Origin of the sequence: Chthonomonas calidirosea T49 (assembly GCF_000427095.1) — a bacterium.
Taxonomy (GTDB): domain Bacteria; phylum Armatimonadota; class Chthonomonadetes; order Chthonomonadales; family Chthonomonadaceae; genus Chthonomonas; species Chthonomonas calidirosea.
Genome location: NC_021487.1, coordinates 2,995,377 through 3,226,062, shown reverse-complemented (window position 1 = coordinate 3,226,062; position 230,686 = coordinate 2,995,377). Strand labels below are relative to the sequence as shown.

The following is a 230,686-nucleotide window of genomic DNA, read 5'->3' as shown; positions in this document are numbered from 1 at the left end:
CAGTATCTTGGCGGCCCGATCGGTCGCTATGGACGGGAGCGAGAGAGAAAGTCGGCCATCGTGGCAAAGAACTTCGGTCGTACCCGTTATCTTGCCGGTTATGGTATCCCACCACTGCACCTGATAGCGCCCATTCGGTAGCCCGTGCAGCACTGTGGTTGTGGCCTCCACAGGCGGAATGGGGTGGTTCTCATAGACGTTCAACCAGTTATAGGCCTTGTTCTGAACCCATAGCAGCGCCATTTTGCCGTTGGTAAGCGCATAGCAATCTAGCGGGGCATAGTGCCCATCGAGGTAGTTGGTCAGTATCATGGAGTGGAGGCTTAGCCAGTCACCATCCACAACGTCCAGAGTAATCGTATGATCTCCGGCAGGCACCTCGATACCGTAGTCTTTGTCGTAAGTGGCCAAATAGATGTTGTACTGAGGCTCAAACTGCGTCTCCTTATACTCTGGCTTTTGTCCGTTTTTGGGCGGGGCAGCAGGTAGATCGAACTCCGCCACGGGTTTGCCATCGAGGAGCACGCGTAGATTGGCGAAATTGGAAACTTGGTAGATGTGAAGGACGAATCGCCCCGGCCGGCTGAAATGCACATGGAAGGTGGGAACGCTTCGTAGATCGGGCTTACCTGGGCTAAAGAGATACGTTGGCAAGGCGCCCCCTATCACCGTGCCTGCCGATGTCAGCGTAAAGTTCTCCGCTGAACGTTCCCAACCAAGTTGCGGCGTGAAGACGGCATCGTAAAAAACGGGCTTTTGTCCCAATGTTTGTGGTTGATCGCAATTTGCTGGCTGCCAAGTGCCCTCTTGCCACGGTACCGAAGCGATGAACTTGGCGGGCGCGTCGAACAGAGAGTAGAGGTGCTTCGGGGCAACATAATTGTTCCACCACCAGATCATGGCGGTAGCGGCGTCGCCAGATACGATGGAAGACCATAGCGCGTTGTGGAGGTTTACTCCTTTGCCTTCTGGGTCGTATTTTGCATCAGACGATCGCCAGTCTATGCCGAACTCGGCCATAAAATGCGGTTTGCCGTATTTTCGATTTTCAAGGGCGTCCGTATGTACCACCGGCGCCCAATCGGGGATATTTCCGGTGCCGTAGTTATGCGTCATTGTAAAATCCACTTCCGGCAGCTGCCAGATGGCCGGGTTTCCGTAGGTGGTGCTAACGAGATGACGGTAGGGATCGGCGGGGTGGCCTGCGTCGGGTCCCATTCCTTTGAGATAATCGCCCATCATCTGCACCCAGCTGGCGGGTGGGTTGGCCTCGTTCCAAAACTCCCATCCGAAGAGATTCGTTCGCCAACCGTAGCGTGCCGCTAGATAGCGCAAGCGCTGCTGATAGTACTTTTGTGCTATGGGGTTGGTCCAAAAGTCGTCTGGTTTTTGACAGGGGCCGCCGTTGGCAGCGTTGTAGGGGTTTTGGGCCCACATGCCTTCATTAAAGTAGCCTCCGGTTGTGAACTCGCCATAGGTGCCCAAGCAGAGCATGACGTTCACATGGTACTTCGCAGCCAGATCGAGAATTCTATCCACCATCCAGGCGTTATCGAGCGCGTAGTAGCCCAAACCGTGCGTTCCTATAAAACGATCCTCCCCCTCTCCTGGCGGCGGGCCGCTCCATTCGATGTCGGTATGATGCCAATGAAACATCCAAAGCCGAATCCAGTTCCCTCCATGGGCGCTAAGATCGGCCAGCCAGCGGTTAAACTCGGTGGAACCGCCAGAACCCGCCCAGCACATGTCCTCTCCCACAGGGAAATAGGGCTTGCCGTTGGAGTAGGCAAAGAGAAAAGGATTGTGCGGATCGCGGCGGATGAATCCCGGCGAGCTTGAGGGCACGCAGGTAAAGTGAAGCAACGGCAGGACGACCGTGCCCGAGGCATCGTGCGCGGAGATTCGGCAGGTCCACCGTCCCACACGGTTCGGTGCAAAACGCACCATCCACACAGGAGCGCCGGTGGGCACCATCTGCTCTTCATTCCCCTGCATTCGGGTGGTAAAGGGCTGGTAGAGAAAACCGGGCACACGGAAATGCAGACCTTGCGGCCCTGTGAAATCGGCCTCTACATCGATCTCATCGGGGTCGAAAGGGTTTTTAGCGTCGGTATGAAGGTCGAGTGTTAGCTCATACTTTTCATAACAAGGCACCTCGGTGCGGTTAGGCGTCGCTGCCTTCAACGCAATGGCTTTGGCAGTGAGCGGGAAGCAGCAGAGGCATAAAGCCCCTATGAGCAAAGCTATATTCTTTTGCGATCGGTTCATACCCATAACATCCTTTCTCCATGCTAGCCTACATCACCGGCCCTAAAGTCCAGGGCGCAAACTCCTCCTCGCCAAGCCCTTGCAGCTCACTTTTCGTCTTCTTACCGCTAGCTACAGCGATCAACGCCTCGAAGATTTCGCGCGCCACATCCTCCATGGGAACGCCATCGAGGATCGCTCCAGCGTTGATATCCATATCCTCCTGCATACGTTCATATAGCGCTGTATTCGAGGCGATTTTGAGAACGGGAGTCGGCTTAAACCCAAGACATGAACCTCGCCCAGTCGTGAAGGCGATGAGGTTACAACCACCGGCCACCAAACCGGTGACAGAAACGGGGTCGTAGCCCGGCGTATCCATGAAAGTAAGCCCCTTTTTGGTGATGCGGGCCGCATAGGGATAGACTTCCACAAGCGGCGTAGAGCCCGCTTTGGCCACTGCGCCAAGCGATTTTTCATAGATGGTGGTAATGCCCCCTTTTTTGTTGCCGGGAGTGGGGTTCGCATCTATGGTCGCCCCCCAGACACCGGTATACCATTCCCACCAACGCATGAGGGCCACAAGCTTCTCGGCGACCTCTCTAGTGACCGCCCGTCGCGTCAATAGGTGCTCCGCCCCGTAGGTCTCCGTGGTCTCCGCCAGCACCCAACCGGCCCCTTGACGCACGAACATGTCTCCAGCCAAGCCCAACGCGGGGTTTGCGGTAATGCCTGAGTTGCCGTCGCTGCCGCCACAGTTGGTTCCAACGATCAGCTCGGAAACTGGGCAGTCGGTTCGGCGAGCCTGATTGGCGCGACGTAGCAACTTGAGGGTGGCTTCTACGCCGGCTTGAGTGGTTTTACGCACCCCTCCCGTCTCTTGAATAACGAAAATGGGGGGTGGCTCTACATGGCCTATCGCGATCTGGCCAGCGGGCACAAGCCCTGTGTTTTGCACCAACGCGTCCGGCTGATTCACTTCACATCCCAACCCCACCAAAAGGCATCCGCCCACGTTGGGATGGTTCGCAAACCCGGCCAAAGTGCGCTGCAGCTGCTTGTAGTCTTCGCCGCCCAAATGTTGCCCGCAGCCACTTTTATGGATAAGTGGAATGACCCCATCCACTTCCGGAAAATCGTGTAAGGCTTCGCCTCGAAAGTGGTCGGCAATGGCACGCACGGTGGAGGCGGAGCAGTTCACCGTGGAGATGATGGCCACATAGTTTCTCGTGCCCACACGCCCATCGGCACGGCGATACCCCCTGAACGAACGTCGCTCCGCTTCTCCCACGTAGTCAACCGTCGGCACCTCGGTACAAAATTCGAGAGGCAGTTGCAATGCGGTTTCGCCGCTTCCTTCCCCTTTCCCAAAGCCGAGGTTGTGGGTGTGCACCCAATCGCCTTGGGCGATATCTGCGGTGGCAAACCCGATGATCTGCCCATATTTGCGCAACGGCTCACCCACTCGGTGGTCTCTCACAGCAAGTTTATGCCCCGCCGGAATGTCATCTCGCAACAGGAACGTCCGCGCCTCATGCACGATCGGGGTTCCTTTCTCTAATGATCGGCGTGCCACGGCAACGTCGTCCTCTTCTCGCAAGAGAAGAGCGACCTCCTGCAATATCTGGGCTTCTAGGCGTTGTGTCAAAGCGAACTCCAGCGACGCGTATTTTTGGTTTACTATTCGCTGGAACGGCAGCGTCTTCCTGCTCGATGGGGTAAATCGCCTCTTCGCTTCGCGTATAATATTAGGCAACAGGTCACTCGTCGTTGCAGGGCTATCCTTGTTGCGTACACATCAACTACCCGAAATCTAATAGAGGAAAAAAGAGATTATGCCCGATATCGTGGAAGATTTAACCCCGGCACAGATCGTTGAGGAGCTTGACCGCTACATTGTTGGGCAGCAGAAGGCGAAACGCGCCGTGGCGATTGCGTTGCGTAACCGCTATCGTCGCCGCCTTCTCCCACCCGAGCTTCGGGATGAGGTCATTCCCAAAAACATTCTGATGATCGGCCCCACCGGGGTTGGGAAAACAGAGATCGCCCGCCGGCTCGCCACCCTAGCGCGCGCACCTTTCATTAAAGTGGAGGCCACCAAGTTTACCGAAGTGGGCTATGTAGGACGCGACGTCGACTCGATGATACGTGATCTGGTTCAGGTTGCGATGCGCATGGTGGAAGCGGAAAAGATGGCAGAGGTGCAGGAGAAGGCCATGGAGCGCGCCGTAGAGCGCATTGTGGACATCTTGCAACCCCTACCCAGCGCCAAGCGACGTGCCACCAAACAGGCAGAGGATATCGCTGCCGACGTGCGCCGCATGTTCAGCGAATGGTTCAGCGGTGCGCAAACCGGTGCCCGCTCCGCCCCATCCCCTTCTACCGCCTCACCGGAAACATCGTCGGAAACCTCCTCCGAAGAAGAGCGCGATCTAAAGCGAATCGAGCGCATTCGCGAGGTGCTGCGCCAACAGGTCGCCTCTGGCGCCCGCGATAACGAGATGATCACCATTGAGGTTGAGGAATCGCAAGGCCCTCCCTTCATGCAGATATTTTCCCCGCAGGGCATGGAGGAGATAGACCTCCAAAGCGCGCTTGGGAAGATCATGCCCCGACGCCACAAACAACGCCAAGTGACCATTGCCGAGGCGAAACAGATCTTCGCGCAAGAGGAGGCGCAGGCCTTAGTAGACCGAGAGGCCGTTGTGCGCGAAGCCATCGAGCGCACGGAGCAGAGCGGTATCATCTTTGTGGATGAGATAGATAAGATCGCCTCCACAGGGCGAGCTTCACAAGGCGGCCCGGATGTCTCGCGAGAAGGGGTGCAGCGAGATATTCTGCCCATTATAGAAGGCTCTACAGTCAACACAAAGTACGGCCCTGTGCGTACCGACCACATTCTCTTCATAGCCGCCGGAGCTTTCCATGTGGCGCGTCCCTCCGATCTCATCCCAGAGCTGCAAGGTCGTCTGCCCATTCGTGTTGAGCTAGAGAGCCTGAATGAGGAGGACTATAAGCGCATCCTAACGGAGCCACGGAACGCCCTTGTGCGCCAATACAAGGCCCTTATGGCCACCGAAGGCATCACCGTGGAGTTCACCGACGACGCCATTGCCGAGATCGCTAAAATGGCCGCCGAAGTGAATCGGCGCAGCGAAAACATTGGGGCGCGTCGCCTTCATACCATCATGGAGCGCGTTCTAGAAGATATCTCCTTCCGTGCACCCGACCTGCCAGAAAAACAGATCACCATTGATGCTGCGTATGTGCGCGAACGCCTTATGGACATCGTGCAAAACGAAGATCTCAGCCGTTACATTCTTTGAAGAAGGGCAGCCATGTTGGCTGCCCTCGGCGGGCTCCCTTCACTGTCATTGAAAGGGACAGCGTCCTAGTGCCCAGCGTATCCTCCTATCCCTAGAAACGCTTGCGATTGAACGGGCTTGACATTTTTAACTGTAGAGGCTATACTTAGATTCCCTTGCACAAGTTGCTACGACAGCAACGGAACGAGCTTGTCATGCTAGACTCATTTTGATGCGCGCCCACTTGCAATGGCGCAAGGCCCGCGAGCAGAGAACGCGGCTCGCTCCGCAAGAGATGTCTTGATAGGAGGATACCTAGTTCATGATCGTTCCCACCAAAGTGCTGTTTGAGCATGCCTACGGCAAATATGCCCTCGGCGCCTACAACATCAACAACCTCGAGCAGGCTATGGGGCTTTTCCGCGGCTGCATCGAATCGCAGGCTCCGTTCATCATCCAAATCAGCAAAGGGGCTCGCTCTTATACCGATAAGCGGATGCTCGAAGCCATTATTCGTGCGGCGGACGAGATATTCCCCGAAGCCCTCTTCGCCGTTCACCTCGATCATGGCGACGAACAGACGGCTTACGACTGCATCGAAAGCGGTTTCTACTCCTCGGTGATGATAGATGCTTCCCATCATCCTTTTGAAGAGAACGTGGAGATCACCCGACGGGTAGTGGAAGCTGCCCACCGCCGCGGTATCTCCGTGGAAGCGGAGCTAGGAATGCTGGGCGGGGTTGAAGAGGATGTGAAAGTAGATGAAAAGAACGCCTGCCTTACCGATCCCGATGAAGCCTATGAGTTCGTAAAGCGCACCGGCTGCGATTCCTTGGCCTGCGCTATCGGAACGAGCCACGGCGCCTACAAATTCTCCGGCTCCCAAACCATCCGTTTCGACCGACTTGCGGAAATTCAAAAGCGGCTTCCCGGCTTTCCCCTCGTCATGCATGGCTCCTCCTCGGTTCCGCAAGAGGAGGTAGACCGTATTAACGCAGCGGGCGGTTGCATTAAAGGGAGCAAAGGGGTAGACCCAAATCAGTATCTGCCCGCAGCGAAACTGGGTGTCTGTAAAATCAACATAGATACCGATGGGCGTTTGGTTTGGACGCGCGTGCACCGCGAGTATTTCCGAGACCATCCCGCCGAGTTCGACCTTCGCGGCCCCGGCAAAATCTTTATGGCGGAATATGCCAAATTCATTGTAAGCCGCAACCAGTTGCTTGGTTCAGCCGGACAGCTTGAGGCTGCACGGGATCACGCGCTTTCTAGTCTCGCGGTCGTGCGTTAACAGCAACGACCCATTTCCCGTAGACATCCCCGCCCAGGCTTTCGTGTTGAGAGCCTGGGCCTTTTGCTTATCGAGATAAGGAAGCCCGCTTTAGAAATTGTCCAGTGGGGACAGATAGGGATGGCGTGGAGGAAACATCTGCCCTAAAAGCGCTTGGGTCTCTGGGTTGGAAGGCGACAATCTCCCCTCCTCGCAGGCCTGCAAAGCACCCGTCGTGCCTACAAGCACCTGCACCCAACTTTGAGCCGTGCCCACTGCACGTTGCCGATGTTGCTCGTACCTCTCTTCCGATATGCTCTTAACAACACTCGTAGCGCCATTCAGATGTAGCTCCACATACTGCATGGAGGGCTGCGGATAGGGGTCGTACAGCTTTAGAGCCAACGGAAAATCGCTTCTTACGGCGTCCCAATTTGCCTTTAAGGCCTCCAGCACCTGGTCGAAGCGAATAACGCGCGCCATACAGTTGAGCGCCCGCTCTTGCGACTTAACGTAAGGCGCTAAACCGCTTTCGGCTAGCTCATGGTGAGTGGTGGAGTATTCAACTATCTCCGTGCGGCGCTGACGCGCTAAATATCCTATGAAGGCGCTTTGTGCCTCGGGCGTTGGCGCATAAAGCTCTTGGATCTGCAGAGTAGGTAGTCTTGCACGCTGCGCCCCTATTTCCACGCTTCCCAAGCGATAGTCATAAAACAGCCATCCCTTCAGTCGCCCCAACTCGTCGAAATAAAGGTACCCACCGGGAAGTCGCTCAATGAGGCGGCGCCAGCGCAACGCGTCGCGCTGCAGGCGCAAAGTTTTTCCCGCTGCTACGGAAGGGAAGGTCGCTGCCAGCAACTCCGCATCGTTCACTTCAACCTTCCGAAGTCCCCTGCTTGCCGGGGCTGGCGGCAACGCCTGTCGGTCTATCTGAAAACAGGTGGCGCAACCGATCGTTTCCCAGCCCCGCCTTTGGTAGTAGAGGGCGTTAAGAGGCAGGAGGGCAGCCAAGGCAAACCCCCGTTCCTTCAGCGTATCGTAGGCAAAGTTCAGTAACCGAGTCGCTAAGCCTTGGCGTTGAAATTCCGGCAATGTGGCCACCCCAGCAATACCGGCAAGCTTCACCTGCGCCTGCCCTATCCAGCAGAGATGCTCCGACAGACTTAGGCAGCTGACCACCTGCCCCGCTTTGCGCACCACCAACTTGTTCTCTGGCGCTATGTGAGGATCGGCGTAAAAGATCGGTCGCGCTACGGCAAAGTTCATCCCAAACGCTTTGCACATTACGTGCAATACGGCGTCTAGCTCCTCTGGCCGAGCGCAACCGATTGTCTCCATCGCGTTTTTCTAGAACGTTAGGGTGAAGGGGAGGTTGTCGAGGGCACCAATTCAACATGGTGCGTGGTGGGTAAAGCAGCCAAACGCTCTTGTGCCACAACCTCAGCTTCCTGCGAATCCAGCGCGTCCATCTGCTGGTGTATGGCAGGAGGAACCTCCAAGCCGTTGGCGTTCGGCACTTGAACCACACGCCACCTCTGGAAATGGAGAGCGACATGGCGATTGGCAAGATCGAGCACTTTTTGAGCCTGCGCGCAGGTAGGCAGCATGGGAAGCGCGGCAAGGTCTATCCCTTGGGCAAGCTCTTGTGGGGTCAGCTGCGCCACGTTCTGCCCGTCCACCTTCAGCGTATAGGCGGCGGCAGTAAGCCCTGTAACCTTTAACTGATAACGGTTCAGCTCGTTTTCCACATCGCTGCAGGAGAGTGCAAGCAAGGTAGCGGGGTTCTTATTCGGATCGCGATCGAACGGCCACGGCAAAGAGTTATCGGTTTCATCAAACGACACGGTGCCGTTTGTCGTCTGAAGGTGGGTTATGTGGGTATTTTCAGCATGGGTCAGCTGGCCGCTGTTGGCATCAATCTCGACATCCGCCACGGTGGAAGGAGCGTTCCAGGCCAACAGCACGGCCGAAGCCATTATCAGATGCCCACTGTAGTCGGGGTGAACTCTATCGGGGATAATGGTGAGAGCAAGTTTGGGGTCGGCCACGATGGCGCGCGCCAACAGGCTTACTAGCGGCGCGTTCGTATCGGCCAACACCAGATGGTACTCACGGGCAAGCTCTTTCACGCCCTCGTTGAAAGCCGTTAACACGGAGTTGTAGCCCCCAGGGAAATTGGGGGGACGGGTTACATCGTCGTAGGCCGGGGCGGTGAGCAACGTGATGCGGACGCCCGGCAGGTTTTTTTCCAGCGTTTCAATGATATGCCGATAGCCCTGAATAAAGGTCTGGTAGAGCTGTGGGCTGAAAGGCCGATAACCGGCATCGTTCATACCGAGGCAGATCGTCACCACCGTGGGTTTATAAGCCAGCACATCGCGCTTGAGGCGCAAATCAATAGGGCCTCCGCCCCCTCCGGTAACGCGGTCGCCGCCCCAACCTGAATTGATGAACGTGAAATGCTCTTTGGGGAAATGCGCCACGCAATACGTCTCGATGTAGGTGGTGTAGCGGCGTTGTTCGGTGATGCTATCGCCATAGAACACCACGCGATCACCGTTGTGCAGATAGAAAGGAGTTGGCTTATCCGCCCGAGCGATGGCGGGAAGAAAAGCACACAGCAGGCCGACGATGGCCATGTTGTGGAGATGACTCAAAAAGCGCACTTTCAGCTCCTTTACGAGAGTTTCTTTGATTTCTTAAGACTTAAGACCGCTGCGCACTAAGAATACGACGTTGTACAAAATCTGTGGTGAGTTCACCACGCCGATAGAAGGCGTTGTTGAGGATGCGCAATTGAAAACCGATGTTGGTTTTGATGCCCTCGATGCGCATCTCTTGAAGACAGCGCTGCATCCGCGCAATGGCTCCCGCCCTATCGTTATCCCAAACGATGACTTTGGCCAACAGCGGGTCGTAATAGGGTGGCACCATATATCCACACATAATATGTGTGTCTACCCGCACCCCATAGCCTCCTGGCAATACGACCTGCTCGATGCGACCGGCGGAGGGAGCAAAGTTGTTATCGGGGTCTTCGGCGTTGATACGGCACTCGATGGCGTGTCCTTGCCACCGAATCTCTTTTTGGTTGAAGGAAAGTTTCTCACCGGCAGCAATGCGAATCTGCTCTTTCACAATGTCTATTCCGGTCACCATCTCGGTAACGCAGTGCTCTACTTGAAGCCGCTTGTTCATCTCCATAAAGTAGAACTCGCCTCGACGATCTACCAAAAACTCGATGGTGCCCGCATTGGTATAACCGATAGCGCGCGCAGCACGAACGGCGGCCTCGCCAAGGCGGCGACGTTGTTCTGGGTTTAAACAGACAGCCGGTGCCTCCTCAATCAGTTTCTGATGCCGCAGGTTCTGCACGGAGCATTCGCGCTCCCCTAGATGCAGCACATTGCCGTGTTCATCGGCAAGAACCTGTACCTCAATATGGCGCGGCTCCTCAACAAATTTTTCAAGGTAGACGGCCGAACTTCCGAAGGCAGCGGCCGCTTCTGATCGCGCCAGCTCAATTTGACGTGCCAACTCCTCTTCGTTTTGCACGAGCCGAATGCCACGCCCCCCACCTCCGTGGGCGGCCTTGATGAGCAAGGGAAAGCCTATTTTGCGCCCTAAGCTTAAGGCCTCTTGTTCGTCCGCAACCGGCCCATTGGAGCCGGGGACGATAGGCACTCCCGCGGCCCGCATGGTTTCGCGAGCCGTTGCCTTGTCGCCCATACGTTCCATGACACTGGCGGACGGGCCGATAAACTTGATGCCGTGTGCCTCGCAAGCCTCGGCAAAAACCGCTCGCTCTGAGAGGAACCCGATCCCAGGATGGATGGCATCGGCGCCGGTGATCAGAGCGGCGCTAATGATATTGGGTATATTGAGATAGCTATCCTTCGGAGCCGGCGGCCCCACGCACACCGATTCGTCGGCGAGTTGGACATGGAGGGAATCGGTATCCGCGGTAGAGTGGATCGCCACGGTCTTGATGCGCATCTCTCGACAAGCGCGTAGAATGCGCACAGCGATCTCGCCCCGATTGGCAATCAGTATCTTCTTGAACATAATGGCGTTATGGCCTCTCCGAGGTAATCAGAAAAAGCTCTTGATCGTACTCTACAGGCTGCATGTCCTCCACAAATACCTCCTGCACGACTCCTTTGATGGGCGCAACAACCTCATTTTTAATGCCCATCGCCTCGATCTGGGCGATCACTTGGCCTTCATTCACCGGCGTACCCACCTTTACTTGAGGGCGCACATGGGTAAAAATACCAACGAGGGGGGCCTTAACGTAAGCGGTCTCTGTTCTGAGAGACTCCTCACTAAGAGATGTTTCGGCCAGCTCCATTTCGTCCTCGGAGGTAGCGAGACACATCTCCTGATTTGGTGGAAAGACAGGGTGGAGAGAGCGTCTTATAGTGATGCGCTGATCCCCCCGTTTAAGCGTGATTTCGCAGATGGAGGCCTGCTGTATGAGATCAACAAGGCGTTCTAACTCTTCAAAGTCCAAGCCTTTTCTCCCTAAGCGAACAGCCGATGGCTAAATTTGTAGATTGAAGAAGAGATACTCTAAGCCGCGTAGGACGGCCGAGAGCGCTAACAAAACGAGACATATAACTAGAATACCCTCCATGAGGGTAGAATCGGTCAGCTGGTTCGTTACATGTACGAGCGGTTCCGGAGTGCCTCCAGGAATAAACGAAAGCTTTCCAATGAGGACATCTAGCTCTTGCAGCAGAGAGGTCATCCAGTTTAGCAGCAAATTGAAGTTTAGCACCACCACGATGGGCACGGCAACGATGACAAGGCTAGAGACCAGTTGGTACTTCTGCCTCTCGTGCTCTTGGTAGATAATACACCGGCGGCAGCGCTCGCGTTTTTGCGCGGCGCTTAGATAGGGGTTCACGGGAATGCGCACTCCACGCGGCCCCTTACGTGTGGGAATCTGCTTTTGGCTTTCCGCCTCATGCTTGGTAATGAGGTCACCTATGGGCGTAAATCCCGATTTGGTCTCTTGGGGTGCCTCTTCGTCCCGATCTTTTTTACCCATTGCGAGGATAACAATGCTTTCCTCACACATACAACCTACTCGCTCGCGCCAGCAGCGAGTGCGTGCCAGATAGATCGGGCAGCGCACGCGAATGCTGCTGCGACAATAGGGCAGCTGCCAACATTTTGCTAACGCCCCAATAAGCGCTCGAGGCACATTTTCTTTTTTGACATCGCCACCATACTTCACCTGAAGCAGGTCTTGCCGATAGCGGGCATCGCGTATTCTACGGAAGGTCTCTCGTAGAAAGAGCAGAATTCCAGGCACAAGCAGCATGGTGGCCACATTTCTCACCTCACTCAGCGCTGCCGCAGAGAGAGGACCGTACTTGATGCGTGCGTTGTTGGCGCTGAGATAGTCTATAAGGAAGTTGACACCGTAGGCGAAGAACCCTGACAACAACAGCAGCACAATAGGGGTAACTTCACTCTCCAAAAACAGCACACAGCCGGTGAGAATGGCCACAGGCAAAACGATATCTATACCTAAGGAGAGATTCTGTACAAGCCACATGGCATGGGCTTTGGCTTCTGGAGTACTTTGGGCAGCGTCGGCCAATCGTCCAGAAAGAAGCCCATAGAGCAGATAACCTATGAGAAGTAACGCAATCAGTGTTGTTGTAAGAAACACCCTTTGCAGAAAGGTGACTACATTATCGCTCAACCAAACGGGTCTTGTCGATTCGGAACCATTCTTTGCCATCATGCGCCTCTCCTCTCTTACATACGCTAACCGGTGGCTACGTCTTCATAGACAAACCCGAGCAATAGACGGTTTCGGCAATTTTGATGGAACGTAGCCACCGGCTTCGGCGGCGCGTTGGTGAAGTCCATCACTAAAATTCTATGCATCTAATAAGTAAGAGGACTTCTTGCAGTACGCTACTTCACTCTCTCCAAGTAGGTATCGGTGCGTGTATCTACCTTTACCTTATCGCCAACGTTGACGAAAAGGGGCACGGAAATCACAGCTCCTGTCTCAAGTTTAGCGGGCTTTGATCCGCCCGAAACCGTATCGCCCTTAACGCCAGGGTCCGTTTCAACGACCTCTAACTCGACAAAGTAGGGAACTTCTGCCCCAAGAATTCGACCTTCGTGCTCGATCACCGTCACTTCCATACCATCTTTGAGATATTTGATCGCTTCTCCAAACGTCGCCTTGTTGACGCTGACCTGCTCATAGGTCTGCGGGTTCATCAACACATACTCATCATCCTGGTGATAAAGATACTGCATAGGGTATCTTTGAAGCACTGCCTGTTCGAACTTTTCACCGGCGTTGAAGGTGCGATCGATGATAGCCCCGGTGCGCAGATTACGAAGTTTCGTTCGCATAACGGCACCTCCCTTTCCCGGCTTATGATGTTGAAACCAAACAATGGTGTAGATTTCTCCATCTACAATGATGGATAGCCCATTTTTAAAATCGGCGGTATCTACTTTCGGCACGCTGAAAACTCCTTATTACAAGCAGAGATAGTACCTGCATCGAACTTCTTTTACAGAGCGCTATTATAGCACACAGGTTTTTCGAGGTACAAGCACATCATCGCCGGTTCTATTGAGAAAGCCCACGGCAAACCGACGCCTAGAACGCCACCGGTTAGGTACACGCAGAAAGTTATCCCTTTTTATGGACGCTTCCTCGAAAAGATAGTGTACACTAGAATCGTTATCAAGTGTATAGGGTGGTTTGCTTTTTGGCGTGCAAAGGCCCTCAGGCCTATAACCGTCAGCGCAAAACAACGCTACGGAGGAGAACAGCATTGGGGTCGGAACAAAACCTATCACCTTCTCATTTCAACGGAGAGAGTGAAACCTATAACTATCTTCCAAAGCTTCTCAAAGCGGTGACGGAAGCCCCTTCTGCCCCGGCAGGAGCAGAGGCGCTGTATCAGATGCTGCACGACTCTTTTGCACTCGTGGCGCTCTGCGTGGAGTTAGCCGATGAGACGATGGTCCGCTTCTATCCTTACGGGGATCTCCAATTGGCAGCTCTCCCAAAACCGACTCTCGAAGCCATGGGGAAGCACGTTATCGTTTGTAGCTTCGGAAAAGCGGCCGAGATCACAGGGCTTGTTTCTTGGATATTCTCGGAAGAGCAATCTACAGCACAGTCCCTTGCAGAAATGCTCGATGCGGCCTCCGCCCTCCTCGGCTATCGCTTTGCTTTAGAGCGCACCACCCAACGCCTCGAAGAGGCCGAAGAGAGCTTGCGCGTTCGCCTCAACGAGATGGCTGCCATCTACGAAATCGGCCAGGCAACCGACCCGCAAGATATTCCTCGACTGCTGCAAACCGTGGTAGAGCGCACCGCCCGCATGATGGATGCCCAAGCCTGCTCTCTCATGCTCCTAGATGAACACAAAACCTGCCTACGACTGGTGGCAGCCTATGGCCTCCCTGAGGGGCTTATCCAAAAGGAGCAGAGGCTTGAGGAAGGCTTAGCCGGTCGCGTCGTTCTTTCCGGCCAACCTATGCTTATCGTGGACTCGGCCCAAAGTCCACGCCCTTCGGGGGGGATGAAAAACCAAGATATCGGCTCTTCCATGCTTTTTCCTCTCGAAGATCAAACCCATCAAGTGCTCGGTGTGCTTTCGGTGCGTCGCAGACGCCCTGCTAAAGATTTTAATACGGAGGATCTGAAACTATTTTCCGTTTTTGCGGCTCACACGGCCCTTGCCCTCTCTAGCATGCGCCTTCATACCGATCTGAAAGCTCGCGCAGCCGAGATGAGAAAGCTTTCTACTCTGACCAACGCGCTTATCTCGACGACGGATCTCCACTCTCTTGCGACAAAGCTTGTGGAGGAGATATGCAGTGTTGTGGGCTTTCCACGGTGTGCTCTTTATCTCCAAGCGGATAAGAAGAACGCTTTTATGCCTATTAGTTGGCATGGCTATCCTGACGAGGTCATGCGCCAGCCGCTGCCTGTCCATGAGGGCATCCTAAAGTTTATTGCCGAAGCGCAGGGCGCACTGGTGTTTGACCCACGTCACCCACAGAACCTTTCCGATAAAGTGGCGCGTTTGCTGCGCGGATTTGCACGTGCCCTCGGCTCCAACCTACTTGTGCTCGCCCCTATCCGTAACTCCCATGGTGAGTGCTTCGCCATTCTCGTGGCGGACAATCGCACAAGAAAAAAACCTATTCTGCCCACCCAGTTGAACCTGCTCAACGCTTTTGTTGGGCAAGCCGGTATAGCCATTGAGAACGCTCGTCTCTATATCGCTATGCGGACGAGTATGGAGACGGCGCGCAAACTACAAGCCTACACAGAGCGCGTGCTCCGCTCCATTGACATCGCCATTCTCTCCGCCGATAGTCACGGCATCATCACCCGTTGTAACCCTGCTGTAGAGAAGATCCTAGGAATATCCGCCTCGAAATGTCGTGGTTGCTCCCTCGATCAACTTGTCGAGAAGCTCTCCATTCCTCAACGCGAGAAGGAGATATTCCGACGGCTTGTGGAGCGCGCGCGCTCTTCAGGAGAAGCCATGCTGCGCCAGCGCTTCCCTCTTCATTTCCCCGGCGCACAGCCTAAGACGGTCGCTCTCCATGTTTCCGGGCTTCCAGAGCCCGGAAACGAGCCCTCCGGCGTGGTGCTGATTTTAGAAGACATCACCCAAGAGATCGCGTTAGAGCGCGAGATCGAGCGTATGCGGCGACTCGCCGACATCGGACAACTCGCAGCCAAAATGGCTCATGAAGTTCGCAACGCTCTCTCGCCCATAAGGGCCGGCACCCAGATCCTTCAAAGAGAGCTACAAAGCCATGGTCTAGCCTCCGAGTGGACAGAGATCATTCTCGCGGAAGTAGATGACCTAACCCGCCTAACCGGAGAGCTTCTCGAGTTCTCTCGCCCCACACCCCCCCACCCACAGACCATCGATCTTGCCAGCTTCCTCCAAACGGCCCTACAAACAATGCAGCCAATGCTTGACGAACAGCACATCACCCTCCATTGGAACTTGCAAACCCCCATGCCCCCTTTGCAAGCCGACCCCGTGCACCTTCAACAGATACTACGCAACCTCGTGTCGAATGCGGTGCAGGCGATGAATGAACAAGGAGAGTTAGAGATAGCAGCCCGTTACGAACCCACCCATCTTCGATTCGTTATCGAGGTGAAAGACAACGGAGAAGGCATAGCGCCCGAAGACAAAGAGCGCATTTTCCAACCCTTTGTAACCACTCGCCCGAAAGGAACGGGTTTAGGCCTTCCTATCGTGGTAAAACTGCTGGAACAGCACGGCGGGCACATTGAGGTGGAGAGCCAACGCGGAGAAGGCGCCTGTTTTCGCATCTTCCTACCTCCCTCACCTCCCATTCTGTTCGACACCGATTTACCGCTTCCTACCCTACGGTTAGGCGAGCAAAGATGGGCAGGGAACTAAATGCTTCCGTTTTGACATCAAATAGAGTGAAGACGTTTCCTACAAACCGAATAAGCCCATCGCTCTGCGTCCTATCCTCTTCTCAAACCTATGTACTTGGGCAGACGCATGTTTCCTAAGATCTCTATCAGACGCCCTTAAAGCCGATAATCAATAGACGGCCGGTGAGGTTTTTCCTATGGTTACCCGTACCTCTTTAGAGAGTCTAAATATCCTGATTGTGGATGACGAGCCTAACATTCGACGTGCTCTTCAAGCGCTCTTCATGCCAGAAGGGCACACTGTCTTTACTGCTGAAAACGGACAGCGCGCTCTAGAGTACGCAAAATCGCAACCCATTGATGTGCTTATCTGCGACCTCATCATGCCCGGCCTGAGCGGCGTGGAGGTGCTACAACAGATCAAACGCCTCCATCCAAACTGTGTCGCTATCATTCTCACCGCCTATGGCACCATTCGCTCGGCGGTGGAAGCCACACGCTGCGGGGCCTTCGACTATCTACAAAAGCCTTTCGATATTGACGAGATAAAGCTCACCGTTAAACGTGCCCTGGAGTATCGTGCTCACACACAATCGTTACCATCTCTTCCCCAAGAGAAGAAAAAAACGGACAAACATGATAAAGGCGCCGCCTCCCTCTACGATAACCCGCTCCGATGTATTAGCCCAGCCATGCAGGAGGTCTACGATATCGTTGAACGTGCTGCCGACACACGGGCAACCGTACTGATCACGGGTGAAAGTGGCACCGGCAAAGAGTTGATCGCTCGCGCCCTTCACGAGAAAAGCTCGCGTGCCAGCGGCCCCTTCATCGCCGTCTCTTGTGCAGCCCTGCCAGAAACCCTGCTAGAGAGCGAACTGTTTGGCCACGAGAAGAACGCGTTTACTGGGGCTACCACGGCGAAACCAGGCCGTTTCGAGCTAGCCCACAACGGTACGCTCTTTCTTGATGAGATCGGCGACATTCCCCCTCTCATGCAAGTAAAGCTCTTACGAGTTCTGCAGACGTGGGAGTTTGAACGGGTAGGTGCTACCAAAACCACAAAAGTGGATGTGCGCCTCATTGCTGCCACCAATCATGACCTTGATGCTGCGGTGAAGGAGGGCAAATTCCGCCAAGACCTCTATTTCCGCCTCAACATTGTGACCATTCATGTGCCCCCCTTACGCGAACGTCGTGAGGATATAGTGCCACTTGCCCGTCATTTCCTCGCGCGTTTTAGCGCCCAGAACCGACGCCAGCTAACGGAGATATCGCCTGAGGTCGAAGCGCTCCTCCTACGCTACTCCTGGCCTGGCAATGTTCGGGAGCTAGAAAATACCATAGAACGCGCTGTGGTCCTGGCCGACCCGAACGAAAAAACGCTTTCTCCCGCCCTGCTTCCCGCCTCCATTCGGCATTTTATCGCTTAGTGGGCATCGTCCTACAAATCATTTTAAACGAACAAGGCGAATGAAAGCATCCTATTGGATCTTCCTGTAAATTTCCTGTTTTTGCCGTAAGAATGGCACGGAAATTGCACTATGAAAAATGCGAGGAGGCAACCTCTTTTTTTACCCTCTCGAGAACAAATCAACTAAGACTTTAAAGAAAGCCTCACCCACTAGGCTGTAAAGGGGAGAGATGATGTGCGCCCACTCCACCGATGCGAACGAGGAGGAACATGTTACCGAGCGATTTTGCCTTCTGGTCGCCGATGCCGACCCTTACATTAGTCGCATCATTGAGGCCAGCCTGGAGCACTATGGAGCCTTCGAAGTCATTCCTCTGGCAAGAGGCCCTGTAGGCCTGCGCCAGGCCGTAGAACGTAATCCCGACCTCATTCTTTGGGATATCTTGCTTCCTGACACGGAGACCCTGCTTCCAAAACTCTGTGCTCTCTGCCCCTCTTCGGCCCTCGTTCTCCTCGCCCCAGAAGATCGTCTTTCCCTCTGGATGAGCCTTCGTCGGCTAGGCATCGCCTCCGTCCTTATAAAACCGTTCACCATAGAAACCCTGCGTCAATTGATAGATCAGGCTCAACGAAAAGCCCTCGCCCCTCCAACGGAACCGCAGCTCCATCTCTTCGCCGTAGGCCAGCAAGTCCTGCTAAGAAGCCCACAGGGTCAATCCAGCACACGCATTCTGCAGGTCGAACAAGACGCTTTTTGGGTAACGGGCGAGCCGCAAGTCACCCTTCCTCCAGATATAACCATAGGAACACGCATCCATGTAGAGCTCACCGGTGAGACGGCTCTCTACCGTTTTGCCACTAAAATCCTCGACCGTCAGCAACAGATCGTTTGGGCATGGAAGCTACAGATGCCGCAAACCTTACACCGTTTTCAACGTCGCCAATATCCAAGGGTCGCCTTGCAAGCAGAAGTACGTCTTCAACCCCTTCCCTCTCAAGAGGAGTTACACGCCGTACTGACCGACCTTAGTCTAGGGGGGTGTGCTCTTATCTCACCTGTGCCTCTTACAGACGGCCAAACGGTTCGCATTGTCCTTGAGAATATCGCCCCAAAAACCCTCCAACTAGAAGGCGAAGTGCAGCGCTGCAAACCACAGTCTCTACAAGGGAACCGCTATACCGTAGCCTTGCAGTTCACCCGTATTCCCTATCCAACAAAGCAAGAACTGAAACAGATCGTTGCTAAGAAGATAGAGGGCTCCTAGAGGAGCCTTCTATCTTCTTTCTGGGAGCCGATACCTTTCGCAAAGTAACGGCACTGCGTCCCACAAACAGCTACTTTGTGCCCTTAGAGCGTGTATGTCCCTTCATGGTATGGTGTTCCATTTTATGTCCCTTCATGGTATGGTGTTCCATTTTGGACATATCGCACTTGGCGCAGCAGTAGTAGGTCTTTCCTTTGATCTTCACGGCACGAGTCATTTTCGCCGTCTTCTTGCTGGCAAGGAACATGCCGCAGGCTGGGCATTTGGGTTGGGTGGCTTTCTTTACCGCATGATGAACGGGCGGCTTAGCGAGCGCACCGGTGCCAACCAGGGCCACCAACGCGATGGCCGTCCCCAAACGAGTGAACAACTTTTGCATCTCTCTTTGCCTCCTTAAAGTGTTGAGTTTTCTGAATGCAGAGAATGCATTCAGCAGGATAATAGATAGGCACCTTCCGCAAGCCTTTTGTTTTTCATTGTAAACGCTTGCAGTTGAAGTAATGGGAAATTTCGACAGAACAAAAGAAAATTCCTTCTGCCGACCCCGCCTATTCTACGGAAGAACACGACCAAAACGTTTCTCAGTTCTTCAACGGCCTGAGGCTGAAGGCGGATAGGAGGCCTTGGGTTTACTGGTATCCCCGTAAAAGATTCGGAAATCAGGCGCCGTGGTCACAAAATAGGCCGAATTTACCTTGTACACAGAAAGATGAGCAACAAGGCCTATTAGGTTTAACGCCTCCGGCAAAGGGCTTATCAGCGTGCCATCAATACGGAAATTTGAGTCCTGAGCGATAATAGGGTCTACATAGATCGGAACACCCGACTGCTCGCTGAAATCACGCAATACCTCTGCCACCGGAATCGGTTTCCCGTCTGGCACGTTCATACGCACCATCGCGTACTCATCGCTTAACAGAGCCGATCGCCGCTGAAAAGCCTGATACTGCTGCCACGTCTTCTGAAACTGCGCTTCCGACTGCATTAAATCTTGTGAGGGCGACGCGGGTAGTTTTGGTAGGGTTTTGGTCACAACATTAGGCAGCAAAGGCTGCGGAGTGAGACTATGCAGTGGGGCCGTTGGAACATCGGCCGGATTCGGGGACTGCGAGCGAAGATAGTTGTTCAGTTGCTGGGCTGTAAGTCCGTTGAGCAGCTTGATGCGGGCAAAGGTCTGACGCAAGGCGGCCTCATCCTGGTAGATATGATAGATTCCATGCTCATCTACCCGATAGGCAAGAAACGCTTGACGGCACACACTATCGAGCACCACATGAAACGGCTGATGGATCAGTAGGAGAGTTACCCGCCCCATCACGGTGGCGTCGGGCACATATTGGCGATGTGCTTGAAGAAAGAGGGCATGGAGCACCTCACGCACGTCCGCATTGTTAGCTGAAAGCGTTAGGCTACTTGCATCCCCTTGAAGTGTGAAGGGAGCTTCTAGCTCTACGGCTGGCGCCGGGCCTATCTGTGCATAACCTGCGATGCAGCCAACAAAAATGATCGGCACAAACAAGAGGAATCGAAAAATAGATCGCATTAGGGTTGACCTCCTTCCGTTTTTGGAATGAGAGCTTCTTGGAAAGTGATGGTCGGCGCACTGCTGTTTGACGAGCTATTGGGAATCACTTGCAAGGTGCCGGTGAATCCGCGCCTGGGGTCCACGACATGAAGACGAATAGGTACGTTCCCTTCAAGGCCGGAATGGAGATCCAAAGAAAATCCGGCACCAGCAAATCCTGCCATTTTTGTGGGTAGAGCGCCCTTCCTTTCAGACATTGACGCCCGATTCTGCGGCACCACAGCATTCTCTTTCAGTTTTTGCGCCAGCACACTGTCAGGCGCAGCAAAAGCTCCGGCCATCAAGGTCGCTGATGCGTGCCTGAGGTTCTCGGGAACGTTTAGGCTACCATCTAGTAAACTTTGGTCACCAAATGAGCCCATCGGCACCGGTATCATGGGCTTAGATCGCATCAGAGCGTCTAGGGCGATATGGGGGTTTCCAGAAAATTGCACGACTCTCTGAGGTGAGGCCTCCTTTTCCCTCATCGCCAACATCGAGGCTACCAAAACCTCTTCCAATTTTCTGGAGCTAGGTACCTCCGCTCCTGGCAAAGCGGTGCGAAGGGCTATTTGCGGGGCTTTACGTGCCAAGCTAGAGGAGACAGTTTTTTGGTTATCGAGGTGCGGTCTTACGAACTCAGGAGTTCGCTGTGCAAGAGACGGCCGTTGGAGGGTCACAGTGTGAGATTGCGACCCCTTTACGGCCCGGCTGCTATGAAGGCCGGCGGTCTTCGGTGGCAACACGGCAGGTGAACTTCGGTCAATTGACAGAAAAAGCGTTCTGGCCGCTACCATCCATAGCACGGCCATCGTGGCCATCGTAGCGGCACCTAGCCCTGCTATCAGCTGCCAGCGTCGCCGAAGGGTCTCCGGAAAACTTTCCCATTTTCCGGAGTAGCTCGTCCTCCTTGATGGTGGCAGAGCCGCCAACCGCCGATGGAAAGCCGGAAGAAGATCGCCCCCATCGGGAATTTGGGCGCGGCCGGCACGTAAAAGGTTTTCATAGAAGAGAAAGAGGCGCCACATCTCCCGACAAGCCGCGCACTGTTCAAGGTGCCTCTCCAAGCTCTGCGGAAGCGATTCGAATGAGGATGCATCCAAAAGCATCTGCATCTGTTGCCGAGCTTTCGCACACGCGCGATAGGAACTCAATTTCATCGTCTCACTCCTCCGATCGCGTTTCCGAGGCCAGCGGCTCTTCTTCACGGCAAACTACCCCATAGACCTGTCGAAACATTGCGCGCGCTCGATGCAGGCGTACCTTAACGGCATCGGTCGAACAGTTCAATATCTCCGCCATCTCCTCCAAACTGCACTCATTGTAGTAGCGCAAAACCAACGCTTGGCGCAAAACTAGCGGGCAGCGCAACAGCGCCTCTTGAACCTGCCCGCGCGTGGTCTCCACTTCGGGGAACTCCCGACAATCCGCTGTCTCTGAAGCGCTGCTCACCATCCAGTCCCACAAAGGCAAAAAGCGTTTTCGTTGGGCGGTGCGAACGGCATCGGTGGCGCGGTTCACCGCAATACGATAGAGCCAGGTGGCGAATTTGGCTTGCCCACGAAATCGGCCTAGCGAGCGAAACGCCTGAAGGAAAACGTCCTGAGTAAGGTCTTTTGCCTCCTCCGCGTTGCCCACAATACCGTATACGATTCGGTATACGTAGTCTTGATAGCGCCTAAAGAGCACATCGAAGGCCGTTCGATCCCCTTGCAGGGTACGCGCGATGAGAGCCGCCTCGTTCCAACGTTCCTCCTCATGAGCCGATGGGTCGGCATCCTTTTGTACCCTTCTCGTTTCTGCCGTTGGGACTTCCGAAGGCGAATTGGGCGCATACGACCGCCTTTTGGTCTTCGGGGCGGGTCGCTCTTGGCTCATCCAGACCCCCTCTATCCATGCCATCTTCTACGTCCTCATATCCTTAGGCTCTCATCGGTTCCCTAACAGGTAGGTTTCATCGTTTAGACGTTTCCGTGGGCCGTTAGGTTACGAACTAAGTATGCGGGTATCCATTATCGTAACAACGACAGTACTCTCTTCCTAGAGGCATGGCATTTCAAAAAATTGGCATTAAATTGCATTAATAGCATGCTTAACTCTCCATTCTCTCCTTTCGCTCCCATTAGTTCAAACGGCGCTTTTAACCTTCATGTCGTCAATTCAGGTGGTATTGTCCACGGAAGCCTAACGGATAAACTTGGTACAACGCTGTTTGACTTCTCTGGAGGGGACGGTTACCGTTTTCCAAGCGCCTGGCAATAACGCAACTTTTTTATAGTGCGCAACATCACCTATTCCAATGTTGCCCCACAGCTAAATCAGCCGCAGTATCTTTTCAACGGCTCCAAAGGAAGTTTTACGGGTTCTGCAGTAGGAACTTGGTCGGCCCCTAGCGGTAAATTCAACGGTCAGTTCTCGGCCACTACACCAGAGCTAGGCTGTTCAGTTGCGATGGCCACCATGCTGGTTGGTGCAGGCTTCCTAGGGTTCCGCAAACGTCGCTGAAAAACCGTTTACAGCTAATCTTCTCATGGGTAGGATACAAGTGCCTGTGTCCTACCCTGTGTTTGTATCTGCTCCGTCCAAAGGTTATACTTCTCAATAATATTAGTGGAGCTACTTTTTGATGATTTTTATTAAGAAAAAACATTCATGAACCGAACTCAACCTTATAGAACTTATGTGTTTTGACACGGAAATTGCATTAAGGATAATTGAGAGAGACTTATCTGCTACCTCATGCCGAACAGGCGGAGAAGATTACCTTAATAGCTAGTCTCTATGGAGAATGGAGGGAGGGAAGAATGAAGGTAAGGAAATGGCTCTTCGGAGCCGCTATAGAGGTGTTGTTGAGCTACCCCTTCGCCGCGCAAGCCGGCATCAGCGGTATACAATAGACCCATGTGTCCAAGGTGTTTAACTGGTCTCCAGCAAGTGGCCTGAACGGCACAGAAAGGGTGATCATTCAGCACTTGGATGGGTCGTCAATACCAGGTTTACCGGTACCTATTCATTGAACGTCCAAACCCTATCGCCACCTACAAGTAACGTTATTGGCGGCTTGAAGAACGGTGCAACCACGTTGTTCGACTTTTCGCAAGGCACACTGAGTGTCTTCCAGACCGCTGGTTCGAACGCCGTATTCGCTGTTACCGTGCTAAAATATAGTAATGTTATTCCGGGTCTACAGAACCTGATACCCAATAACGCTTATGGCAGCTTCACCGGATCTACCGCCGGGACTTGGAATGGGAAGGCAGGGCAATTCAATGGCCAATTCTCGGCCAATACCCCGGAACTTGGTAGCTCGGTGACAATGATGACGATGCGTTTGGGCTCTGATTTATTAGGCCTACGTCGAAAAGGATAGTGCTTTTGATCTTGTAAATCAGACCAGACACATCCTGCTTCTCGGCTTGTAAAGTTACAAGCCGAGAATTTCTAGCGGACTCCTATTAGTCTTTCTTATAATAAAGATATTTCTAGCAAGGAAATATCATACCAAAGAACCATCACTTACTCCTCTAACGTGCTAACTTGGCACGGAAATTGCATGATAGAAAAGTGGGTGTCTGTCGTGGCTCTGACCTTGTGTGGGGGAGGGACAAGGTAGTGCGGCGATGGAGCCCAAGAATGGTCATCCACACACTAGTGCGAAGGAGGAACGAAAAATCAGAATGCGATCCATCAAATGGTTTGTTGGAGCGGCTATAGGAGCTTTGCTCCTCGCTCCGGGGTTTGCCAAGGCGAACGGCATTCAATACCTCTTCGTTAGCGGTAGCTTTCAACCGACGTCAACCGGTTTCGCCAGCCCGAGCTCTGAGCTGGTCAAATTGACCGATCTCTCAGCAAATCCTATCTCACCTGGCGCAGGTCCAAACTACACACTCACGGTGAGCGGCTCCGGTCCACACGGCATCCAAGGTGACTTGAAAGACTCCGCGAACAATCTCATGTTCCACTTCTCAAATGGAACCATGAGCATCTTTCAGACCTTTCAGAACATTGCGACGTTCGCTGTGAGCGGTATCAAATACTCCAGCATCGATCCCAGTATTCAGAGCTACATTCCGCAAAACTCCTCAGGTACCTTCACCGGCACTACCACTTCGTGGAACGGTACAATGGGCGCGTTCAGCGGTCAATTCTCTGCTAGCACGCCCGAATTGGGCAGCTCTGTGGCTATGGCCACCATGCTGGTCGGTGCGGGCTTCCTAGGGTTCCGCAAACGCCGCTAACTCTTTCCCAAACAAAAAGGCACTTTCTGGGTAGGATGACGAAATGCATCCTACCCCTTTTTTCGCCAAAAATACCTCCACCTTAACAAGCGAGCCTGAGATACATGCGGTCATTCTTGTAGATTCCCCCTCAGTAAAGCCACAACTTTGCCAAAAAGGCGATGGGCTCATCGTCCCTATGCTCCTCCAAATTAGAGAAGGGCCGAGAGGGGTGCGCAGGCCTCGACGATGCCTTTACTGTCCAGAACTTAACTGCTGCCGCAAAAGCATCGGCTCGGTGGTAGGTGCTTTACAGGCGTAATTTTTGCAGACGTAGGCGGTAGGCCGACCTTCTACAAGCGTCTTCCCTTCCAACAAAGCCAACCCAGAGGCGTTTGCTGCTTCCGCCGTATCGGCTTGTGCCAGCACCAGATTGGGCCGATAGGTCTCGCGCAAAACCCGCAGAAAGTCCTCTAACGCCTCCTTTGACCCTAGCAGCGCCACCTCCTGTGGATCCGACAGGTAAAAACACAAGGCGCAGAGGGCGCGAGAAAAGGAGGTTGGATAGCGCTCCATGAGAGGAACCATGCGCCGTAGCGTTCGCAAGGCGGCCTCGCGAAGCTCCGCTTCGCCGGTCAACAAAGCAAGCCTTTGCAACACCTCCGACATCACCGAGTTGCCAGAAGGGAGCGCGTCATCCGTCCAGTCCATCGGCCGATAGATCAGGTCGTTCTGCTCCGGCGGGGTGGTGAAAAATCCGCCTGACTCGGTGTCCTCAAATTGGCTCAACGTACTTTTAGCTAGCTCCCTAGCCAACGCGAGCCAATGTTCTTGCAAGGTCGCCTCATAAAGACAGAGAAACCCCTCTATGCAAAAGGCGTAGTCCTCTAATAGCCCGACACCTTTCGCGTGCCCCTTAGCAAACAGATGATAGAGCCTTAGCCTTCCCTCCGCATCGCGGTAGGTTAGGTGCTGCTCGATAAACCGGCCGCAGCCTTCTGCGGCCTCTAAAAACCGCCTCTCTTCCAACACCGCCCCACTCTCGGCCAATGCGGAAAGCATCAGCCCGTTCCATGCGGTTAAGACCTTATCGTCGGTCGCGGGAGGCACACGCTGCATGCGATAGGCCAGCAACTTGGCCCGCGCGCTTGCAAGCCTCTCCGCAGCCTGCTCCAACGTTATTCCAAACCGCTCGGCCAGCTGCTGCAAAGGCATCGCGACATGTAGAATGGAGCGTCCCTCCCAATTTCCCGCTTCAGTGACATCATAGAAAGCACAAAACAGTTTTGCCTCGTTCTCTTCTAAAACAGCCTTTACCTCCTCTAGCCGCCAAACATAGTATTTTCCCTCTTCTCCCTCGCTGTCGGCATCTTGCGCAGAGTAAAATCCTCCTTCCGGCGAGCGCATCTCGCGTAAAGCGTAGTTGCACGTATCTGCCACCACATCACGGTAAAGCGCGTTGCCGGTTATCTGCGCAGCATGGAGGTAGACACGAATGAGTTGGGCGTTGTCGTAAAGCATCTTTTCAAAATGCGGCACTAGCCAACGGGCATCCACACTGTAGCGATGAAAGCCCCCACCCAACTGATCGCGCAATCCACCAAGCGCCATCTGCTGCAGCGTCTTTTCTACCATCTCTAGCGCCCCAACGCGTTTTGTCAGCAGATAGTAACGCATGAGAAACTCTAACCCCGACGCTTGGGGAAACTTAGGGGCTCCCCCAAACCCACCGTAAGCCGCATCGAACGATTCGGCAAAAGCCCTATAAGCCTTCTCAAGGAGATCGGGTGTGAGGGGCATCGGCACCCCCTCCTCAGGCACAAGCGAGCGTGACAGCTCTTGGAGCATGAGGCGACTTTGAGCCTCGATCTCGGCATGCCTGGTGCGCCAGGCTTCGGCCACCGCCGTCAGCACGCGTGGAAAGCCGGGACGACCATAACGATCTTCCGGGGGAAAGTAGGTCCCTCCGAAAAATGGCACCCCGTCTGGGGTGAGGAAGACGGTAAGCGGCCAGCCACCCTGCCCCGTCATGGCCACCACGGCATTCATATAGATGGCATCGAGGTCGGGTCGCTCCTCTCTATCTACCTTGATGTTAACGAAATCGCGATTCATCTGCGCCGCGATCTCAGGGTTCTCAAAACACTCTCGCTCCATCACATGGCACCAATGGCAGGCCGAATAACCAATGGAGAGCAGAATGGGTTTTTGCTCCTCTTTGGCGCGTCGAAGCGCCTCTTCCCCCCATGGATACCAGTCCACCGGATTATGGGCATGCTGAAGCAGGTAGGGGCTCGTTTCGTGGATGAGCCTATTGGTAGGGGCTCTATTTTCCGACATAGGGTGTTTTCCTTCGTGGTGAAACTTATGTATAGATACGCCAAGCGCAGGAGCGATGACAGCACGTTTCGCGATTTCAGCAAGCGATATACCGCCTTTACGCACGATCCGGCTTATGGAAATGCGCAAGTACAAGCACCAACACAACAAGCCCCATAAGGATGCCGAAGATAACCCACGAAGGGCGATCGGGAGGCGTATGTAGCCAGGGCAAAGTCCCCACCTCAAAAAGCAAGAAATACATGCGGTCAATGAGCAATGCCAGACGAGCCATCATAGTAAGACCGAAGATGGCGCCGAAGCTAAGCATCATCACCCACCGCCCAACCTGCGAAGCCCCACGTACCGCCCTACTCTTCTGTTCAAAGGCAAAGAAGAAATAGGTCAACACACATAGCAGGATGATCAGAAAAAGGAGATTGGAGAAAGCTTGAAAGGGACTAACGGCCGGAATGGCCTTATGCCTCGGTGTGGCCGAAAATGCGGGATGGGGCCAGAGCGGCCGAAAGGTATTCACGATCTGGGGCCAGAGGTCGTTTACAAAGGACTGAAAGCCCTGTCCGGCAGCGATCCCCATGTAGAACCCTATGATCAGGCGTGCCATCCAGTTGTAGGTCTTGGAGAACACACAGTAGTAAAGCAGCCCCGGAAACAGGAGCACAGCCAGCCACCACTCTCCTTTCATCCAGAGTGGCTGAAACCAATAAGGTTCGAGCACGTTGTTCCACGTGAACGCAACGGCATAGCCGGTGGCCACGCCAAGGAAAACGTGCTCACAAAGGCGATAGAGGCGGTTCTCCCGGTAGAGCACCGAATAGAGACCCAGCGTCGCAAAAGCCCCTACAAGCAGATAGAGCGTGTTTTGATTCTGTACGATCCAGCTCGCTAAGGACATCGGCTAGCCTCTCCTAGTGGCGCGAAGCCGGCTACGTCTTTCCAAAAGCATGGCCACATTGCCCAGCAGAATAAAGGTGATGATCAGCAGATGGGCTATGGAGTTCGCGTTGCTGTAGGCGTTGACCCGACTATGCAAAGGCAGACGAGGGTCGTATTGTTGGGCAAAAAGCGCCTGATACTCTGCCGCTCCGGTTAGGCCTGCCATCATGCCGACAAGCTGCCCACTGTCCACATAGTTATAGGCTTCCGGTGCCATCACCGCCGTAAGCCCCACACCAAGGGGCATATGGAGCGGCTGAGTTAAAAACTGAATGTAGTATTGGTAGGAGGCTGTCGGGGTAATGTCTATCGCCATGGTGATATCGCGCGCCGTGTGAATGCCCTGCATCACCGGCAAATTGGCCACAGGAAAGCCTCGCACATCGGTTTTCACCTGCTGTGGCACATTCTGGATAAACGCCTTCAACCAGTTCACCATGTCCACACGATAGCCGAAGTTAACCCAGTTCACGCCCTCTACATAGCCGTATTGACGCGCGATCTCTCTGGCCAACTCCTCGCCTAACGTCGCTCCTTGCGGATCCGAGAAGGCAAGGAGAGCAAAACGTAGGTGGCGCGCCATGAGATGGCGCAGAATGATCTCGGTTTGAGGACGGTTCTCCCCGCGCGATCCGGCAGACCAATCTACCCCAACAAGGACGAAGCTGTTGGCAGGAAGCCTTTCGATAGCATCGTAAAGTTTCTTGGTGGTAGACGTAACGGCCACAGGAAGTTGAAACGGAACAAAGAAGGGCAGCGTCACCGATAACAGAAGCAGTGCGTACAGATAGCGCCTATCCAGAGATTGTAGTCGTCTTAGCATGGTACCTGCTTCCTAATCAAAGTAGTTGCCTCGCTCTAGCCCGAGCCATATCCGCAGCGACATCGCGAGGGCGCCTATATCGAGGCCAAACGCGATGGCACGTATTACCGCCACGTTGGCCTGCGTGAGTATCCAGTGACGGATGTTCTCCACCCGCAGGGGGGCAGGAAGGGTATGTGTAAGATAGGTTCCAACTGGTATTTGGCCTAACATCACCACCAGCGCGGTGACGAGCAGAATAGTGGCCTCTAACGAGCGCACCCGAAACGCCCGATAGGCCGCAGAGGCAATGTAGAAGGCGATAAGCGAAAACATGGTGGCGTCCAGCGACTGGAGGAGGCCGTCGAACAAAATGTGATTCAGCGCCTTGCTAAGGGCATTAGAATGACTATGATTCCACAGACTTACCAGCAACATGGCAAAGAAACTAAGAAAGAAGGCCAAACTGAACATCGCATCGCCCGTTCGCTTTACGAGACGACCGAGATGCACCTGAAAAAGGTTGATCACCCCCAACCCAATGGTAAAGCCGACAATGGCTTGACTAATGTTCCCGAAGGCGGTGGTGTAAGGGGTCAAAACGTTTTGGTCAGCGTGAGGGCCGCTCTTGGCTACCGGTAGAAAGAACTCTAGGGCGTAGAAAAGCCCGCCAATAAACGTAACGAAACGGATAACATGCCGCCTTGCCGGCACAGGAATGAGCTGTAGCACCAAGAATAGCACAAAACATGCAAAAAGTACCCCAGCTATGTACAATACCAATAGGGTTTTATTGGTAATCGGATGAAAGATCTCTCTTAGCAAGCCCACTACCCCGCTCCCATGAAGAATCCCTTGATCAGGGGGAGATAGGTCGGCCATAAAGAGGCGACAACCGTTCCAACCAACACGCCCGCGATGATCAGCAGTTTGCAGAGGTCTTGCCCAATGATGCTGCCCAACAGAACCGGTTCTCGCGTGAGGTAGGCACTAGCAGCATAAAACTCATCCCCGATGATCACATAGTCGCAGGTGGCGATGAAAAAGGGAATCTGAAGTGTCGAGGGTGTTCCTGCGATCTGAATCGCCCCGATCTGCTGGCCAACCTCCGAAAAGATAAGGGCCTCAGCAAAGAACGATCCGAAGTAGAAACAGGCTGCCGTGCGTTCCTGCAGAATCGTGCCGGCGACCGCCGCGGCAAAGGAGAACTGGCGATTCGAGAGAAATCGCACATTTTCAGGCTCGAACAGTTCGGGCCTTCCCTCCGACACATAGACATCCTGCAACGTCTCTTGCACGAGGGGAAGTAGGGTCGTGTCGGCTACAGGCACGAGAAGCTGCGTACGGTAACGACAGCCGATACGCGCCACATAGGCTAGAATAGCAACAGCTTGTAATGTAACGATATCAATGCCGCCTAATCCGGGGACCCCTAGCATGGGTCTGCCCATTTCGGTAGCTCTTCCCACCGCCTCTTCTAGGGCCGTTAGGCCATAGATACGCCGAATAAAGAGCGGGCGTTGGCCTGCCGCATAGATCGCTGCAAGGAGGATAACGCTAAACAACGGGATCAAAATACGTACTGCACTATTGGCATGAAGCATGCTTCTCTCCTTCCGGAGCCTCCGCGTTAGAGGCAGCAGCCAACGCCTCGATGCGCTGTATAAGCTGCTCTACATTATCCCGATTTTCGAGCAGCCAAGATAACTCCTGAACCTTTTGGACGCCGAAAAGAGGGGCGAGCAGCGTGGCCGAAAACACGATCCCTTGCCCGACAAAGAAGGAGATAGGCTTGTGCATCTCCAGCAACATGATGGCGGGGACGTGCAACTGGCGACGATGTACCCACTGCGCTATCTCTTCAATCAGAGCTTCCAAACGCTCTTGAGGAAGCGGGCGGTTCCAATCGAACATCAGTGGCCCTCTTGCATTAGATGGGGTGCCCATCTTGTAAGCGCATCCAAAACCGTGAAACGATCACCCACAGAGCCATCGTCGGCAAAACGGAGGTGAAGCCCGCGAAATCGCTCTAACGGTGATGGATTGGCAAAAGGAGAGATATATAGTCCATTCCCCTCGCTTACCAGCCGCTTAGCCTCCTGCCAGCGAAGCCCTTGGCGCAACAGGAATCCGCTCACCCACACGCCATCGGCATCGAGACGATAGGTCAACGGAAACAGATACTCGCCTGCGGCCTTGCAAAGCAGCACAAGCGCCAACAGCACCAGCAGCAGCTGGCCGAAAAGCACCCAAGCGCTCAAAACGCCCAATAAAACAACAGCCCCTACGAATGGCAGCTTGCTCGGTTGACAGCGTAAAAGATGTACCTGCCAAACCACAGCAGCCTCAGGAAGAGAGGTACCACAAGAAAGCTGTTCTTGGACGTTTTGCATACGTCCATTATATCACCTCCTGATGGATTTTCAAGTGCGAGGTGCCCTTCTAGAAATGGGGACGTTCAACCATCACGTTTGCGGCGCAGCCCTATTTTCGTGCACGGCCTTTTAAGCAAGTTCCATCATTCTACAAGTTCCATCATTCTACTTGTAAAAAGTGACCAAGGCCGCACTAAGTGCAGGTACCGAGACAATCGCCATCCGATCGCTTACCGTTACATGTTCATGGTTGGCAGGGCTCCAGGTTCCATCTGCCGACACCTCCCGACCACCAAGAGTTATGCCATCTTGGGCGTTTGCAGCCGGCCCGTTGAGACGAATCAGCGCGCCATACCGAAAAGAAGACGGCAGCAGCAGATGCACTTCGGCACCGTTCTGGAAATCCTTATTAATAATAGCCACATAGAGCCGACCTTTTGAACCGGCCACCGCATGGGCTACTACATTGATATCAGAGGGTGCCTCCACTTGTATCTGAACAGGTCGGCCTTGGGACGCCTGGTGGAACAGCAGGATGCCATAGTACTCTGGGGCTGCTGAGAACACTCCGTTCTGTTCCCAAATAGGACTATAGCCGCCCCTAAAAAAGCCACCATGAAAATTAACACCGCTCAGGCCATGTTCGGCCACACGAAAGAGATAGTCGGCAACCCAAAGCGCGGCGACATAGGTATCGCTCACGCCTGGCATACCTCCTCCTGCAACAGAGTTTGTCTCTGCCATGCGCAAAGGCAAACGATAGGGTGCCACATCAGAAGCCAGCTCCTGTAAATGCTGATCTTCCCAGCGTGCCACCTTCGTACTCAGCAGCTGTTCTGCCGTAGGGCCCTTGCTGCCAGGAGCATGATACAAGGGATACATGTGGAACGAAACGAGATGGATGTCTGCGGCGTCATCGTGAAGGAGTTGCGGTAACCAACGATAGCCCAATGAGCAACAGAAGGCCGGTGCAACGATCGGCGTACCGGGAGTCTCCTGCTCGATGGCGCTGACATAGGCTATGAAATCGCGATGATACTGCGCATAATCCCAATCCCGTGTGCGCCACCCGTTACTACCATAGAGATCGGCCTCATTGCCGATTTCAATGCCCGTTAGCGTACGACCTCCATGCGTCACTGCATAGTGTGCCTCATCGGCCGCCATCTGTGGGTTGAAATGCCCCAGATTCACACCAAGAATAACATGCCAACCGATAGCACGAGCGAACCGAAAAACTCTATCGAGGTCGGCGCCCTTTAACACAGTAGGACGTCGAAGGGATCGGCGCGTCGTCTGATTCGCATCCGCAGTTGCCTGCAGCCAAAACGTGTTTTCCACACTATTGCCGCCGAATCGGAAAGAGCCCGGCCCCAGATTCCGCAGCAGCTGCACATAAACCCGATTAGATATATCAAAGTAAGGGCTTGTGAGGGCGGGCGCTTCGTAGCTAAGCCCTAAAAAGTCTTTGGGAATAGATGGGGCTACAGGCTTTTGGAACACCCGAACGCTGACGACTGGCATCGATTGGGCGAAAGCATGAAGAGGTAACAGCAGCATGGCAAGAAGCGGTATCATCCTAGAAAGCGCTTCTCTATAAAGACCCATCCGCTCTCTCCTTTCTGAAAGACATTTGCCTATGAGACGCAAAATCCTCGGCCTTTTAGACGTAACAAGGCCGAGGATGTTCATTAAGTAGAGAATAAGCTTTAGGGGACGGTAAGAGAGTGGTCGCTCGATGTCTCCTCGACGGGTCGCTGCTGTTGAATAAGAGCCCAAGAGTAGACACGCCGATAGCAGGCGACACGACCATCAAGACTGGCGGGCAACACGTCCTCCTGCTCGAGCCACACTTCGCGCTTCCCATTAACCTGCCGATAAAGCCCCGGCATGACGCGCTCTCCGGCTAAGTAGAGGTCATGAAACTCTTCGCGCTCCACGAAGTCCCACATCATGATGAATTCTCCTTGTCCGCCATAGCCTATGGCGACATACATATTAGGTTTTTGTTGTGTTTTATAGGCGTGCTCGAAAGCCTTCAGGGGCTTCCGAACACGCAAGGGGAAGAAACGATAGTGCACAAATCCGGCCACTCGATAAGAGGCATCGAGACGGTTCCAGACGTACTGAGAGTGCTCTACCAAGCACTATTATCGGGTTGAAATGGAAACTTATATAGAGTGTTTTAAAGCAACAGAAGGGCAGTTACTAGGCACCAAGCTTTTCAGCGTAGCTTGCTGCTTCCTCCCAAAGTCGCAGAGCCTCCTCAAGTGCCTGTTGAACTCCTTGATACTCCTGCGAAAGAGCAACGACATTGTCTGTCGGTCTGGGATGATAAAGGCGCTCCTCTAGCTCCTTTAAACGTTTTTCGAGAGCCTCCACACGCCTTTCCGCTTCCTCCACCTGTTTACGTGCTTTGCGGCGTTCCGCGTTCAAAGCGTATCCGTTAACTGGGCCCTCAATAGCGCCAGATATCGCAGATTTGCGAGGGCTCTCGGCAACCAGACGTCCGAGAGCCGAATCGGGTCCTGCCACCTTTGCTACAGGGGTTGCCGAACCCGAGATACGTGTGCTGATAGGTTGGCGCCGCTCTCGGTAAAGACTATAGGGCATATCGTACCATCTTGCTTGACCTCCAGCGAGCTCCAAAGTCTTTTCTGTTGTCTGATCTAGAAGGTAGCGATCATGAGAAACGAGCAGAAGAGTCCCTTCATAATCCTTTAACATCTGCACAAGCGCTTCGCGCGATTCGATGTCGAGGTGATTAGTCGGTTCGTCTAACACAAGCAGATTGGGCTTCAGCCAAGTGATCTGCGCTAACACCAGCTTGTTTTTCTCACCACCCGATAAGAATTTCACCGGGCGAAAAACATCGTCGCCCACAAAGAGGAAGCGAGCGAGGTGGGTACGCGCTTCGAAGGGGGAGATCGTCCCCACTTCTAACATATTCTCTAGGACGGTGGCCTCCAGATCGAGATCGCTTGTATCTTGAGCAAAATAGCCCACGGTGACGTTGAGCCCGAATCGTACGATTCCTGCATCTGGCGTCTCCCTCCCTAAAAGGATACGTACCAGCGTAGATTTACCGGCCCCATTCGGCCCTACAATCCCTATACGCTCGCCGCGCTGCACAACCCCGCTAACGTTTTCAAACAGTTTTTTGCCCCCATACTGCTTGGTAAGTCCTTCGAAAACAAGAACCTCGCTTCCGCTCAAACGTTCCGGCTGTAGTTTGGCGCGAAGTTTTTTTCCGGTCGTTTTAGGAGGCTCAACAAGCCGCGCTTCTAGGCGTTCGGCCCAGCGTTTGCGCACCATTGCCTGGTTGCGTCGTGTAGGTGTACTTTTCCACTTTTCGTAGAACTCTATCAAACGCGCGATTTCACGCTGTTCGCGTTCATATATCTGCTCAATGCGCCTCTGTAAAGCCTGCTTTTGCTGTTGGAAGTTGGTATAATTGCCTCGATAGAACGTCAGTCTGCCCGAATCTAACTCGGCGATCTGCGTAACAATGCGGTCTAAGAAATAGCGATCGTGGGATACCAGCAACAGGGCGCCGCCAAACCCTTTTAAATAGCTCTCTAGCCATTCGATGGCCTCAATATCGAGATGGTTTGTCGGCTCATCTAAATAGAGAACATCTGGGCCAGAGAGGAGAACTCTTGCAAGAGCTAACCGTGTCTTTTCTCCCCCCGACAGGTAGCCGCAAGGCTTTGACAAGTCCTCCGGAGCAAAACCAAGCCGATAGAGCACCTGAGGGACATCGCGCAACGCCGCATATCCCCCCATAATCTCAAAACGCTCTTGCAGTTGGCTGTACTCCCAGATAACCGCATCCAGGTCTTCTCGCCTTATGGCCTCTGGAGAGAGCGATCCTATCTCGGCTTCGATTTGACGCATACGCCGCTCCATCTCCAAAATAGGAGCGAAAGCCGATTGTGCCTCTTCTAAAACGGTCTTCTGTGGATTGACGACCTCCTCTTGACGCAGATACCCAAAGCGAACTCCGCGGGCATAATTTACTCTGCCTCGATCGGGCACCTCTTCGCCGGCGAGAATGCGCACCAGGGTCGTTTTGCCAGCCCCATTATGACCCACTAAACCTACCTTTTGACCCCAACCCAATTGAAAGGTTACATCGGTAAAAAGTGTATCGCTGCCATAGGATTTTTCAAGGTTTTCAACCTGTACTAAGCTCATTGCGCGCCTGCTGCTTCACCAACCGTTTTATGCTAAATTCTAGATGTTCCCATCCTGCGGAGCTGAGTCTATATACCAGATTTGAGAAGGAACTAACAGCTGCAACGATCTGTTTCTTAATTAAGGAGGGCACAGCTTTGACGTGTAATCTCAGTCGTCTAGCCGATGGGGTTTAATGAGCTTATCCAATCTATCAATATTGCGTTGAACATCATCACTTTGCACGTCGTCAAAGCATATTAGGGTTATAATAATTAATTAGGTAGTTCTAGACCAGGCAGATGGGCCACGTTTCTTTACACTGCTCTATAATAGGAGAAAATACCTATGCTACATTCATTAACCTGTCTTGCTTATTTCGGCAAGAGGGCTGCTGTTACTATCTTGGTAAGTGCTAGTGGTTTACTCTTACAGAGCGTCTTGCCCGCGAAGGCTGCACCCGGCGTTCCGCCCGGAGCGTTTCTGCTCTATCCAGCCAATAGCACCCGCGAACTCGTCCAAGAAGTCGAACGCGAACCTGTAGTTGCTGATAGATACAAACGCCATTTCTATATTACAACAACGGGTGATGTAGAGCTTGCCCTCGCTCAACTTCATCTTACACGCCTTTCTTCCGACAGAGATCTGCCTGTTTGGTATGTTCATAACATCAACGGAGCAGAAATTATGGGCTATAAGCTGCGCCATGTGCCTGCAGGAACCCTGGTATTTGCCGATAGTAAGAATGCCCCCATCTTAATTGCTGAATGTGGCAATCCTATCGGAACCGTCGCTTTACCACCGGCTAAGAGCGTGGCTCATAATCAATTTGACTTAACACCTTCCCTAACAACGCCCGTCTCACCCGTCAATCCACAACCCTATACTCCTATCTCCACTCCAACGCGGATCGCCGATCTCGAAATACCCACCGCATCGGATGCCCTACCTTTGCGTCCTCCCGGACTGCCGCAAGCCCACTTTTCTGGCTTGCCGCTCACCGGTGCTCTTGCGCTTCCCTTTTTCTTCCACAGCGGCGGCTCCAATGGAGGGAACCTCCTTGGAGCGCTTCCGCCACAGTTCTCTAGCTCGGGCGGTTTTGCACCGCACGGTATCGTGCCGGAAGGCGGTTGGCTCTCTTTTGTGGCTGGCATGGGGCTTCCGTTGGTCTTTTTAAGAAAATACAAGAAGCGAGGCTAGCTATACCCTATGCAAGGTCGAATCTCATGCTTTAGCTGTCGTTCTGCGTGGATTGCCCTTAGCTTACTGACTCTGCTTTCTTTTTCTGTGGCCTACGCCGACTCGGTACAAGAACACTTTAATAAGGGGTTTCATCTCTACGAGTCCTGGGTTCAAAACCATCAAACGGACGATCTGGATCAGGCGCTTAAAGAGATGCAAGCCGCCCATAGGGAGGCCCCTAAAAGCCCTGTTATCCTCCAATGGATAGGGTTTCTCCAAATCGCGCGTGCCGACTATGCAGATGCAATAGATCCCCTTCAGCAAGCCATCCTCCTTGATCCAAAGCAAGGTCTTCCCTATGTGGATCTAGGGTTTGCTTACCACAAACTTGGTCTCTATCCGGATGCCGCCGAGGCCCTGCAGCATGCCATCGCGATCTACCGTGCCATGCCGAAGCCCGATGTACGCGACCCTTATCTCTATCGCTGCTATTTTGACCTCGGCACTGTCTATTTTGATGCGGCTACTAAGGCTCAGAACAGTGCCCAGAAAAGCGAGCTTCTGAAGAATGCCATTGCAGCCTACCAAAAAGCAGCCTCTTTACCTCCTAGTGCCTCCGTTACGGCGCCAACAGGCATTCCGAGTCTGTCCCCTCAATCGCTTGACCGCCCCGCTCTCTATATTGCTCTAGCCTCCGCATCGCTCAAAGCCGGCGATCTCACGCTCGCAGCCGATTCGGCTAGGCAGGCCACACAACTCGCGCCTGACCGAGAAGCCGCCTGGCGCCTTCTCGGTTTCATTCAGATGAAAGCTGCCGATCAATCGAAAAATGCAAATGCGCTCTCTGAGGCGCAAACTTCTTTCGAAAAGGCGTTATCCATCAACCCAAAAGACTATGAGGTACGAGAGGGCCTGGGTCGCATCTATCTTGTTCAGAACCGTTACCAAGAGGCCTATGAAGCGTTTCAACAGGCTGCGGCCGACCGACAAGCGGCGGGTCAGCAGGCTGCGCTACCTCCAGATATGCTCTATAACAGCGCGGTTGCGGCCCAAAAGGTAGGGAAGATCGAGGAGGCTATCCACCTGTTTCAAACCTATCTTCAAACAGCCCCCACGATGCGAGCGCTCTCGCCTGGCTCGGCGCCTGCTATCTTCAACAACACCAATACGACCAGGCAGTAGCAACCCTCCATCAAGCGCTCGAGATATCGCCGTCCGACACCACAGCCCGCCTTAATCTTGCTAGCGCGCTCGTCGCTCAAAAACAGTATGTACCTGCCACAAAAGAGTTACAAGAACTCGCCCAAAAAGAGCCTAACTCCCCTCTCGTCGCCTACCTGCTCGGAACGACCTTAGCGAACACCGGCGACTACACTGCCGCTGTGGACTCTTTGGAACGCTATGCCCAACTCGACCCTCAAGGCAAGGCCGTGCCAAACGGCGACGGATTTTGCGCTCTCGGTGATGCCCTCCAACACCTTGGCCGCAATGAGGAAGCGATCGCCGCCTACCGGAAAGCCACCCAGATCGCTGCCTCCAACGCATTGGCATGGCATAACCTAGGAATTCTCACTCTCCAGGAAGCTCTTCAGAAAAAGCTGCCTATCTCCGCACCCGAATGGCAAACGGCTCAAACAGCCCTTGATAACGCCGTCCGACTTAACCCTGATGACTACGCTGCTCTCGAAGCCCAGGCCACCCTGCTTGCCCAAGAGGGCAATGCTACCGCAGCTGTAGAAAAACTCCAGGCCGCCTTAAAACTCCACCCCAATTCGATCCCAGCGTTGCTTCTACTCGCCAAAACCCAAACCCAGTTAGGGCTCTATGCGGCGGCCGATAGCGCCTATCAGCAAGCTCTGAGTCGAGACCCACAGAATGTAGACATCGCGCTTCTTTATGCGCAAAACCTTTTGCATCAGCAAGAATATTCCAAAGCGGCACAGGTGTTAGCGCCACTTTATACGGCGAATTCCTCTCACCTGCAATTAGCCCTGTTCTATGCACGTAGCCTTCAGCTTGCCGGCCAAAAACAGGAGGCGATGGAGGTTTTGCAGAAGACGGTTACTCTGCCGCGACATGGGCCGGAGATGGCTCTCGGTTTACGTATGCTAGGCTACCTGCTTGTCACCAGCGGAGAACGTAAGAATTGGCAGCAGGCCGAAGAGATATATCGGCGGGCCCTTGTGGAACAACCTAATAGCGCAGAAGCCCTCAATGGACTCGGGCTTGCTATTCTCAAACTTGGACAGCCGAAAGCGGCGATCGCCTACTTTAAGAAGGCCATAACCATGGATCCCTCGTATGTAGATGCTGTTAACAACATTGGGGTCGCTCGTGAGCAGCTTGGCGATATCCCTGGCGCTCTCAGCGCTTTTCGCCGCGCTCTTCAAATTGATCCGCAGAACCAGGTAGCGCAAGAGAATCTCCAGCGATATCGCGGCTGGATCAAGGTGTTTGAGAACGGGTCCTCCTCTTAGCCAGTCTCCACATAGGACTTTATTAAAAAGAGGCGACACGTCGTCAAATGCGTCGCCTCAATCCACTTTAAGTTCTTAATAAGTTGTTGAGTCGCTAGTCCGGTTCAGGCAACGCTGGATTCGGAGGCGGAGCGACCCCGGCATCTGGTAACCCAACGATATGAAGGGTTACTATCTTATCATGCCCGATGGGTATGGTGAACACCTTGCCTTTACCCTGAAAGCCGCCGGGCACTGGACGCTCCAGAATATCCGTCTGTGTGATCTGAACCGGCACCGCAAAACGCAGTGTGGCGACGGTGTCTCGGCCTTGTGTCTCGAAAAATCGGAGGATATAGCCTTTACCGTCCTCGCAGTGCTTAAGCGCTCCGGCAACCAGATCGCCCCATCCTTTTGCATCGGTGAGCGTAAAGCGAGGTGGCGTTTCGGGTTTTGGTGGATGGGCATTTGTCACTACCGCCTGCAGGGGGATATTAAAGGCCTTTCCTAACTCTTCTGCTCGTGCAGCCCGCCAATCCCCGATATGCGGTATCAGAGCATAAGCGAAACGCTGCTCACCCTCATCCGGGTCAGGATCGGGGTCATGGGAGGAACGCAGCAAGCTAAGGCGGAAGACCGGCCCGTTCGCATCATTCCCATATTTGCTATCGTTCACAAAAGTAACCCCCCATAGCGCTTTACCGGGGCTTACTGTTGCTATTGTCGCCGCAAAGAGATGGAGAAGCGGGTTTTGAGGCAGCTCTATGCGCACAACGCGCGAACCGCTCGGCAAGGCAATTCGCACCATCCAGAGGTGCGCCGCAATATTTTCCCTTCCGCTTCCCTCATCTAGCAGGCGATAGGGAAAGTCCATCACGTCTTCTTCCGACTGCCCTCCTGTCACCCAATCCCCCATCGCTATAGCCTGCGTGATGGCATGCCCATCGGCGAGCTGTAGTTTTAGCAGCCCACCCTGGCTACCTAATGCGCCCGCTCCCACAAGAAAGAGGGTATTGCCCTTCGCTGTGGCCGGAACAGCTATCGTCTGCCCTTCACAGGCAACATTGTCGGGGCCGGATGTATTCCCATGCAGGTAGATCGGAAGTTTCAGAGCCCCCACTTTATGAATACCGGCAGGCGGAAATAGGCTACGCGGATACCCTCGTTGCTGTGAATCGAAATCGGCATTACTATCCGAGTTAAACAGACGATGCAGATCCAGCGGGGTCGCTGAAAGCAATCTCGTCCCACTATAGTCGGTCATATCCATCCACTTTTGACCAGGGTTCTCTTGGCCGTTGTCTGGTCTATCTATACTTCCATAGGGAATGGAGACATGCAACTTGGGATGCTGCATGGCTAGCGGAAACACCGCCTTCAGCATCTCGTTGTGTTCATGCCACTGCACGTCATTCTGCACATCCACCCGGTCAAGCCCATCGTAGAGCGATATCTCTTGTACATAAGAGGATTTATTCAACGCGTGCGTCACCTGAACGGTGGCAACAACTGGTCCGCTCGCCAACAGGCGAACCTGAGCCCCCTGAGTCGTCAGCAGTTGCTGTTGACCGGTGAAGTTAATGTTCCAGGCACTGCCTGTATCCCCTAGCAACTGCAGCCCATTCGCAGAGGCCGCCAAAAGCTCTCGTCCCATGCGCAGGTCTTCTAAACGTTGCATAAGCCCAGTTTGGGGATCGATCTCAAGACGCAGAAAGGCATTTTGCAGCACATAGTCGCCGGTGCGCCCTTTTGAAACCGAGAGATGCGATGCACAGGGCTTTTTAGAAAGGAAGTAGAGTTTATGTCCAAAACCGGGGACGTCTCGAGCGATAAACAGCAGCGTATCGGATGATAGGGCCTGTGCTGGAAAAAGATGGCCTGCCGTGTCCCTCACAGAATGATATAGAGTTGCTTGGGGAACGCTCAACTTGACTGGGCCGGTGCAAGCGTAGGAGAGTGCGTTCCAAACCACGACCGCTTTTTCACCCTGTTTCGCTCCACGCGTATCCACATGACTTGTGAGCGTTTGAAGGGCCTTTGCGGTTTGCTGATCTGCCCATTGACGTGCCGGAGTTAGATAGCTCTCCATCCAAGGATAGGTCGAATGGATGGCCGAGCCACACATAATGTCGTGGAACTGTGCAAATGCCGTTGGTTTCCAAGCCTCCTCAAACCCCTGCACTGGATATGGCAGGCCGCTCATCGCGGCTAGGGAGGAGAAAGCCTCTGCTGCGTAGAGGGCGTTCTCGGTGCTACGAACTGCCTTTTTAATATCGGCGTGAGTCGTGTAGCATCCTTCAAACGTGTACTGCAAATCTCTATCCACCACAGGGAGCTGTGCCGTGTTGGGGTCGGAGCGGAGAATATCGAAGAACTTATCGGCAGTGCAAAAATGTACATGGGGCATAAGGGGGTCTGCTTGTAACTGCTTACCCACAAGGATCATCTGGCGTGTTGGCCCTCCGCCATGGTCTCCTACCCCAAAAACGACCAAAGCCTTTTTTAGCCCAAAGCTATTCTCTATTTGCCACGGGCGCACCATCTGATCAACGGTAACTGGTTCATCATAACTATTCGTGCTAGCCTTTAGCACCCGGGAACCGTCAGGCGATTCCCACCAGCTGAAATAGATGCCATCATTACAGCGCATGTGGTAGTAGTTAACAATGCCCACATTACGTAGCAGTTGCGGAATTTGCCACGAGTGGCCGAACGAATCGGGTAGCCAGCCGGTTATAGCATAGCGTCCAAAATGTTTGTAAAAATAGCGCTGCCCCAAGAAAAGCGATCGAGCCAGAGCCTCACCAGAAGGCATATCGGTGTCCGATTCGTCCCAAAAGCCGCTTACCGGGTCCCATTGACCGCGTTGCACCGCTGCCTGCATTTCAGCGAACTCTTGCGGATAACGATGCTGAATCGGCACGTAGGCTCCGGGCTGGCTCTGCACAAACCCAAAGTCAGGAAATGCATTCATCAGTTTTAAAGCGCTGGCCCAGGTACGGTGGCATACATCTATGGTCTCAGGCCAAGGCCATAACCAATTCATATCTATATGAGCATGACCTACGTAGTAGACATCATAGTTTTGGGTAAGTGGACGCAAGCTCATGAGCGTTTCATGAGCAGCGGCCAGCTGCGCTGCCGATTGCTCCAAAGGAAGACTGGTAAGATGTTCGATATCTACCTTCGACTCGGCGGCCGCCAGCACGCTACGAATATGCGCGCTCTCTTGCTCGGGCACCTGCGTAGCAAGCTGTTGTAAAAACTGCGTCTCCTGAATGACCCAATCAAAATTTGGCTGCCACGGCTTCGGCGGTCCAAAAACCAAACGACTGAACATCAGCCGTCCATCTCCCGGCCCGTTAATGCCACGTACCGCGATAAAAAACTTTTCGCCTGGCTGCACATGAGGAGAGATCAGGACGTTGCCTTCATCCCAGTGGAAACTATCTCGCATCTCTCCATTTACATAGACTTCCCCATCGTCGTCCACCCCTATCTGCAGGTACATTGGGGCACCTTCCGTTGAAACCCCCGCAACCTTGTCGGGCACCACGATCTGTGTGCGAAACCAGACGCGCGTGTTCTCACCATGCCACACAAACCCAGGATGAACCGTCTGCCAATCTGCATCCGATATTGTAGGCATCTGGCCATCTGGAATGTCCGGTTGATGGAACTTCCAATCGTTAATCGTCATCACTCGACTGTCGCGTAGGAGCACAAGGGCATCTGTAAAGGAATCGGCGTATGCCCTACCGGGACTGCCGATAAGAAAAGTAAGACACCCAAAGAGCATTCCCCACAGACCAACGGCTTTGAGAATATCACTTCTACCTCGCATGAGAACCTGACTCCTTACGTTCATTCTGATTCGCCTTAATAAGCGGCAATATCGCACGAAACGAGGTGCTTCCCGCCTCTTCTAGCCATTCGTAGAGCACCATCTCGACCGATGAGGGAAGCGCCCCCACTTGAAACATCTTCCTTAATCCCAGTTCATGATCCCATTGGGAACGAGCCGCCACAGCATCGGCAACGATATGCACCTGATAGCCCTCTGCAAGCAGCCCTAACGCCGTTTGGCAAACACAGATATGCGTCTCCACCCCGCACAGTACCACTTGCCGTTTCTGTAGCGCTTGCAGTCGCGATACAAAATTCGAGGCTCCGGCACAATTAAAGCAGAGCTTATCTAACCATGTGTCTTCCTTTGGAAGCAGATCGGCTAGCTCCTTCGTAACTCCACCGAGCTTGTCGCGATTTTGTGTGGTGACCAGCAGTGGTATCCCAAGCGCTTGTGCCCCCTGTAACAAGAGGCGCGTGCTCCTCAATAAGCTTTCGGTATTAGGTAGGGTACGTAGGAGGGTTTCTTGAAGGTCAATAGCAACTAAAACGCTTTCGGTAGAGCAGAGCAAAGCCGGATGTTTTACCGTCATCGAAACTCCTCAGCTGTTCTTGGTCGTTTTTTAAGTTCCTCTTTAAAGACAAAAATTCCTGCCTCATAGAGCACCCTCTCTTGACAGAGAGGGCTTTTGGGTTTATAATTGCGATGATTAAGTGGAAAGTTCTTTCATTATGTTACCTCACTAACACGTCCATCGTCAGATATTTAGACGCGATACGATATGAACAATGTTTTAGAAGAGGGGGTCCTAGAAAAATCATGCTGCCAACATGGCTGGGCGGTCTAAAAAAATCTTTTTCCATAGAACTGGTTCTGCTGGTTGGAGCGCTTTTGGCGCTGAGTGGGTCGCATCTACAAGTCGCTGCAGAGGAAAACCTCACCGGCAATACGCTCAAAGCGCCGCTAGCCGTAGACTGGAAATTCACGGGACAAGCCTACCCAAACAATCCAACCGGCCCAGTTGTGGCCGATGGTACCATCTACTACGCTTCCGGCACACGTCTCTACGCGCTCGATGAACATATAGGTGCACAGAAGTGGGTCTACCCTGAAGGTAGCTATTTACCTAATCCTATTATGGCCACGCCGACCATCAGTGGTGACACCCTTTTTGTGCCTGAAGGCGACGGCCTCTACGCGCTGGATGCAGATACCGGTCGGCAAAAGTACCCAGCCTATAAAGTTCGTGGTGGCGTGATTAGCCATCCGGCCGTTTGGGGCGATAACGTCTACTTTATCTCCGGTTCCGAACGTCTCTATGGAATTAAGGCTTCCAATGGTCATCCCATTAACCCCCTTCTCGGAGGCGGTATTCCCTTGCCAGGAGCTTTAGAGGGCGATGTTACCACCTACAACGGCATGCTCTACTTCTGCACCTCCAATGGGGAGATACATGCGGTGGATGCGCAGTCCGGGGCACAGAAATGGCATGCCTCGGTACTTGGAGTGACGGTGTTCTCTACCCCTGCCGTCTCTCAGAACTACATCTATGTTGCTGGCCAATCGGCTATAACCTGCCTCCGCACCGACAACGGTCTCGTGGTGTGGTCTTTGCCGGCAAGAAACGATTTCACCGCACCTGCAGCTGTCGATCCCGATGGAAACGTCTATGTGTGCACAGCGAACCTAAAGGTCTATGCCTTAACATCCCAGAGGAAACCTCTCTGGAAAACAGTACCTGAAGTTGATTTTCCTATTAATGCTGCACCCATCATTTCCGGCAACCTGCTTATTGTGTGCAGTGCCGAGGCCGGGGTCTACGCATATGACCGCAATACGGGTGAACTCGTATGGGACTACTCTATCCAGCCCTCTTCTCTCGACCCGAATAGATTGCCTGAAGAAAACCATGTGCTGGCAACACCCGCTGTAGATAATGGACACCTGTTCGTCGTATCCGACGATGGATCGGTTACCTGCTTTAGCAATAGTGCTATCGATCTGATACCGCCGATCATTACACCCCTCGCCCCAGAACGTGGAGAGTACTGTAAAGGTGAACCTCCTTTTATCGTCCGAGCCCACATCTTCGATTTCGGTTCAGGCCTCAAGCCATCTAGTGTTACGCTGACAATAGATGATCGCCCTATCAACCAAGTTACGAAAGAAGATCTGATTAACGGTAAAGATGGTTTTACTTTTGATAAAGATAAAGGCATTTTGGAATACGACATTCAACCAAAAACGACTGGGGTTTCGAATTCCTTCTCCGATGGTCACCACACCATTACAATAACAGCTCAAGACTGGAAAGGAAATCAGAAAACGGAAACCTGGTTGTTTACCACCGGCGACGCCTACCCCATTGAACGCGCCCTACGCACTCAAAACACGCAGGGCACAAATACAGCGGGAGGTAGAGGCGGTCGTCCTGGCCTTGGCAGCGGTGGGGGCGGAAACGGTGGAGGAGATTAAGCCGACCGCCTCCACCGCCAACGAAAAATCTCTTCTTGCGCTTCTCAGGCTAGCGAATCTACAGCTTAGCCCTAAGATTACCGGGGCGCTTCTCGAGCGGTATTGCGCAGCACCTGAAGCGCTCTTTGAGGCCACCGATAGAGAGTTGGCAGAGATACCCGACCTAGATTTGCAGGCGCACCATGTAGCGCGCTTGCGAGACTTGGCCTATATCCCTACTGCCTCCCAACGCCGGTGGTTGGAGCGCAGTGATACAGCCCTCCTCTGGAAGGGACACCCAAACTACCCTAGCTCCCTTCTCGACATCTACGACCCCCCGGCGATTCTATTCCTACAAGGAAGCTATCGGAAATTCGATCTAACCTCTGTGGCGATCGTGGGGTCGCGCCATGCCACGCCCTACGGTGTCCATGTTGCCGAACGTATCGCCCGCGAGTTGGCCGCCTACAGAATCATCGTGATCAGCGGGGGTGCACGCGGTATTGATGCTGCCACCCATCGCGGTGTTTTGGAGAAAAAAGGACGCACCTTGGCGGTGCTAGGCTGCGGTCCAGATGTCGCTTATCCGCGCGAGCATCGCGCTCTGTTTCAGGCTATTGCGCAGCAGGGGGCTCTCGTTTCAGAGTACCCGCCCGGAACCCAGCCAGAAGCCTGGCGTTTTCCCGCACGTAACCGCGTTATCAGCGGTCTTGCCCAGGCCGTCCTTGTTGTCGAAGCTCCCATCAATAGCGGTGCCCTTATCACGGCACGCTATGCGCTTGAACAGGGAAGATCGGTACTTGCCGTGCCAGGTGATATCAACCGTCCGGCAAGTGCCGGCACCAATGCTCTGTTGAAAGAAGGCGCCATTGTGGTTACAGAAACTGCCGATGTCCTCTACGCTCTTGGACTTACCGCCTTAGCAGCTAAGCCTCGCCAACCAACTCTGGACTTCGATACAGGCCAACCCAACGTGTTCGATACCTCGCATCTGAACGAACTGCAGCGGAAGCTTGTGGAGTCTCTTTCGCTCACTCCACGTCATATCGATCAGATCGCTCAGGAGGTACAGCGGTCTGTATCCGAAGTGAGCACGGAAATGACCCTACTAGAGCTGTCGGGCTTCGTTCAGCGCTTGCCGGGGAACACCTATGTGCGCGGCCAGTCGCTTTGAATTTCAGGTGGCAGGCTCCGAGGTCGTCTCTAAAAGCTCAATCGGCAGCCCTTGAGAGCGTTTGTCAAGCTGGCTCCAGAGTAGGGTTAGCAGCACACACACCAAGTACCCTCCAACATTCATGTAGATAGCTTTCGGCGCTCCCACATGGTTCGCGACAAACCCGATCTCTAGCCCTCCCAATGGCATGAGCCCTCCAAAAACGAACGAATAGATAGCCATAACCCTTCCACGAAGCGAATCGGGTACCTGCTCCTGAACCACGGTGTTCGCTGTGATGCCAAAGGCGGTCATAAAAATGCCACTCAGCATGAGCGCAGGCATGGCAGGCAGCTCCGAATGGCAAGATCCAAAGAAAAGCAGAGTGATTCCAAAGAAAATGGCAGACGTATAGAGGAGAAACCGACGAGCAAAACGATGGGAGAAAGAGGCCACCAAGAGCCCGCCAATTGCCGCTCCCACCCCACTTGCCGACATCATACGCCCTAAGATGACAGCAGAAACCTGCTTACGTACTGCAAAAGAGGCGCCTGCCAGTGCCGCAAACTTATCAGAATAGACCGGATAGAGGGTCGAAACCGACCAAGCTCCCAAACTCGCCGCGCCCACAAGCAGTATCACTCGCAGTGGGCCTCGGTTCCTGGCTAAATAGTGGAAACCGCTTACCAAAGAGAGTTGATGACTCACGGGCACAAAGGGTGGGAGATGCATCATGAGAAGAGAAATGATAACGGCAATATAGCTTAAGCCGTTAAGGAAGAAACAGGCGGTGGCTCCAAAATGCGCCAGCGTAACGCCGGCCAAGAAGGGTCCGCACACGCGGGCCACATTGAACTGCAAGGAGTTGAGCGCAATAGCATTTCCGAGCATTGCTGGGTCGTCCACCATTTCACTAACAAAGGCCTGTTGTGCCGGCATGTTATAGGCGTTTACCACACCGGAGAGGGCTGCTAGCAGAGCGATATGCCAAGGACGAATGGGCACTACCCAGTTTGTGTTGAGCAACGCAAGGGCAAAGGCCAAAAGCATAGCAGCGGCCTGAGTGATCACCAGGATTGTCCGACGCGGGTATCTATCAGCCGCTTTACCGCCATGAAGGGTCAAAAGGACATAGGGAATGGCTCCAGCTCCCGTAACAATGCCGAGCCAGCTTGCCGAATGGGTAATCTCATAGACGAGCCACTGCTGCGCCATGGTCTGCATCCAGGTGCCGACCACGGAAATAAACTGCCCAACAAAAAAGAGGCGAAAGTTACGAGAACGAAGCGCAAGAAAAGGCGTAGGCCGGATTGGCTGCGCCGAACTATTCAAACCGCAACGCCTCGATGGGATTGAGTGCGGCGGCCTTACTTGCCGGGTAGATTCCAAAGAACAACCCTACGCCTGCCGAGACAACCAAACCCGCTATCACTGCACGCGGGTCTACAATCGTGTTCCAGCCTCCTACCGTCGCCAAGAGATGCGCTCCGATTACTCCAAGGGCGAGACCTATGATCCCCCCAATAAGAGAGATAATTGAGGACTCGATGAGGAACTGCAACAAGATGTCGCGCGGGGTAGCGCCAATGGCCTTACGAATGCCGATCTCGCGTGTGCGCTCGGTAACCGAAACCAGCATAATGTTCATAATCCCGATGCCACCCACAACCAGCGAGATAATCGCAACGATAGAGAGCAGAGAGGTCATTGTACCGGTCACACTCTGTTGCCGATTCATTAAATCAGTTTGGCTTCGTATCTCAAAGTCGTCGTTTTGAGGAAAAGGCGGTTGCAAGTGGTGCTGGTTCCTTAGATAGTTTGCGATCTGCTCCATGGCCAGCGGCATCATCTTGGCACTTGTGCAGCGCACATTCATTGCGTCGATATTCGTCGTATTTGCAATGCGCTGCATTACCGTGGTGATCGGCGCAAGAATCACATCATCCTGATCTTGCCCAAAGATGCCGGAGCCTTTTGGGGTTAACTCGCCGATCACCAAAAAGTCTTGGTTGTTGATAGAGATATGCTGCCCAACAAGATCGTTGTCAGCACTGCCTGTTAGGCTTTCCACAACGGTTTGTCCCACGACGCACACCTGCCGTACGCCGTCAATATCGCTTTGATCAAAGAAGCGGCCGCGCATAACGGAAGCGTTATTCACGAAAGGATACTCTGTGTTCGTTCCTTCCAAAGTGGTGGTAGCATTGTTATCTTGAAAACGGATCTGCACACTGCGACGCACAATGGGCGCGACGGCCGCTATGGCCTGCGTAAAGTTTTTCGCTATGGCGTTGGCTTCGTCCAGTGTAAGGCGATTTGGCGGCGCCGGTGGTGTTGGGAAGCCGTTGCTTGTCGTCGTAGTAGTACTGCTGTCGGACTGTGCGGCCAAGGCAGCTGCAGGGGCAATGTGAAGGCGCGGCGGACCGTTCCACACGAAAAGCAAGTTCGTTCCTAACTCGTCAATGGTCTGCTTTACGCGCTGAGTGGCTCCCTCGCCTATAGCGACAACAAGGATCACGACGCCGACACCAATAATGATGCCGAGCATCGTGAGAAACGTTCGCATTTTGTTTCCAGCCAACCCTCGAAGGGCGATACGTGTGGATTCTAGCAGATTCATCTCTTTACACCTGCTGCATTTGAACTTCTAGACGACGTTTCTGTTCACGTTCTCGCTCCGCTACCATCGCCGCGAGCGCCTCACGTGCATAGATTCGGTTGGTGACAGGCTCATCATCCACGATGCGGCCATCTCTAATCGTAACGATACGTTTCGCATGACGTGCTATATCCGGCTCATGCGTCACCATGACGACGGTGATGCCTTCGTCGTTGAGATTTTGAAAGATATCCATAATCTCCTCACTTTGGAGGCTGGAGAGATTTCCAGTAGGCTCATCCGCCAGAATAAGGAGCGGCTCGGGGGCAAGGGCACGTGCGATGGCTACCCGTTGCTGTTGACCTCCCGAAAGCTGGTTTGGCCAGTGATCGAGTCGATCCCCCAATCCCACTCGCTCTAAGGCTGCAATAGCACGCTCGGTTCGATCTTTCCGACGTGCATAAACTAATGGCAGCTCCACGTTTTCCAAAGCCGTTGTCCTCGGAAGCAGGTTAAACCCTTGAAAGACAAAACCTATCTTCCGATTACGGATATGGGCTAACTCCACCTCATCCATCTCGGCCACCTCGATCCCATCTATCTGATAGGAGCCAGTGGTAGGGGTATCAAGGCAGCCGATGATGTGCATGAGGGTAGATTTACCCGATCCGGAGGGACCCATAATGGCCACAAACTCTCCACGATAGATATCGAGATCAACCCCGTCGAGAGCTTGCACAAATTGATCACCCATCTCATATACCTTGGTGATCCCTCGAAGGCGCAGCATGGGTTCTTCGACTGTCATTAAGCCCCTCCGTTAGACGGTTTCTTCTGTTTGTTGTTATTGTTACTCGTGAACGGCGAAGCATTACCCCACATAGGTCTATTAGAGCTGGCCGTACCGGCACGCACTATGACATCGCCTTCGTTTAAACCGGCAAGAATAGCGGTATTGACGCCATCGCTCCCCCCTACCTTCACCACATGGGGCGTAATGACCTGCTTCCCATCTTTCATCGTCAACACATCCACGGTAGCGCCGTGTACACCTAAATGCACCGACTCGGCAGGCACAAGCAATACATTAGACAGCTTACCTACATGGATGATGACATTAGCCGTCATATCGGGCTTGAGTCCAGGATATTGGTGATCAAGCGAGATCGTTACGTCGTAGGTTACCACGCCCTGCATGATCGTTGAACCCGAAGCGATCTTGGAAACATGCCCTTTAATCACCATATGCGGGAAGGCATCCACCGTGCAGTCGGCCTCTTGACCAAGCTTCACTTTGCCGATATCGGTCTCATCCACATAGGCATCTATCTGCAGACGATGCAAGTCAGCGACAATAATAAGGGTCGGTGCCGATAAACCGGCTACCAACGTCTCGCCCTGTTGGGACGCTAGTTGGAGAACCGTACCGGTTATCGGGCTACGGATAATCGTTTTGTTGACTTGGGCGTTCCAATAGGCCACCTGTTGGCGTGCTGCTGCCACCTGATCTTGGTCCTGCACAATGGTCTGTTGCTTTAAGAGGTTCTGAGTGAGGTTAGCTTGGGCAGAAATGAGATTTGCTTTTGCCTGATTCACGACGGCCTGGGCGTTACGGACATCGGCCTCTTTCACAGCGTTCTGATAGACCTCGGCTTTAGCGGCATCGTAGGCCGCTTTGGCCGAGTCCAGATTCTGTTGAGCCTGGGTCACTTGGTCTTGTGCGGTTTGTAGATCCGCTGTCACCTTCTGACGAACGAGCTCTACATTCTGCTGTGCAGCAGCCACCTGGGCCTCATCCACCGTGTAGGTCGCTTGGGCATCGTCCACCGCACTCTGAGCCACAAACCCTTTCTGCAACAGTTGCTTCTGTCGTTGCAGGTTCAGCTCAGCGTCATGTGCCGTTGCCTGCGCCTGAGTCAGCTGCGCCTGCGCCGTGGCGATCTCAAGGTTCGCACTCGCCTGGGTCTGGCGAAGAGTGGCCTGTGCTGTGCTAAGAGCGGCTTTGGCGGCAGAAAGTGCCGCTTGCGCCTTTTGTATATCGGTGCGCGTCTGCTCCTCCTGCTGGCGCGCTGCTGCCTTAGCGGATGCAAGCTGAGCCTCTGCACTGCGCAGTTGTGCCTTTGCCTGAGTAACAGCGCTGTTGGTTTGGTCTTTAAGCATCTGTACCCCAGAGAGGTCTTGTTCCAGCTTCATCTCGGCCGCTGCAAGGTTAGCCTGGGCCTCGTTACGCTGTGCGGTGATATCCGGCAGATCCAACTCAGCAATGGGAGCGCCCTTGTGCACGATCTGACCAACATCGGTATAAAGGCGTTTGATAACACCCGTAAGTTGGGAGCCAATCTTCACCTCAGCCCCTGTTTGAGCGGTAACACTTCCTGTGGCGGAGATGGTCTCCTCTAAATCGCCTCGCACAACTTTAGCTGTAATCAGCGGAGACTCCGCCTCTTTCGAGGCATGCGTAGCGCTCCACCCCCACCATCCGAGAGCTACAAGCACACCTACTGTCACAATACTGGGCCAAGGGCGGAGACGACGGCGTGTTTTACGGCGCAAGGCTACTGTATGCGGATTCGACACCGATTCCATCTTGTTTTTCCTCACGAGGTCCGAAGACCAAGAGTCCTCATTTTTTGATAGCAATAAGTAGAGAAGAGCTTGTATTTAGGCAAGACCTTCTCTAAATACGTTTAGCAGAACGATCTTTGCGCCCATTTTGGGTACAGTGGTTCGTATATCCTTATTATTTTGGACGACAAACTATCTGCAAAGTTATCCCAAATTTTTTACCCAAAAGCCGCCCTACCGTTGTATGCCACGAACAAAGTGCCTTCATCTATTGCCAGAGCCGTTACGCAGTGCTTTGTGTACCCCGACTAAGAACAGGGGGAGGCATATTGCCTCCCCCTGTTCTTAAATTACGCTCTAAGGGCGACTGGTCGGACTTGAACCGACGACCTCCAGGGCCACAACCTGGCACTCTAACCGGCTGAGCTACAGTCGCCATGTTATTTCCTATGCTAGCACGGAACGCCCCTTTTTGTCAAGAGGAGAATGACACCTCAAACCGTTTTTTGAGGTATGCTTTTCTTAATGGAATTCGGTATAGAAGGCAGATGAGTTCTAATGAACTTCATACGGCATATAACACCTCTCTTCACCTTGTTTTTCCTGTTGTTCGTACTTCCCTTGCGTGGTCTCTGCACGCCCCCCGCCTTTATGATCGGCGCCGATCTCTCTTTTCTCAAATTCGCAGAAGATGAGGGCGACGTCTTTTTCGAGAACGGCAAGCCCGTAGATGTGCTTCAATTGCTCAAAAACCACGGGTACAACTGGGTCCGGCTCCGGCTCTTCGTGCATCCTACCGACCTCCCAAATAACCTTGACTACACCATCGCTCTTGCAAAGCGTGCTAAAGCGCTGGGCTATCATTTTCTGCTCGATCTACACTACTCGGATACATGGGCCGACCCGCATCATCAGATCACGCCGTCAGCGTGGCAAAATCTCAGCCATCCTGAACTGGTGAAAACAGTTTTTCGCTACACCAAAGACACGATAGAAGCTTTCCGCAAGGCCAATGTCATGCCTGATATGGTTCAGATCGGCAATGAGGTTTCCGTTGGCCTGCTTTGGCCGGATGGGAAACTACCGGAACACTGGGACCATTTCGCCGACCTTATGAAGGCTGGTATTTCCGGTGTATACGCCGCTTGCCCCACCAAGCTTCGACCATGGATCATGATCCACATTGACCGAGGCGGCGATTGGCAATATACGCATCTCTTCTTCGATAGACTTGCCGCATACCATATTCACTATGACATCATAGGTCAATCCTACTACCCTTGGTGGCATGGCAGCCTCGAGGAACTTCAGCAGAATATGCGTCTCACTGCGCAAACCTATCATAAGCCCATTGTCATCGTGGAAACCGCGTATCATTGGCAAAAAGCGGAATACCCCAATGGTAATGGGCCTTTCCCCGAGACGCCTGAAGGGCAAAAGCAGTTCTTACAGACGGTCTACCAGATCGTGCAGAGCACCCCTGATCACCTCGGGGTAGGCGTCTTCTGGTGGGAACCCGCCGTGCCGTTTCATGGCACATACGCCAGCTTAGTATCCCGAAGCTTCTTTAATGAAGACCATGAGGCGCTTCCTGTTATCATGGCCTTCGACGGTTACACATCCGGTATAGGTGTTCCGTCATCAACTTCGTCAGAGAAATAAAAAATCTTTGTTTTGGGAGGCCTCGCGCATGTTGCCTGTCATCAAACACAGCACCTACAAACTATTGGGGATTAGCGTGTTCCTTATGGGAGCTACCTGTTTTCCTGCAGCCCAAACACTGCCTGGGCTACCGGCGCAAACGGCTCCCTCTACCCAACAGACCACAACTTCCTCAACGCCCCCCACACCGGCACCCGGCTCCTCTGTAGATTTTCGTACCCGTCCTCCCTGGCCGGTAGCGGCGCATATTCTGAAACGTACTCCCGACATGAACGGTATCATCCAAGACGATCAATGGAATCCGTTCTACACGGTGACTTCCGGCCCCATCACCGGTACCGTTTTTTGCGACTGGGACGATAACTATCTCTATGTCGCTGCCCGTACCTCTCAACCGGCTACGCTCATCATTGATGTGGATGCCTCCGACAACGGATGGCTGCGTGGCTCCGACAACCTCGAACTCGTGGTAGGCCCCGCCGGCCCCAACCAAAAGCCGGCTCTGGTAGCGCGCGTGCTCGATGCGTCAAGCGCTAAAGACGTTCCTTTTTGGACGACACAAGGCCTCGATGTCAACGCCATTCTCACCGCAGGGCGCCTTATCAACGGCACCCAAGAGGTCGAGGTTGCCATTCCTAAAGATACCGCGGGGCTCCTTCCTACTGCGGGAGCGACCATAGGTCTGCGCGTCGAGTTCATTCCTCCTATCGCCCCTACAGCCTATACTCCAACAGCTCCCTACGAACCGCACCTTCTCCTCGACGCAAACCTTGTTAACTCCGAAGTGCAGACCGTGCCGGGAATTAACCCACATCTAGAGCTCTCCGACTATCGGTGCATTGCCGGCCAGAAGCTCTTTGCCACCCTCTTTTTACTGAACCAAACCGACCAAACCATTCACCTGCGCTCGGTTCTATGGCAGGGTACAGGTAACTCTAAGAACGCGGTAGATACTATTAGTACGGTCACTCCTCCTTCATTGCCCCCGCACAAAACGGTAAAATTTGGCTACAAGACTATTCTTCCAAAAGACCTTCCGCTAGGCAACTACACCTTGCAAGTAACCGCCACCCTAGACGACGGGCGCCAGGTGAGCGCCTCGGCCTCGTTCACCGTGGTAGAGCCCATCGAAGCCCACCTTCAACCTTATCCCGATCCCCTCTACATCTCTGGCACGACGCGCCTTGATCTGCGTGTGGTGATCACCAGTGCGGTGCCCGATCACTTCCGTGGACGGCTGGAGATTCTTCAATATCCAAAGGCATGGCAACTGGAGGGAAAACCAGAGCGGAGCGTTGTGGTCTATGGAGAGGACGCCACCGGCACCTCCCATGTCTATTTCAACTTGCCGGCCGATACAAAGCCGGGAGATTACCCCATTGAAGCGCGCATTATATGGTTCGACAAAACCTGGCCGCTCCACTGCACGGTGCATGTTGTAGGGAACGAGGCCCTAACCCCACCCCCGAACAAGAAGTAGCCTTTATGAACGAGTATGCCATCGAAACGGTTGGCCTTTGTAAACGGTTTGGTAGGTTTGAGGCTGTCCGAAGCCTCGACCTGCAAATACCGCGAGGTGAGGTTTTTGGACTGCTTGGCCCTAACGGCGCGGGCAAAACCACCTCCATCCTTATGTTGCTCGGCAACATTCGCCCGACCGATGGTCACGGTTTCCTACTGGGGAAGCCCTTAGGCAACATTGAGGTAAGGAAACATGTGGGTTTTCTGCCGGAGAAATTTCAGTTTCACGACTTTCTCACGGCCACCGAATTCTTAGATCTCCACGGAAAGCTTGCGGGAATGAACGCCTCCGATCGCGCAAGGCGCATTCCCGAAGTGCTTAGGCAGGTGGGCCTAGCAGAACGGGCTCACACCCGTATCCGTGAGCTCTCCAAAGGGTTGCAACAGCGCATCGGGCTCGCACAGGCGATGCTCCATAAACCTCAACTGATCGTTCTTGACGAACCTACCTCCGCCCTCGATCCCCTAGGGCGTCGGGAGGTGCGCGATATCATTCTGCAGCTTCGCAATGAAGGCTGCACGGTGCTGCTGAACTCCCACCTGCTCTCGGAAATCGAAATGACCTGCAACCGTGTGGCGATCATGAAGAGAGGTGAGGTTGTTGCTCAAGGCCCGATAGAGGAACTTCTGGCTTTCTCCTCGGTTGTAGAGATCGAGGTGGCCGATATGAACGATGCGGCGATGCAGGCGCTGCGGCAAGTGGCGACACGGCTTAAGTTCGAGAGCGTGCCACCTCGCAAAATTTTGGCATGGGTGCCATCGGAGGCGGACGTTCCAGAGCTGGCGCGCGCAGTGGTGTGTAATAACGCCAAACTCCTAGCCCTGGTACCTAAGCGCGAAACGCTAGAAGAGCTTTTTCTGCGAATTGTTGCAGAGAAGGAGTCGGCCGTTAAGAAATAGCGTAGAGAAAAAGCCTGACGCCGCCGTCATCGTAGCCTCTCAGGGTTTTGCGAGGGCGTACGGAGCGTCTCTAACGTGAAGAGATACCAACGGCCTCCCCGATGTGCTTGAATCCGTCTCGCTCCAGAAGCCATAGCAGCCCCTGATTGATTCTCAGCGGCAAAAAAGGCCCTTCATAGATCAAACCCGTGTAGATCTGAACAAGCGACGCCCCTGCCTTTATACGTTGGTAGGCCTCTTCTGCGCTATCTATCCCTCCTACCCCGATAATCGGCACCTGTCCACCCGTTGCTCGATAGAGCCGTTTTAATGTGGCCACTGCTCGTTCGCGTAGTGGTGGGCCGCTCAACCCACCTTCCTCCGTTAATCCTTCGAAAGCCCCCTCTCTTGCCACCGTTGTGTTCGTCGCGATAATGCCAGCGATCTGTTGTTCAAGTACAACCTCCGCCACATCGCAGATATCTTCTGGGGCCATATCGGGGGAGACCTTTACGAACAGCGGCACCGCCCGCTGTCCGCGCGCTACCGCTAGGCTTTCGCTCTCCTCTTTTAATAGGGCCAACAGATCGCGTAATCGGTCTTTCTCTTGCCATTGGCGCAGCCCTGGTGTATTTGGAGAAGAGACGTTAACCGCAATGTAGCTGGCGTAAGGGGCGAGTCGCCTAAAACTGGCCCGGTAGTCGTCCAGCGTAGCCGCCTTGCCTTGAACATTTCGCGTCTTGCCGATATTTACCCCAATAGGGAAGGGCAGCCCTTTTCCGCCCTGAACCAGCGAGAGACGATAGGCTACCATATCTGCACCATCGCTGTTAAACCCAAGTCGGTTGAGAATGGCTTTGTGTTGAGGAAGGCGAAACAGACGCGGTTTTGGGTTACCGGGTTGAGGCTGGGCGGTCACCGTGCCCACCTCCACAAACCCAAACCCCAAGCGCGGCCAAATGGGAATGGCCAAGGCATTTTTATCACAACCCGCTGCAAGCCCTACTGGGTTTGGGAAAACGATGCCTGCTATCTCTTGGCTTAGAGCGGGATCCGTGAAGGGACGACGACACCTCACAAGTCGCCCCATTCGGGCCAACAAAGCGAGGGTGCGCTCATGGACGCTCTCAGCATCTTGAGCGAAAAGTAGCGGACGAAGCACACGTCGGTAGATCATACGGGGTCGTCCTCCTCACGCATATATTCCACCTGGACAATCTCGATAGTTGCCGCTCTATGCCCAAGAATAGGCGCATCCGGGTCAATCACGGCGGCCGTCAAAGGGCCTCCATAGACAGCCCCGGTATCGAGACCTATCTTGTTTCGTTGGATCAACGGGCGGCCATCCGGCTGGGGCGTGTGCCCAAAAACGATCAGACGCCCTCCGATCAAGGGTTTATAGGAGAGAAATGGCTCCCGAATCCAGAGGCGAGGGTCTAAACCATACGCCGCATCCTCCCATTTCATACCGGGAGGCACGACCCCGGCGTGAACGAAATGATAGTTTCCACAAATATACTCCATCTGAGTCGCCTGCAAAAAGGCGATGTGTTCCGCCGGAATAGCCTCTTTCCAGTGAAGCATGTCCGTAGGTTGATAAGAGAGGAGAGTTTCGACCCCACCGTTCTCCAGCCAAAGATAGGTCTGCTCACTGTGAAGCACAAACCCCTCCTTGGCCGCAGGCTGTGTGGGAGGACCGTCAAGTGCATCGAGCATAAGCTGTTCGTGGTTGCCGCGCAGAAAAATGGTGTTTGGGCGCTCTTTTTTTAGAGCGATCAGCAGATCCACAACGGCACGAGAGTTCTCTCCCCGGTCTACATAGTCTCCCAGAAAAACGAGCCTGTCTATCTCCCGCAAAGGACGCGTGCGTAGCCTCTCTAAGAGAACCCGAAGTTGCGCTATTTGGCCGTGAATATCTCCAATGGCAACGATCAGAGGTCGGCCTTCCTCCATCGCTTTAGAGATCGTGGAGGTAACGGTTCTGCGCATCAACCAAGATAGCCCTCGCTTTTACCGGTTCTTCACTCAAACAAAAGGCCACAATAATTACCCTGTCACCAACGCGCACTTTATGAGCAGCTGCTCCGTTCACCACGATCTCCCCTTTTCCTGCCTCGCCTTCCATCACATAGGTCTCGAAGCGTTCCCCATTCTCTACATCCCACACATGTACGAGCTCACCGGCCAGCAGCCCCACACGCTCCATTAGCTCCCGATCTATCGTGATACTCCCCTCGTAGTTCACGTTAGCATCGGTTACTCGTGCATGATGTATCTTGCTTTTTAAAAACGTCAGTAGTCGCATACGTCTTCTATGAAAAGCGGATCCTCGTCTCGTATTTTTTCAACTCGGCATTATACCCGCAACTCTCAAACCTGTGTCACACAAGACACCGAAAACAGTTCTATCCTTCCATGGCCATAGAAAAGGTGTTCATATCGCAAAAAAGTGAGAAAATTTTCTAAAAAATCCATTAAACCTCTTGCATCCTCGCTTTTTTTCTGCTAAACTAAGAGTAAAGCGATATACTTTCTAACAGTGGCAAGGGCTGAAGTGGTATCTTTTCCCAGTCTTATCTTACGTACAAACGAACGCACTTCTATGCTATCGGAGAGAGTTTCATCGCCACATTCGATCAACACCTTCTAAGGAGGTAGACTGTGAATTCACCTTCATTTGAAGAACAAGAGCACCGCAGCCTGCTTCACCGCATCAAAGACATGTTTTTAGGCCCCGACGATCAGGAGGACGAGGCTGAAGAGCATCCTAGTGAAGCGGAGGTCGCTCGTAGACCTCAACAACCTCTGCGCCTTCACACGGCTCGCACAAGCCGTGTGGCCGTGCGGCGGAATGCTCAGGTTTTCGAGGATGCCCGCGTAACGGCCGATGGGCTTAAAATGGGCGAGCAGCAGATCGTCAACCTAGAGAAAGCCTCCCCCCAGATGGGAGAGCGCATCATAGATTTTCTTAGTGGAGTCTGCTATGCGCTCGACGGCACGGTGGAGCGCATTGGCGATCGGGTCTATCTCTTTGTCCCTGCTAACGTCGAAGTAGAGGTAGACGAGGGCACCGCGAGCTCAGGCAACACCACACGTTCTACAACCCCCTAAAGCCGATGCAACGGCCTAGGCCGCCATCGTTGGCAAAGAAAAACCCCTTCATACTGAAGGGGGAGATCGGTTTTGTCTGCCCTAACTTTAAAACGCGACTAAAATATCTCTCACACAGCCTCCTTATCTATAGTCGAGCCTTTCAAATAAAATTTCCTGTAGAAACCCTCGTTTCAAGCCGACCCGCTAATTCTGCCCAGAGTTGCCTTGAGGCACAGTAGGGCTACCTTGAAGGTTTTGATTTGGCCTACGGCGCAACGCCTGTCTTTTCTGGGCTGCCCTGTTTTGCAGCAGCCGCTTTCGCGCTCTACCGTAAAGTAGCTCCTGCTCGGCCTGTTGCACATCCCCTCCAAGGGCGGCGCGATCGAGCACATAATCGAGAAGAGCCTGCTTAGGGTTATAACGGATCAGGCGTGTGAGCGGAACAGCCGTCCAACCGTAGATGGTGTTAGGGCTAGCACTCACCCCGGAATGAGCTAATGCAACATCGTGGATAATCGAGAGGAAGGGGGCCGGCCAGTACCGAACGGTAAAATCTATCTGGGTGGTTGGATCAGGGGTTACCAACGGGTAGACATAACAGAAATAGCGAGCCTCTTGCGAAGCTGCCGGCAGGTTGAGTTTATCCACCAGCGTATAGTTGGAGGGTTGGTCGTTTCCTGCCGAGTCCGCATCCCCTTCCCGATAGGTTCTCCCCTCTACAGTAAAACTGACGGGCACATCTGGGTTTTGTTGTTGGGGTAAACTGCCCAACACATAGAGAGTCGCCTGCCGCCCATCCGGCGACAGCCCCACCAACACCGTAAAGTCATTAATGGCGGCAGCTTGCGCCTTCTGCAGCTCATCGGCGACGAAGTTCTTAAGGTTCGCCCCCTTCTTCGGTTGGGCACTGCTGTTACCGACGGTCTGCTGGGTGTCGCTGGCCACAGAGGTTGCCGAGTTAGGCGGATTTGGCGTCGCAAGTGGAGATGAAGGCCTTACCTGCCCACCCCGCTTTAGCAGCCGATTGGGGTTGGCAGCAATGCGCGCCCTTCGTTTTCCACCAAACATCGCATTAAGTTCGTTATAACTGTTAAAGCCGGCATTTGGATTCGCCTCTAAACCGGCATAAAGCAGGGCCTGCTGCAAAGCTTGTTGTAGCCTAGGTCCCACATTGGGGTCGTTTAAGAACACGGCCAACGCCTCGTCGTTAGCGATAACTTGCCGCACCCGCGCTACGTTCAAATAGATATGACGGTTAGCTCCTTTCGAGAAATTGGCCAACTGCAAGAGGTTATCGGGAATAGAGGGCACGGCATCGGGGTCGGCGTTCGCATAGAACCGTAGAACCGGCCCGGAGAGATAGAGGTTTTGCATACCTTGTAACACCTGCCCCTCTGTCGTTTGGGGCAACGCGCTCGCTTGTCTCTGAAGCCCGTTCAGTAAGGTTAAGGCTCCCAGAACAGCACATACGGGGTAGATCATACGTTTCGTTAACATTGGCTCCTCCTCTAGACGCATAAACGCCTATACCCTATGCACCGGGGCACATCAGCATTTTGCTGGCACTATTTGTTGCAGCCCTCCATAATTAACGGTATAGACGCGACGGAGGCCAAAAAGTTCAACCGTCTACTGAGTACGCTCAACATCGAAGACGAGGCCCACCTCTGCACGCCACCGATCGAGCGCCTGCATGTTGCCCAATGTGTCTGCATGAGTCATGGCAGGTGTCGGAGCTTCTAAGCGTCCTTCCCTCAGACACTGTGCGAAGAGATCGGCTTCAATTGTATAGGGGTCGTTATTCGTCTCTACCCTAATCTCTTCGGTCTTTCCACCACGCTGTAGGCGAATGCTGTTTCCCTCGAAAGGCGGTACCCATAAATTAGCTACCTCAAGGCTACCATCCGCTCCAAAAAGGCGCACGGTGGCGTCAAAATGCACCTGAGTGCCACAGGCTAGATAGGCCACAATCCCCTTTGGAAACTTCAAGGCCGCTGTGGCCTGCTCATCTACCCGGCTTACCGTCCCGATATGCGCGCAGCCTTTTAGCTCGATCGGCTCGGTGCAGGTTTGGCCCACCGCAACGCCGGCTATCAGGCGGGCGAAGGAGAGGGTATAGCATCCTACATCCATAATGCCCCCACCTGCGGCTGGGTTGGAAAGTCGAATGTTATCGTATTTCGGACCGAGGTTATACTGAAAACTCGCATGGATGAGCTTCAACTCGCCAATAGCACCCTCACGAACAAGCTCACAGATGCGATGCATCGTGGGGTGGCAGCGATATTGGAAAGCCTCCATAAACAAAACCCTCTCGCGTCGAACGACATCGAGCGCGTGCTCGGCCTCAGCCGTGTTCACAGTGAAGGGCTTTTCGCACAGGACATGCTTCTTGGCGTTTGCGCAACGCACCGTCCATTCCGCGTGCAGATGGTTTGGAAGCGAGATGTAGACGGCCTCTACATCGGCGTCGTCCAAAACACGTGCATAGCCCTCATAGCGGCGTGGAATGCCAAACTCCTCCCCGAAAGCATCGGCAGAGGCCTGTGTCCTGCTCGCAACGGCCACCAGCTCCCCGTGGCGAGATTGGCGTATGGCATTAGCCAGCTTGCGCGCAATGCCTCCCGTGCCCAAAATAGCCCATCTTACCCTATCCATTGCTTCCTTACCCTTGCCCAAAAATCGTCTTTACATATTACCCGCTCTCTTACTAAGGTTCGACAGATAAAACAAGGCTCTTCCCCCGCGGCTCGAAATGGATAGCCCGAAAACTTTTTGTCAAAAACGCTCACTGTATGGTGTATAATATGAATCCGTGCTTTGAAAGAGATTGGTGGCAAATTTGGGTGTGCCCCTACAACCGCATAAAAGCGCGGAAACTTTTCTCAAGAGATGAAAGGCCATGGCAGACCCAAAAGGTTTTTTGAAGTATCAGCGTGAGCTACCTCCGCGCCGCCCCGTGGAGGAGAGAAAGAAGGATTGGTGCGAGTTCTATTTGGAGTTTCCTCGCGAGAAGCTACAACGTCAAGCAGCACGCTGTATGGATTGCGGCATTCCATTTTGCCATCAGGGATGTCCCCTAGGAAATATCATCCCAGATTGGAACGATCTCACCTATCGTGGACGCTGGCGCGAGGCTTTAGCCGAACTTCATGCGACCAACAACTTCCCTGAGTTCACCGGAAAACTTTGCCCAGCTCCCTGTGAGGCCGCCTGCGTGCTAGGCATCAATCAAGAGCCGGTCACCATTCGCCGCATCGAGGAGAGCCTCGCCCTAATGGGCTGGGATGAGGGCTGGATCAAACCCGAACCCCCAACCAAACGTACCGGCCGTAAAGTGGCTATCGTCGGCTCCGGTCCGGCTGGCCTCGCCTGCGCGCAACAGCTCAACAGGGCTGGTCATACCGTTACCGTCTTCGAGCGCTCCGACCGTATTGGAGGTCTTTTGCGCTATGGCATCCCCGATTTTAAGCTGGAAAAATGGGTGCTAGATCGGCGGCTTCAACAGATGGAGGAAGAGGGGGTGATCTTCCGCCCCAATGTTAACGTAGGGGTAGATATCTCCGGTGAGGAGTTGCGGCGTGACTTCGATGCCATTGTGCTTGCCGGTGGCTGCACCGTGCCGCGCGACCTCAACGTTCCCGGACGCGAGCTAGAGGGCATCTACTTTGCCATGGAGTTTCTCCCCCAGCAAAACCGCCGTGTTGCTGGCATTTGGCCCGAAGATAAACCTCAAATCACCGCTGCTGGCAAGCGTGTAGCCATTTTAGGTGGTGGCGACACCGGAGCAGACTGCCTTGGTACCGTCCATCGGCAGGGCGCCATAGAGGTCTATCAGTTTGAAATTATGCCTAAGCCCCCTTCAAGCCGAGACGAGACCATGCCTTGGCCACGCTACCCTATGATTCTTCGTACCTCCGCTGCCCACGAAGAGGGCGGTATTCGCGAGTGGTGTGTTAGCACCAAGGCCTTTTCCGGAGAAAACGGAAAAGTCAAAAAACTACATGCCGTGCGCGTGCAGTGGAGTCAACCAGATGCCGAAGGGCGTCGTCTCATGGAAGAGATACCCGGATCTGAATTTGAACTCGAGGTAGACCTTGTGTTGCTAGCCCTTGGCTTCCTACACCCCGAACACGGAGGCATATTAGCCCAATTGGGCGTAGAGCTCGATCAGCGCGGCAATGTAAAGACAGATAGCAACTATGCCACCAGCGTCCCTGGTGTCTTCGCCTGTGGGGATATGCGACGTGGGCAGTCGCTTATCGTTTGGGCCATTGCTGAAGGCCGCGAAGCGGCTCGTGGAGTGGATCTCTACCTGATGGGTCACTCCGATCTGCCGCTTACCCGTGCAACGCCCCTCTGTGTGTGAAAATTCGGTCGAGCGATAAAAATCTCGCGCTTCTTTCAGTTAGCGCCTAGAGACAGCCATCCGATAACCTATTGGCGTGTCAAATCGCCCCATCCCAACGAAAGCGCCGGATGGGGCTTTGGCGTAGAAAGGAGGAGGTAGTATGCCGCTCGACACGCAAGGGGCTGGTGCGGCCGGCATTCTAGAAGGGCAGATAAGGTATGCACCTATCCCCAATCGTATCCACTACGCGCCGGTAACCGATCAGGTGCGTTTTATCCCTGTAAAAGAGCGCGTTGTCGTTCGAGGTTCACCGGAGCATGTTCGTATCGTCGGGTTGCTTGCAAGCGATTCGCTCTCGATTTTAGACCAAGCGGCCTAAAACCTGGTAGAAGTTACAAGAAGCGCGCAGCAGGAAACGACCGAACATAAATCTGTCTTGCCGCCGAGGACCTTTCGTAGGGAAAGGAGGAACCTCACTTGAATGAGATCGGCACGCAAGACAGACTGCAGTTCAGCTCTGTGCAGAATCGCTTGCAGTATCAACCTGTGCAGAGCCGGGTAGGGTTTCACGCGATCTCGAATCGGGTGAAATTTCAACCTACCCAGAATCGGGTGCAGTTCACTCCCGAAGCCAACCGAGTCGCATTTAGCGCGAATAGCGCCTCACGGCTCGATCTTGCCGCTTAAGGGGGACGAAGGGCTACAGAAGGACGCAACGCCCTCTCGTCCTCCTTTCTCCCCACTCTCTTCTTGCAGCGCATACCATAGAAGAATCGCACAGGTTGTTCCTATTAGAAAGATAATGCTCACCACTCCCGAATCCTTAAAGAATAGGGTAACAACAACTGTTGCCGGCAGCGCTTCAAGCGCCTTTACCGTATGGACGCGTCGGAAGAGCCTCGCCCGCTCCTCTGGGCACAACAACCAGAAACTCGCAGCCAAAATGGTGGTGACAACCCCAATTCCTAGATAGAGGTAAGGCGAGGTCAGCAGATGTGCGTTCATAGCCAGTTTTCGGAGGATAATCTCGCCTAAATAACGTACTCCCCTTCCGTGCTTGGCCTCCTCCAAAACATAGCCCGCATGAGAGCTGGCCCTGCGCGCCAAGCTCGCATCAAGTTCTCCGAATAGAAAGGCAAGCCCTATTCCGCAACATCCCAACACGATCGCCTTGACGAGACTCGTCGAACGATTCCACAAGGCCTCTCTTCCCAAGCCAAAGGCGACGCAAGTAACCACCAAGCTACCATAGTTTGCCCCCCAATAGGGCCAACCAAAGAGAACGGTTAACAGCCCCCAGACCCCCACCAGCATTTTTCGGTAAAGAGGGCTCTCTTTCGCCTGCAATACGGCTAGATCGTCAAGCCAGGCACACCCGCCTATCAACGCCATGCCCACAAGAACACCCAAATACTCGTTCCCAATGCCATAGTAGCGAATTCCCGACAACGCATACCCGCTGAGCAGCGAATCCTTAATGAGCTGCTGGCCGCTACACAGATCGAAAGCTATCAATAGAATGCAAACCAAACAGGCTATGCTCGGTGGTCTCCAACGTGACCATCGCCCAACCCCATAACATCCCAGCGTAAGCAGGCTCATCCAAGCCATGATCCGCAGGATATACTCCCATCGTGTAGGGGGTACCCATAGCGGTGCCAGCAACAACGCTGTAGGGAGATTAAGCCCCCATACAAAAACGGCTGAAAGCCAGCGTGCCAACCTACGGTTTTTGAAGCGATGGGCTATCAACGCTCCAACGGCGATTAGGGATCCGAGCGCCCCGATAGCCACCATACCCCCTACCACAGTTCGCGCATTGAGCACACTCACATAATCCATTCGCGCCAACACCGCGAGTCGGTGTGCCCCGTCCCTATAGGGCACCGCAACAAAGGGGCGTCCGGTCATTGTGGGCGGTATGGGCACGTGGAATAGGTTCAAGATCGTCGGTGCGAGGTCGGTATTTGCCACGAGACCTCGTGTGCGCGTCGTTGGCGATGTCAGCAAACCTGCAGGAAAGTCCGGCCCTAAAGCCACAATAGGCGTAAGACGCTGCCAAGCATCAGGCAGTGCCGCCCCTCGTGCAGCAACAGGGGACACCAAGATAAAATCTACACTTCCATGATCGCGCACGAAGCTCCATAGCATATAGAGTAGGACATCAAGCCTTGAAAGAGCTCTCTCACGCAACGCCTGGAAGGTTTTCGCCGATAGTTTTGTTTGTAGCGCAGCAAGGCGCGTCATGTCGCCAAGCTGAATCACACATAGAGAGGCAGTGCCCCCTACTATCTTGCTATAAAACCAGTCCATTCGTTTATCGCGCTGTCCGAAAGGAGCCTCCACATCGCGCTGTGTAGAAAGCAGATCGCCTTGTGCCTGTCCAAACGCGTCGGTGGCCAACAACGCAGCGCTTCGATCGGGCTGACTCGCATCTGCGTTTCCATAGATCGCCGCAACTATAGGGGGCCTAGCCTGATTCAGAAGAGAGCCAAGCAGCACCGTATTCAGCTTACGTCGCAAAAGCGAGGCGATGCCGAGATGCACGATGGGCTTTGTAGGTACTAGCCCTGTGTATCGCAGATAGAGAATGCCGGCCGTTCCTCGCGAGTTAGGGACTTGCTCCTGTTGTTGAAAAGCCCAACCATCGGTAGGCTGCGCCGCCTCCATTTGGCCTGCCGCCAACGTAAGAAGCGCTGAAAGATGGGAATAGGGCTGAGCGGTACGCACGTTCATAAGACCGACTGCTCCAGACCGAGCGAGGAGATAAAGAGCTGGATGATGCGGGTTCTCCAGGTCTCTTATAGTGAGGCCATCACAAAGCACGAGAATGAGCTTTGGAGCTGGCGAGGTTGGTTGTGCTTTTACACTTTGGCCGAAGAGAAGATAGACTAGGACAACAAACATCAGATGGGCACAAAATCGCTTGCGACACAAAGGCGGTTCCTCTCCAGCGGTTTTACATGAGGCATTATACCGCCCGCTTAAACCTCTGTGCCTTAGCCGCTCACAAAAGGTCAGGGGGCAGTAAAATGCAACGGTGCCCCCTGACTCAACCAACGTTTTCAGACGTGTCTACTCAACCACAACGGTTTGAGGTGGAACGATGGTGACCTTCTCCGGATCGTAGTAGGGATAGACCTTACTCAGCGGCGTAAGCGCCTTCACGGGGAAGAGCGCGCGCACCTTGTAGCGTAAAGTGATCGCTTGGTTTGGTGTGAGCTTTTGGAGATAGACGATGATCTGCCGCGCCGCCACTGTGTATTTATCTATGGTTCTCGCTTTAACCGCCTCCTCCAGGCCGTCCGTCTCCACCGTAAAGCCGGGCGGCACTCCGAGGTCAATGAGAGGCATCTCCACCGTGCTATCGGTGTTGTTATGAATGGTGACTGTCACCCCCACCGTATCGTTCTGTGCCAGGGTCGTTCGGTCGTAGTGCACGGCCAAGGCAAGCGGCTCTGTAGGAGGTCCTACGGGTGGCATGGTATCGCGCCATGGTAGATAGTAGCGGTTAACCGCCTGGTAGCCCAACGCCCCTTTTCCCTCGAAGTGGATTTCGAGCAGATTCTCTCCCGCGTGCAGTGGCTTCTGTATCTCGACCTGCTGCAGAATATCGTGATTGGCCTCGGTAACCGAGAGCGTGGCAACTTTTTGGCCGTTCATCGCCACGGTAACTAACCCACTTCCCTTCGCGGCACCCTGGCTGCTGGCGTAGAGAAGAGCGCGCATACACCACACGGTGGCCTGAGTCGTCTGCCAAGTCCCGGCAGCGTCGCGTTGTTGCACAATATAGTTGAGCGCTTTGGTGGTAAAAGCAGGGTCGCCTCCCCATCGCGCCAGTGCATAGGCTGCCAGACCGCAAGTTTCAAGGTCGGCCCCCAGATTCGCAGCGCCTGTAAAGGTCACCGTTTTCCCTTCCCACCAGGCTGTGGTGTCGGTGGTGTGCGCTAACGAGATAAGCTTTTGCGCAACACGGGACGTGTTCGGATCGGCGTTGCGTGCCGCAACCAGCAGATTTAAAATCAACGCCAGAGTGTAGGGGTCGTCCGCCTCGTCGAGATGCCTCTCGACATAGGCAATGCCGTTGGTCACTTGCGGGCCCGTATAGCCGCTCTCCGCCAGCGCCCAATCCACATAGGCGGTGGTGCGCAAGGCACCGGTCTGACGATTGATAATCCCCTCGGCAATCCCTGGCCCTTCTTCCAGCCAGCTACCATCGGCTCGTTGTTTTTCTGCAAGCCACTGCTGTGTGCGATGGAGAAGTTGCTGGTCTACGTCGCGTACTTTGGCCATGTCGGAGAACTCGAGCAGTCCGTAGGCTGTTAACACCTGGTTTGCCGGTGGATTGCCAAACCATGAGAATCCGCCACCCGGCACTTCAAAGGTGACTAAGCGTTGATAGCCGATGCCAATGTACTGCTCGGCTCGCATCTGTACAGCAGGGTTCACCTGATGGGTCTTTTGCAGATAAGATAGAATCAGGATATTGGGATAGGTGGTAGAGGAGGTCTGCTCGAAGCACCCATAAGGCATCTGCAGCAGCCCGTCTAGCCCCTCGACAACTTGGCTAAAGACGCCAGGATAGATTTTCACCAGCACCTTACTCGCTCCCGGCACGGCCTCCGGCGGCAACATGAGTCGCTGGGTAACGGTGCCCTGTAGCGTTCCGTTGTGAATGACCTCTGTTTTGTGCCCGTTTGGTTCTACCCTTATCTGTCGTCGAACTGCATCGGAGAGCTGATTTCCATAGGCCACCACGGTAAGCGAGTGCTCTCCTATCCCCTTGGCCATAATGGGGAAATGTACTACCGTAACCTCTTCCGGTGTCACTGTAAGCTTGCGCTCATTGCTACCCTCCAACTGAAACCAGGGCTGCAACTTCAGCACAAGGCGAACCTTTTGCGCTTTCGGCAAATAGTTGTAGATGGTAACGGGCAAGGAGATGCGGTCGCCTTGTGTTAAAGCCACAGGGAGATTAAGATCTACAAAGAACGGTTGAAACACGCGAACTTGTTTTGTGGCGCTGCCCAAGGCCCCTTGCAGGCTGTTAGCGAGCAAGCTCATGCGCCATGTGGTGATCGAGTCGGCCATCGGCAGTCGCAAGGTAGCTTCGCCTTGCGCATCAGTAATGAGGTTAGGGTTCCAGTAGAGAGTCTCGGGAAAGTAGCTTCTTATACGCGGTTCAGGGGCACTAGCCCCAACTGGCTTTGCCATGGAGGCGTTGGCTGCCCTCATCGTCAAGACCATAGGAGAACCTGGCGCGAGCCCCATGCGCCCTCCGGCAAATCCGCCCATTGCACCCTGGAAAACCGCTCTACCCCGCATCTCCCATAACACTGCTTGCGGTCCCCAAAGCGTAAAATCGTCTCCCGTGTTGAACTTACCGTCCAAGCCAGCGCTGGTCAGACGTATCCTAACGTCTGCTCCCTCCCCTTGAATATCTATCTGATAGGGACGCCCCAAAGCGTCGCGTAAAGCCTCCTTCGACAAGAGCCCTCTATCCACCAGCTCCATCGGTTTCACACCCGTTACAAGAGTCTGGCCGGTTTGGGTCTGATATGTCTTTATCGCCTTTTCAATTTGAGCGAGCGATTCCTGCATGCGGCTAAAAATCGTCTGAATTAATTTTGCATAACGTTCTTCATAAGTATCAATGAATAGCGTATACCCTGGAACGGATTGGTTGGGTATCCTGGGACCGGGATTCCAGGTGACAACGGCGAAGCCTGCCGGCCATCCACCTACCGCGCCATTCCGTGCCGCAGCAAATAGCAGCTGCGCCGCCCGCTGTCGTTCTTGCAAAGGCAACGGATTGCGGACGGGAATGAGCTGCTCTGGTGTCAGACCATGAATTTCGTATCGAGGGGTCAGAAGCTGTTGTTCTAGTAGGAAGTAGATTTCGGCTAAACTCGGCTGCAGATCAGAAAGCGCAAAAACGCTCTCGTCTACCATAGCCACACCGAGTGCGGCCGCTACAGGATGCCCCTCCTTGTCCGAGACATGGAAACGGATGACGGCATCGGTGCCAGGGCGGTACTCCTCCTTATCGGTAGAAACTGCTAGCTGCAGATCGTTGGCCGGCAGCACAAACGCATAGCGAACATCTTGAGGTATCAGCTCGTTCGGCAATACTTGATAGGCATGCAGCTCCAGAGTACCCTCCATGTCAGGGCTAAGCGGCAAGCGCAGCGTGCCCTTGCCATCCTGAATGGGGAAGGCATCGGTGAGAATCGTTTGGTGGTTACGCAGCACATCGAGGTAGACGGTCCCTGTTTTTTGCTGGGAAAAGCAGGTGAGCTGCAGTACATCCCCTACCTTCGCAAGCGGCCGATCCACGCGCAGCAGTAGCTCCGCGTTCTGCCCGGTGCCTAAATTCATTGAGGTAGAGCTTTTACGGCCCTGTTTGTCGGAAACAGTGCAGATCACATTGCCTTGGCTACTCTTAGGAACGAAATCTATCTCCCCTATTCCTAGTGCATCGGTCATGCACTGCAAGGAGACGCCTGTGGCCTGATCCGAGCTACCAGGGGCGGTCGTAAACTGGAAATGGACTTGTGCATTTGGAACCGGCTGCCCATCTGGGGTCGAGACGGCAACATAGACCCGATTGGGCATGCCCGGCAGCAGCTTTTCCGATTCGGGCACTAGCGTTATATGGAGAGGCTGGCTCGAAACCGGCACGCTCAATGCAGCCTCCTGTTCCTGCTCTGCTGTATCTTTCACCTTTACATTAAAGTTGACCAGGGCGTTACCCTGTGCCATAGGCTGACCCACGAGTGTCTCCGGCAGGCGATAGCGAAATGTATAGCTGCCTACGGCATCGGTATGCCCTTCAAAGGTTGCTAGCTCATGGTTTTCTACATCAAGGGTACTCACCGTTGCCTTTACTTCGGCATTGGCTACAGGCTTCCCAAAGAAGTAGGAGGCACGTAAGCGACAAGTGACCACCTGACCCGGCTGGTAGTAGCCTCGATCGGGCTTCAGCGTGATCTGGAATTTGGGCAGAACGTACGGCTTTACCTCTACCGTACGTACCACGGAGCTATCGAGAGTCTCGGCTGTAATACGATAGACGCCCGTATTGACCTCATCGGCCAGCTGAAAATCGGCGCCTACTGTGCCAAAGTCCGAAAGCGTCTTTTCCTCCTTGAATACTCGGTTCCCGCGCCCATCCGTTACCGAGAAGGTAATGGGCGTTTTGCCAAGTGGCCGTAACGTGCCCGCATCAAGCGCCAACACGCGCATATGGATGATTTGACCAGGTTGATAGAGCGGTTTATCCGTGGTGAGATAGATTTTGACCTGCCTTACCAACCGTACCGTTGTCTCAAATCCATCCTCACCGATCGGTGTTTTCACCTTCACAGCAAGCTGATAGGTTCCTGGCGTAAGAGACGCCGTAGAAAAGCTACCATCGAGCGTTCCATAGCGATCGGTCGTCCCCTCAAACAGAAGCTTCGTCTCGTGGGGTCTACTTTGCGACGCCAGGGCAATGCGAACCCGAGAGGGCAAAGGCTGTCCTGTATCGTGGTTCTTTACAATGAGCCGTAAACCGGCGCGCGAGCCACAAATCCATGTGTCCTGGCCGCGCGCAATGACTTCAATAGGAGAAAGCTTTACCGCGTTGCCCTCCGTCGAGGCCGGCGTCTTCCCCTGCCCCAAAGCTCCAAAAAGGACAAGAGCGCCGCCGAAGGCGCATACCATCTTTGCTGTCCATAATGCCACTTTGCCCATTGGGAAACCTCCTTACCAGCACGGCATATAGGTTCGATTGACGCCATTTAGACGAATCCATCCACCAAAAGGTTACCTCAGCGGCTCAGGTACTCCACAGCAGAAACGGTTTCCAAACACCCTCCCATACGCACTACAGCCTTCCGCGGCAGGAAATAGAAAAATCTCTTTGCTCCCTCATACCTGACTAAAATAATCAGATAAGTATTGATTTTCTTTGTTCGAATCGGGTATTCTATACTCCACGAACCAGACGACATCGAACAAGAAAGGAACCAATAGCCCCATGTCAGCAGCTTCCGGCCTTATAGCCCCCCATGGGGGGGTGCTTATCAATCGTTTTGTCCCTCAAGAGCGCTATGAATCCACCTTAGCGCTGGCAAAAACCCTCCCTACCATTCCCCTCACCCCCCGACAAATCTCCGACCTCGAAATCATCGCTATCGGAGCCGCTAGCCCCCTTACCGGCTTCCTTAACCAGAAGGACTACCAAAGCGTCCTCCACTCCATGCGCCTCGCCAACGGCCTCCCTTGGACTATTCCCCTCACCCTTCCCATCTCCCAAGAGCAGGCCAAAACCCTCGCTACTCATCCAAAGGCTACCCTTACCGCCCAAGACGGACAACCCCTCGCCATCCTTCATCTTCAAGATATCTATCCCTACGACAAAGCCCAAGAGGCCCAAGCTATCTACAAAACCACCGACCCCGCTCATCCCGGAGTAGCCATTCTCTATGCCCAACCGGAGCTGTACGCAGGAGGCGATGTTGAGGTACTTACCCTACCTCCCCACACCGACTTCCCCGAATACTACCTGACCCCGACCCAAACGCGCGCCTACTTTGCCCAAAAAGGTTGGCGCACCGTGGTGGGATTTCAAACCCGAAACCCTGTCCACCGTGCCCATGAGTACCTGCAAAAGGTGGCCTTGGAGATGGTGGATGGTCTTTTGCTGCACCCCTTAGTGGGAGAGACCAAAGGCGATGACATTCCCGCGTCGGTGCGGATGCGCTGTTATCGGGTGTTACTGGACAACTATTATCCTCTGGATCGCACCCTTCTGGCGGTGAACCCTTCGGCCATGCGCTACGCGGGGCCTCGGGAGGCGGTGTTTCATGCCCTCTTGCGCAAGAATTATGGTTGTACTCATTTCATCGTGGGGCGCGACCACGCTGGAGTAGGCAACTACTATGGTACCTATGAGGCCCAAGAGATTTTTGATGCGTTTTCCCCCGAAGAGATCGGCATCATCCCGTTAAAGTTTGAGCATGCCTTTTGGTGCCAACAGTGTGGGAGCATGGCCACCTCCAAGACGTGTCCGCATCCATCGGAGGCGCATGTAACGTTATCGGGAACCAAGGTGCGGGAGATGTTAAGAGCGGGTCAACGGCCTCCGGTGGAGTTTACGCGTCCGGAGGTGGCTGAGGTTTTGATAGAGGCCTTTCGAAACAGTTCTTAAGGAGAGGGGTGATGGATTTTCGTTATTCGGTGGTAGGTCTTGTCATCGGTTTCATTGTAGGCCTAACGGGCACGGGCGCGGGCTCGATTACCACCCCGGTACTGATCTTTCTGTTGGGAGTAGAGCCCAAGATAGCGATAGGGACAGATTTGGCGTACTCCACGCTGTCTCGTCTTGCGGGAGTAGGCGTCTTTTGGCGCCGAGGTCGTATCAAGTGGCCCCTAGTAAAACTCTTAGCCATTGGTAGCATTCCAGGAGCTTTAGTAGGGATATGGGGTTTATGGGGCTTGCATCGTTATGGACATGTGAGCAGTGAAGCGCTACGCCATTTTGTGCTGCATCTTTTGGGCTTAACGCTTTTGGTGTCGGCTCTTCCGATAGCGTTGAAGGCGCATCCGCGTTTTGCACAGTGGCGTTTGCCGGTAGCGTTAGGCAAGCGGCATCAGGCGGCATGGATAGCCATTCCGGTGGGATTTGTGTTTGGGATGATGGTCGGAGTGACCTCGGTAGGAGGGGGAGCGCTCTTTGGGCCGGTGCTGTTGTTGGTATTTGGGTTAGAGGCGACAACGACGATAGGGACAGAGACGGCGCATGCGGTGCTGCTGACAGGGGTGGCAGCTTTAAGCAATGTGGTATTAAAGGGGATAGACTATGGGCTGTTGGGCAGCCTCCTACTGGGCTCCATTCCAGGGGAGTTGCTGGGGAGCTATCTGTGTGTGAAGACCGCGGAACGCCCGATGCGTCTGGTGCTGGCAGGGGTGTTATTATTAAGTGGTCTGAAGGCCATCATGGCTTAAGGATTTTCAAAGACAACATCAACGAAGGAGAAAAAACGACAGAGTATGGGAACACATCGTGGGTTTATCTTGTGGTTTACGGGTTTATCGGGGGCAGGCAAGTCCACGCTGGCCAACTACCTAGTAGAGGAGTTTGGTCGTCGGGGTTACGAGGTGGAGTTGCTGGATGGGGACGAGGTGCGGACACACCTGTCGAAGGGATTAGGTTTTAGCAAAGAGGATAGGGACACCAACATCCGTCGGATCGGTTGGGTAGCACGGGTGTTAGCACGTCATGGGGTGATAGCGATCACGGCGGCGATCTCCCCTTATCGAGAGGTAAGGGAGGAGATAAGGCGTTTAGTGGAAGAAGAGGGGAAGGCCAGGTTTGTGGAGGTGTATGCTTGTGCTCCGCTAGAAGCGTTAATAGAGCGAGATGTGAAGGGTTTGTACAAGAAGGCTTTGGCGGGGGAGATAGCCAATTTTACAGGGATATCCGACCCTTACGAGCCTCCGGAGCATCCGGAGGTGGTGGTGTATACGGCAGAGGAGAGTGTGGAACAGTCTGCCCAGAAGATACTCGATTACCTCACACAACAAGGGCTGATCAAATAAAATGCCTTACTCTCGATATTAGAAACCCCTTTTGCCTTTCTTTTTCCCTGAACTTCAACGGCTGTAGCGTTCCTAGTTTGGGGTGACGGCGTTTCAAACATGGTGGCTTCGTCACCCCTATTTGTTTTCGTTCTTTCTAAACTCCTGTGGCATCAAAGGCGCCTCGGTAGAGAGTTATCTCAGCCTTTCCATCGCAATCAACGGTAACGGCTGCAACATCGAAACGAATGGCTGGCTCTGCCGTCCCTTCCGCATGTTCCGATAGCCACTGGTAAGCGGTAGCGAGAATACGCGCACGTTTTTTAGCCGTTATGCTTTCGATGGGAGCACCGTACAGGCTCCCCCTACGCGAACGCACCTCTACAAACACGATAACAGGGTCGCTAGTGGTCGGCTCCAACGCCACGATATCTAGCTCGCCAAAAGGGCTTCGATAGTTCGTATCTAAAATCTGCCACCCGGCATCTTTCAGATAGACTTGAACCACTTGTTCCCATTTTGCACCAGAGGCATGTTTACTCGTACTCATCGCTTTAACGCTCCCAAAGCGTGCATATCTCTGCGACGGGACGAAAACTACGTCGGTGTAAGGGACAAGGACCGTGGACCTGTAGGGCTTTCAGATGTTCTTGGGTCGCATATCCTTTGTGGTTCGCAAAACCATAGACGGGATAGCGTCTATCTAACTCATGCATTATGCGATCGCGCGTAACCTTTGCAACCACAGAGGCAGCAGCAATAGAGGCACAGCGCGCGTCACCTTTTACGAGGGCTTTTTGAGGTATGGGAAAGGGACGAACGGGAAGACCATCAATCAGCGCGAGATCGGGAAAAAGACCTTTTGGCAGGGCGGCTAGCGCGCTTCGCATGGCTTCGTGCGTGGCTCTCAAAATGTTAATGGCATCAATACGTTCAGCGTCCACCACTGCTACGCCAAAGGCACGAGCCTTTTGGGAGATCGTTTCGTAGAGCGTTTCTCGTTCGCACGGAGTTAACTGCTTGGAATCGTTAAGACCTTTCGGACACCATCCAAAAGGTAGGAGCACGCAGGCGGCGACAACCGGCCCGGCAAGCGCACCACGTCCGGCCTCGTCAATGCCCACAATGCAGGTGTAGCCTGCTTGGGCTGCAGCTCTCTCTTCCGCCCACCAATCTGTTTCAAAAATTCCTTCCACCCTACCTCAATGGATAAAGCCAATGCGATTCAGCGGCCAAAAGATAAAAAAGGCTTTGCCGATAATACGGTTACGTGTTACCACGCCCCAGTAGCGACTATCAAAGCTGTAGTTACGGTTATCTCCCATCACCCAGTACTGTCCAGGCCCCAAATGCACGGGGGATTTAAAGCCATATTTGAAATTGGGGTTGAGGGAAGGGTCCATCGGATCTTTGATACTATAAGGCAGTTTGGGGTTATGATATTCATTCAGTTGAACCCCATTACGGAACACGTAATCGTAAGGCCCCACTTGTTTGATCTGGATGGTATCTCCTGGAATCCCGATGACCCGCTTAATGAGGATATTCTCTTTGAGGGGTTTGCCGAGAGCGATATCATCCGAATCGGCGGCTTTAGGGGCACGAAACACGATCACATCGCCACGTTTTGGGTTGGTAAAACGATAGATGAGCTTATTTACGAAAATGCGGTCATGCACAGCATGCGCGTAGGTCTGGCCGGTTGTTGGATCGAAGGTATCGTGCCCCATCAGGGTGTTCTCCATCGATTCGGTGGGGATATAGAACGCTTGAATGAAGAAGGGGCGAATAATGAAGAAGACGAGCACACCGGCCACAAGGAAGGATTCGCAGATCTCGGCGATGAAGGCCCAGAACGAGCCAGCATCTTCCACCGCTTTGTGTGCTTCGACTGCAGCCTTATAGCGTTGTAGCGCAAAAACACGTACGATCGTGAGAACGAGGGCAGCAAGAGCGACCTGCGCCGTGGAGAGATAGGCGAAGAACTCTAAGGCGCCTGTTTCATGTGGAGCTGGAGTCATCGCCTATCTCTAACGCTTCGCGTCGCGATCTTCTTTAATTCGGGCTTGCTTGCCGATCTTCGTCCTCAGGTAGTACAGTTTTGCGCGACGCACTTTCCCGTAGCGCACCACCTCGATCTTTTCAATGCGCGGCGAGTAGAGCAGGAAGGTTCGTTCCACGCCCACCCCATGGGAGATTTTACGAACCGTGAAACTCTTGCGCACCCCCCCATTATTCATTGCGATAACCACGCCCTCAAACACCTGAATACGCTCTCGATCGCCCTCTACCACTTTCGCGTGCACTCGCACGGTATCGCCGGGGCGGAAGCCAGGGATAGGGGCACGGTCTTCTACGGAAACGCGCTCAAACTCGGCACGCTTCTTCTCTTTTGCATCCTGCTCGCGTCGTCGGTTTTCCGTCTCAGCCCATATTTGGCGTGCGCGTTCGATCTCTTCTTTCTCTATTTCACGAATGATCTCTGGTCCTAGTGCCATCGGTATCTTTTCCTCTCTCTTGTTGCGATGCCGTCTCCTCCAAGCTTTTGGAGCTCACCGGCAGATGTTTTCGTGATTTTGGAGGAACCGTAATTTCCTCTTCTAAAAGCTTCCGGTCTTCCGCACTCAGCGTGAGGCGGTTAAAAAGGTCTGGCCGCAGATCGCGTGTTAGCCGAAGGCTTTGTTGTCGCCGCCATCGGGCGATCTGGGCATGATGTCCACACAATAAAATATCGGGTACGCGCCATCCCCGAAACTCCACGGGGCGTGTATAGTGCGGATATTCGAGAATCGGCTCCGCAAAACTATCCTTCTCGGGCGCCTCCTCGTCACCGAGCACCCCCTCTTGCAGGCGCGTCAGGGCATCTGCAATCACCAGCGCGGGCAGCTCACCGCCTGTCAGCACATAATCGCCGATAGAGACCACATCGGTGACGAGGTGCTGACGTACTCGGTCATCCACCCCTTCGTAGTGCCCACAGATCAAGATAAGATGGTTCTCTTTGGCCAACTCTCTAGCAAGCTCTTGTGTAAACAGACGCCCTCGCGGATCGGTAAGGATGATCCTAGGTTTTTGCTCGCCATGGGCATCTGCTTCTGCCGTCAGCGCATCGAGAGCACGAGCGATAGGCTCGATCTTCATCACCATACCACCGCCGCCACCATAGGGCACATCGTCGGTGGTACGGTGTTTATCGGTGGCATAATCGCGCAGATTTACCACCCGAAACGTCACAAGCCCCTTCTCTCTAGCCCGTCCGAGGATGCTCGTGTTTAACACGGCCTCCACCATTTCGGGGAAGAGAGTGACAATGTCTATACGCATTTCTTTGCGGGCGACGTGCCCACTTACACTTCCGATTCGTCGGGCGAGAGCAAGCCGGGCAGCAATTGCACCTCGATTCGCTTCGCTTGCGGGTCTATAGCGCGCACGATCTCGTGGACGGCAGGAAGAAGCACCTCGTTTTTTCCTACTCGGCTCACCACATAGATGTCGTGTGCCGGATAGCGAAGCACCTCCTTCAATCGTCCGATGAAGGTGCCCTCGTGGGTCACCACGTCAAAGCCGATAAGCTCATGAATATAGAACTCATTCGGTGGCAGGGGCACAGCCTCTTCGGGGCGAATACGCAGCACCCCACCCCGAAGCGTCTCTGCCATCTCGACGGTGCCCACATTCCGGAAGCGCAGCAGGATCTGCCCTTTATGCAGCCCATGAAGGCGCACACTCTCGATCTCCATGAGCCGCATGGCTCCGGATGGCAGACGCACACAGACCTGTTTGAGAGAGTAGAACCTATCGGGAAAATCGGTTTCAAGGCGAACCTTCACCTCTCCACGAATGCCAAACGGCGCTACGATCTCCCCGATAACAAGAGTCCACTCCTCAAGCGACATAGCTCTATAGAGATGTTTAGGCCCGATTAAGAAGCATCAGAGATAACTTCTACTTGCACGCGACGTTCGCCGCGTGCAGCGGCTCGCGCTACGGTGCGCAGGGCATTCACCACGCGTCCTTGTTTTCCTATGATACGCCCAAGGTCTCCGGGAGCCACACGCACCTCGTAGACGGTGATATCCGGTCGCTCTACTTCCGTAATCGTAACGCTTTCCGGATCGTCCACTAACGACTTAATGAGATATTCGAGCAAACCCGATATGGATTTCGACTCGGCAGCAATACTAGACACCTGCTTCCACCTTCTTCTTGCTTTGTGCTTTTTGTTGCTGGAACTTCTCCAGCACCCCAGTTTTTTTCAAGAGGGCTCGGGCGATGTCGGTTGGTTGAGCCCCCACACTGAGCCAGTAGAGCGCCCGCTCCTCTTTCACGGTAATGCTGGGCGGGTCTGTCAAAGGATTGTAGGTACCGATGGTCTCAATAAACCGTCCATCGCGTGGTGATGTGCTGTTGGCCACCACAAGACGATAGAACGGACGGTTTCTTGCGCCCATTCGCTTCAAACGTATTTTAACCACTCTTCCTTGTCACTCCTTTCGATACGTTCTCCCCTATGCACGTCTTCAACGATGTTTCAGTCTGCATAAAGGATATCGGTATCGCAACGGTTATTGTCGGGAAAACCACCCTTTACTTTGCCCTCGCGACATCTTTTTAAGCGCTCCGGGGAGCTTACGCGCGGAGGGCAATTTGTTGTTGGGTTTTGCGCCAGGAACCTGCTGAATCAGCGTGCGCATCATACGTCGCATCCGCTCAAAATCGTTGAGCAGTTGGTTCACCTCGTGAACGCTTTGTCCGCATCCCGCGGCAATCCGCCGTCTTCGCGACGCATTGATAATCGTCGGGTTAGCACGCTCTTGGGGAGTCATCGAAAGAATGATGGCCTTACGACGCTCCACCACTTTCGGATCGAGGTTCATCCCCTCCAGCATTTTGTTATTAACGCCGGGGATAAGCTTTAGCAGGTTCTCGATAGGCCCCAACTTCTTCATCTGCTCGAGCTGTTCCAGCAGGTCGTTGAAGTCAAATCGATTCTCACGCAGCTTCGCCTCTAAGGCGGCCGCCTTTTTCTCATCCACGGCCTCTTGCGCTTTCTCGATGAGGCTCAAAATGTCGCCCATTCCGAGAATACGCTGCGCCATGCGATCCGGATAGAACGGCTCAAACGCATCGAGCTTCTCACCGGTTCCGATGAACTTAATGGGAACGCCGGTCACCGCACGGATAGAGAGCGCCGCGCCACCGCGCGTGTCCCCGTCTAACTTCGTCATAACGAAGCCGGTGAGGGCAAGTCGTTTATGAAACTGTTCGGCAAAGTTTACCGCATCTTGGCCTACCATCGCATCCACCACAAGGATCACCTCGTGGGGCTGGACAAACGCGCGCATCTGGCCTAGTTCATCCATGAGCTCATCGTCAATGGCCAAACGCCCGGCTGTATCCAAAATCACGAAATCGTTGGCGTGTTGCCGCGCGTACTCTACAGCCATACGGGCGATGGTAGGCGGGCCTTTACGTTGGTCTTCTGGCAACGCATAGACCGGCAACTCCGCCTGCTCACCCAGCACTTGCAGTTGTTTAATTGCCGCGGGGCGGTAGATATCGCAGGCCACCAGCAGGGGCCGATGACCCTGCTTTTTTAGAAAGGTGCCCAGCTTCGCCGCAAGGGTCGTTTTCCCGGTTCCTTGCAGGCCACAAAGCATCACGATGGTAGGAGGCGTGGAGGCCACGTTCAGAGGAGCCTGCTGCTGCCCCAACAGGGCTACCATCTCTTTATAGACGATGTCTATGACCTGCTGCCAGGGCTGAAGGCTCTCTAAAACCTCCACCCCAAGGGCCTTCTCTCGAATGCGCCCAATAAAGTCGCGCACCACAGGCAGGCTTACATCGGCTTCCAGCAGTGCCAGCCGCACCTCACGCACGGCCTCATTAACGTCCGCCTCGGTGACGCGCCCCTTACCGCGCAGGCGCATAAAGACATTTTGTAGTTTTTCGGAAAGGCTATCGAACACGGCCGCAGGTCCTTTTTCTCAACGAACACCCCAGCGGGCACCCTTCCGCTTCTCAACAAAAGGCTCGACGCCCGCCGTAGCCTAGCGAGTATACCCTTCTTCTCACCGAATTGTCAACGGGCGCTTCCACGCTTTATGCGCAGTAACAGTGCGAACACCACCGAGGACAAGCACGTTGCAAGATGTCGTTAAGAAAGCGCTTCACTTGGAAGAACCTTCTAAGAAGATCTCTGGATGCGCATGTATTGGGTTTTCTCACTACCGAAGGAACCCAACCCGTAGAATATTAGAAAGCAAAGGCAATAACGATTTTTTTGCTAAGCATCTCTCCCTACTCTAGGGAAGGAGGACTGGTCTTGAGAAGTTGTCGCACCTTTTCTAAATCCTCTGGTGTATCTACTGCAATAGGAGCCCTCTCCACACGCACCATCCGAATGCGATAGCCCCACTCCAGCGCTCGCAACTGCTCTAAAGATTCGGTGCACTCCAATGGAGTCGGCTCTAGGGTGGTAAAAAGCTGCAAAAAGCGATTCCGGTAGGCATATAGCCCAATATGCTGCATTACCGGTAGGGAGGGCTCTTGCCGTGGATAGGGAATGCGGGAGCGGGAAAAGTAGAGCGCATCGCCCTGCCGTCCACAGACTACCTTGACACACGCAGGGTCTTCCCAACTCTCTTGCGGGCAGGGACACATCACACTGGCCATATCAAGTGAGAGGTTGGCACGAAGCAACTCTACCATGCGGTCAATACTCTCCGCCTCCAAAAGAGGCTCATCCCCCTGAATGTTCACAACGATCGCCTCCTCGGAGAGCCCTAGTAGCCTTGCGGCCTCCGCAACCCTATCGGTACCCGTGCGGTGCTCCTTAGAGGTCAAGAGAGCCTTCCCTCCCCTCTTCTCAACCACCTCCACGATGGCTGCGTCTGGGGTAGCTACCCAAACCTCTTGCAAAGAAGCCGACTGCTGAGCGCGTTGCCAAACGTGCACGATCATGGGCTGTCCCCCAATATCTGCCAACGGCTTGTTGGGCAGACGGGTAGCAGCTAGGCGCGCGGGAATGATGCCGACAATATCTAGCATGAAATCTCCTTAGTGATGAAAAAGTTGAACGACGAGCAACTCGTCGGGCACCGCGAGCGAAAGATGCCCTTTTATTATATCGCTCTCAACTCCATGGATGCCGTTGTTGGGACGATAGATAACGGCTTTATGGAAGTTCGAGGGCAAAAAGACCTCGGTGGGCATTGCAGGCGGCTGAATGGGCCTAGGTGGAGTAACGCTGGCATCTTCATCGGCTATCTCATGCCATAGGAGGATCCAAAACTGTCCATCGCTTTTTTGCAGTAGGAGGTGATGAACATATTGCGTTCGATCGTAGTTGGTTACCTGGCCGGAAATTGGCTCACGATAGTCTTTTACCGGAGAAACATGAATAGTCAGCGGCAACGTGGACGGCTTGAAACCGGCGTGAGGCCGCTTATCTCGCAACAGTGTGATGAGGTTTTTAACGGCATAGTAGGCCGGTTTCGGCGTAAGATCGCGACGCACTAGCCCAAAGTGCGCCTCCCGATTGGTGCCGTCCGGATCGTTAAACTCATCTATGAACTCATAACTGTAGGAACGCTGTATGCCCAAACGAAAGTTTTCGCAGAAGAGACGGGGCATGTATTTCGCGTGAACGGCCTCCGATGGGCCGGCGCGGTCTGTGGAGTAGCCGGTCTCCGTGGCCGCCATGGGTTTCGGCGCAAATGGCGGCGCATAGGTGCGGAAGGCATAGGGAAACTCATCGAGCTTTGAAGACGGGAAGTCCCCCTGCCAGTAGTACTTTTCAAGCGTGTCGTAGGGGAAAGGAAAACTAAAAGGATTTCCGCCACAGTAGGGATGAAAGTTTCCCCAATCCACATAGTTCGTAAGGCTTGCTTTCGGAAAAGGGTTGGGATGGCCTGCTCCCGGATCGTAGGTTACTCCAAGGGAGGGGCCTATCACGGTTAGTTTTGCTGTGGCTGGCTCTGACTTCACGGCAAAATAGAGGTCGGCCATAAAAGCCGTTACCCCTTTGACGATACTGGCTGTTCCTCGGTCAGCTCCCTCTCCTTTATAAGAGATATGAAATCGCGGCCAGAACAGGTCGGGCTCGTTAGGCCCTTCGACAGCATCAATAGAGGGTTGTTGCGCATTAATGGCTTTAATACGTTGTACGATGTCCGCCACTTTCATCGCATCCGGCTTTTGAGAAGCCTCAGGGCCTACGCACAAACAGGTTGTTATGCCATGTTGCCCTAAATCGGTGATTCGCTCCGAAAACCCATCGCGGATATGGCGGATGCCCGAATCGATCAAAAGGCGTTTGACCTGGTCATAGGCGTACCCATAAGGGGTATCGTTGTAAGTCCAGTGCGTACAAACCCCGATGCTCTCCAAAAAGGCTTCAGACCACTGGGCCGGCTCAGCACGCAATGCAGAAGACGGCGAAGCACGTAACAGCAACAACGGGGGCCGTGCAGAGACACTGACGTCGGGTGATAGGCATTCCCTGTCCTCTTTTTCTTTCTCGATGGAACTCTATTTTAACTCACAACCGCTTAGAGAGGCGCCATCTCTCTTCTACGTTGCCAGCTTAGACTTTTTTCCCATAGCCAACAGAAAGGCGACAGGTTCTGACCTGTCGCCTTCTTCATCGAACGTTCGCTTACGCTGACCTAGCCAACCGTCGCCGGAGCTTCCAAAGGCGGTAACCCACCGTCGCCGCCGGTAGGCAGCGCATCTGCAGCTTTCGGTCGGAACACAATGCGTCCTTCCTCCAGATCGGCGACCACGGTATCGCCGGGTCGGAAAGTCCCTCGCAGAATCTCATCCGCCAGAGGATCTTCGATCAGACGCTGTACCGCACGTCGCAATGGCCGTGCTCCTAGGTTCGGATCGAAACCTTCCTCGGCCAACTTCTCCTTTACAGGCTGCGTGACTTCGAGGGCAAGCTCCTGTCCCTTCAGCTGTTTTGCTACACGGTTCAGCATCAGATCGACGATCTGGAGTATCTCCTCACGCGTTAGCGGATGGAACACGATCAGCTCATCAATGCGGTTAATGAACTCGGGACGGAAGGTTTTCTTCACCTCCTCCATCACCCGGTTCTTCATCGCCTCAATGGCTTTCTCATCGTTCGCTTTCCGCTCTGCGTCGCTGCGGATGCCCATCCCGCGTTCCTGCTGGATGCGCGCCGCCCCGATATTGGAGGTCATGATAATAACGGTGTTTTTAAAGTCCACCACTCGCCCCTGACTGTCGGTAAGGCGCCCATCCTCGGCAACTTGCAGGAGGATATTGAAAACCTCTGGGTGGGCTTTTTCGATCTCATCGAGCAGCACCACCGAGTAAGGATTGCGGCGCACGGCCTCGGTAAGCTGTCCACCCTCCTCGTATCCGACATAGCCCGGAGGCGCTCCCACCAAACGGGAGACGTTGAACCGCTCGGAGTATTCGCTCATATCTATGCGGATCAGGGCGTTTTCGTTATCGAAGAGGAAGGCAGCCAAAGCGCGCGCCAGCTCTGTTTTTCCTGTTCCTGTGGGCCCCATAAAGATGAAGGTGCCCATAGGACGCTTCGGATCTTTCATGCCCGAACGCGCTCTTCGTACGGCACGGCTTACGGCCGCGATCGCCTCGTGCTGGCCGATAATCCGCTTATGGAGCTCCTCCTCCATACGAAGCAGCTTCTGGGTCTCCGTCTCCACGAGACGGCTTACTGGGATGCCCGTCCACGACTGAACGATCTGGGCAACCTCATCCTGGGTGACGATGCGCGGCATGCTCTCGCGCTGGTCTCGCCACTCCATCTCCAGCTTCTCAATGCGCTCCTGCAGCTCTCTCTTAAGCGCAAGGAGGTCTTCATCCATATCTTCGCTGGAGCTAAATCGCCCGCGCTCTTGGGTGGCACTCAGCTCCTTCTCTATCTCGGCGAGCCGTGCCTTCGCTTGCCGCAGCTCCGCCGGTGGCAGCGCATATTGCAACCGCACGCGACTTGCGGCTTCATCAATAAGGTCAATAGCCTTATCCGGCAAGAAGCGGTCGGTAATGTAGCGATCGGCAAGATGAGCGGCAGCCACCAAGGCATCATCGGTGATCTTTACCCGATGGTGCGCCTCATAGCGCTCCCGAAGCCCTTTGAGGATCTCAACGGTCTCATCCGGTGTCGGCTCGCTCACCTTCACCGGTTGGAAGCGCCTCTGCAGAGCAGCATCCCGTTCGATGTACTTGCGGAACTCATCGAGGGTGGTCGCACCGATGCACTGCAGCTCTCCGCGCGCAAGAGCCGGCTTCATGATGTTGGAGGCGTCGATGGCGCCCTCGGCAGCCCCGGCACCTACCAACGTGTGCAACTCATCTATGAAGAGGATCACCTCCCCTTGGGCTTTGCGAACCTCTTCTAACACCCTCTTCATCCGCTCTTCGAATTCACCTCGATACTTCGTCCCGGCAACCAGGCTGGCCAGATCGAGCGAAACGATGCGCTTGTCTTTGAGGGTCTCCGGAATATCCCCAGAAACAATGCGTTGCGCCAACCCTTCGGCGATGGCCGTCTTTCCTACCCCTGGTTCGCCGAGCAGCACCGGGTTATTTTTGGTTCTTCGGCTCAGAATCTGAATAACGCGCTCGATCTCCGTGTGGCGTCCCACCACCGGGTCGAGCTTGTCGTTACGCGCAAGCTCGGTATAGTCTCGCCCGAACTCATCCAAAGTGGGCGTACGAGACCGAGTCGTCGGTCGCGAATTCGACGGCGCATCCGTATCCTGCAACGCCTGAACTTCGCGCCGTGTGCGCTCCAAATCCACCCCAAGTTTGGCAAGAACGCGACCAGCCAGCCCCTCTCCCTCACGAATCAGCCCTAACAACAGATGCTCCGTTCCAATGTAGTTGTTGTTGAGCTGACGGGCCTCATCGTAGGCTAAATCTATTACCCGCTTGGCTCGGGGCGTTAACTGCATATCTTGGGTGGGACGACCATCCCCATGCGACACCTGTCGCTCTATCTCACTGCGGATCCTCCCTAAGGAGACCCCCATACGCTCCAGGATACGGGCAGCAACACTATCGCTCTCTCGCACCAGACCTAGCAGAAGATGCTCCGTGGAGACGTAGTTCTCCCCCAATCTTCCTGCCTCCTCCTGGGCGAAGAAGACAACGCGCCGAGCACGCTCCGTAAATCGCTGCCACATAGTCTATTCCTCTCTCTGTAACGCCATGTAGTTAAAATCGCTTTGCACAGCCAACGCTACAGTTCTTTTCCTTTTCATTTTATTTTCGGCTTCCCCTACCGGATTAAATACCGTGTTTTAGAGGAGAACCCAAGTACTGTCTTTAGACAATATTTGTACTCTATTTTTAAGGGCGTCTATCACCCCTAAAAAGTTCCCTTGAATTCTAAAAGGATCTCCTATACTTACGAACAGGAAAGCGCTTGAAAACGCTCCAGCCTGTCTTTACGTAGGCTCCGAGCCCCGATCGGAATCTGAAGATGAGCTTTGTTCCATCCTCCCGATCGTTTGGTGTAAGCCCTCAAAGAAGCTAGCCTTCTTAGACTGTTCCGTTTTTTTCGCGCTTCTCGGTTCAGCCGATTCGCCCTGCCAATTGCGCACGGTCTCACGAAGCTTGTCCCTATCTATACCGCTCAGGAGCAACGCTTCCACGGCTAGCCCTCCATCGAGATGCAATAGCCCCAATAAAAGATGATCGGTACCCACATCGGCATGGTTCAGCAGACGTGCCTCTTCATAGGCCGCATCAATCACCGGTTTGCTTTTCGGGTGCAACTGCATCTCCTGCTGTAGCGGCGCGTGGGCAGACCGTTCCGAAAGGTGTGTGCTCAATTCGTCACGCAACTTCTCTACATCCACTCCGGAATGCGCCAGCACATGCGCTCCTCTACAATCCCCTTGGCGCAAGATGCCCAGCAGAATATGTTCCGGCTCTATCAATACAAGCCCTCTCTTCCCCGCCTCTTCCTGCGCTAACACGAAGGCAAGACGGCTATGTTCGGTAAAGTATTGCAACATCTGTTTTCATCCCCCGAAGTCTCTCGTCTACGTTGCTGAGGCATCCTTCACCGTGTTGCGAGCCGTGCTTAAACCTTCAGGCCATCCACCTTCGTGAGCTCGCGAAAGGCCGCGATGATTCGCTGGGTAATGCGCCCAGGTTTGCCCTCTCCTATCTTACGCTGGTCGCACGTGACCATCGGGATCACCTCGGCTGCCGTACCAGTAAGAAACGCCTCATCGGCATTGTAGACGTCGTATAAGGTAAGGCTCGTTTCGCGGCAGGCAATGCCCATATCGCGGGCCAAATCCATCACAGCTTGGCGCGTAATTCCTGGCAGAGCGCCATCAGTTGTGGGCGGCGTTAGAAGCATGCCACCGGAAACCACAAAGATGTTATCGCCGGTCGCCTCAGCCACATAGCCCTGCATGTTCAGCATAAGGGCCTCTCCAGCCCCCATGCGGTTGGCCTCCATCTTTGCCATGATATTATTGACATAGCGGCCCAACGACTTTATCTGAGGGTCTATACAAACAGCGGGAGGAACCCGCGTCGAGGCGGTTATCACGTGCAAACCGTTCTCATACATCTCCTGAGGGTAAAGTCGCAGCTGTTCGGTAGAGATAACCAGCGTGGGGGTCTTTCCGATATGCGCCGGATCGAGGCCTAACCCGACCCCCCTTGATACCGAAAGCCGTATATAGCCGGAGTAGTGCCCATTCTTCCGCACCAACTCCGCTATCTGCTGTTGGAGAACTGGTTTGTCCACACAAAGCTCGATACCAAGCGCCCGCACCGAGCGAAAGAGCCTTGTGAGGTGCGGTTCGAGCCGAAAGATGTTGCCATCGTAGACACGAATCCCCTCAAAAGCGCCATCGCCATAGAGAAAGCCATGGTCGTAAATGGAAAGATGGGCCTCGGCTTTGGGCACCAGCTTCCCGTTAATATGTACCCACTGTTGATCGGAGGGAGCCGGATGGCTCTTTTCTGTTTTTCGCACCGCGTCTCAGTCCTCTTTGTTTCGCTCCTCACCAACTCTGAAAGGTCGGCGCTATTTGAAGTATACCCCCTTCTCGAAGACTATTTCCACCTTAGGCAACGTCGTGCCACGCCAGCCGCTACCAGGTCGGGCAGCCATCCGCCTCTAAAACCGCCTCCGCCAACTGCCGACGCAGTTGCATGGGGTTCCACGCAGGAAAACGCAGTGTTTGCATTGCTTTTGCAAGAGGCCGATTCGCCGACATCGGCGCCCCCAAACAAGCCACAGCGTAGGTTGCAGCCCGGTAGGCCATATCGGCATAACTGATGGCAGCTACCTGGGCGGATAGCAGCAACGGCTCTGATGGTCGGCCTATTAGCTTCAAACAGCGCAAACAACGTAGGTAAAGGCTCTCTAATCCATAGGCCGCGCTGATGACATCGGCAACTGCGGCGACGATCTCTTGGGCCTCGCGCCAAGGCTCTTCTCTTTGCGTAAGCCCTTGCAAAAGCAGCTGTGCGCTCCGCTTCGCTCCATCGGCCGCAGCGGCAATGGACTCCAACTCCTCTCGCCCTCCCGCCGCAGCGACCAGTGGTTGACCCTCTCCCTCGCCAGCTAGGGCCTCCCAAAGGGGAAGAACCCCCATCTGTCCTCTGCGCATCAACTGCGTTACAATGGCGATGCGCAGCAGCTCGTTGGCACCTTCTCCAATTCGCAGCAGCCGCTGGTCGCGCCAAGCGCGTGCAAAAGGCAACTCCTCGGTGTAGCCATAGCCACCATGCAGCTGAATGGCCTCATCGGCAAGATAGCTATAAGCCTCTGAGCCGAGCACCTTCACGACACAACATTCCAAGGCAAACTCCTCTGCGGCCGCACGGTAATGCAGGGGAGCCTCCTCTGAATCGGGCACAATGCCGCTGAAGGCCTCTTCCAGATCGCCTGCCAGGCGATAGACCATGCTCTCCAATGCAAAAATATGGCCGGCCATCTCGGCCAGCTTATGCCGAATGAGCCCATAATCGGCGATGGGGCGCCCAAAGGTTTTGCGCTGCTTGGCGTAGCTTGCACACAACGCCAAAATCTGTTTTAAACCGCCTACAGCGCCTGCCTCCAGGCGCAGACGCCCCATGTTGAGGGCACAAAAGGCCGCATGGTGACCAAGACCATCGGCAAAGGCGTTCTCCTTTGGTACCTTTACCGCCTCAAAAATGACACGACGCGTGGAGGTACCATGCATGCCCAACTTATGCTCTTCACGCCCTAGGGAAAGCCCCTCGCTGCTGCGCTCTACCAGAAAGGCGGTAAACTCCTTCTCGCCGGTGCGAGCGAACACGGTGAACAGATCGGCGATCCCGGCATTGGTGATCCACATCTTCTCGCCGTTGAGAATGAAATGGAGTCCGTCAGCAGAAGGGGTTGCCCGTGTCTGCATTCCCAATACGTCGGAGCCCGATCGCGCCTCGCTCAGGGCAAAACCGGCGATCCACTCTCCGCTGGCTATCTTCGGTAGATAGCGACTTTTCTGTTCATGATTGCCAAAGTAGAGAAGAGGAAGCGCGCCTAAAACGGTCTGCACCTCGTGGGTCAACGCAAAGGATTGCTGAAAATTGAGCTTCTCCGCGATAAGAGCTCCTACCATCTGAGAGAGTCCGAGGCCCCCGTAGACCTCGGGTACATCGCCGGCGAGCAGGCCCAACTCCCCAGCCTGTTGCATAAGCTGCCTTACCAGGGCGTGGTCGCCGTGTTCTATGGCCTCGACATGGGGCAGTACCCGATCGTGTAGAAACTGCTCTGCCGTTTTGCCGATGAGGCGGTCTTCTGCGGTAAACATTTCGGGAACGAATATCTCCTCTGGAAGGGTGGCCTCCAGAAGAAAAGCGCCCCCTCTCTTTTTAGTGGTGCGCATCATAACCTAATGCTCCTTTTGAGAGTCTCTACTCTCTTTATACCTATCGGCAAGAGGTTTCTACGTCATTAGCTCGGAGGTATAATTAAGCACTGTATCTACGGAGAATCTTTGATGTCCATGCCGAACGTGCCCACATCACTTGCCTCGCTGCCCGATGAGCGGGGGCATTTTGGCCCTTTTGGGGGGCGGTTTGTGCCGGAGACCCTTATCCCCGCGCTCGATGAACTGGTGACCGAGTACCATAAGGCGAAAGCCGACCCCGACTTTCAAAAAGAGCTAGATCTCCACCTACGTGACTTCGTGGGACGTCCCACACCGCTCTATTTTGCGCAACGGCTTTCGGAGCACTATGGCGCTCGCATCTACCTAAAGCGCGAGGATCTTTGCCACACCGGCGCCCATAAGATCAACAACACGCTAGGCCAAATCCTTTTGGCACGTCGCATGCGCAAGCCCCGCATCATCGCAGAGACGGGGGCCGGCCAGCATGGAGTGGCTACAGCCACGGTCTGCGCCCGCTTCGGCCTCGAATGTGAGGTCTACATGGGCGAAGAGGATGTGCGTCGCCAGGAGCTGAATGTCTTTCGAATGCGCCTGCTCGGCGCCAAAGTGACGCCGGTCTCTAGCGGCACCGGCACGTTGAAGGACGCGACCAACGAAGCGATACGCGATTGGGTTACCAACGTACGTACGACGCACTACATTATCGGTTCGGTGGTAGGTCCTCACCCGTACCCCATGTTGGTACGCGATTTTCAATCCGTCATTGGGCAGGAGACACGAAGTCAAATTCTGGAGAAAGAGGGTCGGCTGCCCGACATTCTGCTGGCCTGCGTGGGCGGTGGCTCAAACTCAATTGGGCTTTTCTATCCCTTCCTCAACGACAGTGGGGTGCGGCTCATCGGGGTGGAGGCCGCCGGTGAGGGCATTGAAACAGGGCGTCATTGCGCCACGCTCACTGCCGGCACCCCGGGCGTCTTCCAAGGTTCTGCAAGCTATCTCATTCAAAATGAGGATGGGCAGGTAGCCCCCTCGCACTCTATTTCGGCCGGCCTTGACTATCCGGGTGTGGGGCCGGAACACTCCTATTTGAAAGAGACGGGGCGTGCCGAGTACGTTGCGGTTACGGATGAGGAGGCGATTCAGGCTGTCCAACAGCTTGCCCGACTGGAGGGCATTATCGCAGCCCTCGAAACCGCTCATGCCTTCGCCTACCTTAATACCCTAGCCAAAACCCAGCAGCTTACCAAAGAGACCATCGTCGTCATCAACTGCTCGGGGCGCGGAGATAAAGACATGAACACCATCGCACGAGTTCTGAAGTTACAATGAGCCGAATAGTCCAACGTTTCGCCGATCTACAAGCCCGCAACGAGAAAGCGCTTGTTGGTTTTATCACGCTAGGTGACCCTACCCCCGAGCAGACTGTGCCTCTCGTGGTAACCCTTGCCGAGGCCGGTGTGGACGTGGTGGAGCTTGGTATTCCTTTCAGCGACCCACTTGCTGATGGGCCCTCTATTCAGGCCTCCTCTCAACGCGCCCTTCAAAACGGCATCACGGTGGCCAAATCGCTCGATATCCTCCACCAGATTCGTATCAAATGCCCTCATCTGCCCCTCATTGTGATGACCTACTACAACCCCATCCTGCGCTACGGCCTTGCGCGCTACGCCGCGGACGCTAAGCAGGCTGGGGTTGACGGACATATCGTTACCGACCTTATTCCTGAGGAGGCAGAGCTGTGGAAGCGCCTGTCCAACGAGCACCAGCTCGACACCATCTTTCTGCTCGCCCCCACCAGCACCGAGGCGCGCATTCAAAGCGCCGCGCAGCTCTGCAGCGGCTTCGTCTATTGTGTCTCCCGCACCGGAGTTACAGGGGCAAGGCGAGATGTGCCTCAGGAGTTAACGGAGGTGGTCGCGCGCATTCGACACCACACGAATCTGCCCATCTGCGTCGGGTTCGGTGTATCCCAGCCCGAACATGTGCGCGCCATCTGCAGCTTCGCGGACGGTGTGGTGGTAGGCAGCGCCTTAGTAGACCTTATCTATGCCCATCGTAACTCGCCTGAACTTCTCTCCGAAGTCTATCGTTTTGCCCACACTCTAAAAACCGCCACACGCAGCGGGTAAGGTTAGGTGAAACCCGCCGGTAGCTCACTCTACTCAACGGTGACGCTCTTGGCCAAGTTACGGGGTTGGTCTATATCACATCCGCGCTCGCGGGCGATGTAGTAGGCCAAAAGCTGGAGCGGAGCAATGGCGAGAATCGGCATCAGGTAGTCTGGTGCCGAAGGCAGAACAATGCGCTCGTCGGCCCCATCGGAAACGACGCCTTCCGGCTCTACAACCACCACGGTGCCCTGCCTGGCTTTGACCTCTTTCAGATTGCTCTCCATCTTTTCACGGGTAAGGCTCTGCGTCGAGATGCCGATGACGGCCACGCCTGGCTCGATCAGCGCTAAAGGCCCATGTTTCATCTCACCGGCTGGATAGGCCTCCGCATGAAGATAGGATATCTCCTTCAGCTTCAGAGCCGCCTCCAGCGCCGTGGCATAGTCCAGCCCACGTCCCAGATAGAAGAAGGATTTGCTGCTAACGAGCTTACGGGCCAACGCCTTAATGGCCTCCTCCTGCTGCAAACAGCGCTCTAGCAGCTGAGGCATCTCCGGCAAGGCACTCACGAGCGTTTGTAGGTGAGGTGGTAGACCGCCAGGGGATTCAAGCTGAGCTAAAAATAGCCCTAGTAGAGCCAACACCACCAGTTGTGCCAGGTAAGCTTTGGTAGAGGCCACGCCGATCTCAGGGCCCGCTTGAGTTAATATCACCGCATCCGCCTCACGCGCCAAAGTGCTGCCAATAACGTTCACAATGGCCAGTGTGGTGGCACCGCGCGCCTTCGCCTCTCGCATCGCGGCCAGGGTATCGGCTGTCTCGCCCGACTGAGAGATAAGGATCACCAGGGTGTCGGGGCCGACAATGGGATCGGAATAGCGGAACTCACTTGCCACTGAGATCTCCACAGGGCGACGTAGCCACTGCTCTAGCCACCGTTTCCCCACCGCACCGGCATGGTAGGCCGTGCCGCACCCCACAATGGCGATCCGCTCAAACCGTTGCAGGTCTTGAGGCGTAAGGGACAGGCCCGGAAAAGCAATGCGCTCCTCTTTGGCGAGTCTTCCTCTTAATGTGTCCTGCACGGTGCGTGGCCCTTCGTGTATCTCCTTCAACATGAAATGGGCATAGCCGCCCTTTTCCGCGGCTTGATCATCCCAGTCCACATGGAGAACGGCGCGCTCTTGCACGCTCCCTTGTCTATCGGTGATGATCACCCGCTGAGGAGTTATGACGGCAAAATCGCCGTCTTCCAACGGCACCATATGGCGCGTGTGTTGCAGAAGCGCCGTTATATCGGAAGCAATCAGCTTTTCTTCGTGACCTAAGCCGATGATGAGCGGCGAGTCTTGTCGCGCCACATACAGCGCTTGGGGCGTGTCGGTACAGATCACCGCAATGGCATAGGAGCCTCTTACACGGCTCAGTGCGGCGCGAATGGCACGTGCGATCTCTTTTTGGGAGGCCGTGGTGGACGGTAAGTTGGCCTCGATAAGGTGTGCCAGCGTTTCGGTATCGGTTTCAGAGGCAAAAACATGCCCCTGTGCGAGGAGCTGCTGTCGCAGCTCCACATAGTTTTCGATGATACCGTTATGCACGACAGCAAGTCGCTTCTTGCAATCGGTATGAGGGTGGGCATTCGTCTCACAGGGTCGCCCGTGTGTTGCCCAACGCGTGTGCGCGATGGCTGCCGATGCCTGTGCTGGCACCTGAGACAGCAGCTTTTCAAGGTTTACGATGCGGCCCTCCGCTCGCACCACCTCAAGTCCTTGGGAGGAGAGATAGGCGATGCCTGCCGAGTCGTAGCCGCGGTATTCCAAGCGTTTCAGATTATTTAGCGCCGTGGAAACGGCCTCTCTAGCACCGATATAGCCGGTGATTCCACACATGGGATTTGCTACTCCTTACCTTTTAATTTCTCTAACGTTTTGCGCCTTGAGCCGTTATTCCGGCCTCTGCGCTCCTGGGCACTATATTCCACCTCAAGCGGAGTTTCCGTAGGCTCCGCCTCTATAGGCGGCGCCACAATATACTCGAAGTGGGTACCGCACTCCGCAAGGCGTTCAGCCAACTTCTGCAGCTCCTCGGCCTGCTCGGCGGTTACGGCATCGGTGAAGAGACGCACGACCTTGCCGTGAAGCACAGTACCTCCAAAACTCCAGGGATGCCGCCGCCCCAGCTTATGGCTGTCGGCCGCGATCAGAATCTCCGGCACGCCCTGCAGCAACTGTTTGAGAAACGCGGCCTCTTCGGCGCGATGGGAGAAGAGATCAAGCCCACCCAACGGCGCCGCAGGCCCAAACAGGACACCGCTTGCGCCCACAATGGCGATACCAGGCTGAAAGGTACTGCGGAACTCAGGCGCGTGAAAGGCGCAGTCGTCCGGATCGTAGATTTCGCCAAGCACTCCAGTGGCCACCCCTGCGGCCACAAGTTCCAGCAGCGAGGGCACGCTGTTCGTAAAGACAATAAGATTATGCGGAGGTCGCCCTTCCACAACAGAACGCCGAATCTCGCAGGCCACAGCGTAGGTGGTACTGCCGGCGGTGAGCGCAATGGCCATCTCATCGGGAAGCGAACGAACAATGGCACGAGCGATGGCCTGTTTTGCTTCGAGATTGCGATCCAGTTGATCGGTAAAGTAGCCTGGGCTGTAGGGCGAACGTGCCACCATGACTCGCCCACGTCGCACCTCTAACCCTCGAACACGGCTTAGCAGCTGCTGTAGATAGTCTAAGTCTCTGCGAATTGTGCGCGAGTCGCAACGCATGAGGGCCGCAAGGTCTTCAAGATGGAGGTGTTCTTCACTCTCCTCTAAAACCTTTAACAAGCGCATTCTCCGCGCATCCGCGTTTTCGGCCATGATGGTTCTCTCCTTTGAAACTCCCTTCATGGGGAGATTTAGACATATTATAACATCAAAATGACGGAAATATCTAGCGTTTTCGACATGATCACTTCTTATTAGAGACATATCGAATCGAACAGTGACGAGCTAAAACGCCGTTCTAGCGCCTCTCTTTCCCATTCAAGCTCTTCTTACCCCTCAATCTTCGCAAATTGGTATGGCGCCAAGATTGCTTTTTCGCCATATCCATTAAAAGCCGGTCAAAACTCGTGTATACTTATTGTGAAAAGCGCCGAAGGAGAGCGGCGCCCTTGGAGGAGTATGGATAGATATGAACAGTTCGACACCACTGCGTGTAATGGTCTGGGACGAGAATCCCCCTCATGCCCCTAAAAAGGTGTACCCCAACAGCATCAATGGAGCCATTGTAGAGGCGCTTAATGAACTTGGGGAAGGAAGTATCCTCGCATTTCCGTCTAATCTCGATGGCCCAGAGCAGGGCTGCAGCGAACAGGCCCTTCAAGAGACCGATGTGCTTATATGGTGGGGCCACGCCCGCCATCGTGAGGTTACTGACGAAACCATGATGCGCATCTACGACCATGTGCATCAGCGGGGAATGGGCTTCATCGCCCTGCATTCAGCCCACTACTCAAAACCTTTCCAAGCCGTTCTCGCCTGCCCAGGCCACCTAAAAGGAGGCTGGCGTGAAGCCGACCCACCCGACACCGAAGAGATTCGAGTCTGCGCCCCAAAACACCCTATTGCCAAAGGTGTAGAGGATTTTATATTGCCTCAGGAAGAGATGTACGGTGCTCCCTTCGATGTGCCGCCCCCGCTTTGTGTGGTCTTCCAATCCTACTTTCCTTTGGGGGGCGAGTACTTTCCCTCCGGCTTGTGTTGGACGGTAGGAGTTGGCAAAAAGGAAGGGTTTACCTCCGGCCGCGGGGGTGGAGAGAACGAAGGTGAAGGGGCTGGCCGAGTGTTCTATTTCCGGCCTGGTCACGAAACCTTTCCTACCTATTTCCATCCTACCGTGCGTCGGATCATCTATAATGCCGTGCTTTGGTGTGCGCGTCGCGTCTAGTAAATCAAACGGCGAGGGATGGCACCATGCCCCCTCGCCTTCCCAAACTTTGCATCTCATGCTCTACCTCAGCTCCCCTGCCGATGGACTCGAGGGTCTAAACGTGGTTTCTCTCCTTCTCTAATCCAATAGAAGGCATTGGCCTTCAGAGGCCCAAAAGTTTGACGTCCCCCTCGTGGCCAAAGAATCTCCCCGCCCTCTATCTCCACTGCATCGGCTAACCCAAAGTTGAGGCGTGTGTCGCTGTGCGACACATAGCTCCCGCCCCCGTGCACCCAGCGCGTCTGCTTGCCATAGCGGGTGTGAACAACGAGCTTCGCGCCAATAGCATCTCTATTACAATGCACTCCCTCCAAACGAAAGGTGATCCAGTTATTCTGGTTGCCTCCATCGTTGCGGAACAGTTGTAGCGGACCGTTTTGAGCTACCATGACGACATCGGGGTCGCCATCGTTGTCGTAATCGCCCACGGCAAGACCGCGAGTTACTCGTGGTTTAGCTAGGTCGCCCAACGATCGGAGGTCTTCGGAAAACTGACCACGCCCCGCGTTATGAAACAGCTGCTGACTTTGAGCATAGCTCGCCCCAGACCCCAAAATCTCGATATGATCAAGCACATGCCCGTTGCCCACCACGATATCGAGATGCCCATCGAGGTCGTAGTCCAAACTCTCCAAACCAAACCCAAGAAACTGCAGATTGGTGCTCATCATGCCCGACTGATAGGTGCTGTCATCAAATAGCCCGTCACCCACATTATGGTAGACCGACTTTGGCTCGCCCGAAAAGTTGACCACGATAAGGCTATCGCGGCCATCGTCGAAGAAGTCGCCAGCGGCAATGCCCATGCCTGAAAGCGCCTGCCCGTCCGGACCTACGGCAACCCCCGCTTGTAGGGCCTTATCGGTAAAAGTACCGTCGTGATTATTGTGAAAGAGGAAATTGGGCATGGTATCGTTGGTCACAAAAAGATCGAGCCAGCCATCCTCATCGTAGTCGAACCAAAGCGCGCTCATCGCTTTGCCAAGCGCCTTTGCGATGCCCGACTTTGAGGTAACATCGGTAAAGGTGCCATCTCCGTTGTTATGAAAGAGACGGCAGAAATTAGGGGTGTAGACCTGAGGACGACAGTAAGAGGGTTCGCCGCGCAAGGGACAGGGGCGATCAAGCGCAAGCGACCAATGTGCGTAGTGACACACAAAGAGATCAAGATAGCCATCGTTATCGTAGTCGCCCCAGGCACTTGAGAGGGGCCAAGGCCACTCCGGCCCTGCGGTATCTGCCAAGCCGGCACGCTCGGTAACGTCGGTAAAGGTGCCGTTTCTGTTGTTACGAAAGAGACGATTGCCACCATAGGCCGTGATATAGATATCGGGCCAACCGTCGTTATCGTAGTCGGCCACCGACACCCCCTGCCCATAGCCCGTATAGACGTCGAGGCCCGATCCGGCGGTTACATCGGTGAACGTGCCGTCTCCGTTATTTCTGTAGAGCGCGTTGCGTGTAGGGAAGGCGACTTTAGAAGCCGGAGCGCCCGGCACCGGCCCACCCTGTACGGCAAAAATATCGAGCAGGCCATCGTTATTGTAATCGAGGAAGGCCACTCCTCCTCCCGTCGATTCGATGAAATAGTGATGTCCCGTCGCACCATTACTGAAATACCAGTGGAGACCGGCAGCCGCCGTTACGTCGGTGAAACGAAGAGAGTGGTTGGTAAGCAATGGCGCGTTATCAATCTGCTGAGGTTTGTAAACGGTGGAGATGGGAAAAACGGACAGCTTGGGGTCGTGGCGACGGCATCCCGCGGCGTTTAAGGCACCTCCTAGCAGCATTAACAAAAGCTCTCGGCGAGTTATCATAGCTCTGCAGGGTTCACCAAAGGAACGTAGTTAGGATCGGCCAGCCTTTTAGCCAACTTGGTCAGGTGATGGCGTTTACAGTAATCTATTAATGCTGCACGGGTGCGCTTGTTTGTGGGATCCTGCTCTACCATCAGCTCGTAGTACTCCAACGCTTTGGCATAATCTCCAAGCAGCTCCTCCGTATGAGCAAGCTGCAGCCCTGAAGCGACATCGTGTGGGTTAAACTGCATTCGATGTATCAACTGATCCACATCGTTGCGCCACTGCAGCACCTTCTGGTACTGAAGGGCTACGGCTCGCTCATGCTGTCGGTCCCCCAAAAGACGATAGCACTCTAATAGCCCGTTTAAGATGCCGTTGTCGTTGGGCGAGATAGTGCTCCCGGCGAGATAGAATTTGAGAGCCTTTTTAGGGAATCCTGCTTCCACCAGCAGGCGCCCGAGAAGCGTATAGGGGCGCACGTCGTTGGGCATCCCTTTGCCTGCCAAGATCGCGTAGGCCATCGCTTTTCTTAGGTTGAAGGGCGTGTGCGGCTTATGTTCGTAGAGCACCCCCATAAGATAGCAAGCATTCGGGTCGTTTTGGTGCTTTTGGAGGTAGGGAGTAAGGTCTTTTTCGGCCTGAGCAAGCTGGAGGTCATCCATCTCATTTGCCACCAACGCGATGAGAAATCGCGGGTCTTTTTTTAAGTGATAGGCCCGTCTTAGCGCCCAAATAGCCTTTTCTCGATTATGCAGTTCAGCCTCGATCATACCGTAACCGCCAACAGCCTCCGGATTATTTGGCAGCAGCTCCATTGCCCGCTTCGCAGCAGCCTCTGCGATGTCCATACGCCCCTCTTGATGGGCAGCTCTGGCCAATTCGAGCTGTAATTCTCCATCATTGGGATTGAGTTCGGCAGCCCTCTTCAAGTAGTAGGTGGCCTGAGGATAGCGAAAAATCTCCCCGTAGAGTAGGCCTAACTGCTCATAGCAACCATAAAAGCGTGGGTCACGCTTCACCCCTTGTAACCAGAGCCGTTCCGCAACAAAGGGTTTGTTAGAGGCCATCGCTTTCATACCGGCCACATAGTAGCGCATGCCTGGACGATGCCACTGCATCCAGAACCAAATAAGATAGCCTATTGCCAAAGCTCCTCCAAGGAGACACAAACAGAGCAAGAAGCCTCTCCCTCGCTTCGTTTTGGCGAAGCCAAGCGAGGACGCTGCTTCTAACCCTTGATCTTGGCGACGATGCATCAAAAGCTTCATCCGTATCACCGGAGCAGCTCTTCAACCCCTCTCTCTACATCGAAAGCGGCCAGGAAAGAAGGACGCATCCTCCTCTCCTTAGCCGCTGAAAGTATGATCGCCAGTTGAAACTAATGGGTTGGTGCATTCGTGCCAGCATACTGCGATGGCGCCCAGTCCTTCATCGGGGCGAACTTCGCATGACCATCCACGAACACCAGGTTGCGCTGCCCGCCGGGCGGCACAGCGATATCGAAGACCTGGCTATCGTAGCCAAGCTCATCAAATATCATGGCCTTAGTGGTTGGTTCCTGAATAGCGGCCATCGAGACTCCACGGCGCACAGAAGCACCGCAACCGTTCCATTGAGCAATGGTAATACCTAAAGAAGCGTTTTGGCCTGTTTGCCATGTTTGATCCAACAGCGTTCGCAAGTCCCAGTAGTCATGGTCGTACCACGAATCGAACATAGTGCCGTAGCTCGTATAGGGCCATGACTTGGTGCCATTGGTTGCCCAAGAGGCATCGTTGGGACAGATGTACATCTGCTTGTTTTTAATGTAGGGGTAGATCTGCATGGCGTTTCCGCAGGCCGCATTGGGATCAGTGGTCGTGTCCGGAGCATGCCAGTTGTCGCCGTCAGGGAACTCCTCATCCCAATCTTGCACATACATGAGGGCGGCCAAGCCGAGCTGCTTTAGGTTACTTAAGCAGGCAGTGCGACGCGCCATAAGTCGCGCTTTCGCGAACACGGGAAAGAGAATCGCTGCTAATATTGCGATAATAGCTATCACTACGAGCAGCTCAATAAGGGTAAAAGCTGAGGTCTTTTTCATAAGCAGTCTCCTTTGCATTCGATTTTTTTTGTGTTTAGGGGTTAGAACCACTCGGGGGTGGTCCGCTAGGGGTACCGGCATGCATCGCACGGTACATCTGCATCATGCGTTGTGCTGCACTACTTGAGGCTGGTGCAGGAGCCGATTGAATGTCCACTCCAGGGGGCGGCTGACCGCCAGGCCCCACGGCACGCGGGTTGTGTCCTTGGCGATAGGCCTCCATCAGCTTTGCTGCGGCGCCTTTGACCGGCTGTGGCCGATTCATCCAGTAGTATCCTAGCCCAACGATGAGGGCAAGCACCACCACGACAATGATGAACGCCACAGGCCCACTAATTGATTGTTTCATTGTAGAGCCTCCATTTTCGAATGAGCTTCGGAATACAGTTACACCACGCGGTATCCATATTCCTTCTCTCCTATACATATTATAACACCAAACCTTTGGTATGTCAAGTTTAGAACATAATTACGACGACATACTCAATGCTCCACAACATGCCGATCTTTCAGGTGCTTTTTAATCTCAAATGGGCAGTTAGAGTGTCTCTTACCTTTAAAACGGCAGGATGACAATGAAGAATAATAGAGCCTTATCTGCATACTTTGTGCTTGAAAGCGAACCGATACATCAATAAAAAACTTCCACCCTTCTCAGAAGGGTGGAAGTTCCACATCGGAATCCATCTAGGCGGCGGGCTTGATCTCGATCTTGGCGCCTTCGGCCTCGAACTTGGCCTGCAGTGCCTTCGCCTCGTCCTGATTCACGCCCTCTTTGATCTTGGCAGGCGCGGACTCGACGAGATCTTTGGCCTCTTTCAACCCAAGGCTGGTAACTTCGCGCACCACCTTAATAACCGCGATCTTCTTATCGGCAGGATAGGACGCCAGAATCACATCGAAGCTAGTGGGAGCCTCTTCGGCAGGAGCAGCCCCGCCATCGGTCGCAGCGGCAGCTGGGGCCACGGCCACACCCATTACCGGTGCGGCCGCGGAGACACCAAAAATCTCCTGCAGCTCTTTAGAAAGCTCCGATAGCTCTAAAACCGACATGTTCTTAATCGCTTCGATAATCTCTTCTTTGGTAACAGCCATTTTCTCTTTTCTCCTCTCTTAGGCAGTTCCTCTGCTGCTATGTTTTCCTAGGCCGCAGCCTTTTTATCGGCGATGGCCTGAACGGTGCGTACAAACTCACCGATGATGTTGTTGAGCGTGCCCACAAAGTTCGATGCAGGCGCGTTTAGGGAGCCGATGAGCTGCGCCACGATCTGCTCTTTAGGCGGCAACTTCGCGATCTCGGCGACCTGTTCGGCCGAATAGACCTTCCCGTCAATCCAGCCCGCCTTTATCTGCACACCGGGGCGGCGGAGTTCACGGAAGAAGTCGGAGGTGGCTTTTGCTGTCGCTACGAGATCCCTTGTGGAAAACACAATAGCTGTCGGGCCCTGGAGCAGCTGGTCCAGCTTTTGACCCTGCTCGCGACCTAACGCCAACTTGAAGAGGGTGTTTTTCACCACATGGTATTCGCCACCCGTTTCACGCAGTCTTTTGCGCAAAGCGGTGATCTCAGCAACCGTCAGCCCCCGATACTCCGTAAGGATCGCTCCGTCGCTCTGCGCAATGAGCTGGCGCAACTCCTCAACCTTCTGTACTTTCTCTGGGTTTGGCATAACGTTTCCTCTGCAACCTTTCTATGGGCTGCCTTGTTCCCGATTGCGGCAGAAAGATCGGCCAGATGCAAAAAGCCCGGCCTTCCACTTGCGCATGCAAGAGAAGTACCGGGCGCGTTAACGCGAGAAACTCGCGAGAACTCTCTTCCGTTGACTCCTGGCTTCTCCTCGGCAGGCCCTCTCTTCGAGACTTAAGTTCGCCCGGGCGAACACCTGCTGTCTGCGGCAAGCGAAGGAACTCTCGTTTTCGAAATTATTGTGGCACGAAACCATCCTTCCTGTCAACATTCAACGATGGGGCGCGCTACAGCCAGTCTGGATTTTATCTCTCTGGTCTTTCGCTGACTACAAGTAAGGGAAAGAGGCACTCGTACAAGCTTTTGCAGGAAATGAGCGTTTACTCAACGAAATAGAGCTAGAAATTTTCTGCCAATGAGAGGTTACGATGGAACCTTTTTGGGGACCTGCGCTCCACAACATCTTTCTACTTTCTCAAGCCAAAACGCGCTCTATAAGCGCGGAAAATCCCACTGGGGAAAAAGGCAAGGGGGGCATGGCCACGGAAGGAGCCGGTGCGCGCGCCGCACGGGACTTGGGACAAGGCTGGAAAGTCTCTCCCTGCATCACGCTACCCGCTCGAACAACGGTAACCCTTGCCGAAATCCAAGGCCCCGGCACTATCCAACATATTTGGAACACGGTGCACCCGGACTGGTGGCGTCGCCTCGTTTTCCGTGTCTACTGGGACGATGAACCGACTCCCTCCATAGAAACACCCCTAGGCGACTTCTTTTGTAATGGTTGGTGCCGACGTTGCAATGTGAACTCGCTGCCCATCGTCGTGAACCCTGCGGGCGGCTTCAACTCCTATTGGCCGATGCCGTTTCGCCAATCCGCCCGCATCTGCATCGAAAACCTCTGGGATGAAGACTGCCATGGCTACTACTACCAGATCACCTATGCCCTCACGGAGGTACCTGAGGACGCGGGTTATCTGCATGCCCAGTTCCGCCGTTCAAATCCTCTTCCCTACAAGCAGGTACATACCCTGCTCGACGGCGTTCAGGGACAAGGGCACTACGTGGGCACCTACTTGGCCTGGCAGGTCAACAATAACGGTTGGTGGGGAGAAGGTGAAATGAAGTTCTACCTGGACGGCGACGGCGATTTCGCCACCATCGTCGGAACAGGCACGGAGGACTATTTCGGAGGTGCCTGGAACTTCGAACACCCACCAGGACAGTATGGAGTCTACTCCACACCCTTCCTCGGCATGCCTCAGGTGATCATGGCCGGAGAAGGTGGTATGTATCAGTCGCAGCAGCGCCACGGCATGTACCGCTGGCATATTCCAGACCCCATCCGTTTTGAAAACGACATCCGGGTCACCATTCAAGCGCTTGGGTGGCGCAGCGGGGGCCGCTATCTCCCTCTACAAGACGATATCTCCTCCACCGTATGGTGGTATCAACGGGAACCGCACGCGCCGTTTCCACCTCTACCCGACCGTGACGGCCTAGAAGTGATCTAGTTTATAAGCGCGGGTGAGGTGTCGCGACACCACAGGCCTGTCCTTTCCGTATTCTCAAACGGATCGGTGGTGTTTTGAAAGGAGCAAGCTATGCGGCCGCAACCAAAACAGAGGACGCTTTCCTTTGGGCTACTGTTGGTGGGTCTATTTGCTGTAACCAACGCTTTGTCTCAGCCTACCAACTTCTTACAAGACCCCCTCGCCCGCGCGCTGCAGCGCCAAGATGTGTTCGTAGGGCGTACCCGTCGGGCCGACGTGGATGTTCGAACGCTTTTAGAGGTCGCGCATAACGCGCCTGCCGATATGCCGGTTAAGATCGCGGTGATCTCCGGTCTTCCAAGTCAGGCCCGTGCGTTTGGCACACGCGACGCCTATACCCATGCCCTTCACTCCTGGTTGAAACTGGGTCGTGGACTGCTTATTATCGAAACCAAGCACGGTATCTCCGCAAGCTCATCGGCTCTTTCGGGCACTCAGATACGAGATGTGCTCCGGCAGCATCTCTCTGAGCTTCAAACAGATCCCACACAAGGGCTTAAGGATGTGGTCGAGGCCCTCATTCAAACGGCAGAAGCGACCTCAACCGCTTCTTCCCAAACCACCACGGCAGGCTCGCAGGCGCCAGTATTTGGAGAAACCGGCATGCCCGTGCGACGTTCACCATCTCCTATCGTTGCAGGTATCGTTTTTGCCATTTTCGGCATCTTCGCCTTGCTGGTGATCTTCATGGCGATCGCCGGCCAGATCGCCTCTGCCGTCAATCGCAATCGTATCAAGACCGCCATAAAATACCGACTAGAGAGGCTTCACCGTCAAATTGTGGAGAATATCTCCTATGCTGATAACTATCTCGATCTTCTACCGGCCTCTGCTGCGGCTCAAGCGGCTAAAGAGGCGCGCCAACGTGCCGCCGAGCTGGATGCACAAGCCGTACAACTGCTACGCACCTCCCGAAACCCACAAGACTATGGGCGTGCTGAAGCGCTTTTACAAGAGGCGCTGCAACAGGTTCAACTCTGTAGACAACAGATTGACATAGCAACGGGCGGCACGGGTGTGGCCATGGCTGTAGAGGGCACCGACTATCGGGTTACGCCGGCGAACGCCCCCTCGAAGGCCGCTCCCCTGTCGGCCCCAGAGCTTCCCGACGAGATTCCACCAGAAGAGAGAGCCGTCTGCTTTTTCTGCTCACGACCGGCCCGTATCTCCGACCTAACGCCCATCACCATCGCTATAGATGGCAAGCGTCGTAAGGTGCTTGCCTGTGCGGAGGATGTGCGCATCGTTCAACAGGGCGCTATTCCTCAAATTCGAACGGTATCGGTAGGAGGGAAAGCTGTGCCATGGTACGCAGCGCCGAATTACGATCCCTATCGCGATTACTACGCCCCTACCGTCACCTACGCCCCTGTATATGCCTCGAGCGATGGATTCTTTGAAGGCTTCCTTCTCGGATCCCTGCTTTCTCCACCCGCCCCGCTTCCCTATCCGATCTTCGTAGATCCCGTAGAGGTTGCTACACCGGCACAGATGGTCGAGCCGATCTTCCCCGACACCACCTTCACCGATTCGGGGCTGTCGGATACCGGCAGCGTGGACTTCAATAGTAACGGCGGCATAGATACCGGCAGCGTGGACTTCGGATCTGGCTCTGATATCAGCGCCGACACCGGAGGCGTGGATTTCGGTGGAGATACCGGTGGGGCCGATTTTGGTGGAGATAGCGGCAGCTCGGACTTCGGTGGCGGCGATTTTTAACTTCGTCTAAGGAGCAAGAACCCATGCTTTGGCCTCGCTTTGCCGTATCGGCAGCACGCAGACGTTTTTTGGGCGGGGGCTTTCTGGCCTACTTTTTGCGGTTTTGGCAAAAAGAGAACAACGCGCCGTCATCCCCTCCACTGAGCGCATCTGGACTCCCTCTTCATGCTCACATGCGGATGGGTAATCCACCCGTGCAGCCTCTCGATACCATGATCCTTTTTGAACGCGGCGACAACAACAACGGTCGTGCAGAGACCCATGAAGTGCTCTCGCTAATCCATCAGGAAAAAGGAGCACGCTCCTATCCATGGACGCTCTACGCCAGCTTGGAGACGCACCACACAGAAGGCGACGCGTGTGTGGTCTGCTCACGCCTACATAAATACGGGCCGGGGTGGTCTACAGGCCTGCACTCCGAAGTGTTCACCCACTCCCGTGCTGTCGTTATAGGATGCAATATCGAAGTTAGCAACGACTATCAAGGGCCGGATGCAACCTTAGCGATCGGGCTCAATATTCAAGCCAAGGGCCCTCAAAAAACCCAATATGGCATTCAGATTCATGGAGATGGCGCTTTCGAGCGCAGCATTGGGCTAAACGGTTCTGGATCCATCGGTTTAGACCTCGGCGGGAAATTCGATGTGGGGGTGCACGCACACCAAAACCCTATTCGCCTGAGCGAGGGCACCTGCATCGAGCTGGAGGATACAGGCACGATTCGGATGAGGTATCTCAAAGGGCGCATCGAATTTCTGAAGGGCGATCGCTGCTTCGCTCACATTGATGTGGAAGGCCCTGACCACGCGCTGTAGCCACTACATCCTTCGGAATCTGCGAGGGATAAGAACGGCGGCTGTCCTGTAGCGCAGTATCGGATTTTGCGTCTGATTCTCCGCGAGGACGTCCGAACCAACTTGACAGACGGCCTCGATTCGGCGTAAAATGTAGGGTGCAATGCGGGAGTAGTTCAGTGGCAGAACGTCAGCTTCCCAAGCTGAATGTCGCGAGTTCGAGTCTCGTCTCCCGCTTTGGGGCGTCGGCAGTTCGGCGCCTTCTACAAGGGGCCGTACCCAAGTGGCTAAGGGAGCGGTCTGCAAAACCGCGATTCACCAGTTCGATTCTGGTCGGCCCCTTTTTAGTGTTCTTCCCCTCGGCATCGCGCAAACCATTCGCTACGTGCCTATTCCGCTGCAACAGCCACACCTGAATTCAGGTATCCTACGGCTGTATCATTGTCGTCTATAAGGAAAAGAGAAGAGGATGCCCCGTATTACCGTTGTCGGAGAGAATGAAAAGAGTTTCGAAGTACCTAATGGCACCAAGTTGGTTTTAGCCTTAGAAGATAACGGCGTTCCTATGCTGCATCGTTGTGGTGGACAGGCACGCTGCACCACCTGCCGCGTGGAGATCGTTGAAGGCACACCGCCCCCGATGGGAGATAAGGAACGGGCGGCCCTTATGAAAGAGCCTGGTTTAATTGAACACTATCGGCTTTCATGTCAGATTAGGGTCGAGAGCGATCTCACCATACGTATCCCGCCAAGACCCCCGCACCTTGAGGGAGTAAGCCCTGGCCCTCGTCCTCGTCCTTAAACCGTTTGCGCGTTGCCAGATGCGTTCGACTCTGCCTGGCTAACCCCAATGTTGGAGAGCTTATCGGCCCTTTTGTTCTGCTCACGGGGAACCGATGTTAGCGTGGCCTCTTTAAACTGCCCCATAAGCGCTTGCACTTTCTGATAGAGCGGCCAAAGGTGGGCCGTCCTTATCCGATAGGTGCCCTCGACCTGTCTTGCCATCAGTTCACTGTCGGTAAAGATGCGAATACACTCACAGCCTAACGCACGCGCCTCCTCAAGCGCACGAATAAGCGCGTGGTATTCGGCCACGTTGTTCGTCGTGCACCCAAGAGGTTCGGCTATTTCTCGCAGCGTATTGCCATTGTCGTCCAATAGCACCACTCCTAAGCCTGCTGGGCCTGGGTTGCCCTTGGCCGCCCCATCCACGTACGCTGTACATATTTTATGGCCCACCGTTCTCTCCTTAATCCTCCGGCACATAGAGAATGCGCCCGCAACTGTCGCAATGGACAAAGGTCTCGTAGCGTCGTGCGCGGTCTACCGTGTTGGTTGGCAGAGTAAGATGGCAGGCCGTGCATGTTCCGTTGATAACGGCAGCCACTGCCACGCCCTCTTTCGTTTCCCGGAGACGCTCGTAGGTGCGCAAGAGGCTAGACGGGACCTTCGCTAGTGCCTCTTTGCGTGCCTCTGTAAGCTCTTGCGACTCGGCCTTTATTTGGGTCGCCGCCGTGTTAAAGGCATCTATTTTAGCTTGCAGCTGCTTGGCCGCGACGGAAAGCGCTTGTCGGGCCTCTTTCTCTTCGGTTCGTCGCTGCTCCAAAGCCTCCATCAGCATCAGTACCTTCTCATCGAGGCGTGCTCTCTGTCGTCCTAGGGCCTCCACTTCGGCTTCCAAAGCCTGCAGTTCACGTGGAGAACGCACCGCACCGCTCTTCAGCCGCGCCTCTTCACGCGCCCGTTTGCTCTCAACCCCCTTCAACTCCAACTCGGCGTCGCGCAGCTCAGCCTCCAACTTCTTCACGGTCTCCTGTAGTGTAGAAAATGCCGCCTTTGCCTCTTCATACGCTTTGCGTTCGGCCTCTCCCCGGTCTAACCGAGCATACTCCCTACGTAGGTCAGCAATCGCGTTGTCAATCTCCTGCAAACGGTACAAGGCTTCCAATTCCGCTTGAATTCCCATACTAACGTGCTTTTATCCTCTCCAAAACTTGACCTCTTTCTCCTATATTAATCATTCTGACATAGATTCGACGAAGAAGGTGTCACATCCTGCAGCTGCTTCAAGTATAATGGAACTATGCCTTCCAACGTGCCAAATCGACATACGAACCAATTGCTCCTGCGCTGGCTTATAGGGGGTGTTTTGCTCGTCGCAGGTCTCATAGGTGCCTTATGGTATAACGAGCATCGCGCAATCAGCTGGAAAGACACGCTGGATCCTTTTTATTGGTGGCGTCGCTGGCACAACGAAGACCTCTACCTACCTCAACAAGATCTACTGCTCCACGGAAACCATCAACTGCCGGAGGTAGCCCTCACATTTGACGACGGTCCTCATCCACAAAGCCTCCCCTCTATCTTAGCTACCCTGCAGCGCTTTCATGTGCACGCTACTTTCTTCGACGTTGGAGAGAATATGGCAGTCTATCCAAACTTGGTGCGCGAGACGCTTGCGCAGGGCAACGAGATCGGCAACCATACGAGCACCCATCTGCGTCTGCCACGCCTCTCCCCTCTCGAACTTCATCACGAGATCAACGATGCCGACATCACTTTCTATCGTATCACCGGTCAGCATCTCTACTTGCTACGCCCACCGGGAATGGACTATAACGATCGGGTACTCGCCGAGGCGAAACAGATGGGTTATATCGTTGTAGGGTATACCGTGGGCGCCAAAGACTTTGTCACCGATGAGTCGGCATCCTTTATTGTGCACCGAACGCTCGATCGCCTAGAGAACGGCAGTATTCTTCTGCTACATGACTACCCTGACACCGCACGTGCCCTTCCCTCTATTCTAGAGGGCTTAGCCAAAAGAGGCTACCATGTTGTTACCATTTCAGAGATGATCGCACACTTGCCACTCAAGCCACGTCTTGCGGCGGTTCAGTTTCTTCGGCAACAGGGCGACCCTTACTTCGGCCCTATGGTCGCCTCGTGTGGAACCAATTTGGTATCCCCGAGTGTCGTAAAAGTACGTATGAAGAAGGAATACAAGCTTTCGCAGTCGAATTAAGCGGGCAATAGATTTCGGTTTATGGAGAAACTATTTGGAGGGATAAACGTCTGTGCAAGTATGGGATGCAGACCTGGCTGCCACACTGCATACAGGAGAACGAGCTGTGAAGTTACAGGCACGTGGTAGCCTTGTAGGGCGCGTTTTAGGAGTGCTTGTGTTTCTGGGCGGCGTTGGGCTGCTCGGATGGGTCTTTTATATCGCTTACGGCCTTTTTACCGCGCCGGCCTCAACAGCGCTTGACTTACGCTTCACCGGTAACCCTAAAACCGATCCGACCCTTGCTCTTATTGCGGCGCGATTCGGCTGGTTGCTGTTTCGTGTAATTCTTCTGATGATTATGGCTTTCTCCGGGTCGCTCATCACCCAAAAGGGTATTAACCTCTTCCTTTGTGCCGGTCATCACGGTGGCACCGAGACGCCCTCCGAGCGCTAGAACGATTGGAGAGTTGGGCGTAGAGGTTTGCGTTTATCGTTTCTACTAGGTAGAATAAAATGGACAAAAGCCGGTTTGGCTCTTTGTCATTATTTTGTTTTGGAAAGGGAGTTCTGAATGTTGCCTGCAGAAACCTCTGAGCGTTCCTTGGCGCCCGAAAACCCTCCAATGACAACGGCATCTGCCTTTGAAGCGATCCGTGCCATCGATCCTGTGCTTTACGACCTCATCCAGCGCGAAGTACAACGTCAAACCGAGATCGTGCGACTGATTCCCTCAGAAAACTACACATCGGCTGCCGTTATGCAGGCGATGGCTACCCCTTTTTGCAACAAATATTCGGAGGGCTATCCAGGGAAGCGCTATTACGAAGGCAATGAGATTATAGATGCGGTGGAGGAGTTGGCGCGCCAACGTCTAAAGCAGCTTTTTAAGGCGGATCACGCCAATGTACAGCCGCTCAGCGGCTCACCAGCCAATCAGGCAGCCTATCTCGCTCTCATGCACCCCGGCGACAGCGTGCTTGGCATGCACCTTCCGAGTGGCGGCCATCTTACCCACGGTTGGAATGTAAACTTCAGCGGGATGCTCTATCGCTCACATTTCTACGGGTACAACGAAGAGCAGGGCGTTACGGGCATGGACCCCGAAACGGGAATGCTGGACTACGAAGAGATACTTGCCATTGCGAAGCGTGTGCGTCCCAAAGTGATCTTTGCAGGCGGTACCGCCTATCCGCGTTATTGGGACTTCGCGCGATTCCGCGCAATTGCCGACGAAGTGGATGCCTATCTTGTTGCCGACATCGCCCACATTAACGGGCTCATTATCGGCGGTGTACACCCAGACCCTGTTCCCTATGCGCACGTGGTTACCTCTACCTCGCACAAAGCCATTCGCGGGCCGCGAGGCGGTTTCATTTTGTGTAAAGATGAGCCGATGAAAGATGATCCATCACAACGCCTACCCGATCGCATAGATAAAGCGGTCTTTCCTGGTCTCCAAGGAGGCCCCCATGGAAACACTATGGCGGCCCTCGCCGTCTGCTTTGCGGAGGCGGCTACCGAGGAATTCCGTGCCTACGCACACCAGATCGTAAAAAACGCTAAGGCGCTCGCACAAGCCCTGTTGGATAGAGGCTTTGTACTGGTAACAGGCGGTACAGACAACCACCTCATTCTCATAGATGTTATGCGCTCTCGCAAAATTCCTGGCAAACCCTTTGCCAAAGCGCTCTATATGGCGGGAATTGAGACCAACTTTAACTCGGTTCCAAACGACCCGCGCAAGCCCTTCTCCCCTTCCGGCCTTCGCATCGGCACCCCTGCCGTTACCACCCGTGGGTTCAAAGAGGAGCAGATGGTGCAGATCGCGGACTGGATGGACCGCGTGGCCGCTGCCTGCACGAAAGTGGGAGGAGAGTACCGATTCGACGAGATCAAGCTACGGGAGATTCGGGAAGAGGTGCGAGCTCTCTGTACTAGCGGAAAGTTCCCCGTGCCAGGGATCGAGATATAATCGTAGAGGCCATGAAAAATTTAACGCGGAAGGGATACCCTTCCGCGTTCTCGTTTCTGAGAGCACTGGGATTCGAACCCAGGGCCCACGCCTTAAAAGGGCGTTGCTCTACCACCTGAGCTATGCTCTCAAGGTCCACAGTTTTTGGATTATACTCTTTGCCTCCGTCATCTGTCAACCTGCCTTATCTGTTCTCTTCTCTCTCGAATCGATTCCCTAAAGAAAAAGGGTACGACGGCCGAAAACTCACTGTTTTAGTCTGCTTCGGGGCAATCGGAAATTTTTTCTAAATTTCCCTCAAATGGCTTCTTTGCCCGCTAATTTGGCACGGAAATTGCACTAAGGTTTAGTGACAGCGTATCGAACAGAACTAGACAGCGTGCGGAGGAAAGTTAGGATGGGAGTAATGAGTCAAAACAGTGCCTCGCCTTTCGTTACTGTTCAAGAGGAACGCACGGACTTAATAGAGAACCAAAAATCCCGGTCATACTCTGTTAGACCCTCCTATGAGCAAGAGATCCGTCGGTTCGCTAAAGACTACGTTGACCCGCGCTTCCCTTGCAAAGAGGTGCCTTACGCACGCCTAAAACGTATTTTTGACATCGTCGTTGCCTTATTTGCGCTCATCCTTTTTTCTCCTATCATGCTGCTTGCTGCTCTTCTGATCCGCCTTACCTCACCAGGCCCCATCATCTTCCGACAGGTGCGTGTTGGCAAGGGCGGGCGCTACTTTTGGTGCTATAAGTTTCGCTCCATGTGCGTAGACGCCGAACAGAAGAAACAACAGCTGCTTCACCTGAACGAGGCCAAAGGCCCTGTGTTCAAGATGAAGCGAGACCCTCGGGTTACCCCCGTAGGCGCCATTCTACGCAAATTAAGTATTGATGAACTGCCGCAACTTATCAACGTACTGAAAGGCGATATGTCCATTGTAGGCCCGCGCCCTCCTCTCCCCAGCGAAGTCGAGCAGTACGATGACTATGCTCGACAGCGCCTGGCCGTCCTTCCCGGCCTCACTTGTCTTTGGCAGGTAAGCGGGCGCAGTAACATCAGCTTTGAGCGCTGGGTCGAGCTAGATCTTCTCTATATCGAAACGATGTCCTTCCTTACCGATGTAAAAATTTTGCTTCAAACCATTCCAGCCGTTCTCACCGGCTCCGGTGCCCACTAGTTGTTAGGCACCTTTACCAACGTCGCTCTCCGCGCCCGTTAAAGCAAGAGTGTTTTAGCTTTGATGCACCGCAAGCCTGCCTGCAGAATCGTCTCTATCTATCGCGCTTGGTGTTGTAGAGCTGGCCACCTCTACAGAAAAGAACGTCTTCTACCTATTATTCGGGTATAATGTATCTGCTCGGAAGCTAACCACAAACAGAAAAGCGGTACTTTTCCGTTTAGCTTGCTAACAAGCAGAAGCACAACCGAGTACTACTGAAGTATGCATCGCGGCTCGCAAGTTTCCGCGCATGCCGATGCTGAAAAATAGAGAGGGAAAAACACCTTTATGAATTGGAACTTTCTAGGGCAGGAGGCGCTCGCCTTCGTCTTTTACTTCCTTTATGGAAGCTTTTTCGAGTGGGCGTTTCATCGGTATCTGTTCCATTCACCGCGATTTGTTAAGAGCACCTTCCGTGCGCATCAGTTAGTCCATCACCAACGCTACAAGTACGAGCCGACATCATACGAGTGGCAGGAAGGACAAGAGAAAGATCATGTGGCGATGAACTGGTTTGCCCTTGTGCTCTTTCTGGCTTTCCATGCACCGCTCTTTTGGACTGTTCAAGCGTTGACGGGCTGGCAGAGCATGTGGGGGGGACTGGCCGCTGTCACAACTTACTACGCCGTCTACGAGTATTTCCACTACTGCATGCATATTCCCGGGAATCGCTGGTTTGAAAATCGCTGGCCGTTCACTTTTGTGAAAGAGCATCATCGTATTCACCACAAATACATGCTGAAGAACCTCAACGTGTTCTTTCCTTTGGCCGATGTCTGCCTAGGTACTTTCGTCAGCGCCTCAAGCCTTCAAAAAACACGGGCTACCGTGGAGTCGAGCCTCAAAGAGAGCCACATCGCCAGTTAACTGTTTTCACATTTGTAGGCTGGAACCCTTAGGTCGTTCGTGCGATCTAAGGGTTTTTTGAGTTCATAGGCTGGGTGAACAGGTAAGAGCCGATCCCGCCTCCATTCGAGGAAGCTTAAAAGAGTCTACGGCTACCTGCAAAAGAGGTAAAATGCGGTAGGAAAAGAAAAAAAGCTGTATGGAAGGTTATTTTTATCCACGTTTAAGGAGGCCGACTTTATGACGGATCGACAGGAGCTTCATCCCTTTCGCGATTCGCGTGACCTCTTGCCAAACCCGGAAGCCCTGAGCCGGCAGATGCAGGAGGAGGGCTACCTCTACCTCTCCTTGCTGCTTCCTAAGGATGTGGTTCATGAGGTCTATGCAACCGTCCTAAAGTTATGTCAGGCCTATGAATGGGCCGATCAGCAGGGCTACGCCCATGGCCCGGCGCGTTTAGAAGGCAGCGACACCTGGTGGGAAGTCTACGATCCGCTTCAAAAACAGGAGGTCTTCCACGCGCTTGCCCATCGCCCTGAGCTGTTACAGCTTATGGAAGCCCTCTTGGAGGAAACCGTGCTTGTTCATCCTCGTAACATTGCACGCATCGTGTTTCCCGATGCCGAGTTCTTTAGCACCCCTCCCCATCAAGACTACCCACTGATTCAAGGGACACCAAACACCTATACCGCCTGGATTCCCCTTACCGACTGCCCCATAGAGCTAGGTGTTTTGGCGGTTCTGGCAGGTTCCCATCGTTTTGGCCTCATGCCGGTTCATTCGGCAACAGGGCCGGGCGGGCTGCGAGTGGAGACGGAAACGATGAATCTCCGCTGGCACGCCAGTGACATGCAGGTGGGCGATGTGCTGATCTTCCACAGCTATACCGTTCACCGTGCACTGCCCAATCGCACCACGAATCGGCTGCGCATATCAGCTGACTATCGTTACCAAGGTGCTTCCCAACCGATTGTGGAAGATTCGTTGATGCCCCATTATGGACGGTTAAGCTGGGAGCAGATATACGAAGGCTGGCAAAACGAGGATTTGAAGTATTACTGGCGCCGGTACTCCTTAAATATCGTGCCGCGAAACCTTGCCCTACAAACGCCGGTGGATTAACGAAGAATCTGATCGCTGGCAATCTCCTCAATACGTGCCTCACCAACGGTGTAGAAAGAGCCGGTTACGAGAATAAGGTCGCCAGCCCGGGAGTCGTCTAATGCTGCCTGTAGAGCGTCCCGCACGGTAGGATGAAGGCTCACCGACGAACAATAGCGTCGTGCGACCTCGGCAACCTGCTCTTTAGGTAGAGCACGCTTCCAATCGGGCTGTGAGCAGTAGACATGAGCGGCCTTAGCAGCAAAGAGAGAGAGCACCTCATCGGGGTCGTGACCGCTTAGCATACCGGTAACGAAGAGGATGCGCTTTAGGTTTTCTCGTCGGTAAATCGCGTCTACAGGCCCTATAAGCGCTTGAGCTGCCATGCCGTTATGCGCGCCGTCACGCACTAAAACCCGCTGATTAGTCAGCTTGGTTACCTCCATACGTCCTGGAAGGGTGCAGCGTGCCAAGCCTCTACGGACGGCCTCCTCGTCGAGTTGAACCCCCTGTCGTAGGAGTGCACTCTCCACAGCGGCTACCGCACAAGCGGCATTTGCCCGTTGATAGATGCCCTCCATTCGAACCTCTAGCCCTGAATAGAGGCGTGCCGGCGTCGCAATGGTTACACGAGCCGTCTGTTTTTCTAAATCCGACGCCGAGTCGGATACCTCTAACTGCCAAATCACTCGAGTTGGATCGAAGGTAGGGTGTGAAGCTTGACCAGGTAAAACACGTGCCAGAGGCGCCTCCCGCTGAAGCGCTGTGCGCTGAATGACCTCCAAAGCATCGGGATGATCGGTGGCGGTGAAACAGGGTATGCCGCATTTGATGATGCCGGCCTTCTCGGCAGCGATTTTGGCATGGGTGTCGCCTAAAATATGCATATGATCGAGGCCGATGTTGGTGATCACGGTTGCATCGGGCTGTACCACATTAGTGGCATCCAAACGTCCTCCTAAACCCACTTCCACACAGGCCCAATCCACTTTCTGCTCAGCAAAATAGCAGAAGCCTAGCGCGGTTTTCAGCTCAAACTCTGTGGTTTGGCCGTGAGGCCCCCTGGCGAGCTCCTCGACATAGGGCCGAATCAGGGTAACCAGACGCGCGAAGTCCTCACGGGGGATCTTCTCGCCATCTACCACCACACGCTCACAGGGGTCGTAGACGTAGGGCGAATAGTAACCTCCGACTCGATATCCTGCTTCACGCAGGATGGCCGCCGCCATTGCCGTCGTCGAGCCTTTTCCTTTCGTGCCGGTCACATGAATCACATGGTAGCGCCGATGAGGGTTTCCCAAACGCTCGCACAGCGCCTCAAAACGGTCGAGGCCTAGCTTCCACCCGAATCGTAGCAGGCTCGACATATAGGCTATCGCCTCTTCAAAATCCATCTGCTCTCCCCGATTTTGTCCTAGCTATTGTCTTTATCTTACCCGAGGAATGCAAGGATAAGCGAGATGGTACCTGCCAACTCAACGCTCTCTAGAGCTATCTATTCCTATTGCAATATAAAGTGGCACCAGCTCGCCCTAAACTCCTTTGGCAAACGAGGCCTCCTAGCTTAACATTCCCTTAACAGCAATTTAACACGAACTTAACCTGCAGCGTCGCACAATGATCTTGGTTATCGGATACATCAGTCCGTTAACCCTAAATACCCTCGGAACGCTAAGCAAAGGAGAAGAGACGATGAAACGACTCGTTCGTGGATTCACCCTCATTGAGCTGCTTGTTGTCATCGCGATTATAGCGATACTCGCAGCTATTCTGTTCCCCGTTTTCGCACAGGCGCGCGAGAAGGCGCGCGCCATCACCTGTATCAGCAACTTACACCAAATAGGTCTTGCAACGATTATGTACACCCAAGACTACGATGAGACCATGCCGATGGTCTCGCATGTGAGACTTCCTGGAGGCATCAAAACGCCAACAAACCCAAACGGGCTGATCATCCAGGACTACTATGTCATCCTGCAGCCCTACATCAAGAACGTAGATATGTTCTACTGCCCCGACCGAACCGACTGGCCTCTCCGTCGAAATGGCAAGCCCTACTGTGAAGACGGTATAAATCCCAGACACGTCTGCTTGGGTTACGGCTACAATCAGGGATTGGTAAGCGATGGCGGTTATGGGGTTGTAGGACCCGATCAGCCCGACCCTGGCAACCCTGGCAGCTCCTATCGCCCTGGCAGAGCGATCGCCGAGTTTGCAAACCCAGCTTCTCTGGCCGTCTTTGGCGACTCCTACGATACCCCTACCTACTCCATTACCGCAGACAATATCTTCAGCACTTTACCAGATGGGTTCAGCACCAGCAATATCCGCCATATGCAGATGCTAGGCTTCTGCTTTGCCGACGGGCATGCCAAACCCATTAAGTTCACAGCGGCAGAGTATAGCGGATATGGTCTCGTCGGCCTTCCAGCCAATAAGCAGGATGCTTTCGACTTCTGCTATAGCCCCGATGCTGTTGGAAACTACGCCATCGGCGGCAATACCCCTGTCTTTCCATCCTACCCCCTCCAAAGCGACGGAGAGACCTGCGCACAAGCTGTAGATGACCTCTATTCCCATTCCACGGTTAACCCTTAGGGGACACACGCCATGACATGGAAAACCAAAGCGTGGGCGTTGGTGCTGTTAGCCGCTCTGCTCTGCGCCGGTTGCGGCAGATCGGCCGACGTTCCGCAGGGGATGCGCACCACCCCCGGAATGAGCAGCAGCACCCTTAATACCATGACGGCACGTCGCCAAGCCACTATCGAGCGAAACAAAGACAAATAAACTTCAGTCTATCTTTTTGAACGGGGTCAGTAGGTTGCGGCCCTGCTGGCCCCTCTCCCCTTATTCTCTACGCCGCACAGAGGTTCGCTCTGCCTGTAAACCATCTTATAAGAAAGGATTCCTGTACAATGCGTCCACGTAACCTCACTCTCAGTAGGCTGACTATCTTGGGAGCAAGCCTCACATGGCTGGTTTTCGGACGTTTCCACGCCATCGCCAAAGACATGACACCGCTCGTCGCAGAGCCTCCTATGGAAGTCCCTAATAGTTCAGGCGGCTTCGACTACATGCTCTTTGACGCTCGGGGAAACCGTGTCTACGCGTCCCATCCGGGTGCTGGCCGCCTTACCATGCTCTCCGTCAAAGACAATCACATCACCGAGTACGACACCGACGGAAGGGTCAATGGCATCGCCATTGACTACCGTGCGAATCGTTTCTACGCCGCAGGAGGCAACCAAAAAGTAGTTATTTTCGACTACCGAACGATGAACAAGATCGGGGAAATACCCCTTCCCGGTCCCGCGGACGATATCGAATTTGATCCGGATAATCGCACGCTCTACGTAACCCATGATGACGGCACTGAGCTATGGACGGTAGATGTCGATCAGCAGAAAGTGACCGGTAACATCGCTATCGCCGGTGCCCCAGAGTACATCGAGTACGACTCAAAAACACATCGCCTTTACCAGAACATTAAAACGGCCAATGAGGTGCAGGTCATAGATCCATCCACAAACACCGTTGTCGCCACCTGGTCTACCGCCCCAGTGGAGTCGCCCCATGGTCAGGCGCTAGATGCAAAGCGAGGCTGGCTTTTTGTGGCGGGTGAGGGGAAAGCCGCAGCCATAGACTTAAAAACAGGAAAGGTCATCGCCTCTGTCACTTTCGGCTCCAACTATGTAGACCAGATCGCGTTCGACGCCGGCCTGAAGCGGCTCTATTGCGCCTGTGGCAACGGCGATTTGGCGGTGCTTCAAGAGACAAGCACCGGTCTAAAGCTGCTTGGCAACGTAGCCGATCATCGCGGATCTCACACGCTCGCTGTAGACCCTCGCACGCACACCGTATGGGTTTGCTATGGCGACAGCACACATAGCTACCTTCAGGCGTTTCATGCTGAGTAGAGGAAATTTGCAGTAGGGCTACGAAAAACTGATACGTGTACGGGCAGCTGGAGTATCCAGCTGCCCGTACTTGTAAAAACGATCCATTGTCTTTAGATGACAAAGAACTCGTCTTATCACCACTCCACAAACAACCATAGATGTATTTTGTGAGCTCAACTTTTTTGAAGCAGGAGAGTTCCTCCAGAAAGACGAAACTGTTTTATGTGCCCCTCTATCCAAGATACAAGATAACAAATATCGTCTCGACGACGTCCTTAGTAACAGAGGGCACAGGAGGAAAGGAGCTTCAGAAATGGTCTCTATCCATGGTGAACTACCGAAAACGATGAAGGCCGTTCGATGCCACGGCCCCGAAGACTATCGTTTAGAGGAAGTAGGTGTGCCCATGCCCGGCCCCGGCGAAGTTCTTGTGCGTGTGGAGGCATGTGGGATCTGTGCGTCTGATGTGAAGTGCTTTATGGGTGCGCCCCTCTTTTGGGGCGATGCCTTTCGAAAAGGATATGTGCAAGCCCCCGTTACCGCCGGCCATGAGTTCATCGGGCGGGTCGTTGCTTTAGGAGAAGGGGCTGCAGAGCGACACGGTCTTAAAGTGGGCGATAGGGCTATTTCTGAACAGATTGTGCCTTGTGGTAACTGCCGCTACTGCCGCACCGGCCGTTACTGGCTCTGCCTCGTTCATGATATCTATGGCTTCCATACCTACACGCATGGGGGCATGGCCGATTACATGCTCTTCCCTGATCGCGCCCTTGTCTACAAAGTGCCCGACGAACTGCCGGTGGAAAAGGCCGCTCTTATCGAACCGCTTGCCTGCTCGATGCACGCCGTAGAGCGAGCGCAAATTCAGTTTGGCGATGTCGTCGTTATCGCAGGGGCTGGACCGCTAGGGCTCGGCATGATCGCCTGCGCCCGTCTCAAGAACCCAGGATGCCTTATCTCCGTGGATAAAAGCGACCAACGGCTGCAGCTAGCTCAAAACCTGGGCGCCGACCGCATCTTGAACCCAGATAAGACCGATGTCGTACAGGAGATCCTCGATCTTACCGACGGATATGGCTGCGATGTCTATATCGAGGCAACGGGCCATCCGGACGCGGTGAACCAGGGGCTACGTGCCATCCGTAAAGGAGGCAACTTTGTGGAGTTCTCTGTGATGAAAGAACCAACCACCACCGACTGGACGATCATCGGCGACACCAAAGAGTTGAACATCTACGGTGCGCACTTGGGGCCGGGCTGCTACCCAAAAGTGATTGACTACCTGAATCGCGGCCTGCTAAAAACGGATGGCATCGTGACGCATAAGTTGCCTTTGGAACGATACCTAGAAGGCTTTCGTATGGTGCAAGCAGGGCGCGAGTCCATTAAAGTCCTCCTGCAACCTTCAGACGGTACGAAGTGACTCGCAGATGTTTTGTAGGAACCCTTTGGTAAGAGGCTAAGAGGTGCCGTTTCAATTCACAACCTGGTTCTGGCTTCTCTTACTGCCACCGCTTTATCTCTTCTTCGCGTGGCTCAATCGTAACACGTTCTCCGATCTGCCACTCCCTCGACGGCGCCTGGCACTGCTGGTGCGATGCCTTCTCGTCACGCTGCTGATCTTGGCCCTTGCCGGCTTTCAGTGGGTGCGAAGGGGACATCGTCTGGCCGTTATCTTCGCCGTAGATAGCTCCCGATCCATTCCTGCGGAGGACTTAGAATGGGCAAAGCACTACCTTGCTGACGCGCAAAAAGGCATGCACGCTCAGGATTTAGCCGGCCTTATAACCTTTGCTAAGGAGCCGCATATCCAAGCGCTGCCGGCGCACTCCTTTCCGACAAACTATCTGCAAGAGCCCGGCCCCACAGACGCCACCAACATCGCCGATGCCTTGCGGGAAGCGAAAGCGCTCCTCAACAGCATACCGGGTAACCCTGGCAAGCGCATTGTACTTCTCTCCGATGGAGATGAGACAACTGGAAACGCGCTTGGGACCCTATCGGAACTGCAAGCTAATCATATTCTTCTAGATACAGTGGTGCTGCCACACCATCTCAAGCAAGAGGCGCTGATAGAGCGCCTTGCCCTCCCAAGTCGTGTGAAGATCGGAGAACCGTTTGCCGTGCGAGCTGTTGTGGAGAGCCTTACAGCACAACCCGCCACACTTGTCCTTTTACGCAACGGCGAACCAGCCGCCCCTCAAAAGCATGTAACTCTTCATCCCGGTAAAAATCTTATATCGTTTTCTCAAACCATAGCTCATCCGGGAACCTATCGCTATACCGTTACTCTGAACGCTCCCCAAGATACCTTTTCTGAAAACAATAAGGGGGAGGGATTGGTATGGGTGCGCGGTAAGCCAACGCTGCTCTATGTGGCGGATAGTCCGGCCCTCACCAGCTTTCTGCAACAAACCCTTCGAAAAGAGAATATTGACGTTGCCTACGCCCCCCCTCAGGCCTTACCGACCGATGCAGCCTCCCTAGAAGGCTTCGATAGCATCTTCCTCAGCAATGTTTCGGCCACCGAGTTGTCAGATGCTCAGATGCGCGCCCTGCAAACAGCCTGTAGAGATTTTGGCATCGGCCTCGGGATGGTGGGCGGCGACCAGAGCTTCGGGGCCGGCTATTATCGGCATACCCCCATTGAGGAGGCGCTTCCGGTTAGCATGGATGTCAAGAAGCAAAAGCGCCTCCCCTCTGTGGCGGTAGCGCTCGTGATTGAAGATCTGGAAATTCCCACTACGGTCAACATGTCTATCGAAGCCGCAAAAGCCATTGTAGACCTTCTCGAACCTATTGATCAGCTAGGAGTCCTCGACTGCAACGGATTCTATTTTGGGCAGAACACCAACGGACAAAGCCCCGCCGGCACCTGGCGCATTCCCATGCAGCATGTCACCGACCCCAATGCCATTAAAGCCCAAATGCAAGACCTCACCAATATGGGCGATCCGCCTAGCTACATTCCCTTCCTGCTGGAAGCAGCCCGTGTGCTTAACAACACCGACGCCAAGATCAAACATATCATCTTTTTGGGGGATGGGGACGCTATCTATGAGGCCAATCAGAAACAGACTATAGCGGCCTTCAAGAAAGTGACATCAGAGGGGATTACGGTATCTACCATCGCATCCGGTGCCGATGCTATGGGTAAGCGCTACATGGAAGCCATGGCCATTCTCGGACATGGCCAGGCCTACGTGGCCGACTCGCCGCAAGAGTTGCCTCGTCTGCTTCTGAAAGACCAAGAGACCATCAGTCAACCCCCTATCATCGAAGAGCCTTTCGACCCAACTCCTGTAGATACAAGCGGCGCGCTCAAGGGCATCAATTGGAGCGACGCCCCTCCACTTCTCGGCTACGACGTGGTTTCGCTCAAACCCACGGCGACTTTGGGGCTTCTTGACGCCTCACCAGGGCGTAACAACCCCATCTTTGCTAGTTGGCGCTATGGGCTAGGGCGTTCTGTGGCGTTCATGTCGGACGACCGCGCACGCTGGGCAGCCCAATGGCTTCATTGGCCTGGCTATGCCAAGTTCTGGGCACAAACGGTGCGTTGGACGATGCGTCCCTCCCCGGCCTATGATTACGACTTACAAACCACTCAAGAAAACGGTTTAGGGCACATCACTCTCGATGCTGTGGACACACAAGGGCATTTCGTGGACAACCTCAAAGTCCAAGCCCATATCGTTCCTCCAGATAATGGCAATCCAACGCCTCCAAAACCCTTTGATATCCCGCTGCGGCAAACCGCTCCCGGTCACTATGAGGGCACCTTCGACGCTCCAGATACAGGCACTTATGCTATTAATGTACTCTATAAGACACCGAGCAGCAGCCAGTTGGTCTCCATGCCTACTGATCTCGTAAACCCCTATCCAGCAGAATATCGCGAGCTGGACGTAAATCGCTACCTGCTCAGTCGGCTAGCGGAACTCGGTCTTGGTCGGTATAACCCATCCCCGCAGGCCATCTTTGGCGCCGATCGGCCAGAGGAGGCCAGCCCGGTAGACCTCACCCTTCCACTTGTGATCGCCGCTTTGCTGCTCTTACCGGTAGACATTGCCTTACGCCGACTTGCCATAGATGCCAAAGCGCTGCAACGCGCATGGAACCGGCTTCGATGGCGTAGAAAGCCTGCAGAAGATGTTGAGCGCAGGCGTCTTTCGCGTCTTAAGAAGGCCAAACAGGCAGCTTTCAGCGAGCAACCGGCCACAGCGCAGCGCGCCGTTACCAAAGAGGCTCCTTCTGCACAGTCGATGTCGCGCCCCTCTATCGTGTTCTCTCGCCTTGAAGAGCCAATGCGGGGCGAGCCAAACTTGCCTCTAAAAGAGCCGGAGGCAGCCGAAGAACTCGCTCCTTCCGAAGAAGCGGAGATGGCTGGGCTTTCTCGCCTTATGGCGGCTAAACAACGCGCCCGTTCTCAGGTGGAAGTCTCAACGGAGCCCCGTGATGACCAAAATCCTCCCTAGTTCTGACCAACCTCCTTCTTGACACACTTGACCTAAATGAAGTATTATCCTTTTTGAATTCAACAATAGCATAGCGAGAAGCTTCTTATCGAGAGCGGTCGAGGGAGCCGGCCCAATGACGCCGCAACAACCACCTGGTTTTTCGGCCAGGCAGGTGCTAAATCCGGGCAGAGGTGCTTTGGCACCTACTGCGCAGATAAGAGGCTTGCACGCGCGGAGTAGGGACATAGGGACTTGTTAGGGAGTCCGTCCGATAAAAACGTTTTTTCTGGCGCGTCTGCAGCCTCTTCTGCTCTGCGGAAGAGGCTTTTCGCTTGCTTGCGCGGCTTTTTCGGCCGGACTCTCAAAGAAAGGAACAAACGACTATGTCCGAATTCCGTCTGTTTACATCAGAAAGTGTCACGGAAGGCCATCCCGATAAGCTGGCCGATCAGATCAGCGATGCGGTACTTGATGCCCTGATCGAGCAAGATCCTAACGCGCGCGTGGCCCTTGAAACCCTCCTTACTCGCGGCCTCTGCGTTGTTGCTGGCGAGCTTACCACATCCGCCTACGTAGAGATCGCCGACGTTGTGCGCAAAACCATTGTCAGTGTAGGCTATACCGACACCGCCTACGGGTTCGATGGTCATACCACTGGCGTCATGCTCGCCATCCAACAGCAGTCGCCGGATATTGCCCAGGGAGTGGATCGCGAAGACCCCAACGAGCAGGGTGCCGGTGATCAGGGATTGATGTTCGGTTACGCAACACGCGAAACCGAACAGCTTATGCCGCTGGCCATCACCATCGCCCATGACCTCACGCGCCAGCTGGCTGCCGTGCGCCGCAGCCACCCAGAGCTGGGATTTCGACCAGATGGAAAAGCGCAGGTGACCATCGCGCTAGATGAAGCGGGGCGTCCCCATCACATTGAGACCATTGTGGTCTCTACCCAACATGATGAGGCGCTCTCGCAAGAGGATGTGAAGGAGCGGGTATGCAACTATGTTATCGGCCCGGTGCTCCAGCGTTATGAGCGCTATGATCATGGAAACATTCGCTATTTCATCAATCCAACCGGCCGATTCGTCATTGGGGGGCCTCAAGCAGACACCGGTGTCACCGGCAGAAAAATCATTGTGGATACGTACGGTGGGGCCGCACGTCATGGAGGCGGTGCTTTTTCCGGAAAAGACCCCTCTAAGGTCGATCGCTCGGCGGCCTATACCGCACGCTATATCGCAAAAAACATTGTGGCTGCCGGGCTAGCTGACCGAGCGGAGATTCAGCTCGCCTATGCCATTGGCGTGGCACGACCTGTAAGCGTTATGCTGGACACCTTCGGTACCGGCAAAATCCCCGATGAAAAGATCGTGAAGCGGGTGCTAGAAAAGGTGGACTTGCGGCCTCGCGCTATGATCGAGCGGCTTCAGCTGCTCAATCCTGCCCGAGTACGCTACATCGAAACGGCTCGCAATGGGCATTTTGGCAATCCAGATTTTCCCTGGGAGCAGCTCGATCTAGCCGTTGAAATCGCATAGAGGGTTTAGCAATTTAGCAAAAAGAAGGGACCGTTCAGCGACTCTGATCGGTCCCTCTTTTTGCGCCTGGCCTTACAAGACAGAGCGAACCCAACAAGCTCATGGCTCCCCTACCAACCGCGGGTGGCGAGAAGCTCCTTCTCTTCTAAGGTATGAATGTCAAGGCTAGGCATGGGCTCCCCAAGGCCTTCAGAGATCTCGGCCAAGATTTTGGGATCGTTATAGTGAGCCACCGCATCCACAATAGCGCGTGCCCTGGCTTTGGGGTTTTCCGACTTGAAGATGCCCGATCCCACGAACACAGCCTCAGCTCCAAGCTGCATCATCAGCGCTGCGTCGGCTGGGGTCGCGATGCCTCCCGCAGAGAAGTTAGGGACGGGCAGTTTGCCTGTTCGATGTACCTCAACAACCAGCTCATAAGGAGCACGTAACTCCTTCGCCACCGCCATAAGCTCATCTTCTCGCAGAGACTGAATGCGGCGAATGTCGCGCATTACCGTGCGCATGTGCCGTACTGCCTCGACGACGTTGCCTGTGCCCGCTTCGCCTTTCGTGCGGATCATGGCAGCGCCCTCCCCAATACGCCGTAAAGCCTCGCCTAAATCGCGACAACCGCAAACGAAGGGGACCTTGAAAGCGTGCTTATTAATGTGGTTTTCCTCATCTGCAGGAGTTAGCACCTCGCTCTCATCTATGAAGTCCACCCCAATGGCCTCAAGGATCTGCGCCTCTACGAAATGCCCGATTCGGCACTTGGCCATCACCGGAATAGTAACGGCCTCCATGATCTCCTTGATCATTTTAGGGTCGGACATTCGGGCGACACCGCCTTGCTTTCGTATGTCGGCCGGCACGCGCTCGAGGGCCATCACGGCCACAGCTCCCGCCTCTTCCGCGATAACGGCCTGCTCGGCGTTGACGACGTCCATAATCACGCCGCCCTTCAGCATTTCGGCCAGGCCCACCTTTGTGCGCCATGTAGCCTTTTGGGCCTCATATTCAGACACGCTCATCTCTCATCTCCTTTCCGCACAGACATTGTACCCGCATCTGCGCCTCTTCCCGTTGAGAGAGCGGCAAGGGTGTGCAGTACGGTCTCCAAGGCCAAAACATGTTGCTCAAAAGGGAAAATAGGGGCAGGTGAATGTTCAGGGTCACGGAAGGTAGATTCATCCGCAGGAATGTGGAGAAACCCGGCTCGGGGTGGAGTTGGGAGCTGAGCGAGCAAATAGAGAACACGAAAGAACAGATAGTTGCAAAGATAATCGCCTGCATCGTCGGAAAGATGTGCGGGAATGCCACGTCCGTTCATTGCCTCGACAAGCTGTTGGACGGGCAGTGTTGCCTCTAAAGTCGCGGGAGCTCCCGGAGTAATAGGTCCTGGCGCTAGGCGCGTTTCATCCACATCGAGCTTTGCGGACGCTCTATTGTGTGCTTTACGCTCCACACGCCAAAAAGAGGAGTTGGCAGCTACACCGAGCATCAGCACATAATCAAACGGATGGCCGATCTCGGCACGTTGGCGAATCAGCGTTTCAACGGTGCAGGGCGCCTGCGTATACGAGACAGGAAGCGTAATGGCTGTAAGGCCAATACCCTCCATCGGGTGCCTTCCGAAATAGCGCACGAGTCGCTGTGAAGGGTTCTGTACAACGGCGCCAAACGGCCCGAAACCGGTAAGCAAAATCTGCACGCCCATTTTTTCCTCCGCAAGGGAGGTGTCACTCCGTTACGCGCCACACTCCCTGCTTTAAGTTATTACGATTCGGAGGGAGTGTTCTGCTTACCTTTCAGCGATCGTCTCCGCTGCTTAGCTGGAGACGGTAAAACGATCGGAGGGGGTGCTAGTGACTTTATCTCCGTTCTCAGGGGGGGCGGCAGTAGCTCCGGTAGAGGCCGACCGGGGGGAAGCGGCTCTAGGTTGTCTAGTCAAGGGAACTCACCACCGTATTTCGCTAAGAACTCTTTCACGCGTGCTTCAAACTCTGTGGCCCGTCTGTAGAGGGCATCCCGTTCTGCGGTAACCTGTTCGAGGCGGTTCAGGAGGTCCAGAATAACCTCTACACCGGCCAAGTTCACCCCCATATCCTGAGTAAGGCGGCGAATTTGCAGCAGTCGCTCCACGTCGGCTTGGGAGTAGAGCCGATTTTTGTTTCGTCGCACCGGCTTTATCAGTCCAAGTCGCTCGTACAGCCGAATGGTCTGTGCATGCATGTTGGTCAATTCGGCTACAACTCCAATCATATAAACCGGTTCATTTTTGTCGTGCGCTGCCATCGTCTCTCCCCCCTCTCTCACTTACTGCGTACAGCGTCGCCGCGCAGACGCGCTAGTTCTAATAGTAAACTCTTCTCTCGTTCACTTAGATTGCGTGGCACGGTAATGAGCACACGAGCATACGCATCTCCGGCCTTTCTTCCATTCAAAGGTGGCATCCCTTTTCCGGCCAATCGCAACTTTTGACCGGATTGAACCCCTGGTGGAATCACGATCTGCCGGCGCTGCCCGTCCAACATCTCTACAGTGGCTTCACCGCCTAGAGCAGCCACGGTGAAGGGCACCTCTAAATCAAAGTAGAGGTCTTGTCCATCCCGCTCAAAGCGCGGATGAGGCAACTGACGCAACGTGATGTAGAGATCGGCACGTCGCCCTTTGGCATCTGCCGGCCCCATTCCCTGCAATCGCAGCCGTAGGCCATCCCAAGCACCTGGTGGAATATTCACCTGCACGTTGCGTGGAGAGGCTATGTGTCCTGTCCCACGACAGCGTGGGCACACGGTAGCACTAAGGTCAAAACGTCCTTGAGACGTTCGTTTATGCCCAGAACCTCCGCACTCTGGACAGACATCCTCTACAACGAAACGGGCCTGTTTGGTCGCACCTCGATAGGCCTCCTCCAGCGTCATATCGAGTGCAAACTCGATGTCTTCCGCGGTGGCAGTCGGCGAGCGAAACCCAAAACCGAAGCCCGCATCGCCTCCGCGGAACATGCGAAAAATGTCTTCAAGGTTAATTCCTTCGGAAAACCGAAAGCTTTCGGACTGAAAGTCACCGAAGGGTGAGGAATAGCCACCTGAATCCCCAGGTCCTCCACCAAAGGGAGCTTGTTGCCATGCGTCTCCAAACTGATCGTAGCGAGCGCGTTTCTCCGGGTCGGAGAGCACATCATAGGCCTCCTGGATGCGCTTAAAGCGCTCCTCTGCTTCTTTATTACCAGGGTTGAGATCGGGGTGATATTTGCGCGCAAGTCGGCGATAAGCCTTCTTGATCTCGTCCGCAGTTGCATTGCGCGCTACACCCAATATTTCGTAGTAGTCCTTTTCGTTCACCGTTGGCATCACCCCACCTTCCTATGGTGCTCTTCTCTCTACGAAGAAACGTGTGAAAGCAAGGTACCCTTCGCCGCTATATAGCGGCGAAGGGGAACGAAAGATTACTTGAACTCCGTGTCAATCACGGTCTCTTCAGGCGATCCCTGCCCGCCGGCAGCACCATCCGAGCTATGCGTGTTATGTGTGCCCGCCGTGGCGTGTTGATAGACCGCTTCCGAGAGGCGATACATGGTCTGCTCTAGCGCTTGGGTTAGCTCTTGCAAGCGCTCAACGGAGGTATCGCTCGCGTTAATAGCCGATTTCAGGTCGCTGATCTGCTTCTCAAGGGTGGCCTTGAGGTCTAGCGGCACCTTGTCACCAAGGTCACGTATCTGTTTCTCCGCCGCATAGACAGCCGATTCGGCACGGTTGCGCGCCTCCGCCCGCTCGCGCTGTTTGCGGTCTTCTTCAGCGTGCTGTGCGGCCTCACGCATCATGCGGTCAATCTCCTCGCGGGTCAGGTTGCTACTGCCGGTAATGGTGATCTTCTGCTCACGCCCGGTACCGAGGTCGCGTGCCGACACGCTAAGGATGCCGTTCGCGTCAATATCGAAGGTGACCTCGATCTGCGGCACGCCACGCGGCGCTGGCGGAATGCCGGTGAGCTGGAAGTCTCCTAAGAACTTGTTGGCCGCAGCGATCTCACGTTCACCTTGATAGACTTTTACATGAACGCTGGTTTGCCCATCCTCTGCCGTGGTAAATATCTGGCTCTTGCGGGTCGGGATGGTGGTGTTGCGCTCGATGAGTTTGGTCATAACACCGCCCAGCGTCTCGATACCAAGCGACAGCGGGGTCACATCCAGCAACAGGATGTTGGTGCCTTTGCTGCCTCCTTCGCTGGCGAGCACGCTAGCTTGAATGGCGGCCCCCACGGCGACCACCTCATCCGGGTTCACCGTTTTGTTAGGCTCCTTGCCACCGCTGAGTTGGCGCACCAACTCCTGAATCATCGGCATGCGTGTGGAACCACCCACCAAGACGATCTCGTCAATATCGGAAGGCTTCAGCTTTGCATCGGCAAGGGCGCGCTCGAAGGGCCCTTTGCAGCGCTCCACGAGGTCGCGTGTAATGTCCTCGAATTTCGCCCGCGTCAGGGTTATATCCAGATGCACCGGCCCGTCCGGCGTAGAAGAGATGAAGGGCAAGTTGATGTTCGTTTGTGTAACCGTAGAAAGCTCTATTTTGGCTTTTTCAGCGGCCTCCCGCAAGCGCTGCAGCGCCTGTCTATCTTTGCGCACATCAATACCGGTTTCACGCTTGAACTCTTCGGCCACATAGTCTACGATACGCTGATCCCAGTCATCCCCTCCGAGATGCGTATCGCCGCTCGTGGCCAGCACTTCTAGCACGGAGCCTCCATCTTCGGTGGTACCGATCTCAAGTAGGGAGACATCAAAAGTACCGCCGCCGAGGTCAAACACTAGTACGCGCTCCTCTTTCTTCTTATCAAGCCCGTAAGCGAGCGCCGCTGCTGTCGGCTCATTGATAATGCGAAGCACCTTAAGCCCGGCGATTTCACCGGCGTTCTTGGTGGCGGTTCGCTGGGCATCGTTAAAGTAGGCAGGAACCGTGATGACGGCCTCCGTTACCGGTTCGCCTAAATAGGCCTCAGCGTCCGCTTTTAGTTTTTGCAGGATCATCGCCGAGATCTCTTCGGGCTTATAGGTTCTATCCCCAATGGTGATGACCTCGGAGGTTCCCATTTTTCGTTTGACGGAGATGACCGTTCGGTCGGGGTTAATGATGGCCTGGCGTTTGGCAGGCGCGCCCACAAGGCGCTCCCCGGTTTTGGTAAACGCCACCACCGATGGCGTCAAACGGCTTCCTTCCGAGTTGGGGATAACCGTAACCTCACCACCCTCCACCACGGCGATGACCGAGTTGGTAGTACCCAAGTCAATACCAACCGCTTTTCCCATATCCTTTAAATCCTCCAGGGTTCGTTTTTTTCGTCGCTATTGTCTTGAAGACACTAGTATTATACCATTTTAGTATGTCATTATCAAATTACGCACAGCCAAGAAGGACGGTTCCCTGCTCAATGACCTTCGAGATTTCTTCCCTTCCGAAAGCGTAGTATAATTCTAGAGACTACAGTACCCGATTCGTAACGGACAGAAAAGGTAGGTGTTGCATATGAGTGTTCCTTCTGCCTTGGAAGAGGCCGTTGAGTTTGCGGAAAATCCGGAACCCCGATGCCCTTGTGTTCTTCTGCTCGATACATCCGGCTCAATGAACGGCCCTGCGATAGATGCCCTCAATGAAGGGTTAAAAACATTTAAAAACGACCTTATGCGCGACCCGCTCGCCTCAAAGAGAGTGGAGGTTGCCATAGTGGCCTTCAATAACGACGTGACGGTGGTTCAAGATTTCGTCACAGCCGATCAGTTCGATCCGCCTACCCTGACTGCGGGCGGCATGACCCATATGGGAACCGCCATCAACAAAGCCCTTGACATGATCGCCGCCCGAAAAGCTCAATATCGCGCCAACGGCATCGCTTACTATCGCCCCTGGGTCTTTCTCATCACCGATGGAGCCCCACAAGGCGAGCCGGAAGAGGTTGTGGAGCGTGCCGCCCAAAGGGTTCGAGAAGAAGAGGCCGCCAAACGGGTTGCCTTTTTTGCCGTTGGTGTGGAAAACGCGGATATGAACAAACTGGCTCAAATCGCTGTACGAACGCCCGTCAAACTCGTTGGCCTGAATTTTGTTGAGATGTTTGTTTGGCTCTCAGCCTCCATGCAAAAGGTATCGCAATCTCAAGTGGATGAACAGGTGGCCCTTCCACCACCAGGATGGGGTACGGTTTAACGGTGACATACAGTGGGGTTTGGAAGGTCATCTCGGCTTCTGTTGCGGGAACAGGTCATGTGCGTGCCGGATTGCCTTGTCAGGACGCTCATGACTGCCTCGTCTTACCAAGAGGCCTGCTCTTGATCGCCGTTGCCGATGGCGCCGGTTCTGCGCAGTACGGCCAACTCGGCGCGAGCTTGGCCGTAGAAAGCTCTCTTCGCTTCTGCGCCGAGCAGGCAGAGGGCCTTCATGAGGAATTGCAGGTACAAAAACATCTCATTGGCGGCCTCTGCGCGGCACGAGAGCGCCTAGAACACGAGGCCGAAACACAACAGGTAGAGCTGCGTGAGCTGGCCTGCACGCTGCTCCTTGTAGCCGCAACCCCTCGCTTCGTTGCCGCCGCGCAAATAGGTGACGGCACTAGCGTTGGGCTTTTCCCTAACGATACCTTACGCACCCTTACCCGCCCTCCACAAACCGAGTACGTTAATGAGACCCTGTTCTTGACCTCTTCCTCTAGCCTGGAAGCGGCTCAATTTGTCTTCCAGCCAGAGGCGCCTTGGGGCATCGCTGTCACTACCGACGGCCTGCAACGCCTCGCGCTCAAACTGCCGCAGGGTGAACCCCACGCGCCCTTCTTTCTTCCGCTCTTTCGATTCGCCGCCAATACAGGCTCCGATAGCCGACAACAGCTGGAAAACTTTCTTCGATCGCCACGCATCGCAGAACGCACCGACGACGACTTAACGCTTGTGCTTGCCGTACGCCGTTGTGAACCGCATGGCCGAACCCTTTAACTTCGATGCGCCTTATTCGCAAATCTAATGGTTCCAACATCCTTGTTGATATGAATCATCCGCTCGGTTCGGGCGGAGAGGCACGGGTTTTTGCGGTTACCGACGCGGAACGACTTTGCGCAAAAATCTACCACCAGCCAACCCCAGAACAGGTACGTAAGCTTACCGTTATGGTGGAAAATCCCCCAGATATCCCTATCTCCGGCGCCGACCATCACTCGATCGCTTGGCCGATAGACCTGCTCTATCATGCCTACGGCAGTCGAAGTTTTGCCGGCTTCCTTATGCCGCGCGTCAGCGGTATGCGCCCGCTCTTTAACGTCTACAATCCGGCCATTCGCCGCAAGGAGACCCCTCTCTTTACTTACGAATATCTCTATACGGCTGCCATCAACGTGGCTTGGGCTGTTCGCGCTCTGCACCAACGAGGCTATGTGATCGGCGATATCAACGAATCGAACATCCTTGTTAAAGACACCGGCCTCGTGACCCTGGTGGATACCGACTCGTTTCAAGTGCATGACCCTGTTCGGAAGATGACCTATCGCTGCCCCGTTGGAAAGCCGGACTATACCCCTCCAGAGCTTCAAAACTGCAATTTCCGCACCATAGATCGCAAGCCAGAACACGACCTCTTTGGGCTAGCCGTTCTTATCTTTCAGCTGCTTATGGAGGGCACGCATCCCTTTTCCGGCATCTATTTAGGCCACGGAGACCCTCCCCCCTACAGTGAACGCATTCGCGCCGGCCATTATCCCTATGGAGCACGCCCTGTACCCTATAAGCCCATGCCACAGGCCCCGCCTATGACGCTTTTGCCTCCAACCCTCAGAGCTCTCTTCGCCCGATGTTTTGAGGATGGTTTCCAAGACCCTTCGGCCCGTCCAGACGCAGCCACCTGGAGCGCCGCCCTAAAAGAGGCTGCGGCTTCACTTACGGTTTGCGCTGAGAACCCCCTCCACCGCTATGGCGCCCACCTTAATCGCTGCCCTTGGTGCGAACGCAAGGCATTGTTAGGAGGGCGCGACCCTTTTCCACCCGAACCGCAGGAGCCGATCAAACGCCCCTCACGGTCGCAGCCGGCACGCTACCCGGTTACCCTGCCCCCTCACAATCTCCCTTCCCCTCAGCCCACACAAGCATCGCCGGCTGTTTCAGCATCGCCTCAAGCGATCACCACGCCTCAAACAGTTCCCACTTCTGGATCGGCCAGCGTGCCCTCCGCAATGTCGTGGCCTATAGCCCCCTCGGCCTACTATAACTCCTATAACACCCCCCTGCCCCGCCTACCCTCCTTACCACCCTATCCAGCAGCCACGTGGGCGGCCGGCGTTTTGGCACTCCTAGCTATTTTTCTCCCCGTACTGCATCTCGTTACAGGTCTGTTTGCACTGATAGCTGCCATCATAGGATGGAAGGTCGCCCGGGCCGGTAGACCCATGGCCTTTCTCTCCGGCCTTACAGGCGCCTTAGCGATTACCGTGGTGCTTGCCCACGCGGCGGAAAGGCGCTATATCCCCGCCTACGTGCGTACTATCAACGAAAGTGGCCCCATCTACTCCGTAGCTTTTTCACCGGATAGCAGTACGGTGGCCACCGCCATGGGACGCAACGAAGACCAACGCCTTATTCCCGGTGAGCTGAACCTTTACGATACCGTTGAAGGGACACTCGATCGCTCTATCACAGGCATCGGCAGCGTCACCGCCGTTGCTTACTCGCCAAACGGAAAACTGTTAGCAAACGGCACCGATGCTGTTCTTCTTAACGGGAGCGTTCGACTACGCGATGCCCACAGCTATCTAACCCGTGGCGAACTCAACGGTTTTCAAGGTGATGTAAGTGCTTTAGCCTTCTCGCACGACAGCCGATGCCTCGCGGTAGGCACGCGCGCACGTACCGTGGAGGTTTGGGACGTGCATCGGCTCTATCCGGTGGCGCAAATCCCTGCACCCGGCGAAGTGTTCGGCGTGGCTTTTTCTAACGACAATCGTCTCGTTGCCATCGCAAGCGGGTCGGTTACGAGCGGGCTTCCCGGCCATGTTTGCATATACGATCTTTCAACAGCACGCTTTCTCTGGAATCATCGCGCCCACGGCGCACAAGCGCTCTCCGTGGCGTTCTCTCCGGATGATAAGGTTCTGTACAGCGCGGGAGTAGACAACGCGATACGCGTTTGGGATGTCCATACCGGAAAGCTACTGCGCATGGTAAGTGACAATGAAGCTGGCGGCCTGAATGCGGTGGCACTCTCGCCGGATGGCACGAAAGCGGTAACCGGCAGTACCGATGGTGTCGTGCGCCTATGGGATCTGGATACTGGTCAGGTACTTTATCGGTTTGTTCCGCCGACCAGCACCTCTCAGGAGGAAGACAGCATTGTCAATGCCGTGTCCTACGCTCCCAACGGCCGCTTCATCGCCGCAGGAACTCAAGGGGGCACGCTCTATATTTGGAGGGTGCCAGTTCGCTTTGTTCCTTCACAAAAACGCTAAAGGGCCGTCTGATCAAAGGCTTGCAAGGCCTCTTCCATGATCATCACGCTGGCGCTACAGCCGATTCTATCCGCCCCCGCCTCCAGCATCGCCAACGCTGCACGCCAGGTACGAATTCCTCCCGCAGCCTTTACCTTGCACCGCTCCCCGGCCACTTGCCGCAGCAGGCGTACATCCTCGATGGTTGCACCGCCCGAAGCAAAACCGGTGGAGGTTTTGAGATAATCGGCGCCGCCTTCTAACGCTACCTCCGCCGCATGCCGCTTCTGATCGGCGTTGAGTAGAGCACACTCTAAAATAACTTTCAATACTCCTCCAGTTGCGTGCACGCGCTTTGCTACCTGCTGAACCTCCGTGGCAACCAGCTGCCAATCGCCGTCTTGCACGGCGCCAAGGTCAATCACCATATCGAACTCAGAGGCTCCCTTCTCTTGTGCGCGTTCCACCTCATAAACCTTTACGGCGGTTCCACTCGCCCCATGGGGAAACCCTATCACAGTGCCTACGGCGATGCCCGTGTTCTCAAGCTCCTGTACCGCAAGAGCTACGCGCACCGGCTGAACACAGACCGAAGCGAATCCGTATGCACGTGCTTCTGCACAGAGCCGCCGAATATCGTCCGCAGAAGCTTCAGGGCGTAAAAGCGTATGGTCTATGCATTTTGCCAGCGCCTGTGGAGAACAGATAGCCATATTTTTAGCTCCATCCAAAGTTCAAAATCCTGTATGTTATACCTGTCTAAAGTCTCTATAATGCAGCAAAATCGCAGCAACGCGCCCACCGCAAAACCCGTTGCCCTTGACAGGGTTGAATGAACAAACCATAATAGTCTTTGAAGCCCAAAAGGCCTGCTATAAGCACACTCGCACACATCGAGGAGACGAACATGAACACACAAGAGCTGCCCATACGTCGCATTGACCACATAAGGTTTTTTGTGGGAAACGCCCGCCAATCGGCTTATTTCTATCGCAATGCCTTTGGTTTTGAGGTAGTTGCCTACGCCGGTCTAGAGACCGGGGTTCGCCATGAGGCCGCCTATCTTTTGCGCCAAGGCGATATCCATTTTGTGCTCGCTTCTCCACTCCGTGCCGACCACCCCGATAATCAACGCCTGCTGATTCACGGCGATAGCGTGCAGGATATCGCCTTTGAAGTGGACGATGTGGAGGCAGCCTATCAAACCGCCCTAGCCAAAGGCGCCATGAGCGCCAAAGCGCCCACCTACCACGAGGATGAGGAGGGGGTTTACGTTCACGCAGCCATTCACACCTATGGCGATACCATCCACAGTTTTGTCAATCGCGATCGCTATCGTGGTCTCTTTGCTCCGGGCTTTAAGCCGCTCGACCCGGAGCGCTATAGCCCACGCACCTTCCATCCGGTGGGGTTCAAAAGCATAGACCATATTGTCGGAAACGTAGAGCTAGGACAAATGGATCGTTGGGTTCACTTCTATGAGGAGGTGCTTGGCTTTAAGCAGTTGATCAGCTTCGACGATAAGGACATCAGCACAGAGTATACGGCCCTTATGTCAAAAGTGGTACAGGATGGCCAAGGACGCATTAAGTTTCCTCTCAATGAACCCGCTCCCGGCCGTAAACGGTCGCAGGTTGAGGAGTTCCTTGAGTTCTACGGTGGCCCCGGCGTACAGCACATAGCGCTTTCCACGGACGACATCATCGCCACCGTGCGGGCTTTACGTCATAACGACGTCTCCTTCCTTCATGTCCCCGACGCCTATTACGAGATGCTGCCAGCCCGCGTAGGCCAAATTGAAGAAGACCTTCACGAGTTAGCCCAGTTAGGAATCCTCGTAGACCGCGATGATGAGGGCTATCTCCTACAAATTTTTACGAAACCGGTAGAAGATCGGCCTACCCTTTTCTTCGAAGTCATCCAACGACATGGGTCGCAATCGTTCGGTAAAGGAAACTTCAAGGCGCTTTTTGAGGCCATCGAGCGGGAGCAGGCGTTGCGAGGAACCTTATGAAGTTGCTTCGTCTTAAGAGCGAGCCGCGCTTCTACTATATTCTGATCGGAGAGGAGATATTCGACTTTGCGGTAACGGTGCCCGGCGATCTCCGTCTTACCATGCCGCTTGACGCCAACGAGTTTCTGCCGATTATCTGCCAAATGCGCAAGCGAGGCAACCTTTTAGAGCGTCATCAAAAACGGCTTGAGAAGATCGGGCCGGAGGAACTTCGACCTTTCCGTAGACCCTTCCCCCCTGAAGACCTCGATCTGCCCGTGCACCCCACTTCCTTTCGAGACTTCTATGCCTTTGAGGCCCATGTGCGTAACGCACGACGCAATAGAGGGCTCGACATGATTCCGGAGTGGTATGAGGCTCCGGCTTTCTACTTTTCCAATACGGCCTGTATGCTACCGCACGGGGCCGCAGTGCCCAAACCCGTAGAAACGGAGGAGCTCGACTTCGAGCTAGAGGTTGCAGCGGTAATTGGAATGGCAGGTTGTAACATTCCTGTAGAGGAGGCAGATGACTACATTGCCGGCTTCACCATTTTAAACGACTGGAGCGCACGCGATATTCAACGGCGTGAAATGAAAGTGGGGCTTGGCCCTGCCAAAAGCAAGGACTTCGCAACCTCCCTAGGGCCTTACCTCGTAACGCCCGATGAGTTGGAGCCACGAGTGTTACCTGAAAGCGGACGGGGACGGCGTTATGACCTCACGATGAAAGCTTTTGTAAACGGACAGCAGATATCCCATGGCAATCTCAAAGAGATGCACTGGACGTTTGCTGAGCTCATCGCCCACGCCTCCCGAAATACAACCCTCTTACCAGGTGACCTCATCGGCTCCGGCACTGTGGGCACTGGCAGTCTGGTAGAGTTTCCTTCGGGAACCTACCCTTGGCTTCGCCCCGGCGACGTCGTGCGCTTAGAAGTTGATCTGCTTGGAACCCTAGAGAATCAGGTTGTATAAGCAACACCTAGTAAACAACCGTGCACTTAAAGGCAGCCGATCTGCTCTAGCGCGACAGACATATCTGTCCTCAACCAATGCGAATGTAGGGGCGCAAGGTGTTGCGCCCCTACTTACAAAGGAGGATGCGCTTCCTCCGTGTGGCTAAAGCCGGTGGTTTCCGCGCGTAGATTTTTTATGACCCCAAAGAACCTGAAAAGACAATGGTTGTCGGAGTCTTATCGCTACAGCAGGCGCATAGGCCACATCATCTGGCGCTATCTCTACACCATTTACCAGGCCTATAGCCGGCATGAAGGAAGCATGATGGCCTGCGCCTGTGCCTACTGCATTCTCCTCTCTCTGGTGCCGCTGCTTGCTTTTGGTATTGCGGTTATAGGATTTTTTATTGGCGGTTCTGAACGCGCTCTTCATAGCTTTATCGCTTCTGTTGAGGGCTTTCTGCCCCTTAATCCGCGCTTTTTGCAGTCCACTCTTGGTCATGTTCTGGCAAGTCGAGGCACCCTAGGACTTATTGGGTTGGTGGGATTGCTCTATGGGGCGCATCAAGCATTTCTCGTGCTCGAAAACGCACTTAACCTCATATGGGAGGTACATGAACCGCGTAAGTGGTATCAGAGACGCCTTGTTGCTTTAGAGGCGACCGTGCTTGCCATTCTTTTTATGGGTGCTGACGTGAGTGCCTCGGTGATTATGGCCTTCTTCTCTCATCTTTTTCCCTATCTTACCTCTTCTCTTCGTTCTCTTATGCAAGTAGGGCTTACGCTACTGCCGCTTGTCCTTACAACGCTTCTATTCTACGAGCTTTACCGGCTCCTGCCCGCCTATCGCCCGCCGAAACGCCCCGCCTTCATCGGTGCCCTCGTGGCCGCTATTTTCTGGGAGCTCATTCGAATTGCATTCAGCTTCTTCCTTCTTCGTTTCCACTCCTACGATAAGCTGTATGGTTCACTTAGCAAACTTGTAGCGCTGGTGATCTGGACCTACTACTCCATGGTCATCTTTCTGCTTGGCGCGGAGATTGCGGCCGACTTAGCTCGCAAAGCGCGGAAAGACGCGCAGGAAACGACTCGTGCAGAAATTACGTCTATTCAAGAGTAGATAAAAATAGGAAGGGGTTCGGCAATGCGCATCTTGTTTCTCATCGTTGCGATGATCATCGGCTTCATCCTATGGAAGCTTTTGCTCGGCGTGATCGCCTGGGTTGGTCATCTCTTTTTCATCGCTTTAGAGATCGCACTCCTCGTGTGGCTCATCTCCGAGGTCTATAAGCTGCTAACGAGCAAGAACAAAGAGGTGCTTTAGACTTTTATTTAAGCCGGAACGAGAAAGATAGGCGCCGTCGGCAGCTCAGCCGACGAGTCTCTTACCAATTCGGGGACAACCGATAGCCGATCGAGCTGCGCACAGTAGGCGACATCCTCGCCAAAACCTATTTCGGCAAGATGTTGCGCATGGCGTCCCTCAAGCCAGCTTCGAAGGAGTTGAGGATCTTGTTGCCACAGCCGCTTACAGGCCACAGCCGCATCATCTAATAGAGGTAGTTCCCAGGGTGTGGCTTGAGCGATGAGCGCTTCCACAAAGAGACCAGCAGAAGTGGCGTCCTCCAGTGTGAAATCCCCATCGGTTCCGCTGCACACGATAACGATATCCGCCTCAGCCTGTTGGGCTGCAGTCCAGGCCGCTTGTGCAACGGCTGTTCGATTGAGGGGCGCCCCTGCAAAAACGTGCCGAGCCTGCCTAACCTGTGATAAAGCATAGGTGCCGTTGGTCGTGGAAAGCACCACCGGGCGCCCTTGAAAATCTTGTGTGAGAAACTCCACAGGGGAGTTACCGAAGTCGAACCCTTCCGGCTTTCGTCCTCCTGTTTCTCCACACAGCAACAGGCGGTTCTCGCGTGCAAAACGGATAGCAGCTTCATGTCCCGCTGCCACGTACACACGTGGGCAGTTGCGCGCAAAAAGCACTGCGATGGCCGAGGTAGCACGTAGGGCGTCTATAACGATGCAGACAGCGTCCTGAACATCCCCAGCCAAAACTGGCAAGAGCGCGACACGAATCTCCATTACGTGCATTAGAGACGCCTAAGCTCTCGCAGATAGACCTCTGCGTTGCTTGGATCGTAGCACCAGAGGTGAATATGCTCCATAAGTCCGCGGCAGGCGCGAATGGCCTCCACCATAGCCAGCGCAGTCGCTTCGGCAACAGCCCTTTGCAAAGATGGTGTAACTTGGTTTGGTTGGGGCATGAGGTTGTTGGTGAAATCCGGCAAGATAACGCCCGTGCAATCACGTTGACGTGCTAGCTCCATCGCTCTGCGCACCGCGTGAACAATGCGTTCAGGGGAGCTCTGTTTTTGCTGATCGAAAATAACGGCGAGCGCCGTATAAGTATAGCGATAGCGCGCGCCACTAACAATAAGCGCCTCACCCGGTGGCAGGGGGGCGAACCGATCGGCCTCCCTTTGAGGGCGATCGGCTCCATAGTCGCGCGCAAGCTTCGCCGCTCCATAAACCATCTTGAGATCAGGGGAAACGGGCACAATGAAGGCCTGCTTTCTTCGAAAGAAGGGCGCCCCCAGCATGCGCGCTGGCAACTTATAGGAGGCAGACCATAGCTGCACATTTAACCCATCGCGTTGCACCCTATACAACGGGTGAATGAAGGGTTGAGCAAGCCGCAGAGAGCGTAGACAGCGCCTCCACGACGGGCGATTTTCTTGAGATGTCGGAAGATGAACAACAACCATCTGACGATTTCCTCGTTGAGTGATTTGTTAGGACGGCAGTCGGTCTACCGGCTGTAGGTCGGGGTTATCGCAAGCCTGCCGCCCTTTTTTTGCCATAGGATACCACTTTCCGTGAATACGGACCCGCACGACATCGGCGGTATAGTCGTTTGTGGTGCCGCACTCAGCGCAATTCGAGAAGAGCGCTGAGCCTACCCCATAGGCATCTACCGGAACATGCATCTCCTCGAAAGCCCGTATCCGCTGCGGATTGAAGCCTCCACTTACGATGATCTTTACCCGATGACACCATTCACGCGCCCTATCTACCCAACGGGTGGGGAGATCCCACGCCTCAAAAGCGGTATCAATGGCGGCGCGCAAGGCGAAACAGAGGCGGGGATTTACCCCATTATCCAGGCGAGGGTCACCTAAAGGAGCGACGCTTACATCGCGCATATTCCCTCCGGTATCTGGGCGTACACCGTAGAGCACATAGCGCTGGGCCTCTTCAACCTTACCGGCCTCTATGAGCTGCATGTAGCGGCTAAACATCCGCTCCATCACGGTAAGCGTATCGCCCAAACAGTTGTTATGAAAGTCCACCAAGGCAATACGCGGTATGGAGGGAGGTAGAACCGCGGCGAAGGCCAACATGGTCTCCGCAGTATCTCCCAAAAAACAGGCGATGGCGGCATGGGCTACCGTGCCCCCTCCTGCCCCACCCCACCAATCGCCCTGTTCATCGGTAGAAACCAAAGAGGGGTTCGTGCGCCCATGATGGGCGTTATAGACCTGCACGGCGATATGGTAGGCGTACCCATCTCCCGCTTGAACTTCGTGGGCATCGAAACGTGCCGGGAAAAAGAGCACATCCTTGCCTCTGGCCGCTTCAAGCACCTGATAGACGTTGGTGGCGATACGGGAACCGCGCGTGAGAGCGCCTAACGTGGGTGTCTCCAAAATGGCAAAATCGCGATAGCGCCCTCGTACCTTTAACACGGGCTGCACTTGCATAGGATCACCGGAGTAGGTGGCGATATTGCCATCGTGAACGGCCAGCACCTCTAGATTTTCAAACGTATCTACCCATTCACCGTGCTCGTTGAAATAGCCGGTACAGGTTTGCAATATAGCGAGAGCTTTATCCACTCCCACCACAATACACATCGGTTGGCGGCGTGGGAACCACTGCATCTCGACCTCAATGTTGCCGATATCCACATTAGAGACATCAACCCCGATGTCAGAAAGATCGGGGCAGCTGCCACCAAAGCGATACCCCTGCCGAGCAAGCTCGGCCAAGAGGGCCACAATGTTATAGAAATACTTATCCGAATACCAGCCGCGGCGCATCCGCTCCACGTCGAGTTTAAACGTGCTTACAGGCAAGCGTTTGCCGTCAAATACGCTCATAGTGCGCTATTTGCTTTACCCATCACCCGAACGGCAAGCCGGGACTAACAGGGTTGCTCCTCTCCTTTTTGCGCAGGTCCTAACGTGTACAGTGGTATTATGGCACAGAGCTTAGAAGGTTCCATAAAGTCTGTCGCCGAAATCGCCAAGGCCGGGCAATATAAAGCTTTTTGCGTTTAAGTCTCTATCGCGTGCGGCCGCCACGATCTGTAGTGAAGGAAAAGCCTCCTCCAACCGGGCGATGCCCTGCGGAGCTGCAACCACACAGAGTAAGATAACTTTTTCGGCGCCGGCCTCATAGAGGCTTTTAGCTGCCCGGTAGGCGGACCCGCCAGTGGCGAGCATGGGATCTAATAAAAATGCTGTCTTGCCGGCCATGTTCGGCAGTTTACAGTAGTAAGAATGGGCTTCTGCAGTGACCTCATCACGCTCTAAACCCACATAGCCAACGGCCGCACCGGGGAGCATCTCTAGAGTGGGTTCCAGCATCCCAAGGCCAGCCCGCAATACGGGAACAGCCACGATCTCCACATCGAGCTCACGGCCTTCCATCTCCTCCAGCGGAGTGCGAATGACACGGGGGCGTGTGGGCAGGCTTTTCGTGGCCTCCGCAATGAGAATGTGCGTTAAGGCTCTCGTGAGCGGGCGAAACTGCTCGGGAGGCGTGTTTTCATCGCGCAGGCGCGTTACAATGTGATCGGCGAGAGCGTGGTTCAGGACGGTTAGCGGCATCTCTCTCCCCAGCCTTCCTCCTGTTTTACAGATATAGTGAAATACCCAAAATGAGCCATCTTTTGCTAGAGCCCATTGCGGACATCCTGCTGTTCACCCGGAAAATCGCGCTTTTTTTCGCTAACCTGCCGTTTCCCTACCTCTATCTGCTGGGCAATGGCTGTCATAACCGTTTCGAGAATCTGCTCGCGAGAGGCATCGGGTGAAAAATGGATAGGAGGCCCAAAACAGATGGCCAGGCGTGCCCGCCGTAACTTTTTTGCACCCGGCGGCAGCATATCGAATGTCCCTACAACGCCTACAGGGACCACAGGGACGCCGCTTTTCTGCACCAATAGCGCCAAACCCGGCTGCGCAGGTTGTAGGTTTCCGTCTCGGCTGCGACTACCCTCCGGGAAAAAGCCTATCGCCTCTCCCCTCTCCAACAGCTCTAGAACAAGATGGAACATACGCAGATCGGCTTTACCACGTCGCACAGGAATGCCGTGCATTGTGCGCGTTATAAACCGAGTAACGGGATGATTCCAGAGCTCGATCTTAGCAACGCCCCATATCCAGCGCCGTTGCGCGATAACGGCCCATCCCAGCGGAGGATCGAGGTCGCTAGCATGGTTAGCCGCAATGAGCAAGGCACCGGTCTTGGGGATATTTTCCAAACCTACCACCTGTAGTCGCCCGTAGAGATGAAAAAAGAGCCGAAATATCCATGCGAGCGGATATCGGCAAAGACGATGATACCAACATGGGAGCCCTACCTCTTTCCAAGCTTGCCCCGCTTTCATGCCTCTGATACTCCACATTGACTCTGACCACAACGCTCTTCATGGAGACGTAGTATTTGCTGTACTACCGCATCGAGGTCGAGACCATCGGTATTGAGGAGGATCGCATCGGGTGCTCGCCGCAGCGGCGAATCGGTCCTTTGGCTATCACGCACGTCGCGCTCTTCTTGCTCCTTTAACATCGCCTCTTCAGAGACCTCTAAGCCTTGCGCTCTTAGCTCGGCAGCGCGTCGCCGAGCACGCTCCTGAGGCGAAGCCGTTAGAAATATCTTCAGCTCTGCTTCTGGAACGACCACTGTTCCTGTATCACGACCTTCGAGCACCACACCGTTTTCTGCGGCCAGCGCCATCTGGCGTTGCCGCTTGACTAGGGCCTTGCGTACCGGTGAGTGAGTGGAGATAATGGAGGCGGCTTGCGACACCTCTGGTGTACGAATAGCATTTGTAACCTCCTCGGCATCATCCCCCTCCCCTATCCATACCTGCTGTATCCCGTCGGGAGAGAGCGGACCGAAGCGAATAGGCAGCGTACGAGCTAACTCAGCCAATGTTTCGGCATCCGACAGAGCTATGTTCTGTCTTAGAGCCATCCAAGCTACAGCGCGATACATTGCTCCCGTATCTAGATAAGTATAGCCAAGCGCCTGTGCTAATTTCCGTGCGACCGAGCTTTTGCCAGCACCCGCAGGGCCATCAATGGTTACTATCAAACTTGTCAAGAACCTCCTTTCGTTAACACAGTCTACCCCCAAAGCTGAAAGAGTATTGTGTGTGAACTTTCCCATGGACAAGCCATGTGATTTCTGACTTCCTTGGAAACAGCTTACCCTAGCAGAAACGGTACTACAGTTATGGCAGGTTTGCTAGATGCGAGTTGGCACTTCAGGTTTATCGGTTCGGTAGCAAGGAGGAAGTATACCTGAGCGAAAAATGAAAGACCTGTGCTTTTCGTAGGTCAAAAGTAGAATGTGGTTTCACTGTAGCCAAAGTCGGCCACGGAACAGGCCATTCAGGACCGTAGAACAAGCCATAGAGGTTTTCCCGACCCGTATTCTAATAAGAAGAGCCGATTCGATAAGGACAACCTGCATGATTCCTTTTACGCCAGAAAAGGTGGTTTGGGCCTACAGCATGGGGATCTTCCCTATGTATGTCGAGGAGGAAAAAGCGATTTTATGGTTTCGACCCGAAAGGCGAGCGATCATTCCGCTCGACGGTTTTCACATCTCGCGTTCGCTAGCCAAAACGATTCGTAAAGGGCGTTTTGAAGTACGTATTAACACTGCCTTTGAGGAGGTTATGCGCGGTTGTGCCGATAGACCCGAAGGAACTTGGATAACGGAGGAGTTCATTCAGGTCTATACCGAACTTCACCGACGCGGCTTGGCGCATAGCGTGGAAACATGGCGCGAAGGGCGCCTTGTGGGCGGGACCTATGGAGTGGCATTGGGAGGGGCTTTCATGGCCGAGAGCATGTTCCATCGAGAAACAGACGCCTCCAAAGTAGCCCTAGCTGCTCTAGTGCAACGCCTTAAAGAGCGCAACTTCGTGTTGCTGGATGTGCAGTACCTAACTCCTCATTTACAACGGCTCGGGGCCATTGAAATACCTCATCAGGTCTATCTGCAACGGCTACAAAAAGCGTTAGAATTACCGTGTCAATTTATCTAAGAGACCTCACCAATTTGTGCTCGTTAGATCTATATAGATGCGTTTTGTGTAGGTAGAGTAAGTAAGTTGCAACTCGCGGGCCCCAATACGTCGTCCAATAGTGAGCTCAAAATCTTGATAATTTAGGAAATTGCCATGTTGCAGCGTGGCGGAGGCAAGCAGACGCCATCGCGAATCGAGGCGATAGACCGCATCGGCTAGGAAGCTGGCGCTCGGGCTATCCAAAAACGCTGTTCCGGAAAGCCCCAGAGCAAAGTGCTTCGATCGCCCCACCTGATAGGTGATGCTAACCCGATGCTTGCCGTCCTCGTTGTAGGCCGGGTTTGGCGTAGACAGAAAGTCGTAGCCAAAGTTAATGTCTCCACCATTTGGAAGGGTACGATCCAGCCCCAAAGAGATTTGGGATGTGAAGCCAGTCAGATGGTTTGTTGTCCACATATGGCCCAGGGTGAACGAGACGTTAAGGGTTGTCCGCCGATCTAACAGCATCGGCATTGCCGGAAAAGTTCGCCAAGTTATCTCTTCCGAGGAGGCGTTTGACAACGAGGCAAGACTACCAGAAGAGCGGAAGTAGTTTGAGGAGTAGCGGGTACCAAACACATAGCGCCATCCTTTTGCAAACCCGTAGGAGCTTGGATTGGTCTCAAGATAGAGGTCGCCCTCCAATGAGGTCTCCGTAGGAGAAACCCACGTCTGTCCCCCATTAAAATCTATGCCCAAGCGTCCGAGTTTGCCGTGGGTACTTAGGTCGAGGCTTCCAATAAGGCCTGTATGATGAGGAAAATCTAAAGCGAAAGCTCCCTGCGTGCTATCCGAAAACTCCTGCGTATGGGTCCACTGGAACCCCCACCCTCCACGCGTTAAGTCCGTAAAGCCATAAGACCCCTCGTAGCGCATTTCTCCTGTGCCCGAGTAGCTCTGCATGAGATCAATAGACCATCCGGGGTCGGTGCTAAAATAACCTCTTCCCAGCTGTTGGTCATGGCGAAGGTAGATAATACCGGAACTACGCGGTGTGAGATCGTAGTAGAATGGAAGCTCAAGCCCAAAGCCTCGTGAGCCCACGCTAATGAAGTGATCCGAGAAGAGCTGATCGGAGTTGAGACTCATCTCATAGTAAGGTAGGCTTAAGATCTGCAAATTATCTTGGAAAAAACGCGGACGGGTGAACTGAAGTTTATCTCCCGGGAAATAGGCGATAGAGCGCGCCACAACCACCAGTTTCACCTGCATTTGCGGCATTGTAAAATAGGCTGGAGGCACGATGCCGTGAGGTTTCTGCATCTGCAGATCAACCCCTGTTATCTCTACCTGTTGCAGGCTGCCGTTCCACTTTGCGATGGCATAGCCCATTCCCGTACCTAAGCTGTAGTAAAGGCGAATGGCGTGAATGACATGTTTGCCTCGACGCAGGGTAATGTTATCTGCTGCCCGAACCACAGCGTTATCGTCGCAATGAAACTGAATGCGGTCGGCTTTTATATCGAAGTTGCGGTAGGATAGCTCCGAGCCACCATTGACGCTGAAGGCCTCGATGATGCGATCGGTCGCACTATAGGCAACATACTTACCGGTAAAGAGCACATAGTTGTTGCCCTCTACGGTCGCTTCCGGGTCGTTGGTAAACTCGATCTGAAGCGCATTCGAGGCCCCTACCCCGGCCCCTTCGGCGATCGCCGTAACCTGTGCCACCGTGGGGAAGGGCGCACTGATAAGTCGCGTCTGCGCGATTCCGCCGACGGCCGTTACTCGCGTCTGGGTGAGCGTTCCGGCAGTGGTTTGAAAAAGGACCGTTGCGCCATTCAGAGGGTTCCCATTCTGATCACGAACATCGGCAATAATCAGCGTCTGCTGTTTTCCATCAGCTAAAATCACGTCACGTGTGGCGGAAAGAGTGACCATAGACCGCTGGGCCAATGCTAGGTGGGCAAGACCACAGAGGCCTATGGTCATCAAAATACAGGCAAAAAGAGTCTTTTTTCGAGCCGAACACATAGACAGATAAAGTGCTATGGCAAGAGGGGATAAAGCCCTCTTGCCATTCCTATAGGGATTAGCGTGTGATAACGCACACACGTGTCTGATGGGTCTGAGTACCATCAGGTGCTACTACCACTAGATCCATGGTATAGACCCCGGTTGAAACCACGGTGCCCGATTGAGTCTTCATATCCCACACGGCTTTCCCCTCTACACCGTTTGCCGTGTTGCGTGTGGCTACCGGGGTAAGGTTGCGAATGACCTGGCCATGTGAGTTGCGCACCAGCACGTGGGTATCGCCGGTACCGGCTATACTGTAATCCAGCTCCACGGGTGCTGTTGTACCGCTTGCAGCACGGGTAGGCGCATTGACAACGAAGGAGAGGATGCGCACGCTTGGCGTTGGGTTAGCGGGGCTAGCCGTAATCTGCACCGTGGCGCGCCCTGTGGCATCGGTATGAACCACATAGCCGGAGCGTGTGCGCATATCGAACTGTGTTCCAGTGGCTGGATCCGTCAAAGTGAGCTTCCACGTTCGTGGCACACTGCGGCTTAGGTTAGACCACTGGAGAGTGACGGCCTCAGAAGGTTTAACGGACTGGATCACCACATTCCATGTTTTCTGAGTGAGGCTTGGCGATCGCAGGTCAACACTATAGACAGCTCCATTCCACTCTGGGTGGGTGATCTCCATCGTCAGCTGTTTATTGATATAAGGCGGTTTTGGATACTTGAAGAAGTCCGCCCTATCGGTAGCTTGCGGCGCGACCCCAATGATCGTCGTGTTATCTACCCCATCTGCCGCAGCGGCAGAGAGTTGAAGTTTCCAATCATCGGTGGCAGCTCGGCTCTGAAGCGTCGAGACCGCGGCCGCTTTGGTAACATTACTACCTGGTAGAGTCACCCCAGAATAGATGAACGATAGGTTCTTCTTGAGCACGTAGATCCAGTAGCCTTGGTAGGGCTGCATGGTGAAGCCGAGACTTGGCAATATCACATATTGCCACTGCGTTGGATCTGGATTGGAGGTATCGTAGTAGAACGCAATGGGCAGAATGAGATGGTTTTGCGGAGAGGCCGCATCCTGCATAGAGAACGTCTGTCCGGTACTCGGGTCAAATACTTGAACCTCTCCAAAGTTGACCGGGTAGATATAGGGATCGCCGATCTGGTTCCAACCTTGCGGGTAGTTCACAGTGAACTGCTGATTGGTTAGCAGAGGCGGATAGGCCGCGGTGTTCAGCGTGATCTGCTGATCGCTAGCGAGGCGATTAAGAATCCAGAAGGCCTTCCCGAGCGAGAATTGAGAGATAGAGTTGTAGATGAGATTCACAGGGTCCCACTGTGCCAGATCGGGAGCCACCTGTTGAGATGGCAGTGTTGGGAAGAGCACCTGGGAAGGCGGTGTTGGGCCGGTTTGTAGAGGTATGCTTAGCATTACATAGTGATTTTGGGTTGTAACGTTACCTCGAAGAGTAAACGTAGCAGGCGCTGGTATATCTATGGTACGCCGCACGACCACGCCGTTTCCAAAGTTTCCTGGCTGGGCCGACACCAGCACATCCTGCGGCCCTGAGACTGTTCCGGTTGGGGTAACCACCCACTGCACCTCTTGTTCCTGTCCTGACGCTAACGAGGGGAGGGTAACCGTGGCAGCATTGTTTGGGTTGTTTACACTATCTTGAAAACCACCAGATGGAGGAGTCACCAACTGCAATCCCGGTGGTAGGTTAATGCTGACCGTCACAGGGCTAAGGGCAATGGCATTAGGATTGATCAGATCCGTTGTATTATCCACATAGGCGCTAATCTTAAACTGCGGGCTTGTTCCTGATGCTCCTGGGGCAGCAAATACCGACTGATTGGCCGATGTAGAGATCTGTAGAGCCTGTGGAGCGCTTACCGCAAGCGCAAGCGGCTGGCCAAAAGCGAAGTTGCAGCTGTTATCGCCTAAGTAGGTCACGATCGTCTTAGAGACGGTAGGCTGAACCTGAATATTATCCCAATAGAGCCCCAACCCCATACTCTCAGAGTTGGGCTGATCAATGCGTTGGGTTGGGTCGAGCAACGTAATGCCCAGTAGAGGTATGGGTGTCGCGCTATCGTAGAGCCAGAACTCATTGTAAATACGAGGATTAGGTGCCGTTCCTCCTAAGTTTCCCTCCATGGATATCAAGTTGCCCACGATCATACGGGAAGGCGGCAAAGCTTGCGCGAAGGTTGGGTCTTGTCCATAAGGGGAGTTTGACACGGTTCCCTTGATCGTTCGATATACCAAGGCATTTGTCACGCCCGTGAAAGTATTTCTAGCGGCGGAGTAGAAGTAGCTGGGGATCTGCGCTCCATAAAGCGCTGTTTCGTGGTGAATGGCATAGGTATTTGGATACAGGTAGAGCGGTGTTCCAAAGTTAAGAAACGACGATTGAGGGTTGCCGGAAAGCTCCTCCAATAGGCCAATGCTTACCGTATGGGCTTTTGTATCCACGTTTTTAACGGTTATCTGCAGACGGCACTGCGTATGCACGAAAGAGGCAACAAGGTCTACCTCGATTGCTGGTGGAAGAACGGTTGTGGTACCGCCCCCTGTACCACCTCCAGTACCGCCACCAGTGCCGCCGCCTGTACCACCACCGGTGCCGCCGCCAGTGTTCGTGATCACTGGTTGCGAAAGCCATTTTGCCTCGATATGATTCCCCACCTGTTGCGGTGCCTCAATCCACTGCCCTAACTTCTGATCACCAAAGATGGCATCGTAGCCCAGAGGAGTCAGTGTTGAAAAACCACCATCAATCCGCACGAAAATATGGGTTCCCAGATAGGCGGTAAACTGTTGTCCCGTTGCTGGGTCTGTAATTTGAACCGCGTTTAATGGAAAATAAGGCGCGATCGTGTCGCTTGGGTCGAACACAGGGTCGTTGCTAGAGGCGGTATAGAGGCCCAAAGCGCCCCCCTGATTCTGCCCAATTCCGATTGTCAGCGCCATCCCATTGGCCGTAAAGGTATAGAGCAGGTCGTTTGCGTTGTTACCGGTGTAGTATCCATACCCAGGCGGGAAAGGATCACCCAATCCTTGCGCACATGCTTTTTGCACTATGCCCAAACCGATGACGGCGCAAAGTAGGATGCCTGTAGTTGTCAGACGTCCAAATAAGGATGTTTTTCTCCGCATCCAGAAATAACCTCCCTGAACCCCTTTATTTTGCCGAGCGGTGGGGGAGCGATTCCGCCCGAGCAGGTAGGACAGTTCTCATGTATATTTTCATCGCTCAGCGAGGGGGACACTTAAAATTTTCACGTTGGGTGTCCTTGCTAACTCCAAAGACACTCAAGCACCGCTTTCTTCTTAACGAGTGATGGTTAGCGGGACGGTCTGCCGTGTCACATCGCCCGAGGCTGTGACGGCCCGCAACTGCACCATATAGACACCGGTTGGAACCGGATTTCCAGCAAGGTCGCGCCCATTCCAGAAAGCACGATTCGTACCCGCTGTTACCGCTCTTGACGGCTGTGCCCTACCGATGACTCGTCCGTTAGAGGCCAGTATCTCGATATCCACATTGGCGTCACGGGAGATATTATAGCGGATATCAAAGCCCGCCGCACCTGCAGCACGGTTGGAGTTCACCGGGTCTACAAACAGATCGGTGATCAGTGCGCGCCCACTTGTTGAAACCGTAGAAGCGGTAATTTGGAACTGCCGTGCTGTCTCCTGGGCAGCCGGCATGAATTGATAGGCGCTTCGCGTGCGCATATCTATCTGCTGCCCGGTTGTTTGGTCGGTTAGTACAAGCTTGATGTTATGGGGAATCTGCGCGACGTTGGGCCAAGATACGGTAACGGGCGTGCCTTTATTGGCAAACTGCACAAGCACTTGCCACGTCTGCGTAGCCGCAGGAGCATGAAGTGACATGGCATAAGGCTCTTTCTGAACACCTCGGCCTTGTTCCAGAATGCTTAACGATATATCATTCATTAACTGAGGCGGCTTTGGTGCGCGTGTGAAACTCGGATCGGTCTGTTGAGCCGACACTCCGATATAATTATGCCCGTCTACAGCGCTGCCGGAGGTCGCCACGAGCTGCAGGCGCCAGTTGTTTGGCCCACCCGCCGAGGGCGTATTAGCGGTTGTTGATCTTCCTAATGTATCCGAAATACTTCCCGTGGGTGGCACCACCAACGTAAGCACATAGTTTGTGCTTAAACTATTTGGGTTAGCCGGAATCACATAGATCCAGCTTCCTTCCCATGGTCTCAAAAGCCCTTGCGGCAGCGTGTCGAACTGATAGCTGCCACCGACATAGCGGTAGATAAAAGGCAGTATCAGATGGGCATCGGCGGCTTGTTGAGCAGAATAGAGATTCCCTCCAGGGGTCTGGAAGGAGCAGATGTTAAAACTTACAGCAAATGGAAACGGATCGCCAACCAAGTTCCATCCCTCATGGAGTGGAATGTTTACGAACTGACTTGCAATGTAGTTGCCGTAAGTCCGATAGATATCGGAGGCTGTGGTCTTTAAGAAGAAACCTAGACCTAGCGGCGGATTGGTTGCTGGCGTAGAGGAAGCCGGTATGCCGCTCACTGTGAAGGAGGCGGAGGCACCTACAGTGCCAGGGGTCGGTGTATAAACGCCCTGTGCGGTCGCTTGACCGGCACTATTCAGAGTAGGTTGTATTCCCCAACTATAGAGCACAGCGGTCGGATCGCTCAGTATCTGGCGAATATCGTTGCGGAAGGAGCCCGACGGCGAGTCGGTTGCGCTCTCATAGATGGGGATTGAGATCAGCGATAGACCAGCGGGGAATCGGTGTGGCTGTAGATTGAAGGTCACCGTCTGCTGGGGCGTCGGGATATTCGGATTGGTCGGAGTGCCGGTAATCTGAACGGTTATCTGTGAGGAGGCGAGCACTGTGTTAAAGGCATATCGGAAGGAGATAGAGTAGACAGGATAGGAGCTCGTCGTATCCCCACTCACGGAAAAGTTGGTTACCCCCGCCGCAGGAGTCCCGTTGGTTACCAACGGAGTAGTTGTTCCATCGGGGTTCATGATAACGATATTGATGTTAGAAAGGGGGATATTGCGTACCCCGAAGGTAAAGGTGGGTTTCAGCGTCTCTACCGGAGGCGGTGGATTGCCAGAAGGATCGGTCGAAAGCCCCGTAGCGTTGTCAATGCCTATAGGACTATCCACCTCAACATGCCCTATCACCCGCAAGAGAGCCTGATAGGCGTCCACCTCACCATAACCGTACTTGGGGTCAGGAACCTGTTGTTGTCCGGTAATAACATGGTTTGCGGACTGCTCGATCGCCTGAATAGCAGCTGTTGGTGTTACCGCGGGAATGGAGCGTAGTAGCGCAATAACACCGCTAACCACCGGAGCCGCCATAGAGGTTCCCTGTTCAAAACCATAAGAGCCATTTACAGCCACCAAGAATCCATTTGGATCGGTAGCCGATGTTTGCTCGCCACCAGGAGCAGAGATATCCACTTTTCCAAAACTAGAGTAAAAGGCAAGCTGCGAGTTTCTATTTAGAGCGGAAACCGTGAGAAGATTGGGAAAAGTAAATCCTGCGGGTGTTGTTTGATGATTGTCGGAACTATCGTTACCGGCAGCCACCACAACAATGATCCCCGCATCGCTCAGAGCCTTGGTCGCCTGATAATAAGGATCGCTCGTATCTGTAGGGTCTCCGGGTGCCCCTAAACTTTCATTAACCACCACAATATTGTCTTGTTGTGCTACATTCAACACGTACTGGGAGGCATTTACCAGTGCAGCTTCGGTGAATCCATTTGCATCTCCAGCTTTAATTCCCAAGCATTTTGTCGTGCCCCAACCACAGATAGAGGCCATTCCAATGGCGTTATTCGTTATCGCAACCATAATGCTACTTGTACTTACCCCATGCTGGTTCGCAGCGTCAGTACCGCTAGGCGTGTTGTTGGTTGAACCATCCACCGAGTTATAACCAGGCAAAATGTACTGCCCCGCGAGATCGGGATGGGTATTATCGAATCCTGTATCAATATCGGCGACGTTCGCCGTGCCCTTTTCAATAGCCCAAGCGGCCGGCATGTTAATTTGAGGCAACGGCCATTGATCTCCGTTTGTATAGTACGGATCGTTAGGGGTAGCTGTTGGAGGCGATGCCATTAGATGAAAGATTTTGTTAGGGCCCACCCAACGAACGCGCGGGTCTCCTTTCAAGGTGGCAACAGCATTTAACGTCCCAGCGTCTGTAGCACTGGAGGCAGGCAAAATGAGCTCATAGCAATCCTTCAATAGCAGAGGAATGACCTGTTGCGCGTTTACTTTGGCGGCCAATGCGTTCACGTCGTTTTGCGACGTGCCGGGCTGGCAATAGAGAACAACTTGTCCATCCACAAAGGCAGCTTGCGCCCCGGGCAAACCATCTGCCCTGCTCCTTACAGCGTTACTCGTTAGGAGCAGCAAAGCTAAAACAGGAATAAGAAGTCCGAATTTTTTCACCATAGCCCAAACTCCTTGTTCAGACGGTTGTCGTTGACACTGCCCCGCCACCCACGATAGGAGGGGTAGCGCAGAGTTGGCGTGGAGCGCCGATAAAGCCTATAAAGGCAGCACACTGTTTGGCTTTTACCTATATCTATATCCTGACATAGATTGTCCGCTGGAGAGATAGAGGATTTGCCTGCAGAGCCTCTATCTCTCCTGACGGCATTTTAGTGCCGTTCACGCCCTCGCCCGTTTAGCACCTGTTGAGGTGTCGTCGGATGGCTTACACCCGGGATAATACCCACCGATCGAGGCATCACCGGATGTAACACGGCCGCCCGGCTGCCATTTGCGTTCAGCACAGCAGCAGCCAAGCTCGCCTTTTTGCCTGGAGGCGGTGGCGGCAGCGGGGTGGGAGTGAACTGAACGGGATCGCTGTAGACAAAGCGGAAATTACGGTTGGGATCATTAGCAGCCTGACTGATCCAGTTCACAGGGCCTGGGATATCCTCATCGTGCCGTGCGCCGATCCGGTAGTAGAGCGTAGGCGTGGTTGGAGTGCTTCCCGAACCTCCGGAACCGCTCACAAAGGCCGCAAACGTTGGGTCAGCCAGCAGTTGGGGCGCTTTGGTAAGGTCCACTGGCGCGGGCAACGTTTGTGCAACGCCATCCTGGGTAGGTGCCGTTGAGAAGACCTGTACCTGGTAGATGATTTTTGGGTTCTTAAAGGTGCGATCGGTAGACACTTCCACTACGAAGAGGTCGGCACCTACCCGGCTCGTCCACGTGGGGTTAAACGAGCGAATATCTACAGAGGCACCCGCAGCTGGCGCTGTGGGATTGACAGGGGTGATGGGCGTCGCAAAGTTGGACGGCACGGGGTCCGTCTCGATGCAGAGCACATTGGAACCAGTCCCTGTGCCGGTACCAGTTCCATTACCAATACCGGTACCTGTTCCAATACCAGTACCTGTTCCAATACCAGTACCTGTACCAATTCCGCCGGTACCCGTACCGATTCCACCGGTGCCAGTACCAATTCCTCCAACTCCCCCCGTATTGCCACCACTGCTAACAATAGGTTGTTGGCGAGCCAGAATAGCAGTCACCTCATATTGGTAGGACTTACCCGGTGTAAAGCCTGTATCTAGAAAGCCGCTGATGCTTGTGAAGCCACATCCTCCGCTTGTAGATGTACCTGTGCCAGTGCCTGTACCAGTAGTTCCACTTGTTAAACTACCTGTTGCGGCAGAGCCGTTAAAGCCTGTCATGAACCCCCCAATAGTTGCATAGCTATCGAAAGGTGTGGGCTGATCAAGGTAGACATGCGAAGAGGGAGGCACGACCGCCACAGGAACACCTGAAGCAGCAACAACTCCGGTACCTGTGCCACCAGTACCTGTTCCACCACCGGTCCCTGTGCCACCACCAGTACCTGTACCGTTACCATTCCCGTTGTTTGTGGATATCCCTGGAGAGCCTGGTGGGAAATCTGGCAGGCGGTAAACATGATATTGCAGGACCCCGGCTTGACCAAAGATATTATCGCCCCAGGTAACGCGAACCTCTGGCGCTCCATTTAGCGAGGTGGCTTCAGCCACTACATTGGTCGTGGTCGCCTGTCCTCCTTTCGAAGCCGATACAAGCAGAACCCCTAGACCCAAGGCGGCCAACGTGCTGCCAATGGCGCTGAGATTAATACGGGTATTCACCCGATTAATGCTTTTGCCACCTGTTAGGGTATACACATATTGCGGACGATAGAGTACTAATCCGATATCTTCGGGACTGATGCCACCGGTATTTTCACGAATTTCGCACTCTGAATTATCCGCATAGGCGCGCATAATACGGATAACTCCTACCTTTACAAGGCGCCCACCGGCCAGCTCCCGCAACACGGCGATATCATCGCCATCGTGGAAGCCATCGCGCGTTCCCTTATTGATCACCACAAGCCCACGACTGATCTGCAGCACGGTAGCTGTAAGCAGTTGTCTTGCGACCATCTGTGTGACCGCTGAGAGGGCTGCATCGTCCACCGCCTTTAGAACGGCCTCCTGAGAGCCGGCGTTTTCGCCGGGCTCATTTGCTATTGCCACCTCTACTTGAGCCCCATTAATCGGTGCTTGCGCAACAAGGTTGGTTAGCGTGGCCTCAAGCACCAGTTTTCCCGAGGCTCCCGCTCCACTTGTTACGAGAACACGCCCGGACAAGACAGCGGATGCGCCCACGGCTTCCCCAAGTCGCGTGTAGTCAAAAAGACTGTAACCGTACGGGCCGTAGGGGTCGCTCGGCGTGGGAAGCGGTGGCGTTAAAGATTTCGCCTGTGCCATTAGCTCGTCTGGATCTATCGGAGCGAACTTAGAGGCTCCTACGCTGACCAGTTCGTTATACATGTCTTTCTTGGCAGCGATGGCGAGCTGACTACCGGCGGAATGGGCACGCTCGTCCACAAAGTCGCCTACCATTACACGCAGTTGCTGCGTTTGCGCGTGCGCTTTCACGGCTCCCAGCAAGCCGGCTCCTAGAAAAGCCGTTGCGAACAGCCATGTGCCGATGCGAGATAGAATATTTCTGCCAAAAGCGTTCACCCTTTTATCTCCTTCTTCGAGTTGCCCGCTTTGTAGCGGTCGATCGAGACCCCTATACATAAAGTATCTCCTAAACCTTTACCGTGTGATCACCAAGGGCACCACCCGTGGAACCTGATGTCCATTGGCATCCGTGGCAATGACCTGGGCTTGATAGACCCCCGTCGGCACGCGAATACCACTATCCGACTTCAGATCCCAAACAACCTGATTTGTCCCTGCCGCTCGTGTTGTGTTCGCCTCTAAGGTGCGCACCACACGGCCGTTATTTAAGATTCGTACAACCATCTTAGCGGCAGTGGTCAGGGTATAGCTGATCGTCGCCGAGTCGGACTGTCCTGTAGCCCTATTGGTATTCATCAGAGCCGTCACGTTCAGTATCTGCAAGGGACTGCGTGTTGCACGGAGGACATCTATCTCGAAATGATGCGTTGTCGTCCCCTGTCCGATGGTAACAGTGTAACTTGAGCGATCGTGTAGTTCAAAGCTGGTGCCATTATCGAGATCGGTGAAGATAAAGTCGTGCTTACCCGCCATAGCGAGGTTTGGCCACGTGAGCGTAACGGGTTGCCCACCGGTATTTGCCTGAAGCACGAACTTCCATGTCGTTGCAGCTGCAGAGCGCACGTCCACACTGTACAGCCCTGCTTGTCGGCCCCAATCGCTATGATCGATGCCAAGCACTACGGCATTTCTGCCGAGAGCTGGTGGCGTTAACATCTTGTAACGATCGTACTGATCGGTTGCCCCATTACAAACCCCTATTGTCGCTTTTGAATTCGATTGATCGGTGGCTGCCACAATGTCGAGTTTCCAGTTCCCATTTCCACCGGAAGTGAACTCCAAAGCGCGTCCTGCTGCCGAGAAGGCTCCACGCCCTTGCTGAGCACTTGGTGTCACAACGAGCGTGCAGGGCTGAAAAGCGTAGAGCCAGTAGCCGCGGAATGGGTCTAGCGTATAGACGACCGCGTAGTTCCCATTCTGATAAGTCCACAGGGCAGCCCCCAGCACTGGGTTCGGGCCGGCCTGAGCGGCCGTTACGTTAATAAGGGTACCGTTTTGGAGCTGTACCTGAAGGCCGTTGAAGTTGACCGAGGAGGTGAAAGGATCCCCGATCATATTCCAGCCCTGCTGCAGCGGAATGTTGAAGGGCAGAAAGTTACCGTTGGCATCCTTTGGAGCCGTAATTCCGTTTGGATTCGTAATGGCCATCACGGTAGCCGTGTCGGTATCACGCAGGAAGTAGCCGAGGCCAAGCCGGAAAGCATTTGCCGGCGGCGTCGGATAGTTTACATAAGATTGGGTGGAAGCGTTCCAGTAAGTGAATTGGAAGGCCCCGCTGCTGACGTCGGAAGAGGGCACTCCCAGTAACGTTGCCACATCCAACGGCGGGCTAGCCGGGTTCCCATCCGTGGTGAAGTAGTAAGGAGAGGAAACTAGAGCGAGATTTGACCCAAAAGCCGCCAACGGATCGAGCGTGAAGTTGACGTTTTGGGTCTCTTGGTTCGAGGTAACCGTCACGGTTTGAGCGGACGTCTTCGTCGTATAGCCAGCTTTACTTGCCGACACGGTTACCGTGGCGCCCGCTGGAACATTTGTAATCTTATAGTTGTAAGTGTAGGTTTGTCCGTTAATCGTGGTGGTTTGAACCGCACCGGAAGTTCCCGTTGCAACAACTGTGCCTGCGCTGTTTGTTACCGTAATGGTGGCACCACCCACTGGAATACCTAGGGAGGTAGCGACCAATCCAGAGATGCTTCCTGGTGGTACCGGCGACATGAGCAGCAAAACCCCAGAGGTCGTCTGCTGCGTAGTTACCGTTACGGTAACGCTTTTAACGAGATTATAGCCTGGAGCGGTTGCGGTAACCGAATACTGCCCAGGTGACACATTGGGAATAGTAAAGGTTCCGTCGCTCTGCGAGCCACCGGTAGGCGGTGCAGAAACAAACTGTGTCTGTGAATTGGAGGTTGATGTTGCCGTAATGGTCGCACCAGGCAAAGGCTGACCGGTGTCGTTTCCGTTGGCGTCCGCGATGTCTACCTTGCCAGTGATGGTGCCGGGAGCCTGGATCAACTGAAAATCTTTGCCGCTAACGGTTTGGCTCGGAGCCACCACAACCGGCTGACCGGGAGGTGCGCCGTAGTTGGCCGGATTGCTCGATACATAGCCTTGAGCCGGCAAAATCGGAAATACCTCGTAGGAGCTCGCTGGCACATTTTTAATGAAGTAGGTGCCGTCAGGAGCCGACACGCCGGTAAAGAAGGTGTTTGCCGGTGCGGCACCGGAGATATCGAGTGCCTCAACTGTAATATTCGGAACAGGTAGTCCCGTGACGGCATCGGTGATTTTACCCGAGATCACGCCGGGCTGGGCTTGGCTCATGAAGAAGTCGTTACGAACACCATAACCTCCATGAAACTCAATACCCGTTGCATGCTGTGTGACATAGCCTGGTGCAATGGCATCTAGCGCGTAGATGCCATTCGGATAAAGCCCCCGAAGAATATAGGAGCCATCTGCTTGAGTCAGAGCCGTCGAAACTTCGTTACCTTGTGCATCAAAAGCCCGAACCAGCACATTAGCCAGTGGTACAGCGGCTCCCCCGTTGTATGCACGCACGGAACCGTAGATATAGCCTGTGCGCAAAAAGTCGAGCACATTGTGAATAAGCTCCATGCGTAGATTAATGCACAGGTAAGGAGTTGGCGTACCCTGCAGCGCAATCGTCTTCGGAACGATGCCTTCCCATCCAAAGGGTGAATAGACCACACGTCCCCCTGTGGTGGGGTTGGCATACCACATAATCGCTGGACCTGCGCCGTTGCTATAAACTCCATCAACGCCTGACTGTACGGTGCTGGGCGGATTAAACGTCACGACGTCGTTAAAGCCAATCAGTACAGGCACTGTCGTGTCGTCCCAAGTATCATGGGCAGCCGCGGTATAGGCTTGGTTGAGTATGGGCCCGATATAAATAGGGCTGTTATTTCCTGGAGGATTGTTTGGCGTATCCATTGGCGGATAGGGTGGATAGCGGTGTATTCCGCCATACCAAGTCTCCCAGGCGATTGGAGCAGAGCCGCGTGCCCCTTGAAGATTGATCTGATCGGTATTTGCTGCATCTGCAACGTAGTTGCAGTAGAGCACATTGGATAGGAACGAGTTTTGCTGCGTACCACCTAGTGTAAGCCCCCAGGCGATATCTTGCCCATTGATAAACAGTCTTCCACCGGCTTGCACAAAGTTGGCCAGCATCGTCTGAGTCTGTTGATCGAGGATGGTACCTGGCCCTACGAACAGATCCCCAGAATAGGGCGAATGCCAGAGCACACACTTTTCTGCCACAAGAACTTTTGTCGGTAAATTCTTATTGGACGGATCTGGCGGAATGTTCTCATAGTAAGGCAGATAGGCGTTGAGCACGGATTGGGGTATAGGCCCGCGACACTGAATACGCCAAATATCATAGCTTTGTGTTGGGGGTACCCCAGAGCCATCGTCATCGAGTGGGTCGTAATATGCGCCATCTCCTACATTAGCTCCATAGGATTGAGGACCAAGAGTGTTCATAAAATCTAAGAGTGGAGACGGTTGGCCTGTTCCTGCCTGGTAGGTATCTGGGAAAAGCGCTGGAGTAAACTCAGTCATATAACTTTCCGTAGGAATACCGTTGAAGCCTGCTGTGTTGCTCGCTTGGAAGTTGCCTGATCCAAACCGGTTGGAGAAGAACTTTTGCCCGCTATCGTAGTCATCTACATAGAGCACATTGTGAAGAGCTTGGAAAGGCTGAGTGGTAAAGCCCCATACATTGTCATAGATGCGCCAATCAGACCGCTTTTGCGGGTTAAAGGGATCTACTGCGTTGTTGTAGATGATAACGTCAATCACCCAGTCACTTGGGAAGTTAACAGGGGTTGTCCAGTCCGCCGTGTAAACGCCATCTCCAGCCACCTCACCAGGAGGTTCATGCCCCCCTTGAGTTGTCGGCCCATCATCATAGAGTTGCAGCCAGAATCGATCGGGTGGATGCGCGGCACCGCTAAAGGCATCAAGGTCGTCAACTCCTGGAGTGTAGAGATTAGGGGTGTTGAAAGGACGGAATTGAGGTACCCCACCCGTCATGGGGCCATTTGCGTTAACCGCCTGGTAGTCCTCTTCAATCGGGAAACCGCCACTACCCGCATTAAAAATGGACTGTACACTTGTCCCAGATCCCCCTACAGCTCCACCACCGATATTAAAGATACGATGCTCCACATTGTCCGGACTTTGTTGCATGGCGTTAGGGCATTTGATCTGTACATAAACAGAGTTCACCCCACTCTCGTAATCAACAGCCCGCACACAAATACGCACCGTATCCCCAGGATTAAACTGCCTTTGTGAGATACCTGTATGCGTTCCGACCTCTTTTTCGAGGTGCACTATCTCGTTGGTCGAAGCATCGTACTTCAGAAGCGCCGGGGCATCTATATCTATGATCGTGGAACCCCAAATCTCTAAGGTTCCACCTCGATCGCTTTGGAACACGATACGATATGAGTTTTTATACTGTGGCCATGTTGGGAAATCCTCATTGGAAACATGGGATTTATCAAAATTATAACTTGGCTCACTGGGGTCCATTGCGGTATCCGGCTGGCTCGTTTGTAGCTTATGAGCAGGATTGCCGCTGCTCTCTCCAGCTATCGTAAAAACGCCCGTCGAAGGCGACTGTTCCGGCGTCTGCACCCAGTAGATATCGGTAGAATGGTTTGGATTGATCGCATTCGCAATACCGTCGTTATTCGTATCTTCGCGATCGCTAGCAAAAGCGATCATGAGCTCCGATTGAGTCAACCCATTATTCGAAGGATTTGGCTGGATTGGGATTATACCAAGGGGATCAATATTAAGAGAACTCCAGGCTGGGTTATAGTTATTGCTTTGTTGCCCTCCTACTGCAAAATTGGTAATGCGGGTAGCCTGAAGAGCGTTGAGGTTCGTCGTGATAACCCAAATATCGTAGTTGCTTACCGTACCGGCGGCAACTACTGGAGCGGCGCCTGATGCAAAGCCGGAAGCATTTGTGGAAAAAGCAATAAAGTGCCCATCTGGCGACCATGCGGGGCTCGTATCGTTTGAGGCGCCCGTGGTTAACTGCGTTATCACCCCATTTGCCAAAGTGTAAAGGAAGATATGGTAGACATTTTGACCTTGCAGCTGTCCCGCGAAGGCGATCGCATCGCCCCCCGGTGACCAAGTAGGATGGCGAACATCTGCAAAAGTAAAACCGGCGGTTGTGTTCGTAACCGGGGTTGCGGCCCCACCCTGGTTCAGATTATAAAGATAAAGGTTGAAACCCGTGGTTACCGGATGTGCGGTGCCCGCCCCCGATACAAAAGTACCTCCACCAACAAAAGCGAGCTGACTTCCATCCCTGGAAACAGCAGGCTCAATTTGGTTGATATTTGCTGGTATCACCTGGGTTACCCCGGTGCCATCAGGAAACATACGAAAGATGTTGTAGGTATTGGTGGCATTTGGGGTCGAGTCGGTACTACTATTTCGGTTGCTATCGAAGTAGATATACTTTTCATCTGAGGTCCAGAAAGGGTGTTCGTTTGAGGAGGTAGCTGGCACATTAGAGAAAGGAAGATTGGGATTGGCTTTCGTAAGCAGGATGGTCTGTCTTACCACATTTTGATCACCAGGCGCTCGGCCCTCGCCTGTCCAGCGTGTTTTCAGAACCCAATCGGGAAGTTTCGACATGTTCGGCGGATAGAACACATGAGGAGGTCGTGGCCCCACAGAGCGAAGCGACTGTAGGATATCTTGTGGTCTCGTACTTTTTGGGCTACGCGCCCGGCTTTGGGCTTGTGCATTCAACGGATACAAGGCCACTATCAGGACGAACAGAAGCAGATGAAGGCCATAAAAACGGCTACGAGCGCGCTTCAATGCTAGTCTACCTCCTAATTCTGGACACATGTTACACACTTCCTTTTAAGCTGCTGGTAACAGCTTTTCTATTGGGGGTGGTGTACACACTATTCGGTTCGCATGAACAGACCGCACATCGGCCCTTAAAAAGGGGGGAAAACGAGTCGGGAGGGAGTGCCCGACACGGCATAAGAGCTGTGTCATCTGCATTATATCACAGCGCCGTGCAAATTGCAAGTACTTTTTTTGTGTGAAAGGCATTCTTTATGTAGAGCCGTTATTCGATAAATTGCGGTCGGTGTGTTTGGAAGGATCTTCCTTGGCCTTGCGCCTCTTGGCGGAGGATGTCCCACAGACGAAGAACAGCGTGATGAAACTCTTTAATGTCCCCCTCATTTTTCAGAACGTAGTCGGCATGCGCTGCCTTTTGTTCCACAGGCCATTGTGCCGCGAGGCGGAGTTTGGCCTCCTCTTTAGATAACATCTCTCGTGCCCGTATTCGTTCCAGGAGCAGAGACTCTGGGGCAAACACGGCCACCGTTCGATGAAACCACTCTTCCATGTGAACCTCAAACAGCAGCGGAACTTCCACGACCACGATCTTATCCGCCGCAAAATCATAGCGACAGGCTTCCATCTGTGCCCAGAGGAGTCTCAATATCGCTGGATGAAGCAGATGCTCCAATCTCTGGCGGGCCTGCCCATCGGTGAAGATGAGCTTGGCTAGGTAGACCCTATTGAGTGCTCCGGAAGGCAAAAGCGCTTGCGGTCCGAAGATGCGCGCGATCTCTAAAACAAGCGGGCTGTTCACCCCAGTTACAGCACGCGAAGCCTCGTCGGCGCTGAAGCGGATCGCGCCCAGATTTTCTAGAATGCGAGCCGCAAGGCTTTTGCCCGACGCTATCCCTCCTGTCAGCCCTACAGCAAACACATTATCGCAGGCGCCTTTAAGACGCTCCCTTCAGCTCTCCTCCTCTTCTGAGGAGACATCGTCAATCTCCTCATCCAGGAGGATCTCCTCTTCCCCACTCTCTTCTTTACGAGCACGTCGTCTCGCGGCTTTAAAGGCATCCCGCAGCGTGTTGAGAGGCTGCTCCTCAAGCTCACCCGCATAAGGCCCGTAATCCTCATCCTCCTCTGAACGCCGGCCGCGTTTTTTACTTCGTTTTCGCTTGCCGGCCGCGGGCTCGGCCGGCGGGGGTGGCGGTGGCTCCTCAATCACCGGTTCTACAGGCACCGCGGCCCGTTGCGACAGTGTCATTTTACGCTCATCGAGGCGCAGCTTCAACAGCTTCACGGTAATCTCTTCGCCGACGGCGGGGGGTGTAATACGCCCCGAACTGTTGCGTACCATCTCAGAATTCGGCAAATACCCCTCGATTCCCTCCTCAAGTTGCACAAAGGCGCCAGAATCGATCACGCGAGTGACCGTGCCTGTCAGCACATCGCCTTCTCGATAAATAGTCGCCACCTTTTCCCAGGGGTCAGGTTGCGTCCGTCGTAGACTTAGCGAGACCCGTTCTTGATCGAAATCCACCTTGATGATAAAGACGTCAATCTCTTGTCCTTCGCGCAGAACGTCTCTAGGATGATTAAGGCGGCTCCAAGACATCTCGGAGATATGCAGCAACCCATCAATACCCCCTAAGTCAACGAAGGCGCCATAATTGGTAAGGCGACGCACCACACCACGCCGAATCTGCCCTGGCTGGATGCTGGCCTTCGCCTCTTCAAGCCTGCGACGCCGCTCTTCCTCCACTACGAGGCGGTTCGACAGAATAACCTTTTTATGCGCACGATCTACCTCTAAAACCTTTAGGGGAATGGTTTTTCCTACATAGCGCTCCAAGTTCACTCGTGGCCCTTCAAGCCCCACATGCGAGGCCGGAACAAAACCGACCACGCCCTGCAAGCCAACGGTTACCTGAAGTCCTCCCTTTACATGAGCGACCACTTTGCCCTCAACGTTTGTGCCCGTTGCCTGCGCCTGTTTCAGTTCGACCCAGGTTCTTTCCAGATCGGCCCGTCGTTTCGACAGGATGGGGTTTCCAAAATCGTTTTCCGGCTCCAGCACATAGACCCATATCCGCTCACCCACGGAAACAACGGTTTCAGGCGGCACATGGCTCTGGCGCGATAGCTCATTCAGCGGAATAATTCCCTCCGACTTGGCTCCCACATCAACGAGCACTTCCTCGCGGTCTATCCGCATGACCACCCCTTGAATAATATCCCCCTTGCGTAGCTCCCGAAACGAGCTCGCATAGTCGGTTCCAATATCCTCGGTAGGAGAACTTACCTCCGTCGCAGGAGAAGCAGGTGGTTCAGGAGGCTGCGAAGTGGTCTCTTTTCCCTCCTCAGCCCGCGTGGTTTCTGAAGAGACAACAGCCGACGTCAACGCCTCTTGGGCAGAGGATTCGCTTAGGGAACCTTCCTGCGTAGGGGGCTGCTCTTCAGATTCACTTTGGGCATGAACCTCTAACGTTCGCTCCTGAACCGTCTCATCCGACATATTCTCGCTTTACTCCTCTCGGCACAGCACCAAAGCTTTAGGTAAAGGCTGGCACTGTACCCAATACGGTAGGTTTATTCGTCTTTTTATGGCGCGATTCCTTCTTTTTCTAACCCGAACTCTCTCGTATCGCGCACAAAATACCTTCCTTCTTAACGGCTCTACGCTAGCACCAAACCGCTGTGCAAGAAAAGCAGGCAAGCTTTTTTCTAAACAAAAGATTACATTCTTCGTCGGCGAACCGGGCGCCGGCGGCGTGCCCCTGCTTTGTTCTCTGTAGAGCCGGTCGTGCCCGATTCGGTGCCACTGGTTGAGGCCGGTGTTGTTGCCACCTCTGGCTCGGCTTTGGGGGTAACGATGGGCCTATCCCCTGGCACGCTGAGCACCGACTTTGTGGAGACGCTGGTAGAGGGCGTAGCGAGAATAGGGGCCACCGCTTTATCTTGACCTCGGAAGCGCTTCCAAAGCACCAACAGAACGCTGGCATTGAAGATCGAAGAGTAGGTTCCGCTGATGATCCCTATCAGTAGCGCTGCGGCAAACTGATGTATCTCACTGCTTCCAAAAATGAAAAGGGCAAGCAAGACCAGAATAACGGTGAATGAGGTTTTTATAGACCGTGAGAAGGTTTGATTGATTGAGCGATCCACCAAAGAGGAGAACGTCTCACCACGCGCTCGATGCAGCAGATTTTCCCGAATGCGATCAAAGATGATGATCGTGTCATGCACGGAGAACCCAATGACCGTAAGCATGGCCGTTACGAAGAGACTATCTATCTGCCAATTATAGAGCAGGCCTAAAATCGCGAAGCTGCCCCAGAGCACGGCCACATCATGGATTAGGGCCAACACCGCACAAATCCCGTACTGGAGGCCTTCGAGGAACCCTCCGATGGCGAAGCGGAAGGCAAGGTAGAACACAATCAGCAGTTCAGCGATAATCACCGCTTTCACGGCATCCTCGGTAAGCTGACGGCTGACCGTGCCGCTAACGTCAGCGTAGGGGACCGTGGCGGGACTCGTCCCGGGAACAAGATCGGCTCCGTTATGGGTTAGTGCGTCTATCAACTGAATGCGCTGATCGTTGGTAAGCCTCCGTGTGGTAACAATCGCCAGGTGCTTGTCTATCGGGGCGTTTGGCTCCTCAGAAATCACAACACGGCTGTCTTTATAACCGTTTTGTATCAAAATACGCTCGATTTCGGCAGCGGTATGCGGCGTTTTGTAGGAGAGCGTTATCTCGGTACCCCCCTTAAAATCTATGGAAGGTTTGATGCCCCCCATCCCCCAAGCGATCATGCCCGGCACAATCACCAACGCAGAGATGCCCAACCAGAGCCAGGGCAATCGCATAACATGGAGGTTCCAAGCACGGTCGCTGAGCCCGTACATCTTTTCGTTACGGGCGAAATCGAAGTTAACGAGGGCAAAGAGGAAAGTGCGTGTAACGGTGATGGCCGTAAACATACTTACGGCCACGCCAAACCCGAGCGTCAACGCAAAACCGCGAATGGGCCCTGTGCCGAAGTAGTAGAGGACACAACAGGTTATGACCGTACAAACGTTCGAGTCGAAGATGGCGGAGAAGGCACGATTGAAACCGGCGTCAATAGCAGCTCGTAGCGGTTGTCCCGCTCGTAACTCCTCTTTGAAGCGCTCGAAAATAAGGATATTGGCATCCACCGCCATCCCGATAGATAAGATGAACCCCGCAATGCCCGGCAGAGTAAAGGTAACAGGGATCAGCTTAAAAATGGCGATGGAGAAGAACGCATAGAGAATGAGGGCTACATCCGCCAGTAATCCTGGCAAACGATACCAAATGAGCATGAACAATAAAACCAAAACAAGCCCCCAAACACCCGCGATCGTTGTCGTGTGGACGGCTTCCTGGCCCAAGGTCGCCTCAAGGCTCCGCACCTCCTGCAGTTGCAGAGGCACAGGCAACGCTCCAGCGTTCAACTCATCAGCAAGCGCCTTTGCCTCTTTGAGTGTCGCAATGCCTTCAATTTGCCCCTGGCCGGAGATCACGCTCTCGATGTAAGGTGCTGTGAGCAAGCGGTTATCCAAGAAAATTCCCAAATAACGCCCGATGTTGGCCCTAGTTGCCTGTTCAAAAGCCGCCGAGCCTTTATCATTAAACTGGAATGTGAGAATGGGCTTGTTGGTGATGGGGTCTAAGCGAGCCTCACAGTTAGGTAGCAGATCGGCCCCTGTGGCCACTAAAAGGTTAGGGTTGTCGAAGACCTGCTCTTGCAACTCTTGCGGTGTCACCGGCTTCCCCGTTTGGTTGTCAATTAGCACATCCACTTCGGCGCCGGTTTTTGGATCTTTTTGTATCTCCTGATGCCATATAGCGGGCCGCGAGTTATCGTGGCTACCGAGTTGCGGCAGCAGGTAGAACCGGAGGTCGGCAGTTGCTTTTAATTCGTTAATGGCCGCCTGCCGGTCGCGCACGCCGGGCAGTTCCACAATGATCTGGTTCGTTTCGGGACGGGTGATGATCAGGGGTTCGGTGACGCCAGAGAAGTTAACGCGATTTTCAATGATATGACGAACGAGCGAAAGCTGCTCAGGCCCCCAAGGATGCCCTGGATGCTCCTTGTTATAAAGGTCTACATCGGGATGGAGGACAACGCGCAACCCTCCACGGATGTCGAGTCCATAGCGCGGCCTAGTATCGAGGTGAAAAGGCCCTATGTGCCAATCTCGCTTTGTAACCGAGACAAAAATCGAAAAGATGGCAAGCACTAAAATGAGGAGAAGCATTCTCCGATTTTGCGATGTGGTCAAGACAACCCCTCCGTCCCGAAATTTACAACGATAGCGGTTTTGAGGCACACCAAAGGGCGGATCGTATCGTGCTCTACGATCCGCTGCCTGTTTTCCTCAAATTGCAGGAGATATATTATCCCGTACCTACCCCCTATGTCAAGCCGCGCTCTGCTCGCTAGGAAGCGAGTAGTTCCGACAAAAAGCTCGTGCCATGCTCGCCTGAAGGCAACTGGAAGGCCTCGCGAATAGTTGCCGCGATATCGGCATAGGTTTGGCGTACTCCTAGCGCCACCCCCTTCCGCAAATCGGGGCCGTAAGCTAAAAGGAAGGGATACTCGCGTGAATGATCGGTGGATGGCGTCGTGGGATCGTTGCCGTGATCTGCTGTGATCAGCAGTAAGTCGCCAGGTTTCAAAGCCTCTAGGATGGCAGGAAGCGCCGCATCCCAAGCCTCAAGGGCCTTCGCCATTCCTCGGGGATCGTTGCGATGACCGTAGAGCATATCAAAATCCTCTAAATTGGCAAAGATCAGCGAGGATCGGTTCTCTTTGGCAGCCTGCAACAAGGCGGCCGTATGGTCGGCGTTGTTGGTAGTATGATCCCAAGTGTCAATGCCGCGTCCGTTGAAAATCTCGTAGATTTTGCCGATGGCGTGTACCTTGTGTCCTGCTGCCTGCAACGCATCCAAAACGGTTGGCGGCGGCGTTAGGGGAAAATCTTTACGGCGTTCCGTGCGATAAAAATGCCCCGGCTCCCCCGCAAAGGGCCGGCATATCACCCGTCCCACCGCATTTTCCCCTTTTAGGAGATCGCGAGCGGTCTGACAGATAGCATATTGGCGCTCAATGGGATAGATCGCCTCGTGCATCGCCACTTGAAAGACGCTATCTGCAGAGGTGTAGACGATGGGATAGCCTGTGCGCAGGTGCTCTTCGCCAAGTTGTTGAATAATGACGGTGCCCGACGCCGGAACATTGCCGAGCGTCTTTGTGCCAATGGCCTTCTCGAAAGCCTGAATGACCTCTTTTGGAAAGCCATGCGGATAGGTGGGGAAAGGACGCGTTTGTATCAATCCAGCCATCTCCCAGTGCCCCGTCATCGTGTCCTTCCCTGCAGAGGCCTCGCGCATCTTGCCCCAACCTCCAAGTGCATTCGGGTCTGGAGGAACTCCCTTTATAGAGGTCACATTGCCGAGGCCAAGCTGCCCCATCGTGGGCAGTTTTAGGCCTCCCACAGCTTCGGCTGTATGAGCTAACGTGTTGCTGCCCTCATCTCCGTAGGCGGCAGCGTCTGGCAGCTCGCCAGCCCCTACACCATCTAAGACAGCGATAAGGATGCGATTTCGTTTTTGCCCCACGGCTCAGCGTCTCCTCTGTACTCTTGCTGTCAACAACCGCTCCTAATCAAATACGATCATCGGCTTGATAATGGCGCGATCAGGTGCCGTCCACAGCAGGAAGCGATCCGGTACCTCCTCAAACTTAGCACGTTCGCCCACCCAAGGTTCTATGGCGATCTTTCCAGCCTCAAAAAGGCGAATGACGCGTATAAACTCCTCAGGGCGTGCGTTACGTGTGGCCAAAAGGGTCGTTTCACGCCGATGAAAATCCGGGTCATTAAAAGTGATATCTCCTTGAAATAGTCCAACAAAAACCAGCTTCCCACTATGGGCCACATAGCGGAAGGCCTGCATCATGGAGCTCGGATTGCCCGTCGCATCAAAAACCACGGTAGCCAGCTCACCTTTACTAATTTCAAGCAAATTCTCTAAGGGGCTCTGTGTCGCATCTATCGTGTGGGCTATGTGCAGCTTCTCACGGCAAAAGGCAAGCCGTTTTGGGTTGGTATCCATCACAATAGGTGTACAGCCGGCAAGCTGCACAAACTCCAATACGCTTAACCCTATGGGCCCGGCCCCTATCACAAGCGCTAGCTCGCCCGGCTTGGGGTCGGCACGATAGACCGCATGGGCGCCGATGCAGAGTGTCTCTACTAAAGCAAGCTGTTCCCAGGAAAGGCCGTTGGCGCGATGAAGCTTCGCAAGAGGCACGGCGATGAACTCTCGCATGCCCCCATCTATGCCCACCCCCATTACTTTTAGGTTCAAGCAGCAGTTGGGTGCCCCGCGCCGACAAGCTATGCATTGCCCACAATGAAGATAAGGCTCAACTGCACAGCGATCGCCTGGCCTTAGTCCCTGCTCGTTAGAGCCGACCTCAACGATCTCAACGCCTAGCTCATGTCCTAAGATGCGGGGGTAAGAAAAGAACGGCTGACGTCCGTGAAAGGCGTGGAGATCGGTGCCGCAAACGCCCACGCGATGCACACGCACTAAGGCCTCCTTTTGCGGGTCGAAAGAAGGTTGCGGCGTATCCGCCAAAACCAGGCGACCTGGCTGCTCTAAGATGATGGTTTTCATGAGAATGCTCCTTCTGGATGAAACGCGATCGCCTGCTCCAGGAGAGGAGGGGTTTTGCCAAAACGGGCCTTATACTCTTCGTACGTAGGAAGCAGGCGCACCTGTACTTTTTGGCGATGGTTTTTAGCGATATCGGTTAGGCGATGGTGCAAGAAGGGGTTTGCGAAGCGCTCGAGAACCTGCTCTGCAAAGGTCTTTGGGTCTTCTACACGCCCTTCGAGAGTCGGCACGATCTCCTCGAATAGCAGTCGTTTCAGCCACGTGAGAACCTCGGAGTCGGCTAGAGCCTCTTGCACCGTTTGGTAGCCACGCGGCATGGCCTGACTCAGCAGAGCTGTATGAGCTCCATTGAGAATGCGCACCTTTCGCAAAAAGTAGGGTTCCACGTTGGGCACCCGCAGAATAGGAGGCAGATCGGGGAATGGTCCTGGTAAAGGCTTGTTTTCCAAAGCCCAAAGTGCGTAAGGCTCGGCGACAGCTAGCAGCAGATCTTCAGGAAATAGGGTGTAATTGGGCGGACGATCGGTTACGATTCGGTCCACTAAGGTATTGATCCAAACACACTCCTCCTGCAGCCAGCGAAGTAACGCCTCCCTCTCCTGCCACGCTTTTGCTTGAGAAAGAACTAGAGAAAGCAACAGATCGGCATTACGCTCGCGCAATTCGCAGGGAATGATGGCCACTCCGCGGAGCCCAGCTTCAAAACGCGCTCGTAAAAGAGTAAGCAGACGCGCGGGAAAAGAGGCAGGTGGGCGGGCATCTCGCGCGTCGTCCGCCGCAAGAGTTAGACCGGCTTCGGTGGTATTAGAGATAACAAAGCGCAAATGAGGGGAGCAGGCCAGCGCCACGATCTCCTCCCATTGACGTTGGATGATCAGCGCACGCTGCACACAGGTAACCTCCTGAATGGTATCTACCCTCTCTCCCCGATCGATTCCTCGAACGGCCACATGGAAGCGCCCCTGCTGTGCATTCAGCTTCTCAGCATAGCCAGAGTCGGTGGATTGTAGTACCACCACCTGCCCGATTTCCTGGCCAGCTTCGTTGGCCTGCTGTACGAACAGATCGGTGAAAGCGCGCAGAAAGCGCCCCCCACCAAACTGCAGTATCGTCTCTTCGCTCATCTATCCTGATTCTCCGGTCTCCCGCTAGGCCAGGTTGTGACGACAGTTTGAAAAAACCCACGGACCTTACCGAGCAGTTGCAGATCGGGCATCACCCCAACACAGCGGAGGTTCTTCTCCAACGTTTTACGATCGGCCATCCCCACCAACGTTACATGGATGGCAGGATTAGCCAATGCAAACTGCAACGCCAGTTCTGACAGGTCTTTGCCCTGTTCATGACAAAAGGCGGCCGCCCGCGCGGCAGCCATCTTGAGCGCCGCCGGAGCGGGATGCCAAGGCGGCGGACCTGCATCCGTTAACAGTCCCATAGCTAGCGGCGAGGCGTTAACGACGCCGAGCTTCTGCTGCTGAAACCAGGGAAGTAAGTTTTCCAAATCGGTGTTGCAAAGCGTGTAGCGACAGTAGGAGAGCACAGCATCTACCCTAGCGCGAGGCAGCACATAGCGAAAGATATGAAGTGGGTAGCCAGTGATACCGATAAAGCGCACCTTGCCCTGCTGACGCAACCGCTCCAAGGACGGCAACGTCTCCTCAATAATCTGGTTTAGGGAGCCAAACTCGATGTCATGACATTGAATAACGTCAACTGTCTCCACACCGAGCCGCTGTAGGCTCTCCTCCACGCTCCTAGTGACCCTATCCGCAGAAAAATCGAACTGATCTCTGTCGTAGCGCCCTACTTTAGTGGCCAAGATATAGGATTCGCGCGGGATGGTTCGTAAGGCGCGCCCAAGAACGCTTTCCGCCCGGGTACGTCCATAGTAGGGCGCCACATCGAAGTAGTTAATGCCAGAGTCGAGAGCTGCGTGAACCGTGCGAACCCCCTCTTCTTCGTCAATCGGGCCGAACTCGCCTCCTAAAGGAGAGGCTCCGTAGCCGAGGATAGAGACTCGTAAACCGGTCGCGCCTAGCTCTCGATAGATCATTGTGCCTCTTCCGTGGGTTCAAACAGGGAGGGGCCGGGGAACCATTGTGCTTTGGCCATATCCACTCGGTGTGGGTCGTCTTGGTGAAAAGGCACCCCTTCGGCCCGGAGCAACGCTATCTGCCGTTGCATTGCCTCTGGCGCCCTCTTTGCAATAGGAAAGTAGCCTCCTGCTCCAACCACCCGCTGCCAAGGAACATCGGGAGGTGCATAGCGCATCGCTACTCCCACCTGGCGCGCCGTAAGCCGCATCCCCTCCACCATATCGGCCACCTGTCCATACGTCACCACCTTCCCCGGCGGCACGCGGCGTACGAAGGCATAGACGGCCTCGTAGAAGTCGCTCCCCTCCGGCGCTTCGAGAACCCGTGCCATCTCTAGAAAACGACCTCCCGATGCTCTCGGGCTGCCTTGTAGCAGTTTTCCAGCATCTGCGTTAGCGCCCAGGCATCGTAGATATTGATGGTTGGCGTGGTGCCCTCTCGAATGGCGTTTACCCACTGCTCCATAGGCGATGGCAGCGCTTTTGGCAAGGACGATGGTGACGGCGTTACACACCCTTGAATCTCTCCAGAAGTCACGCGCTGGCTGATGAGCTGAATACGAGGTCCTGCCGGCCCTTGGTCAATGCCAAGGTATCCTTGGGTTCCGTAGATCTCCAGCGGATTGGGACCATAGCGATGCACCCAAGAGACATCTAGAATACCGATGGCCCCACTCCGAAAGGTAACGGTGGCCACCATGTTATCATCCACCTCGTAGGCGCCGCTGAAGTTCGTCATCTGAGCGACCACCGAGGCCGGCTCACCTAAGAACCAGCGCATGATATCCACTCGATGGCATCCTAAGTCAAAGAAGGCTCCCCCGCCCGCTTTGCTCTCCTCGCCAAACCAGGCAGAACCACCGGAGAACCAGCGATCGAGGGCGGCCATATGCGCCACACGTGCCCGCATGAGAGTGATGTCGCCCAGGTAGTTCTCATCTATCAGCTTTTTAGCGAACAGGATTTCCGGGCGAGTGCGCGATGGAAGCGAGATCATGAACCGGATGCCAGCGTCCTCCACGGCGCGCATTACCTCAGTAGCCTCTTGCACGGTAATGGTGAGCGCCTTCTCGGTAAAGATATGTTTCTTAGCCTGCGCAGCAGCCACCAGAATATCACGATGCATGAACGTTGGCGCGTTCACCACAACCGCTTCCACTTCGGCAAGGTTCAGAACCTGATCCAGCTCCGCATAGAAGGGCACTCCTCGGCGCTCCGCCTCCATACGCCCACGGGCTGGGTCTTCATCCCACACGGCCACCAGCTTGAGGTGGGGGTTCGATTCAATTTGGGAAGCATAGTCGCGCGCATGGACATGCGCAAAGGAAAGCATCGCCACTCCAATCTTGCCGTCTTCTGCCAATGTCTCCTCTCCTCGTTCAAAAAGTTTCAAGGCGTTGTTCAATTCGATGCCTCTATGGCTTTCTCCTGCCAAATGGGTTGATGCAGAGGAAGGTTTGTGAAGCAAAATAGAGCTGCAGGAGTTTTATCTGTAACCGACTTAGCCCTTTTGAAAGCATCCTAACAGCTGACGAAACGGACTCAGAGGCCTCTCTTTCTATTGGATGGTTCGCCCGCAGAGCGCAGCAACTCTGTTCGGCTTGCCTCCGTGACGGCAGTATTGACGGCAATAGCTGGCTGTAGCAGATCGGCAAAAGAGGCAGGGGGGTCGGCCGGCCGCAGCAAAGTAAGCGGGTTTGGGGCCGCGTTCTGTTGCGCAATAGTATGCACGGCACGTGCGATACGCCGTGAGAGTGGCCAATCGGTCTCTGCCGTTTCACGATGTAGTCGAGCTAAAGTGATCAGCACCTGTGGTTCAGCGATCTCTTCCAGCATGTTCACCAAGTTCATGCGAAGCGCATGATCTTTTACATAGTGCAACCCAAACAGCAGATGCGCTGTAGCGTGAACGGTACGTAGCCACTGCAGGGCACAGTGAGCGGCTTGGCGGGTAATGGGATCATCGGCGCCAAGCATCTGCCAAAGGACGATGAGGTCTTGGGGGTGTTGGGTTTGCAACGCTCGCTGAAACGTCCACTCAAACCAGTAGATCTGTGGTTTTGGGGAGAGGAAGAGGGCTTCTTTGTGATACAACATCACCAAAGTTCGACAGAGCGCTTCAGCCAACTGCGAGTCGGCAACATACATGGCAGGGAAAAGAGTCACCATCATATAGGTTAAGTTGGGTCGGTTGCCTACTAGCAGGATAGTATGGATAACGGCTGTGATAACGGCCTGTCGCTGATAGCGAGGATATTTAGGCTTTTGCGGGTTCCGTTGGAACAACGTATCCAGAAACGTGTGTACGGCCCAGTCCTGCTCCTGCTGCACCGCAAAAGGAATCTCGTTCGGAGCTCTATAGAGATTCTGAGCAACAGCAAATGCCCTTTCTTCTCTCTCCCATAACAGAGGGAGGTATCGCCTTACAGGGTCGGATGGAGCGTTTGCGCGCATATTGGGCTTCTCCCACCAAAAACTTCCCTACGCCCACGATATTTTGACAGATTTTTTATAGAGTTGCTACAAGCCGCCATCTGCCAGCTAAAAGAGACATTTAGCCTAGATAAACACGTTCTAAATCGCTTACGTTCCCTTGCTACAAGGGGTATACTTATGTCGTATGGTAGCTTTTGGTTCGAGGTTAGGAGCAGGTTTTTGTGTTCTGATGTGTTTTATTTTGTTTTAACACAAGTCTCCATAAGAGGGCTATAGCCAAATATGTCGCAGCCTCAAGAACCGAATCGGCCGAGAGCGAGGAGAGCCACACTGGCACAAGTGGCAAAGCGTGCAGGGGTCTCCAAAACAACCGCCTCTTTTGTGCTTACCGGCAAGGCCGATCAACACCGTATATCCGAAGAGGTGCTCATGCGTGTGCGGCAGGCGGCTATCGAACTAGACTACGTGCCCAACCGGCTTGTGCACTCCCTACGTCGAGGCACCACGCGCATCCTCTCCTTTTATAACGGCTTTCGCAATCGCTCTGCCGACGACCTCTACCTTGATATCTTCACCTCCGCTATTGAACGAGCGGCAGGCAAGCGAGGCTATGATATCCTCATCCACTGCGATTTTAGCCGCACGCCTATCGAGGAGTATCGTCATCTTAACGGCGGAGTTGTGGATGGAGTGCTGTTGTGGGCGCCTCGCCGGCATGATCCGCTGTTACCCTATCTACGCCGTTCACGCCTGCCCACCGTTCTTGTCTCGCGTTTTGATCCAGAAGGCGTTCTTCCCGGAGTATGCGACGACATGGATTCGGGCATTCAGCAGCTGGCTGAACGGCTCTATCGGCTGGGACATCGCGATGTGGCTATTTTAGCCGAGCTCAGTGGCAGACTCTATGAAACGGAGGAGCGCATCGAGAAGATGCAAACGGCGCTGCGCACCCATGGCGTTGAGGTTCTTCCTGAGCGCATTATAGACTATCACGGTGATATGACAGGCCCTCTACGGCAACTTCTCTGCAGCTCCTGTCCGCCAACCGCCCTCTTCTGTTGGCGTGATCGTCTTGCCTACTGGGTCGTTGAAATCTGTGAAAGCTTGGGCGTAAAAATTCCTGAGCAGCTATCGGTTGTGGGCTACGACGGCCTCTACTGGCCGGCCGCAACACGCCATCGTGTGACCTCGGTGAAAGTAGACCTGAACGCGCTGGCCGACGCATCTGTTGCCCTCCTTGTGGATTACGTGGAGGGACGTGAAGTCGATACCCATCAGAAAGTAATACCCGTTACGATTCTCGAAGGAACAACGTTAGGACCGGCGCCCCTAACAGCAAAAACCGTATTTCGGCGTTGACGGATACCTCTATTTTGACCACTCTACGGATGCCTAACAAAGCACACTCCCACTCGCGCTAAGCGGCGCGCTTTGTTTTTTCAAAAGAGCTCTACAAGTTAAAAGTGCTATTGTTTTAATATCCCTATCAGCGTCGTAACCGAGCGAGGCGCAAGAACGTACGGTTTGGTCGAAGCGACAGGTGAATAAGATTTAAGCTCGTCCGTCGCACTTGTGACATAGGGCGTTAGTTCCTCTAGGTGCGCATTTTTTGCCTGAACCGATAGAGATACCGCTTGATCTGTTGTGTTAGTAAGCACAACAGCGACTTGCTCACCTTTTGGTGAAACATAGGCCGAAGCAAGAACCCCCTCTAAGTCAGCATCCCTCTCGATATCCACTCGACTCCATCCCGGACGTAGAAAACGACTATAGTTGCCTAACACCCACAAGGTCTTCGATGGATAGATAGTCTCCGGGTCTCCCGGTTTCTGATAGTCCGTGTAGATCAACCCATCCTTATAGTCGTAGTGAGAAACCGCCGTCCACCAGTTCCATGCCGCCGCATTGGCATAAGCTAAATCGGCGTGGATCACCTGGGCCACACGCAGCGCCGTCTCCATCGAGAGATCTCTTTTCCACTCCATAACGCAGTACTCCGTTTGCCAAAAAGCCCAGCCCGGATAGTTCGCAAATGCCTTTGCCACCTGTTCACAAACCGACAACAGATACCCGCTTGGATGGTCAGAGCCGTACCCATGAGCACCAAGATGTCTGCCGAGCAAGGGTTGAATGGTAGGATCTCCTAAAAGTTCTTCCAAATAGTTTCCGTAACGGGCCTTATACTTCGCCTCCATCCAGTCTACATAGTGGGTGAGGCTTTGGAAGTTGCCCGACTCTACCAAGGCGATCTGCGTGGGCAGTTTCTGTCGCTGTAGTTCTTGGTAGAGCGCCATGGTTATAGCTTTAATATCCTCATTGCTCGCCCTGTTGCCCTCCTGATTGCAGCCCTGATTCCACTCCCATTGCGGCTCGTTAACCGGGCTAATGTAGTTAAAAACGATTCGTTCGTCCTCGAAGGGATTATTTAAGAAGTGATGCAGAATGTCGGCCAAGTAGCGAGCGAATGCCCCGATCATCGCAGGGCGCAAATTGGTTGTGCCGAGCCCATCCGTACAGTTTGTCAAGCCATTGCGCGTCATCCGCGCCGGTGGGCTGTTAACAAAGGCCAAAAACTTGGGAACCCCGCGGGCTTTGGCCGCTTTTAGAAACCAGCGTTGCCCCGGCAGCCGCTGCCAGTCGTAGACTCCAGGACGCACTTCAAAAGTATCACCTGTGCGCCAAGGGTCGTGAATGGTGCTGTGGTTGTAGCCACCGGTTAGGTTAAAGCGCCAACAGCTCAGCCCTATTCCCTTTTCTACTGAGAAAAGGAGGTCTGCTAAGCGTGTCTTCTGGGCATGGCTCCATTCAGAGCCGATGTGGGCAGCCCACCAACAGTCTGAAGCACCAAAGTGATCGATCGTCTGGTAGCGAATGGTTGGATCGATAGAGAGATGGAGGAGCATAGGAGCGGATGTCGGCATAGAGGATACTCTCTGCTAAACTTGTTTAGTTTCGGTTGCATTATATTACCTCATCCGCTTTGCAGAAAAAATGGGCCAAAGCTCTCTGTCAAGAGCTCTGGCCCGTCCATCAAGGAGAGACACCGTTTCAAAATGGGAGATCAACACCGATCTAAGTTATGCCGTGCTCGCTTGTTCATCTGGGCTGAAAAGACTACCTGCTTTTCTGTGGAGCACCTCATTCCCTCCTACTTTTAACAGTTTTTATTCAAACCTCTTCTCTTTAACAGGAAACCTCGTAGGTTTGCTGACATTTCATGAAGCGATAATCGGGCACTACCTCCTTAGAGAGCGCTGACTCCCTCTGAAGTCGATACGCTTTTTCTGTCGTTCCGCGAAACAGGGGGGTACGCATGAGAGCATTTAGCTTGTTTTCTTAAGCGCTCAAATAACATCCATGGAGGAGAACTACAGACGATGGATTTCTCTTTCGTCACCAACCTGAACGCGCTTGCGGCCAGTTACTACCTTAATCAGACGAACTCGGCGATTCAGCAGTCGCTGCTTCGCCTTAGCTCAGGTCTTCGCATCAACAGTCCGGCAGATGACCCCTCTGGCTTTCTCATCGCCACCAACTTACAAACCCAAGTGAATGGCATGAACCAAGCCCTTTCCAATATACAGAACGACGTCAACGAGGTAAAAACCGCCTCTGGGGCGGTACAACAGATCGTCACCCTTGTGCAAAATATTCAGGCCAGCGCGCTGGATGCGCAAAGCAACCCCAGCAATGCCGCTGCCGACCAGCAGGCCATTCAGTCGGCCATAGCCGCCATCAACAACATCGCGAATAATACCACGTTCAACGGCATTGGCTTGCTCAACGGCACAGCCGGCACAAGCGCCTCCGTTACCAATAGCAACCTCATTGCGTCGGCCAGCTTTGGTGGCACCTTTGCCAACGGGGTAACCCAGTCGGGCAACGTCACGATCACGGTGACGCAAGCCGCCACAATGGCCACTATTACCGGCACAGTAAACTACGCTAGTGCGAATGCAACTATTGCCAACTCTGGCACGGTTACTATCAATGGGCAGAGCATAACCGTTAGCTCCGGTGAAACGGTGCAATCGCTCATAGATAGCATCAACCAGATATCGAGTCAAACAGGCGTGTCCGCTGGCTTCAGCGGAGGTAAAATCGTTCTGACCCAAACCAACTACGGCGGCAACTACTCCATCTCGGAGAGCGACAGCGCCGGCGCCATCATCGCCGCCGGCAACGCAACCACCGCAGTAGGCCAGAACGCTCTGGCAACTGTTACTGCCATGACTCAGATCAACGGCAGCACGGTCGCCCAAACCGTCAATTTTACCGGCGGTGTCAACCCAACCGATTCTGGGCTGCTCCTCAGCGATTCCAGCGGCAATAAAATTCTTCTCACGGCATCTGGCAACTCCACAAGCACAAGCAATGTCGCAGTGGCTAATATCTCTTCCAATCCGGCCCAATTCCAGATCGGTGCCAATGTAGGACAGACGGTGAGCTTCGCCTTTCAAAACATGCAGGCCTCCCAACTCGGCACCACGGCTATTCCAGGCCAGTCGCTTCAAAGCATTAACGTCACCACGCCCACCGGAGCTGCCAATGCTGTGCAGATAGCAAACGCGGCCCTCAGTCAGGTCACCACCTATGCGGCAGAGCTAGGTAACTTTCAGAAGAATACCCTACAGGCCACCCAAAACTATCTGTCGAACGCGGTAACCAATCTTAGCGCCTCCGTTTCCAACATTATGGACGTGAACGTCGCCCAAGAGAGCGTAAACCTTGCGAACCTGCAGTTGCTGCAACAAAGTGGAATCAACGCCCTCTATACGGCCAACAACTTAGGTGCGCTCTACCTCAAGCTGCTCCCTTAAAGCGGCTAATGAAACAGAGAGCGGCAAACAGCGGAAGGCGGTCTGTGAGACCGCCTTCCCATTTTATAAGCTCGATGAAAAGCCACGTTCTTCCGCTGTGGGCATGATATCTTTGTTTCTTCGCATCAAAATTTTTTAGAACTTGCCGGAAATCTCTAAATAAATTTTTTAGAACTTGCCGGAAATCTCTAAATAGAGGTTCGTCCTTTGGGGAGCGACCTGTGCTGGCAATGGGCTATCGTCATCAAAAGGGAACTCGATGTGATGGTCATCAAAGAGATTATGCACGATAAATGCAATCGTCAGCGGCTCCTTGCCCTCCCGTAGCCGATAGCCGATTCTTAAGTCGGTTCGTATATAGGCCGGCGCGGTGTAAAAACCTCCATCCCCGATAATGGCGCTTACAGCCCCCACCAAATGCGTTCCCAAAAACACCTCCCAACGCCTTATAGGCCCCATATCTAGGCCTATATTCAACATATGGTTTGGTTGAAAAAAACCTGCCACAGAACTATCGTCAAAATGCTGGTTGGCAAACGAGTAGTTGAATAGGGCATGCATATGTTTTGCGAGTTGCAGCTCGCTTTCGACCTCAAAACCGTAGGTGCGTGCCCCACCATTATTGGCAAACGTCACGGAGGATGGTGTGCCAGGCGGAAACGGAGGTGAGGGGAAGAAAGTGAGAGGAGCCGGGCCAATAAGCTTACGGATGTTGTTGTAGTAGATATCTATCCCAACAAATCCATTGGAAAACCCTTTGCGCCAATCTATTTCTCCCCCCTGCAACCGAATAGAAGCAAGATGCGTATTTCCAACAACGCCTTCGTTTACCATGGGTGCAATGGGAACAGCAAAACTCGCATAGGAGGTTATCAGGCTTGGGATTTGGTAGGAAGTGCCATACGTAAGACGCAGCGTCTGCCGAGCGCCCAAATCTTTTATCACCGTCAGGCGTGGCGAAATGCGAGATCCTACCAGCGAATCGTCGTCATAACGTAGTCCGGCATAGGCTATCCATCCCTTACCAAGCTTTGCCTCATCCTGCGCATAAAACCCAAACAGATTCTGATTGTGGCGTCCTGGTGTGGCGATGCCCGAATGAAAGTAGACATGGCGTAGACTCATACCGTAGACCAGAGTATTTCGTCCATTGAAGGTATTCTGTTTTTGTATCTCGCCTTCAAACACATAATGCCGGGTATAGTCTACATTCTGCGCGGTTTCACTATAGTTGTTATAGCTCCCTCGAACGGTTAAGGGATCTTGAGCCCTAGGCTCTCCATAATGAAACGTTATATAGGACTGGTAGAAATGCGCCCCTTGGAGAAAAATATTCTGGTAGACATTCTCACTTGACGCAACGGTGCCCGCTTGAAGCCGATATTCCGCATGCCGATTTTGATGATTGAAATCCAGGTTGATCAGGGGGGTTGCGTAGCTATCCCATACGCCCATCTTTCCCGCTGACCCATATCCGCCAGAATGGTTATAGGCAAAACTTAAGGAGATCGCGCTGCCATGTCGATCGGCGGCTGAGGCTAACAGTTCATCATAATCGCTCTTATAACCTCCTACAACCGTACGAAATTGGAGGCGGTTTCTTGCACCCTCTAGCTGCTCTTGAGGTGTCTTGGTAATAATGTTGATAACGCCATTGAAGGCGTTCGCACCATAGAGCGTGGAGCCGGGACCTCGGACGATCTCGATCCGCTGAATCTGCAACAGTGCCAGCGGCAAAAAGTCCCAAGTGACCCCACCGCTAACGTCCTGGTTGACCGGCCGTCCATCAATCATGACCAGCAGGGTGTTTGTGAGCAGAGAGTTTAGACCTCTTAACGATACGCTTGCTACCGTGGCGTTGCTCTCGGAAACGTTCAGTCCTGGCACATAGCGCAGCACATCGAGCAGCGTTACGGCACCGGAGCGTTCTATCTGATCGGCAGTGATAACGGTGACGTCCGCAGGTGCTTGATCGAGAGGCTGCTTCGTTCGAGAAGCGCTGACAACATCGAGCTTACCTGCAAAGAGCAGCTCGTTCTCTTGAGAATTTGCCGGTCCTAATTTGGCTTCGAGGCAATGCCCCGACCTCACAGTGAGGTTTAGCACAAGGGCCAGCACACCACTCGAAAGGCTCTTCCATGATTTACGCAAGGTTCCATCCTTGAAAAGAGCACAAAGAGGCTCAGGAGAATGCCTACTTAGGCAGCGAGCTGTTGAGCCTCCTGCTCTTTGAGTTGTTCGCGCACAGCCCTTACGAAGATGGGCACAAGATTGGGATCGAACTGTGTGCCAGCACCGCGCTCTATCTCCTGTAGAGCCGTTTCTATGTCCAACCCTGCACGATAAGGTCGATCCATCGTCATCGCAGAAAAGGCATCGGCAATGGCCATAATGCGCCCAAGCAGCGGTATCTCCTCCCCCTTCTTGCCATAGGGGTAACCCTTACCATCCCATCGTTCATGATGATGGGCCACGGCATCGAGGATGTCGGACAGGTTAGGTAGACCGTGAATGATGGCAGCAGAAAGTGAGACATGGGTCTTCATGATCTCGTACTCTTCATCGGTAAGCTTGCCTGGTTTGCGCAGAACCGAGTCCGGAACCCCGATCTTACCCACATCGTGTAGCAGGCCTGCCACACGGACGATCTCACAAACGTTCTCCGACATGTTCATGGCCTTTGCCAGCGTCAGCGCATATTGAGTCATATGCTCGGAATGGGCACGCGTGTAGCGGTCTTTTCGATCCACCGCTGTTACCAGACCATCTAAAACCGAGTAAGCGGTTCGTCCGAGGTCATCACGGCTCGGATCATCGTCTAACACGTACAGGCTGACGCGGTCACCTCCATCGCGCTTGCTTTCATAGAGAGCTGCATCCGCCGCTGTGATCAGCCCAGCAGGGCCAAAGCCAACGGTGGCCGTGTCGGCGATGCCAAAACAGAGACGCATAGGCAGGCGATTACCCTCTGCAGTATGTAGAGGATTTTCGATGATCTGATGCCGAATGCCTTCGGCTACCTCCATAGCCTGCGCCGCCGTGAGGCCGGGCAATATCACCATAAACTCGTCTCCACCGCAACGGCCGAGAAACGCCTCGCGCGGACAGTAGTTTTGAAGAATGTCTGCAATATGCCTGAGAGCGATATCCCCCATAAGATGTCCATAGGTATCGTTAAGTCGCTTAAAGTCGTCGGTATCCACAAGGATCACACTCAAAGGTTTCTGTCGCTCCAGCAGCTCCTGCAGTTTGCCATGAATGGTGCGATGATTTAGTAGACCGGTAAGTCCGTCGGTCTGTGCCATCCGCGCTAACTCTTTGTGGGCCTCCTCTAGCTCGGCAATACGCTGTTGGAGTTCGGCCACCAAGCGAGAGTTTTCGGCGCGCAGGTACTTGCGTTCTAAGGCACGGTCTACAACCGCATTGAGCTCGTTGATGTCGTCTAAGGGTTTCAAAAGATAGTCATACACATTGCCCGTTTTGAAGGCCTCTACGGCGTTCTCTAGGTTGCCATGGCCGGTTAGGATAATAAAGTCTGTATCTGGCGCGACTTCAGCGGCTTTTGCCAAGAGCCCCATACCGTCAAGGCGCGGCATTTTCATATCGGAAACGACTAAGTCGAACTTTTCTTTTTGCAAATGCTCTAAAGCCACCAAGCCATCTTCCGCTAAAGTAACCTCATGGCCTGCTCGTTTTAGCTGTCTGCTGAGCAACATGCGCAGACCCTCTTCATCATCTGCTAGAAGTATTTTTGCCATCGCCTATTCCTCTAATTTGTCTCATTTCTATTTTCAATGACTTAAGAATCACCAATCCTCTGCTCGATGCGTTGAGCGTGTAGAATTATCGGTTTTTTTGCGAGAGAGGTTTATACCATTCTAAGCCGCCTCTTGCATTTCCATACGAGCCTGTTCGGGTATGGGCAGGGTGACCGTAAATACCGCCCCTCCATCGTTGCGAACATCTATGGCGCCCTGATGTCTTTTGATGATGCTGTGGCTAATTGAAAGCCCCAAGCCGGTTCCCTTCCCCGCCTCTTTGGTGGTAAAGAAGGGATCAAAAATGTGGGGGCGCACGTCGTCCGGTATTCCAGGCCCGTTATCCCGAAATTCAACGACCACTTTGTTATTCTGCACTTTTGAAACGATCGTGATCAGCGCGTTGGCTCTGTCCTCCAGGGCATCGCGCGCATTCGTAATGAGGTTTAAGAACACCTGTTCCAGCTCATTGGCGTCGCCTAGCACGGAAGGCAAGCCTTCAGAAAGCTGTAGATCCACCTCCACATTGTGCGCTTTCAGCTGTGCCCCCACCAAAATGAAACAGTTGCGTATGACCTCGTTTACATCCACAAGGCTAAAATCGGTGGTACCCATACGGCAGAAGGTACGTAGATGGCGGATGATCTTTACCATGCGCCCTGTTTGCCCTTCAATGATCTCAAGGTCGGCTCTTATCTCTTCAGGGAGGCTATCATCTGCGATGATCTGTTGGGCGATACCGCGAATAATTGCTAGTGGCTGGTTCAGCTCATGGGCCACACCTGCTGACAGCGTTCCTAAAGAGGCCAGCTTGGCTGACTGAACAAGCTGCCCTTGGGTCTCTTGCAGTTCGTTACGGCTTTGTTGCAAGGAGGCCGTCATCGTATTGAAAGCTATAGCCAGCTCTCCAATCTCGTCTGGCCCGTCCTCTTCTACCCGCTTATCGAGGTCTCCTTCTGCGATAGCCGCGGCCGCTTGGGATAGCCGAACAACCGGCCTCACGATTCGGTTGGCTGTTACAACGGCAGCGAAGCCGGTGATCAAGCAAGAGAGCGTGGTGAAGAGAAGTGCCAACAAAGAGAGGCGTCCATCAGCACGTTTCTGAGCTTGTACCGTTAAAGCACGTGCCTTAGTCGCCATATGCCGTGCAGTCACGGCTACCGCCTGGCTCATCTTTTGACGGCTCTGTTGCATCGCCCACTCCGTTTGTTGCCGAATTGCCCTTTGGAGCGTTGCGAGGTGAAGTCTTGCCTGCATCCGAGCTTGCTGAGAAGTTGTTCGAAGTGCTATTTGTGCGTTATGCTGCATCGTGCGACCCGCATCAAAACTGATATGGGTCAACTTTGCTTCCAGATCTTTCGTGGCTCTTTTAGCTACCTCAACCAACAGTAACTGGGTCTGCTTGTCAACACTATGAGCGGCCTGCTCGAGGTCTGATTTGAGCGCTGCAATGGGTTTGATCGCCTCAGATCTTGGCACTACCGTAACAATATGCCAATTGAGCTCGGGCAAAGTGGCCTCTGCAATGAGGGCATCGGCAGGTATCGGCCGCGGCTGAAGGAGCGGTCGCTCCTGTTCATCAAACACACAGGCGAAGCCTGTGTCGCCTATGCGTGTGCTGCGAATTTGGTTCCAGACATCCTCTAAAGAGTAGCGAGCAGCGAGTACACCCACGACATGCCCCGGATAGGTTTCAATGGGGACAGCGATACGTAGGTCTGGGACGCCTGGTTCAGCATCCGCTTCGGCTCTTCCAATGAATGTGTGACCTCCTAGTGCAGCAATAAACCAAGAGGCCTTGGCATAGTTTTTTAGATCGTCGCTGGTAATGAGTCTATCGGCTGCAGAGGCCGTGATCTCTTGACCCTGGGGATTAATCACGCTAACGCGCAGAAATCCTGGTATCCGACGGGTAAGCGCATCGAGTTTGACTTCTCTATCTCGGTCGCTTTCCGGTGACATATCGATCATTTGCGATGTGAGACGCAGAAACTGCGGAGCCGCATGCAGCACGTCTTGTATCTGATTGATAATGTCCAAGGCGCGCGCTTGGATGATCTCGCGATTGAGCGCCATCATAGCGCTCTCCACGTTGCCGCCAGCACGCTTTTGAGATTCTATGGCGGACTGATGGATTAACGCCTTCGTTTTGTCCCCCACATTCAATAACACGGCTCTTTGCCTCTTCACCGACTGGTCAAGTGCCGTCAATAGCGCCCTGGAACTCGCGTTTGCATACTCCTTCGCGGCCTGTTGCATAGTGTCGCTCTGCAGCTTCAGAAGCTGCTGACTGATAGCCTCGATGGTCGCTGTAGAAGTTGCCTGTGCCCTATTGCTAGCCTCTTGTACCGCCCGGCTGCCGAGCTCCTCAAACTGCTCTCCGGCTTGGTTTAGCATCTCCTGGTTGATACGGCGCATGGTATCGCCTGTCCAGAGAATCTGCTCATGGCCAAGATGTTGAAGCGTTAGCACCGTTATGATCAAAGGTAGCGCGGTAAGCGTGATGTATTGTCGCATCAGCCTTCGCGCCATTTTACTGTGCATACTCTTCCTCCTATCTTTCCGAATCCACCACCTCATCGGCGAGGTGAAGTACGTCGTTAGGCACTTTTATTTTCAACGCGCGGGCCACGTCTAAATTGATACAAAGCAGCACCTTTCGTGGCCCACGCACTCGGAGTTGTTCGATTTTCTGAGACCCGCTCAACAGATAGCCGGCCATTTCTGCGGTTAGCGCCCCCTCGTCTTCCAGGTCAGGAAAAAGAGCTAATAGGGCCCCCTCGTGCACTGTTGCGCCGGAAAGCCCAAGTACCGGTAAATTGTGAGCATGTGCATAGGCTAAGGTGGCTTGCAACGCTTGAGGTCCGCTCGAAGCTGGGTCGGCAATTGTCCACAAAGCGTCCACCTTGCCGTCAAGCGACTGCAGGGCGGTACTAGGCGGATCACCGCTCTTTACAGCGATCGTTACCAAAGTGATATGAAGCTGTTGTGCATCCGACTGAGCCGCCTCAAGAAACGCTTGTGAAACCGGATCGCCCTGAGTATAGATCGCCCCAACGCGACTCACCTGAGGATCTACCTGCAAAAGGGCCTCTAGTTGCTTGCCAGGGCTCACTAACAGGGTTGTTCCGCTAAAGTTCGTGCCCGGTGCATCAAGCGATTTAACCACTCCGAGCGCTACAGGATTCAGCACCAAAGTAAACAGCACCGGAACGTCTGGATGCACTGCAGATGTTTCAATTGTTGCATCTGTGCCTAATGTAACGATAAGTTGTGGATGCTGGTTTAGCGCCTGTTCGATCATCTTTTGGTCGGTATCCTGCGAGCCGGACAGGGAGATGATGTTGACCTTCGCACTTATATTCAACATCTGTTCCTGCCGTTTCAAACTTTGCAAAAACCCTTTTTGAGTTGGGTCGTAGAAGGCGTTATTGCTACTTCGAATCAGTAAAATAGGGATGGGTTCGGGACTGTCTTCGTAGTCCGTAGCCATGCATTGCGCACAGAGACAACAGCAGAGGCAGACCGACCAGAAAACTCTCGCCGCCCATGCGAATCCTTTCAACGCCGATTCCCTTCCCGATGAACGATTTGGAATGCGCCCATAGATGCCCACAGAAATATTGCCAGGATTCGGCTTTTTATTTAGAGGGGAAAGTCAAAAAAGCGTCGAGTGGATGACATGCGAGGAGCCACTTACCGTAGAGGCTTCTACACGGAAGCGTCGTGATGAACTCGAACCACCATATCGAAGGGGATCAGAGCCCCTCCACCCCTAGGGCGCACATCGAAGCGGAAGCGCACCACATCCGTAGAGCGACCCGCGCCGTCTACCGGAGCCACCCAAACAGCCCCATCCGGCTCTTGCAGAGGCCCTCCGAAAGAGCCGAGCGAGTACATGGGAGTAATGCTGCGATCGGGGGAGATCAGTGGAAAGCCATAAGGGTCTGAAATAGAGAGCGGTTGACGCGCTGGAGGCCACGCAGAAGGACTTCGGTGTAGGGAGAACGGGTCAGCAATGGCCGTGGTCAGCACGTTGGAAGCGGCCAGCGTGCCGCCCTCGATTTTCAAGTGAAAAGTGATCTCATTGCGGGCTGTATCCGGATCGGAGAACTGAGGATCGCTGAGATAGACATGGCTGAGCGTTACCGTGACGCCCCGACGCGTTTGGACAACGGGGCCATTAGGTATCTCCTTAGCCGGTGGAAGCTTACGGACATAGTGCGGCAAAGAGATAAAAAAACGCATCGGCTCGGAAACAGGAAACGGCGGATCGGGCGGACTAGGCATCCAATGCAAGGTGCATATCAACTCGCTAGCCGAATGATCGTAGCCAGGTAGGTAGATGCCGATCGCATGGGGTAACACATCCAGAAAACCATGATAGGCTTGGCCAAAATTATCTATAAAAGCCGTTCTTCCCACCCGATGGCATACGAGGTCGGGATGATTAGGTAGTTCGCTTTGATAACCTAACCAAAGTTCAAGGCTTCCTGGGTTGGCCTGATAGCGACTCACAAAAAGATGTGGTTTTTGAAACCAAGGCAGATGGTAACGTGCAAGCCACTTCGTTAGAGGGTCACCGGTACTCAGGGTTAAATTGGGGCCGTAGCGTACCCCCTCTATCCACGCATGAACGAACCCAGGGTCTTCTTGCGACTGTATGGCCTGTTGTTCCTGTTGAAAGGCAAAAAAGAAGAGGCCGACGAGTCCGAGAATGAGGCCAAGGAACAGAGCCACCAACCAGAGCGTTTTACTCTGGTTGGTTTTGAGCGTTTTGGACGTCGGACACACTTCCATTTGCCCTCTCTACCTCACTACGAAAAATGGAGGGCAGCACGCACAAGCCGCATCGTCTGCTCGGCGAAATCTCGCGCGCGCTCTGCGCCGTCCGCCAAAATGCGTTCGAGCGCGCCGGGGTCGGCCAACAGCTCCTGTCTACGAGCGCGCATCGGCTCCAGGTAGGCGTTGAGGATGTCAATAAGCTCCCGTTTGTTCTGCACACATCCCCTTCTGCCGGCCCGATCCTCCTCCCAAGAGACGCGATAGCCCTCCGGATCGTAAAGTTTTCGCAACTGACACACCGCGCACTGCTCTGGCACGCCGGGGTCGGTTTTTCGAATTTTCGTAGGCGTTGTAAAGGCGTTCATAATCTTTCGAGCCACTGTGTCGGCGTCGTCAGCAATATAGATGCAGTTATCGTACGACTTGCTCATTTTACGCCCATCGAGGCCTGGCACCACCCCTGTCTCCTCTCCAATGAGGGCTTGCGGCTCCGGAAACACCTCACCATAAAGCCGATTAAACCTTCGCGCTATCTCTCGGCATATCTCCAAATGGGCTGCTTGATCCTTTCCAACGGGCACCGCGTGGGCACGATATAGCAGAATATCTGCTGTCATCAACACCGGGTAGCCCAATAGCCCATAGGAGATCGACTCATCCCCTTCTCCCTTTTCCTGCATAAGCTCTCGCTTCTCTTTAAAGCTAGGTACGCGCTCGAGCCAACCTAAAGGGGTAATCATCGAAAGCAGCAGATGCAGTTCGGCATGCTGTTTGACCTGGCTCTGCAGGAAGATCGTCGTCTTCTTTGGGTCTATCCCTGCGGCAATATAGTCCGCTGCCACCTGTAGGCATGCTTTGCGAATCTGCTCCGGTTCGTGATAGCGGGTGGTGAGGGCATGCCAGTCGGCGACAAAACAGAACATATCGTATTCATCCTGCAGACGCACCCACGTTCGCAACGCCCCTTCGAGGTTACCCAGATGAAGGGCTCCGGTGCCGGTAGGCTGCATCCCGCTAAGAATGCGTTTTCTTGCTTCTGTTTTTGTCGTCGGCTGTGCGGACACGCCGGAGTGCTCTATTTCCACGCGAACCGATCTCCTTCTTAACGATGTTGGAATAAACCTTTCATTACAATTTTTACGCTTGCACCCCTGCTTGAGGTGCGCCTAGCTCAGGCCGACCACGACTTTCACCAGCCACTGTGTTGGCGGGCCAACGATCCAAAAGATAACCTGCGGCGCCATAAAAGCGATGAGCAGCAGAATCATCATACCGTAGCGGCTCATGGCTGAGGTATAGCGCCAAGCAAGTTGAGGTGGCAGAAGCGCCCCCAAGATTTTGGACCCATCCAACGGCGGCAGCGGAATGAGGTTGAAAAACAGGAGGCTAAAGTTGACCAGCACAAGGGTCAATAGAAAACGCCCACCGCCGGTTGTAAGCCAATCTTCAGCTCGTGAAGCAAGGGCAAAGCGCAGACCGAGGCCTCCAACCACACCTAAGAGCAGGTTCATCAACGGCCCGCAGATCGCCACAATCAGCATATCTCGCCGTGGGTTACGAAAGTTTCTCGAATCCACTTGAACCGGTTTTCCCCATCCTAACCCAATGCCCGCATTCAGCACAATAAAGATCATCAGCAGGCCGAGAGGGTCGAAATGTTTATCGGGGCGTAGCGAGAGACGGCCTTGGCGTCGTGGTGTATCATCTCCCAAACGGTCTGCGGCCAGCGCATGCCCGAACTCATGCAGCGTGATGCTGAGAAGAATCACCACTAGCTCGATGAAGAACTGTTTGGGGTTTTGAAAAAGAAGCCACTCGGCCAGCATCGTTTTGTCCTAACTTCACTCCGCTAACTTTTGCGCAAATACCGGCCGATGTCGGCACAATCGCTCTGGTATCCGCTCATGCCGAAGGAGGTCTTCGAGGCGCTGGCGCTCCACGATCAGCTCTGCGTTACCTTCATGCACCAACACCATCGCCGGGCGCAGGAAACGGTTATAGTTACTTGCCATTACGAAATTATAGGCGCCGGTGGTCTGCACCGCAAGGATATCTCCTGGGCGCGGCTGCGGCAGTTTGGTGGAGGGAATCAGCGTATCGGTCTCGCAGTGCTTGCCGGCAATGGTAACAACCGCCTCCGCCGGCTCATCGGCTCGGTTGGCCAACAGACACTCATAGAGCGCGTCGTACATTTGCGGGCGCGGATTGTCTGAAAGTCCACCATCAACAGACACATAGGTGCGTGTGCCTGGAGGTTCTGAAATCGGTACGGTTTTCATAGCGCCTACGGTATAGAGCGTGATGCCGGCCTCGCCAACGAGAGAACGCCCTGGCTCTTGTTGAAGAATGGGGTACGGCAGATCGGCGGCATCAAGAGCGGATTTTAGCGTAGAGACAACGGCCTCGGCGAACTCATCATAGGTTGGTGGGCGCTGTTCTTCTAGATAACGGACCCCAAGTCCTCCACCGATGTTGAGGATTTCCACCTCCGCACCGGTCTCGCGAACCACGCTCTGCATGGTTTGCACCATGATCTGTACGGCCTCTACATGGGTTTCGACATCGAGCAGTTGCGAGCCGACATGGCAATGAAGGCCTCGGAAGCGTAATTTAGGCGTGCGTAGCACCCGTCGCACGGCTTCGAGAGCAGAGCCATCGGAGATGTTAAAGCCGAACTTCGTATCTGCCTGGCCGGTGCGAATAAGGCGATGTGTTTTTGGATCGACTCCTGGAGTGGCCCGCACCAGCACGGCAGCTTCGGTCTTATGCATTTCAAGGAGTTGGGAGAGAAGTTCAAGCTCATAGAAGTTATCCAAAATGATGAGCCCTACCTTGGCTTCCAAGGCGGTTTCCAGCTCCTCTTTTGACTTGTTGTTACCATGGAGAGAGATGCGCTCGGCGGGAAAGCCGGCCTGCAGCGCGGTATAAAGCTCCCCGAAAGAGGCCACATCCATTCCAAGGCCCTCCTGGTCTATGAGGGCGGCGATGGCCAGGGTTAGTAAGGCTTTGCTAGCAAAATAGATCTCATTTTTAGGGTAGCGGCTCTCGAAAGCCGCCCGATAGGCGCGACAGTTTGCTCGCAACGCCGTCTCATCTATCACATAAAGTGGCGTCCCGAACTCCTTTGCCAGTTGTACGGTGTCACATCCACCGATCTCTAAATGTCCTTGCGCATTGATGCGCTGAGTTCCTAACAGCATCCTTCTCTCTCGCATTGAAAGTCAGACTTTCATTCTACCCTAAGGAACGGCTTTCTAGGCCAGATAAGAAAAGGAGCCTCTACCGAGGCTCCCTGAACCCATGTTATTAAGATGTGCCGACCTGCCAGTAGCGCAGGTAAGTCGGCGCTCATTTAGGGGCTAGAGGGCGCGCGCTGGCCTCCTTGCAGGTCTCTTTGCAGCACTGCAGGCATCTTTCCACTGCCCTGAGCGGCATTAGGGATACCGTTTGAATTGATAGCTGTGGGTGAGCCTGGTGGTTGCTGCGGCGGGGTCGAATGGCATCCGGTAAGAGCTAGCCCAGCTAGCACCACGAGCAAAACACTACGCTCCCTTCGTTTTCCTAACGCTGCCATCGCTCTAGTGACCGCTCCATTCTGGCACTTGGCTAGCAGCCTGCAGCACCGCGGCTTGCCCAGGCCACTTCGTCCCTGTGCCGTAGCCGTTTGGCCCGTAGCAGTCCCAATAGTCGTTACGCAGCGCTTGAAGGGCCTGAACGGCCTTGACATGGCCGTCGAAGAAGATGAAGTCCACCATTCCACCCATGTGGCCTTTAATAACCGACCAAGGTTGACCACCCCAAGGCGTCCCATCGGAGCGCACCTCATAGGCCGTATATTCCGCATGAATATCCGGAAAGATAATGCGTGTCTCTCCGATCATGATGGTACTTGCGGGCTGCTGTAACAGCGCGATAGCGCCAGACGCGCTGTTGTAGCTTGCGGGCCAGAACTGCACGTTCGGGCCGGTTTCGTTAACGCCTGCATCGTCGTTAACGGCATAGGAGCGCGGATAGCGCGTGGTTTCGTCACCCGGTTGGCCAGGGCCTAAGCCCCAAGCTTTTGAGGAGGCCCAGGCGGTGGTGTTATCTGGGCATTGGAAAGCGCCGCCATCGCCGGAGGTGTTGTAGGTTTGGCCATTGTTATAGTTACGACCACCATTTTTGATGTAAGGGTAGATGAGGTCTTTCCAGATCAGTTCTTTGGGCGTGAAGATCGGGTGGTTGTTATCCACAACACGAACGAGCGGAGCGCGCTCATCGTAGTCTTGGAAGTACATCATCATGGCCAGCCCGATCTGCTTCTCATTGGAGATGCAGGCGATCTGTCGTGCCTTAGCGCGCGCTTGGGCAAAGACAGGGAACAGAATAGCCGCAAGTATCGCAATTATTGCGATTACTACGAGCAATTCAATGAGTGTAAATGCTTGCTTTTTCATAGCTGTTCTCCCAAACGTTTATTCGTTGTTTTTATGCAAAGGCGGTGCGGTTGAGTTGCGTACCACCAGTTCGCCAGAGAGTCGTTTTGCAGTGCCACGAGGCAGCTGCTGTTGGATAAGTGCAAGGAGAAGGTTTACGGCTTCAGCGCCGATTTGCCGCAACGGGAACCGCACGGTGGTGATCCCACGTTCCTGGGCCTCCGCATAGTCGCTTAGACCGATGATGGAGATATCGCGTGGGATCTGCAGCCCGGCCGCACGAAGACGGTCGTAAGCGCCGGCGGCAAGGCGGTCGTCTTGACAGAAGATGGCGGTTGGCCGACAGGAGGGAGGCATTTGCAGCAGCTTCTCCGCATTTTCGGCACCAGCCCACTCCCAATATTGACCTTTCCATACAAGTGAGGGGTCATAGGGAACGCCCCAAGCTGCTAACTCTTGCCGATAGCCTTCGGCACGTTGGGCACTGCTGAGAAAGGCCGAATTGCCGCAGAACATGGCGATACGACGATGCCCTAGCTGCAAAAGGTGTGCTACCGCCAAACGAGCGACAGCAATATTGTCTATATCCACTGTAGAGATGTGCTCCTGTTCTCGACTATCTCCCACCAGCAAGAACGGGATCTCCTGCTTTTGGAGTCTTTCAAGAAAGGGGCTTTCAACGAGGGGAATAAACACGATGAGGCCATCGCACGATCCATCGCAGTAGAGGGGAATTTTGGAGAAGGCGTCGTTCCAAGTATCCTCGGCAAAGATCACGGTTTTTTGATGATAGTGCTTATTCCTATCGAGGATGCCGTCTAGCACGGGGCCGACATACGGGTCGGAGGTAACGGAGGGAAGATTATGGCAAATGACAATGCCGATCGAGTTCATGCGTTTGCCTACCAGTCCTCTCGCCACAGCCCGAGGATGGTAGCCCAGTTCCTGAGCAACCTGACGCACACGCTCTTGTGTAGCGGGAGCAATATCGGTATAGCCGCCCCCATTCAACACTTTAGAGACGGTACTTATAGAGACCCCAGCAGCTGCGGCCACTTCGCGAATAGATACAGGCAACTATAGCACTCCGTGAAGCATCTCTTTGCTTGAAATTTCTTTCCGAAAACGTTTTCATCTCTCATTGTAACATATATCTTGTCCATTGTCAACTCCAGAATTACCCTACCTCCGAGGAAAGATTATTATTTCCTCACTCAGAAAAAACGGCACAAGCATGCTCCTCCATCCCCTGGTGCCATCTTTCCTTCGGAAATACGCTCCGCTCGTCAAAAGCCCTACAAAACATCGCCGACCTATCGGCAGGCCATCTCCTCTTTTCACCGCCAAAATATTTCTGGTAGTATAGGATAGAACAAGAACGGAAAACGAACACATGAACCTCACGCCGCGCCAAAAGGTAGCAAGGAATTTCGGGATCGCCGCTCTGCTCTTCGTTGTCATCGCGCTGCTCTACACGCTCTATCCGCGAAAAGCTCCTGCCAACATCGTGGAGCTTATCTATATTAACAACGTCAACGGCGTTATCCGTGCCATACACGCGAATCCCTTGCTCTTAAACGCGCCCGACTTTCGCCTACGTACCCCGCTTTTGCAAGCGATCCTTGATGGACGCAATACTATTGCCGAAAAGTTGCTTGCTGCCGGTGCGAACGTGCAAGCCGCCGATTATGAAGGCAGAACGCCGCTTCATGCGGCCGCTTCCACCGATGCAGCCGATCTCATCCCCCTCCTTATTTCCTCTGGTGCCGTGGTAGACGCGCCTGATAAAACAGGGAGAACACCTCTTCACATGGCAGCGCTTGCTGGTCTACAGGCCGTTGAAGCGCTATTAAAGGCCGGAGCTAACCCCAACGCGGCCGACCACATCGGTGAGACTCCGCTTCATCTCGCCGCCGATATGGGCTATACCGCCATCGCCGCAACGCTTTTGGAACATGGGGCTAACGTCAATGCGGCGGATAACTATGCTACCACCCCACTTCATCGCGCCGCTGCACACGGACACACAACGATGGCGGCACTCTTGATCGCACACGGCGCCAACATCGAGGCAAAAGACAAACAGGGCTTTACCCCCCTCACCGTTGCCGTACAGAGCGATCACCGTGAGGTTGCCCAACTCCTTATCGAGAAAGGTGCGAACGTCAATGTGCAGGATAACGCAATGGCCACTCCTATACTCCATGCTGCCTCTGTAGGCGATGTTGCAATGGCAGAGCTACTGCTAAGCCACGGAGCCTCCTTACATGTCAGGGATGGCGAAGGGGATACGCCACTCCATCGCGCCGCTTATGAAGGTCATCTTCCAATGGTTCGCTGGCTTTTAGCACACGGTGCCAACATCAACACTTTAAACAACCTTAATCAAACGCCACTGGCGATGGCACGCCAACAGGGCAATACGACTGTTGTGTCCTTTCTAGCTCAACACGGAGGCAAATAGTTTCTCTCTGGAGATTAGGCTATTCGCCTTCCGCCCTCTTGCAAAGTCACCTATCTGTCTACAGGAATTTGAGTGAAAGTGTCCTGGTGGCCACTCGGCCATTTTACGGTCAGGTTTACCGGTGTACCTGTATCTCCTAAACCAACATGTACCCGTTTATCTGAAGCCGATTGATAGGACCCATCCGTATGGCAATGGCGCAATAGCTTTCCTTTCGGCGTTTCTATCGTGAGCAAGGCTCCCAAACCATCCCGATTGCTCCGTGTTCCCTCCAAAATAACCCCAAGCCAATGGTTCGCATTGGTGGTTATATTGTGCATAAGCATGGGAAAACCTTCACTATCTACAATAAGGATATCTACCTTTCCATCGTTATCATAGTCGCCTACTGCAAGCCCCCTTCCCACGATGGGGCGCTCAAAAGCGGGACAGGCCAAGCCGGTGATCTCCGTGAAGTGCTGTCCTTGCTCGTTGTGAAATACCGCGCATGGTTGCCGGTAGGAAGCAGTTCTATCTACTTGCGCAATCGTGTCTTGCACATGGCCATTCGTGAAGATAAGATCGAGCCATCCATCGTTATCCGCATCGAGCCACTTCGCAGCGAAGGCAACATATCGCATAGTGTTTGGAGCAACTCCAAGAATCGCCGACTTATCCACGAACAGGCCGTTGCCCTCGTTATGATAGATATTCTTTACCTCACGCTCGAAGGTGGCTACGACGAGATCAAGAAGCCCATCATTGTCATAATCGCCCCAATCAAGACCCATTCCAGCGTGAACATGACCTTCGGAATCGAGAGCCACCCCTGCAATCGAGGCCACGTTGTGGAAAACTCCCCCCGAAAAGCTCAGCAGATCTCCAGGCATTTCATCGTTAGCGATCGCAATGCTTTGATGTCCCGATCTATCGTAGTCCGCACATGCAATACCGAGCGCCTTCCCAGAAGTAACACCCACCGGCGGGGTGATATTACGAAAGCGGTTCCCTTCATTTTTGAAGAAGACAGGATATTCGGGGCGATAGTAGCGGGGGCCGCAAGCTCCCATAACACCGTTGAAGTTGCACAGTTGTGGGTTGACATGCGGACCGAACCGCACATAGTTCCCAACTACCAGGTCGAGGCGGCCGTCGTTTGTCAACTGCACAAATGCAGCAGAGCTTCCCCAGGGCTGAGGCGAAACCCCCATATCCGCGCTGACATCGCGGAAGCTTTTGCCGCTCTCATTATGTAGGAGCACGCCTCCCCGGTAGGCCGATAGGTAGAGATCGGGATAGCCATCGTTGTCGAAATCTCCTACGGCACACCCTCGAAAATCTCCCTGTAGCTTATGCAGGCCGACATCTCGAGTAACCTCCGAGAACCCCCCTTTTCCATCCCCTCTATAGAGGGCTAACTGAGGCCCAACTAGGAGAATATCGAGATTGCCGTCGTTATCAAAATCCAGAAAGGCGCAGCCGTTGCCTATGGTCTGTAAAATGTTGAGTGGACGCGGGCCGGGCACAGTCCAACGATATCGGATACCTGCGCTTTGAGTTACCTCCTCATACTGAAAAGGAGAGGCCATCTTCTCAGGATCAACAGGGTTAACAGAAACCATGTGGCGGGATGACGGGGAGCAGCCCCCTAACCCGAATGCACTTCCCAGCCACAGAAAAAGCTCGCGGCGCGAAAGTTTGAATTGTCGCATCAGGATAGCTCAATTGCCTCGATGTTGTTCAAAATTAAGTACGCTCTAGCGTCTATTCAGTGTTTGGGTGTTAAATGTGGCGTTCTGTAAGGCACGTAATCCTTGCAATGCTCTTGCTTGATTGTGTTCGAGCAGTTCGGCTGCCTGCAAGTAGTTCTGAGCTTTATCAGGCTCACCCCCACTCAGATAGAGATCAGCCAGCCTGCGATAAAGAATACTCTCTTCAGGGTGTTGTTGGATGGCATCTTGCAGCGATTTTACTTGTGCGAGATAGCGGGTCAGATCGGCAGCGCTTTTCTCAGCCGCTTGTGCCTCCCGCATACGCCCTGCAGTCCTACACGCACGAGCTAGCGCGATGGTGGCAGCGACATCGTGCACGTCGAGCTTCAAGGCCGTTTCTAAAAACGGGATAGCCTGCTCGGCCTTCCCTTCCTCCTGAAGCAAGCGTCCTAAAGCTGAAAGCATGGCCGCATTCTGCGGCTCCAGCTCCACAGCGACCCTCAGATCGCCCTCGGCCTCTTGAAGGCGTGCCGGGGTCACATTAACCTCCTGAAGGGTTACCGCCAACAGAAAGTAGGTGCGTGCCTCATAGGGTGCTTCTTGCAGGCGACGTCGTAACACCTGCTCGGCCTCACGATAGTGGTAGGTTGCCCGAAGCGTGTCGGCATAGTAAGGGTAGAAGTCAGTACGATCAGGAGCGAGCCTTACCGCTTGTTGGTACGCTTGAAGGGAACGGCCTAAATCGAGCTGCTGATTGAAATAGGCTCTCCCAAGCCCGATCCAGGCATCCGGATTATGAGGGGCCAGGGTAGTGGCTCTTCGAAAAACATCTATGGCCATTTGCAGAATGTGCTTATCTAAGGCCACCCGGCCTAACCCCAATAGTGAAGCTAGATCGTTTGGGTGTTCCTTTAAACAGGCCTCATATTCTAGGCCGGCTTTTCCGACATCGCCCTCATGATACAGAGCATCGGCGAGGTCGCGGTGGATACGCAACGATTTTGGGGCCAACCGATAGGCTCTCTGAAGCACCAATACCGCCTCCGCATAACGCCCATCTCTTAACAAGGCCTCTCCCCATAGACGCTGGACTGTCGGATCGCCAGGCCGTTTCAACGCCCATGCTTTTCGCGTCGCATAGCCGCTGCGTTCCGGAAACAGATGCCCATACCAGTCCGCTAGAAAGTTCAGAAAACTTCCCCTTGCATAGTGCGCCACAAGGCTTTGCGGACCTAAGGGAGAGATGGCTGTGGCTAGGGCAAGTGGGGTGGTATTTGGAGGCAGCGCATGGCATCTTTGTAGAGCAGCCTGCAGCAGTGGTGCGTCTTGAGGATGTTGCATCCCCGCCATAAGGATAGCCCACGCAAAATTGCGTTCATCGCGCACTGCCTCCGTAGCCGCCCAGGTAAGCCACAGCTCGGGATTGTCCTCGCCGAGGGCGACGGCGCGTTCTAAACTACGCGCTGCCTCGTTATAACGTCGTGCTTGGGCAAGTCGGGCACCTAGTAAAGCCATCAGGGATGCGTCGTAAGGTCTTTCGCGTGCTGCTTGTTGAAGAGCGGGCAAGTAAGCTTCGGAAAGCCAGGTTTGGTGCCAAGCGCGTAGGCAGAGAGCGCCGAAGCCGATGAGCACCGCTAAAGAGAGGAGCCCAACAAGACGACGAACGTTACATCGAGACCCTATACTGCTTTGCACGGTTACTCTACAGGAACTTGTACTTCCTTCTTTCACCGCCGTCTTCGAATGACTCATTCTTTGGTGCAGAGCGGAGGTATTTAGGGCTTCGTGGTCGTAGGCTTTGAGCTAGGCGCCGTTGTGCTCGGCGGAGGCGCCTGCCCTTTTTGTTGCAACTGCTGCTCTACTTGAGCGCGATAGGCAGGAGGAGCCATATTTAGATAGCGCATCGCGCTCGGTGGGATGTGAGACTTGTCCATATTGACCTTCGCCTTTGGAGGCCCTCCGCAACCCATAAGTGCGTTGAATAGAATAAAGAGCCCTAGCACGAAGCCACTTCTATTTCCCATATTTGAATGAACCTCCTTGAATGAATTAGCCGATATTATTTTTTTTATTTAAGTTATTTAAGAGGCGGTGTGATCCCTCACACCGCCTCTCTCATGCTGATGCAAGAACTTCTATGGGCTGAAGGTTTGAGTTGGCTTACTCCGTTTGAACAGCCAGAAGTCATCGTGGCGTACATCTGGCCAACGGGTTACCTTAGCGTGGCCATCGGCGAAGATGTAGTTGCCTTGGTTGAAGTGGCCTCTGCATGGCCGTACGCTAGTATACCAGTCCTTACAGGGCTCGTTCACATAGGAGTCGACCGGTGCTACAGGAGGAAACTGTCTTCCTGCCAACTTAGAGGTATCGCAGTTGGTAAACAGATCTCCCCATGGACTTCCCACCATAGCATCGTCAGCTCCGTTGGAGAAAAGTCCCCACGATTCTACAATGGCTATCGTCTCCGCCGGCCTATCGATTCCGGCTAAAGAGTAGCCTTGTCCCCATGCGCTCATGCCGGTGTTCGGGTCAGGGCTATTTGGGTCAATGGCATCGTGCTGATAAGTATTCAGATTCCCCACATAACCGTAGGATCGCGGAATCTGTCGAGCGGCATAACTCCCGTCCCAGAAAGAACCGATCCAGTTGTTGTCACGCGGGGCATCATCGCTAGGGCAGTGCCATAGATAATCGTTTTTAACGTAGGGCATCAGCTGCATTTCGAAGGGGATGGGGAAGGGGCTCCAGCCTCCTCCTCCGTTGATCGGCGGTATGTTGGCAAAGGCGGTGGGCATAAGCTCATCATAGTCCTGAACGTACATGGCCAATGCCAACCCGATCTGCTTCATGTTGCTGATACATACAGCGGACCGTGCCCGCTCACGAGCCTGAGCGAAAACGGGGAACAGGATCGCAGCAAGTATCGCTATTATAGCGATAACCACGAGCAATTCGATTAGGGTAAAACCCTTTTTCTTAAACATTTTCGTGTTCCTCCTCACGACGTTTTTTACACGGATTCACAACGTGTTAGGTCATTCGATCAAGGATGAACTTACTGATCTTTTCTGTTCTTTTAAGAGCGCTAGATCACCTCCTTCCATTGACATGAAGATTCGCTATCTGAACTGAAAATCCTATTAAAACAGGATGTGAGCCTATTATATTCTGTTCTATAATCATTATAGAGTATTTTTTCCGCGTTGTCAAGCCCATTTCCTACGCAACAGACTGCTCCTGCATTCATAATTTGGAGCAGCTCCTTGCAAGAGCGAATGAGAAACCTGACTCTTAGAACCTTCTCCCATCTCTAGCGCACTTCCGCTGTCTCGCCTCCCTTAGAACTTTCCTCCCATATGCCGCGCATAACACAAGGATCAAGTATAATGAAATCGAAACTCAGCACTCCTTACTCGCAAATCAAATAACATGAAATCACTCTGCCCTTGTTTTGTGTTCATAGGAACGCTCCTCTTGAATCAAACTATCATGGCCGTCTCACCTCCATCCTCTCTCAACAGCCTCCTAACCCCCATTCAGACACAATACAACCTCCCGGCCCTGGCCGGCTGTATCGTCACTTCGAAAGGCCTTATCGCTGTAGGAGCTGTGGGCATGCGCAAATTTGGCAGTGACGTGCCCGTTACCCTAAACGACCCCTTCCATCTCGGCTCCGACACGAAGGCGATGACCGCCTTCCTCGTTGCCCTCCTGGTTGAACAAGGAAAGCTGCAGTGGGATACCCCGCTTTCGAAAGCGCTTCCTCAACTCGCCGCCCAAATGCAACCGGACTATCGTCGTGTTACCATCCGCATGCTCTTGGAACATCGGAGCGGGTTTTCTGCGGAAAGCTGGCCCCCCGGCCAAACATTTCAAAGCCTACATCACCTCCCCGGCACGCCTATGAAGCAACGGCTTGCCTACGCCCGCATGATCCTGGCCGATCCGCCCGTGAATCCTCCTGACACAACCTTTCTCTACTCCAATCGCAACTATGCGCTGTTAGGCGTTATCCTTGAACAGTTAACCCACACACCTTGGGAAAAGCTTATTACCGATAAGCTATTTCATCCCCTCCATATGACGACCGCCGGCTTTGGCGCTATGGGCACTGTGGGGAAAATAGATGCCCCATGGCAACATGTGTTCGGCTCCGATGGGAAACCGGATCCCATTCCGCCAGGCCCCCTCAGCGATAACCCCGACGTCATTGCCCCCGCAGGAAAAGTCCACTGCTCCGTGGAAGATTGGGCCAAGTTCATTCAGTGCGTTTTGCGAGGGATGGAAGGTCGCAACGGACTTTTGCAGGCCACAACCCTACAGCGGCTACTGGCCCCTTCCCCCGGCAGCAACTATGCGGGCGGATGGCTTATTACCGACCGTCCTTGGGGTGGCGGACGCGTCTATACCCATGCTGGCAGCAACACAATGAACTTCTGTGTGGCGTGGGTTGCCCCAAAACGTGATTTCGCCGTGCTCATCGCCACCAATATCGGCGGCGATCGCGCTGCCGAAGCCTGCGATGCGGCCGCCAGCACGCTCATTCGCTTTTACTTGGGTTCGCCCACTGCTCCAAAATAGACCGAATTTCGACCGAGGGAGAGATAAGCGTTGACAGAGACTATGCGTTACCGACGTTTTGGCCGTACGGAGCTTTCGATGTCCGTCTTCTCCTGCGGTGGCATGCGCTATCAACACAAATGGCAGGATGTGCCACCCGAAGAGATTCCAAGCGAAGGGCAGGCCAACCTCGAGGCCACCATCCATCGCGCCCTAGAACTCGGCATCAACCATATCGAGACGGCACGCGGCTACGGCACCAGTGAGATGCAACTCGGATGGGTGCTTCCAAAGCTGCCTCGTGAAAAGCTTATTGTGCAGACCAAAGTGGCCCCTGCGGAAAACCCAGCGGACTTTCTCCAAACCTTCGCGCGCTCCCTAAGCTATCTTCGTCTCGAATATGTAGACCTGTTGGCGTTCCACGGTGTCAACAACGATGAGCTGCTTGATCAGGTTCTCCGAAAGGGCGGCTGTTTAGAGGCGGCGCGACAGTTGCAACGCGAAGGGCGCGTGCGTTTTATCGGATTCTCCACCCATGCCTCCTGTCGCGTCATCCTACGCGCCATCGAGACCGGTGAGTTCGACTATGTGAACCTCCATTGGTACTTTGTTAACAAGCAGAACTGGCCGGCCATTGAGGCCGCTACGCGCCACGATATGGGCGTGTTTATCATCTCGCCCTCAGATAAAGGCGGAATGCTCTATCGGCCTCCAGCAAAACTCATCGCTCTGTGTGCCCCCTTTACCCCAATGCAGTTCAACGATCTCTTCTGCTTAGCTCGCCCCCAAGTGCACACGCTCAGCGTAGGAGCCGCTTGCCCCTCCGACTTTGACGAACACGTGGCCGCCCTCAATTTTTACGACCAGCTGCCGCAGGCTATCGCCCCAGTCGAAGCGCGCCTTCGCGAGGAATTAGAGCGCGCAGTGGGACGTGACTGGGCAAACGGATGGTGGCAGGGGATTCCGGAGTATCATGAGGTTCCTGGTGAGATCAACGTTATGGAGATACTGCGCCTTTGGACCTATGCACGCGCCTTCGATCTGGTGGAATGGGCGCGGATGCGTTATAACCTTTTGGGCAATGGGGGGCACTGGTTTCCGGGAAACAACGCCGCCTCTTTCGATGAAGCTCGGCTACGTTCGGCTCTGGCACAGAGCCCCTTCGCCGATCGCATCCCACAGATACTGCGCGAGGCCCACGCCATGCTTCAGGGCGAGGCGCAGAAACGTTTAAGCCAGCACGAGTGAGGAAGCGCCCTCCTGATCACCAGTCAGGGCTGGTTTGAGGCATGGCGTCGCCCTCTTGTTCGAGAAGGCGCTCGGCTTGAATGGCCGCCATGCAGCCAGACCCGGCAGCGGTAACCGCCTGTCGATATTCGTGGTCCTGCACATCGCCCGCAGCAAAAACCCCATAGACGCTCGTACGAACGTCGTGATGCGTTCGTATGTAGCCGTTTTCATCAAGCTCAAGTTGCCCCACGAAGAGGTCGGTATTCGGTTTGTGCCCGATGGCAACAAACAGCCCCGATACGGGCAGCTCACGCCGCTCCCCCGTCTTCACATTTCGAAGGGTGAGGCCGGTTACTCTCTTTAGAGCGGGGTCGTGCACATGCTCCACCACGGAATCCCAGATGAACTCGATTTTAGGGTTGCTGAAGGCGCGTTGCTGCATGATTTTGGAGGCACGCAGCGTGTCTCGCCGATGGATAACGGTAACCTTCGTGGCATGGTTTGTGAGATAGATGGCCTCTTCCATCGCCGTGTCACCGCCTCCTACCACGGCCACCTCCTTGCCTCGAAAGAAAAAGCCGTCGCAGGTGGCACACGCCGAGATGCCGGCTCCGCCGAGGCCGCCCTCCCAAACGGGTTTTTCCTCTGGCAAGCCAAGCCATTTTGCCACAGCGCCCGTAGCAATGATCAGCGTTTTCCCTTCATAAACCGTGTTGCCAACCCAAACTTTGAAGGGACGTTGTGAGAGGTCTACTTTGGTGGCCAAATCCTCTACCAGCTCAATATTAAAACGCAGCGCCTGTTTGCGCATATTCATCATCAACTCCGGCCCTTGAATGCCTTCAGCAAAGCCCGGGTAGTTTTCGACTTCGGTGGTGATCATCAGCTGGCCGCCGGCGCCGGGCAGCTCTTGTCCACGCCCTACGCCGCCATCAATCAGCAAAGGACGGAGATTGGCTCGACCGGCATAGATGGCCGCCGTGTAACCTGCCGGCCCCGAGCCAAGAATGATCACTTTATGCAACATGGTTCCTTCCTAAGGAGGTTATGGGGTTGAACTGGTGCCGCAGAGTTGGTGGAAATAGCGCAACACCTTGCGAACATACTCCTGCGTCTCTTTATACGGCGGAACCCCCCCATATTTCTTCACAGCGCCCGGGCCGGCGTTATAGGCCGCCATCGCCAGTCGAATCTGCTCGTCGCTGAGGGATCCATCCGGAGAGGCATAGGCCTGATAGCGGTCAAGACACTCTCGCAGCTCCATCACGCCTCCCCAAATATTCTGGGCGATGTCGTAGCCATCGGTGAGACCGTAGCGCTGTACCTCGTCAGGCATCAGCTGACAGAGCCCCATGGCGCCTTTGTTGGAGGTGCACTTCGGATCGAAATCCGACTCGGCGATGATCATGGAGACGGTTAGCCGCGGGTCCACCTGCAACTGATACGAGTCGGTTAGCAAGCAGTAGGTAATCAGGCCAACCTCCCGATCCGACAAAGAGGGGTTTCGAGAAGCGATATACTGAAAATAGGGAAGGAACATCGTTCGAAGTTCGGGCGGCATCGCAGCCGTGTAGACGGCAGTTTGCACGCTAGCATCTCCCTCCACGGCCAGAGGGGCCCTTATTTCGCCTCCTCGAGCGGGCATACTTCCTCGCAGATCGGGCGGCAGGGAACGCCGGAAGGCCTGCAGCCATTGGACTTTATCCCACATCTTCTGCAGTTTTTGCGCCTCGGCCCGCGTTTTCGCATCGGCTAAGGCGGCCTCGATATCGTCTTCCAAAGCGGCGGCGAGCACCTTATATTTGGGGATATTGGAATCGGCATCGAGAGCCTCCACTCGCAAAAGCACGCGAATGGTGGCTGCACCGCCCATATCTTGTAGCGCGTTAAAAAAACTCCTCTCGGTGGCAGGCACACTCAGCGAGAGGGGGTCGTTCAAATCGTTTGTTGGCAAAAGCAGCACTGTAACGTTATCGCCACCGCCAGCCCACCCCATTACTTTGCCCTGCACCTCCAGTGCACTGCCCTCATAGCGGGCAGGATCGGCTTCGACCTGTTTTGGGCTTAGCGAGGGATTGTAGTGGGCACGAGCACGCAAAAGCAGGTAGTGGGCTCCATCGCTGGCTTGGGCGCTTTGAAGGCTCAAAAGGCCGCTCCAGCCGACCCATAGAAGCACAAGGAGAAACGTTTTTCTTGGTGGCATCGTCCGTTGTTCCGGGCAGGCTTCCTTAAAAGGGAAACGGCACAGCGGATAAACTGTGCCGCGGAAACCGTTCTAAAGCGGAGAGACCGGGATTCGAACCCGGGGTAGGGGCAATACGCCCCTACAACTGATTAGCAGTCAGCCGCTTTCGACCACTCAGCCATCTCTCCGTACGTGCTTTTCTATTGTATCACAATCTACAGAAAATTGCAACTCCCATTTGGAGGAGTTTTTCAACGCTTTGAAGGCAATTCTAACCCACCCTCGTTTCTTGAGAAAGCCTATCAGATAGACGAACCGATCGGCAACCTAAGGGGACGGACCGTCTTTAGGGCGCATGGGCCGTCTTTTCCGCTTGATGACTGACCGTGTGCCCACCAGCATCAGGCCCTACCGCCTGATGCCCCATCGCAGTGCCAACATCATGAGCATGCCCTAATGTTGCATGACCACCGGCATGATGCCCTCCATGATGCCCTAACCTCAGAGAAGCCAGCAATAGCAGCAGAGCGGAAATCGAAAAGGGCAAAAGGAAAATCAGTGTTTGCCACTGTAACAAGGATGCTGCCCCCATACCCGTTCCCTCTCGATAACGTTTCTCTCAGGTAGTTAATTCTTGAGAGTCTTTTTCATCTCCTTCTGCAGTGGTTGACGAGGAACTTTGCCGGGTGGTTTCGTTTTTAGGGCAGCTATGCCGCCGTCCAGCCTCCATCAATAACGAGCACCGAACCGGTTACGAACTCCGATTCGTCGGCAGCTAGATAGAGCGCCATTAAGGCGATCTCCTCTGGGCGTCCCATACGTCCAATGGGTTGGCGCGCATGAAGTTGGGCACGTGTCTGCTCGATCTCCCCGGCATGGAAACGCTGCAGGTAGCTCTCCACAAAGGGGGTTTCCACAGTGCCGGGCGCAATCGCATTCACCCGAAGGCCCTTCTTGGCGTAGTCCACGGCCATTTGGCGTGTCATGGCGATCACGGCACCTTTGGTAGCGCAGTAGGCGAAGCGTCGAGGGATGCCCACCAGGCCTGCCACCGAGGCGATGTTAATGATGTTTCCTTTGCCCTGCCGCAGCATTAAAGGAGCTGCATGCTTGCAACCGTGGAAGACGCCTGCCACATTCACCCCCATCAGGTGTGCAAACTCCTCCTCAGGCGTCTCCTCTACGCTGCCCACAAACCCGACACCAGCGTTGTTAACCAGTATATCGAGTTGGCCGAAGCGCTCGAATATCTGCTCCAAACCCGTTTTCACGCTTCGAGAGACCGTTACGTCCATCGGCAGGAAAAGCGCCTGGGCTCCTATGCGTTCCACAACTCGACGGCCGTTCGTCTCATCCCGATCGGCCACCACAACGTGTGCGCCCTGCTGCGCAAAGAGGACGGCTATCTGCTCTCCAATGCCCGATCCAGCCCCCGTGATCACGGCTACTTTGTTATCGAGTCGAAACAAAGAGGGTGGTCTCTCCTTTCTTAGCCTCAACCGTTCGCCTCCATTCCCATTCTACAAACCATGCCTCAGGCGTTCTACGCCACAACGAAACGCCTCTTGCTTCTTTCCTCTATTAAAGGCAAGCGTGTGTTCGGAAACGCACAACGACATTAAGCCGTGGTTGCCGCCACCATGGTCTCCCACTGGCGACGCCCCACCTCCTTAACGCGCGAATCGTCCCACTTTTCAAGGGGGGAATAGTTGGGATACCACCCTGGTTTGAACGGATCGTTACGGGCCGCGTTGTAGCAGCAGAGAAAAGTCCACCGAGGATGTGGGCTTCTATTGGCATCGGAACGATGGAGGAGGTTACAATGGAAGAACACCCCATCCCCTGGCTCCAGCTCGCAGTAGACAAGCTCAAGGCGCTGCAATGCGGCCTCAACCCGCTCTCTATCCGCCCCTGTCTGGTCACCAACCCGACCGTGATCGAGCCGCCCTAATAGATGGGAGCCTCGAATAACCTGCAGGCAACCGTTCTCTTTGGTGCAGGCGTCCACGGCGATCTGCACGCTGGCCATGTAGGGAAAAAGGCAGTTGTCGTTGTACCAATACCCGTAGTCCTGATGCCACTCCCAGGCCCCACCTTCAAACGGCTCTTTCATGGTCATCTTATGGTGCCAATGGTAGACCTCGCCGCCCAAAAGCTGCTCCATTGTGTCTACGATACGCCGCGAACGCACAATGGCACCGTAGATATCGTCTCGGAGATCGGTATGCAAGATAATTAAGGCCTTTTTTCCTTCTGCATCTTGCCTTCCGCTACGCTTCTCCAAAATCTCCCTATCCGCTTTGGCGATTTTACGCAGCAGCTCCGTCTCCTCGGCGTCGAGCAGCTGGTGAACGATTAAGTAGCCGTCTCTTGCAAATCGTGCTACCTGGTCTGCATCCACACGGAAGTAGCTCATCTCGGCACCCCCCATGGTTTTGTGTTGTAGATTTCGCGTTTGGTTTACGATATCCTGCTTTTTCTTGAAGGCTCCTGACGTGGGCCTTGAGATCGGCGGCATCGCCCTTCAAAACAGCCAGGTAAAATACTTTTTTAGAAAAGGACAGAAGAAAATGGACTATTCGGCCTTGCTAGAAACGGTAGGTCAACGACTGCGCGCCGACTTCGAGGCAAAGAATCAGGCTCGTGAAGAGACGTTGCGCTTATGTCGAGAGATCATCCAATACACGTCGCGCGCAACCCGAGCCGTCCATCGGAAGGAGTTCGACGTCACCAAACAGCTTATTCAGGAGGCGCGCGAGAAGCTTTTCGCCGCGCATGCCCTTCTCAAGCCCTATCCCGACCTCTTCTATTCCGGCTATATTCACGATGCGCAAAAGGAGTACGTTGAGGCCGAGGCCATGCTCGCCATTGTGATGGAAGCCCCACTTCCCACTCCTGAAGAGCTTGGTGTAGAATCGGCAGCCTATCTTCACGGCCTCGCGGAGGCCGCCAGTGAGAGTCGGCGGTATCTGCTCGATAGCCTTCGCCGAGACCAGCTCGACATTGCCAGCCGCGTGCTCGACTCGATGGAGGCCATCTATGACTTGCTCATCACCTTCGACTTCCCCGACGCGCTGACCGAGGGTTTACGTCGCGCCGTAGATAACCTTCGCGCCGTACTTGAACGAAGTCGAGCCGATCTTACGCTCACCTTCATCCAGAATCGTCTTCGCAGCTCCCTAGAACAGTCTCTGCAAAACGGGCTTGGAACACAATCAACGGAAACGTAGTCAAAGAAAGTGCGTGATCTCCTTTCTGAAGTGTTAGCCGTTTGGCAAGTCGCCTCCGTAGCCCTGGAACGTTGTGCGGAGGCGGCCTTTTTATTTTACGCTCCGTTGACGGCGAGGGCCTGTTCGTGTTATAATACGTACGTTAGTGATTTCTCCCTAAGTGTAGCACGAGTTGCCGATTTTTTCGATAGCCAACTAGCCCCCCTTGCCCCCTGGCCTTGTGAATCGAAGGCTTGGTATGGACTTAAGAACACGCGAGGGTAGACGCGAACAGGGCAAACGCCTACAGCAGGCCGTAGAACGTGCGGGGCTAACGGTGGAGGAGTTGGCCAACCGTTTGGGTTGTTCGCGCGCGCTCATCTACCAATATGTATCCGGTAGCACCTTAGCTCAACCCGATCGGCTTCAGCAGATTGCGGCCATCTGCAACGTGCCCCTTACCTACTTTTACGCCGATACGGTAGAGGCCCCAGAAGAGAAGCCCGAATCGGCTCAGGAGCCTATCGCCACACGGCTTGCAGAAAGCCTTCGCGCTCTACAAGAGCTAGCGACAGCACAGGCGGGCCCTCCCGATCAACGTGCTCTTGTCCTCACCTGTGAACGCATTGTCTCCCTCACTGACCAGCTTGGCGACAGAGCAGCCCAAGTGCGCGCTCAAGAGCAACTTGGCAACGCGCTTCTTGCCTGCGGTGAGAACCTTCGCGCCGCCGATGCCCTCACCCGGGCCGTTGCACTAGCCTCTGAGCTTGGCGATATCCAAACCGAGCTGGCCGCTCGTCAGAGCTTAGGAAAAGCGCTTTGGGGCTTGGGGCGCATTGAGGAGGCTCGCGCGCAGTTTTCTATCGTTGCCAACAGCACCCTCCCTTCCGCACGTTGGCGCGGACTTTTGGCCCTAGGCAGCCTGCACGAACAGTTTGGAGAGTTTGCCGAGGCCATGCGTCTTTTTGAGGAGGCAAACAGCGTTCTCGACGCTCTGGAACAGGACGATGGCTCTGAGGCGCGCATAGGCCGCCTCTATGTGAACACAAACCAACGCAACGTCTATATGGCCTGTGGCGACTTCGCCAACGCCCGCGCCCTCGCCGAAGCCTGTCTCTACGAAGCAGAACAACTGGGGAACGCCGATCAACACCTGGAAGCGCGTTTCGACCTCGCGTGGATAGACTTTGCCACCGGCCGATGGAAGGAAGCCCATACCGGCTGGACGGCCACCCTGCAACTTGCCCGCTTTCTCGGCGACCAGCGGAGGGAGACCCTGAGTCGAGCCTGGCTCGGCCTCTTCTTTGCAGCAGCCGGCGACTTTAATACGGCGATTCAACACGGCAAGGACGCGTTGGCGCAAGCGCTCTCCCGAGGAGACCGGCAAGCAGAGCTCTACGCACAGCTAGCCCTCACCGACGCCTACCTAGGGCTTTCTGGACGGCTTCCGGAGGCACGCTATCATGCTGCGCAGGCCCATGCCGTCGCTGCCTCGGTACGCTATGCCGGTTCAAGCATCGAATGCCAGCTCCGCTCCACACGGCTCTACCTCGCTGAGGGACAAGCGAGCGCTGCAAGAGAAGCCGCCCAACAAGCTTTGAACGACGCCTCCAAACTCGGTGCGCGCCATCTCGAAGCCTTAGCGCGTGTTCGCTTGGCAGAGGCGCTACGCCTGCAAAGTAAAGATCCTCAGACGCTGACTCAAGCGCAAGAACAGGGCGAGCGCGCCCTCGCCCTCGCCCAAGAGACCGGCTTTCTAGAGGCGGCGTGGCGGGCCCATCATCTCCTCGGACTTCTTGGCCTCGATCGTGCCGCCCCTAACCTCCAAGAGGTCGAAAATCACTGGAATCAGGCCATCCGCCTGCTTAACCAGTTGCGCAGCGCCCTTCAGGAGGCTCAACTGCCCGATACCCTTCTCGAAAATGAGGACTGCCTGGCCGTGTACGCTGGCTACGCCAATCTGCTACTAAGTCAAAATCGTCGTCAGGAACGAGAAGCCTTTCTGGAACAGACGAGCTGGCCTCCCCTGTTGGATCGTGTAGAGCGTTAGAAGGATTTGGACGATGACCCCCGCCGGTGTCCAACAAAACAGGATATGGAAAAGCAGCAAGGTGCTATTGGCACTGATATGGAGCGTGATCGCCTTTCTGCTCGATGGCTGTGGCGGAGGCATTAGCTCGTTCACCGGCGGAGGCATTCCACCAGGGCGCAGTGCCGTGCTTGGCCAGGTGATTCAGGCGGCCAACCCCACAGCGCCTGTGCCCGACGCCACGGTCACCATCACTACCTCAACGCCAAACGGACAGTTTCTCTCTTATCGCGTCTATACCGATTCCAACGGGCAGTTCGCCATCAACGGCATTCCGACCGGCAGCGTCGAAAGCCCAGTCACCATCCAGGTACAGCCCAACGACACGTCGCTGCAAAGCCAACACTTCTCCTTCTTACTGGCCAACAATCGCCCCACCCAGGTCGTTATCGCCCTCCTACCGGCCAACTTTAATGCGGCCAACGTGGCCAAAATCGCCATTACCCAAGTGTCGAATCCATCTGGAAACGCACCCCTCTACAAAGCCCAGGTCTACGATGCCCAAGGCAACCTCCTCGCCATCTTTCCTACGCTTATTTTAGATGGAGGGGTCGCTACGGTCAACGCAGATGGAACCTTCACCGTGGCGGGCGCTGCCGCCAACATCACGCCGCAATCCATTACGGCCACAGTACCCTCCGATACCACCCCAAACCCGCCAACAACGACGTTACCGCTCTCCAACGGCGGCAAGCCCACTCCCGATCCAAACCCGACTCCCCCCAACCTCTAAAGGAACTCAAAGTAAGTTAAGGAGATAGGCAGACAGAGGGCCAAGAAGGCTCGGTAAGGGTTGAGACCGTAAAGGCAAGACTATCGTGTGAAATAGTGGTGTGAATGGCATTACTCTCTTGCGCCGGTGAGGATTGAAGTGGTTGGAGAGACCTCCAACCGCAGATAGTCGTAAAGCACGCCTTGCGGCCAATCGTGGGCTTCCAGTTTCAGTTGAATAACGTTCTGGCCAGCCTTCAGGAGAGAGGCGTCGAATGCAACGTCGCGCTCGCACCAGTAGCCCTGTATCCCATCTCGATGCATCACTCCCGAATCAGGAAGCGGGCCAGTGTCTCCTACAACCCTTCCATTGACGAGCACGGTAATATGCGTTCCCTGGCGGCTACCGCAAAAAGCCAACCGTAGGTAGGCCTTTCCTGCAAGCGCTTTCGGCAGCGTAAAGTAGATAGACCATATGCTGTCGGCCACCTGCCATACCGTGCCCCACTCTGGGTCACCATAGATGATGGGCGGTTGACAGTAGTTCCAATCGCGGTGCCAGTCGCTTTTCCCTATAACAAACTGAACTCCATGAGGAAACTCCTTAGGGTAGAGATAGTACAGGCCCCACTGCCAGTAGTGATCTCCATGCCGAAACTCTCTCGCCGTTCGGTCAGGCACGCCTATCTCCCACAAAGGCTTCCCATAATACTTTGGAATCCAGATCAACCGGCCCAGATGGAGCGTCTCTCCCGCGTTAATGGAGATGTCCGTTTTCTCAAACTCTCCGAGCACTCCGGTTGCAAACGCGTGGAGGGTATAGTGGCCAGGCCGAATGTTTGGTATACGAAAGGAGCCGTCGCGGTTTGCCTGAACCCAGAACTGATAGTGGGCTGCATCGCGCTGCCAATCCACCATGGGTGGGAAACCGACCGGCTGATGCGCGGGATAGTCCGGAGCGGTGAGCCCGACCCACATATCTCGAACTTCTAAATGGGGATGGTAGGGATCGTGCACAAGGATCTGGCCGTCAGCGGTGCCGCGGTGAGAGGCGGAAGGATAGTTCGGATCGTCTACCCATGGATAGGGCCACTTCGCCTTCTCCAAGGCCGCCCGATGGAGTGCATCGTGCCACATCGCCTGTGGGGTCGAACCACTATTCACATACAGCACAAAAGGCCCTACAAACTTCGTCCAATCCTCCCCTTTGTCTATGGCGAGCCAGCTTCCTCCGTAGTGGCTACTAAGCCACATATTCAACAACACCGTGTCTACGTGCCCTGTCAGCTCCGGTCGTGTCGGCCCCCCACTAAGGTATTCAAAGCTCGGATTGATCATCCAAAAGCCCACTCCATCGTGTGTGCTTGTCCAGCCGTAAGCCGGCGTCTGGTAGAGCACGGCGGCATAGTCGTACTTATGTTCCACCTCACCAGCTCGCACACCGGTCGTTAGGCGCCGTGCCTCTTTCAGGTTCAACTGTATACCATGATCCCAATCGTAACCAGTAGCCATCTTTTGCTGGCGCTGGGCATCCACCACCAAATAGTCGAAAACGGCGGGGTTGAGCTTAAGACACATCCTCGCCTCACCCACCGAGAAAGAAGGGTAGCTTGGCGGATGATGCCACAGGGCGCTTGCGTAAAGCCAGGAAGCTTCTCGAAACAGGGTGTAGCGCCACTCCACATCCACTGGCAACTGATCGGAGGGGTTGTGCGCGTCATATAGGGCGCGCACGGCCACTTCAACTTCGGCGCCGTGCGAGGCAGCAGGGCTGACGCGCACCAATGCCATCCGTTTAGCTCCAAAATGGCGGGTGCTTCCCACCTGCGACCAGTAGCCCTGCTCACGGCTCATCAGCTCCAGGCCTTTATACTTCCAGGAGGTGATGTTGCCGCTGTACTTATCGATCTGCACTGTAAGGATACCGTTAGAGAGGACAAATGCCCGCGGCGTTTCAGAAAGGGTAACCGGAGGAGCCTGTCGGGCCCATACAGGATATGCCAGCCACCCTATCAAAGCCACTGTCGCTCCCACGCGCACAGTTCGACGGGGTTTTTGCCGAGGATACTGAAGAAACATTCTTACATTCCTTTTGAAAAAATGTCTTCTCCTGCCTATAGAGACGTTTTTCGCTGCAAGAGGTTCGTAATGGTTTTGTTCTTTTTGTTCTTTCCATTGCGCCGACTTTCCTTCCGACCCTATAGCAAAGAGCTTTTTTCTAACATCCTCTTCACTATTCCTCGCAAAGCTACCGGATTTTGGCCAAAAATCCGGTTTCCTCGTCCAAACACCCTCAATGAGAGGACAGCTTGGGCCGAAAATTTCGCCGGAGTCAGCGCCATGAACACAACTTGCCTAAAACTAACATCAGAACAGCTCGATGCCATCCGCGAGATCGCCAATATCGGAACAGGGCACGCGGTAACGGCACTGGCGACGCTCACCGATTGGCGCATCGGCATGCATGTGCCGTGTGTGGATATCGTGCCGCTTTCTCATTTCCTTGAGATCCTGTGCAGACCGGAGGACGAGGCCATCGGCATCTACTTAGCGGTGGAGGGCGATGCTCCGGGACACGTTGCCTTTCTTCTTTCTCAAGAAGGGGCTCTCAAAACGGCCGACAGGCTTTTAGGACAGCCGCTTGGCACCACAAAGGTGTTAGGAGAATTAGAGTGCTCCGCCCTCATGGAGCTGGGGAACATCATCGTCTCCTCGTTCCTTATGGCCATCAGCGAACTTACCGGCCTAACCCTGTTCACCACCCCACCGGCTTTCGCCTGCGACGTCACCGCCAGCATTCTCTCAAGCCTTGCCTCGATGCTGGCAGCTACTGGCACCCTACAAACAGACGCACTGACCATTGTTACCAACATGGAACAGCGCGAGACCGACTTAGAAGGTTTCTTTTTGTACATTCCGGAATCGAATAGTTTGTCTATCTTTTTAAACGCCCTCTATGGAGAGCGCCCCATTGAGTGAAAAGATAACGGTTGGAATGGCTGAGGTCAAAATATGCCGCTCAGAAAACTCGCTCTTGATCGCTTTGGGCTTAGGCAGCTGTGTCGGCGTCTGCATCTACGATCCGGTCTTGTCTCTGGCCGGCATGGCCCATGTGGTTTTACCCAACCGCACAAATCCGGAGGACGACGACCCGCGTTACGCCGACATCGCGGTTCCTCAACTCATTGAAAAGCTACAGAAAGAAGGGGCCCTCCGCTCCCGAATGCGAGTGGCTCTGGCCGGCGGTGGGCAGATCTTTAAAGGGTTTGGCACCATCAGCAAACTTGACATCGGGCCGCGCAATGTGGAGGCCGTGCAGCAGGAGCTAGCCCGCTTTGGACTGCCCATTGTGGCGGCAGACCTAGGAGGAAATGTGGGCAGGACGCTTCTCTTTTATGGCGATGGGCGCGTCTATGTGCGGATTCCAGGACAAGCGGAGCGGTTGCTTGCTGCCCTCGGAGCTGCGGAGAAAGCGCCACGATGGAAATCTATAAACCCGTCCTCACTGGCAAAGGCAGCGTAAAAAGGAGGCTGTGAAATGGCGATTGCAAAGACTTACCTGCAAGAAAATGAAGAGACGGATGCGCGTTACCTGGAAACCGCAGACTATAGCCAGTTTAAAGCGCACATCCTTCGGAAAACCGGCATTGACCTGAACCTCTACCGACAGCAGCAGATGCACCGCAGGCTTTGGGGCCTGGTGGAACGCGCTGGCAAGAAGAGCTTTATGGAGTATTACGCCCTGCTCGAACACGATCCGCAAGAGTACGCCCTGTTTCTCGACCGACTGACGATCAACGTGTCGGAGCTCTTTAGAAACCCGGAGAAATGGGAGGAGCTCCGAACCCATATATTGCCCGAGCTTTTGGCGAAGGGAGGCCCTCTCCGCGTATGGAGCGCTGGCTGCTCCTACGGTGCCGAGCCGTATTCGTTGGCCATTCTGCTCGATCAACTTGCCCCAGAGAGGCCGCATAAAATACTCGCGACCGACTTAGACCGCTCCATTTTAAAGAAGGCGCAGCAAGGGCGGTTTACACGCGCCGATGTGCGCCACGTGGATCCCTCTATTCTGCAGCGCTATTTCCAGGGCACGCCAAACACCAGCCTCCCAGCCGATACAGACGCCTGCTATACCCTATGTCCTCGCATTCGAGAACGGGTCACATTTCGCGCGCATAACCTCCTCTGTGACCCTTTCGAAAAGGATTTTGACCTTATCTGCTGTCGCAACGTGGTGATCTACTTCACCGAAGAGGCCAAAGAGGCGCTTTATCAACGCTTCTACGAGGCCTTGAAGCCCGGCGGATACCTTTTTGTAGGCGGATCGGAACGAATTTTTCGCTATCGCGAGATCGGTTTCGATTCCCCTCTGCCTTTCTTTTATCGAAAAACTGGGGAAACGCCCCACCAGAAACCCCTAGAACGAACCTACAGCAAGTTAAGGAGATAGGAATACGATGGCTAAGAAGATATTGATTGCCGACGATGCGCTCTTTATGCGCGTTACCCTTAAAAACATCTTAGAAAAAAACGGCTACCAGGTCGTTGCCGAGGCCTCCAACGGGCTGGAATCGTTGGACCTTTACCAGAAAACAAAGCCCGACCTCGTGACCATGGATATCACCATGCCAGAGATGGATGGAATAACCGCCGTTCGCGAACTCAAGAAGATCGATCCTCAGGCCAATATCATCATGTGTACGGCCATGGGCCAGAAGCAGATGGTGCTCGAAGCGGTTGCGGCTGGCGCGAAAGACTTTATTGTCAAGCCGTTCCAACCCGATAAGGTACTGGAGGCCGTACAAAAGATCATTGGTGTCTAAACCCTAAGAACTCAACTAACCGAACGGAGAAAAAACAGACCATGAAAGTTCAATATATCAACCCCTTTATATCGGCGGCCTTCCAAGTGCTGGAGATGGTGCTGGGCAGCAAACCCGCGAAAGGCACGCTTTCTATGCGTCCCTCCATCTTCACAAGCCAACAGTGCAACATCATCACCGGGGTGACCGGAAAGGTAGAGGGACAGGTGATCTACGGTATGAGCCTTATCACGGCGGACAAGATCGCCTCGCACATGCTAGGCCAGCCTGTAAGGACGTTTGATCAACTCGCAGCAAGCGCCATCGCCGAGCTAGGCAACATGGTTACCGGCAACGCAGCTACCCTCCTCGCGGAAGCCGGTTTTCCGTGCAACATCACCCCCCCAACCATTGTGCGAGGCACCAATGTGAAGATGACCACTCTCGATATCCCCGCCCTTGTGGTGCCTCTCTGCACCGATTTCGGCGAGATCGAGATCACGGTAAGCTTACAAGAAAGCTAGCCTCGACCCTTCCACTTTTTTCGAGTGCCTACCCAAGAGGAAAGGCTCCATGATGAGCCTTTCCTCTTATTAGCTTAGCGCACCGCCTCCAGGCGGAGATGCGCTGAACGCAGCCCTTCGGAGGTCGCCTCTACCTCAATGCTCCCAGGTCGGTTGCCGGCACGCACCACCAACAAGCACAGGCCGTTGAACGCATGACGATAGTTGGCCTGATCCGGCTCGTGGTCGCTTGGGTCACCGTTTCCCACTCCGGCGATGCTGCCGGCCCCGCGCACCCGAAAATGAACCAGGTTATCGGCCGTAGGAACAACCCGCCCCTGCGCATCCACAATCGCGACCTCCACGATGCCGACCTCTTCACCATCCGCCTTTATCGTGGGTGTAGACGTCGTAAGCCGAATGGCCGCAGGCGGCCCTGTGGTCTCTACACGATCCGTCGCAACGACCTGGCCATTTCGATAGCCTCTTGCCTCTAGAACGCCCGGTGAATAGGGCACGTGCCATTCCACATGCCAATATTTTGGCATCTCTTTTTTGCCCAAGCTCTTCCCATTTAAGAACAGCTCCACCGCATCGCAGTTGCTGTAACACCACACGTCTATAGGCTGTCCCTCTTTACCCTGCCAGTTCCAATGTGGAAACAGATGGACGAGGGGATGCTCTTGGTCCCACCAGGCCTTATAGTAATAGTAGTCGTCTTTTGGGAAGCCACACAGGTCCATCAGGCCAAAATGGGAGTTGACACAGGGCCAGCCATAGGGCGAGGGTTCCCCTTTGTAGTCGAATCCCGTCCACACGAACCCACCGGCCACAAAGGGATGGGTGGCCACGCTTTTCCAGGTGTTCTCGGCGTTGTTGTAGGCGCTGACATAGCCCTTCGCGGGGTCGTTGGCATAAATACCCCGATCGCTCACATCGCTGCCGATCTCACTGCCGACGATGGGAAAATCGGGATGTGACTGGTGAAAGGAGTCGTACACCCCATAGGAGTAGTTGATGCCCTGCACATCCAGCACATGCGACAGGCCATAGCCCCATCCTCCGTTCATCGCCGCAGTGACGGGGCGAGTAGGGTCGAGCGATTCCACGACTTTCTTCATGGCCGCGCCCATACGCTCCCCTGCCGGCGTGCCCTGAATGCCCTCTTCATTGCAGAGCGACCAGAGAATGATGCAGGGGTGGTTGCGATCGCGACGTACCATGGAGGCGAGGTCGGAGAGATCGGAGTAGGGAGCATTCGGGGGCGTCTTTGGCGTGTAGACGTCGCCGAGGTGCCGGTTTTCGTCCATTACCAACATGCCTATTCTATCACAAGCGTCGAGCAGTTCTGGAGCAGGAGGGTTGTGCGAACAGCGATAGGCGTTGCTGCCCATCTCTTTCAGTTTACGAATGCGCCACTCCAGCAACGAGTCGGGCATGCCGATCCCCACACCCGCAAAATCTTGATGGTTGCAGGTGCCCTGTAGCTCCACATGCTTGCCGTTCAAGAAAAAGCCTTGGTTGGGGTCAAACCGAATGGTACGCACTCCGAAGTTGGTTTCGTTGCCATCTACGATGCGTCCATCTCGCAAAACGCTTATCTGCAACTTATAAAGATAGGGGCTCTCTAAAGACCAAAGATGAGGCGCATGAAGCGGCAGGAGAACGGCCACTTTGCGTGTGCCGTTGGGCGGAATACTCACCGTGCTGTCCGTCTGGGCAACGAGGTGGTTCTCCGCATCAAGCACACGAAACTGCAGGCGACACGCAGCCTCGGCATCGGTGTCGTTCTCCACAGTGGTGTGCACATTCACCTGCGCCATAGCGGGGTGTTCCACATCGTCCCCAACCACCTGCGGGTTCACAAAGGTCGTCCACTGCGCGATATGCACGGGGTTCGTAACGATGAGCCACACATGTCGATAGATTCCGCCCCCTTCATACCACCATCCCTCGTAGTTGCCGGGGTCTACATGCACGGCCAACACGTTTTTGCCGCCAAAGTGAGCGGCCTTCGCGATGTTGTAGAAAAAGCTTGTGTAGCCGCTCGGATGGTTTCCGAGAAATTTGCCGTTGAGCCAGACGTCGCTATCTCGGAAGACGCCCTCGAAGTAGAGCCAAAGGCTTTTGCCTCGATCGGACGCTGGCAGATAGAAGGTTTTGCGATACCAAGCTGGTGGCGTGGGAAGAAAACCGTGAGAGACGCTCGCCTTGGGGTCAAAACGTCCCTCGATGACATAATCGTGAGGCAAATGCACAATGCGCCAGGAGCTATCGTTAAAATCGGGTTGCGCGGCACCGCTCCCTATGTCAGCGCCTTTGGCATAGCCTAAAAACACATCGCCCAAAATTCCGCCCGGGCCGCCCCCAGCGTTATCCACCTGTACAGCCAGCAGATTCGGGCCGTTTGAGCGCCACGCTTCGGCCAGCGGAACGACAAAAGGCTCTCCATAGCCCTCATGGTAGTAGAGCTTCTTGCCGTTTAGGTACACCGTGCCGTTATCATCTACGTTCTCAAAGAGAAGATAGAGAGAGTAGCCTTTCGGTGGCGGCGCGATAGGGGGCAGCGTGGTGCGAAACCAGGCAAAGCCCACCCTCCCCTCGAACACATCGGTGCCGGTTTTGACGGGCTTCCAGCCACCTGCCGAGGTATCTAGATTGGGATCCGCCAGCACCCTTGCGTCGCCGGCCCCTTCCTCTATGGGAAGGTAGACCCAATCCGTAATCGGAACGGTTTTCTCCAAATGCGGTGTGGGCTCGCGGAAGAAACGCCAATTGGCGTCGAAGAGGATTTTCTGTCGTTCCCCAAAAGGCGATTCGGCCCGCGCTCTGTGCGTGGCGAACGCGGGACTCGGAAGGGAAAGGGCTACCGCAAGGGGTAGCAGGACGAGAGCTTTCTGAACCTTCATCATCAGGCTCCTGCACTCAAAGTTTTTTGGTCTTTTATATTTAATAAAAGAGCCTCTTTCTCCTGCCACCAAACGTTAGCCACAAACTATCCGGAGACGCACCTAGATAGAAGCGGGATCGCCGATCAGCCCAACAGTGCCCACTTCGCGTATCAGCAAGGAAGCTAGGATGCAGGGTAGGCGTGAAGAATCGCAAGGAAATCGGCCGCCTTTAAGCTGGCCCCACCAACAAGAGCACCATCTATTTCCGGCTGCACGAGGAGATCGGCGGCGTTCTCCGGTTTCACGCTGCCGCCATACTGCACGCGCACGGCAGCCGCGGCATCGGATCCGGCCACCTCGCCCACGGCAGTGCGAATAAGCCCACATACACGGTTGGCTTCCCCAGCAGCGCACACCTCGCCCGTGCCGATCGCCCAAACCGGCTCATAGGCGAAAACGATTTTCCGCGCATCCCCCTCGCTGATGCCCTCCAAAGCCGCGCGCGTTTGCCTTCTGATGACCGCATCGGTCTGGCCGGCTTGCCGTTCTGTCAACGTCTCGCCCACACAGCAGATGGGCGTGAGGCCAGCGGCGAGAGCCGCCCGCAGCTTTCGGTTCACTGTGGCATCGCTCTCCCCAAAATAGGCCAGAATCGTTGCATCGAAATCCGGCTCGGGCACGCCGAAGCGCCCGCGGCGCTCCGAATGCCCGATAATCACATATTCGCACCCCACATCCACCAGCATCCCCGGGGCGATCTGGCCGGTATAGGCTCCCTTTTCCTTCCAAAAAAGGTCTTGAGCGCCAAGTTTCACAGGGGTGTTGTGCAACAATGCGGCCGCGGTGCTTAAAGCCGTAAACGGCGGGCAGACAACCACCTCGCAAGCTGGCTGGCTTTCCAGACGATGCAGCAACTCCTCTAACAGGCGGCGCGTCTCCTCCAAAGTGCAGTGCATCTTCCAGTTGCCAGCGATCACTCCTCTGCGCATTCTTACTCCTTCGTTCTCTTCATTCTATTTATTTATTGTCGCTCTACCCCGTATCCCAGAGAGGACGATAGGGGGTTAAACAAGCTCTTCCAACCCGTGCGTGGAGACCAGTGCGAAGCTGCGCTCGCCGTATACCGGCGTGCATTGGCTTTGATTGAGGCGATACTCCTCGTCAATCACAAACGTGAACGCCTCGGTAAGACGGCAAAACCGCTTCAGCTCGGCAACTTCTTCTGGGGTCTCCGGCACGATGCGTAAGATCAATCCAACCCGTCTGCCTTCCTCATCCAACACACACGGTTCTCCAGGACGCATTCCGAGTATTTGGGCTTTCATGCGCTCTCCTCTCAACGACGACAGACACCGCTCCAAGCGGTCTGTCTGTTCTTTGCGTTAGGCTCTCCCGCCCACCATCCAAAAGAGGCTTAAGGCGACATCCGGACGCTAAAGATTATTTTACCGCAAGTAAGGCACTCTGCCTGAGAGGAGGAAAAGCCACGAACGAGATCTAGGTGTTTTTCACCGCTGTGGGTTAAGCTGTTCAGGCGGCAAGAGGCTAGCGGCCTCCTTATCCACCAGCCATAGCAGTTCGCCATCGGCAGGGCGGATGCCCACAGCGGGGCAAAGCCAGATCGGCGGGCGTTCTACTAGCGCACGGTACAACGTTTTCGCCTTATTGCTACCCGCCACCAAAAACACCACCTGCCGAGCCGCATTAATGAGCGGGAAGGTAAAAGTAATGCGGTCTACAGGGGGTGGCAGCGTGCCAGGCGGTGTAGCGACCACCAGGCGCTTTCTTTCGGTGAGGGCGGCAGCGCTGGGAAAGAGAGAGGCGGTATGGCAATCGTCGCCGAGGCCTAGAAACACGAGGTCAAACCGGGGCAGCGTCTGACGGTCGGGCAGGGCAAAGAAGGCCAGCAGCATCTGTTCGTAGTGCTCGGCCGCGGCCTCTGGGGTGGGCAGATCGGTGCGCACCGCCAAAACGTGCCCGGCAGGCAGCGGCAGCGCATCGAGCATGGCCTGCTTCACCATGTGATAGTTGCTGCGCGGGTCATCATGAGGCACAAAGCGTTCGTCTCCAAAAAAGAGGTAGACTTTATTCCAATCCAGCTGTGTGGCACGCTCCGGCTGGGCAAGCAGCGTGTAGGTTCGTTCGGGGGTCGAGCCGCCGGAGAGGGCGGCAACAAAGCGCCCGCGCTCCTCGATGGCGCGCTGGGCTATTTGAAGAAAGAGATTGGCGGCCTTTTGCGCCAACTGCTCTTTGTCTTCACATACAGAGATGGTCATTCCAAATACCTCGAAAAACAGCTAGCAACAGGAGCGTAGATAAACCTTTCGCTTGGTGCGCATTGAGCTGATGTCTCAACGAGCTGAACGCTTTGTTTTCTCCATAGGCCAATAGAGGAGCAGCGGTTAGTGGAAACTGAACCGGTTAAGTTACACGAAGAAAAAACACGCCTCTTGCTTCCCCTCACCCTATTGATTTTCTATTGTACCCTATCTCCCCCTTAAATTGCAAGTAGTTCTCCTTTTGTTCCAGGTATGCTAAATGTGCACCTAATTTCAAAAGAGGAAGGGTTTCACGATGCGTTCCGAAACAAGGTGGGATGTCATTACGTTTGGAGAGACCATGCTGCGCCTTAGCCCGCCGCACTACATGCGGCTGGAAGAGGCCACCTCATTGGAGGTGCGAATCGGCGGAGCCGAATCGAATGTGGCCGTAGCCCTCTGCCGCCTCGGCCTGCGGGCCTGTTGGTGGTCACGCCTTCCCAATACCCCCCTAGGGCGCCGCATTGAAAACGAGCTGCGGCGTTGGGGCGTAGATACTTCGGCCGTTATTTGGGATTCAGACCCTAAAGCACGCACAGGTCTCTACTTTCTGGATTTTGGCGTCGCGCCACGCGCGACCGAGGTCTACTACGACCGAGCCGCCTCCGCTGCGAGCGCCATTGGGCCGGAAGATGTAGATGCCCAACGCATCGCCGAGGCGCGTCTGCTGCATGTTACCGGCATCACCCCCGCCCTCAGCGCCCGATGCGCCGCCGCCGTCCGCTACGCCATCGAGGCCGCCAAAAGGGCGGGCACGCGGGTCTGCTTCGACACCAACTATCGTGCGCGCCTCTGGTCTCCGGAAGCTGCACGCACCACCCTCGAGCCGCTGCTCCCCTACGTAGACCTGCTGATTGCGCCGCATGAAGAGGCACGACTGCTGTTTGCGCTGACGGAGGAGAAGGAGCGAATGGCGCGCGCTCTTCACGACCGCTACGGCATCGAGACCGTAGTGGTGACCTGTGGAGGCGATGGCGCTTATGCCTTTAGCCCCTCCGGGGAGCACTTCGCCGCCCCCTACCCCATTGCCTACGTGGTGGATAGAGTGGGCGCCGGCGATGCCTTCGACGCCGGGGTTATCTACGGCTATCTTCAACAAAATATATCGCTTGGCCTAGAGATGGGCATGGCCATGGCCGCTCTCAAACATACCCTTCCGGGCGACCTTTTGCTGTGCACTTTTGAGGAGATCGAGGCGGTGAGAACAGCACATCACCAAACGTCCCCTTCCTCCATCCGCCGGTAGGAGGCAGGCAGATCACTGGGCTTTACCGTTTCGGCATTTCGCGCCGAGCGGAAATGCTTGCCAGGGGGACCTTTTCCGTTTGCCTCTGTTTCCCGAATTTTTCCCCAAAAAGTGTGAGCGACAAAAATTTTTTTGAAACCTCTGTCTTCCACACCCAGTCTTTTTTATAGCTGATGTCGTTTCACACGCATCGCCTCGCTCCGCGATGCCGTTCGCTTTGCTTTTCTAAGAAAGCGAGTTTCCCCATGGAAGCGTTCTGTGATGAAGAGCTTCAGAAGCTTGCCAAGCTTGCCCGGATGTAAGCCCGCCGTTTCCAACCCCCGGCAGAGAACGTAAAAGATTGCGGCCAACAGCTCATAGAGTACCTGCTCAAACGATCGCCTGAAGAGCTGGCCGCCATCCGTGCGCGCCCCAACCGCTACGCCCACAACTTTGCGGTGGACTACCTGCGTCATTACCGCGCCAGGCAAAAGTGCCTGGAGCAGCTGAAGCAAGAGGCCCAGCAAACCCCCTAAGACAATTGACCCCGATGACCTGCTGCTTCGGCAAGAGTTTCACAACCTGATCGAGGTCTCTTTAGGCACTCTTTCCGAAAAGGAACGTGCCCTGATCTAAGCGCATGTCATCGAGCAGCAAAGCTTTGTTGAAATCGCCAACCAGACGGGGCGCAGTGATGGCGCTGTGCGTATGGCCTAACACCGCGCCATCACCCATCTGCGCTCCGTACTGGAGCCAATGGGCTAACTGAAGAGGATTTCAAGGAGTATATGGCGGTCCATCAGCGAAGATTGGAAGATGATTAGAAGCCTTTGTGGCAGGGCATAAAGGAAGCCATCAAACGGGGCGCTGCCGATATATAGAAGCGAAAAAAGCTGCTCTCTGCAAGGACTGTGGCGCTCACTGAGACCGGCTTGGAGGGCTATCAAACGATGGATCAAAACCAGTCGCCTTCGGCAACAGCATCGGTGAATGAAGAACCTTCAAATCCTTCTTTTGAGGTGAGGGAGGAAGCGGTTCAAACTCAAACGGCCAGGACTTCGCGTATCCTTTATCGTTCTCTGTTGCTGATGCTTTTTGGCACCGAAGCGCTTATTTTGATGTGGCTACTTCCGCACGATAAGGTGACACTCCATCGTCATCGCAGCCTGTTGCCGCTTCGCTCCTCTTCGGCCTCTAGCGCGTCTCAAGACCCCTACTTGGAGGCGATGAAGAACGCTCCCAAGATCGGCACGCCGTTCCTGCCGACAGGCATTGGCAAGATAGTACGGCAAGTGGCCCCAAAGCACGTGCGTTATACGCTGCTGGGTTATGTGGGCAACTGTGCGTCGTGCCTCAATGTGAACTTGAAGAGCTGGCAGGAAGAGGCAAAGGCGCGAGGAGTCGGTTTCGTGTTGTTTACCACGGCGCCCTCTTTCATCGCGCAGACGTTTGTTAAGCAGCAGGGTTTAAAAGTGCCCATCGTGTGCGACATAAAAGGAGATCTGGTCAAGCAGCTTAAGGCGTTATGGCCAGGACGCTGTTTTTTGATCGGAGCTGGCATGTGGCGTGGATCGATCGTTCTCCTGGGCCGCAGTACGACCCCTTTGGAGACACCACACTCCAAGCCGTTTTAAAGCAATGAGGGCAAAGTAGATGCGGTATCGAGGTTTCACGTTAGTAGAGCTGTTGGTGGTGCTGGGGATTATCGCGTTGCTGGCAGGCATTCTGTGGATGGTGTTCGCCCCTGCACACGAGAAGGCACGCCAGAACGTGTGTATCTCCAACCTCCACCAGATAGGAGTGGCCTTGTCGCTCTACCGTTCAGACTACGATGGACAGGAGGCCCTGCAAGGCGTCCCCATGACCGTCTCCCAGCTCGGACTGCCAACTGAACAAGATGGAATATTCACTTTTGACAATGCCTACGTGAAAGACCATCGTGTGCTCCACTGCCCCGACTTCTGGCTCGACCCCAACAAATCGCCCCAAGAGAAAAAACAGGCAGCATCAAGCTATTCCTGGTCTTTTATCAGTGATGATCCCATGATACCAAAACCCAGCCGGTTCTCCACGCTTGTAGCGCGGGATGGCGATCGTGTTATCACCACGCTTTGTAAAGAGCTTCCCCGTCTCCGTGTTCCAACTGCCGGCAGGGACGGTGGCCGTTTTACCGGATAAAGTGCGGGAGTATGTCAGCGACCGTTTCGGGCTAGGAAAGGGGGTGCGCATAGAGCACCAGAAGGGTTTTGGCATTATTTACAACCCCGTGACGGCGGCCGATTTCGCAAAGCCATCTCGCTAGCGTTAGGAGGCCTGACGCATGGCATCTTCGGCGTTGTCGGTGATGAGCGTAGGGTCAATTCGTTTTAGCACCGTCTCCTCATCCACCACGCACTTTTTCACGTTGGATTGAGAGGGCAGCTCATACATTACGTTAAGCATAACCTCTTCGATAATGGTGCGTAGGGCGCGGGCGCCGGTACTGCGTTGGATGGCCTCGCGGGCGATGGCGCGCAGGGCGGCTTCGGTAAACACCAGCTCCACTCCCTCATACTCCAAGAAACGCGCGTACTGTTTGACCAAGGCGTTCTTAGGCTCTACGAGAATGCGCATGAGAGCCTCTTCATCCAACGGGTCGAGAGTGGCCACAATGGGCAGGCGCCCCACAAATTCGGGAATGAGACCGTATTTTAGCAGGTCGTCGGGCATCACGTGCTGGTAGAGGTTTCCTTTTTGCGAGGCTCGATCCTGCTTATCGCCGATGTTGGCGCGAATACCCATGGTACGGTTGTTAATACGGCGTGAGATGATGTCGGTAAGCCCCTCAAAAGCGCCTCCGCAGATAAAAAGAATATTGGTGGTATCTACCTGTACATACTCTTGCTGAGGGTGCTTGCGACCTCCCTGAGGGGGAACGTTGGCGATGGTGCCCTCCAGAATTTTCAGCAGGGCCTGCTGCACCCCCTCTCCGCTCACGTCGCGGGTAATGGAGGGATTTTCGCTTTTACGGCTGATCTTGTCTATTTCATCAATGTAGATAATGCCGCGCTGTGCGTTGCGGATGGTCTGCTCAAGGCCGCCACTAGGGTTCATGTTTTCGGCGGCCTGCAGCAACTTCAACAGAATATTTTCTACGTCCTCGCCCACATAGCCCGCCTCGGTAAGGGTGGTGGCATCGGCGATGGCAAAAGGAACGTTGAGGATGCGGGCAAGCGTTTGGGCTAGCAGCGTTTTGCCAGAGCCGGTTGGCCCGATGAGGAGAATGTTGGACTTTTGCAGCTCCACATCGTTGCTCGGCGCGTTAATGCGCTTATAGTGGTTATAGACCGCCACCGAGAGCACGCGTTTGGCGCGCTCCTGCCCCACCACATACTGACTGAGGATGCGGTAGATCTCTTTCGGTTTGGGAATAGACCCCCAAGCCGGCCCCACACCCGGAGCGACCTCTTGGCCCTCACGAGCGATGATCTCATTACAACGTTCGACACACTGGAAGCAGACGGCACCATACACCCCCGCTATCAGTTTGCCCACCTGCTCCCGTGTTTTACCGCACAGCACGCAGCGGTTCTCGGACCTCTCAAAAACTCTTGACAAAGCTCTCTCCTTGAAACGGAAGCGCTCCGTTTTTCTAACGTTCGTTCTTATCCACGATCTTATCTATTAAGCCATACTCAAGGGCCTCTTGAGGCGACATAAAATAGTCGCGGTCCATGTCGCGCCGTACCTTATCGGTCGGCTGATGGGTATGCCGAGCGAGTATTTCGGTCAGCACATCTTGCATACGTACCATCTCGCGCAGGCGAATCTCGGCGTCCTGCACGGGCCCCTCATATCCGCCGGCCACCGAGTGAATCATAATTCGAGAGTTGGGGAGCGCATAGCGCTTTCCGGCGGTACCACCGGCCAACAAAACGGCCGCCATGGAGGCCGCCATCCCCACGCAGATCGTGGCGACATCGCATTTCAGCATCTGCATGATGTCGTACATGGCCAGTCCAGCCGAGACGCTTCCGCCAGGGCTGTTGATATACAGCTCGATGTCGGCATCGGGGTCTTCACGCTCCAGGAAAAGCAGCTCGGCGATAACGAGGTTGGCGAGGTGGTCGGTTATCGGCTCTCCCACAAACACGATGCGGTCGCGAAGCAGGCGCGAGTAGAGATCGTAGGCGCGTTCTCCTCGGGCGCTCTGCTCGACCACCATGGGAATCACGTTTTGCGGTGTCTCAATTTTCCGTTCCATTATTCACCCCCCTCTACGGTAGCGATCTCCTCCTCCGACGACTCCTCTTCGGGCAGATCGGACACCTCTACCTCTTGCACGGTGTTGTTTGCAAACAGAAAGTCATGGAGACGCTGTCGCACCAGCGCATCGGCCAGCTCCAAGCGTTTCCGCGGATTTTGCCGAAACTCCCCATACTGTTCTTCCGTAATTTGACCTTTTTCTAACATATCATCGAAAGCCGCATCAATCTCCTCCTGATCAACCTGCAGGCCCTCCTGAGTAGCGATGGCGCGCAACACGAGGAAGGCTGCGATACGATAGGCGGACTGTTCCGCCAGTGCTCTCTGATGTTCCTCGGCGGTTTTGCCGATAGCGGCCAGATACTGCTCATACGAGAGGTTGCGCCGTTGCAGTTCACGCGCCAGCGATTCGAGGCGCGATTCCATCTCTTCCTTCACGAGGATCTCCGAGAAGTTCACGGTGGAGTTTTTCACGATCTCGGCGATGAGCCGTTGCTCGGCAAGCTCATTACCCAGTCGTTCAAAGTAATCTTGCAGCTCCTCGCGTATCCGCTGACGCATCGTTTCAACGTTTTCATAGCCCAGCTCTTTGGCGAAGGCGTCGTTGACCTCCGGCAGTTTGCGCACGTTGATTCCGATCAACTTCACGGTGTAGGTGGCCTGTTTTCCGCGCTTGGCCTCCTCGGGGTAGTCGTCGGGGTAAGGCAGAGTGAAGGTACGCTCCTCACCGATCTGCATGCCCAACAAGGCCTCATCAAAGCCGGGGATGTTGTTTCCGAGAAAGATAAGCCGACGTCGTGCCGGCCCCTTGTCCTCCTCTTCACCCTCTTCTTGAACGCGCATCTCTACGCTCAACACGTCGCCCGGCTCTACCCCTCTGTCGGTCACTCGTTCGAGGCGCTCGTAAGGCTTGCGGCGCCGCTCTATCTCCTGCTCCACCAGCTCGTCGGTTACCACCCGCTTGGGCTTCTCCACGGTCAGGCCTGTATAAGCTCCCAGAGTGACCTCCGGCTCCAGCGGCACGATCAACTTATAGGTATACGGCTTTTTGTTTTCGATGTCGGGGGCATCAATTTCGGGGTTGTAGCCGCTCATCACCTCCAGAGACTCTTGCTCAAGCGCTTTGGAGCCGGTTTCGGCGATAAGCTTTTCCAAAACCCGTCGTCGTACCCTTTCGGGGTCTACGTAACGCTCTAAAAGGGCGAGAGGCGCCTTACCTGGTCGAAACCCTGGCACGTTGACGTACCGATTGAACTCCTTATAAACGTTCTCGAAGGTGCGGCTTACCTGCTCCTCATCCACGGTGATCTCAACCGTAGCCGTACGTGGTGTCGCTTGTTCGACTTTTACCTGCATAACAAATGGTGCTTCCTTATAGGTCTCTTATAGTGTCAACTTAGCGAGGGTAGAATACAACATCCTTTAGTGCCGAGTCAAGCTTTTTCGTGGACGCTCCCCCAATCGCACGGGTTCTTCGCCTCGGTAGATCTAGCCCAGATTGGCAAGAGCGCCCTCGAAATCGGCCATGGTGAGCGCACGGGGGGTATCTTGCCCTTGATCAGCAATACGTATTAGGGCCAGCAGCCCCGCCTCGTTCACAAGAGCGCGAATGTCGGCCCCGCTATAGCCGTCGGTTCTACGGGCGAGCTCATCAATATCTACATCGGGCGCTAAATTGGCGTTGCGGGTACACAGCGCGAACAGCTGCCGACGCGCCTCAAAGTCCGGCAAAGGAATCTCGATCTCCCGCGAAAGGCGGCCTCCTCGCCGCACGGCCGGGTCGAGCATATCGGGGCGGTTGGTAGCGCCAATAATGAAGACACGGCTGTTGGGCGTTAGCCCATCCATCTCCTGCAGAAACTGGTTCACCACTTTGTCGGAATGGATGGCCACCCCGCCCTGGCGTATGGGCAGCAGCGCATCTATCTCGTCAATAAAGATGATGGCGGGCGGGTTCGCGCGTGCGCGAGCAAACAGCTCCTGAACCCTTTTCTCGCTCTCTCCCACATACATCTGGTTGATGTCGGCCGGCGTAATGGCGTAGAAGTGGCATTTGGCCTCGTTGGCCAACACGCGCGCGATGGTGGTTTTTCCGGTGCCAGGCGGGCCTTTGAGAAGGATGCCCGTGGGTGGTTGCACCCCTAGCTCCCGTGCAAGCTCCGGCTGCTCCAGCATGAGCTGCATCTGGCGCAGCTCACGTTTGGTGCGCGGGTTCAACACCAGATCGTCCCATGTAAGCGCGCTCTGCTGGGGAAGATCGGATTCGGTAGTCGTGTAGCGGCGGTTGGAGAGAGCGTTCAGCGAGGCGGCAAAGTTACGATAGTTCGCATTGGAGGGATCCAACTGAACCGCCGCACGGGCGGCCTGCTCGGCCTCATCACGACGATCGAGCGCATGAAACACACGAGCTAAATAGTGGTAGGCTCGGGCATGCTTCGGATCGCGCTCCACCACCGATTCCAAATAGTAGGCTGCATCCTCCAGAGTCTGTCGCCAAGCCCGATAGCGCCTACGGCCATCGCGAACCGTCTGATCGAACCCAAGGAGCTGCGCCCCGTAGAGCAGAGCCATGTCGGCTAAAGTCGGCCTATCGGTATCGGCCAAATTCCATAAAGCCCATCCAAGACGAAACCGCGCCTCCGTGTTCTCTGGATCGAGCGCCACGGCCTTTCGGAAGGCCTCTACAGCGCGCCCCCACTCCGCCATGCGTGCATAGCGGATTCCTCTTGCAAGCGCCTCTTCAAGAGTCTCAACCCCCTGTTCGGGCATAATGGATACCTAATTTCAATGACAAAGCTATTTATATTCTACCAGATCCGCCCGAGAAGCTGCCGAAACCCTCAGGCACCTCCCCTCAAGCCTCAGATGCCTTCCACCTCCCCCCTCTGCCCATGGCCAGCGGGCTTGCCTTTCGCCCTCATCCACCAACGTCTCTCATCGTGCCGCTAAACGCACACCCTGGCTCACACCAGTAACCTCCAGAGCCGTTTTGGTGGCCTCTACCAGACGAGTGTTTTCATGCCCTAGCCTCTCCACTCGGTTTCCTTGCAGGTGCACCCCCTTACATTCCGTCAGGTAGATGAGCGCTTTAGGATCAAGCCAGTTAGCCCCACGGTTTGAGGGATGCTGCTGCGCATCGCGAAAAACGTTGTTACGGATATCCACATTCTCCGCAGAGGTCACCAAGAGGTTCACCCCATCACAACTCTCTATGGTATTGCCATCAATCTGAATGTCCTGGTGCCCATAGCCGGGCACGAAGCCGTGGTCGTTCGATGCCATTACCGAAATGGCGCCCGCTTGGTCGGTTCCCTGCCAAGTGACGTAGCCCACATGACGAATGTGGTTGTTGCGCACGACCACATGATGGCTATAGTCGGCCTCGTTCCACCACAGCTCCGGCGCGATCACGATGCCCGCAATGGTGCTGCCATCAATCGTGTTGTTCTCAACCAGCCCATCATCGGCCTTTAGCAACAGGCCGCGTGCGCGGTTATTGCGAATGATATTATTACGTAGCACATACCCGCTTCCATCCTCATCGGGATCGCTCACGAGGCCCTCAAAAGGCGCGGACAGATCGTGATTGAGGGTGAGGGACACAAAAACATACCCCTCTTTAAAGGCCTTTTGATCGGTTTGGCGTTGCGGCTGATAGTTAGAGAGAACTTCAACTCCATTTAGCTTGGCCTCACCTAAAGGCACGAGATCTTTGGTATAGACCCGCACGCGATCGCCTACTTGAAAGAAGTTGCCCCAAGGAACCCGCACGATGAGATGGTTGCCATTGGATTCTTGCACCATAGCGTAGCGGCCATGTATCGCGATTCCGTCATCGGGCATCCCCTGCAGAAGGCATCCCTCAACCGTTGGGCCGTGCCGAATACCGCTGGAGTGAAAGGCATCCGCCCCGGCCGCCATCAACGGCCTGCGCGTGGCCCCAGGCGGGGGCGGTGGATAGAGAATGGAGTAGTTATAGAAGTTACCTCCCTCTCCGCCCCCCTCATGCACGACCCATCCAGTCGGGCCTACAAAGGTGAGGCCTACAACCCTTATGCCGGCACAATCGCTTACTTCCAGATCGGTGGAGAGGTAGTTTCGGTAGGTTACGAGATCGCCGACGGCCATGGTGTGGTCAGCACCAAAGCTGCCGTGGAACCGGAATTTGTTAGGCCCTAGCCGCTCCACCCGGCTAATGGAAACATCGTAAGCGCCCGGCTTCCACTGGAGAGTTTTTGGGTCGAAGAAATAGGCGGTAGGATGAGGGTCAAAATCTGCCGGGTTGTCGAGGTCCGTGGGATAGCCCTTATCTACGACAATGTCAAACCACTCTCTGTGAGGGTCTATGGCCACAATGGCGCCCTGAGTGCGCACGGTGGTCGCCAAGCGAACGGTAAAACCGCGCAAGGTCACGTGAGTGCAGTGATCGAGGTGGATTCCGCCTTGGCGCGGATTCAGCCGCACTAGGGTCACCCCACGACCATCCACCTCGAAGTCCCTCATGTTCACCAAGCGCAGCGCAAAATCGTTGTTCGGGCCTTCGATGGGATAAGTTCCTGGCACGATGCGCACCCCGCGATAGCCCTCCTTATAGGCACTCTCTATTGCCTGCTGCAGCGCCTCCGGCGCGTTGGGCGGCAGGTGCACCGTCAAAATAGAGGCCTGTCGGCGGGCACCGTAGAGGTAGACCTGTGCCTCCGTTGAAAGCAAGCCGAAACTTCCTCCTGCTAGCATCCCGCCGACGCCGAGCCATAGGAATATACGTCGTAGGTGTCTTTTCATAATCATCTATGATTCTTGTTGCTCCGATGTCGCTCGCAGCTCTTGGAGCACCTCTTTATAGGTGTTAAAGGCCTCTGCGCCAAAGCAGCAGAAGATCACCTTTTCCGGTAGCGGCTTGTGTTGCAGAAAGTCGGCCACCTCTTTTAGGGCAATGCGTGTGGCGCGCTCCAAGGGAAAGCGATAGGCGCCTGTGCTGATCGCCGGAAAGGCGATGGTGCGTACGCCGTGCTCTTTCGCGAGGCGGAGGCTATGACGATAGCAGCTCGCCAGCAGGGCATCCTCCCCCCGATCGCCGCCGTACCATACCGGCCCCACCGCATGGATCACATAGCGCGCCGGCAAGCGATACCCTTTCGTAATGCGAGCCTCCCCTGTGGGGCATCCCCCCAGAGTTCGGCACTCCTCGAGAAGCTCCGGGCCAGCGGCACGGTGAATGGCGCCATCCACGCCACCACCTCCCAGCAGCGTAGTGTTGGCCGCATTCACGATGGCATCCACCTGCAAACGGGTAATATCGCCTTCTACAATCTCCATTCTATCAAAGGGAGTTGTAGACATAGACCGCCTCTCCTTCTTTTCTCGGTTCAAGGGCTTCCCCTCAAGAAGCCCTGTGTTTGTATTCTTTCATCAGAGAGTGGTAGAATTCCTACGTAGATTCAACAGTGTCGCATTGAATTTTCCTTTAAGGCGCCTGCTGATCAAAGAGTTCTGAGGAGGCCTTCATGAAAAATAGCTTTAACGCCCGCACCACACTGCGTGTGGGCGACAGAACCTACACCTACTACCGTCTTGAAACCCTTGCACAGCACGGTATTGACCTTACCAAACTCCCCTACTCTCTGAAAATCCTTTTAGAGAACTTGCTACGCCATGAGGATGGCATTACGGTAACTGCGGAAGACATCCTTGCCCTGGCACGCTGGCGCCCCGATGCGGTGCCCGAAAGGGAGATCGCCTTTCGCCCCGCCCGAGTCCTATTGCAGGATTTCACAGGGGTACCCTGCCTGGTAGACTTGGCCTCGATGCGAGAGGCCATGGCCCGTTTTGGAGGGGATCCCTCAAAGGTTAACCCACTGCTGCCTGTGGAGTTGGTTATTGACCACTCGGTGCAGGTGGACTATTTTGGCAGAAAAGACGCGCTGCCCTTGAACGTCGCCAAGGAGTTCGAGCGCAACCGAGAGCGCTATGCGTTCCTGAAGTGGGGTCAATCGGCCTTTCAAAACTTCAAGGTCGTTCCTCCAAGCACCGGCATCGTGCACCAGGTTAATTTGGAGTATTTGGCGCGCGTGGTTTTTGCCGATGCCCGTCCGGACGGCACCGTGATGGCCTACCCCGACACGCTGGTCGGCACCGACTCGCATACCACCATGATCAACGGGCTCGGGGTGCTGGGCTGGGGCGTGGGCGGAATCGAGGCGGAGGCAGCGATGTTAGGGCAACCGGTCTCCATGCTGATTCCGCAGGTGGTGGGTTTCCGCCTGGTTAACGCCCTGCCGGAAGGCGCTACCGCCACCGATCTCGTGTTGACCGTTACGGAGATGCTACGCAAAAAGGGAGTGGTGGGCAAATTTGTGGAGTTTTACGGCCCGGGCCTGGCCTCGCTTCCCCTTGCAGACCGCGCAACGGTTGGCAACATGGCGCCGGAATACGGGGCCACCTGCGGCATCTTCCCTATAGACAAGGAATCGCTTCGCTACCTTCGCATGTCAGGGCGTTCCGAAGAGCAGATCGCTCTGGTAGAGGCCTACATGAAGGAGCAGGGACTTTTCCACAGCTTCGACGCGCCCGAAGCCCTCTACTCCGAGACCTTAGAGCTCGATCTCAACACGGTGGAACCTTCCATTGCCGGCCCACGCCGTCCGCAAGATCGCATCCCCCTTTCCAATGCAAAAAAGGCCTGGGAGCAGGCTCTCCCCTCGCTATTAGGGCCTGGCACCGCCTCCAACGGAGCGACGGCGCTGGCCACCCGTGTGAAGGTGGAGACGGACAAGGCCACCTACGAGCTGAGCCATGGCTCCGTAGTTATTGCTGCCATCACAAGCTGCACCAACACCTCCAACCCCTCCGTGATGATCGCCGCTGGCCTTTTGGCAAAAAAGGCCGTGGAGCTGGGCCTAGAGTCTAAGCCTTGGGTCAAAACCTCTTTGGCGCCGGGCAGCCGTGTGGTCACCCGTTATCTAGAGCAGGCAGGCCTGCTGCCCTATCTCGAGCAGCTTCGTTTCGCTACGGTAGGTTACGGTTGCACCACCTGCATTGGCAACTCCGGGCCGCTGCTGCCCGAGGTAAGTCGTGCTATTGAGGAAGGCAAACTGGTGGTCTGTTCGGTGCTTTCGGGAAATCGCAACTTTGAGGGACGTATTCAGCCTGAAGTGCGTGCGAACTACCTGATGTCGCCTCCACTGGTTGTGGCCTACGCGCTGGCTGGACATATGGATTTCGATCCATACAACGACCCACTAGGCGAGGATAAGGAGGGCAATCCAGTCTTCTTGCGCCATATCTGGCCGACACAGCAGGAGGTGGCTGAAACGATAGAGAAGGCGGTGCGAGCCGAGATGTTCCGAGAAAACTACGCCGATGTTTTCAAAGGGGATGAGAACTGGAACCGAATCGATTCGCCACGCGGCGCCCTCTTCTCTTGGGATCCGAACTCCACCTACATCAAGAACCCACCCTACTTCGACAACATGCCGCGCGAGGCACCGGAAACGGTGGAGGATATCCGCGG

The 230,686-nt window shown here is 54.4% G+C and carries 187 protein-coding genes, 5 tRNA genes, 2 pseudogenes and 1 riboswitch (2 of these 195 only partly in view); of the genes and pseudogenes, 69 read left to right on the top strand and 125 right to left on the bottom strand.

The genetic code is table 11. The features are described 5' to 3' along the window. Together CCALI_RS13530 and CCALI_RS13525 are read right to left on the bottom strand one after the other, a co-directional pair. Positions 1-2,268: the 5' portion of a DUF5060 domain-containing protein gene (locus CCALI_RS13530; protein WP_016484034.1), read on the bottom strand. 27 nt of this gene lie to the left of the window's left edge; the window shows 2,268 of its 2,295 coding nt (coding positions 1-2,268); its start codon is at positions 2,266-2,268; its stop codon lies beyond the left edge, outside the window. 28 nt (positions 2,269-2,296) lie between these two features. Continuing rightward, positions 2,297-3,895 (bottom strand): UxaA family hydrolase, encoded by a 1,599-nt coding sequence (locus tag CCALI_RS13525; RefSeq protein WP_016484033.1) that lies wholly within the window; start codon positions 3,893-3,895, stop codon positions 2,297-2,299. Positions 3,896-4,082: 187 nt separating this feature from the next. Here CCALI_RS13525 and hslU point away from each other — a divergent pair, with 187 nt between their 5' ends. After that, complete coding sequence (hslU, locus tag CCALI_RS13520) at positions 4,083-5,573, top strand: ATP-dependent protease ATPase subunit HslU (RefSeq protein WP_016484032.1); 1,491 nt, start codon at positions 4,083-4,085, stop codon at positions 5,571-5,573. A 301-nt stretch (positions 5,574-5,874) separates the two neighbouring features. Beyond that, a complete protein-coding gene (locus CCALI_RS13515) occupies positions 5,875-6,843 on the top strand; it encodes a class II fructose-bisphosphate aldolase (protein WP_016484031.1) in 969 nt (322 codons plus the stop codon). A gap of 90 nt (positions 6,844-6,933) precedes the next feature. Here CCALI_RS13515 and CCALI_RS13510 read toward each other — a convergent pair whose 3' ends face one another. From CCALI_RS13510 to efp, 6 genes are all read right to left on the bottom strand, one after another. Then, on the bottom strand, positions 6,934-8,160 hold the full coding sequence (locus CCALI_RS13510) for a GNAT family N-acetyltransferase (RefSeq protein ID WP_016484030.1): 1,227 nt from the start codon (positions 8,158-8,160) through the stop codon (positions 6,934-6,936). A gap of 17 nt (positions 8,161-8,177) precedes the next feature. Beyond that, entirely contained in the window at positions 8,178-9,488 is a 1,311-nt protein-coding gene (locus CCALI_RS13505) for an SGNH/GDSL hydrolase family protein (protein ID WP_016484029.1), read from the bottom strand. Positions 9,489-9,528: 40 nt separating this feature from the next. Next, positions 9,529-10,887 (bottom strand): acetyl-CoA carboxylase biotin carboxylase subunit, encoded by a 1,359-nt coding sequence (accC, locus tag CCALI_RS13500; protein ID WP_016484028.1) that lies wholly within the window; start codon positions 10,885-10,887, stop codon positions 9,529-9,531. Between the two features lie 7 nt (positions 10,888-10,894). Further along, entirely contained in the window at positions 10,895-11,335 is a 441-nt protein-coding gene (locus CCALI_RS15540; RefSeq protein WP_016484027.1) for an acetyl-CoA carboxylase biotin carboxyl carrier protein, read from the bottom strand. A 30-nt stretch (positions 11,336-11,365) separates the two neighbouring features. Next, positions 11,366-12,580: a hypothetical protein gene (locus CCALI_RS13490; RefSeq protein ID WP_016484026.1), complete on the bottom strand. Its 1,215-nt coding sequence runs from the start codon at positions 12,578-12,580 to the stop codon at positions 11,366-11,368. 176 nt (positions 12,581-12,756) lie between these two features. After that, positions 12,757-13,323: an elongation factor P gene (efp, locus tag CCALI_RS13485; protein ID WP_016484025.1), complete on the bottom strand. Its 567-nt coding sequence runs from the start codon at positions 13,321-13,323 to the stop codon at positions 12,757-12,759. 317 nt (positions 13,324-13,640) lie between these two features. Here efp and CCALI_RS13475 point away from each other — a divergent pair, with 317 nt between their 5' ends. From CCALI_RS13475 to CCALI_RS13465, 3 genes are all read left to right on the top strand, one after another. Further along, positions 13,641-16,271 carry a GAF domain-containing sensor histidine kinase gene (locus CCALI_RS13475; RefSeq protein ID WP_016484024.1) on the top strand — a complete coding sequence of 877 codons (2,631 nt, stop codon included), beginning with the start codon at positions 13,641-13,643 and terminating at the stop codon, positions 16,269-16,271. Positions 16,272-16,449: 178 nt separating this feature from the next. Beyond that, positions 16,450-17,685 carry a sigma-54-dependent transcriptional regulator gene (locus CCALI_RS13470; RefSeq protein ID WP_016484023.1) on the top strand — a complete coding sequence of 412 codons (1,236 nt, stop codon included), beginning with the start codon at positions 16,450-16,452 and terminating at the stop codon, positions 17,683-17,685. Between the two features lie 211 nt (positions 17,686-17,896). Further along, positions 17,897-18,931, top strand: coding sequence for a PilZ domain-containing protein (locus CCALI_RS13465; RefSeq protein WP_081648407.1), 1,035 nt, complete (start codon positions 17,897-17,899; stop codon positions 18,929-18,931). A 70-nt stretch (positions 18,932-19,001) separates the two neighbouring features. Here CCALI_RS13465 and CCALI_RS13460 read toward each other — a convergent pair whose 3' ends face one another. From CCALI_RS13460 to CCALI_RS13445, 4 genes are all read right to left on the bottom strand, one after another. Further along, a complete protein-coding gene (locus tag CCALI_RS13460) occupies positions 19,002-19,310 on the bottom strand; it encodes a hypothetical protein (RefSeq protein WP_016484021.1) in 309 nt (102 codons plus the stop codon). A 210-nt stretch (positions 19,311-19,520) separates the two neighbouring features. Then, a complete protein-coding gene (locus tag CCALI_RS13455; protein ID WP_016484020.1) occupies positions 19,521-20,474 on the bottom strand; it encodes a hypothetical protein in 954 nt (317 codons plus the stop codon). Next, positions 20,474-21,655, bottom strand: a complete 1,182-nt coding sequence (locus tag CCALI_RS13450) for a hypothetical protein (protein ID WP_016484019.1) — start codon at positions 21,653-21,655, stop codon at positions 20,474-20,476. Before CCALI_RS13450 ends, CCALI_RS13455 begins: the two co-directional genes overlap by 1 nt. Before the next feature lie 4 nt (positions 21,656-21,659). Beyond that, positions 21,660-22,397, bottom strand: a complete 738-nt coding sequence (locus CCALI_RS13445) for an RNA polymerase sigma factor (protein ID WP_016484018.1) — start codon at positions 22,395-22,397, stop codon at positions 21,660-21,662. Positions 22,398-24,172: 1,775 nt separating this feature from the next. On the opposite strand from CCALI_RS13445, the gene CCALI_RS13440 reads away from it, so the two are divergent. Further along, positions 24,173-24,733: a hypothetical protein gene (locus tag CCALI_RS13440; RefSeq protein WP_016484017.1), complete on the top strand. Its 561-nt coding sequence runs from the start codon at positions 24,173-24,175 to the stop codon at positions 24,731-24,733. A 234-nt stretch (positions 24,734-24,967) separates the two neighbouring features. On the opposite strand, the gene CCALI_RS13435 is transcribed toward CCALI_RS13440, so the two are convergent. The 10 genes from CCALI_RS13435 to abc-f form a co-directional block, all read right to left on the bottom strand. Further along, complete coding sequence (locus CCALI_RS13435; protein WP_016484015.1) at positions 24,968-27,052, bottom strand: thioredoxin domain-containing protein; 2,085 nt, start codon at positions 27,050-27,052, stop codon at positions 24,968-24,970. Positions 27,053-27,149: 97 nt separating this feature from the next. Further along, on the bottom strand, positions 27,150-27,947 hold the full coding sequence (locus tag CCALI_RS13430) for a hypothetical protein (protein ID WP_016484014.1): 798 nt from the start codon (positions 27,945-27,947) through the stop codon (positions 27,150-27,152). 3 nt (positions 27,948-27,950) lie between these two features. Continuing rightward, positions 27,951-28,811 (bottom strand): hypothetical protein, encoded by an 861-nt coding sequence (locus CCALI_RS13425; RefSeq protein WP_016484013.1) that lies wholly within the window; start codon positions 28,809-28,811, stop codon positions 27,951-27,953. A 12-nt stretch (positions 28,812-28,823) separates the two neighbouring features. Continuing rightward, positions 28,824-29,672: a hypothetical protein gene (locus CCALI_RS13420; protein WP_016484012.1), complete on the bottom strand. Its 849-nt coding sequence runs from the start codon at positions 29,670-29,672 to the stop codon at positions 28,824-28,826. Then, the gene (locus tag CCALI_RS13415; RefSeq protein WP_016484011.1) at positions 29,621-30,394 is read right to left on the bottom strand and encodes a DUF6754 domain-containing protein; all 774 of its coding nucleotides are present in this window, start codon (positions 30,392-30,394) and stop codon (positions 29,621-29,623) included. Before CCALI_RS13415 ends, CCALI_RS13420 begins: the two co-directional genes overlap by 52 nt. After that, positions 30,378-30,704 (bottom strand): hypothetical protein, encoded by a 327-nt coding sequence (locus tag CCALI_RS13410; RefSeq protein ID WP_016484010.1) that lies wholly within the window; start codon positions 30,702-30,704, stop codon positions 30,378-30,380. The genes CCALI_RS13415 and CCALI_RS13410 overlap by 17 nt, the downstream gene beginning before the upstream one ends. After that, entirely contained in the window at positions 30,704-31,183 is a 480-nt protein-coding gene (locus tag CCALI_RS13405; protein WP_016484009.1) for a hypothetical protein, read from the bottom strand. Before CCALI_RS13405 ends, CCALI_RS13410 begins: the two co-directional genes overlap by 1 nt. A 147-nt stretch (positions 31,184-31,330) precedes the next feature. After that, positions 31,331-32,773 (bottom strand): glycosyl hydrolase family 79 C-terminal domain-containing protein, encoded by a 1,443-nt coding sequence (locus tag CCALI_RS13400; RefSeq protein WP_016484008.1) that lies wholly within the window; start codon positions 32,771-32,773, stop codon positions 31,331-31,333. 101 nt (positions 32,774-32,874) lie between these two features. After that, on the bottom strand, positions 32,875-33,120 hold the full coding sequence (locus CCALI_RS16410) for a hypothetical protein (RefSeq protein WP_156415925.1): 246 nt from the start codon (positions 33,118-33,120) through the stop codon (positions 32,875-32,877). A 253-nt stretch (positions 33,121-33,373) separates the two neighbouring features. After that, positions 33,374-35,362 carry a ribosomal protection-like ABC-F family protein gene (gene abc-f, locus CCALI_RS13390; protein ID WP_016484006.1) on the bottom strand — a complete coding sequence of 663 codons (1,989 nt, stop codon included), beginning with the start codon at positions 35,360-35,362 and terminating at the stop codon, positions 33,374-33,376. A 327-nt stretch (positions 35,363-35,689) separates the two neighbouring features. On the opposite strand from abc-f, the gene CCALI_RS13385 reads away from it, so the two are divergent. From CCALI_RS13385 to CCALI_RS16965, 4 genes and pseudogenes are all read left to right on the top strand, one after another. After that, entirely contained in the window at positions 35,690-36,541 is an 852-nt protein-coding gene (locus tag CCALI_RS13385) for a hypothetical protein (RefSeq protein ID WP_016484005.1), read from the top strand. Between the two features lie 9 nt (positions 36,542-36,550). Beyond that, positions 36,551-37,705 carry a tetratricopeptide repeat protein gene (locus CCALI_RS13380; RefSeq protein ID WP_044949282.1) on the top strand — a complete coding sequence of 385 codons (1,155 nt, stop codon included), beginning with the start codon at positions 36,551-36,553 and terminating at the stop codon, positions 37,703-37,705. Further along, positions 37,681-38,466, top strand: a pseudogene (locus tag CCALI_RS16970) (tetratricopeptide repeat protein); the annotation flags it as partial. The gene CCALI_RS13380 and the pseudogene CCALI_RS16970, both read left to right, overlap by 25 nt. Positions 38,467-38,562: 96 nt before the next feature. Beyond that, positions 38,563-39,000, top strand: coding sequence for a tetratricopeptide repeat protein (locus CCALI_RS16965; RefSeq protein WP_425481502.1), 438 nt, complete (start codon positions 38,563-38,565; stop codon positions 38,998-39,000). Positions 39,001-39,094: 94 nt separating this feature from the next. Here CCALI_RS16965 and CCALI_RS13370 read toward each other — a convergent pair whose 3' ends face one another. Further along, on the bottom strand, positions 39,095-42,823 hold the full coding sequence (locus CCALI_RS13370) for an alpha-mannosidase (protein WP_016484004.1): 3,729 nt from the start codon (positions 42,821-42,823) through the stop codon (positions 39,095-39,097). Beyond that, the gene (locus tag CCALI_RS13365; RefSeq protein WP_016484003.1) at positions 42,813-43,418 is read right to left on the bottom strand and encodes an isochorismatase family protein; all 606 of its coding nucleotides are present in this window, start codon (positions 43,416-43,418) and stop codon (positions 42,813-42,815) included. The genes CCALI_RS13370 and CCALI_RS13365 overlap by 11 nt, the downstream gene beginning before the upstream one ends. Positions 43,419-43,645: 227 nt before the next feature. Between CCALI_RS13365 and CCALI_RS13360 the strand changes: the two genes are divergently transcribed. Continuing rightward, positions 43,646-45,301 carry an outer membrane protein assembly factor BamB family protein gene (locus CCALI_RS13360; protein ID WP_016484002.1) on the top strand — a complete coding sequence of 552 codons (1,656 nt, stop codon included), beginning with the start codon at positions 43,646-43,648 and terminating at the stop codon, positions 45,299-45,301. After that, entirely contained in the window at positions 45,273-46,454 is a 1,182-nt protein-coding gene (dprA, locus tag CCALI_RS13355) for a DNA-processing protein DprA (protein ID WP_231730013.1), read from the top strand. The genes CCALI_RS13360 and dprA overlap by 29 nt, the downstream gene beginning before the upstream one ends. A gap of 3 nt (positions 46,455-46,457) precedes the next feature. Here dprA and CCALI_RS13350 read toward each other — a convergent pair whose 3' ends face one another. From CCALI_RS13350 to CCALI_RS13330, 5 genes are all read right to left on the bottom strand, one after another. Continuing rightward, positions 46,458-47,765 carry an MFS transporter gene (locus CCALI_RS13350; protein WP_016484000.1) on the bottom strand — a complete coding sequence of 436 codons (1,308 nt, stop codon included), beginning with the start codon at positions 47,763-47,765 and terminating at the stop codon, positions 46,458-46,460. Beyond that, positions 47,758-49,053: an ABC transporter permease gene (locus CCALI_RS13345; protein ID WP_016483999.1), complete on the bottom strand. Its 1,296-nt coding sequence runs from the start codon at positions 49,051-49,053 to the stop codon at positions 47,758-47,760. The genes CCALI_RS13350 and CCALI_RS13345 overlap by 8 nt, the downstream gene beginning before the upstream one ends. 4 nt (positions 49,054-49,057) lie before the next feature. Beyond that, positions 49,058-49,840 carry an ABC transporter ATP-binding protein gene (locus tag CCALI_RS13340; protein ID WP_016483998.1) on the bottom strand — a complete coding sequence of 261 codons (783 nt, stop codon included), beginning with the start codon at positions 49,838-49,840 and terminating at the stop codon, positions 49,058-49,060. Beyond that, entirely contained in the window at positions 49,840-51,618 is a 1,779-nt protein-coding gene (locus CCALI_RS13335; protein ID WP_016483997.1) for an HlyD family secretion protein, read from the bottom strand. The genes CCALI_RS13340 and CCALI_RS13335 overlap by 1 nt, the downstream gene beginning before the upstream one ends. A gap of 341 nt (positions 51,619-51,959) precedes the next feature. Continuing rightward, positions 51,960-52,033: transfer RNA gene (locus CCALI_RS13330), tRNA-His, on the bottom strand. 122 nt (positions 52,034-52,155) lie between these two features. On the opposite strand from CCALI_RS13330, the gene CCALI_RS13325 reads away from it, so the two are divergent. The 3 genes from CCALI_RS13325 to CCALI_RS13315 are packed head-to-tail and all read left to right on the top strand — an operon-like array spanning position 52,156 to position 55,680. Beyond that, the gene (locus CCALI_RS13325; RefSeq protein WP_016483996.1) at positions 52,156-53,259 is read left to right on the top strand and encodes a glycoside hydrolase family 53 protein; all 1,104 of its coding nucleotides are present in this window, start codon (positions 52,156-52,158) and stop codon (positions 53,257-53,259) included. 28 nt (positions 53,260-53,287) lie between these two features. Further along, positions 53,288-54,739 (top strand): DOMON domain-containing protein, encoded by a 1,452-nt coding sequence (locus tag CCALI_RS13320; protein ID WP_016483995.1) that lies wholly within the window; start codon positions 53,288-53,290, stop codon positions 54,737-54,739. 5 nt (positions 54,740-54,744) lie between these two features. Beyond that, the gene (locus CCALI_RS13315; protein ID WP_016483994.1) at positions 54,745-55,680 is read left to right on the top strand and encodes an ABC transporter ATP-binding protein; all 936 of its coding nucleotides are present in this window, start codon (positions 54,745-54,747) and stop codon (positions 55,678-55,680) included. A 70-nt stretch (positions 55,681-55,750) separates the two neighbouring features. Here CCALI_RS13315 and CCALI_RS13310 read toward each other — a convergent pair whose 3' ends face one another. The 3 genes from CCALI_RS13310 to panD are packed head-to-tail and all read right to left on the bottom strand — an operon-like array spanning position 55,751 to position 57,964. Further along, positions 55,751-56,836 (bottom strand): quinone-dependent dihydroorotate dehydrogenase, encoded by a 1,086-nt coding sequence (locus CCALI_RS13310; RefSeq protein WP_016483993.1) that lies wholly within the window; start codon positions 56,834-56,836, stop codon positions 55,751-55,753. Beyond that, the gene (locus CCALI_RS13305; RefSeq protein ID WP_016483992.1) at positions 56,833-57,648 is read right to left on the bottom strand and encodes a metallophosphoesterase family protein; all 816 of its coding nucleotides are present in this window, start codon (positions 57,646-57,648) and stop codon (positions 56,833-56,835) included. The genes CCALI_RS13310 and CCALI_RS13305 overlap by 4 nt, the downstream gene beginning before the upstream one ends. After that, the gene (panD, locus tag CCALI_RS13300) at positions 57,617-57,964 is read right to left on the bottom strand and encodes an aspartate 1-decarboxylase (RefSeq protein WP_016483991.1); all 348 of its coding nucleotides are present in this window, start codon (positions 57,962-57,964) and stop codon (positions 57,617-57,619) included. The genes CCALI_RS13305 and panD overlap by 32 nt, the downstream gene beginning before the upstream one ends. Before the next feature lie 356 nt (positions 57,965-58,320). Between panD and CCALI_RS13295 the strand changes: the two genes are divergently transcribed. Next, positions 58,321-58,770: a cell division protein SepF gene (locus tag CCALI_RS13295; protein ID WP_016483990.1), complete on the top strand. Its 450-nt coding sequence runs from the start codon at positions 58,321-58,323 to the stop codon at positions 58,768-58,770. Positions 58,771-58,956: 186 nt separating this feature from the next. Here the strand turns inward: CCALI_RS13295 and CCALI_RS13290 are convergent, their stop codons facing one another. Next, positions 58,957-60,249 carry a hypothetical protein gene (locus CCALI_RS13290; RefSeq protein ID WP_016483989.1) on the bottom strand — a complete coding sequence of 431 codons (1,293 nt, stop codon included), beginning with the start codon at positions 60,247-60,249 and terminating at the stop codon, positions 58,957-58,959. A 132-nt stretch (positions 60,250-60,381) separates the two neighbouring features. Continuing rightward, complete coding sequence (locus CCALI_RS13285) at positions 60,382-61,410, bottom strand: Gfo/Idh/MocA family protein (protein ID WP_016483988.1); 1,029 nt, start codon at positions 61,408-61,410, stop codon at positions 60,382-60,384. A 244-nt stretch (positions 61,411-61,654) separates the two neighbouring features. Here CCALI_RS13285 and CCALI_RS13280 point away from each other — a divergent pair, with 244 nt between their 5' ends. The 3 genes from CCALI_RS13280 (at position 61,655) to CCALI_RS13270 (ending at position 63,790) form a co-directional block, all read left to right on the top strand. After that, positions 61,655-63,121 carry a glutamate synthase subunit beta gene (locus CCALI_RS13280; protein ID WP_016483987.1) on the top strand — a complete coding sequence of 489 codons (1,467 nt, stop codon included), beginning with the start codon at positions 61,655-61,657 and terminating at the stop codon, positions 63,119-63,121. A 142-nt stretch (positions 63,122-63,263) separates the two neighbouring features. Continuing rightward, positions 63,264-63,482 carry a hypothetical protein gene (locus CCALI_RS13275; RefSeq protein WP_016483986.1) on the top strand — a complete coding sequence of 73 codons (219 nt, stop codon included), beginning with the start codon at positions 63,264-63,266 and terminating at the stop codon, positions 63,480-63,482. 98 nt (positions 63,483-63,580) lie between these two features. Then, the gene (locus CCALI_RS13270) at positions 63,581-63,790 is read left to right on the top strand and encodes a hypothetical protein (protein WP_016483985.1); all 210 of its coding nucleotides are present in this window, start codon (positions 63,581-63,583) and stop codon (positions 63,788-63,790) included. On the opposite strand, the gene CCALI_RS13265 is transcribed toward CCALI_RS13270, so the two are convergent. Continuing rightward, the gene (locus CCALI_RS13265) at positions 63,767-65,839 is read right to left on the bottom strand and encodes a hypothetical protein (RefSeq protein WP_156415926.1); all 2,073 of its coding nucleotides are present in this window, start codon (positions 65,837-65,839) and stop codon (positions 63,767-63,769) included. The genes CCALI_RS13270 and CCALI_RS13265 overlap by 24 nt on opposite strands. A 339-nt stretch (positions 65,840-66,178) precedes the next feature. Next, positions 66,179-70,837, bottom strand: coding sequence for an alpha-2-macroglobulin family protein (locus CCALI_RS13260; protein WP_016483983.1), 4,659 nt, complete (start codon positions 70,835-70,837; stop codon positions 66,179-66,181). Positions 70,838-71,123: 286 nt separating this feature from the next. On the opposite strand from CCALI_RS13260, the gene sat reads away from it, so the two are divergent. From sat to cysC, 3 genes and pseudogenes are all read left to right on the top strand, one after another. Further along, positions 71,124-72,296: a sulfate adenylyltransferase gene (sat, locus tag CCALI_RS13255; RefSeq protein WP_016483982.1), complete on the top strand. Its 1,173-nt coding sequence runs from the start codon at positions 71,124-71,126 to the stop codon at positions 72,294-72,296. Between the two features lie 11 nt (positions 72,297-72,307). Next, positions 72,308-73,093 carry a sulfite exporter TauE/SafE family protein gene (locus CCALI_RS13250; protein ID WP_016483981.1) on the top strand — a complete coding sequence of 262 codons (786 nt, stop codon included), beginning with the start codon at positions 72,308-72,310 and terminating at the stop codon, positions 73,091-73,093. A gap of 30 nt (positions 73,094-73,123) precedes the next feature. Next, positions 73,124-73,687 (top strand): annotated as a pseudogene (cysC, locus tag CCALI_RS13245) (adenylyl-sulfate kinase); the annotation flags it as partial. Between the two features lie 136 nt (positions 73,688-73,823). Here cysC and CCALI_RS13240 read toward each other — a convergent pair. The 15 genes from CCALI_RS13240 to CCALI_RS13170 all read right to left on the bottom strand — a co-directional run bounded on the left by CCALI_RS13240 (position 73,824) and on the right by CCALI_RS13170 (position 88,554). Beyond that, the gene (locus tag CCALI_RS13240; protein WP_016483979.1) at positions 73,824-74,216 is read right to left on the bottom strand and encodes a YraN family protein; all 393 of its coding nucleotides are present in this window, start codon (positions 74,214-74,216) and stop codon (positions 73,824-73,826) included. Positions 74,217-74,220: 4 nt separating this feature from the next. Then, on the bottom strand, positions 74,221-74,862 hold the full coding sequence (locus CCALI_RS13235; protein ID WP_016483978.1) for a ribonuclease HII: 642 nt from the start codon (positions 74,860-74,862) through the stop codon (positions 74,221-74,223). A gap of 6 nt (positions 74,863-74,868) precedes the next feature. Continuing rightward, positions 74,869-75,687 (bottom strand): signal peptidase I, encoded by an 819-nt coding sequence (gene lepB / locus CCALI_RS13230; RefSeq protein WP_016483977.1) that lies wholly within the window; start codon positions 75,685-75,687, stop codon positions 74,869-74,871. 9 nt (positions 75,688-75,696) lie between these two features. Further along, entirely contained in the window at positions 75,697-76,005 is a 309-nt protein-coding gene (rplS, locus tag CCALI_RS13225) for a 50S ribosomal protein L19 (protein WP_044950560.1), read from the bottom strand. A 130-nt stretch (positions 76,006-76,135) separates the two neighbouring features. Next, on the bottom strand, positions 76,136-76,990 hold the full coding sequence (gene trmD, locus CCALI_RS13220; protein ID WP_016483975.1) for a tRNA (guanosine(37)-N1)-methyltransferase TrmD: 855 nt from the start codon (positions 76,988-76,990) through the stop codon (positions 76,136-76,138). A gap of 23 nt (positions 76,991-77,013) precedes the next feature. Beyond that, on the bottom strand, positions 77,014-77,562 hold the full coding sequence (gene rimM, locus CCALI_RS13215) for a ribosome maturation factor RimM (RefSeq protein WP_016483974.1): 549 nt from the start codon (positions 77,560-77,562) through the stop codon (positions 77,014-77,016). 26 nt (positions 77,563-77,588) lie between these two features. Continuing rightward, the gene (locus CCALI_RS13210; protein WP_016483973.1) at positions 77,589-77,855 is read right to left on the bottom strand and encodes a KH domain-containing protein; all 267 of its coding nucleotides are present in this window, start codon (positions 77,853-77,855) and stop codon (positions 77,589-77,591) included. Further along, the gene (rpsP, locus tag CCALI_RS13205; RefSeq protein ID WP_016483972.1) at positions 77,848-78,141 is read right to left on the bottom strand and encodes a 30S ribosomal protein S16; all 294 of its coding nucleotides are present in this window, start codon (positions 78,139-78,141) and stop codon (positions 77,848-77,850) included. Before rpsP ends, CCALI_RS13210 begins: the two co-directional genes overlap by 8 nt. A 90-nt stretch (positions 78,142-78,231) precedes the next feature. Then, complete coding sequence (gene ffh, locus CCALI_RS13200; protein WP_016483971.1) at positions 78,232-79,635, bottom strand: signal recognition particle protein; 1,404 nt, start codon at positions 79,633-79,635, stop codon at positions 78,232-78,234. 331 nt (positions 79,636-79,966) lie between these two features. Then, positions 79,967-80,716, bottom strand: coding sequence for a 3-deoxy-manno-octulosonate cytidylyltransferase (gene kdsB / locus CCALI_RS13195; protein WP_016483970.1), 750 nt, complete (start codon positions 80,714-80,716; stop codon positions 79,967-79,969). A gap of 9 nt (positions 80,717-80,725) precedes the next feature. Further along, on the bottom strand, positions 80,726-82,123 hold the full coding sequence (locus CCALI_RS13190; protein WP_155850570.1) for a hypothetical protein: 1,398 nt from the start codon (positions 82,121-82,123) through the stop codon (positions 80,726-80,728). 212 nt (positions 82,124-82,335) lie between these two features. Continuing rightward, on the bottom strand, positions 82,336-84,849 hold the full coding sequence (locus CCALI_RS13185; protein ID WP_016483968.1) for an ATP-dependent Clp protease ATP-binding subunit: 2,514 nt from the start codon (positions 84,847-84,849) through the stop codon (positions 82,336-82,338). Between the two features lie 264 nt (positions 84,850-85,113). Then, the gene (locus CCALI_RS13180) at positions 85,114-85,686 is read right to left on the bottom strand and encodes a Clp protease N-terminal domain-containing protein (RefSeq protein ID WP_016483967.1); all 573 of its coding nucleotides are present in this window, start codon (positions 85,684-85,686) and stop codon (positions 85,114-85,116) included. A 68-nt stretch (positions 85,687-85,754) separates the two neighbouring features. Continuing rightward, the gene (gene ilvE, locus CCALI_RS13175; protein ID WP_016483966.1) at positions 85,755-86,666 is read right to left on the bottom strand and encodes a branched-chain-amino-acid transaminase; all 912 of its coding nucleotides are present in this window, start codon (positions 86,664-86,666) and stop codon (positions 85,755-85,757) included. A gap of 118 nt (positions 86,667-86,784) precedes the next feature. Then, on the bottom strand, positions 86,785-88,554 hold the full coding sequence (locus CCALI_RS13170) for an acyl-CoA dehydrogenase family protein (protein WP_016483965.1): 1,770 nt from the start codon (positions 88,552-88,554) through the stop codon (positions 86,785-86,787). Positions 88,555-88,665: 111 nt separating this feature from the next. Between CCALI_RS13170 and trpB the strand changes: the two genes are divergently transcribed. After that, positions 88,666-89,886 (top strand): tryptophan synthase subunit beta, encoded by a 1,221-nt coding sequence (trpB, locus tag CCALI_RS13165; RefSeq protein WP_016483964.1) that lies wholly within the window; start codon positions 88,666-88,668, stop codon positions 89,884-89,886. Further along, a complete protein-coding gene (trpA, locus tag CCALI_RS13160; RefSeq protein ID WP_016483963.1) occupies positions 89,883-90,686 on the top strand; it encodes a tryptophan synthase subunit alpha in 804 nt (267 codons plus the stop codon). The genes trpB and trpA overlap by 4 nt, the downstream gene beginning before the upstream one ends. 29 nt (positions 90,687-90,715) lie before the next feature. Here trpA and glmS read toward each other — a convergent pair whose 3' ends face one another. Together glmS and CCALI_RS15535 are read right to left on the bottom strand one after the other, a co-directional pair. Continuing rightward, positions 90,716-92,557: a glutamine--fructose-6-phosphate transaminase (isomerizing) gene (gene glmS / locus CCALI_RS13155; RefSeq protein WP_016483962.1), complete on the bottom strand. Its 1,842-nt coding sequence runs from the start codon at positions 92,555-92,557 to the stop codon at positions 90,716-90,718. Positions 92,558-92,565: 8 nt separating this feature from the next. After that, positions 92,566-93,531: a DeoR/GlpR family DNA-binding transcription regulator gene (locus tag CCALI_RS15535; protein WP_016483961.1), complete on the bottom strand. Its 966-nt coding sequence runs from the start codon at positions 93,529-93,531 to the stop codon at positions 92,566-92,568. A 316-nt stretch (positions 93,532-93,847) separates the two neighbouring features. Between CCALI_RS15535 and CCALI_RS13145 the strand changes: the two genes are divergently transcribed. Further along, a complete protein-coding gene (locus tag CCALI_RS13145) occupies positions 93,848-94,603 on the top strand; it encodes a ThuA domain-containing protein (RefSeq protein WP_016483960.1) in 756 nt (251 codons plus the stop codon). A 68-nt stretch (positions 94,604-94,671) separates the two neighbouring features. Here the strand turns inward: CCALI_RS13145 and CCALI_RS13140 are convergent, their stop codons facing one another. The 6 genes from CCALI_RS13140 to rplJ all read right to left on the bottom strand — a co-directional run bounded on the left by CCALI_RS13140 (position 94,672) and on the right by rplJ (position 100,200). Continuing rightward, positions 94,672-96,462 carry a CRTAC1 family protein gene (locus CCALI_RS13140; RefSeq protein WP_016483959.1) on the bottom strand — a complete coding sequence of 597 codons (1,791 nt, stop codon included), beginning with the start codon at positions 96,460-96,462 and terminating at the stop codon, positions 94,672-94,674. After that, positions 96,459-97,715, bottom strand: a complete 1,257-nt coding sequence (locus tag CCALI_RS13135; protein ID WP_044949269.1) for a tetratricopeptide repeat protein — start codon at positions 97,713-97,715, stop codon at positions 96,459-96,461. Before CCALI_RS13135 ends, CCALI_RS13140 begins: the two co-directional genes overlap by 4 nt. A 110-nt stretch (positions 97,716-97,825) precedes the next feature. Beyond that, a complete protein-coding gene (locus CCALI_RS15530; RefSeq protein WP_016483957.1) occupies positions 97,826-98,530 on the bottom strand; it encodes a DUF1559 family PulG-like putative transporter in 705 nt (234 codons plus the stop codon). A 34-nt stretch (positions 98,531-98,564) separates the two neighbouring features. Then, the gene (locus CCALI_RS13125) at positions 98,565-98,879 is read right to left on the bottom strand and encodes a hypothetical protein (protein ID WP_016483956.1); all 315 of its coding nucleotides are present in this window, start codon (positions 98,877-98,879) and stop codon (positions 98,565-98,567) included. Between the two features lie 338 nt (positions 98,880-99,217). Continuing rightward, positions 99,218-99,625 (bottom strand): 50S ribosomal protein L7/L12, encoded by a 408-nt coding sequence (gene rplL / locus CCALI_RS13120; RefSeq protein ID WP_016483955.1) that lies wholly within the window; start codon positions 99,623-99,625, stop codon positions 99,218-99,220. 47 nt (positions 99,626-99,672) lie between these two features. Then, a complete protein-coding gene (gene rplJ, locus CCALI_RS13115; RefSeq protein ID WP_016483954.1) occupies positions 99,673-100,200 on the bottom strand; it encodes a 50S ribosomal protein L10 in 528 nt (175 codons plus the stop codon). Positions 100,201-100,645: 445 nt separating this feature from the next. Here rplJ and CCALI_RS13110 point away from each other — a divergent pair, with 445 nt between their 5' ends. The 6 genes from CCALI_RS13110 to CCALI_RS13085 all read left to right on the top strand — a co-directional run bounded on the left by CCALI_RS13110 (position 100,646) and on the right by CCALI_RS13085 (position 105,085). After that, positions 100,646-101,731: a glycoside hydrolase family 172 protein gene (locus tag CCALI_RS13110; RefSeq protein WP_016483953.1), complete on the top strand. Its 1,086-nt coding sequence runs from the start codon at positions 100,646-100,648 to the stop codon at positions 101,729-101,731. A gap of 90 nt (positions 101,732-101,821) precedes the next feature. Next, on the top strand, positions 101,822-103,489 hold the full coding sequence (locus CCALI_RS13105; protein WP_016483952.1) for a hypothetical protein: 1,668 nt from the start codon (positions 101,822-101,824) through the stop codon (positions 103,487-103,489). 23 nt (positions 103,490-103,512) lie between these two features. Beyond that, positions 103,513-104,304 (top strand): hypothetical protein, encoded by a 792-nt coding sequence (locus CCALI_RS13100; protein ID WP_016483951.1) that lies wholly within the window; start codon positions 103,513-103,515, stop codon positions 104,302-104,304. A gap of 144 nt (positions 104,305-104,448) precedes the next feature. After that, positions 104,449-104,520: transfer RNA gene (locus tag CCALI_RS13095), tRNA-Gly, on the top strand. Between the two features lie 32 nt (positions 104,521-104,552). Continuing rightward, a tRNA-Cys gene (locus tag CCALI_RS13090) sits at positions 104,553-104,625 on the top strand. Between the two features lie 127 nt (positions 104,626-104,752). Further along, positions 104,753-105,085 carry a 2Fe-2S iron-sulfur cluster-binding protein gene (locus CCALI_RS13085; protein ID WP_016483950.1) on the top strand — a complete coding sequence of 111 codons (333 nt, stop codon included), beginning with the start codon at positions 104,753-104,755 and terminating at the stop codon, positions 105,083-105,085. Here the strand turns inward: CCALI_RS13085 and CCALI_RS13080 are convergent. Continuing rightward, complete coding sequence (locus tag CCALI_RS13080; RefSeq protein WP_016483949.1) at positions 105,082-105,522, bottom strand: ribonuclease HI family protein; 441 nt, start codon at positions 105,520-105,522, stop codon at positions 105,082-105,084. The two genes, CCALI_RS13085 and CCALI_RS13080, sit on opposite strands and share 4 nt — an antisense overlap. A 10-nt stretch (positions 105,523-105,532) precedes the next feature. Further along, entirely contained in the window at positions 105,533-106,249 is a 717-nt protein-coding gene (locus tag CCALI_RS13075; protein WP_016483948.1) for a zinc ribbon domain-containing protein, read from the bottom strand. A gap of 129 nt (positions 106,250-106,378) precedes the next feature. Here CCALI_RS13075 and CCALI_RS15525 point away from each other — a divergent pair, with 129 nt between their 5' ends. The 3 genes from CCALI_RS15525 to CCALI_RS13060 all read left to right on the top strand — a co-directional run bounded on the left by CCALI_RS15525 (position 106,379) and on the right by CCALI_RS13060 (position 109,262). Continuing rightward, complete coding sequence (locus CCALI_RS15525) at positions 106,379-107,308, top strand: polysaccharide deacetylase family protein (RefSeq protein WP_172636658.1); 930 nt, start codon at positions 106,379-106,381, stop codon at positions 107,306-107,308. 52 nt (positions 107,309-107,360) lie between these two features. Further along, positions 107,361-107,744, top strand: a complete 384-nt coding sequence (locus CCALI_RS13065; protein ID WP_016483946.1) for a hypothetical protein — start codon at positions 107,361-107,363, stop codon at positions 107,742-107,744. Between the two features lie 117 nt (positions 107,745-107,861). Further along, positions 107,862-109,262, top strand: a complete 1,401-nt coding sequence (locus CCALI_RS13060; protein WP_016483945.1) for a serine hydroxymethyltransferase — start codon at positions 107,862-107,864, stop codon at positions 109,260-109,262. 57 nt (positions 109,263-109,319) lie between these two features. On the opposite strand, the gene CCALI_RS13055 is transcribed toward CCALI_RS13060, so the two are convergent. Continuing rightward, a tRNA-Lys gene (locus CCALI_RS13055) sits at positions 109,320-109,392 on the bottom strand. A 276-nt stretch (positions 109,393-109,668) separates the two neighbouring features. Here CCALI_RS13055 and CCALI_RS13050 point away from each other — a divergent pair. The 3 genes from CCALI_RS13050 to CCALI_RS13040 all read left to right on the top strand — a co-directional run bounded on the left by CCALI_RS13050 (position 109,669) and on the right by CCALI_RS13040 (position 112,443). Further along, a complete protein-coding gene (locus CCALI_RS13050; protein WP_155850568.1) occupies positions 109,669-110,433 on the top strand; it encodes a sugar transferase in 765 nt (254 codons plus the stop codon). Between the two features lie 330 nt (positions 110,434-110,763). Further along, complete coding sequence (locus tag CCALI_RS15520) at positions 110,764-111,342, top strand: sterol desaturase family protein (protein ID WP_016483943.1); 579 nt, start codon at positions 110,764-110,766, stop codon at positions 111,340-111,342. 219 nt (positions 111,343-111,561) lie between these two features. Then, on the top strand, positions 111,562-112,443 hold the full coding sequence (locus tag CCALI_RS13040; protein ID WP_016483942.1) for a phytanoyl-CoA dioxygenase family protein: 882 nt from the start codon (positions 111,562-111,564) through the stop codon (positions 112,441-112,443). On the opposite strand, the gene CCALI_RS13035 is transcribed toward CCALI_RS13040, so the two are convergent. Continuing rightward, positions 112,440-113,816 carry a bifunctional folylpolyglutamate synthase/dihydrofolate synthase gene (locus CCALI_RS13035; RefSeq protein WP_016483941.1) on the bottom strand — a complete coding sequence of 459 codons (1,377 nt, stop codon included), beginning with the start codon at positions 113,814-113,816 and terminating at the stop codon, positions 112,440-112,442. The genes CCALI_RS13040 and CCALI_RS13035 overlap by 4 nt on opposite strands. Before the next feature lie 298 nt (positions 113,817-114,114). Here CCALI_RS13035 and CCALI_RS16510 point away from each other — a divergent pair, with 298 nt between their 5' ends. The 6 genes from CCALI_RS16510 (at position 114,115) to metK (ending at position 122,325) form a co-directional block, all read left to right on the top strand. Then, entirely contained in the window at positions 114,115-115,020 is a 906-nt protein-coding gene (locus tag CCALI_RS16510) for a DUF1559 family PulG-like putative transporter (RefSeq protein WP_016483940.1), read from the top strand. Positions 115,021-115,032: 12 nt separating this feature from the next. Continuing rightward, a complete protein-coding gene (locus CCALI_RS13025) occupies positions 115,033-115,212 on the top strand; it encodes a hypothetical protein (protein ID WP_016483939.1) in 180 nt (59 codons plus the stop codon). Between the two features lie 128 nt (positions 115,213-115,340). Further along, positions 115,341-116,342 carry a YncE family protein gene (locus CCALI_RS13020; protein WP_016483938.1) on the top strand — a complete coding sequence of 334 codons (1,002 nt, stop codon included), beginning with the start codon at positions 115,341-115,343 and terminating at the stop codon, positions 116,340-116,342. A 295-nt stretch (positions 116,343-116,637) separates the two neighbouring features. After that, positions 116,638-117,747, top strand: a complete 1,110-nt coding sequence (locus CCALI_RS13015) for an erythritol/L-threitol dehydrogenase (RefSeq protein ID WP_016483937.1) — start codon at positions 116,638-116,640, stop codon at positions 117,745-117,747. Between the two features lie 43 nt (positions 117,748-117,790). Next, on the top strand, positions 117,791-120,802 hold the full coding sequence (locus CCALI_RS13010) for a glutamine amidotransferase (protein WP_016483936.1): 3,012 nt from the start codon (positions 117,791-117,793) through the stop codon (positions 120,800-120,802). A gap of 82 nt (positions 120,803-120,884) precedes the next feature. After that, positions 120,885-121,005: riboswitch (SAM riboswitch) on the top strand. A 162-nt stretch (positions 121,006-121,167) separates the two neighbouring features. Then, positions 121,168-122,325 (top strand): methionine adenosyltransferase, encoded by a 1,158-nt coding sequence (gene metK / locus CCALI_RS13005; protein WP_016483935.1) that lies wholly within the window; start codon positions 121,168-121,170, stop codon positions 122,323-122,325. 110 nt (positions 122,326-122,435) lie between these two features. On the opposite strand, the gene pdxS is transcribed toward metK, so the two are convergent. The 5 genes from pdxS to dnaK all read right to left on the bottom strand — a co-directional run bounded on the left by pdxS (position 122,436) and on the right by dnaK (position 127,618). Next, positions 122,436-123,338: a pyridoxal 5'-phosphate synthase lyase subunit PdxS gene (pdxS, locus tag CCALI_RS13000; RefSeq protein WP_016483934.1), complete on the bottom strand. Its 903-nt coding sequence runs from the start codon at positions 123,336-123,338 to the stop codon at positions 122,436-122,438. Then, positions 123,335-124,024 carry a pyroglutamyl-peptidase I gene (locus CCALI_RS12995; RefSeq protein ID WP_016483933.1) on the bottom strand — a complete coding sequence of 230 codons (690 nt, stop codon included), beginning with the start codon at positions 124,022-124,024 and terminating at the stop codon, positions 123,335-123,337. The genes pdxS and CCALI_RS12995 overlap by 4 nt, the downstream gene beginning before the upstream one ends. Before the next feature lie 230 nt (positions 124,025-124,254). Continuing rightward, positions 124,255-124,602 carry a MerR family transcriptional regulator gene (locus CCALI_RS12990; protein WP_016483932.1) on the bottom strand — a complete coding sequence of 116 codons (348 nt, stop codon included), beginning with the start codon at positions 124,600-124,602 and terminating at the stop codon, positions 124,255-124,257. 17 nt (positions 124,603-124,619) lie between these two features. Continuing rightward, positions 124,620-125,663: a DnaJ C-terminal domain-containing protein gene (locus CCALI_RS12985; protein WP_016483931.1), complete on the bottom strand. Its 1,044-nt coding sequence runs from the start codon at positions 125,661-125,663 to the stop codon at positions 124,620-124,622. Positions 125,664-125,758: 95 nt separating this feature from the next. Continuing rightward, the gene (gene dnaK / locus CCALI_RS12980) at positions 125,759-127,618 is read right to left on the bottom strand and encodes a molecular chaperone DnaK (RefSeq protein WP_016483930.1); all 1,860 of its coding nucleotides are present in this window, start codon (positions 127,616-127,618) and stop codon (positions 125,759-125,761) included. Between the two features lie 217 nt (positions 127,619-127,835). On the opposite strand from dnaK, the gene CCALI_RS12975 reads away from it, so the two are divergent. From CCALI_RS12975 to CCALI_RS15510, 3 genes are read left to right on the top strand one after another with little or no spacing between them, the layout of a single operon-like run. Next, entirely contained in the window at positions 127,836-128,510 is a 675-nt protein-coding gene (locus CCALI_RS12975; RefSeq protein WP_016483929.1) for a vWA domain-containing protein, read from the top strand. A 2-nt stretch (positions 128,511-128,512) separates the two neighbouring features. Further along, positions 128,513-129,289: a PP2C family serine/threonine-protein phosphatase gene (locus tag CCALI_RS12970; protein ID WP_197409313.1), complete on the top strand. Its 777-nt coding sequence runs from the start codon at positions 128,513-128,515 to the stop codon at positions 129,287-129,289. A 5-nt stretch (positions 129,290-129,294) separates the two neighbouring features. After that, entirely contained in the window at positions 129,295-131,784 is a 2,490-nt protein-coding gene (locus tag CCALI_RS15510) for a protein kinase domain-containing protein (RefSeq protein ID WP_016483927.1), read from the top strand. Here CCALI_RS15510 and deoC read toward each other — a convergent pair. After that, positions 131,781-132,476, bottom strand: coding sequence for a deoxyribose-phosphate aldolase (gene deoC, locus CCALI_RS12960; RefSeq protein WP_016483926.1), 696 nt, complete (start codon positions 132,474-132,476; stop codon positions 131,781-131,783). The two genes, CCALI_RS15510 and deoC, sit on opposite strands and share 4 nt — an antisense overlap. Before the next feature lie 194 nt (positions 132,477-132,670). Here deoC and hppD point away from each other — a divergent pair, with 194 nt between their 5' ends. From hppD to CCALI_RS12940, 4 genes are all read left to right on the top strand, one after another. Continuing rightward, entirely contained in the window at positions 132,671-133,777 is a 1,107-nt protein-coding gene (hppD, locus tag CCALI_RS12955; protein ID WP_016483925.1) for a 4-hydroxyphenylpyruvate dioxygenase, read from the top strand. Then, entirely contained in the window at positions 133,774-134,733 is a 960-nt protein-coding gene (locus CCALI_RS12950; protein WP_016483924.1) for a fumarylacetoacetate hydrolase family protein, read from the top strand. Before hppD ends, CCALI_RS12950 begins: the two co-directional genes overlap by 4 nt. Before the next feature lie 138 nt (positions 134,734-134,871). After that, on the top strand, positions 134,872-135,834 hold the full coding sequence (locus CCALI_RS12945; RefSeq protein ID WP_044949263.1) for a YihY/virulence factor BrkB family protein: 963 nt from the start codon (positions 134,872-134,874) through the stop codon (positions 135,832-135,834). Positions 135,835-135,858: 24 nt separating this feature from the next. Continuing rightward, complete coding sequence (locus tag CCALI_RS12940; protein WP_016483922.1) at positions 135,859-136,038, top strand: hypothetical protein; 180 nt, start codon at positions 135,859-135,861, stop codon at positions 136,036-136,038. 8 nt (positions 136,039-136,046) lie between these two features. On the opposite strand, the gene CCALI_RS12935 is transcribed toward CCALI_RS12940, so the two are convergent. From CCALI_RS12935 to cmk, 6 genes are all read right to left on the bottom strand, one after another. Further along, positions 136,047-136,808, bottom strand: coding sequence for a 2-phosphosulfolactate phosphatase (locus CCALI_RS12935; protein WP_016483921.1), 762 nt, complete (start codon positions 136,806-136,808; stop codon positions 136,047-136,049). After that, a complete protein-coding gene (locus tag CCALI_RS12930; protein ID WP_016483920.1) occupies positions 136,808-137,482 on the bottom strand; it encodes a macro domain-containing protein in 675 nt (224 codons plus the stop codon). Before CCALI_RS12930 ends, CCALI_RS12935 begins: the two co-directional genes overlap by 1 nt. A gap of 27 nt (positions 137,483-137,509) precedes the next feature. Further along, on the bottom strand, positions 137,510-138,877 hold the full coding sequence (locus CCALI_RS12925; protein ID WP_016483919.1) for a nicotinate phosphoribosyltransferase: 1,368 nt from the start codon (positions 138,875-138,877) through the stop codon (positions 137,510-137,512). A 111-nt stretch (positions 138,878-138,988) separates the two neighbouring features. Next, positions 138,989-139,609, bottom strand: coding sequence for a uracil phosphoribosyltransferase (gene upp, locus CCALI_RS12920; protein ID WP_016483918.1), 621 nt, complete (start codon positions 139,607-139,609; stop codon positions 138,989-138,991). A gap of 65 nt (positions 139,610-139,674) precedes the next feature. Continuing rightward, a complete protein-coding gene (locus tag CCALI_RS12915) occupies positions 139,675-140,391 on the bottom strand; it encodes a lysophospholipid acyltransferase family protein (protein WP_016483917.1) in 717 nt (238 codons plus the stop codon). Next, positions 140,388-141,110, bottom strand: coding sequence for a (d)CMP kinase (gene cmk, locus CCALI_RS12910; RefSeq protein ID WP_197409314.1), 723 nt, complete (start codon positions 141,108-141,110; stop codon positions 140,388-140,390). Before cmk ends, CCALI_RS12915 begins: the two co-directional genes overlap by 4 nt. A gap of 370 nt (positions 141,111-141,480) precedes the next feature. Between cmk and aat the strand changes: the two genes are divergently transcribed. Then, positions 141,481-142,062: a leucyl/phenylalanyl-tRNA--protein transferase gene (aat, locus tag CCALI_RS12905; protein WP_016483915.1), complete on the top strand. Its 582-nt coding sequence runs from the start codon at positions 141,481-141,483 to the stop codon at positions 142,060-142,062. Positions 142,063-142,068: 6 nt separating this feature from the next. On the opposite strand, the gene CCALI_RS12900 is transcribed toward aat, so the two are convergent. The 15 genes from CCALI_RS12900 to CCALI_RS12830 form a co-directional block, all read right to left on the bottom strand. Beyond that, entirely contained in the window at positions 142,069-143,964 is a 1,896-nt protein-coding gene (locus CCALI_RS12900; RefSeq protein WP_172636656.1) for an Ig-like domain-containing protein, read from the bottom strand. Positions 143,965-144,115: 151 nt separating this feature from the next. Beyond that, the gene (locus tag CCALI_RS12895) at positions 144,116-147,211 is read right to left on the bottom strand and encodes a hypothetical protein (RefSeq protein WP_016483913.1); all 3,096 of its coding nucleotides are present in this window, start codon (positions 147,209-147,211) and stop codon (positions 144,116-144,118) included. A gap of 174 nt (positions 147,212-147,385) precedes the next feature. Beyond that, complete coding sequence (locus CCALI_RS12890; RefSeq protein WP_016483912.1) at positions 147,386-150,535, bottom strand: S8 family serine peptidase; 3,150 nt, start codon at positions 150,533-150,535, stop codon at positions 147,386-147,388. A gap of 209 nt (positions 150,536-150,744) precedes the next feature. Continuing rightward, the gene (locus CCALI_RS16250; RefSeq protein ID WP_016483911.1) at positions 150,745-153,171 is read right to left on the bottom strand and encodes a hypothetical protein; all 2,427 of its coding nucleotides are present in this window, start codon (positions 153,169-153,171) and stop codon (positions 150,745-150,747) included. 18 nt (positions 153,172-153,189) lie between these two features. Continuing rightward, positions 153,190-159,084, bottom strand: a complete 5,895-nt coding sequence (locus tag CCALI_RS12880; protein ID WP_016483910.1) for a carboxypeptidase regulatory-like domain-containing protein — start codon at positions 159,082-159,084, stop codon at positions 153,190-153,192. A 229-nt stretch (positions 159,085-159,313) separates the two neighbouring features. Continuing rightward, on the bottom strand, positions 159,314-159,967 hold the full coding sequence (gene coaE, locus CCALI_RS12875) for a dephospho-CoA kinase (protein WP_016483909.1): 654 nt from the start codon (positions 159,965-159,967) through the stop codon (positions 159,314-159,316). A 30-nt stretch (positions 159,968-159,997) separates the two neighbouring features. Continuing rightward, positions 159,998-161,548: a 30S ribosomal protein S1 gene (locus CCALI_RS12870; RefSeq protein ID WP_016483908.1), complete on the bottom strand. Its 1,551-nt coding sequence runs from the start codon at positions 161,546-161,548 to the stop codon at positions 159,998-160,000. A gap of 221 nt (positions 161,549-161,769) precedes the next feature. Next, positions 161,770-164,343, bottom strand: a complete 2,574-nt coding sequence (locus tag CCALI_RS12865) for a protein translocase subunit SecDF (protein ID WP_016483907.1) — start codon at positions 164,341-164,343, stop codon at positions 161,770-161,772. Between the two features lie 157 nt (positions 164,344-164,500). Then, positions 164,501-165,682 (bottom strand): phosphopentomutase, encoded by a 1,182-nt coding sequence (locus tag CCALI_RS12860; RefSeq protein ID WP_016483906.1) that lies wholly within the window; start codon positions 165,680-165,682, stop codon positions 164,501-164,503. Between the two features lie 42 nt (positions 165,683-165,724). Further along, positions 165,725-166,744, bottom strand: a complete 1,020-nt coding sequence (locus tag CCALI_RS12855) for a zinc-binding alcohol dehydrogenase family protein (RefSeq protein ID WP_016483905.1) — start codon at positions 166,742-166,744, stop codon at positions 165,725-165,727. Then, positions 166,741-167,868: a mannitol dehydrogenase family protein gene (locus CCALI_RS12850; protein WP_016483904.1), complete on the bottom strand. Its 1,128-nt coding sequence runs from the start codon at positions 167,866-167,868 to the stop codon at positions 166,741-166,743. The genes CCALI_RS12855 and CCALI_RS12850 overlap by 4 nt, the downstream gene beginning before the upstream one ends. Continuing rightward, positions 167,865-168,797, bottom strand: a complete 933-nt coding sequence (locus tag CCALI_RS12845; protein WP_016483903.1) for an aldo/keto reductase — start codon at positions 168,795-168,797, stop codon at positions 167,865-167,867. Before CCALI_RS12845 ends, CCALI_RS12850 begins: the two co-directional genes overlap by 4 nt. Continuing rightward, positions 168,794-169,171 carry an MGMT family protein gene (locus tag CCALI_RS12840; protein ID WP_016483902.1) on the bottom strand — a complete coding sequence of 126 codons (378 nt, stop codon included), beginning with the start codon at positions 169,169-169,171 and terminating at the stop codon, positions 168,794-168,796. Before CCALI_RS12840 ends, CCALI_RS12845 begins: the two co-directional genes overlap by 4 nt. A gap of 2 nt (positions 169,172-169,173) precedes the next feature. Beyond that, positions 169,174-170,202 (bottom strand): Gfo/Idh/MocA family protein, encoded by a 1,029-nt coding sequence (locus CCALI_RS12835; protein ID WP_156412915.1) that lies wholly within the window; start codon positions 170,200-170,202, stop codon positions 169,174-169,176. A 179-nt stretch (positions 170,203-170,381) separates the two neighbouring features. Then, complete coding sequence (locus tag CCALI_RS12830) at positions 170,382-171,293, bottom strand: hypothetical protein (protein WP_016483900.1); 912 nt, start codon at positions 171,291-171,293, stop codon at positions 170,382-170,384. Positions 171,294-171,557: 264 nt separating this feature from the next. Here CCALI_RS12830 and CCALI_RS12825 point away from each other — a divergent pair, with 264 nt between their 5' ends. Beyond that, positions 171,558-172,634 (top strand): LacI family DNA-binding transcriptional regulator, encoded by a 1,077-nt coding sequence (locus tag CCALI_RS12825; RefSeq protein WP_016483899.1) that lies wholly within the window; start codon positions 171,558-171,560, stop codon positions 172,632-172,634. A gap of 107 nt (positions 172,635-172,741) precedes the next feature. On the opposite strand, the gene CCALI_RS12820 is transcribed toward CCALI_RS12825, so the two are convergent. Continuing rightward, the gene (locus CCALI_RS12820; protein WP_016483898.1) at positions 172,742-174,196 is read right to left on the bottom strand and encodes a glycoside hydrolase; all 1,455 of its coding nucleotides are present in this window, start codon (positions 174,194-174,196) and stop codon (positions 172,742-172,744) included. A 456-nt stretch (positions 174,197-174,652) separates the two neighbouring features. Here CCALI_RS12820 and CCALI_RS12815 point away from each other — a divergent pair, with 456 nt between their 5' ends. Continuing rightward, entirely contained in the window at positions 174,653-176,095 is a 1,443-nt protein-coding gene (locus tag CCALI_RS12815; RefSeq protein WP_016483897.1) for a flagellin N-terminal helical domain-containing protein, read from the top strand. 168 nt (positions 176,096-176,263) lie between these two features. Here CCALI_RS12815 and CCALI_RS12810 read toward each other — a convergent pair whose 3' ends face one another. The 11 genes from CCALI_RS12810 to CCALI_RS12760 form a co-directional block, all read right to left on the bottom strand. Further along, entirely contained in the window at positions 176,264-178,246 is a 1,983-nt protein-coding gene (locus CCALI_RS12810) for a TonB-dependent receptor plug domain-containing protein (RefSeq protein ID WP_016483896.1), read from the bottom strand. A 47-nt stretch (positions 178,247-178,293) separates the two neighbouring features. Continuing rightward, positions 178,294-179,853 (bottom strand): HD domain-containing phosphohydrolase, encoded by a 1,560-nt coding sequence (locus tag CCALI_RS12805; RefSeq protein ID WP_016483895.1) that lies wholly within the window; start codon positions 179,851-179,853, stop codon positions 178,294-178,296. A 120-nt stretch (positions 179,854-179,973) separates the two neighbouring features. Continuing rightward, positions 179,974-182,397 carry a sensor histidine kinase gene (locus tag CCALI_RS15500; protein ID WP_016483894.1) on the bottom strand — a complete coding sequence of 808 codons (2,424 nt, stop codon included), beginning with the start codon at positions 182,395-182,397 and terminating at the stop codon, positions 179,974-179,976. Positions 182,398-182,407: 10 nt separating this feature from the next. Next, positions 182,408-183,418 (bottom strand): ABC transporter substrate-binding protein, encoded by a 1,011-nt coding sequence (locus CCALI_RS12795; RefSeq protein WP_075060773.1) that lies wholly within the window; start codon positions 183,416-183,418, stop codon positions 182,408-182,410. Positions 183,419-183,564: 146 nt separating this feature from the next. Beyond that, positions 183,565-184,653: a hypothetical protein gene (locus CCALI_RS12790; protein ID WP_016483892.1), complete on the bottom strand. Its 1,089-nt coding sequence runs from the start codon at positions 184,651-184,653 to the stop codon at positions 183,565-183,567. Between the two features lie 17 nt (positions 184,654-184,670). Next, complete coding sequence (gene trpS, locus CCALI_RS12785; protein WP_016483891.1) at positions 184,671-185,723, bottom strand: tryptophan--tRNA ligase; 1,053 nt, start codon at positions 185,721-185,723, stop codon at positions 184,671-184,673. Between the two features lie 81 nt (positions 185,724-185,804). Continuing rightward, on the bottom strand, positions 185,805-186,464 hold the full coding sequence (locus CCALI_RS12780; RefSeq protein WP_016483890.1) for a site-2 protease family protein: 660 nt from the start codon (positions 186,462-186,464) through the stop codon (positions 185,805-185,807). 15 nt (positions 186,465-186,479) lie between these two features. After that, entirely contained in the window at positions 186,480-187,838 is a 1,359-nt protein-coding gene (gene lysA, locus CCALI_RS12775) for a diaminopimelate decarboxylase (protein WP_016483889.1), read from the bottom strand. 152 nt (positions 187,839-187,990) lie between these two features. Continuing rightward, complete coding sequence (locus CCALI_RS12770; RefSeq protein WP_016483888.1) at positions 187,991-188,212, bottom strand: hypothetical protein; 222 nt, start codon at positions 188,210-188,212, stop codon at positions 187,991-187,993. Positions 188,213-188,216: 4 nt separating this feature from the next. After that, positions 188,217-189,074, bottom strand: coding sequence for a prepilin-type N-terminal cleavage/methylation domain-containing protein (locus CCALI_RS15495; RefSeq protein WP_016483887.1), 858 nt, complete (start codon positions 189,072-189,074; stop codon positions 188,217-188,219). A gap of 18 nt (positions 189,075-189,092) precedes the next feature. Further along, complete coding sequence (locus tag CCALI_RS12760; protein WP_016483886.1) at positions 189,093-190,130, bottom strand: LacI family DNA-binding transcriptional regulator; 1,038 nt, start codon at positions 190,128-190,130, stop codon at positions 189,093-189,095. A gap of 316 nt (positions 190,131-190,446) precedes the next feature. Between CCALI_RS12760 and CCALI_RS12755 the strand changes: the two genes are divergently transcribed. Then, positions 190,447-191,517 carry an ankyrin repeat domain-containing protein gene (locus CCALI_RS12755; protein ID WP_016483885.1) on the top strand — a complete coding sequence of 357 codons (1,071 nt, stop codon included), beginning with the start codon at positions 190,447-190,449 and terminating at the stop codon, positions 191,515-191,517. 50 nt (positions 191,518-191,567) lie between these two features. Here the strand turns inward: CCALI_RS12755 and CCALI_RS12750 are convergent, their stop codons facing one another. The 4 genes from CCALI_RS12750 to CCALI_RS15490 form a co-directional block, all read right to left on the bottom strand. Next, positions 191,568-193,085 carry a CRTAC1 family protein gene (locus CCALI_RS12750; protein WP_231730007.1) on the bottom strand — a complete coding sequence of 506 codons (1,518 nt, stop codon included), beginning with the start codon at positions 193,083-193,085 and terminating at the stop codon, positions 191,568-191,570. 168 nt (positions 193,086-193,253) lie between these two features. Then, positions 193,254-194,903, bottom strand: coding sequence for a tetratricopeptide repeat protein (locus CCALI_RS12745; protein ID WP_016483883.1), 1,650 nt, complete (start codon positions 194,901-194,903; stop codon positions 193,254-193,256). A gap of 80 nt (positions 194,904-194,983) precedes the next feature. Beyond that, on the bottom strand, positions 194,984-195,232 hold the full coding sequence (locus tag CCALI_RS12740) for a hypothetical protein (RefSeq protein WP_016483882.1): 249 nt from the start codon (positions 195,230-195,232) through the stop codon (positions 194,984-194,986). Positions 195,233-195,343: 111 nt separating this feature from the next. Beyond that, on the bottom strand, positions 195,344-196,192 hold the full coding sequence (locus CCALI_RS15490) for a DUF1559 family PulG-like putative transporter (RefSeq protein WP_016483881.1): 849 nt from the start codon (positions 196,190-196,192) through the stop codon (positions 195,344-195,346). Between the two features lie 490 nt (positions 196,193-196,682). Here CCALI_RS15490 and CCALI_RS12730 point away from each other — a divergent pair, with 490 nt between their 5' ends. Continuing rightward, positions 196,683-197,789: a serine hydrolase domain-containing protein gene (locus CCALI_RS12730; RefSeq protein ID WP_016483880.1), complete on the top strand. Its 1,107-nt coding sequence runs from the start codon at positions 196,683-196,685 to the stop codon at positions 197,787-197,789. 42 nt (positions 197,790-197,831) lie between these two features. After that, the gene (locus CCALI_RS12725) at positions 197,832-199,016 is read left to right on the top strand and encodes an aldo/keto reductase (RefSeq protein WP_016483879.1); all 1,185 of its coding nucleotides are present in this window, start codon (positions 197,832-197,834) and stop codon (positions 199,014-199,016) included. A 16-nt stretch (positions 199,017-199,032) separates the two neighbouring features. On the opposite strand, the gene trxB is transcribed toward CCALI_RS12725, so the two are convergent. The 6 genes from trxB to CCALI_RS12695 form a co-directional block, all read right to left on the bottom strand. Next, a complete protein-coding gene (gene trxB, locus CCALI_RS12720; RefSeq protein ID WP_016483878.1) occupies positions 199,033-200,025 on the bottom strand; it encodes a thioredoxin-disulfide reductase in 993 nt (330 codons plus the stop codon). Positions 200,026-200,043: 18 nt separating this feature from the next. Continuing rightward, positions 200,044-201,201: a lytic transglycosylase domain-containing protein gene (locus CCALI_RS16505; RefSeq protein WP_016483877.1), complete on the bottom strand. Its 1,158-nt coding sequence runs from the start codon at positions 201,199-201,201 to the stop codon at positions 200,044-200,046. Positions 201,202-201,279: 78 nt separating this feature from the next. After that, positions 201,280-201,371 (bottom strand) — tRNA-Ser (locus CCALI_RS12710). A gap of 158 nt (positions 201,372-201,529) precedes the next feature. Then, positions 201,530-201,775 (bottom strand): hypothetical protein, encoded by a 246-nt coding sequence (locus CCALI_RS12705; RefSeq protein ID WP_016483876.1) that lies wholly within the window; start codon positions 201,773-201,775, stop codon positions 201,530-201,532. A gap of 115 nt (positions 201,776-201,890) precedes the next feature. Next, positions 201,891-202,652, bottom strand: coding sequence for an SDR family NAD(P)-dependent oxidoreductase (locus tag CCALI_RS12700; protein WP_016483875.1), 762 nt, complete (start codon positions 202,650-202,652; stop codon positions 201,891-201,893). A gap of 149 nt (positions 202,653-202,801) precedes the next feature. Next, positions 202,802-203,599, bottom strand: a complete 798-nt coding sequence (locus CCALI_RS12695; protein ID WP_044949245.1) for a phytanoyl-CoA dioxygenase family protein — start codon at positions 203,597-203,599, stop codon at positions 202,802-202,804. A 79-nt stretch (positions 203,600-203,678) separates the two neighbouring features. Between CCALI_RS12695 and CCALI_RS12690 the strand changes: the two genes are divergently transcribed. The 3 genes from CCALI_RS12690 to CCALI_RS12680 all read left to right on the top strand — a co-directional run bounded on the left by CCALI_RS12690 (position 203,679) and on the right by CCALI_RS12680 (position 207,214). Further along, positions 203,679-204,413: a translin family protein gene (locus tag CCALI_RS12690; RefSeq protein ID WP_082629893.1), complete on the top strand. Its 735-nt coding sequence runs from the start codon at positions 203,679-203,681 to the stop codon at positions 204,411-204,413. 238 nt (positions 204,414-204,651) lie between these two features. After that, entirely contained in the window at positions 204,652-206,442 is a 1,791-nt protein-coding gene (locus CCALI_RS12685) for a helix-turn-helix domain-containing protein (protein ID WP_016483872.1), read from the top strand. 13 nt (positions 206,443-206,455) lie between these two features. Further along, entirely contained in the window at positions 206,456-207,214 is a 759-nt protein-coding gene (locus CCALI_RS12680; RefSeq protein ID WP_016483871.1) for a collagen binding domain-containing protein, read from the top strand. Positions 207,215-207,324: 110 nt separating this feature from the next. Here the strand turns inward: CCALI_RS12680 and CCALI_RS12675 are convergent, their stop codons facing one another. Next, positions 207,325-209,271 (bottom strand): polysaccharide lyase family protein, encoded by a 1,947-nt coding sequence (locus tag CCALI_RS12675; protein WP_016483870.1) that lies wholly within the window; start codon positions 209,269-209,271, stop codon positions 207,325-207,327. 261 nt (positions 209,272-209,532) lie between these two features. Between CCALI_RS12675 and CCALI_RS12670 the strand changes: the two genes are divergently transcribed. The 5 genes from CCALI_RS12670 to CCALI_RS12650 are packed head-to-tail and all read left to right on the top strand — an operon-like array spanning position 209,533 to position 212,518. Then, positions 209,533-210,171 carry a chemotaxis protein CheC gene (locus tag CCALI_RS12670; protein WP_044950507.1) on the top strand — a complete coding sequence of 213 codons (639 nt, stop codon included), beginning with the start codon at positions 209,533-209,535 and terminating at the stop codon, positions 210,169-210,171. Beyond that, positions 210,164-210,715: a chemotaxis protein CheD gene (locus CCALI_RS12665; protein ID WP_016483868.1), complete on the top strand. Its 552-nt coding sequence runs from the start codon at positions 210,164-210,166 to the stop codon at positions 210,713-210,715. The genes CCALI_RS12670 and CCALI_RS12665 overlap by 8 nt, the downstream gene beginning before the upstream one ends. 15 nt (positions 210,716-210,730) lie before the next feature. Further along, the gene (locus CCALI_RS12660; protein WP_016483867.1) at positions 210,731-211,642 is read left to right on the top strand and encodes a CheR family methyltransferase; all 912 of its coding nucleotides are present in this window, start codon (positions 210,731-210,733) and stop codon (positions 211,640-211,642) included. Positions 211,643-211,649: 7 nt separating this feature from the next. Continuing rightward, a complete protein-coding gene (locus CCALI_RS12655; RefSeq protein ID WP_016483866.1) occupies positions 211,650-212,015 on the top strand; it encodes a response regulator in 366 nt (121 codons plus the stop codon). A gap of 41 nt (positions 212,016-212,056) precedes the next feature. Next, complete coding sequence (locus CCALI_RS12650) at positions 212,057-212,518, top strand: chemotaxis protein CheX (RefSeq protein ID WP_016483865.1); 462 nt, start codon at positions 212,057-212,059, stop codon at positions 212,516-212,518. A 74-nt stretch (positions 212,519-212,592) separates the two neighbouring features. On the opposite strand, the gene galA is transcribed toward CCALI_RS12650, so the two are convergent. The 4 genes from galA to pgl form a co-directional block, all read right to left on the bottom strand. Then, a complete protein-coding gene (gene galA / locus CCALI_RS12645) occupies positions 212,593-215,409 on the bottom strand; it encodes a beta-galactosidase GalA (protein WP_242396609.1) in 2,817 nt (938 codons plus the stop codon). Positions 215,410-215,570: 161 nt separating this feature from the next. Further along, positions 215,571-216,377: a triose-phosphate isomerase gene (tpiA, locus tag CCALI_RS12640; RefSeq protein ID WP_016483863.1), complete on the bottom strand. Its 807-nt coding sequence runs from the start codon at positions 216,375-216,377 to the stop codon at positions 215,571-215,573. 75 nt (positions 216,378-216,452) lie between these two features. Then, positions 216,453-216,713, bottom strand: coding sequence for a hypothetical protein (locus CCALI_RS12635; RefSeq protein ID WP_016483862.1), 261 nt, complete (start codon positions 216,711-216,713; stop codon positions 216,453-216,455). 183 nt (positions 216,714-216,896) lie between these two features. Next, complete coding sequence (pgl, locus tag CCALI_RS12630; protein ID WP_016483861.1) at positions 216,897-217,664, bottom strand: 6-phosphogluconolactonase; 768 nt, start codon at positions 217,662-217,664, stop codon at positions 216,897-216,899. Between the two features lie 298 nt (positions 217,665-217,962). Between pgl and CCALI_RS12625 the strand changes: the two genes are divergently transcribed. Continuing rightward, positions 217,963-218,952: a sugar kinase gene (locus CCALI_RS12625; protein WP_016483860.1), complete on the top strand. Its 990-nt coding sequence runs from the start codon at positions 217,963-217,965 to the stop codon at positions 218,950-218,952. 164 nt (positions 218,953-219,116) lie between these two features. Here the strand turns inward: CCALI_RS12625 and CCALI_RS12620 are convergent, their stop codons facing one another. Together CCALI_RS12620 and CCALI_RS16240 are read right to left on the bottom strand one after the other, a co-directional pair. Continuing rightward, entirely contained in the window at positions 219,117-219,446 is a 330-nt protein-coding gene (locus CCALI_RS12620; protein WP_155850562.1) for a hypothetical protein, read from the bottom strand. Between the two features lie 82 nt (positions 219,447-219,528). Beyond that, a complete protein-coding gene (locus tag CCALI_RS16240; protein ID WP_155850561.1) occupies positions 219,529-219,666 on the bottom strand; it encodes a hypothetical protein in 138 nt (45 codons plus the stop codon). 215 nt (positions 219,667-219,881) lie between these two features. On the opposite strand from CCALI_RS16240, the gene CCALI_RS12615 reads away from it, so the two are divergent. From CCALI_RS12615 to CCALI_RS16235, 3 genes are read left to right on the top strand one after another with little or no spacing between them, the layout of a single operon-like run. Further along, positions 219,882-220,565, top strand: a complete 684-nt coding sequence (locus tag CCALI_RS12615) for a redoxin (protein ID WP_016483859.1) — start codon at positions 219,882-219,884, stop codon at positions 220,563-220,565. 19 nt (positions 220,566-220,584) lie between these two features. Beyond that, entirely contained in the window at positions 220,585-221,109 is a 525-nt protein-coding gene (locus tag CCALI_RS15480; RefSeq protein ID WP_016483858.1) for a type II secretion system protein, read from the top strand. Then, positions 221,066-221,233, top strand: a complete 168-nt coding sequence (locus CCALI_RS16235; protein ID WP_156415928.1) for a hypothetical protein — start codon at positions 221,066-221,068, stop codon at positions 221,231-221,233. Before CCALI_RS15480 ends, CCALI_RS16235 begins: the two co-directional genes overlap by 44 nt. 2 nt (positions 221,234-221,235) lie before the next feature. On the opposite strand, the gene clpX is transcribed toward CCALI_RS16235, so the two are convergent. The 6 genes from clpX to CCALI_RS12580 form a co-directional block, all read right to left on the bottom strand. Beyond that, on the bottom strand, positions 221,236-222,528 hold the full coding sequence (clpX, locus tag CCALI_RS12605) for an ATP-dependent Clp protease ATP-binding subunit ClpX (RefSeq protein WP_016483857.1): 1,293 nt from the start codon (positions 222,526-222,528) through the stop codon (positions 221,236-221,238). Between the two features lie 34 nt (positions 222,529-222,562). After that, a complete protein-coding gene (locus tag CCALI_RS12600) occupies positions 222,563-223,174 on the bottom strand; it encodes an ATP-dependent Clp protease proteolytic subunit (RefSeq protein WP_016483856.1) in 612 nt (203 codons plus the stop codon). Then, positions 223,174-224,532 (bottom strand): trigger factor, encoded by a 1,359-nt coding sequence (tig, locus tag CCALI_RS12595; protein WP_016483855.1) that lies wholly within the window; start codon positions 224,530-224,532, stop codon positions 223,174-223,176. Before tig ends, CCALI_RS12600 begins: the two co-directional genes overlap by 1 nt. Before the next feature lie 132 nt (positions 224,533-224,664). After that, on the bottom strand, positions 224,665-225,945 hold the full coding sequence (locus tag CCALI_RS15475; RefSeq protein WP_016483854.1) for an AAA family ATPase: 1,281 nt from the start codon (positions 225,943-225,945) through the stop codon (positions 224,665-224,667). 165 nt (positions 225,946-226,110) lie between these two features. Further along, a complete protein-coding gene (locus CCALI_RS12585; RefSeq protein WP_172636655.1) occupies positions 226,111-227,886 on the bottom strand; it encodes a right-handed parallel beta-helix repeat-containing protein in 1,776 nt (591 codons plus the stop codon). A gap of 78 nt (positions 227,887-227,964) precedes the next feature. Further along, the gene (locus CCALI_RS12580) at positions 227,965-228,516 is read right to left on the bottom strand and encodes an O-acetyl-ADP-ribose deacetylase (protein ID WP_016483852.1); all 552 of its coding nucleotides are present in this window, start codon (positions 228,514-228,516) and stop codon (positions 227,965-227,967) included. Between the two features lie 164 nt (positions 228,517-228,680). Between CCALI_RS12580 and acnA the strand changes: the two genes are divergently transcribed. After that, positions 228,681-230,686, top strand: partial view of an aconitate hydratase AcnA gene (acnA, locus tag CCALI_RS12575; RefSeq protein ID WP_016483851.1) — the 5' portion only. 715 nt of this gene lie beyond the right edge of the window; 2,006 of the gene's 2,721 nt are visible here — the first part of the coding sequence; the start codon lies at positions 228,681-228,683; its stop codon lies off the right edge, out of view.

Excerpts from the sequence above, each read along its gene's own strand:
- aat (WP_016483915.1), top strand. The coding sequence starts at position 141,481 with ATGATTCCTTTTACGCCAGAAAAGGTGGTTTGGGCCTACAGCATGGGG.
- CCALI_RS15535 (WP_016483961.1), bottom strand. The coding sequence starts at position 93,531 with ATGGCCGAAAACGCGGATGCGCGGAGAATGCGCTTGTTAAAGGTTTTA.
- CCALI_RS12615 (WP_016483859.1), top strand. The coding sequence starts at position 219,882 with ATGGATCAAAACCAGTCGCCTTCGGCAACAGCATCGGTGAATGAAGAA.
- CCALI_RS13280 (WP_016483987.1), top strand. The coding sequence starts at position 61,655 with ATGGCAGACCCAAAAGGTTTTTTGAAGTATCAGCGTGAGCTACCTCCG.
- CCALI_RS12855 (WP_016483905.1), bottom strand. The coding sequence starts at position 166,744 with ATGAAAACCATCATCTTAGAGCAGCCAGGTCGCCTGGTTTTGGCGGAT.
- CCALI_RS12990 (WP_016483932.1), bottom strand. The coding sequence starts at position 124,602 with ATGGCAGCGCACGACAAAAATGAACCGGTTTATATGATTGGAGTTGTA.
- CCALI_RS16410 (WP_156415925.1), bottom strand. The coding sequence starts at position 33,120 with ATGATGTGGGACTTCGTGGAGCGCGAAGAGTTTCATGACCTCTACTTA.
- CCALI_RS12650 (WP_016483865.1), top strand. The coding sequence starts at position 212,057 with ATGAAAGTTCAATATATCAACCCCTTTATATCGGCGGCCTTCCAAGTG.
- hppD (WP_016483925.1), top strand. The coding sequence starts at position 132,671 with ATGAACACACAAGAGCTGCCCATACGTCGCATTGACCACATAAGGTTT.
- CCALI_RS13310 (WP_016483993.1), bottom strand. The coding sequence starts at position 56,836 with ATGATCTACCGACGTGTGCTTCGTCCGCTACTTTTCGCTCAAGATGCT.
- CCALI_RS13125 (WP_016483956.1), bottom strand. The coding sequence starts at position 98,879 with ATGAAACAATCAATTAGTGGGCCTGTGGCGTTCATCATTGTCGTGGTG.
- accC (WP_016484028.1), bottom strand. The coding sequence starts at position 10,887 with ATGTTCAAGAAGATACTGATTGCCAATCGGGGCGAGATCGCTGTGCGC.
- CCALI_RS12625 (WP_016483860.1), top strand. The coding sequence starts at position 217,963 with ATGCGTTCCGAAACAAGGTGGGATGTCATTACGTTTGGAGAGACCATG.
- CCALI_RS13275 (WP_016483986.1), top strand. The coding sequence starts at position 63,264 with ATGCCGCTCGACACGCAAGGGGCTGGTGCGGCCGGCATTCTAGAAGGG.
- tig (WP_016483855.1), bottom strand. The coding sequence starts at position 224,532 with ATGCAGGTAAAAGTCGAACAAGCGACACCACGTACGGCTACGGTTGAG.
- CCALI_RS13260 (WP_016483983.1), bottom strand. The coding sequence starts at position 70,837 with ATGGGCAAAGTGGCATTATGGACAGCAAAGATGGTATGCGCCTTCGGC.
- tpiA (WP_016483863.1), bottom strand. The coding sequence starts at position 216,377 with ATGCGCAGAGGAGTGATCGCTGGCAACTGGAAGATGCACTGCACTTTG.
- CCALI_RS13360 (WP_016484002.1), top strand. The coding sequence starts at position 43,646 with ATGCTGCCAACATGGCTGGGCGGTCTAAAAAAATCTTTTTCCATAGAA.
- CCALI_RS12705 (WP_016483876.1), bottom strand. The coding sequence starts at position 201,775 with ATGGGGGCAGCATCCTTGTTACAGTGGCAAACACTGATTTTCCTTTTG.
- CCALI_RS15495 (WP_016483887.1), bottom strand. The coding sequence starts at position 189,074 with ATGAAAAAGCAAGCATTTACACTCATTGAATTGCTCGTAGTAATCGCA.
- CCALI_RS12850 (WP_016483904.1), bottom strand. The coding sequence starts at position 167,868 with ATGAGCGAAGAGACGATACTGCAGTTTGGTGGGGGGCGCTTTCTGCGC.
- CCALI_RS12820 (WP_016483898.1), bottom strand. The coding sequence starts at position 174,196 with ATGCCGACATCCGCTCCTATGCTCCTCCATCTCTCTATCGATCCAACC.
- CCALI_RS13140 (WP_016483959.1), bottom strand. The coding sequence starts at position 96,462 with ATGATAACTCGCCGAGAGCTTTTGTTAATGCTGCTAGGAGGTGCCTTA.
- CCALI_RS13460 (WP_016484021.1), bottom strand. The coding sequence starts at position 19,310 with ATGCAAAAGTTGTTCACTCGTTTGGGGACGGCCATCGCGTTGGTGGCC.
- CCALI_RS12985 (WP_016483931.1), bottom strand. The coding sequence starts at position 125,663 with ATGCCAACGGTGAACGAAAAGGACTACTACGAAATATTGGGTGTAGCG.
- CCALI_RS12930 (WP_016483920.1), bottom strand. The coding sequence starts at position 137,482 with ATGGTTGTTGTTCATCTTCCGACATCTCAAGAAAATCGCCCGTCGTGG.
- CCALI_RS15490 (WP_016483881.1), bottom strand. The coding sequence starts at position 196,192 with ATGTTTAAGAAAAAGGGTTTTACCCTAATCGAATTGCTCGTGGTTATC.
- CCALI_RS13400 (WP_016484008.1), bottom strand. The coding sequence starts at position 32,773 with ATGGGTCTTTATAGAGAAGCGCTTTCTAGGATGATACCGCTTCTTGCC.
- CCALI_RS13265 (WP_156415926.1), bottom strand. The coding sequence starts at position 65,839 with ATGAACGTGCGTACCGCTCAGCCCTATTCCCATCTTTCAGCGCTTCTT.
- CCALI_RS13425 (WP_016484013.1), bottom strand. The coding sequence starts at position 28,811 with ATGCTAAGACGACTACAATCTCTGGATAGGCGCTATCTGTACGCACTG.
- CCALI_RS12695 (WP_044949245.1), bottom strand. The coding sequence starts at position 203,599 with ATGAGCTACTTCCGTGTGGATGCAGACCAGGTAGCACGATTTGCAAGA.
- CCALI_RS13250 (WP_016483981.1), top strand. The coding sequence starts at position 72,308 with ATGGATTTTCGTTATTCGGTGGTAGGTCTTGTCATCGGTTTCATTGTA.
- CCALI_RS12995 (WP_016483933.1), bottom strand. The coding sequence starts at position 124,024 with ATGGGCGTGCAGATTTTGCTTACCGGTTTCGGGCCGTTTGGCGCCGTT.
- CCALI_RS12740 (WP_016483882.1), bottom strand. The coding sequence starts at position 195,232 with ATGGGAAATAGAAGTGGCTTCGTGCTAGGGCTCTTTATTCTATTCAAC.
- rplJ (WP_016483954.1), bottom strand. The coding sequence starts at position 100,200 with ATGCCAAACCCAGAGAAAGTACAGAAGGTTGAGGAGTTGCGCCAGCTC.
- trmD (WP_016483975.1), bottom strand. The coding sequence starts at position 76,990 with ATGCGTATAGACATTGTCACTCTCTTCCCCGAAATGGTGGAGGCCGTG.
- CCALI_RS13415 (WP_016484011.1), bottom strand. The coding sequence starts at position 30,394 with ATGCTTCATGCCAATAGTGCAGTACGTATTTTGATCCCGTTGTTTAGC.
- CCALI_RS12870 (WP_016483908.1), bottom strand. The coding sequence starts at position 161,548 with ATGTCGGATGAGACGGTTCAGGAGCGAACGTTAGAGGTTCATGCCCAA.
- dnaK (WP_016483930.1), bottom strand. The coding sequence starts at position 127,618 with ATGGGAAAAGCGGTTGGTATTGACTTGGGTACTACCAACTCGGTCATC.
- CCALI_RS13305 (WP_016483992.1), bottom strand. The coding sequence starts at position 57,648 with ATGCGCAGAACCGTTACCTCCACGATCTCTAAAGCGATGGAGGAAGGC.
- panD (WP_016483991.1), bottom strand. The coding sequence starts at position 57,964 with ATGCGACTACTGACGTTTTTAAAAAGCAAGATACATCATGCACGAGTA.
- lepB (WP_016483977.1), bottom strand. The coding sequence starts at position 75,687 with ATGACTCCAGCTCCACATGAAACAGGCGCCTTAGAGTTCTTCGCCTAT.
- CCALI_RS16505 (WP_016483877.1), bottom strand. The coding sequence starts at position 201,201 with ATGCCACCAAGAAAAACGTTTCTCCTTGTGCTTCTATGGGTCGGCTGG.
- CCALI_RS13345 (WP_016483999.1), bottom strand. The coding sequence starts at position 49,053 with ATGAATCTGCTAGAATCCACACGTATCGCCCTTCGAGGGTTGGCTGGA.
- rimM (WP_016483974.1), bottom strand. The coding sequence starts at position 77,562 with ATGTCGCTTGAGGAGTGGACTCTTGTTATCGGGGAGATCGTAGCGCCG.
- CCALI_RS12805 (WP_016483895.1), bottom strand. The coding sequence starts at position 179,853 with ATGGCAAAAATACTTCTAGCAGATGATGAAGAGGGTCTGCGCATGTTG.
- CCALI_RS12890 (WP_016483912.1), bottom strand. The coding sequence starts at position 150,535 with ATGGTGAAAAAATTCGGACTTCTTATTCCTGTTTTAGCTTTGCTGCTC.
- deoC (WP_016483926.1), bottom strand. The coding sequence starts at position 132,476 with ATGGCTATCTGTTCTCCACAGGCGCTGGCAAAATGCATAGACCATACG.
- CCALI_RS12655 (WP_016483866.1), top strand. The coding sequence starts at position 211,650 with ATGGCTAAGAAGATATTGATTGCCGACGATGCGCTCTTTATGCGCGTT.
- CCALI_RS15510 (WP_016483927.1), top strand. The coding sequence starts at position 129,295 with ATGCGCCTTATTCGCAAATCTAATGGTTCCAACATCCTTGTTGATATG.
- CCALI_RS13450 (WP_016484019.1), bottom strand. The coding sequence starts at position 21,655 with ATGAAATTGAGTTCCTATCGCGCGTGTGCGAAAGCTCGGCAACAGATG.
- CCALI_RS13020 (WP_016483938.1), top strand. The coding sequence starts at position 115,341 with ATGCGTCCACGTAACCTCACTCTCAGTAGGCTGACTATCTTGGGAGCA.
- rplL (WP_016483955.1), bottom strand. The coding sequence starts at position 99,625 with ATGGCTGTTACCAAAGAAGAGATTATCGAAGCGATTAAGAACATGTCG.
- CCALI_RS16240 (WP_155850561.1), bottom strand. The coding sequence starts at position 219,666 with ATGGGTGATGGCGCGGTGTTAGGCCATACGCACAGCGCCATCACTGCG.
- CCALI_RS12725 (WP_016483879.1), top strand. The coding sequence starts at position 197,832 with ATGCGTTACCGACGTTTTGGCCGTACGGAGCTTTCGATGTCCGTCTTC.
- CCALI_RS12750 (WP_231730007.1), bottom strand. The coding sequence starts at position 193,085 with ATGGCCTCTCCTTTTCAGTATGAGGAGGTAACTCAAAGCGCAGGTATC.
- CCALI_RS12635 (WP_016483862.1), bottom strand. The coding sequence starts at position 216,713 with ATGAAAGCCCAAATACTCGGAATGCGTCCTGGAGAACCGTGTGTGTTG.
- CCALI_RS13075 (WP_016483948.1), bottom strand. The coding sequence starts at position 106,249 with ATGGGAATTCAAGCGGAATTGGAAGCCTTGTACCGTTTGCAGGAGATT.
- CCALI_RS13465 (WP_081648407.1), top strand. The coding sequence starts at position 17,897 with ATGATGTGCGCCCACTCCACCGATGCGAACGAGGAGGAACATGTTACC.
- CCALI_RS13240 (WP_016483979.1), bottom strand. The coding sequence starts at position 74,216 with ATGAGTACGAGTAAACATGCCTCTGGTGCAAAATGGGAACAAGTGGTT.
- CCALI_RS12915 (WP_016483917.1), bottom strand. The coding sequence starts at position 140,391 with ATGAAAGCGGGGCAAGCTTGGAAAGAGGTAGGGCTCCCATGTTGGTAT.
- pdxS (WP_016483934.1), bottom strand. The coding sequence starts at position 123,338 with ATGAGCGTGTCTGAATATGAGGCCCAAAAGGCTACATGGCGCACAAAG.
- CCALI_RS13315 (WP_016483994.1), top strand. The coding sequence starts at position 54,745 with ATGAACGAGTATGCCATCGAAACGGTTGGCCTTTGTAAACGGTTTGGT.
- CCALI_RS12975 (WP_016483929.1), top strand. The coding sequence starts at position 127,836 with ATGAGTGTTCCTTCTGCCTTGGAAGAGGCCGTTGAGTTTGCGGAAAAT.
- CCALI_RS15480 (WP_016483858.1), top strand. The coding sequence starts at position 220,585 with ATGCGGTATCGAGGTTTCACGTTAGTAGAGCTGTTGGTGGTGCTGGGG.
- CCALI_RS12950 (WP_016483924.1), top strand. The coding sequence starts at position 133,774 with ATGAAGTTGCTTCGTCTTAAGAGCGAGCCGCGCTTCTACTATATTCTG.
- CCALI_RS12845 (WP_016483903.1), bottom strand. The coding sequence starts at position 168,797 with ATGATCTATCGAGAGCTAGGCGCGACCGGTTTACGAGTCTCTATCCTC.
- CCALI_RS13470 (WP_016484023.1), top strand. The coding sequence starts at position 16,450 with ATGGTTACCCGTACCTCTTTAGAGAGTCTAAATATCCTGATTGTGGAT.
- CCALI_RS15520 (WP_016483943.1), top strand. The coding sequence starts at position 110,764 with ATGAATTGGAACTTTCTAGGGCAGGAGGCGCTCGCCTTCGTCTTTTAC.
- CCALI_RS13050 (WP_155850568.1), top strand. The coding sequence starts at position 109,669 with ATGAGTCAAAACAGTGCCTCGCCTTTCGTTACTGTTCAAGAGGAACGC.
- CCALI_RS12670 (WP_044950507.1), top strand. The coding sequence starts at position 209,533 with ATGAACACAACTTGCCTAAAACTAACATCAGAACAGCTCGATGCCATC.
- CCALI_RS13385 (WP_016484005.1), top strand. The coding sequence starts at position 35,690 with ATGCTACATTCATTAACCTGTCTTGCTTATTTCGGCAAGAGGGCTGCT.
- CCALI_RS16510 (WP_016483940.1), top strand. The coding sequence starts at position 114,115 with ATGAAACGACTCGTTCGTGGATTCACCCTCATTGAGCTGCTTGTTGTC.
- CCALI_RS13320 (WP_016483995.1), top strand. The coding sequence starts at position 53,288 with ATGTTGCCTGTCATCAAACACAGCACCTACAAACTATTGGGGATTAGC.
- CCALI_RS12660 (WP_016483867.1), top strand. The coding sequence starts at position 210,731 with ATGGCGATTGCAAAGACTTACCTGCAAGAAAATGAAGAGACGGATGCG.
- CCALI_RS13085 (WP_016483950.1), top strand. The coding sequence starts at position 104,753 with ATGCCCCGTATTACCGTTGTCGGAGAGAATGAAAAGAGTTTCGAAGTA.
- CCALI_RS12780 (WP_016483890.1), bottom strand. The coding sequence starts at position 186,464 with ATGCTGGCCGAGTGGCTTCTTTTTCAAAACCCCAAACAGTTCTTCATC.
- abc-f (WP_016484006.1), bottom strand. The coding sequence starts at position 35,362 with ATGAGCTTAGTACAGGTTGAAAACCTTGAAAAATCCTATGGCAGCGAT.
- CCALI_RS13110 (WP_016483953.1), top strand. The coding sequence starts at position 100,646 with ATGGAACCTTTTTGGGGACCTGCGCTCCACAACATCTTTCTACTTTCT.
- CCALI_RS12770 (WP_016483888.1), bottom strand. The coding sequence starts at position 188,212 with ATGGCAGCGTTAGGAAAACGAAGGGAGCGTAGTGTTTTGCTCGTGGTG.
- CCALI_RS13455 (WP_016484020.1), bottom strand. The coding sequence starts at position 20,474 with ATGCGATCTATTTTTCGATTCCTCTTGTTTGTGCCGATCATTTTTGTT.
- CCALI_RS13135 (WP_044949269.1), bottom strand. The coding sequence starts at position 97,715 with ATGAAGCTTTTGATGCATCGTCGCCAAGATCAAGGGTTAGAAGCAGCG.
- CCALI_RS12830 (WP_016483900.1), bottom strand. The coding sequence starts at position 171,293 with ATGCGCGCAAACGCTCCATCCGACCCTGTAAGGCGATACCTCCCTCTG.
- glmS (WP_016483962.1), bottom strand. The coding sequence starts at position 92,557 with ATGTGTGGAATCACCGGCTATATCGGTGCTAGAGAGGCCGTTTCCACG.
- CCALI_RS13380 (WP_044949282.1), top strand. The coding sequence starts at position 36,551 with ATGCAAGGTCGAATCTCATGCTTTAGCTGTCGTTCTGCGTGGATTGCC.
- CCALI_RS12815 (WP_016483897.1), top strand. The coding sequence starts at position 174,653 with ATGGATTTCTCTTTCGTCACCAACCTGAACGCGCTTGCGGCCAGTTAC.
- CCALI_RS13015 (WP_016483937.1), top strand. The coding sequence starts at position 116,638 with ATGGTCTCTATCCATGGTGAACTACCGAAAACGATGAAGGCCGTTCGA.
- CCALI_RS12790 (WP_016483892.1), bottom strand. The coding sequence starts at position 184,653 with ATGGAAGTGTGTCCGACGTCCAAAACGCTCAAAACCAACCAGAGTAAA.
- CCALI_RS13515 (WP_016484031.1), top strand. The coding sequence starts at position 5,875 with ATGATCGTTCCCACCAAAGTGCTGTTTGAGCATGCCTACGGCAAATAT.
- CCALI_RS13490 (WP_016484026.1), bottom strand. The coding sequence starts at position 12,580 with ATGATGGCAAAGAATGGTTCCGAATCGACAAGACCCGTTTGGTTGAGC.
- trxB (WP_016483878.1), bottom strand. The coding sequence starts at position 200,025 with ATGTTGCATAAAGTGATCATTCTTGGCTCGGGGCCGGCAGGTTACACG.
- CCALI_RS12580 (WP_016483852.1), bottom strand. The coding sequence starts at position 228,516 with ATGTCTACAACTCCCTTTGATAGAATGGAGATTGTAGAAGGCGATATT.
- CCALI_RS12940 (WP_016483922.1), top strand. The coding sequence starts at position 135,859 with ATGCGCATCTTGTTTCTCATCGTTGCGATGATCATCGGCTTCATCCTA.
- sat (WP_016483982.1), top strand. The coding sequence starts at position 71,124 with ATGTCAGCAGCTTCCGGCCTTATAGCCCCCCATGGGGGGGTGCTTATC.
- CCALI_RS13325 (WP_016483996.1), top strand. The coding sequence starts at position 52,156 with ATGAACTTCATACGGCATATAACACCTCTCTTCACCTTGTTTTTCCTG.
- CCALI_RS12900 (WP_172636656.1), bottom strand. The coding sequence starts at position 143,964 with ATGGTCACTCTTTCCGCCACACGTGACGTGATTTTAGCTGATGGAAAA.
- trpA (WP_016483963.1), top strand. The coding sequence starts at position 89,883 with ATGAGCCGAATAGTCCAACGTTTCGCCGATCTACAAGCCCGCAACGAG.
- CCALI_RS13290 (WP_016483989.1), bottom strand. The coding sequence starts at position 60,249 with ATGTTAACGAAACGTATGATCTACCCCGTATGTGCTGTTCTGGGAGCC.
- CCALI_RS13145 (WP_016483960.1), top strand. The coding sequence starts at position 93,848 with ATGAACAGTTCGACACCACTGCGTGTAATGGTCTGGGACGAGAATCCC.
- CCALI_RS12755 (WP_016483885.1), top strand. The coding sequence starts at position 190,447 with ATGAACCTCACGCCGCGCCAAAAGGTAGCAAGGAATTTCGGGATCGCC.
- CCALI_RS15530 (WP_016483957.1), bottom strand. The coding sequence starts at position 98,530 with ATGAAAAAGACCTCAGCTTTTACCCTTATTGAGCTGCTCGTAGTGATA.
- CCALI_RS13170 (WP_016483965.1), bottom strand. The coding sequence starts at position 88,554 with ATGATGCGCACCACTAAAAAGAGAGGGGGCGCTTTTCTTCTGGAGGCC.
- CCALI_RS12895 (WP_016483913.1), bottom strand. The coding sequence starts at position 147,211 with ATGCGGAGAAAAACATCCTTATTTGGACGTCTGACAACTACAGGCATC.
- CCALI_RS13370 (WP_016484004.1), bottom strand. The coding sequence starts at position 42,823 with ATGCGAGGTAGAAGTGATATTCTCAAAGCCGTTGGTCTGTGGGGAATG.
- CCALI_RS13405 (WP_016484009.1), bottom strand. The coding sequence starts at position 31,183 with ATGCAAAACGTCCAAGAACAGCTTTCTTGTGGTACCTCTCTTCCTGAG.
- CCALI_RS15500 (WP_016483894.1), bottom strand. The coding sequence starts at position 182,397 with ATGCACAGTAAAATGGCGCGAAGGCTGATGCGACAATACATCACGCTT.
- CCALI_RS13510 (WP_016484030.1), bottom strand. The coding sequence starts at position 8,160 with ATGGAGACAATCGGTTGCGCTCGGCCAGAGGAGCTAGACGCCGTATTG.
- CCALI_RS13340 (WP_016483998.1), bottom strand. The coding sequence starts at position 49,840 with ATGACAGTCGAAGAACCCATGCTGCGCCTTCGAGGGATCACCAAGGTA.
- CCALI_RS13335 (WP_016483997.1), bottom strand. The coding sequence starts at position 51,618 with ATGGAATCGGTGTCGAATCCGCATACAGTAGCCTTGCGCCGTAAAACA.
- CCALI_RS13410 (WP_016484010.1), bottom strand. The coding sequence starts at position 30,704 with ATGTTCGATTGGAACCGCCCGCTTCCTCAAGAGCGTTTGGAAGCTCTG.
- CCALI_RS12680 (WP_016483871.1), top strand. The coding sequence starts at position 206,456 with ATGACCCCCGCCGGTGTCCAACAAAACAGGATATGGAAAAGCAGCAAG.
- CCALI_RS13035 (WP_016483941.1), bottom strand. The coding sequence starts at position 113,816 with ATGGATTTTGAAGAGGCGATAGCCTATATGTCGAGCCTGCTACGATTC.
- CCALI_RS12880 (WP_016483910.1), bottom strand. The coding sequence starts at position 159,084 with ATGTGTCCAGAATTAGGAGGTAGACTAGCATTGAAGCGCGCTCGTAGC.
- CCALI_RS13435 (WP_016484015.1), bottom strand. The coding sequence starts at position 27,052 with ATGTCGGAAAATAGAGCCCCTACCAATAGGCTCATCCACGAAACGAGC.
- CCALI_RS13060 (WP_016483945.1), top strand. The coding sequence starts at position 107,862 with ATGTTGCCTGCAGAAACCTCTGAGCGTTCCTTGGCGCCCGAAAACCCT.
- CCALI_RS13285 (WP_016483988.1), bottom strand. The coding sequence starts at position 61,410 with ATGGATAGGGTAAGATGGGCTATTTTGGGCACGGGAGGCATTGCGCGC.
- CCALI_RS12825 (WP_016483899.1), top strand. The coding sequence starts at position 171,558 with ATGTCGCAGCCTCAAGAACCGAATCGGCCGAGAGCGAGGAGAGCCACA.
- CCALI_RS13100 (WP_016483951.1), top strand. The coding sequence starts at position 103,513 with ATGCTTTGGCCTCGCTTTGCCGTATCGGCAGCACGCAGACGTTTTTTG.
- CCALI_RS12685 (WP_016483872.1), top strand. The coding sequence starts at position 204,652 with ATGGACTTAAGAACACGCGAGGGTAGACGCGAACAGGGCAAACGCCTA.
- lysA (WP_016483889.1), bottom strand. The coding sequence starts at position 187,838 with ATGCTGTTAGGAACTCAGCGCATCAATGCGCAAGGACATTTAGAGATC.
- CCALI_RS15475 (WP_016483854.1), bottom strand. The coding sequence starts at position 225,945 with ATGCCCGAACAGGGGGTTGAGACTCTTGAAGAGGCGCTTGCAAGAGGA.
- trpB (WP_016483964.1), top strand. The coding sequence starts at position 88,666 with ATGTCCATGCCGAACGTGCCCACATCACTTGCCTCGCTGCCCGATGAG.
- galA (WP_242396609.1), bottom strand. The coding sequence starts at position 215,409 with ATGATGAAGGTTCAGAAAGCTCTCGTCCTGCTACCCCTTGCGGTAGCC.
- CCALI_RS13445 (WP_016484018.1), bottom strand. The coding sequence starts at position 22,397 with ATGGCATGGATAGAGGGGGTCTGGATGAGCCAAGAGCGACCCGCCCCG.
- pgl (WP_016483861.1), bottom strand. The coding sequence starts at position 217,664 with ATGACCATCTCTGTATGTGAAGACAAAGAGCAGTTGGCGCAAAAGGCC.
- CCALI_RS13430 (WP_016484014.1), bottom strand. The coding sequence starts at position 27,947 with ATGTCCTTAGCGAGCTGGATCGTACAGAATCAAAACACGCTCTATCTG.
- CCALI_RS13180 (WP_016483967.1), bottom strand. The coding sequence starts at position 85,686 with ATGTTGCAATACTTTACCGAACATAGCCGTCTTGCCTTCGTGTTAGCG.
- CCALI_RS13040 (WP_016483942.1), top strand. The coding sequence starts at position 111,562 with ATGACGGATCGACAGGAGCTTCATCCCTTTCGCGATTCGCGTGACCTC.
- CCALI_RS13365 (WP_016484003.1), bottom strand. The coding sequence starts at position 43,418 with ATGACGGTAAAACATCCGGCTTTGCTCTGCTCTACCGAAAGCGTTTTA.
- CCALI_RS16250 (WP_016483911.1), bottom strand. The coding sequence starts at position 153,171 with ATGTATAGGGGTCTCGATCGACCGCTACAAAGCGGGCAACTCGAAGAA.
- metK (WP_016483935.1), top strand. The coding sequence starts at position 121,168 with ATGTCCGAATTCCGTCTGTTTACATCAGAAAGTGTCACGGAAGGCCAT.
- CCALI_RS12600 (WP_016483856.1), bottom strand. The coding sequence starts at position 223,174 with ATGGAACGGAAAATTGAGACACCGCAAAACGTGATTCCCATGGTGGTC.
- kdsB (WP_016483970.1), bottom strand. The coding sequence starts at position 80,716 with ATGCTAGATATTGTCGGCATCATTCCCGCGCGCCTAGCTGCTACCCGT.
- hslU (WP_016484032.1), top strand. The coding sequence starts at position 4,083 with ATGCCCGATATCGTGGAAGATTTAACCCCGGCACAGATCGTTGAGGAG.
- upp (WP_016483918.1), bottom strand. The coding sequence starts at position 139,609 with ATGCCGCTAACCGTCCTGAACCACGCTCTCGCCGATCACATTGTAACG.
- CCALI_RS13440 (WP_016484017.1), top strand. The coding sequence starts at position 24,173 with ATGCGATCCATCAAATGGTTTGTTGGAGCGGCTATAGGAGCTTTGCTC.
- CCALI_RS13420 (WP_016484012.1), bottom strand. The coding sequence starts at position 29,672 with ATGGCCGACCTATCTCCCCCTGATCAAGGGATTCTTCATGGGAGCGGG.
- CCALI_RS13105 (WP_016483952.1), top strand. The coding sequence starts at position 101,822 with ATGCGGCCGCAACCAAAACAGAGGACGCTTTCCTTTGGGCTACTGTTG.
- CCALI_RS12925 (WP_016483919.1), bottom strand. The coding sequence starts at position 138,877 with ATGAGCGTATTTGACGGCAAACGCTTGCCTGTAAGCACGTTTAAACTC.
- CCALI_RS12675 (WP_016483870.1), bottom strand. The coding sequence starts at position 209,271 with ATGTTTCTTCAGTATCCTCGGCAAAAACCCCGTCGAACTGTGCGCGTG.
- CCALI_RS13185 (WP_016483968.1), bottom strand. The coding sequence starts at position 84,849 with ATGTGGCAGCGATTTACGGAGCGTGCTCGGCGCGTTGTCTTCTTCGCC.
- CCALI_RS12935 (WP_016483921.1), bottom strand. The coding sequence starts at position 136,808 with ATGCACGTAATGGAGATTCGTGTCGCGCTCTTGCCAGTTTTGGCTGGG.
- CCALI_RS12840 (WP_016483902.1), bottom strand. The coding sequence starts at position 169,171 with ATGGCACGGGTTCTCGAAGCGCCGGAGGGGAGCGACTTCTACGAGGCC.
- CCALI_RS16965 (WP_425481502.1), top strand. The coding sequence starts at position 38,563 with ATGGAGGTTTTGCAGAAGACGGTTACTCTGCCGCGACATGGGCCGGAG.
- CCALI_RS13025 (WP_016483939.1), top strand. The coding sequence starts at position 115,033 with ATGACATGGAAAACCAAAGCGTGGGCGTTGGTGCTGTTAGCCGCTCTG.